The sequence below is a fragment of the Mediterraneibacter massiliensis genome (assembly GCF_001487105.1).
Lineage (GTDB): Bacteria > Bacillota > Clostridia > Lachnospirales > Lachnospiraceae > Mediterraneibacter > Mediterraneibacter massiliensis.
The window spans coordinates 539,383-770,068 of sequence record NZ_LN913001.1 but is presented as its reverse complement, the minus strand read 5'-3'; the positions used below and the strand labels follow the sequence as shown (position 1 = coordinate 770,068).

Below are 230,686 nucleotides of genomic sequence, written 5' to 3'. Positions count from 1 at the left end.
ATGGTTTCCGTATCACTGGTGGTATGAAAAATCGCTCCCGATAACTCCAGTCTGTCACGGAGTTCTAATGCATTACTTAAATTTCCATTGTGTGCCAACGCCATTTTCCCCTTCTGATGATTGACTTCAATAGGCTGACAGTTATTTCTCGTAGTACCTCCGGTCGTTCCATATCTAACATGCCCGACCGCCATAGTTCCTTCCGGCAGCCGGGATAAAATATCTTTAGAAAACACCTCGCTTACAAGCCCCATATCTTTGTAAGAAGAAAATACACCGTCGTCATTTACGACGATCCCACAACTCTCCTGCCCTCTGTGCTGCAGGGCATACAAACCATAATAAACCATTTCCGCAACGTTTTCTTTTTTGGTACTCACCATTCCAAATACGCCACATTCTTCATGAATAGCCATCTTTCTACTCCTTCTTTTCACACGCCTGCTTTAATGCAGCCGAAATAAAGCCTTTAAACAGTGGATGCGCCTGATTCGGACGACTCTTAAATTCTGGATGAAACTGTACTCCTACAAAAAAAGGATGTTCAGGCAGTTCCACGGTTTCCACCAGTCTATTGTCCGGAGAAGTTCCACTTAACACAAGTCCTGCTACTGTCAGCTTCTCACGATATTCATTGTTAAACTCATACCGATGGCGGTGACGTTCGCGTATCACGTCAGATCCATAACATTTTTCCATCTGTGTTCCCGGGCGGATGACACACGGATAGCTTCCCAGACGCAGAGTACCTCCTTTATCGATCTCATTGCTTTGCCCGGGCATAAAGTCGATCACCTTATCGGCACACTGTTCGTCAAATTCTCCGGAATGTGCATCGCTTAACCCGGCGACATCTCTCGCAAATTCTATGACAGCGATCTGCATCCCCAGACAAATGCCAAAATACGGCAGATTATTTTCACGGGCATATTTAGCAGACAGAAGCATTCCTTCAATACCGCGGTTTCCAAAGCCTCCCGGCACTATGATCCCATGCAGGCCATGGAATATCTCCTGCACGTTTTCTTCGGAAATTGTCTCCGAATCAATCCAGTGGATCCTGACAAAAACATTCAGTTCATAGCCTGCATGGCTCATAGCTTCCGCCACCGATAAATATGCGTCATGAAGTTTTACATACTTTCCTACAAGTCCGATATGTACCTCTTTGGAACGATTTCGTATACGTTCTGCCATCTGCTCCCATTCTTTTAGATCCGGTTTCGGAACATCCATATGCAGTTCTCTGCACACAACCGAAGAAAAACCTGATTTTTCCAGCATAAGCGGCGCTTCATAAAGATTTGATACTGTTCTGTTCTCAATCACACAATCCGGCTTCACATCGCAGAAAAGAGAGATTTTCTGAAAGATTGATTTCTCTAATGGCTTGTCGGAACGCAGTACGATAATATTAGGATTGATCCCCATTCCCCGCAGTTCCTTGACCGAATGCTGCGTAGGTTTGGATTTATGTTCTTCTGAACCGCTCAGATAAGGAACCAGTGTCACGTGGATAAACAGACTGTTTTCCCTGCCAACCTCCAGAGATATCTGACGTACCGCCTCCAGAAACGGCTGCGATTCAATATCTCCTATCGTACCGCCGATTTCTGTGATCACCACATCTGCATCTGTCTTTTTCCCTACGCGGTATACAAATTCTTTAATTTCATTTGTGATATGAGGAATGACCTGCACCGTAGAGCCAAGGTATTCTCCTCTGCGTTCTTTATTCAGTACGTTCCAATATACCTTTCCGGTCGTCAGATTAGAATATTTATTCAGATCTTCGTCAATAAACCGCTCATAGTGACCGAGATCCAGATCTGTTTCCGCGCCGTCTTCCGTCACATATACCTCTCCATGCTGGTACGGACTCATGGTGCCAGGATCTACATTAATATATGGATCCAGTTTCTGTGCCGCCACTTTCAGCCCTCTTGTTTTCAAAAGCCGCCCAAGAGAAGCTGCTGTAATCCCCTTCCCCAGACCGGATACAACGCCTCCGGTCACAAAAATATATTTTGTCATCACACTTCTCCTCCAAAATAAAAGCATTTTCTATATTTTTGAATGCAAAAAGAGGCAAAAGCCCCTTTAAGTGTATTCTCAACTTAAAGACGCCTTTGCCTTTACCCATGCTATTTTACCGCTTCCCTTTTATCTTGTCAATCTATTTATTGCAAAAAACACGTGGCAGCAAAAACAAGTAGTACTTTTATCCTTCTTTATTTTCTTGTACCGCACGGAAACCATGCCGCAGATCATCAATGATATCTTCTATATGTTCTGTTCCGATCGAAAGCCGTATCGTGTTTGGTTTAATCTCCTGCTCGGCCAGTTCCTCAGAAGAAAGCTGACTATGTGTTGTGGTCGCCGGATGAATCACAAGGCTCTTCACATCAGCTACATTTGCAAGCAGTGAAAATATACGCAGATTATCTATGAACCTGTAAGCTTCTTCCTTCCCGCCTTTAATATCAAATGTAAAAATAGAGGCTCCGCCATTCGGGAAATACTTCTGATAAAGAGCATGGTCAGGATGGGAGGAAAGAGCGGGATGATTTACTTTTTCAACTTGTGGATGACCATCTAAAAATTCTACCACCTTCTTCGTATTTTTCGCATGGCGCTCCAAGCGCAGCGATAATGTTTCGATTCCCTGCAGCAATAAAAACGCGGCAAACGGAGAAATGGCTGCTCCTGTATCTCGAAGCAGAATTGCGCGGATATAGGTAACAAAAGCTGCCGGTCCTGCGGCCTTCACAAAGGAGACACCGTGATAACTTGGATTTGCTTCAGCAATCGCACCATATTTCCCGGAAGCAGTCCAATCGAAATTTCCTCCGTCTACGATGATCCCACCAAGCGTAGTTCCGTGCCCTCCTAAGAATTTCGTGGCAGAATGTACCACAATATCTGCTCCGTGCTCAATGGGACGTATGAAATACGGTGTGCCAAAAGTATTATCTACGACAAGCGGCACCCCATGTCTATGCGCAAGTTCCGCCAATGCATCTATATTCGGAATATCACTGTTTGGATTGCCCAGTGTTTCTATGTAGATCGCCCTTGTGTCTTCCCGAATAGCAGCTTCTGCTTCATGCAGGTCATGTATATTGACAAAGGAAGCCGTTATTCCAAAACCAGGCAGTGTATGTGCCAACAGATTATAGCTGCCGCCGTAGATTGTTTTCTGTGCCACAATGTGCCCGCCGTTCTGTCCCAGAGCCTGTAAGGTATATGCGATAGCAGCTGCTCCCGACGAAAGAGCCAGAGCTGCAGCTCCTCCTTCTAAAGCAGCAACGCGCTTTTCCAGAACCTCCTGCGTAGAGTTCGTTAGCCGTCCGTAAATATTGCCAGGATCTGTAAGTTCAAAACGCGCCGCTGCATGGGTACAATCGTGGAAAACATAAGACGTGGTTGCATAAATAGGAACTGTGCGCGCATCTGTAGCAGGATCCGGAGTTTCCTGCCCTACATGGAGTTGAAGTGTTTCAAATCTATATTTTGACATAATTTCCATAGAGCCTCCTTATTTCCCATCTTTTTAGTAGGTATATATTTTTCTGTATTATATGTGCATTTTCCTACTATGTCAATAGGTATTTAAGAATCACTTCCAACTTCCATTTACTTTTCACTACAGCATTTATTTTCCGCTGTCTCCATAGTTAGAAAGTACTCTGGCAGATGGATCGTCTACATCGCAGCCTTCCCATTCCTTGTTCGGCATCCAAAAACCAGTCACCATCTCCGCCTGTCCCGGATAGTATTTTTCAAAAATTTCTCTATATAATAAGGATTCTTTCGTGAAGGGTCTAACATAAGAATAGCTTTCAGATCTGCTTTTAAATTCTGCATCTGTATACTTAGTTTCTGCATATTCCTTCAGGTAATCGACCATAGAGTGACCTACCGCGTCTGAAAACGCCGCTTTTTCTCTCCAAAGAATTTCATCCGGCAGGTATCCGCCCCGCTCAAACGCATGACGCAGCAAATATTTTCCTTTTCCATACGTATTGATCTTTAATTTAGGATCTACCGCCATCACATATTTCACAAAATCCAAATCTCCAAACGGGACTCTTGCTTCCAGCGAATTCACGGATATACAGCGATCCGCGCGCAAAACATCGTACATATGAAGTTCATGGATCCGTTTCTGCGATTCTTCCTGAAAAGCTTTCGCATCCGGCGCAAAGTCTGTATATTTATATCCGAATAATTCATCGGATATCTCGCCGGTCAAGAGTACCCGGATATCGGTCTGTTCATGGATGGCCTTACATACCAGGTACATTCCCACAGAAGCACGGATCGTTGTGATATCATAGGTCCCAAGCAGATAAACGACCGTTTCCAGTGAAGAGATCACTTCCTCAGGGGTCATATAAATCTCTGTATGGTCACTTTTGATATAATCCGCTGCCTGTTTCGCATATTTTAAATCAATAGCGTCTTCACTCATACCTATGGCAAATGTTTTGATCGGTTTCCGGTTCTTCTTCGCTGCAATGGCACATACCAAAGAAGAATCCAGTCCGCCGGAAAGCAAAAAGCCTACTTTTGCGTCGGCTACAAGGCGTTTTTCTACACCGGCAGACAGTTTATCATGGATCTTCCCGCAGACGGTTTCCAGATCATCATAACAGACCGTATCCACTTTAGAAATATCACAGTAACAGATGAACTGCCCGCCTTTATAATAATGTCCCGGAGGAAACGGCATGATCTTATCTGTCAGTCCTACCAGATTTTTCGCTTCACTGGCAAAAATAACGGCACCTTCTTTATCATATCCATAATATAATGGCCGGATTCCAATCGGATCTCGTGCTGCGATAAATTCTCCGGCTTCTCCATCGTAGATAATACATGCGAACTCCGCATCCAGCATAGCAAACATATCGACACCATATTCCTGATAGAGCGGCAAAAGAATCTCACAATCCGAATCGCTCTGAAATGTATATTTCTTTGACAGTTCTTCTTTTAGCTTTTTAAATCCGTAAATTTCTCCATTGCATACCACATAGCTTTTTCCGCACTGGAATGGCTGCATGCCCGTCGACGTCAGTCCCATGATCGACAGCCTGTGAAACCCCAGGATCCCCTCTCCCGTGTCAATCACTCTGCTGTCATCCGGACCTCTGGATATTGTTTTTCTAAATCCTTCCATAAAAATATCAATGGCAGCGCTGCGGCTGCAATATCCCATAATAGAACACATATATTTGTACCTCCGTAAATATATATAATTCAGCATTCTATAGGGCAAGTGCTGTGCTCGCGGTGCCACCTATTTTTCCCCTCATTTCCAAACCTTATGACGGTTCTGCCATTAACGCCTGGCGCAGCGTCGCACCTACTAAGGCAAGGTCCCGTTCAGATTGCAGCTCAAAAAGTGTTATTCATACAGGCTCTGCTGCATGGTTCTCACTATTCCACACTCTCTGTAAGTGATCACCTGTATTACTTCTCTTCTCTCAAACGCTTTTACTATATATAGTTTCTTTGTTTTATTCTACGTCCCGAAAGGGCAGCAACTCCTTCTTTCTTTGCGATGCACACTTATTTTACGCCGAACAACAGATCAGAATAAGTCGGAAACGGCCAGTATTTCTTTGCAGTGATTGTTTCTGCCTCGTCACAGGCAACCCGCAGTTCCCCCATTTTTCCCAACACGGTATCACGGATCATATAAGCTTCCTCACGGATCTCCTTTATTTCCTCTACCTTCATCACGGCTTCCTTCAGTTCTTCAGCTCTGACTGCTATCTGTTCTTCCAGCCTCGTCAGCTTCTTCAGCAGCACTGCTTCATAACTACAGGAAATAGACATGTCTACTTCTTTTTTTGCTGCCGCTGTTTTGGCAAGTTCCAATACATAGGCGCTTACTGCCGGATCGATCTCGGTATTTGCCATATCGATCATGGTATTTGCTTCTATCAGTACTATTTTACAATAATTATCCAGCATGATCTCACATCTGGATCTTAATTCTGCCTCTGAAAACACCTTATGAGATGTCAGCATACGTACATTCTTTTCATCTAAAAGATGCGGCATACAATCCGGTGTCGTGCGATAATTGAGAAGTCCTCTCTTCTCTGTAGCTTCCAGGATCCAAGTCTCGTCATATCCGTTCCCATTAAATATAATATGCTTATGATCTTTGATCGTCTTTCGTATCATTGCATGCAGCGTATCTTCAAAGTTTTCCGCTTTTTCCAGTCTGTCGGCGTAAACCTTCAGGCTTTCCGCCACTGCGCTGTTCAGCATGATATTCGCACAGGCAATACTGTTAGAAGATCCCAGCATACGGAACTCAAATTTATTTCCGGTAAAGGCAAATGGTGAAGTACGATTACGATCTGTGGTATCCCGGTTAAACTTCGGAAGTACATCCACGCCAAGCTTCATCTGTGTTTTTTCAGTCCCCGTGTATAGCGTACCTTCCTCGATCGCTTCCAATACCGCGTTTAACTCATCGCCAAGAAATATGGATACTACTGCCGGAGGTGCTTCATTCGCGCCAAGTCTATGATCATTTCCAGCCGTTGCCACAGAGAGGCGGAGCAGATCCTGATAATCGTCGACTGCTTTGATCACAGCGCACAAAAACAACAGGAATTGTGCATTTTCATACGGAGTTTCACCTGGAGACAACAGATTCGTCCCTTTGTCTGTGGTAAGCGACCAGTTGTTATGTTTGCCGCTTCCATTTACTCCTGCAAATGGCTTTTCATGAAGAAGACAGACAAGTCCATGTTTTACTGCGACTTTCTGCATGATCTCCATTGTCAGCTGATTATGATCTGTGGCGATATTCGTTGTTGTATAGATTGGCGCAAGTTCATGCTGTGCCGGAGCCACCTCATTATGTTCCGTCTTAGCCAAGATACCCAGTTTCCAAAGTTCTTCATTTAACTCTTCCATATATGCGGCTACTTTGGGCTTGATCACGCCAAAATAGTGATCATCCATTTCTTGTCCCTTTGGCGGTTTTGCTCCAAAAAGGGTGCGTCCTGTAAAGCGAAGATCTTTTCTCTGCTCATACATTTCTTTTGTGATGAGGAAATATTCCTGTTCCGGTCCTACTGAAGTACGTACACATTTTACCTCGTCATTTCCAAACAGATGAAGGATACGCATGGCCTGTTTATTCAGTGCTTCCATCGAACGCAGCAGCGGTGTCTTCTTATCTAACGCTTCTCCTCCGTAGGAACAGAACGCCGTGGGAATACATAAGGTCTTCTCTTTGATAAATGCATAAGAGGTTGGATCCCATGCAGTATACCCTCTTGCTTCAAAGGTCGCTCTAAGTCCGCCAGATGGGAAGGAAGACGCATCCGGTTCACCTTTGATCAGTTCCTTTCCGGAGAATTCCATGATCACTCCGCCATCCGGTGACGGCGAAATAAAACTGTCATGTTTTTCTGCCGTCACACCAGTAAGCGGCTGAAACCAGTGGGTATAATGTGTCGCTCCATGGGCGACCGCCCAGTCTTTCATGGCTGCCGCGACTGCATTTGCCACACTGATATCCAGCTTTGCGCCCTCATCGATCGTCTTTCTCAACGACTGATAGACTGCCGCTGACAACTTTGCCTTCATCACCCTGTCATCAAATACTTTACATCCGAAAAAATCTGGTACACTCTTCATACTTCCACTCCTCTCAATTTGAAAACAAAGAGGCAAGGGGTCTTATGCTCTTTTTACGCACTTAAAAGACACCCTTGCCTTTTCCATCAAATTCTATATATTTTCGTTTATAAAGTAAAAAACGCCTCTGAGAACTTTTTCTCAAAGACGCCCTTGCCTTTACGTGTTGGATGATACACCTGAAAAAATCGTTTGTCAATCCCTTTTTTTATTTTCTCGCCGTATTTTTTTTAAATTTTTTTTGAATCATGCCATAATTTTTCTTTTTTCTTGACAAAACCTGCCATCTGCTGTATAAATATTGGATATGAGCAAAGGCGTTCATTCTTAGAGCAGATTCTCTCTGTCCTGAAATGAATGTCTTTGCTTTTTCATTTATTCTGAAAGGAAGGTAAAAGAGTTATGAAGATTGAGGGTGAAGTAAGGATTCCTTCCGGATGTGCGATCTCGGCAGTGATTTCCAAAGACGGAAATAAGATGTCCGGTGAAATGATCACAAATTCTATGAAACCCATGCATGATCGTTCCAACGGTCTGGGAGGAGGTTTTGCCGGTTACGGCATTTATCCTGCATATAAAGAGTTTTATGCGTTACATATGTTTTTTGATACACGGGATACAAGAAAACAATGTGAAGCTTTCTTAAAAGAGCAGTTTGAAATCGTTCAGTCTGAGATCATACCGACCCGCAAGATCCCGACAATTACAGACGAGCCTATTATATGGAGATATTTTATTACTCCGCTGAAATCTGTCTTAATTTCTCTGCAGCTGGATGAAAAAGAATTTGTCGCCAGAACAGTTATGAAGATCAACGCCAAACTGCCCGGCGCCTATGTATTTTCCAGCGGCAAGAACATGGGGACTTTCAAGGCAGTAGGTTTCCCGGAAGACGTCGGTGTTTTTTATAAGCTGGAGGAATATGAAGGCTATTCCTGGACTGCTCACGGGCGTTACCCGACGAATACTCCCGGATGGTGGGGCGGCGCACACCCCTTTACACTGCTCGATTATTCTGTCGTACATAACGGAGAAATTTCTTCCTATGATGCCAACCGTCGATTTATCGAAATGTTTGGGTATAAATGTACCCTTCAGACCGACACGGAAGTCATTACTTATATCATGGACTATCTTCTTCGTGTCCAGGGCCTCACCCTTGGCGAGGCAGCAAGTGTTATTGCCGCTCCGTTCTGGAGTACGATTTCCGCAAAAACAGATTTGGAAGACCAAAGAAAGCATATCTATCTCAGAACACTCTTTCCAAGCCTGCTCGTGACCGGTCCTTTTTCTATTGTATTGGGATTTAACGGCGGATTGATGGCGCTGAACGACCGCCTGAAACTCCGTTCGACAGTAGTCGGCGAAAAAGACGATAAAGTATTCATCGCCAGCGAGGAAGCCGCTATTCGGACTATGGAACCAGACGCGGAAAATATCTGGTCTCCTTCCGGTGGAGAACCTGTCATTGTGAAAGTAAAGGAAGGTGCGTTTTAATGAGTATAGAATTTATCTATCCGGAATTTGAGATCATCAGAAATGAAAACAGATGTATTGCCTGTCGCATTTGTGAACGCCAATGTGCCAATGAAGTCCACAGCTACGATAAAGAATACAAGATTATGCAGTGTGATGAAAGCAAATGTGTAAACTGCCAGCGCTGCGTTTCCTTCTGTCCGACCAGGGCATTAAAAATAGTAAAAACCGACTGTACGCTTCGTGAAAATACCAACTGGCAGAACGATACCGTCAAAGAGATCTACAAACAGGCCAACAGCGGCGGTGTCCTTTTATCCTCTATGGGCAATCCGAAATCTTTTCCCGTATACTGGGATAAGATCCTGATCAATGCTTCCCAGGTCACTAACCCTCCCATCGATCCTCTGCGGGAACCTATGGAAACCAGGGTGTATCTTGGGAAAAAGCCACAAAAGGCAGGCCGTACAGAAGATGGAAAATTAGACTGTACGCTGCCGCCACAGCTAAAACTTTCTATGCCGGTCTTGTTCTCTGCCATGAGTTACGGATCTATCAGTTACAATGCACATAAAGCTCTGGCAGTGGCTGCAAACAAACTCAATATCTTATATAACACCGGGGAAGGCGGTCTGCATGAAGATTTTTACTGCTATGGCAAAAACACGATCGTTCAGGTAGCTTCCGGACGTTTCGGTGTCCACGAAAAATATCTGAAGACAGGTGCTGCGATTGAAATTAAAATGGGACAGGGCGCAAAACCGGGTATCGGCGGTCATCTCCCGGGAACAAAAATCGTAGGAGATGTATCCCGTACCCGTATGATCCCCACAGGTTCAGACGCAATCTCTCCCGCCCCTCACCATGATATCTACTCGATTGAAGATTTACGTCAGCTTGTCTTCTCTCTAAAAGAAGCTACGGAATATAAAAAACCTGTTATCGTAAAAGTTGCCGCAGTTCACAATATTGCCGCCATTGCAAGCGGAATCGCGCGAAGCGGCGCTGATATCATTGCCATCGACGGTTTCCGGGGTGGGACGGGGGCTGCTCCTACCAGGATCCGTGATAACGTAGGCATTCCAATCGAACTTGCCCTGGCAGCGGTTGACCAGCGTCTGCGTGATGAGGGCATACGCAATACTGTATCTCTTGTAGTCGGCGGAAGTATCCGAAGCGCCGCCGATGTGGTAAAAGCCGTTGCCCTTGGCGCGGATGCCTGCTATGTAGCCACCGGTGCCCTTTTAGCCCTGGGCTGTCATCTCTGCCGCTCCTGTCAGAGCGGTAAATGCAATTGGGGCATCGCGACCCAGCGTCCCGAACTCGTAGAAAGGCTGGACCCGGAAATCGGAAGTAAACGGCTGATCAATCTGTTGTCCGCGTGGAAACACGAGATCAAAGAACTGATGGGCGGCATGGGCATCAATTCCATCGAAGCTCTGCGTGGGAACAGGCTGATGTTGCGCGGCATTGGCTTGACATCGAAAGAGTTGGAGATACTTGGTATTTCTCATGCCGGAGAATAATGCGTATGTATTCGCGAAAATATGTAAACATTTAGGGAAAGGTGTGATATAATATGGAAATCATCCATGCGACAAGTTTAGATTCCAGAGCTATAAATAAGGCGCTGCGCACTTCAGACAGCGACTGTTTGATCGACGGATGCTGCGGTCAGAGATTTATCGCAGCTGGCATGTCGGATAAAAAACTTACCATTCACGGAATACCGGGAAATGCGCTGGGCGCATATTTAAATAATGCTCATATTACTGTAAATGCCAATGCGCAGGACGCTGTAGGTGACACAATGAACGAAGGCAAAATACTGATCCGCGGCAATATCGGCGATGCTGCCGGTTACGCCATGCGAGGCGGAAAGATCTATGTACAGGGCAACGCAGGATACCGCGCTGGAATCCATATGAAAGCTTACAAAGAAAAGGTTCCTGTTATGATCATCGGCGGGCATGCGGGAAGCTTTCTGGGAGAATATCAGGCAGGCGGCATAATCGTCGTTCTTGGACTCCATACGGACGGCAGGCAGATCGTGGGCAATTTTCCATGTACTGGCATGCATGGCGGCAAGATGTTCCTGCGCGGCAGCTGCGAAAACATCCTCTTTCCGAAACAAGTGACGGCAAGATGTGCATCCGCAAAGGATTTGGACGAGATCCAGGAGTATCTGTCCGAATACTGCGCAGATTTTGGCTATTCTTTGGACAAGCTTTTGTCTGCTCCTTTTACAGTCATCACACCGGACAGCAAAAATCCATATAAACAGATGTATGTTGCGAATTAATTTCACATCCCTCAAAATGATGTTAGAAAAGAAAGTAGGTAGATTTATGAAATATTCAAAAGAAGAGGTTATCCAATATGTACAGGAAGAGGATGTAAAATTCATCCGCCTTGCCTTTTGTGATGTATTTGGGAAGCAAAAAAACATATCCATCATGCCAGAGGAACTACCTCGCGCTTTTGAGTATGGCATTGCCATTGACGCATCCGCCATTGACGGTTTTGGTGATGAAAACCATTCTGATCTTTTTCTTCATCCGGATGCAGACTCACTGATGCCTTTGCCGTGGAGACCAGAACATGGACGTGTAGTGCGGATGTTCTGTACCATCACACATCCAAACGGAGAAGTATTCGCATGTGATACCCGTTCTATTTTAAAGAATGCAGTAAAAGAAGCCACGGATGCGGGATATCGTTTTTTCTTTGGCGCAGAACAGGAATTTTATCTGTTTAAATTGGATGACAACGGAAATCCGACCAAAGAGCCTTATGATGAAGCGTCCTACATGGATATTGCTCCTGAAGACCGTGGTGAAAATATCCGCCGCGAGGTATGCCTGATGTTGGAACAGATGGGGATACAGCCGGAAAGTTCACACCACGAAGAAGGACCGGGACAAAACGAGATTGATTTCCGCTATTCAGATCCGCTGACTGCTGCTGACAATGCCATGACTTTCCAAACCGTCGTAAAAACAATCGCCCGGGTCAACGGAATCTTTGCCGATTTCAGCCCAAAGCCACTGAAAAACAAACCGGGAAACGGATTCCACATCAATATATCCGTAAAATCCCCGGATGATACGGATCGTATGTATGATATGATAGCAGGTATTCTGGATAAAGTGTCAGATATGACTGTATTTTTAAATCCATCCGAAGATTCCTATGAACGTCTGGGCAACAATAAGGCTCCAAAATATATTTCCTGGTCCCGTGAAAACCGTTCCCAGCTTGTCAGAGTGCCTGCCGCCGCGGATAAGTACCAGCGCGCAGAACTTCGTTCGCCGGATCCATCCGCAAATACTTACCTGGCATTTGCACTATTGATCTATGCAGTTCTTGACGGAATCCAAAACCCCAAAAAGCTTCCGAGCCCTGCCGATATTAATCTGTACACGGCAGATGCAGATATACTAGCAGGTTTCAGACAGCTTCCGCAAGATTTTAAATCTGCCTGTGAGGTTGCCGCCGACAGCGATTTCATCAAGAAATATATACCGGACGCCATCTTAGATATCTATCGCAGACACTAGTTTATATGAATAAAAAAGGAGAAGGTGCAAAATGAGTTTAAAAGAACGTGTTTACAGTATACTCGTTGTATCCGCAGCAGATAATTTTAACTCGGCCTTTGCCGCCATTCTCCCCGAAACGAGATATTCTCTCATCCATACCGCCGCAAGTGTCAGCGCCGCCAAACGAGTGCTTGCAGAAAAGACTTTTGATTTTGTTCTCATCAACGCTCCTTTACCGGACGATGCCGGTACTCGTTTCGCGATCGATATCTGTACCGCCAAACAATCTATCGTACTTCTCATGGTAAAAAATGATATTCATGACAGTATTCATGACAAAGTTGCTGAATATGGAGTCTTCACACTGCCAAAGCCAATCTCAAAATCCACCTTGCTCCATGCCCTGAACTGGATGGAAAGTGCCAGAGGATACTTACGGCAATTTGAAAAAAAATCTTTATCCATTGAAGAAAAAATGGCTGAGATCCGCCTGGTCAACAAAGCGAAATGGTTTCTGATCAGTGAACTCTCCATGAGTGAGCCGGAGGCCCACCGTTACATAGAAAAACAGGCAATGGACCGCTGTATCACGAAACGGATGATTGCCGAAGAAATTATTAAAACTTATACTTAGTTTTCTGCATTTATCTTCTTTCTAACAGCGTTGTTCTGTCATGTGATCCATATGTGCTGCCAAAGCAGCCCCATTGCAACGGCTCTTACACTAAGAAGGCCGGCAGTAGCCAGCCTTCTGTAAATCACTAATTCAGCATTTCATCCATGCTTTTATAAGCATTTTCTATTCAGCAATCAATAATAAGAAATTTCATTGTAAACTAAATTCACACCATCCGGGCTGCTTACCGTACACTCCAAATATCTTGCTCCTCCTGTTCCCGTCATACTCGGACCTTCAAAAGTAATCGTATATAATTGATTTGTTGCCGATTGTCCATTCTCCAACACATCATCGTTTAATACTCTCTTTTCTAGAATCATATATGTACTATTCGCATCGCTAAAATACTCTGAAAGGGAAATGGCATTTTTAATTGTACTTTCCACCATGCCCTGATATTCATTCACATGTGCTCCAAAGTCTCCCCATGTTCCCTCATAGAAGATTAAATTATCGAACATTTCAAGAATTTCATTTGACTGTGTTCCTGAATCCGAATGAGTAATTTCTTCTGTATTACTCACTTCCGCATTTTCTTCATCAGTAATTTCCGCATTTTCTTCATCAGTAATTTCCGCATTTTCTTCATCATGTACAATCGGATTTTCTTTGCTCGGTAAATCAGGATTATTTACCCATGCTTCTTCATAATGCTCTTTCGTACAGGCACTCATCTTAAACAAAGCAGCTTCTTCCGAATTATTATAATACATTAACTCAAACACTGTTCCCTCTTTATACATATGGCCATAGCCGCCCGCTTCTTTCATTTTAAGATACAGCTCTTGAAATTCATCTGTATCTTCACCAAATGAATCACAAATTAATTTTCCGAATCTGTCTCCGACATTTCGATACTCCATTGGAAATTGTGCTGTAATTCCTACAATCTGGTCCGTATCTTTTAAAGCTAAAATCTGAACCCCTATATTGTCCGGAATAAAAGAATACTGATTCGTATACGTATATTTTAAGTAATTTTCTCCACTTGGAAGTTCCTCTGTATCCTCACTCTCCAACAAAGTGGTTCCAGGTATCATCTGGGGTGTCATAGTTTGAACCATCAATTCTTCCACCTCTGAATCATAGGCGGCTGCTTCTTGTAGTGAATCTAAAGTTTCCTCATATACTTCCATACGAAAAATTTCTTCATCGCCACTGCACCAAGATTCATTTGCCATTTCGTTAAATCTATCGCAATATTCTTGTACTGTCATCTTATATGCTTTTCCATCTTTTGTTAAGACCGACTCTCGCCCTTTCTCAACATTGCCTTTTTCCACTTCTTTATACCCCTTTTTGAAATCCGAAAAAAAACCGGTTGCAATACCAACTATAACCAATACAACCGCCACGATACTAACTCCCACTAAAATAACTTTTTTCTTGTTCTTCTTACTCCCTTTTACAACTCCAACTGTTTTTATACTGTTTTCACACTGCATCCCACATTTAGTACAAAATTTCGCATTATCACTTAATTCATTGCCGCACTTTACGCATATTTTTCCCATATTTACCCCTCTTTTCTTACTTCTATCTATTGTTGTATCTTCATTCCACAATTCCCACAAAATTTTGCATTCGCCAAAATTTGATTCCCACAGTTACTACAGAATTTTACTGACACATTAGTATTTGATTCTACCGTCTTCTTTTGTTTTACTTCCAACGCATACTGCATGATCAATCTTTTCCATGTTTCTTTTTCTTTCCCTTTTACGACAAATTTATATATTTCCCCACTATTACACTCAATTTTTATCATATTGGGGGTCGGTGTTAAAATATGAAAACCATTTTGTGCATATTTAATCTCACTCAATGGTATATAATATTCTTTTTGACCTATATTCAAAGCGTGCGCTATAAAAATCAGCCTTTGATTCGTCAGTGTCAAATGTCCTCCTTTGTTATATCCCAATACGCTTGCAGGCCCTTTTTGATACTGTATATTTGCAGCACCCTTGAAAATTTCTCTTTCTTCTTTCATTAAGTGATCCATAAATCCTTTCTCCTTCGTATACTTTCATTCTTATTACATTTTAGGTCAATTAGTCCCTAATAGTCAATAGGTCATCATGCCATAATTTAATTATATTTCAACACTCCACAAAAAGGAGGTGTAATGTCTATTGTCACGCTTAAAAGACTTACGCAAAGAACGTGGCTACACGCAAATCAAAATGCAGCATTTAACTGGTATAGACCAAAGTGATTACTCCAAGATAGAAAATGGCAAACGCTACTATACCTTTGAACAATGCCGGAAGATAGCCCTCGCCCTTGGCACAAGCATGGACTATCTCTCCGGACTGACGGATGAAAAGAAACCTTACCCCCGTTCCAATTCATCCAACTAGCAGAAAAACTGCCTATCATCATTATAATGACAGGCAGTTCTTTTGTACTATGCACGCTGCTTAGAAACGTAGTTTATTCAATTTTTCTTTCACTTCCATTACATGTTTATAGCGTTTATTCGGGTTTACCATAATACATTTTTCTATAATATTTCCGATTTTCCCGATTGCCATTTCATTCACAGGGTGTTTTCCGGTCAGCATGACGTTCATCAGGATTCCTAACCCATAGATATCCGTTCTTTCATCCGATTGTGCTTCTCCGTATTGCTCCGGTGCGGCATATCCGATCGTGCCTACTGTTCTCGTATCTTTTTGCGAATACATCTTATAGATTTTAGCAGCGTCAAAATCCATAATCTTCACTTCTCTGTTTTTCATAACCAGGATATTTTCCGGTTTGATATCCCTGTGGATAATCTGATTCAAATGCAGCGCATATAAGCCGTCGCACACCTGACTTATGATTTCTTTCACATACCTTTCTGATAATGTTTCCTGTTCCAATCGTTCCGCGATCGTGATCCCCGGTATAAATTCTTCCAGGATCATCGTTTCTCCTTCATTCCGACACACCTCATAAATTAAGGGAAGATGTTCTTGCTTCACCCCAAGCAGTCTTTCATAAGCAGGATAAAACCCTATTAGTTTCTTAACTACCACGTAATTTTCCAACTGCTTATGCTTATATAAAAGCACTTCTCCGCTCTCTTTTTTCTTTAATACTTTTACAAAAGTATAATATTTTTTCAAGTTCTCCAGCAGCCACTGATACATACCTTTCTCCCATTGCAAACCTGATTTTCTCATGCTATACTTTCTACGAGGTGATACAGGTGATAAAAAAACCAACTGATGAATTGATGGACGCATTAAACCAATGTTCGTCTGTCGAAGAATATATGAACAACGAACAAGATTATTTGATCGATTCTACTGTTTCCGACTATTTGAACCAACTATTAAAAGAAAAATCTTTGAAAAAATCTACAGTGATTAAAAATTCGGAACTCAATGAAATCTATGGATATCAGATTTTTTCAGGAAAGCGTATTCCTTCCCGTGACAAATTGATTTCCATTTCCTTTGGAATGAATCTTTCTATCGATGAGACACAAGCGCTTTTAAAATATGCGGGTTTTGCCCCTTTATATCCCAAACAAAAGCGTGACAGCCTGCTGATCTGGGGCAAGAATCATCAGTTTTCCATTTATCAGATCAACGAGTTACTTTATACCGAAAATGAAGACACTCTGTAATTATTGCACATAATAATATTCCAGCTGTTCCACCATGCCGTCATCCGAAAAAGTGATATTTAATCCCGGATTGAACTCTCTGTCAAAACGATAGCAGAGTTCTTTTTCATACTCCTGATCCGGTGTTCCTAATATTGCTTTTATACTGCTGACATCAGATGTTCCGTCAATCCCATAGATTCCATATTCCTCTTTATTTTCTCCCGCTGTATAATCAATCAAAATATCCTGTACAACCGCTTCTTGATTGACTGCAACCGTTATCATTCCAAATGTATAGATATCCATTCCATTTTCGTGGTACATTACATCCGTTTCTTTGCCCAATGTTGATTTCATATTAGCAAACTCATTTCCCAGCACATCTCTTAAATCCTGTTTCACTTCAGAATCGTAGGTAATATTATCATCTGTCCTAAAATGTTCATTCATGATATTTTGGATCTCTGCTTCCTCTAAGTAGTCCTTATTTACACGACTTGGCATTACAAGCTTCACCAGCGGAATCATGAGCAACATTCCAATGATCAAGACGCTTCCAAATACCCACAATAACATATGTTTTTTATGCGTGTCCTTTATCTGTATTTCCTGTTTCTCATAGTGAAACATACACCTCGGACAAAAATGTGCTTCATCCGGCAATTCCATACTACAATTTGGACATTCTTTCATCAGCCCACCTCTTTGCCCTTTATTTTATGATATAATTATATCTTGTTTTTATATGTTATCAATACCTTTTATAAAATTCGGCATACTCTCCTCCACACACAGCGCCCCATACCCCACCTGATTATTCGGATATTCCTCAAATCCCGGCAGTTGTCTCGCCCCTCTTCTCAGATAGGCCTTCACCTTCTCTCCATAAAGATATGGATCGTTCCCTTTTACAATCCCCCATTCCATCATAAGCGCCGCGCTTCCTGTCACAAAGGGTACGGCAAAGGATGTGCCGCTGAATTTCGCATATCCGTCTCCTGCAGGTGCCATAATATCTACTCCCGGAGCCACCAGATCCGGCTTCTGCATCTCTGCGGGATTTTCTGTTTCCGCTCCGCGTCCTGAAAAATCTGCATAGGTAAATGTTAAAGCATTATAAGCTCCTACAGTGATTACTCTAGATGCCGTAGAGGGGATCGTCAGTGTCATTTCTACAGACGGCTTTAGAAATGCCGTTCCAATGTTCAAAACATTTTCGCTCGGCAGCCACATCTGGTAAGTTCCATCCGTGATCTTCCGTGGTTCCAGCATGATCCTCCACACACCTGCTTCAATGTACTGCTCCCGTGGAATAAAATCCAGAAAAATCTCCTGGCGGACACTGAATGGCTTTGGCTCCCCATAGTATAAAAGCAACTCCGTCCCTCCCAGAACAAACCTCTGCGCTCCCAATGTTTCTTTGACCGGTCCTGTCTGTACGCCGGACGGACTGATTACAGAAATATCGATCTCATCCACATAGGATTTCCATATCTGCAGATTAAGAGCCGGCTCATTCATCTGTACTCCCAGCTGTATCTGCGAAGTTTCCTCTTCATTTACTCTGCCCCACGCATGCCCCGCACTGTTTCCTTCATTTCCACTGCCCACACAGATCACACTTTTCCATACGTCAGAAGCTGCATCTATAAATCTTTCCAACAGCGTTGTTCCGTCATGAGAGCCATACGTGTTGCCAAAGCTTATATTGACCGCCACCGGCATTTGATATTCCAACGCTTTTCGGATCACATAATCTACTGCCTGCATCATCTCTGTTGTTCTAGGGAAACCATCTTGCCTCGCATTTCCTAATTTTACAATAAGCAGATCGCTTTCATAGGCAACACCTCTGTACCGGTTTCCCTCACTTCTGTTCCCATTCCCTGCCGCCACGCCTGCTACAGCCGTTCCATGCCCTGATGTGTCCGTACTTGGAACAATGTCCTTCCTGGCGGCTATGTCCCCACTCTGCGCAAGCGCTCTATTGATCTCTTCTTCCGTATATTCTGTCCCCAGCGCATATCCTGCCGGCGGACTGCCCTGTATACTCTGATCCCACAGCGCCCTTATCCTCGTCGTTCCATCTTTCTTACAAAAATCCGGATTCGCATAATCGATCCCGCTGTCTATGACAGCGATCAATATCCCCTTCCCTGACAGAGAAAAAGGAGGACGCTGCACAGATTCTATGCAGGAGACCCTCCTTGCGTTCTCTGCCTCAAAGAATAATCTCTTAGGCTTTTCTATAAATTCAATTTCCGGGAAGCGTGCCAGATTTTCTATCTGTTTTTCTTCTATTGTCAAAACTGCATATCCGCTTAACAGTTCTGTGACGGATATTGCGATCTTACGTATTTCAGACAGAGAACCAGAATACTTTATGATCAGATCCCATTGTCTTTCTATCGGGTAATATCCGACTTCTAATTCCAGAGATTTCGTACGTTCTTCCTCTGTTGCCTCCAGCGCAAGGTTCAATAGATTTTCCGATTTCTGGCTCATGACCTGACTCCTTATTTCCCCTTTCTATACCTCTTATTCCGACATACAAGCTCATATTTTCTCCGCTAACCTTTATATGGGACAAATTCCTCCGGCAGGAAATATCCCTGTTCATGTCTGCAGACCGGACATACTTTCGGCGCCTGTTTTCCTTCATGGATATACCCACAATTCGTGCACATCCATGTACTGACTTCCTCCCTTTCATAATACGTATGATTTTCTAGCATCTGTGCCAGTTTCCCAAATCGTTCCTGATGAATGTGTTCAATCTGCGCGATCTGATAAAAGGCCGATGCAGCTTCTAAAAAACCTTCCTCTTTCGCTTCATCGCCGAACTTCTGGTAGACCTCCTCATATTCTTCTCGTTCATTGTGCTCTGCTGCCCGCAAAAGATCTGCAAGTATATCCTGCTGATCAACAGGATATGTTCCGTCGATCTGAATCGTCTGTCCAGACACTTCTTTCAAAAGATGATAAAAACGTTCTGCATGGGCACGCTCCTGCTCTGCCGTATACCGGAAAATGTCTGATACTGCATACATCCCTGCTTTTTCTGCTTTTTCAGCCCCGATCGTATATCGATTTCTCGCCTGACTTTCCCCTGCGAACGCTCTCATAAGATTCTCTTTTGTTCTGCTCTGTAAAAAATCACAAGCCATGATACATACCTCTTTTCTTTTTTATTAGTAGTATATATCATGGCTTGCATTTTATTCTTATTCTGGAATATTTTTACTTAATTAAAGCCGATCAGACGCCTGGCAACCGTGTAGGCAAGTGACGAAACCTTACGTCCCGATCTTCCCGGCAGGTTCATGGTCTGTCCCAAAATACCATACCTGATCTTAAGATATGTCTTATAATCTTTTTTCTTAAGGTAATTCCACAACTCTTTCTTTTTATCCAGGTTTTCCTGCTTTTTAGACCGAATGCACAAAATAGAGGAAACAGTCATCATAATGGCAAGATAATTGATCATATATTTTCTAAGCTTCTTGCTTGTGATCATTTTCAGTTCGTACATACCAATCATTGTTTTATTCACAAATATCTGCTGGTCTATCCTGCTTATCATCACTTTTTCATTTACAGACTGATCTTCCCGCCCAATAAAATACCGGTAAAAGTCCACATCCATATAGTACAGTGTCCGAACATGCGGAAGTGGGTAATATACATAGATATTATCTACATAAAAGGTATGTTTGGGAAGCCTGAGCTGACATAGTTTCAGCATCTCTGTGCGATATATGACGGAATGCATCAAAATGTATTGATCCAGATGGAATCTTCCGATATCGTCCCACTTAAATATCTGGTTCTGAGGCAAAACATTCTTATACCGGATTACCTTTTTATGTTCCATTCCTACTTTTTCATATACATAATTCGCAATCACCATGTCCACTTCTGTCTCGGCATCCACAAAACCTTTTATCGTTCCTAATATTTTCAGAAGAGCCTCTTTGTCCACCCAGTCGTCACTGTCTACCACTTTAAAATATTTTCCTGTGGCAAACTGAAGTCCACAATTCACCGCATCTCCATGTCCGCCATTTTCTTTCGTCACTGCCCTGACGATCGTCGGATATTCCTTTTCATATTTCTTCGCAATTTCCAGAGTACCGTCTTTGGAACCGTCATCAACAATAATAATCTCTACATCTTCTCCTCCTGCGAGAATAGACTGGATCGCTTTTTCCATATAGCTCTCTGAATTATAGCAGGGGATTGCAAATGATATATATTTCATTCTTTCTCGTCCTTTCCTTGATATACGAATTTATTATAGCATTGTTTTTCCCCGATTAAAAGAAAAATACTCTCTGCTCTTACGCAATAATCTTTTTTTCTTATTTTATTGTAAATTTATCCACTTTCCTATATAGTTATTACATACCCATGCGGGCATCCCGTAATGCACCTCCATTTGGGAATGCAAAAGCAGTACGGTCATGCCCTGACAATCGAAACAGGAGGAGACAAAATGAAAAAAAATGTAATCGTAGGACAGTCCGGCGGCCCCACTGCCGTTATCAACGCAAGCCTCTACGGAGTCGTTTATGAAGCACTTAACCGGGAAGATTCATTCGGTACTGTCTATGGTATGATAAATGGCATTGAAGGCTTTTTGCAGGATAAGATCATGGATATGAAACCACTGGATGCATCCGGTGAACTGGAATTAATAAAAACTACCCCCGGCTCTTATCTAGGTTCCTGCCGCTATAAGCTGCCGGAGGATTTAAATGACGCTGTATATCCTCTTCTGTTCCGGAAATTCTCCGACTATCAGATCGGCTATTTCTTCTATATCGGAGGGAATGATTCTATGGATACTGTCAGTAAGCTTTCCCGCTATGCAGAGCAGATACACAGTGATATCCGCTTTATCGGCATCCCAAAGACGATCGACAATGACCTTGTCCTGACCGATCATACTCCGGGCTTTGGAAGCGCAGCCAAGTATGTGGCGTCTACGGTCCGCGAGATCGTTACTGACGCCTCCGTATATGATAATAAAAAATCTGTTACCATCGTGGAGATCATGGGACGGCATGCCGGCTGGCTGACAGCGGCAAGTGCTCTGGCGCGCCGATACAAGGGAGACAATCCATTACTGATCTATCTTCCAGAAACCTCCTTCTCACAAGACGAATTCTTAAAACAGGCAGAACAGGCTCTTAAGACAACTCCCAACCTTGTTGTCTGCATATCAGAAGGGATCCACACGGCAGATGGTACATTCATCTGTGAATTTGCCAGCGACGTAAGTGTGGATACTTTTGGCCACAAGATGTTGACCGGTTCCGGAAAATATCTGGAAAACCTTGTCAAAGAAAAACTCGGTGTAAAAGTACGGTCAATCGAACTAAATGTATGCCAGAGATGTTCCTCTGCCATGCTCTCCGCCACAGATCTAAAAGAAGCAATCGCCTCCGGCGCCTATGGTGTGAAGTCCGCTTTGGACGGAGAAACCGGAAAGATGATCGCATTTAAACGTATCGCAGAAACTCCGTATACGATCACTTATATACCGGAAGATGTCAATGTGATCTGCAATCAGGAAAAAGCAGTCCCATCAGAATGGATCACCAAAGACGGATGTGACGTGACAGACGCTTTTATCCGTTATGCGACCCCGCTTGTGCAGGGAGAAGTCACGATCCCTAAAGAAAACGGAATCCCTAAATTTGCATATCGAAGATAAGGAAGCGCATTTTATCCTTCTGTTTTATCTATCATAAAGACAAGCCTCACTTTTGGTTTTCACCATTAGTGAGGCTGCCTTTTTGCCCGGACTTTCCCTTTACAGATCTCCATTTCAAAATCTTCCAGCTTGTCTAATATATAATCAGCCGCTCTATCGCTTTTCAGCACAGGCGGCGTCCATGAGCATGATGCGCTTTTATCCGCTCGTGAATTATTTGGATATGTAATGTTTGTAACTAAGGAAGAAGGTGAAGAGATGCCTGCGCCTACCCGGTTACACTTCCAGAATGGTTAAATGCAGCCACATTAGAATGAAATATAAATTTTTCTCACATTTTACACGAAGCATTATTACAAAAAATTCGTAAAAATTAAAACCCGCCCCTTTTCTGCTCCATTTTTTATTTTTTCCAAAAGAATAACCTCTGGACGCGCCGTTTCACAGCATATCTAGAGGTTTGTTCAATGCGGATAACAGGAGTCAGCACACCTGTTTTAACCTATTATATATCCCGTTTTTCGTTGCTTTTACGCTCGCAACTTTGCATACTATATCATGTTTTTGCACTCTGTACAATTTTTTAGTATCATTTCAGTATCAAAAACTTGAATATGAGTGTCTGTAGTGCCAGAATGAACATTCCAAAGGCAATTAAGTCTTTAAATATACCCCAGTTCCTTCTCTGCCCATCTCAACGCCTCTCTTTCTACATCACTTGTCCATGTTTGCCGGAAGCTCTGCATACTTGTATGATGTATTGGAGCTGCAGACAGATATTGCTCATAATATGCACGGAACTTCCTGGAACGTCTCGGCAATCTCAATGCCTTTAATGCCTTGTTATTTATGTCACTGACTCTATTGATAGAGATTCCTTGCTTTTCTCCGGTTTCCTTCAACGTCATTCCGTCCATGTAACGACAACGGATTGTCTGCGCCTGATCTGCCGGAAGAGAATCTACAGCAATCCACAACTCACGCTTCATATTTTCCCAGTCAAGCCTGCTGGTGCAGTCCTCTTCCAGATCCTCACCGGATGCAACTGTATCTTCCAGCGTCATTTCCTCATTGTCGGCGCCGATCGGGGCACTCAAGCTTTGTATCTGCCCTTTCCTTGCGTTTTCCTGCACTCTACGCAATTCTTTCTGATTCACTCCTAAAAAGGCGCACAATTCGCTTTCAGAAGGTTCAGCGCCATAATACTTATAATATTCACTACAGATATTCTTATATCGCCGGACAGCTTCTCTTGCACCTACTGGAATACGCACCACACTGCAGCAGTTGTCTATATACCGGCGTATACGTTGCTTTATCCAGAAAGCGGCATAATTGATAAACAGTATCTCTTTTTTCGGTTCATAATGTCGCACAGCTTCATGCAAAGCTATATAGCTTTCTTGCTTGAGATCGTCCATCTCCGCATAGTGGGAATACTTTACCGCTATTTTCCATATAACTCCCCGGTTCTGCTCCCAGAGTGTCAACATATTGCCGGCAACATTCTCATGCGCTTGAATCAGCGCAACAAGTTGTTCATTAGTCATATTATGCCCCTTTCAAAAGCACCCGGCAGGAAAGAGAAGGAATGCCGTGTGTTTTTTTTCGTAGTGCGGTGGGAACCTCCGTCTGCCAGCATGTGGGGGAGGTATGCCCTCTTCATTAATGCAAAACGGGGCAAGGACGGTTTTCCATCCTTCACCCCTTTGAGATATATCCCACTCAATCCTTAAGCAATTGCATGATAATAGATTCCATCTTTCTTGTTATCCAGTACGAACGCATCATAAACAACTCTACCTGTTACCACGTCACCACTTGAGAGCGGTGTATTCTGATGAACATTATAATCATTAAGCTTCACCGGAGCTGTACAAGCTGATGGATGTGCGATCATAAAACCGAAGTTCTCCGGCAGCCTGCTGGCCGGTACTCTTACAACTGCCATTCCGTCAAGGTATGCGACTACGCCTTTCAGCTTCATATCTGCGCCCACATCGGTATTATCAAACTCTGTAGCCTGTTTCAGCAGTGTATAAGTTGCTGGAGTAACTACCAGTACTCTTTCCGTGTCCGGTACTTCTGCGTCATCCATGTATTCACTTCCGGCAAGGATAGCAGTATAAACATCTGTTTTTGTTAATGCTTTCGTTACCTTTTTGCCCGCTCCTGTTGTCATCTTGTCATACACATACTTGTCAACTTCCGGAACTACTACCTCACGAAGCTGCCTAGCAAGTGCTGAACCCGCTTCTAGCTGCTGGTTTGTTTCGTCCATATCAAGCTTATCAATGTTAAAGATAAAACTTCTATCTTTGGACAGTGTAAGTATTTCCGTCTGTGATCCTAAATCTAACAGACTTCCATATCTAGAAACTTGTCCATCATCCTCTGACTTATTACGTGCATAGTCATTCATTTTTGCTGTGGAAATCTTCCACAATCTAATTGCGTGCGCTCCATCCCAGTTGTAGTCTGTATTTGTCAATAATGACATTTTACTCTCAGCTTTAAAAAGCTCGTCTGTTTTTGGAGCGTAAATTGTAGTTAATTCGTTAGCCATCTTATAATATTCTCCTATCTGATTCTACTATATTTTGGCTCATGCTTGGCGCCGACCGGAGGAAAGTCATAGGTTTCACTACCCTCATAAGGTGTATAACTTGGGTATTTGCTTTTCATCATACCGCTTCTTTCAAATGCCCCTACCAGTTTATCGACATTCTTCTCGAAGGTTCCCTCTTCTGACACGTGTATCATGTCGGCCAGCTCATCCGGGTAGCCTTTTGATCTCAGGTATTCAATCCGTGACAAGCGCTCTTCTCTCTGTTTCAAATCGTTTTCACGGTCATCTAGATCACTCATACGCTTTTGTAGTTCCTCGTCTGTCTGCTTGGCATGAACCTGTTCCTTCTTTCGCTCATGGAGTCTGTGACGGATAATCTCGTTCACTTCTTCCTGGGTAAATAACTTTTCTTTTGTTTCTGGAGCCTCTTCTTGTTGCAGATTTTTTTCTTGTGTTAAGTTATTTTCTTCATTCATTGCAGCTATATCCTTTCCCTGTTTTACGCCCAGTTGGCTACTTGCAAATAGAAAAAGGCGCAGGAACAACAGTTAGTCATTTTAGACTATTCGCTATCCCCACGCCCTTTAAGGCTTGCACCGTTGGCAGTTTTGGTGCGGCTTCTTGTGTTCTATTTGTTATATTTATTATACTACACAATCATTCCAGTATCAACTATAAAGCCGGATATATGCTCTTTTATATTTCCCCTTTGCTGGCTGTTTTTTACACTCAATTACACGCTTCTTATTAAGCATACTTATTATTTCATTTAATTCCCGTTCGTCTGTATATGATACCTTGATTTTTATACTCACGTTCTTCTTCCTCCTCATCAAGTAATAACAAATAGGCTGTATCTTCATCCACTCCGTAACTGTCCATGATCTCATACAAGCGAAACTCTCTTTCTTCTGTCATGGTCTACCTCCTTTCATCCTGCCGCCCGGTTCTGGTGTTGGCGTACCATCCGCAGGAGGGCAGTCTTTTTATTTCATTTCAATCAGCAATAGCCTGTGCCGATCCGTAAACTCAAAAAGCTTTCTTTTATACTCATTGCAAGGCTCATATTCATCCCGATAACTAAGCAACACAATCTTAACTTTGTTGTAGGTATCAACATCCATCCTTAACAGATCCTTAACTGAATCATTAACTATTCTATTAAATTCTTGTCTATCTATCATAATTCTCTTCCTCTCCCGGCAGATCCATGTTATTATATATTTTGTGTTTTTGGCATGGCTCCCGGCTGTGCTTGCCCTATAGAGAGTTGCTCCCTATGGGGCTATTTTTTTAGTTACCTGTATCTACGCTGCCGCCGATCCGCAGGAAATGAAAGTCTTTTCCCCGTGTGTACCGTTCCGGGATCATACCCACACAATCTGACAGGGCTTCAATATCACCGCCCATACTGATCAATGCGCCGTTTATGTCCTCCAACACGTCTGCTATCCGCTTTAGCTGTTCTATTTTCATCACCTCCAACGCAAAAGAATCATCATCACCTGCTACCTCACAAAATTCATCTATAATTTCTCTATATTTTTCTGTCATTTTCCTGTTTCCTTTCTTGTAGGGGGTATAACACCTATGCCACTATGCCACCATTGCCACACATGGCAACCTATATATTTTCAAGTTTTATTTGTTCGGCATTGTCGGCATTAGCGGCGTTAGTGACATTGTCGGCATTAGTGGCATGAAAAATATATTTTCTTTTACCTGCTGCCCCCTTGTTATAATCGTAGTCAATTCCATCAAAGAAAAGCAAAGGCTCAAACTTATTTATGAGAGCACCTATCTTTCTCACATCTTCATAGATCTCACTGCTTAAGTATTTACTTGCGCTCTTGATGTCACTTGCCGAACCTTCCCAGCGTCCGCCACCCTGTTTCACTAGCTTCTTGATAGTCTCAACAATCGGGCTTTGTTCATATTCCGAAACAAGCCTTTGATTTTCAACGTCTTCCTCTGTTCCGACATACTCCCATTGAAACGATTTCTTGTTGAATCTGATTTTCAACTTTTGACTCTCCATATCTCTCCCGGTAATATGTAAAGTTCCCTCTTCTGAATATCTGTCGTCTTTCGTAATCACCCAAGCACAATCTAATGCGCCCATTACACCGACTGAACCTGATAACTCATTGAAAACGTCAGAAGGGTCTCTCATTTTCCTTGTATGATGAATTAACATCAGTCCAATATTATGCTTGTCCGCAATCTGCTTAAGCACCTTAAAATCATCATAATCCCGATCGTAGCCGCTTTGGTTCTTTTTGGCAGGCTGTCTAATCATCTGAAAAACGTCCACAATAATCAGCTTTATGTCTGGATGTGCTTGAAGCTGATACTCTATCTGTTTTTCAAAGCCGTCACCAATCCGGCCGGGCTCGTCCGTCCCTGTGATAATATGTAAATTGTCAGGCTTTTCTCCAAACGGCCCGATAATTTGATTAAGTCTGCTCTTAGGTCTGCGCTTTGTACTCTCAAGGTCGAGGTATAAACACGCATGTTTATGACAGTCAAAGTCAAGAAATTTTCCGCCGTTACAGATTGCCACACACAACCCCAACGCCATATAGCTTTTATAATATTTGCTCGGTGCTCCAATCATGGACAGCCCGACCGGAAGAACTTTTTCAACAATCCATTCAATAGGGGGTATATCCATCTTGTCAAGTTCCGCTGCCGTTACGGATTGTATAGGCTTAAACGCTTTCACCGGGCGGCTTTTTCCACGATCACACACAACTTTACGTTTGTTCTCATTCTTTTCTTGCTCGTAGCTCATGGTAGGTTTAAGATAATCTCGTTTAAACCCTGTGAAAATAGTTTTCTCAAGCTCCCTAGTTGTTAATGGTGGCTTGCATTGTGTACTGTTGATTTCATTAATCGCGAGGCGGATAGCTTTTTCTGTAAGCCCACTGGATCGCATCTTCATAAACTTGCTAAATAAAAAGTCTGTCCTTTCGCCTTCGTGTATAATCTCTTCTTCTGGAACAACAGCATTATTTTGTTTTTCTTTTGCAGAAACATTCTTTGTCCCGTCAGATAAAAACTTTATAACTTGATCATTCGCATCAGCGACTTCCATGTCACAGAACCCAATTTCCCATTCGTATCTCCTACTATTTTCATGTACTGAAGGTGGAAGCACTGCGCAAGCTCCGTTCGCTCTGATATCTACTCCTTCATATAAGCCAATTACGCTTTTGCATGATTTATCAAATCTGTAAAAATAGTGGTAGCCACCTCTTCCCGTAATGACTCTACAAGTCTCTGGCAACTCTCCGTTTCTGTTTTCCCATTCCTGTAACACTGCTAAACCATGCTTGTTTTTCTCGTCATCCTCGTCCAGATCTATAACAAGTAGCCCTGAAGTATTGTATCCAGTAGCTAAACCTATATTGGCGTTAGGATGCTTATCCCACCATCCCGCCACCTTTTCCAAGTCGCTTGAAGCATCATTGATGCCATGTTCTGTCCAAGGTTCTTTCCCAGGATGATCCTGACCTGGAACTGATGGGTGCTTAACTGGGAATATTGGCAAGCCAAGTTTTGCATAGTATAACGCCCATTCCTTCATGTTGTAGCCTTCTGGCTCGTTTACTGTTACATCCTCTAAAATATTAATCACCTTCCTTCATACCATACATCCTATCGTAAAAATAAGCCTTGCTTACCTTACCAGCGAATGTAATAAAACCTTTTTGTTTCAGCTCATCGTTTAATTGTCTGATCACTTGATACCCCTTGCTCTCAGATACTCCACAGATCTCCGAAATATCTTTCGCTGTTAAAACATACTTTTCCATTGTTTCTCCTTCCTATACTCTGATACCCACACCGCCAAGTGTTCAAATGATTTCAGTAACATCAACGCCCAATATTTTCGCAAGTTTTCCGAGTGTTTCCGGTCTTGCGTTCTGCCCACTAAGAATTGCACACAAAGTACCATGCTTAAAGCCTTTTTCAATAATATCTTTTTGCCCCATACACGCTCTTGCTCTTGCGAGCTCGTACTTCTCTCTGTTGAGTTTCATTAATTATCACCTCACTTATAATAGTTTAATTTACTATTTGTTGATTGTAATCATATTATAATTTACTATTTGTTGATTGTCAATGATTAATTTTACATTTTGTTGATTTTTTCGAATATAAAATGTACAATTATAAATAAGATAAAAGAAAGGAGGCTAGACATGAGTGAATTAAGCAATAGACTAAAAGAGTTGAGAATTGACAAAGGACTTCAACAAAAAGAAATAGCTGATAAAATAGGCGTTTCGCCGGCTTCTTATTCTTTGTATGAACGTGGAGAACGAGAACCTAGCATTACCACCCTAAAAAACTTAGCGTATCTTTTTGGTGTTACGTTAGACAGCTTGTTAGAAAATGAAATAAATATAGTAGAACCATCCCTCGACGAAATAAGGAGAGAAGTGTCAGATCTGCGTTATTCTCTGAATGAAAAAGGCTTAAGAAAAGTAGCTGATTATATGTACGATCTGATAGAAATTAAAAAGTATAAAATAGGTAACTAGCCCATAACTTCCTATCTTCTGATACCCACACCGCCAAACATATCAGAGAAAGGAAGGTAAACATGGGAATTTACAAAGATGAATCAAGAGGTACATGGTACGTCAAAACGTACTACACGGACTGGACTGGCCAGAAAAAACAGAAATTAAAACGAGGCTTTAAACTGCAACGTGAGGCGAAAGAGTGGGAACGAAAGTTTCTAGATCAACAACAAGGAAAACCCGATATGTCTTTTGAAGCTATGGCCGAATTGTTTCTGGAAGATAAAAAAGCGCATGCGAAACTTAGTTCTTACAAAAGCGAGAAAGGTCGTCTTAAAGCGTGGGTTATCCCTTATTTTAAAGATAAGCCGCTAAGCGGTATCACCGCCGCCGATATAAGAAAGTGGCAAGCAGAACTAAAAACGGCCACAGGAGCAAATGGAGAGCCTCTGTCGCAGTCATATTTGCACAATATTGTGATGGAGTGCTCTGCTGTGTTTAATTTTGCGGTGAAATATTACGGACTTTCAAACAATCCCTGCCGGATCGCAGGGGATAACATCGGTAAGAAAGTAAAGAGTGTGCAGTTTTGGACGCACGAAGAATTTAATCGGTTTATTACTACGTTCGACAAGTCCGATCCGTTTTACACGGCCTTTCTTGTCTTGTACTACACCGGGATGAGAATCGGGGAACTCATGGCACTGACCTTTGCAGATGTGGATCTGGAAGGCGGAACAATCAGCATAAACAAGACGTACCACAGAATAGACGGAAAGACGGTTATAACATCGCCAAAGACGGAAAAAGGGATCCGTACAATCACGATCCCAGGCTTTTTATGTAAGTGTCTTGATCGACACATGAAACGCATCTATGGAGCTACGACAGACACTCGGCTTTTTAGTTCTTCCAAAAACCCCTACCTGCAGCACATGAAAAAACATGAAGCTCTGGCCGGGCTGCATCACGTCCGGCTGCATGATCTCCGTCACTCTCACGCTTCGCTGTTGATCGAGCTCGGCTTCTCTGCATTGCTGGTATCGGAGCGACTCGGACATGAGAATGTATCAACTACTCTTGATATATATTCTCACTTGTTCCCATCAAAACAGAGCGAAGTTGCTGATAAATTAGATAAGCTCTATTCATCAGATAATTATTGAGATAGTATCATTTTAGTATCAAAGGGTAAAAAAGAAACGGCAGGAAACACAATAATTAGCGTATTCTGCCGTTTTTCAATGCGGATAACAGGACTTGAACCTGCACGTCGTAGACACCAGATCCTAAATCTGGCGCGTCTGCCAATTCCGCCATATCCGCTTATTTGGTTTAAATTTAAAAATAGAACAAGCTCTCGCTTGTCCAGAGTGAGCGTGCGGGGATTCGAACCCCGGACAACTTGATTAAAAGTCAAGTGCTCTACCACCTGAGCTACACGCCCTCATTTTATAACTTTTTAAGTAAACTGGGCTAGCTGGATTCGAACCAGCGAATGCAGGAGTCAAAGTCCTGTGCCTTACCGCTTGGCGATAGCCCATTAAAGACTTGTGTCTGACACTGCATGCCAGCTTTTCTTATACAAGAAAAAGGGTGGGTAGTGGGACTCGAACCCACGATATCCAGAACCACAATCTGGCGCGCTAACCAACTGCACCATACCCACCATAACGAGCCTGGGGGGATTCGAACCCTCGACCTACGGCTTAGAAGGCCGTTGCTCTATCCAGCTGAGCTACAGACTCACATTATAGTATCCCCTGTTATATCAGACTCCTCACACCTTGATGTGAGAGAGCGGGTGATGGGAATCGAACCCACGTATCCAGCTTGGAAGGCTGGTGTTCTACCATTGAACTACACCCGCAGATCCATCGGGGTGACAGGATTCGAACCTGCGACCTCCTGGTCCCAAACCAGGCGCTCTAGCCAAGCTGAGCCACACCCCGATATTGTTCGCCGACACTGTCTTCCCGTGACGCAATAGTTATTATATTATAGACAAGGGCACATGTCAATAAAATTTTTCATTTTTTTTATACAATTTTCTAATTCCTTCTGGTTTTGCCTTTTTCCCTTGTATTTTGGCTATTCCAGATAATAATGTGTATATGTAAGATGACCGTTTTCATCCATTTCCATGATCATATAACTGCCTTTTCTTCCTTCTTGACGCGGATAGGACAAACTACCTGGGTTTAAAAGAGTAACTCCATCCCGGCACTCCAGAAATGGGCGATGCGTGTGTCCGAACATGACAATATCTGCATTCCGGGCTGCGCCTTCCTCGCGAATACACTCCGTATCCAACGAAACATAATAGTTATGTCCATGTGTAATGAACACTTTGTATCTTCCAATATAAAATTCCTCTTCTGGAGGAAGTTCAGAAAAAAAGTCATTGTTGCCTCTGACCATATGTGTTTCACAATCGATCACTGCATTAATGTATTCTTCCCCTCCTTCCACATCTCCAAGATGGATAAACATGTCCACCGCTCCTGCCTTTTCAAGTGCGCAGTCTAGATTTTTGTGTTTTCCATGTGTATCACTGACAATCAATATCCTCATCGTTCATCCTTCCCATACTTCTCTTCCAAAATCTTTCTCATCGCACGCAATGCTTTTCCCCTATGACTTAATTCATTTTTTAACTCAGGAGACATTTCACCGGTCGTGCATCCATATTCCGGCACATAAAATATGGGATCATAGCCAAAACCATTCTCTCCCAGTATTTCATGGGCAATACGCCCTTCAATGGTTCCTCGCACAGTTTCCGCCGTCCCATCAGGAAAAACAGCTGCCACAGCACAAACAAACCGTGCTGTACGTTCTTCTTCCGGCACTCCTTCGAGCCGATCCAAGAAAATCCTGTTTTTCACATCATAAGAAGTATCCTCTCCCGCAAAGCGCGCTGAATATATTCCAGGTGCCTTATCCAGATAATCTATCTCAAGCCCGGAATCATCTGCCAGGATGATATCTTTTTTCAGAAACCTGGAAACCGCCCTGGCCTTGATCTCTGCGTTTTCTTCAAAGGACATCCCATCTTCTATGATCTCGGTTTCCACCCCCGCCTCTTTCATAGAATACACAGGCATCCCCAGATCTGCCAGTATCATGCGTATCTCTTTCATCTTATTTTGATTTCCAGTAGCAAAAATTATTCTTCTCTCCATCTTCTTACCTTCTATCTCTTTTGTCTGGGAGGCTTCGGTCCCAAAAACTGATAATAATACGTCTTTATCATACCATTATATATCTTACGGTTTTTATCTGCTTTTCTCCCGAAATACCTCTCCACATCTTCATAACTTGTAATTACATATGCCGACCAACTGTCAAGCCCTGCAAACCCCTCTCCAAATTCCCGATATATCCCCGGAAGTGATCTTTTATCCTCGATCCGTTCGCCATACGGCGGATTGGTAATGATAAACCCATATTTTTTTGGATGGCTTAATTCTTTTACCGCTCTTTGCTGTAAATGTATGAGATGTGAGACTCCGGCATCCTCTGCGTTCTGCCTTGCCGCCTTTATCACTTCGCCATCGATATCATAGCCTTGTATATCTGTTTCCACCGTATCATTGATCTGAGCATTGGCTTCATCTACTGCTTCATACCAGGCTTTTCTGTTGAGCAGGTTATCCCATTTTTCCGCAGTAAAACTACGATTCATACCGGGAGCTATATTCGCTGCGATCATAGCCGCTTCAATCGGGAATGTACCGCTTCCGCAGAACGGGTCCACCAAGATCCGGTCTCCTTTCCACGGAGTCAAGAGTATCAACGCTGCTGCGAGAGTTTCTGCTATAGGAGCTTTAGACTGCAGCCTGCGGTATCCTCTTTTATGCAAAGAGACACCCGATGTATCGATTCCGACTGTCACAATATCTTTCATAAGAAAGACTCGGATCGGAAACGAGGATCCAGTTTCCTCAAACCATTCTTTATGGTATTTTCCTTTCAGGCGTTCTACGATTGCTTTCTTCATGATCGACTGTATATCCGAAGGGCTAAACAGCTTACTCTTTACAGATGCCGCCTTTGTGATCCAAAATTTCCCGTCCTTTGGTATGTATGCCTCCCAGGGAAGCTTTTTCGTTTCCTCAAAAAGTTCGTCATAGGCAGCTGCCTGAAAGCTTCCTACCTTCAGCAAAATACGTTCCGCTGTCCGAAGAAAAATATTCGCTCTGCATAGGGCGTTTATATCCCCTAAAAATGTAACCCTGCCGTCCTCTACCTGTATAATCTCATATCCCAGATCCTGAATCTCTTTTTTTAACACAGCTTCCAGTCCAAAATGGCAGGGAGCGATCCATTCCATATTCTCCATGAACTCCTCCGTTTTAAAATTTATCTCTATCCATCTTACTATAAAAAAGAGGCATAGTAAAGTTGAACTTTCCTATGCCTCCTGTTTGACAGATTATCTGTCACTACTTTTGCCAGCTGTATATACCGTTAGTAGTTGTCCTTCTCATCATACGCATCCATATTTTTGCTGTTCTTATTTTTGGAAGACGTACTATTGGAATTCTTTCCGCAGTTTGATGTCTTATTCTTACTTTGTTCATTTTCATAGGATGAATAAGAGCTGTTGTTCGCATTTTTGTTTACATTATTCGTATTGCTGTAATTCTTTGCCATTGTATTTCCCTCCTGTTTATTTGGTACACTCTTATTATTAGAAGACAAAAGATTTTTTATGCAGAAAATCTATAAATAAACGATAAATTTTGACGCAGATTTTTTACAGTTTTTTTCTTTTTTTGCTTGCTTTTTCCAATTTCATATATTATACTATCTCTTGTAGAAAGGTTACTTTCTACAACCCCTTATTAATTATTTATACTCCCCTCAAAAGACCGATGGCTCCCCCATCGGTCTTTTACTTTTCAGCGTCTGCGTCGAAACGCTCTTAGCAATATGGCAACAAGAATACACGGTACTATGACTGGCAGAAAAATACGTATGAGTCCTGTTACGATCAATACAATAACCACAATACACAGTAAAATGCAAAATACCAGAAACAATTTCTTCCACCACGTATCCAATCCCAATATATGCGTCGTATTCTTTTTCTCTTCTGATCCGGAAGTCTTCCGGCTATTTTCATATACCGTCTCTTTATCCGTTCCGTCGCTTGCGTCGATGATCGTACGTGCCAGGATCCACGGTTCTCCTAATACTGCCAAAATCTCTTCTTCACTTTTTCCTTTTCGTATTTCTTCGTCTATATACTGTTCATAATATTCTAGATTTTCCTGCACCTGCGCACTGCTTATATTTCCCGACAGCGCCTTCCTTAGCTTCACCAAAAATTCTGTCCGTGTCATCTATACCTCCTTAGCACCGTTCTGTCCGGTCTTACCGGAACTATTCTTACTGCAACAATAAAACCTTGCACTTAGAATAGCATACTCTTTTTGCTATTCCAAGTACAAGGTTCTTACTTTTTCTATCTTTTCTACGTTCTTTATGCTTCTGCCAATTCTTTTAGAAGTTCTGTCAGCCAGTTCCACATGTTGGCGATGGATTCTTTTGACACTTTTTCTTTCGTAGAATGTACATCATATAAATTAGGACCTACTGAAATAATATCCATTCCCGGTCTCTTTCCATCCCAGTATCCACACTCTAACCCGGCATGGATTGCAGCCAATTCGGCTTTCTTACCGGAAAGTTTTTCATAAAGCGCGATCGCCGTCTCACGAAGAGGTGATTCTGCACGATACTGCCATCCCGGATAATCGCTTTCAAATATACATTCATCACAGAATTGCTCTGCAATGATCTGAATCTTATCTCTTAAGAAATATTTCTGTGATTCTACAGAACTTCTCATAGACATAAGCAGCGTCATTCTACCATCTTCCGTAGTCAAAGATCCCATACTCATAGAAGTCTCTATCAGTCCTTCGATGGCAAACGAATATCCAAACACACCATACGGCAGCAGCATAAGGCTCTTTGTGATCTCGCTCTGATATTTTTCTGTATACACCTCGGCTTCTTTTACAGGATCGCCTTCTTCAATCTCTAAGGAAATAGAATCTGTATACTGCAGTTCTGTCCGAAATACTTCCTGTGTATCGCGGATCAGTGCCTCGACAGTCTCTTTTTCATCCTTTTTTACATAGAAACTGATCTTGCCTGTATTGGCGATCGCATTTGCCTTTCCCTGCACCTCTATGTCACTGACTCTGGCTTGGGTATTTCGCAGGGCATAGCACAGTCTGCCCAAAAGCACGATCGAATTTCCCAGACCTTTTCCTATATTGATCCCAGAGTGTCCTCCAGCCAATTCTTTTACATTTACAGTTACAGGAATACTTTCTTCTTTCCAGATTTCTTTTTCCAGATTCCAGATCATACGGCAGCGCAGACCTCCCGCGCAGCTTGTATAAAAAACACCTTCCTCTTCAGAATCCAGATTGATAAACCGTGTTCCTTTTAAAGAAGAAATATCCAATTTATCCGCACCGATCAGTCCCGTTTCTTCCTGTACAGTAAAGATCACTTCCAGATCTGGATGCTGTAATTGTGTGCTATCTAAAATCGCCAGACAATATGCTACTGCTATGCCGTTATCTGCTCCAAGCGAAGTTCCTTCTGCAAAATAGTATTCTCCGTCCTCTTTCACTTCAATCCCATCTGCATATCTATGGCTGCAGCCTTCTTCCTTTACATATACCATATCCAGATGTCCCTGCAGGATCACCGGCTCTGCACCTTTTACAGTGCCCGGCTTACGGATGATGATATTATTCACCTCATCCCTATAGACATCCAGATCACGTTCTTTTGCAAAAGCGACAATATAATCCGCAATTGCCGCCTCATCCCCCGAGGCTCTAGGTATCGAGCATACCTTTTTAAAATAAGAAATTACTTTCTCTACGTCCATATCTTTTCCCTTCCCGTATTTTTATGTTCACCCATTCTATGTCTTTTCCAGACTGTCCAGGCAAAAAGGACGTCTTTACATAAACATCTTAATCAGACTGGAGAAAAAGCCGTACAGCCCGTCTCCTGCGATCAAACCAGCGTCACGGCAGTTCATAAATTCATCTCCGATGATCTTACGGATGATGACAGCAATAACAACGCCGATTCCATAGATTGGATTGTTGATCAAAAGACCTGTTGCCAGCAGTACACCGAACATATACTTTCTTCCGATAAACTGAATAATTGCTCCAGGGATTGCCCAGATTGCCAGTTCTTTAACTAATGCCAGGTTCGTTCCGGCTTCTGCCGCAGTAGCAAATACATAACTTGTAGCCGGAATCAGCCCGTCTTTCATCGTCATATCCGCAAAAAACATAACAACGATAATCCCAATCACTGCACCAAGCATCTCGATATATACCTGCTGTTTTCTTCCGTATACTTCATGTTCTTTGTTCTCGCTCTTTCCACGAAGGATCCACCCTGTTTTCAAGTCATATCCCATATCTGCAAAACATGGTCCTACAGCGCTGATATAACCTGTCATAACCGCTACTGCGATCGGGTTGAAGCCCATCAAAACGCCAAGTGTCATAAAAATTGTTGTAACGGCAAATCCCGGGAACCATCCGGAATACATTGCCGCTTTTCCAATGATGATCATGGAAGCGATAGAAGAAAATGCCGTCCATGCGATCCACAAAACCATTGTAGCCGGTGACATTCCTGTGAAAATACCGCAAATAATCCCTGTGAGCACACCGCCTCCTACATGAGTCAGCAATGCTATGATCAATGTCTTCTTTGTGCTGGCTGCGGATACAGTAAGTCCTTCTTCCATTTCTATCCGCTCTGCCTGCGCACGTTTTTTCTTAGACGAGCTCTGATAGATAGAATATACAGACTGCACCAGTGCAACCAGTCCGGCGCCTACCATGATACCCTGTGGAATATTCGTCGCACCAATATCAAATCCTGTTAACGGCATTGCGTAGCCCCGGATCAGAAGCCCTATACCCAGTGCGAGCATAGAAACGATATTTGCAATAAATACGATACCAACCGCACCTACAGGGAGTTTAAAGATACTTCCCACGATTCCGACTACGATTCCCTGTACAACTCTTTTCGCTTTCTCTCCGCCTTCGTCTCCGGCTTCGATTACTTCTGCAGTCGCTACTCCCGGCGCCCAAGCTTCTTTTGCCGGGAACAGTGGAGAATCAAAAAGTGCTCCGACCGTATAAACAGAAACAACGGTTCCAAAAATCGTTCCGATCGCCATTGGAAGGATCGCCTTCGTCTCTCCCATCACGAACAGGATCGCAACAGCTACAAACGCACAGTTTGCCGCTGAAAAACCTGCTCCTGATACGATCGTCTGAATATAATTCTGGCGCTCTTTGCTCTTAAAGTTGCTGAATATCGTCATTGGTATTCTGGCGATCAACATTGCAAACACCGCACCGAGAATGGATGTATTTGCAGATACACCTACTTTTCCCATGATCTGCATACAGATGATACCTGATAAAACCGCCAGAAGAGAACCGAAAATAATTGTTACCGGCTCTGAAAATTTTATTTTTTCAAATGTCGTCTTTTCCGTATTTGTATTGTTATCCCTCATACATTCTCCTTTCTAACCATCCCATTTTCAAAAGAAGGGTACGCGTAAAAAATACGGGTACCCTCCTTCCTTCTTCCCTCTTTGGCAGGATCTTAATATCCTGCTACACCCATTTTCTTGCAGATTGCCGCAAGTTCAGGGTCTACATATTTTCCATTTTCTTCAATTGCTTTGCCATCCAGTATGATAGAAGGTTTAGATACTACACCGTCTGTATGAGATGCTGCTGTCCAGTAACTTCCTCTGATCATCTTGCCCTGGCTTCCGATTCCGAATTCCATACAGCCGAAGATTCTCTCGTCTTCTACGATTCGTCCTGTCGCTTTGGATACACCCGGGTTGAAACCTAAGGAATAATGTGCCAGACGGAACATATTCGGGTCATTGAAAGAATGCAGCCATGCGTCAAAGCGCTCTGCCTCTTTTCCGCCTTCTACCTTTGTCACACGTCCGTTTTCCAGAGTCAGCTTCACTGGTTCAGAAAGGATTCCCATATCTGTCGGTGGGAAGATTGCTGCGTCAAATACTAATGTTCCATTGATCGTCTCCTCGATCGGGCACCAGCTGATCTGTCCGCACATCATGAACGGATATCCTTTAAATGTAGCAAGCTGTCCGGAGTGACGAACTTTTCTTCCTTCATTTTTTGCTGTCAGATATGTACCGTTTTCATCTTTAATGATAATCTCATTGCCGGCTTCCATTTTTGCCTTCAATGCTTCACCTAATTCTACAACTCCTGCCACATCAACTTTTCCGATACAATTTACGATCATCGTTACATCCATACCGGTCAGGTTGATATAACGGCATCCAAAGTCGATTGCTTTTCTCCAGGATTCGCACAGCATAATAGATGCATAAGAAAGCTCGATCCACACATCTGCTACTGCCACTGCATTTCCAAGTGGAGCGACCGGTTCTGCATATGCAGCATCTGATGTCGGGCAATATACCAATACCGGATTGGCACCTACGATATAGGCTGCGTTCATGATCGCATCCAACACTCTCTTGTCCGTGGAAGTATCTCCTGTTACTACCACATTCTCGCCAGGCTCTACAAGCATTACTTCTTTTACGAGCTTGTAAGCTGCCTTGCTCACTTCATAAGACAAATAATCTGGTGACATTTCGATTCCAATTGGGTACTCCATAATGAAATCCTCCTTTTATATAAATTTATTTTTTTATTTTTCTGTTTCCACTATACTGCGGTTATTGATATTCCGCAATTCCCAGTTTTCTGCAGTACTCTGCACATATCGGATCCTTATAGACTCCGTTTTCTTCAATAACTTCACCGTCCAGTATGATCGTCGGCTTAGATACTACACCGTCCGTATGTGCGGCCGCATCCCAGAACGCACCGTTTAAGCTGGCTCCCTGACTTCCGATTCCAAATTCGATACAGCCAAAAATCCGTTCATCTTCCACAATCCTTCCCGTCGCCTTACGCACACCCGGATTAAAGCCAATAGAATAGTGTGCCAAACGGTACATATTCGGATCATTGAAAGAATCGATCCATTTCTTGAAGATCTGCGCCTGGGCTCCGCCGCTTATATCTGTTACTCTGCCTTCGTGGAAGGTTACTTTTACAGTATCTCGTAAAATCCCGATCTCAGCAGGCGGGAATAAGGCCGCATCAAATACGATCGTACCTTCGATCGTCTCCTCCACCGGGCACCAGCTCACCTGTCCGCCCAGCATGATCGGATAGCCTTTCTTCGTTGCCAGCTGTCCGGAATGTTTTACCTTTCTTCCCCGGTTATAGGCTTTTAAGTCTGTTCCGTTGGCATCCCGCACGATTACTTCATCTGCTTTCTGTACTCTCTGGGTCAGGTATTCACCGAATTCTACCACCAGCGGATAATCAATTTTCCCGACCGTATTGACAAGCATGATCGTATCCATCCCACACAGACATGTATATCTTGCTCCATTGGCGATTGCTTTCTGGAAGCAAGGAGAATGCATCACGCAGTAATATGCGAATTCAATCCACACGTCCGCAGCCGCTACTGCATTTGCCACCGGAAGCGCCGGCTCTTCAAACGCCTTGCCTGTCGTCGGATACTTGATCAGCACGGGGAATGCTCCAATCGTGTAAGCCGCCTTCATAGCTGCTTCTACCACACGCATATCTGTCGATGTATCTGCTGTTATCACAACATTTTCTCCAGGCTTTACAAGCATTACATCCCGCACAAGCTTCATCGCTGCGCTCTGTACTTCATAGGACAGATACTCTTCTGTCATCTCGATCCCTATTGGATATTCCATTCTTATCCTTCCTCTCTGCTTTTACTATTGATACATATTAAAACATGCCTTCTGTAAATTTATCCGGCGCTGCTTTCGCTTTGATCCGCATTGCAACATAATATACGACTCCTGTGACAAGCAGAGACTGAAGCGGCGGAATTCCGACACTTACTACATATGTTGTCACATACCCCACTACTGCACCGACTGCCATTGCCAGTGTAGCAATAAAGTTCCAGCCGGTTTTATCTTCCCATTTTTCTTTTCTTGCAAAGAAATCAACAAACATAACGCCTGCAATAGCCGGATACAACAAGGCAGCCAAATTCAGCAAGTCTGTAAAGTGATCCAAGATTCCCCACAAAGAAAGAATGATCGATATTACTGTAGCGCCAAGAGTTACCATCGCTCTTCCTTTTCCTGTCTTTACATTCAGGATATTGGAGAAGGAAAGTCCCATTGTATAGTTGTTTACGAGCTGGCTCGTCCAGGAAGCCAGCCACAGTACGATAAAGCCCCAGATTGGGAAGCCTAATCCCTGCATAACTGCTACGATATCTGCTGTTCCGTTTCCTGCTGCCATGATTCCCCCGATAAACACGAGCGGAATACCGATTGCAATGATTCCCAGCGGAATCAAAATATTATCTTTCCATTTTGGTTTCGCATATCTTGTATAATCTGCAGATATGACAAATTGTGAAACATTCATTCCCAGAAGTGTTGTAACCCCTGCTGCAAAAGTCAGTTCCCCGCTTCCCTGATAGCTCATAATGTGAGACCAGCCAACATTCTTTAAAGCGAGGTAGATGCCTACGATACAAAGCAACAGTCCACATGGCACTGCCAAATAATCCGTCCATTTCATAGAAGAATATCCAATGATCGCCGGAACTGCAAACAACGCACCTACGATGATCGTCACGATCGCCCACGGTACTTTTTCCACCGTGTAGTCGATTCCTAGGATTACACACAACGCATTTCCTGTCACAGATGTCTGGATCGCCCACCATCCCATACTGATAACACCGATCACAAGGGCAATGATGAATTTTGCCTGCTTATCTCCAAATCCCTGTCTTGCGATAACGGAAGAGGACAGACCTGTTTTTGCTCCCATATATCCGCTGATCGTATTTCCGCCCCATGTAAGGATCAGGAATGTAAACAATACAACCGGTATCATTCCCTTCAGCCCGAACGCACCGATCAGGGTCGCACCAATCATCAGCACGGATACACTAAACTCCAAGCCGCCGAATACAACTGCAGGAGTTACCCATTTTTCTCTTTGTTCCAGCGGTATCGGAGTCATTGGCTCGTCTGCCGCAACCGCCCCCTCACTTTTCATCGGTTTTTCATCAAACATATCTCATTTTCTCCTATCTGCTAATGTTTTGTATTGTCAGCTATCTGCCTGTAGATTTCCGGGCGTTTCATCCGGCGCCACGGAATCCCCGTTCTTGCTTCCTCCAGCTTTCCTTTTTCAAGGATAACTTCTCCATAAGCTTCCTCTGTTGTCTGCAGTCGTAAAAGCACTGTCCCGTCCGGTCCTGATACGGTTGAATTGCCACAGTACTTTTCGTCTCCGCACGCACGGTTTAATGCAACTGTATACACTTGATTTTCTGCGGCTCTTGTCCTTCCGCAGCCAGAAAACAGTTCTTCCCAGCCATATCCCCATGCACTCGGATATAGGATCACATCTGCGCCTTTATCAAGAGCCAGTGGGGTGGAAATCTCCGCAAACCCTAAATCTGCACAGATCAACATACCAATCTTCCAGCCTCTGAAGTCTACTGCAATCAATGCATCGCCTCTGTCAAAATAATCATTTTCTGTAGCCCACAGATGAATCTTTTTATATTCCCCTACCAGCTTCCCCGTTTCATCCCAAAGACAGACTGCATCGTAGCACTTTCCTTCATGGACAGACTGTACGCCTGCAAGGATCGGCTGCTCATACCGTGCCGCCAGACCTGATACATATGCCCTTTCATCCAACAGTTTTCCTTTTTCGAACTTGTATCCGCTGATACATAACTCCGGGAAACAAAGTAGATCAAGGTCTTTTCCCGAATATTTTTTCACCTCGTGTTCAAAATGCGCACAATTCCTTTCTACTTCTCCTTCTATTACAGCAAATTGCACAATCCCTAATTTCAGCATTTTTCCTCCTTTCCGCAATTTCCACAAATAAACTGCTGTAAAACCCTTTACATTTTCCTTGATTATACCAAAAGATTCATCTAAAATGAAATCATATTATTTTATACCCTGATAAGTACGATTTATAACGTCGGTATAGCAAGGAAAGGACGGTTCTTTTATGTTGGATTTAAAACTAGCAACATTTCTAACCCTCTGTGAGACAAGGAATTATACACAGACCGCCAGCCAATTAAATATCACACAGCCGGCGGTATCCCAGCACATCAAATATCTGGAAAAATATTATGACGCCAAACTTTTTTATTATGATGAAAAGCGACGTCTCCATCTTACGGAAAAAGGCAAACTTCTCCGCTCCTTTGCTCAGACTATTCGTTCGGATTCCGCTCTGATCCTGGAGAAAATGATGGCGCCTCCCAAAAAAGACAATGAACTGAAACTCGGCACCGTAACAACTGCCGGCGAGTCTCTCGTTCCGCATATGATCGCGCAATACTTAAAAAAATATCCGGATATGAAGGTCAGTCTGTATCTGGGCGAAGCCGACACACTCCTCACATGGCTCCAGGAAGGACGTATCCAATGCTGTCTAACAGATGCCTACTGCCCTTCCTCTACTTATGAGAGTGAAGAGTTATTTGAAGTGGAAACGATCTGTGTCTGTTCCCCGCAGCATCCTCTTGCCGGCCAAACGGTGGATTTTCAAGATTTGAACGCTTATCGTCTCATATTCCGTGAGAATGATACAAACTCTCACCGGAATCTGATGCATATCCTTCAGGCACACAATCAGGAATTGGGAAATTTTCAGTCTTATATAGAGATCGGAACGATCAATGCCGTCAAAAAACTAGTCATGGAAAATATGGGAATTTCTTTTATCTATCGTTTTGTCGTACAGGAAAATTTAGATAACGGAACCTTAAAACAAATTTATATCCGGAATTTTTCTTCCCGCAATACTTTTAGTTTTGCATGGATGAAGAACAGTTTTTTTACCGCCGGCAGTCTGAAATTTTTGGAAATATGCAAGACCGTCGTATGACAAAAGCTAAACTTTTTGCCTTTTTACGGACAACGGTCTCCTTCTTTCTTGTGGAGAAGGCAGACCGCTCTGCCTTCTCTGGCATCTAAAATAAGCCTAGCGTCCCGGTCTGAGATATCATAGATCTTTACGATCTCGGAAAGTTCTGTCTCATCAGGAAAAAGATCCAGCAGGATTTCCTTGCATGTTTTCAGTAATTCTGGACGGTATATCTTTGTCCTACTGTTTTCGTTGATTGCTCCATAGTATACGTCTGCCTCTACCAGATCCTGAAACATATGGCTCCCATACGACAGTTCCGGTCTGTATCCTGCTTTGCTGTAGGCTACTTCGCAGATTGCGGCAAACTGACTGATATCCGCATAGACGACGGGTACCCCCAGTTCCGGTGATGAGGTTCCTATCCTTCCCGGCACCAACAGCATTAGTTTTTTGTCTTCTTCCTCGTAATACTGGTTGATCCTGCCTATCAGCCGTCCTATATCCGGCTTCTTCACATACGGACATTCATAATATTTCTGTGGATCCACCCAAACAATCCGATCCAATCGCTCTTTCTTTGAGCGGCGCATGGAAGTGCGCCTCACATCAAATAAAAATTCTTCTTCCCATTCTTCCGGTATCTCTATCTGTTCAGACGCAGATGTCTGCAGCGGTCTGCACTGCAAAAGATTTACCCTCCACACTTCTTTTTGTGGACTGGACAAAGCAAATTCGACATCTACCGGACGCTCATATTCTTTTTCCAGCATTTTCAGCGTTTTTCGCATCATACGTATAAACTCAGTGTTATCTACGATTCCCTGACAATCTGAAAAATAAATTTTTCGATAACGTCCTCTCTGCGCCAGAAGATATTCCGCCTCTGTATCATGGCTTAGGATCATCTTCTTCTGCCATGAAGGAAGCAGTTCTATGATCTTATCTAAAGAAACCGTATTCTGCTTTCCCTGCTCCAGATCTAATACATCTACTTGCCTTTGGGAGAATTTATGACGTTCTGCGATCGTGGTACGCATGTTTGCCTGTGCTCTGTCGAGTCCTATCAGTCTTGGATAATCTCCCGGTGTACGCTCTACCGCTCTTGTGCCAAGCCCTGCTACGAGGCGCAGCATTCCGGCATCCGGATTTAAATGTTCCATCCATTTGTAGGGATTATAAGAGCACCCCATCCCTGCCGCTACAGGCATATACAGTTTTTCATACCTCTGCCCTTCTACCTTCTGTACTAAAAGGGCCATCTGTTCATCTGCCCCCAAAAGCTTTCTCTTTCTTCTGTATTCCAGCGCCGACGGATTCATCGTACTGGCATATACCTTCCGCACCGCCTCTTCCAGTTCATACAGCCGTTCTTCCTCCGTTCCCTGACTCATACAAAAAACCGATTCATATTTACCTGAAAACGCATTGCCATACCCATCTTCCAAAAAACTGCTGGAGCGTACAATGATCGGTGTTTTATCATAATATCTGATAATCTTGCGAAATCCTTCTTTGATTTTCTCTGAAAAGCCGCCGTTTCTAAGACGTTCTTTTAATATTTCACTGTCTTTGAAGCGTTCTTTTTCTCTTCTCTGCTTTTCCCGCAGTTCGATACAGTCATTATCTTTCACATAACCATAGAACACATCTGAACCGATAAAATACGAATCGTGGGGCTCTAGAAAGGGTATATACTCCGGCAGAATATTTTCGATCAGCTTCCTCGCCGTCAGAAGTCCACAGGCCTTTCCGCCGATCAATCCGTCTCCTATTCTGCGCTTTGCTATTTTTTGAAAATCTTTTTCCGTAAAATTCTTTAAGATCAGTCTCTCCATCCTCGCTTCTGTAGTCAGCATTTCATGGCATATTTCCCGCCTTTCTTCCTCTGTCAGTTTTTCATCTGTCCATAATTTTTCCCATGCAGTCATCTCTTTCTCCTCTTTTCTGCGCCATTTCATGACATACTCTTCATTCCTGTTCTCATTGCAGCTCGATCTCTGGTATCGCAAACTTGATAAATTCCGACATACTCCGTGTCAGGTATTTGTTTTTCCGGTAATACAAATACACTTCCCTCACCGTTTCCGGGTCATCTATTTTATAAAACACAACGCCTGCATCGGCCGGCAGACTCTTAACCACTGTATCACTGACAAAAGACGCACCCATACCGTATTCTGTCAGATGATACGTAGTAAGGAGCTGATTGAGTTTCAGAGAATATTTGGGCTGCATTCCCGCTCTGCGGCAGATTGCCTCAACCCGTTCCCGCGTATCATTGTGAGAACGAAGCACGACAAACGGAACATCTTTAAAATTCTGCAGGGGAACTCCCGGAAAGATGGGATCCAGATGCAGATCGTTTCGTATATCCTCTGCTGTCATCTGGTATTTTCTCACCTTTTTGTTGCTCTCAAACGCGGCAGGCACTGCTAAGATAAGATGTTCTTCCATAAAAATCTTCTTTTCATAGATTTTTTCATCCAATATGTAGTTATCGATCAGTATATCCAATTCTCCCGCGAATATTTTTTCTTCCAGAAGCGGCGTATCTCCCTCAAACAAACTGATTTTCACGTGAGGATAGGTATCTCCAAACTTCTTGATGATCGGGGGGATGATAAATGCAGAAAACAAATATGTCCCTCCCACCGACAAGTGCCCTGTCTTCAATTCAGAAAGATTCCCTACATAATAGGCAAATTCATCTTCCAGATCCATAATCTTTTCTGCTGTCTTGATATATTTCTTCCCACATTCTGTCAGCTGGACAGGAGTCATACTGCGATCGAACAGCGGCATCCCTATCTTCGTCTCAATTTTTTTGATCATAGCGCTCAATGCCGGCTGAGATATGTATAATTTTTCAGCTGCTTTTGAAAAACTTCTTTCTTTATACACCTCATATACGTAATTCATTCCGCCAAACATAAGGACTTCCTCCTCATTATAAGTATTTGGTTATATTTAACATATAAATATAAATATTTGCTTCTATTTTAGAGCTTTTTTATAATAAAAGCAAGAAAAAACGAAATAGATATTTTCGGAATATTTCAAAGGAGGATCTTATGAAAAAATTTACAGAGGCTTCTACTACAGAATTAAAAACTATGCTTCGTGAACTCAAGAAACAATATGATGCCTTCTGTGCCCAAAACCTGGAGTTAAACATGGCACGCGGAAAACCGGCGCCTTCACAGCTCGATCTGAGCGCTCCTCTGTTAGGAGCCATGGACACCTATACATTAGAGGACGGAACAGACGCGCGCAATTATGGTATTCTGGACGGCATTCCAGAATGCCGCCGGCTTTTAGGCGAGACACTGGGAATCGCTCCCGAACAGATCATTATAGGAGGAAATTCCAGCCTAAATGTCATGTTTGACACACTTTCTTTCCTCTGCATGTTTGGGACACAAGGAGAAAAGCCCTGGCTCTTCCACAAATTTGCCGGGCATCCGGTTAAATTTCTCTGTCCGGTACCCGGGTATGACAGACATTTTAAAATCTGTGAAGAACTGGGAATTGAGATGCTCCCTGTTCCGCTGCTTGAAGACGGACCTGATATGGATGTAGTCAAAGAACTTGTCGGCAGTGATCCTTACATTAAAGGAATCTGGTGCGTACCTCTACATTCCAATCCCCAGGGTATCTGCTACAGTGACCGTGTCGTAGAAGAACTGGCTTCTATGAAAACTGCCGCAGAAGATTTTCGTATCTTCTGGGATAACGCTTATGGGATCCATCATATTTATGAAGAAGTACCATTAAAAAATATCCTGGATGAATGTAGCCGCGTCGGCAATCCAAACCGTGCGTATTACTTCTTCTCTACTTCTAAGATCAGTTTCCCAGGAGCCGGCATCGCTTTGACCGCTTCCAGTCCGGATAATATAAAAGAACTCAAGAAGCATATGTCTGCACAAACAATCGGTCACGATAAATTAAACCAGCTGCGGCATGTACAATTTTTTAAAACTCCGGAAAACTTGAAGGCTCATATGAAACTTCTCGCCAAACAGCTTCGGCCTAAATTCGACGCTGTACTAGATAAACTGGAAACAAACCTAGCAGAAAGCGGACTTGCCACATGGAGTCATCCAAAAGGAGGCTATTTTGTCTCACTGGATACGATCCCGGGCTGCGCGAAACGTACCGTTGAGCTTGCCAAGACGGCCGGCGTGATCATGACGGGAGCCGGAGCCACCTATCCTTACGGAAAGGATCCCAAAGACAGCAATATCCGTATTGCTCCTACCTATCCCACTCTTGGCGAATTGGAACAGGCAATGGATATTTTCACTGTATGTGTACAAATTGCAGGAATCGAAAAATTATTAAATGATAAAGGAGAATAAATCATGGCAAATACATATAATCCTTATGATAACGTATTGAAAACAGTAAAAGACGCAGCAGATATCCTCGGCTATTCAGACAGTGATATAGAAGCCATCAAATATCCGGAGCGTGAACTCAAAGTTGCTATTCCCGTATGTATGGACGACGGAACTACACGTGTATTTGAAGGCTACCGCATCCAACATTCCACTTCCAGAGGTCCCGCAAAAGGCGGAATTCGTTTTCATCCGGCAGTCAATGAAAACGAGGTAAAAGCACTTGCCGCATGGATGACTTTCAAATGCGCAGTCGTGAACATTCCTTACGGCGGCGGCAAGGGCGGCGTTGTCTGTGATCCGACAAAATTATCCGAACGCGAGCTTCGCGCGATCACACGCCGTTTTACAGCTGCCATCGCTCCATTGATCGGACCAGAACAGGATATCCCAGCTCCGGACGTAGGAAGCAATGCCACTGTTATGGGATGGATGATGGATACGTACAGTATGCTCAAAGGACATTGTGTACACGGCGTCGTAACGGGCAAACCGATCGAACTGGGCGGCGCTCTCGGAAGAAATGAAGCGACCGGACGCGGTGTTATGTTCACAACCAAAAATATCCTGCATAAATTAAATGTCCCTGTTGAAGGCACATCTGTGGCTGTACAGGGTATGGGAAATGTCGGCAGCATCACAGCGAAACTGCTTGACAAAGAAGGAATGAAAGTCGTTGCTGTCAGTGATGTATCCGGCGGCATCTATAATAAAGACGGATTAAACATTCCGGCGATCATCGACTATCTGTCCAAAGACAGGAAAAATCTGCTTTCCGGATATGAAGAACCAGGCATGACAAGAATCAGCAATGAGGAACTTTTGGAACTGGATGTCAAAGTATTAGTTCCTGCAGCTTTAGAAAACCAGATCAACGCTTCGAATGCCGATCGTATCAGAGCGGAGATCATCGTTGAAGCAGCAAATGGACCGATCGCCTCTGATGCAGATGACACCCTGAACAAAAAAGGTATCACTGTAGTTCCTGATATCCTTGCCAACGCAGGCGGTGTCGTTGTTTCCTATTTTGAATGGGTACAAAACATCCAGTCTGTAAGCTGGACGGAAGCTGAAGTAAATGAAAAGCTCAAAAATATTATGGATCCGGCATTTGAAGCTGTCTGGGACATTGCACAGAACAAAAATACTACTTTACGTACCGGTGCTTATCTTATCGCAGTTAAGCGGGTCGTTGAAGCAAAAAAAGCAAGAGCTATCTGGCCATAAATCCCCTAATGAACGTGAGACTGCTTCGGCAGTCTCACGTTCATATTTTGTTCATTTATCTTTTAAAAAACATTCACTTTCTCATCATTGTTTTTTCATCTATATCGCCTATACTATAGATATCAATTAAAAAACAATTACAATTGACGTTATCAAGTATGAATCATACTATTTTGAATAAACTTTTTCATAATACATGCCAGGGGCTGATGACCAGCCGCCTGGCATCCTCCCTTTTATGGGGTTTCTTATCTCCTTTATTCCTTAGGATCTTTTCTGTGCCAACCTCTATGCATTCTCCCAACAATTATCAGCACGCTTCCCAGCAAAAGAATCCCCAAGCCCCACAGAACATGAAGGCTGTCATTCACATCTTTTTCCTTTCTTCGCCCACTGTCCTTCTCCTCTCTGAACAGATTTCTCACCGGCTCTGCCATACGTTCTGCCGCCGTCATCTGTTGTTGCACGGTAAAGGTCATCTCGCTCTTACTTCTGTTACCTGCCAAGTCTTCTGCCTCTGCCGTGATCTGATACTGTCCGGCAGCAGAAAACTCATATTGTATGATCTGACTGCCAGGACCGATCTTCTGCTGTTCATCATTGATCTCGATCTTTCGCAGCCATTCCCCTTCTTTGTCTACCCAGACAGAAAGAACCGCTTTTTCTTTATATATCTTCCCATTTTCCACACCTTTCCATCGAATATTCGGCGCTGTATGATCGATTATAAATACAGCATATGCATTTGATACATTGCCCGCCTTGTCTTCTGCTGTCACCTGCAAGATCTTCGCCCCCTCCTCTGTTATCCTCTCTCCCGCAAGATAGGGCATGCCATCCATATATATATGATAGGTATAGTCTGTAAAATCCTGTATCAATTCCTCTTTTCCATAATTCCATTCAAAATACGGAATATATATCCCATTGAGCTGACTGACATATCGTATGACCGGGCTCGTTTTGTCCAAAATGAAATGATATTCCTCTGTATGCATATGCCCTGCCTGATCTTCCGCTGTCACCACACATCGATACTCCCCTTCTTCTGTCAATGTATATCCGATCTCCCTTGCCTGTTCCGTCTCTTTATAAACCACCGGTGTTCCTCCGGCCTCTGTATATACTTCTCCTTCCGGACTTGTCCTGCTGATCTCTATATGAAAATCTTCTACTATATTTTCATCTTCTATATAGATTCTGACCGTCTGTGCCTGTGCCGTGATCATATCTTCATAGAGCCCTTCTGCCCTGATCAAAGGCGTTTGTCCGTCTATGTATATCTCTCTGCTTTGCACCGCTGTGTTTCCTGCATAATCCGCTGCTTCTATCACAATCTGAACCGGCTCCTTTGAAAACGACCTTTCTTCTGCTCGCAGAAGTATATGCTCCTGCTTAATATTGTCTTCCCGATTATACGACTTTTCCCATACGCCGTTTCCATTGACAAAACAGCAGACTTCTTTGAGCCCTGCACATTTTTCCATTTCGCTGACCATTTCCCATATATCCACAATAATATCCACTCCATCTGTATACCATCCACTTTCTGTCTCCGGCATGCTTATGGAAATCTCCGGTTCCTCGGCCTCGCACAAAATTTCTTCTGTACTACAGTCTATACTCTTGTTTCCTGCTTTATCTACCGCATATACATGCAGCTTTCCATAGAACGGCGGTGAGACGACTATGCTTCCCTTCTTTTCCTCTATACATCCAAACTCTGTCTCCTCCTGCATAAAAACAATCTTCTCGATTCCGGATACTTGATCTGCGCTGCTCGCTGCAATCTCCAACTCTGTATTTGTACAGAACATATACTCACTTACAGTCGGATAGGAGATTTCCGGTACCACAGGAGCTATTCTGTCTACTCTCACGCTCCGTTCTTCTTTGTAGATTTCTTCTTCGGCATCTGTCATCCACACCCGAATCGTATGTTCCCCTTCCTCCCAGAAGTCTTCCGGCACGGTGTATTCTATCACCTCTTCCCACTTTAATTCTCCGTCTATCTGTTTGCCCGACTCAGACTTGATCTCATATCGCGTGACCGTATTCTCATCCGTATGGATGATCTGCACCTTTGGCGCCGACCGGTACCATCCATTTGTCCCGTCCGGTGAAGAGCAAAGGATCTGTGGTTTTTCACAGTTTTCTTCTGTGTCCTCCATTTCTTCCTTCTCTTTTCCGTGCGTTTCTTCCTTAACAGGAGAAAGACCCATGCACAGCCAAACTGCTACTGCTGCGCAGATAACATAGATAACATATATACAAATGCGCTGTACTTTTTTATTCCTCATTGTGCTCTTTTCCTCCTTCTTTTTCATACTCCCTGATCAACGCCTCGATCTCTTCGGAATCTTCCAATTTCTTAAGCAATTCTTCACCTGTCAGTATCGCCTGCGCATACTGTCCCGCCCCTGCTTCCAACTTCATCTTCTTTATGCCTGCCATCTCCACACGCTCCGGCTGTTCTTCTATTTCACACAGCCTTGCATAAGCCCCTGCCGCTTCCAATAACATTTCTTCTCGCTCATACGCAGCGGCTAAACACCGCAATATCTCTGCTTCCAATTCCTTTCCTTTTACGATCACCTCTTGGTTTTCCGCAGAGGTATTTAACAAAAGTCCTTCCTTCAATGACGCCACAATCCGTTCACCCTCATCAGATGACAGGCTTTCTTCCCCTTCTTTTATTTTGTCTTCCTGCCCTTCCTCGCGCATACTGTCCGTCTGTGTTTCATCCTTCTTCTTTTCCGCTCTCTGCTGAGCCGTACCGCTTTCTTGCATATGTTCCGACACATCTTCCTGTATGTCTTTCTGCACAGCTTCCTCTTTTTTAGTTCCTTCGTCTTTTCCGGATATAAACAAAACACTTCCTATGCATAATGCCGCAAAACTCCCTATAAAAACAATGTATCTGTACCTTACGCCCTTTTTATTCCTTTTTTCCTTTACTTGAGGCAAAGCCTTTTGCAGCTGTGCAAAACTCTCATAATTTCTCACCGATTCTCCCAAACATCTTTGTATCACCCGCCTGAGCAAATGTTCTTCTCGTCTTCCCAACGCAGGATACACCTCTGCATAGGACAGAATAAACTGCATGATCTTCCCCATGCAGAACAGATCGATCTGAACTGCCGTATCTGTCTTCCGTTCAAATATCGGCCTTACAAAATGACTGCTCACTGTCCTTTTCTGCATATTTTTAAGCGCCTCTTCATTCTCTGGTGACTCCAGATCCAGAAGAAATACATTTCCATCCATCACTAATACACTGTATGGATTCAGATATCGGTAGCAGCGCCCTTTTTTACAGCACTGATACTGCTCCAACAAATGTCCCAGCTGTCTGAACCATCTGAAAAGACAATCTTTCTCCACTCTTGGATATTCTTTCAGATAGTCGATCAGCAAAAAACCCTGTACACAATCCAGACTCTGCCTGCACTGTGTGCCATACTCAATAAACCGAAATACCTCATATGTCTGCTCTTTGCTCAATACATTTTCCCGCCGCAACGTTTACAAACAATCTTTTTTTCATTTTCCTCTTTGAAATTTTATCAGACCCGATATTGAAAATACTTTACATGAAATAGAAATAATAGAAAGTACTTGTATCATACTTTAAGAAAAGTAAAAATGCAAGTACTTTTTTATGAATACTATAGTTTTAATTTTAACTCTATAATCCTTTTGACCGATTCATCCAGGCGCTCCTCTGAAATTTCTCCGCTGGCCACCGCACTTAAGATTCCCTCGTATGCGCCATAAAAATCTGCCGGCATTAAAATCATATCTACGCCTGCTTTTACCGCCTCTGCCGCTGCTGTATCCGAGGAATAATTTGCGGAGATTGCTCCCATATTCATGGCATCTGTGACAATGATCCCTTCATATCCCAGCTCCTTGCGCAGAATGTCTGTCACCATATTTCCAGAAAGCGTTGCCGGTGTGCCCTCTCCTGTTATTTCCGGCACCGTTATGTGCCCTATCATAACGAATTCACTTCCCGCTTCTATACCTGCCTGAAAAGGAAGGAATTCGCACTCTCTAAGTTCTTCCGGACTCCTCGCCGCATAAGCAAAACCCTCATGCGAATCTTCGGCAGTCCCGCCATGTCCCGGAAAATGTTTCAAAGCTGTGCAAATACCCGCGCTGTGAAAGCCCCGCACAGCCGCTGCTGTCATATCGGACACAAGCTGTACATCCGATCCAAAGGAACGATACCGGACAACTGTGTTCTCCGGATTCAGCCATATATCCGCATCCGGCGCAAAATCCAGGTTAAAGCCATATTCTGCCAGATAACCACCTATATAAGCCCCAGTCTCATATGCCTTCATCGGATCACCGGTACTTCCTACATCGCTCATGTTCCCCCTATTTTCCACAGGGAACGTCTCATTTCCCGCGATCCTTGCGACTGTCCCGCCTTCTTCGTCTACCGCGAGAAAAGGCTTTAATCCAACCGCATTGATACTCATTCCCTCTATCGTATGATTCAGCTCAGTGATCTGCTCGGGAGATACGATATTTCCCTGCATCATGATAAAACCGCCTACCGGATAAGATGCGAATGCATTTTGCAATACGTCTCCCGCCTGCGTTAAAACTTCTTCCTGGGTCAATGTCTCCGGCGTAATGATAAAAAGCTGCGCCGCTTTTTCTTCCACTGTCATCTCCAAAAGAATTCTTTCTGCTTCAGATACGCTTTTTTTCGGCTGTTGTATCTCCTCGTTCTCTTTTTTCTCCGGTCGTTTTTCCTGCGTATGCCCGCTGTCTTTTGTTGTCTTCGGGCGGGATCCTACAGAAGATGTTTCTGCGCTTTTCTCTATGATCTCTCGGATACTCATTCCAATCACCGCTATGCAGATCAGGCACAGCAATACTGCCGCAAAAATAAGAAACTTCCTCTTTTTATCCTGCTTCTTCTTTCCTTTATCAGTCTTCATACTCACAGATATATCCTATTTTCCCGGAAAAATCAGGTGCTACACCCAGAATATCGTTCGGCACGTCGTTAAAGACCCATTCCCCGCTGCCCTGATAGTAAAAAATATCCAGACAGTCTTCTTCCGTCGTTCCATCCTTAAAACTCGGCTCGTTATCCATCCACTCATTCGCGCACCAGTATGTGTCCGTATTGATCTGCTCCCCATACAGCTCATTTTTCTCATTCACCCAATAATATTCTTCGGAACCCGGATTCCGTCTTCCTCCGATCCGAAATTGGATATCCTGCATATTTAGCCTAAGTATCTCCGACAGGATCATATCATATTCTTCTTTACTGTTTATGCGGGCAAGATACCCTCCCGCATTTAAACAATACTGGTATGCCTCACTCCATGTACAATCCGAAATAAAGAGTTCATATCTGTGGACTCCGCCTTCTTCAGGATCATACACTTTCTTCTCTTCTGCCGGCTCCTTTTTATTCTTGTCCTCATCTGCTTCTTTTAAATCCTTTTTATCCTCATCCTCTGGATCTTCTTCCTCTTTCCCGGAATCTTTTGTTGTTTTCTTGTCTGCGTCCGGCGCTCCTTTATACTCTTCTATCCGGGCAGACAATTCTTCTTTCGAATCTTTCACATGGTATTCGTCTGTCACGATCCACACGCAGATACCAGCTAAAATCCCCAGTATAAGAACCAAAGAAACTATGACTGCCGGAAGTTTTGACTTCTTCTTTTTTGCCAGAGGCGCGCCGCACTTTTCACAAAAAACATCCCCTTCATTGACAGGGCTGTTACATTTCGGACATCGCATGTTTATTCCTCCCTATCCTATCGGTGTTCCACATCCCGTACAGAACTTCTGTCCCTCTTTTAATTCCTTTCCGCAATTCGGGCATACGGATTTCTGTACTTCCTCCTGCGCCTGCTCATATGGCTGCGCTTCTGTATATACTTCTGCCTGCGCCTCTTCCTCCGCTGCCGGCATTGCTTCTTCTTCCACTTTAGCGCCGCAGTTCACACAGAACACCTGTCCTTCTTCCAGAAGTGCACCACAAGAACTGCAAACTCTTCCAGATGGAGCTTGCTCAGGCGTTTCTGCAGTTTGCTCTGGAAGTTCTATTTTGGCTCCGCATACATTACAAAACTTCGAATCCTCCGGAATCTCCGCATTACAATTCGGGCAAAAAATCGTACCTTTGATCTTGCGCAGCTGTTCTTTTAATTCCTCTGCCTGTATATCTAACTCATGAATCTTTGCCGCCACTTCTGTACCAGCAGGTATGATATCCTGCTCCTGCTCCGCGCAAAATTCATAGTACGCCCTTCCAAGCTGCTCAAAAGCTTCCTTTTTCTGGCTTTCCAGCCCCCGCAGATTCGCTGATATCTTCACAGAATCTGTCGCTTCTTTTGTCTTTTGCAGTGCCCCCTGCCCAAGCATAGAGATTTTCTTATCCAAATCATTTAAAAATGCCATTTCATATATCCTCCTCTTTCCTGTAAATTCTCTGTTCTTCTTTTATCCTATCTTTCTTCCGCATCTTCCGCAGAAAATATTCCCCGATTCGAGTACAGCTCCACATCCGGGACATCTGCCGGTATCTGTCTGCGTATCCTCAACTTCCTCTATTTTCTTCTTTAACCTGGTGATCTTGTCAAAAAGAGAAAGGAGCTGCGGCAGCGGATCTTCAAAGCCGCCTTCATAATATTCTTTTCCCAATTCCAGATATGCTTCTTTTAATGCATTTTCCAGCTCTTCTCTTTTCCCTCTTTCTTCGCTGCTCATGTGCCTCGCCTCCTTACTTTAAGATTTATGATACCATTATTCTATATGCCGGTCAACCAGCCCTTGCGCACCTTTTTATATCTTTTCCATGCCTTTTATATCCGCCTGCCCGCGTCATGGGATCGTACCCTTTCTATATGACAAAAGCCTGCCAGATCCACTCCGGCAGGCTCATCCGTTTTTAGAAACTTGATGGACTTAAGTACCATTTTCCGTCTACCTTGATCACAGTCAAAGTTTCTTCCGAATCTTCCTCTTCCTCTCCGTCCACATAAACTGTGAGCGTTACGTCCAACTCTCTCGCAGCTTTAATATCCTCCCGGATATTATAGTAATCTTTCAATTCATCTTTTATGTCTTTGATGTCGTCTTTGTCCAGCTTTTCATTGTCTTCGATCTTATATTTGAATTCCAGATCTTCGTCTTCATATTCCTCGTCTGAGAACATATACTCAAATTCTTCTTCCATCATGTCTTCCAGATCTTTTCTGTCCACGCCCATCTCGTCTTCCAAAGCCTCGATGGTTTCATCGGAAAAAGCAGACAAGATCATCTCTCCGTCCTGTTCTTCCACACCTTTGATCAGATTTTTAATTGGTTTTTCGTATCCCTTTCCAAACACGGTCTTTCCCAACACCACGGCCAGGATGATCACCACGACCGCGATCACCGCGATCAGTCCGATGGCAAGATACGGCGGCTTCTTTCCTGCCTTTGCCTGCCCGGTTTCTCCGTTATTCCCTGCATTTGCATTTCCTGCAGATGCACCGCATTTTGGACAGAATTTTGTCCCCTCCGCTATCTGCGCGCCACAATTTTTACAAAACATACTCTTTTCCTCCTGTTTTCCTTTTTTGTATTTTAATATTCAAAGCTTCCCCAGTTTAGATACCATTTGCCGTCCACTTTGATCACTTCCATTGTAACATCCACTTCGTCTTCTTTGTCGCCGTCCTCGTAAATGGTAAACGCGACTTCCAGTTCCCGCGCCGCACTGACATCTTCCCGGATGTCCATGTACTCCTTTAATTCCTTTTCGATATCTTTGATGTCATCTTTATCCAGTTTCTCATTGTCTTCGATCTTATATTTTATTTTAATATCTTTTCCTTCCAGTTCTTCGCTCGTCAGCGCATAGATAGCATTCTTTTCCCAATATTTTTCCAGTTTTCTGCCTTCTAAACCAAAGTTGTCCTCCATCTTTTTGACCGTCTTTTTACTGTAAACGGATAAGATCTTTTCGCCATCTTCCTGCTCGATTCCTTTTACAAATGCTTTCAGCGGCTTTACATATCCTCTGCCAAACAAAAATTTCCCTGCCAGCAGCAGCACGATCACGCCTAACACGATCGCGCCGATCGCCAGATACGGCGGTTTCTTAGCAGCCTGCGCACGTGTATTGGAATCATCCTGCTGTCCGCTATTGCCTCCGCCTGCTGCCGGTGCTCCGCATTTTGAGCAGAATTTTACGCCCTCGTTTAACTGTGCTCCACAATTTTTACAAAACATATAAGTCCCTCCTACACTAAAGTAAATATATTTTCTTTATTTTTTATATATATTTTGGTTCCCCCGGGAACGTAGTACTTGCGTCCCTTTCCAAGCGGCTGTCCGCTTTCCAGAAATACCGTCTTCACCGCGAACGGCGCCACACAGTATTGTCCCTCTTCCGCTTCATAGCGGACAGATACGAGCGCCTGCGGACTCTCAAAAGTACTTAAGACCGCGCTTTCTTCTGCCCAGAGGAAGAAGATCTCCGGCACGCCTTTTAACGCATAGCGCTTTCCGCTGTGCAGACCGGCCTCCCCGCATATTTCCCCGGAAAATCTTTCTGTATCTTTTCCGCTTTCTTCCTGCTCCTGTATAAAAGCCGCACGTTCCTTTTCCTGCTCTTCCTCAAACAGCTCTTCTTTTAACATCTGCTCTGTCTGTCCGGGAAACTCCATTTTTTCTGTCTCATATTCCGGGAATGTATCCTCCATATAAGGCATCGCGATCGTTTCCTCTTCCGCTCCGAAGACTTCTTCCATCTCCGGCTCTGCATCCTCTTTTCCCCTGCTCCACAGTAAAATCCCGATCAGTGATAAAAGGAAAAGAAACACATAACATACGGCAAAGATCAAAAATGTCAGGATCTGCAGTTCAACCGCATTTTCCTTTCCCACGAGCAGCGCTGTCTTTTCCATCTCTTTTAAGGAACCACAAAGCAAAAACAAAATTCCTCCAAGCGCCGCGCCGTCTAAGATACTTGAGATCATCCCGACCACATAGGGAATGCGTCCCGGCAGTATCGCAATGAGAAAAGCGCCCAGCAGAATCGCCAATACAACGCCTGCTATCCCCCATATAGAACTTTCTGTATACGTCCGCACAGCCGAAAACAACAGTTCTTCTGCTTCTGTCCCCGTATAAAAGCCAAGTCCCGTTTTAAAGATCTCCAGAAAAGACAATCTAAGAGTCCCGATTTTCACAAATGGTACAAAGCCCAAACCCACGGTCCCTGCCGCTAAAACAGCTATGATATACTTTAATTTTTCTTTCATGCCTGCATCCACCTCCCTGTCCCTTACATATTATACTGGATTCTATCTGGTTTTTCCATCTTTTTCAGCACTTTCTTTTATTGTGTTTTTTTCTTTTTCTTCCAATGACGCAGCGCCAAAATACCGAGCAGAGCAAAAATAACTCCTGCCGCTCCAATGATCACATAGCGTATCCAGCTGTGATCTATCAGTTCTCCATTTTCATTTTCTCCTGCCCTGTATTGCAGGTCATATCTGCCGTCTCCGTCTTCATCCACTTTGAGTACAGTCTTAGAAGCATTTTCTGCCACTGTATCGATCTTTGTATCCTCGTTGATCTCTATATCTTCAAATTCCCGGAAATCGGCATATTCGCCATCCTCGTCCATGAAACCGATCGTATAATCCATGCTGCCGTCTCCGGTGCCTTCTATCTGTACGTCATATTTTGTGCCTTCTTTCAAACGGAGGATCTTCACCCTGTCATCTTCCTTAGCAGCCTCTTCTGCACCAGTGTCCCCGATCTGTGTTTGACCGAAGAAGCCACTTCTCTCTTCACCGGCGCTTTCTTCTTGAACGCTTTCTCCGGCATCTCCTTCTTCAAACGTCAATGTACCAAAAGCGGTCCTGGTATTGAAGTCTTCTTCCTTGGAACTCAGTGTCTCTCCGCCGGATCTCACAGTCACATCCACTGGGCAGGCAATCTTAATATATATATACTGCTGGCCATTGATCGCATCCGCGATATCCTCAAAGAAGAATACCAGATTCTCTGCGTCATCCACTTCATAGTGATGTCCCTCGCTTGCGATCTGAGACAACAGCGACTGCGCCGCCGCTTTATCTTCTGACTCCAGGCTGCTGAAAAATCCCAGTGTATAAATCTCAATATCCTCTCCTTTCAGAGAATCTGCATAGGATATGAGCTCTTCCCCTTGTTTTCCATCGTTTGGCATGCCGTCGCTCATCAATACGATGCTCTTCTTCTTTGCGCTGCTGTAGGAAAGCATCTCTTGTGCCGTGCTTAAGCCTGCCTCTATATCCGTGCCGCCGTTTGCCCGGATACTATATGCCGCCGCTTCCAGAAAGCTCTGGTCTTTTGAAAAATCCGAGCGCATAGCTGCATCATTATTGTATGTTACGATACCAATACTCGCATCTTCCTTAAGAACCGTATCTACAAATTTCAGCGCCGCCTCCCTTGTTTCTTCGATCGGCACTTCAGAGGAACTGCCTTCTGCTACAGACTCCGCCATACTTCCGGAGTTATCCAGTACAAGTACAATATCCCTTTCCTCTGACATATCCCCATTGCCCGGCGTCAATTCCCCGTAGTCCATCTCTTCCGCCTCAAAGGCATAGTCCAGTACACATTCTGCTGGCTGTTCACTTCCTTCATACGCTATCGTACCTGTGATCTCGATGGTCTGTCCTAAGAGCTGGCCGCTGGACGGATCGATCCTGGCTGTCACCGCCGCCTTCTCATACGCAAACCCGTCGTCTTGAAGCAGCTGTGTCAGCGTAGTCCCTGCGGCTGCCTCCAGGGATTCCCGGCTCAGCCAAAAAGTGATCTCGTCTCCGTCTATTGCGCCATCCAAAAGAGAAGATTCCTGCAGATTGAAGAAATCAAAAATCTCCGGCTGTATCTCCTGCTCCATCTTCTGCTCTGTCGGCTCCGAGTACACATAGGACGCTACCCCCTTGGCATACGTCATCTCCCAAGAGGTATATTCCTTTCCGCTGCTGTATCCTTCTCCTTTCAGCCGGACACTGCTTATATCCTCTCTGTCATAATCGGAGATCTCGGTCTCCATCTGTGCGTTGATCAGGACCGTATCCCGATCACTGCCGTCAGGAACCTGTATTTCCATATCCAGATATACATTTTCCGTCCATTTGCCTTGCACTGTCGTGACCTTGGCTGCTTTTATATACTTTTCATAGATCCCTTTATCTGTATTTTCTGCTTCTATTCCCAGCGCCTTTTCCACAGCCTCCCCCACATTCAGAAGTGGAAGCGCATCTTCTTTGGAAGCTTCTGTTGCTTTATTCGGAGCGACCTGGGTCTGGGCGGTGTCCAGAAGTATACCCTTGATCTGCGCGCCGCTTAAGCCGGGCTGCGCGCCCCAGACTGCCGCAGCAGCGCCTGCAGTGATAGGCGCCGCCATAGAAGTCCCGGACATTTCTCCATATTTGCCTTTGACCGTACTGTAAATATCATCCCCCGGCGCCGCCAGCGTAGTCCTGTCTCCATAATTGGAAAAATCACAGAGTGTATATTCCCCGTCCTTATTTGGCCGCTCTGCCGCCGCCACGATGATGATCCGGTCCAGTATCGCCTGCGGCTCTACCTTTCCCCCGAAAGTTTCACAGTTTTCTTCTGTTACATTACAGAAAAGACCGTTATTTTGAGAATCATATCCTATGTCTTCTGCATTTCCGTTTCCTGCGGACTGTACGATCACAAAATCATATCCCCTTATAAGTAAAGCGGACATATACGCGGATGCTCTTGCGCCATGAGCCCATCGCTGTTCATCGCTGAGTATATCGCTCCCCGTCTCTTCCTTCAATCCTCCCGGGCTCAGTCCCTGGGATAAATTCACGATCGTGCGGGCGCCGCCTTCTTCTACAGAAGCGACTATCCCAGACAGAAGAGAACTGGTTGTATCCCATCCACCTTCTTTTTGCTGCGCATCTGACGGCTGCAGGTCCCAGCCCAGCATCCTGGCATTGGGCGCCACCCCTGCGATTCCCTTCTCATTATCCATGGCAGCGCCAATCAGCCCACTGACATGCGTCCCGTGATCGCTTTCGGAAGGAACATTCAGTTCTTCGTTGAGCAGAGTGATCGATAGGTCCTCATGTCCGGCATCCACGCCACTGTCTACGACTCCTACACTGACAGGAGACAGTTCCTTTCTGTGGTCCCAGGCAGCCGGTGCGTCGATTGCCTCCGCCCACCAGTTATTTCCGGAAGGAGCATCCACATCCCATGTATTATCTGTCCACAGCGCATTATACCAATATTTTCCAAATGGATCGTTGGGCTCATAATTCGATGTCACAGGGGCTGCCAGATCTGTCGTCGCCTCCTGCACGCCTTCCATCTGGCGGACTTCTTCGCAAAGGGCTTCCAGCTCCGCATAAGAGGAGGCTTCCACCCGGATCATCATGAGATCGATCACTTCTTCTTCCCCTGCGGCTTCTCCGTTCAGCGCCTCTACTACCGCCTGTTTATCATCCTTAGAAGTATCCGGCTCAAAGAACACCATGACGATATTGTTCACATAGAAGATCCCCGTCTCCTCATCCTGCGAGATATCCTCCTGCGTGTAGTCATACGGCGCAGCGCTCCCTCCCTCTTCCGGGGAAGGATCCGGACTGCTCATTCTGTCCATGATAAAAACCGCGCCTGCGGCGAGCAGACATACTACAAATACAGTACCGGCGATCAACGCAGGGATCATACGTTTTCCCGCCTTCTTTCCTGCAATCGCCATAAACAAAAGGATCCAGAAAAACAGCCAGGTCAGCCACACACCCTGCAGCATTCTAAATTCTGATACGCAAAACAAATATGCCGCTCCATAGTTAAGAGCCGCCGTAACCAGCAGAAAAGACATGCCAAGGATCCCCAGCACTGCCGCCAGACAGGTAAGCAGTACATGCAGGATCCTGTTTTTTATAAAACTTCCGCCAAATAAAATCCCCACCGGAACAACCGCAAACACAACAAAGGTAAACCCCCAGCGGTTCAGCTCGCCGCCCAGGGGAACAAACGCCAGTCCAAGCAGCGCAAGGACCGATACGATCCGCAAACTCATCTTTCTCATTCCCTTTTCCTCTTCTTCCTCTCTTTTATATCCCGTTTACCTTCTTATACACTTAAACGATCTCTTCGACTTTCGCAAGCGCCGCGGCGACGACTTTATCCATATCATAATATTTATACTCGCCGAGACGCCCCCCAAAGACAACGTCCCGCTCTTTTACCGCCAGCTTTTTATACGCTTCATAGAGCCGCTCATTCTTCTCGTCATTCACCGGATAATACGGTTCCATTCCGACTTTCCACGCAGAAGAATACTCTCTGGAAATAACCGTTTTCTCCTGTTTTCCGAAAGCGAAATGTTTATGCTCTATGATCCGGGTATAGGGAATCTCCCTTTCTGTATAATTGACGACCGCATTCCCCTGATAGTTCTCACAGTCCAGCACCTCTGTCTCAAACCGCACAGAACGATATTCAAGAGCGCCCAGACAATACTCGAAATATTCGTCGATCATGCCTGTAAAGATCACCTTCTCCGCAATTTGGGGCTGCTCCTTTTTCAGAGCAAAGAAATCGGTTCCCGTCTTTACTTCTATACCGTCTAACATTCTTTCTACGACAGCGGTATATCCGTCCACCGGTATGCCTTGATAACGATCATTAAAATAGTTATTATCGTAAGTAAAGCGAAACGGAAGCCGCCGGATGATAAATGCCGGCAGTTCTTTACAGTCACGCCCCCATTGCTTCTCTGTGTACCCTTTGATCAGTTTCTCATAGATATCTCTGCCGCCGAGAGACAATGCCTGTTCTTCCAGATTCTTTGGATCGGTGATCCCGGATTCTTCGACCTGTCTTTGGATAATGTCCCTCGCTTCCTGTGGCGTACGGATCCCCCACATTTTGCTGAATGTATTCATATTAAATGGAAGATTATATAATTCATCTTTATAAACCGCGATCGGAGAATTGATATAGTTATTAAACTCTGTAAACTGATTCATATATTCCCAGATTTTTTTATCAGACGTGTGAAAGATATGCGCTCCGTACTTATGGACCTGGATCCCCTCTATCTCCTCACAATAGATATTGCCCGCGATGTGCTCTCTTTTGTCGATCACAAGACAACGCTTATTTCTCTTCGTCAATTCGTGCGCCATGACTGCGCCGTACAGTCCTGCGCCGACGATCAGATAGTCATACTTGCTCATCTTCTCTTTTCCTTTCCGATAGAACATTGTTTCATACTCATGAAACACCTGAAAACATTATATCATCTTTTTCGCTTGATAATTTTCGTCATTTTAACGATTTTTTTTATTTATGCGTTTACAAATTAGGCAAAATGCACTAAAATATAAATTAATAATCTATTGAGACGGAGGTATTCTACATGAAAGGAAACATAATCGTTGGCCAATCCGGTGGACCCACTGCCGCGATCAATTCCAGCCTTGCAGGCGTATACCGTACTGCAAAAGACAGGGGCGCTGAAAAAGTATACGGTATGCTTCACGGAATACAGGGACTGATGCAGGAACGATATATCGACTTGTCTGCATTTATTACCAATGAACTGGATGCCGAGCTTCTAAAGCGTACGCCGGCGGCATTTTTAGGTTCCTGCCGTTATAAACTGCCGGAGATCCATGAGGACAGGGATGTATATGAAAAGATTTTCAAAATTCTGGACAAATTAAATATCGAGGCATTCATCTATATCGGAGGCAATGATTCCATGGACACGATCAAAAAACTGTCCGACTATGCCATCGTAACCGGACATCCTACACGTTTTGTCGGCTGTCCTAAAACGATCGACAATGACCTTGCCCTGACCGATCATACGCCTGGCTATGGCAGTGCCGCGAAATATATCGGCACTTCTGTAAAGGAGATCATCCGTGACAGCTTCTGCCTGGAATATAAAAACGGACTTGTATCGATCGTGGAGATCATGGGACGAAACGCAGGCTGGCTGACAGGCGCCGCAGCGCTGGCAAAAGGCGAAGACTGCTCCGGTCCTGATCTTATCTATCTGCCCGAGCTTCCCTTTGACATAGAGACGTTCGGCAATAAGGTAAAAGAACTTCTGGAGCAGAAACCTTCTGTCGTTGTGGCAATCTCGGAAGGGATCCGCCTCGCTGACGGACGGTATGTATGCGAACTGGGACAGAGCATTGATTTTGTAGACGCATTTGGACATAAGCAGCTGTCCGGTACAGCGAATTATCTGGCAAGTTATATTGCCGGAGAGATCGGCTGCAAGACACGCGCCATCGAACTAAGTTCCCTGCAGCGTTCCGCTTCTCACTGCGCATCCCGTGTAGATATCCTGGAAGCATATCAGGTAGGCGGAGCCGCAGTAAAAGCCGCAGATGAAGGCGATTCCGGCAAGATGGTCGTTCTTAAGCGCCTGTCCGACGATCCTTACCAGAGCGGAACAGAGGTAAAAGACGTACACAAGATCGCTAATGATGAAAAATTAGTTCCAAGAGAATGGCTGAATGAAGAAGGGACCTATGTGACAGACGAATTTGTCAACTATGTACGGCCGCTGATACAAGGGGACGTGTCTCCTATCATGGTAGACGGAATCCCAAGACATCTATTCCGTCCTTATTAAACTTTTCATTTGTATACAAAAGTGCGCCGGGCAGCGAAAAAGGACGCCTTGCCCGGCACTTTTATTCACTTCCTGTGTACATATGCGGACTACAGATATCAGACTGTAAATATCTGGTAAATTTGGTAAATTGAGACTGCTACAGAAAAATGAATATTTTTGGTGAATATTTTTTCTTCTAGTACTTGACAACATCCACACAATATTATATACTAATATCTGCTGTGAACGAAAAACTTCACATGTGTGCGATTAGCTCAGCTGGATAGAGCGTCTGGCTACGGACCAGAAGGTCGGGAGTTCGAATCTTCTATCGCACGTAGGGAAAAAACTGTTCTGAAATTCAGAACAGTTTTTTTATTGCATAAAAAGTGGAACTGTCATGAATTTCTTTTCACACAGTTCCACTTAAAGTATGTTATCTTCTGCCGTTTATTTAGCAAACCTTTCTGCCTGCATAGCGATCAACTCTTGATCTTCAAAATAATTGATCTTCATCGCCTCTTTTACATCGTGCAGTGTCTGCGCGGCAGTCTCTTCCGCCTTTTCACTGCCCTTTTTCAAGATCTCATATACGTATGGTATATCTTTCTGATATTCTTTCCTGCGATTGCGGATCGGCTCTAATTCTGCCTGCAGTACTTTATTTAAGAAACGCTTCACCTTCATGTCTCCTAAGCCGCCACGTTTATAATGTGCCTTCAGTTCATCCAGATCTGCATAATCCGGCAAAAATTCCGGAAAATACTCTGGCCTGCAAAATGCGTCCAGATACGTAAAGACAGTATTGCCTTCCAATTTTCCCGGGTCCTCCACACGGATATGTTCTGGATCCGTAAACATACTGAACACCTTCTTCTGTATCTCTTCTGGCTCCTCTGACAAATAAATACAGTTTCCCAGTGATTTACTCATCTTTGCCTTGCCGTCTGTACCCGGCAGGCGCAGGCATGCCTGATTCTCCGGCAGGAGGATCTCCGGCTCCACCAGCGTATCCCCATACACGGAATTAAATTTTCGTACGATTTCTTTTGTCTGTTCCAGCATCGGCAGCTGATCCTCTCCTACGGGAACTGTCGTCGCCTTAAATGCCGTAATATCTGCCGCCTGGCTGATCGGATAGGTAAAAAACCCTACCGGGATACTTGCCTCGAAATTCCGCATCTGTATCTCCGCCTTCACCGTCGGATTCCTCTGAAGTCTTGATACAGTCACCAGATTCATATAATAAAAGGATAATTCACACAATTCCGGGATCTGAGACTGAATGAACATCGTACATTTCTCCGGTTCCAGACCACAGGCAAGATAATCCAACGCCACCTCTATAATATTCTGACGCACCTTCTCCGGATTATCCGCGTTATCCGTCAAAGCCTGTGCATCTGCTATCATTACATACATTTCATCAAGATCATTTCTATTCTGCAGCTCTACCCTGCGCTTCAAAGAACCCACATAGTGCCCCACGTGCAGCTTGCCCGTAGGCCTGTCGCCTGTCAGCATTATCTTTCCCATCTTTTCTCTTCCTCCTGCGCTTCTGAACTTTCTCCGCCTGTACAAGGCGAGACGCTTTTATTATTATAACACCATCCTTACCTTTTGGGAACGACTATTTCTCTCCAAAAGAAGCTGCCGCACTCTGTTTTTAGTAAATTTAGACATATTTAAGGCTTTGTTTTTATACATCCAGTCACAAATATTCAGTAAACTAGTTTTTCTTATTCTCTTAAGTTCTCCTGGGATACTGCCAGTAATTCCAGTTTTACTTTCGGCTCACCATCATACTCCTTGTCGTTTGCCACGTCATATGCCACCTACTTTTACATTTGCGATCTTGCCCGCTTTCTTTCAATACGTTCACAGAAGCATCCTGCGGTGCTAATACTAATGCGTCAATCCCTGAAGAGATTATACTCTCTCAGTGCCAGAATGCGCCGCCCCTTGAAGAACTGGATATACATATAGCACTCTGCAAATTGTGGAAAGAATTATATACACATCGAACCGACCTGGTCACTCTGGAAACATCGGGGATATCTCTGCGCATGGAATGATGACCTCTCCCATTGAATCTCTGAACCACTATCGGTTAAACCAGGCCAAAAGGCTTCTGGAAACAACAGAAGACTCTGTCACCAACATTGCCTTCAGCGTTGGTTTTGATAATTGCAGTTATTTTAACCGCTTATTTAAACGTACCTTTCATATGACTCCCGGCGAACTGCGCAAATTTTCTGTTCAATATACCGGGACGCACGCAAAAAAGATCCTGTAAAGACCGGGTACAGCTTTACAGAACCTTTTCATCTTTTTATGCGATTTTCCTGTGTACTTATACTGTCTGTTTACTCACATTCGGAGCTTTCCTGCGTTCTGCTGCGTAGACAAACTGATACAATGTATACGCCATCAGACAAGCTCCCATCACATCGATCACCGAATGCTGCTTTAAAAACATCGTAGCCAAGATAATGGATCCGGCCAGAACATATGCGCACGAACTGATCATTTTATGTCTCTTAAGCGTCTTGCTTTCATAAATAGCGATACACGCCGCCAGAGAGTTAAACACATGCAGACTTGGGAATACATTTGTAGGTGTATCCGCCATATAGAGCATCTTCACCATATCTGTAAATATATTATCCCGCGGGAACACGATCGGTCTAAGCGCCAGACCGTTTGGAAACAGCGTGGAGATGACAAGAAAAAGCGTCATCCCTATAAAACTTAACTTTGCCAGCTTATAGAATCCATTTACATCGGTAAAGAAAAAATATAGAAAAACCACAGCAATAAACACGAACCAGAGCAGATAAGGCACGATAAAAAATTCTATAAACGGGATCTTATCGTCCAGCGCCGAGTGGATCACATGATACTCCGATTGTACTGTAATATGCTTTTCCAAATACATAAACCACGGCATGTAGATCAGCACGTAAAGAAATACCCATGCATGTTTATATTTCTTTATAAAATTAAAAACTCTTTCTTTTACTGCCATATAAGCAACTTCCTTCTTTATTAAATTCCTTCAATGTTTTACCGATTATATCACGATTCTATTTTCTCAACAATACTCTTCATAAATCCTTAACAAATCTTTTGAATTTCTTTACTACTTCCCCCGTTTCTATCGGCCACGCTCAAAAATATACATTTGAAACCTTCTCTTTGCCTGTCTTATTTCCTTTTCGCCGTGAAGAGTCCACACAGCGATAGGCGCACGAAACAGATACTGATTCAGCCAAAGACTTATATTCGCCGTATCAGACATTTTGTAGGAAATAAAATCCGGACGGCAAAGTGCATTTGTCAATAAATTTTTCACCAGAAAGCGAAATACATAATGCGGATGCTTCCCCGTCCGTGTGAGATTTTCAGACAGCTGGCCTCGTAAAACGTCCGAATGATATTTTTTTATCCAGTGCAGCACAAAACAGTTAAACGACTGGATCATATATCTTCCCTTATATTCTTTCAGCTCTCTTTCCAGATATTCGCATATCTTTGTATCGGTTGTAGGTAGCTTCACTTCGATCAAAAGCGGAACACGCCCGTCCACAAAGGACAGTACATCTCTAAGCAAAGGAATTTTCTCTTTTGTATCCAAAAGGCTGTATGTCCGCATCTCTCGGTAGTCTGTTTCTTCTACCGTCCCGCTTTTTGCGCATACTCTATCGAATGTATCATCATGGAACACAACAATCTTATTATCTTTGGATAAATGGACATCCAACTCGATTCCATACCCTTCCCGCACCGCTGCTCGAAAGGCTGCCATAGAGTTCTCCGGTATTCCCGACTGTGCGCTGTGCAGTCCACGATGCGCCCACCGGACTCCCAAAAACGGATGCATCCTCTCTCTGCCGCCCAAATGCGGTGCTATAAGAAACAGATACAATAGCAAGCAAGACACAAGTATTCCGATTATCAACAACCACTTCATGCGCTCCTCCTAGCAGCCTGCGATCACCCTGATCTTGTCCGGCATCAGACATACTTTCATTTCATCTCTTAAAAATACAGGTTCCCCGTCTGTATGGATCGGCAATGGACTCTCCAAATGTACCTCCATACTCTTACACTGCCGTACGCTCACTCCTTTAAATCGCACATGACCGCCCCAGAACGCAGTCGGAAGCAGACAGAGGATCTTCCATTTGGAGATTCCCTCCACTATGATCACATCCAGTTTTCCATCCTGCGCCGAGGCCTGCGGACAAAAACGAAAGCCTCCGCCTTCGTATTTCTGATTCATACCAGCAATGAAATATGTTCTGTCACAGACCATCTCTTCTCCGGTATCCAGACAGATCCTGGCACGTACTGTCGGATCCTTTATCAGGCGCCTAAGCGCCACCACTGCATAACTTAATTTTCCCAGATGGAATACATTCAGTATTCTTTTCCACTTGGACAGACAGACCTCATGGCAGACCGCCGCATCAAACCCTATCCCTGCACTTACTGCAAATCTCCTCTGCTTCTCCTTTCGACTCATCACACCTACATCCATTTCCCGTATATGCCTGCTCTCCAATATCAGTTCCAGTGCTTCTTCCAGTTCTCTTGGAATCTGCATCCCTCTGGCAAAATCATTGCTCGAACCGATCGGTATATAACCAAGTATGGACTTTCGTATATTACAGATCCCATTTAATACTTCATTGACTGTGCCGTCGCCCCCAAGTACCGCAAGAATATGCTCTCTCCCATCCTCTGTGATCCTTCTGGCTATATCTGCCGCGTCTCCTGCACATCTGGTCAGATAGGCATGGTAAGCGATTCTTTTCTTTTTCAACACGGGTTCCAGTCTGTCCCAAATAAGTTTCCCTTTTCCCGATCTAGCGCATGGATTCACAATAAAATTATATTCCATACTTTTTCTCCCATCCCTATTCTTTTCCTTCCTGCAGCGTACTGTCCAGATATCTCTCCAAAGAACGGCTCATATTTCCCTCAAAATCGGTATGTCCGTTTCTAAGGCACCACTCGAACACATTGCCGATCACGATCATACGAATATCTGTTGTAAATTCCTCGATCTCTCCCCGAAGGGAAATAACGCCGGTCTGTACCGCCTTTTCTACATAATTCTGTACCGTTACGATCGGGTAAGGGCGCTCTGTCCGGATCGCCGGGTTCAGCGCCTGATTTTTTGTATCATAATATCCCGACATAAACTCCACGCCCAGCTTGCGGCAATACTGCACATAATTGAGATAAACTTCCACGATTGCCCGACTAGCCTCCCGTGCACTCTTTGGCGCGGCCAGATAATCCGGGTTTACTCTGGGCTGATCTTCTATATAATAAGACAGCAGATCATCCTTTGTTTTAAAATGATGGTAAAAACTTCCGTTAGACACACCGGCTTCTTCACATATATTTTTGATAGAAAGTTCCTCATACCCCTTCTTCTGCAAAATATTCTTTGCCGCCTGGAAAATCTTTTCTTTCGTTTCCTTTGATTTCTGCTGCTGCTTGGACAGCTCCGCCTGTTCTCCCATTGGATACACCCTTTCTTATACGCATTCACGAAAATTTTCTACTTTAATAACTGTTCTTATTTTTTAGTGTAGCACAAACATAGTATAGATTCAAGAAAACAGAGCGGGCTCTAATATCTTTGCAATACCTCTCTGCTATCCTTCCAGCGCACATCTGTATGTCTCAAACGCAGATGGAATCGGATATTTTGCGTCTATTTCTTTTCGTTTGGCGAAAATCATATCCGAACCAGTATTTTTTTCCAGTTCATCTACCAATATCTCATACCCTTTCATATGCCATTCTACATGGCTGAAAATGTGTTTTGCATCCTGCAGCTTTTTCACCCGGATTGGAGCCAATCCGACAGATTGACTGTAAGCGATTACTTCTTTTCTTCCCAAATGTCCTTCCACATTAGGAAATTCATACAAGCCCGCCAGGAGTCCTTTGTCCGGCCGTTTTCGGATTGCCACCGCGTCTGTGTCCCTGAACACAAAAACCGTACGTTTCTCTACCTTTCTTCCTTTTGCTTTCTGTCTGACAGGCAGGTGATCCTGTTTTCCCTGCTCAAAGGCAAGACACCATTCCTTCACCGGGCAAATAGCACATTTAGGTTCTTTTCCCGGAATACATATAAGGGCTCCTAGTTCGATCAAGCCTTGATTAAAATCCGAAACAGCATCTTCCGGGATAACTTCCTCCACCAACTGCTCTATCCTCTTTCTCACACCTGCCTTCATAATATCTTCCTCATTGGCAAGTATCCTAGAAACCACTCTTAGCACATTTCCGTCTACGGCGGGTTTGGGTATTCCATATGCAAAAGAACTGACAGCTCCCGCCGTATAACTGCCGATTCCTTTCAGAGCCGCGATTTCTTCAAAATCACGAGGGAACGCACCATCATGCTTCTCCATGATCTGCCGCGCCGCAATCTGCATATTCCGTACACGATTATAGTATCCAAGGCCCTCCCAAAGTTTCAGAAGTTTCTCCTCTTCTGCTTCTGCCAACGCCTTTACATTCGGCAGCGCTTTTAAAAACCTCTCATAATATGGCTTTACCGCCTCCACCCGTGTCTGCTGAAGCATAATTTCAGAGACCCATACCCGGTATGCGTCTGCCTGTTCCCTCCAGGGCAGTTTTCTTTTATTTTTCCGATACCAGCTTACAATAGGATCTACCGTTTCTTTCAGCCGAGGGCACTCTAATATGACCGGTACTTTCTTCCTGATCTCAATACAGTCTGTTCCCACCTTGCAATCATATGCCACAACATGGACGCCTTTTTGTACTGCTTCTTTTAATTCTTCCGCAAATGCGGGATGGGTGTCTGTATTCGGTGTGAAGTAACGTACACCCTGCATCTGAACGACAAAAAATATATATGTCTCGTAACCTTCTTTTTTTGCCTCGCACAATTCCCGTACATGCTTCACAGCCCTCTCGCTGGGAGCGTCCGGAAAACGGCATACACCGTTTTCTTCCAGTGTCACCCCTTTTACTTCTATAAATATCTTTCGTTTGCCTGTCTCCACATATAGATCAAACCTAGAGTTTTTGTAGGTCTTTTCCGGCTGTACCAATGTCACGTCTTCAAACATCCCGCCTGCTTCTATCCATTCTTTTACGACTTTATTCGGAATCTGCGAATCCATATTTATGAGGCGGCTTTCCTTTTGTACGGCGATCAGATCCCACTTTGTCCTGCGCTTTTCACTCTCATTTTCCTGCACATAGACTTTCGTGCCCACTTTTAGAAGTTCTGCGCACCTCCCTGTATTCTTTACATGTACCGTCTCCTGCTTTCCATGCAGTTCCACATAAGCTATAAACCGGTTCGGCCTTTCCAGAAATGTCCCTGTTTCTATTCTCTCATATTTCATTTTGTCTCTCACCCGCTCCTTTTTCCTCGTGCTGTTTGCATAATACGGCTTAGGAACCTGTCTTTTCTGCAAAAATAAAGAAAAGGAACTACGTACATATTCGTCATAGTTCCCTTTTCGTCAGCCTCTTTCCATTAAAACTATAGAATTTTGGATAAAAATTCTTTCAGCCTTGCATCTTTCGGATTTCCAAAGAACTCTTTTGGAGGCGCTTCTTCTACGATACGGCCTTCGTCCATAAAGATCACCCTGGAAGCCACTTCTCTTGCAAACCCCATTTCATGCGTGACAACTACCATTGTCATGCCATCCTGAGCAAGTTTTTTCATCAATTCCAAGACTTCTCCGACCATCTCCGGATCCAATGCGGAAGTAGGCTCGTCAAATAAAATAACATCTGGATTCATAGCAAGTGAACGGATGATCGCCACACGCTGCTTCTGTCCGCCTGACAAAGTAGAGGGATACGCATCTGCCTTATCATCCAGTCCAATTCTTTTCAAAAGTTCCAATGCCTGCTGTTTTGTCTCTTCTTTTATCTGCTCCTTTGTCGTATCGACTAAGATCAGTTCTTTTTTATTTTTCCCGCGGAAAAGATTGGTCATCCGGGTCATCCTGTTTTTTCTCTTTATCTTTTTTAGATCTTTGCATCTTAAATACGCCGGAGCCATCATGATATTCTGCAGCACTGTCTTATTATTAAAAAGATTAAAATGCTGAAATACCATGCCCATTTTACGGCGATGCAGGTTAATGTCCACTTTTATATCCGCTATGTCCACCCCATTAAAAATGATACTGCCTCCTGTGGGGTCTTCCATACAGTTTAAGCAACGCAGAAACGTACTTTTTCCAGAGCCTGATGGTCCGAGCACAGCTACAATATCCCCTTTATTGATCGTGATATTGATATCTTTGAGTACTTCTATATTTCCAAAACTTTTCTTAAGATTAATTACGTCTATCACTCTTTTGCAGGCTCCTTTCCAATAATTTCACGAGCAGAGAGATCAAAAGTACCAGCGCGATATAGATCAGTGCCATTACCAGATAGGGAACCATAAACTCATAGCTGTTGGTTCCGATATAGTTAAACGCCACGTAGAGGTCTGCTGCCCCTACAAAGCTTACGACAGAAGTCTCCTTGATCAACGCGATAAATTCATTGCCCAGTGTCGGAAGAATGTTCTTGACAGCTTGTGGGATAACGATTTTTGTCATACTGGCACCAAAACTCAATCCCACTGCACGTCCTGCTTCCATCTGACCGGGATCTACCGACTGGATTCCACTTCGCATGATCTCCGATATGTATGCCCCGCTGTTCAGCCCAAACACCAACATAGACACCTGTACCCCTGTCAGCTTCCAGCCGATGATCGGAAGTAATACATAGTAAAAGACCAAGAGTTGCACGACCACCGGTGTCCCTCGGAACAAAGCCACGTAAAATCCACATATACCGTTTAGGATCCTCGGCAGTACTTTATACTTCGGCAGCACACGCACGGTCGCAATGATCGTACCGATAAGAATACCGATGATCAGACCACATACCGCTATCATCAAGGTATTCTGCAGCCCTTCTATCACTTTTACATAGCCATTCTGCTCCAGAAAAATTTCTATAAATTTGTCTATTTTCTGACTAAAATTGCCCATTGTTTTCCCTTCTCAAAAGAAGGAAGGCGTTTTCCAATCTATTTCGCCTTCCTTTTTCCTTCATCCTGTTTTATGTATTAAAGCATTTCGTTGATAGATTCTGAAATAGCTGTTGCCGGAGCAGCGTCGATGATCACATACTGGATGTTGCCGTTCAACATATCCTGCACAGCTAAAGACCCACTCTTATATGTCTGACATTTTGCCGGAAGTCCCGGAAAACCAAGGTCTTCACTTCCTTCCACATAACTTTGTCCTGTTGTTCCCTGCTGTACTCCGATAACATCAGATTCTTTCAGTTCGCCCAGCTTTGCAGCTATTGCTTCCGCATCTTTCAAATCATCAAATTCTGTATTATCGCTCGGTACAATCAGACGCTGAGAAGCCTGATAATAAGAATCCGTAAAGGTTACATATTCCTTTCTGTCTTCGCTGATCGTCAATCCGGCCATAGCAATATCACATTTCTCTTGTCCTACAGAAAGACATACCGCATCAAAATCCATATTCTGGATAACCAATTCTTTTCCTAATTTATCAGCAAGTAAAGAAGCGATCTCCATATCGATCCCGTAGTAATCTTCGCCCTTTGTATACTCAAATGGCTCAAACGCAGCATTTGTCGCAACTACCAGCTGGTCTTTTGCTTCATCCAGCTTCGCGGATTTTACTGCTTCCGGCTCGCCGCCGCCAAAATATTTGTCACAGATTTCATCCAGAGTACCGTCTTCCTTGATCTCGGCAATGAAAGCATTTACTTCTTCCAAAAGCTCCGGCTGATTTTTATCTACTCCAAAGGCATATTCTTCATTTGTAAGATCAACATCGATCACCTTCGCAGATACAGCTCCGCCCTTTGCGTCATCAGAACTGTTCTCTTTTCCTTCCTCTTTGCTTCCACATCCGACAGCCATACCTGTTACTAAAGCTGCCGTCAGACACAGTGCCAAAAACTTCTTCATTATTATCTCCTCCAATTTTATCTTTCATTTTGCATAATAATACAATTCGTGCTTATAATTTTAACACGTTTCCTGTAAAAATCAACCCTTACATTACATTTAATTTATTTTTTATGCAAAAAATGCCACAAGCCCAAAATACAAAAATACAATGATACCCAGGACGATCCTATAATATCCGAATGCTTTAAAATCATGATTCTGTATGTATTTCATCAAAAATTTAATAGCGAATATAGAGACAAGGAAAGAAACGAGCATTCCCAGAAGCAAAAGAAATACTTCCATTCCGGTAAATCCCAGACCAAAATGACGTAATTTTACCAGGCTTGCCCCAAACATCGCAGGGATTGCGAGAAAAAAAGTAAATTCAGCGGCAACACTTCTAGCTGTCCCCAAAATCAGCGCTCCTACGATCGTCGCTCCGGACCGTGACGTCCCCGGGATCATTGCCAGCATCTGAAATACGCCGATAAGCAATACCGTAGGTATCGTAAGCTGGGATATTTTATTGATCTTCGGAGTCTTGCCCTTATGATAGTTTTCTACTACAATAAAGAGAACGCCGTATAAGATCAGCATGGCCGCGACCACATAAGAATTGTTAAACTTTTCTTCTATAAAATCATTGAATAAAATTCCTACGACTCCCGCTGGGATAGAGCCGATCACGACTTTTATCCAGAGCTGCATGGTCATCATCTTCTGTTTCTGCGTTTTCCGCGGTGAAAAAGGATTCAGCCGATGAAAATAAATAACCACTACTGCCAGGATCGCACCCAGCTGTATCACTACATTAAACATATCAATAAATGCCTGGCTTACATCCAGTTTGATAAATTCTTCTACCAGGATCAAATGTCCTGTACTGCTGATTGGAAGCCACTCTGTAATTCCCTCTACTATTCCCAGTATGATGACTTTTAATGCCTCTAACATGTTATTCCTCCTTTAAAGAACAAACTTTTCGATCGCTTTTGCCACACCTTCTTCTTCATTTGTTCCTGTAATATAATCTGCTGCTTTTTTCACCTGTTCTTCTGCGTTTCCCATGGCAACACCAAAGCCTACTTCTCTGAGCATCGCCTCATCATTGTCTCCATCACCGCATGCCATGATCTCTTCCCGTTCTATTCCAAGTAATTGCCCCAGTTCCACGAGTGCTTTGCCTTTATTCACACCCTGGCCATTTACCTCTATATTATATCCCAGAGAACCGACAAGTACAATTTCTTTGTCCTGCTCTAACTCTCTCAAAGCTCTTTCTCTTTCGTCCATATCCGCAAACAAAAACTGCATCTTGTCAACAGGTCCGTTGATCTTTTTCAAAAACTCCGTAATATCCGGCACTGTTGTCCTTGTAGAACGGACATATTGCCACATATTGGGATTCTTATGATACTGGCATATTTTTTCAAACTGTTCCTTTTCTATATACCCTTTGCCCTCAAAATATACCTCTTGTAATGTATCATATTTCCGTGCGATTTCCAATGTTTTTTTCGCCTTTTCAAATGGAAGCAGATGTTCTATCAGCGCCTTTTGTGTTTTCGTCTCGATCACTCTCGCTCCATTGGAGGTCAGTGCATAGGACATACCGGATAGATTTTTAAGTTCTTCAGGCACGCCTATCCATGGCCTTCCTGTAGCGATCAGTACTACCACACCTTGATCGATAGCTTTTTGAAGTATATCTCTTGTATATGGCAATATTTCTTTCTTATCATTAAACAACGTACCATCCAGGTCCAAACCAATCATTTTGATCTTATGTCTCATCTTTCTTTTTTCCTTTCCTGTGTTCTAGGAGTAAGGCAAGAAAAAATATCTTATTTCCCACCCATTTCTCTTTCAATTCCCTGTCCTATATTGGATATTTATTAAAAATCTATAACATATTCTATCAAAATTTGCCTAACAAAGCAATTTATAGTATAATAGCTTGCGTACAAGTTTAATTTATGAAAAACGAAACTCAGAAAGGAATTAAAAATATGGAATTGCATTCAAAGCACAGACGGCTGACTGGACTCTGTATCATATGCTGTCTCGTACTCACACTTTCCCTTTTTCCCGCTTACGCAGAAGATTCGGAAAGCCTGGAAAGCAAAACCTCCGAACTTGAAAGTCAACTAGCTGGTATCAACCAGGAAATGGTTTCTATCAGTGAAGAGATTTCTACCATAGAAATGCAGGTTGCGATCACCAGCGGTGAAATCCAAAGAACAGAAGAATCGTTAGAAATAGCAGAGGAAAACGAAGCAGAGCAATACGCCAACATGAAGACTCGTATTAAATATATGTATGAAAACGGGGATGCAACACTATTAGAATGGCTTTGCTCTGCAGAAAGTCTGTCAGATTTTTTAAACAAAGCAGATTTTATCCAGAACATCAGTGATTATGATCGAAATATGCTTCTGGAGCTTCAGGAAACGCAGCAACAGATTGCAAATGAAAAACAAACTCTGGAAAATCAGCAGACTTCTCTGACAGAACTGCAGAACAGTCTGGAAACACAGCAGGCAGAATTACAGGCCAAGGCAGAAGCCACTTCTACGGATCTAGCGCAGTTCCAGGTGAAGTTGGCGGAGGCGAAAGCCGCGGAAGCTGCAGCGGCGCAGGCAGAATCCCAAAAGCAGGAGTCCCAGGAGACGATCTCTCCCAACGGGAATTCAAATGGCTCCTATGACGACTCTATCATAAACGGCGGCGGCTCTAATGTCTCAGAAAATGAAGTCACTCTACTGGCTGCTCTGCTTCAATGTGAAGCATATCAAGACTATGATTCTCTTCTCGCCGTAGCAACCGTCGTGATGAACCGAGTCGCTGACCCCAGATTTCCAAATACGGTTACAGATGTGATCTATGCAGGCGGACAGTTTGAACCTGTGTGGACTGGGCGGCTGGAGGCAGTCCTCTCACAAGGACCCACTTCTCTGTCCATGCAGGTAGCTCAGGACGCAGTAAACGGCGCTCGTCTTGCTGCCGTAGCGGACTGCTATTATTTCCTGTATGCAGGTACCGGACATGCGGGAATCAATATAGGGAACAATGTATTTTTCCCAAGTTGGTAAATAAAAATGCGTAATAAAAGAGGACGATAGCACTTTCAACTATCGTCCTCTTGATTATTTGTCTTTCTGCCGATATATTTGAAAAAACTTCCGGCAATCTTGCTGACAGATCCCTCCTCGTATCATTGACAGCAAATATCCGCAAAACAGTCACTAATATACGACTTCTTTTAGTATTAGAACAATATCTTTTACCTACATAACTTTCTGCTCTTCTATCAATGTCAGAACAGTATCGATATCTGTCTCCAGTATCTCCGCTATCTCTTCGGCTGAATATCCCTTTTGAACTTTCTTTTTTATCAATTCCTGCAATGTTTGCTTACCACCCTGTGCCAGTCCCTCCTTTAATCCGGCGGCATGCCCTTCCTCACGCGCTGCATTTTGCTCCATGATTTTTTCTTCCCAAGCCTGCATATATCTCACTCCGATCTTTTCACTGGATTTGATCGCCCGGATGCGTTTCTGGATCTTATGGATCCGCTCACTGGCGCAGTTCCTGCTCACTTCCTCCGTGGTGTGCTCCATATATTTGAGGAGTTCCACCAGTTCTTCCGGCACACCTTCTGTATTCTTTCCGTGTGTGTTCAGAAAGATACGGACAGCGTCGTCTCCCAGAGAGAGTTCCGGCACTTCTTCACACTGCATGCGAAAGGTATAGCGGTACAATCCATATCCGAACAGGTCAAAGGGACAGATCAGGATGATATACACGGGATTCAATTTCTGGAAGCTAACTTCTCCCGGCGCTAAAAGATTGGAGTCGATCAGCGCCTGGTAGAAGCGGCTCCGTTTCGGAAGGTTTCCTGTATTGTTCTGTTGGACTTCTGTATTATAGACTGTGTCCTTCTCATCCATTGCCCATACATCCAGCCGCACATAGCGATTCAGAGGATGGGTGCGCAGTTCCTTCTCCGTCTGGGGAAGCAGTTTTAATACGACTTCTTTGCCTAAGATAATCTCCAGTATATCCCGCATAGTATCCGGGTCTTCCGCCGCCTGCGCGAATAAAAAACGATCCAGCAGGTTCAAATCCTGCAATGGTTTTTGTTTTTGTTCCATATGTACTTTTCTCCTTTCATTATAGGGAAAAGCCCACTGGTTTACAACACTTTTCCCTAAATTGCCTGTGACATACTGCTGAAAATTTCCGGCACAGGTATGTGATTTTACTTATTTGGGTAAATGTTTACGAATATCCAAGATAAAATTCCGGATATATCGACGCTCCAGTAACTGGATAAATAGAATGTTCTGCACAGAACAGATCCTCAGACTGTGTTTTAGAAAAACACAAGACTCTTTTTTCTAGATGCGCATCTAAAGAGATACTATTACCTTAACACACCAGAAGATAAACTACAACAAAATAATATAGAAACTTAACGAAGCAACAAGCAGTGCGAAAAGAACAGATCATGCCATGTGTCATGCTTGCATGTAAACAGGGTGTGATCTGTTTCTTTTCATTCGGCGACTGCCTATAGCGAAATGAAGCGAAAGCGAAATTGAGGAATCTGCCTTCTAATAGTGGAGTAAAACTTCTGATTGGAGGAGACAGCAAAGAACCACTGTGTCAGATAAACAAGGCATTGACAGGAGCGTTCCGAATACAGTTCACCTGGTTCTTGGCGTACCTTCCCTAAATAAATTTGACTTTTTCTATAAAAGACAATTCGTCAGTTAAATTTCTATTTTTTCGTCTAGTATATAGTTTGCAATTCCGTAAATGTTGTTATATGGTAGTCTGCCTTCTCGCACTGACAGGCTGCTCCTATCCCGACCGCTTCCATCCCACCTGCCTTTGCGGCGCAGATTCCAGCTTCTGCGTCTTCCACTACCACGCATTGCGCAGGAGACAAATCCAAAAATTGTGCTGCCTTTAAGAATACTTCCGGATCCGGTTTAGAATTTTTGATATTATTTCCATCAGATATCGCATCAAACCAATCTGTCAGTTCCGTTTGCCGGAGAATAAGTTTTGCATTCTTGCTGGAAGAACCAATCGCCAGAAGATACCCTTGTTTTTTTAAATAGTATAATGTTTCTATTACGCTGGGAGATACATCTTTTTTCCCCATAGTCTGCAAAAACTGTACATAATATTGATTTTTTTCTTCTGCCAGTTTTATTTTTTCCTCCAAACTCATGTAAGCCCTATCCACATACTCTTCTAAAACAATTTCCAGACTCTCCATCCTGCTTACCCCGCGCAGTCTGTCATTCTTCTTTTCATCAAAAGCAACGCCTAATTTATCTGCAATCTTTTTCCACGCCTGATAATGCAGGCGATCTGTGGACACAAGCACGCCATCTAAGTCAAAAATAATTCCTTTTATTTCCATATTTCCACCCTTACTTTTCCAACTCTTTCATCCAGGCCTCTGATAATTTCAGCCAATCCTGACAATGCTTTTGTATTCCAAATCCGGTTTCTTTTACCTGTGTCTCCTCATTGGCCAGGGATAAACCATGTGGTCCATGAGGGAAAATGTGTACTTCCATCGGAATTCCAGCTCTTTGCAGAGCTTCAGCAAAAAACAACGTATTTTCAACAGGTACTGTCTCGTCGTCATATGTATGCCATAAAAAGGTGGGAGGTGTGTCCGCACTCACCTGTTTTTCCAGACTCAAACTATCTGCTTTTTCTTTCGTATAGTGTGTTCCCAGCAGATTTTCAAAACTTTCAGCATGCCCTTCTGGTCCGTAGAGTATCACCGGATAACTTAAAATCATCCCATTTGGCCGCATTTGCTCTCTATCTATGCCTGCCGCATCTTCCAGCCATTCCTTATTCCAGAACACACCTAAACTTGCAGCCAGATGTCCGCCTGCCGAAAACCCTAGTACGATCATCTTATCTTTATCTATACCATACTCTTGTGCATGCTCTCTTAAATATGCCATGCTCCAAGCCAACTCGCAAAGAGCCTGCGGAAATTCTGCCGGTTTTACGCTGTATTTCAGCACACAGGCATGATATCCCATTGCTGTATACTGTATGGCAACCGCTTCTGCCTCCCGGTCTGAAGTCATCCTGTAGCCTCCGCCGGGACAGATCACGATCATTGGACGTTTTCTGCTCGCATCTATTTCTTCATAATTATCTAAAATATACGTATGCAGCTCTGCCTGTGAAGATTTTTTTGTTTTTATCGCAATCGTATTACATCTCATAGTCTCACCTTCTTATTTTTCTATTCGCAGCGGTTTTCCCGGAACCGCTTTCTTCTTTTCACCGTAGATTTCCAGCTGAACCGGCGCGCCTTTCAGAACTTCTATTGTGCATTTCTCTTTTTCTACGTTTACACGCAGTAAAGATTGCCTATAAGAGATTCTGAAAGTATACCCTTCCCATGTTTCTGGTACATAGGGATTTAGTATCAGTTCATTTTCTGTAATACTCACTCCCGCAAATCCATAGATGATCGCCATATAGCATCCGCCCATATTTGCAGCATGGATTCCGTCTTTTGTATTTTTATGTGTATCCAGCAGATCCATCTTTGCTGAATCCCCCAAATATCGGACGGCTTTTTCTCTCATCCCAAGAACGGACGCCACAATACTGAACACGCAAGTCGATAGAGAAGAATCATGGGTCGTTATCTTTTCGTAGTAAAGAAAAGAATTTTCTATCGTTTCTTTGCTCTGATACTCTGGAAATAAAAAGTGCGCCAACACAGTATCCGCCTGCTTGCATACCTGGTACCGATATAAATGCAGCGGATGGTAATGCAGCAAAAGAGGGAATTTTTCCTGCGGTGTTTTCTGCAGATTCCATATCGGTTTCCGCAAAAATGAATCATCCTGCGGATTTATTTTTAATTTTTCGTCATACGGCAGATACATCCTTTCTGCCGCCTGCTTCATTTCCTTAAGTTCTGTTTCAGTGAGCTTATGTATAGAACAAAAAGCATTCCAATCTTCTTCCTTTTCCAATCGCTTCGTCAGCTTCAAAAATTGTTCTATATTATGCTTTGCCGCAGCATTTGTGTAATAGTTATCATTGACCATACAAGTATATTCATCCGGTCCTGTCACACAATGGATATGAAATCTCCCTTCATAAAAGTTTCCTACATCCATCCACAGTCTGGCTGTCTGCAGCAGCATTTCCAATCCTTTTTCTTTGATAAACTGCCAGTCTCCCGTCGCCTTATAATATAAAACGACTGCATAAGCAATATCTCCGTTTATGTGGTACTGTGCAGTTCCCGACGGATAATATCCCGAACACTCTTTCCCGGCAATTGTCCTCCATGGATATAACGCCCCCTTTTTATGCCCCAGCAAAACCGCGTTCTCTTCTGCCTGCGGCAGCGTCTTATACCTATACTCTAAAAGTGCTCTTGCTATCCCCGGATTGGTCAATACAAAGTAGGGAATCATAAACATTTCTGTATCCCAAAAATAATGCCCCTCATACCCTTCTCCGCTCATACCTTTTGCCGCAATACTGGAACAACCATCTGTACCTGCTGACTGTAAGAGTTGATACATATTAAAACATACTGACAGATTTAACTCTTTATCGCCCCGGATTTCCAACTCTGAATTCTCCCAGAATGTTTTCAGATATTGCTTCTGCTTTTCATAGTAGTCGGCAATCCCACCCCGACATACTTCATCCATGCAGGCTCTTACTGCTTCCCTGCAGTCTGTACGCCGGATTGAATCCTGAAACACCGTATATTTCACGATGCGTATCGTGTCTCCCGGACACATCGGTATGCAAAACTTCACGCGCATTTCATGCGCTTCTTCTATATATTCTGGCAGGATTTCGTCCATTTTCTTTTCATTTACATAAACTTCATGTGCGACCCCGCTTACGATTGTCAGCTCACTGCTTATCGTTTCACTTACAAGATAACTCTTTGTACCTTCCATCCATCCATCTTTCTTTTTCAGATGCATATGGCTTTCGCCCGCCAATCTGGGATCATGCGGATTACAATAATTTTTCACAAGTCCTTTCTGCAAAGACTCTATACATACCTCTCCTGCAAAATCTTCTGAATGGATCTGATAATCAATGGTAAATAACGATTTTTCTGCAAATGATGTCATTCTGGTAATAGAAATATCCACGATTCTTTTATCCGGCATTTCCCACTTTACATTTCTTGTAGTCGTCCCGGCTTCCATATCCAAAACTCGTTCATACGCATTCACTTTCCCCGTAAACATAGAAAATCTTTGTCCTGAAAAGTTGGAGAGAATCGTCTGTGTATCCGCTACATTCAGCATGGTTTCTTTTTCTTCTATTAAATTGCACAGCTTCTCTGCCTGCTTCATCGGGGCTATATCATAGATCCCGTTTATATACATCCCACGCATCGTATCAAACTCTTCCGGACAACCTTCCTCCAGTGTTCCGCGGACACCGATATATCCATTGGCGTTATGGAAAAGTGTCTCCTGGAGACTTATTGTTTTTTCATCGATCCGGCTGTCTCTTACGCAATATCTTTTTTCCATCTGCTGCCGTTCCTTTCTTAAATTCCTGCTTCTTGATCCCACTGTCTATTTTGTAGCATCACCCTTTCACGGCGCCTGCTGCGACACCTTTGATAATATGCTTTTGACAGAGCAGATAAAAAATGATCACAGGTACTATGGTAAATGTAAGCGCTGCCATCGCCATATTCCACTCGATATTATATTGCCCGAAGAAAAGGGACATTGCCAGCGGTATCGTTTTATTATCATTGCTGGTCAGCGTCAAAGAAGGCAGAAGATAATCATTCCATATCCAGATAACATCCAGAATCATTACCGTCACTGTGATCGGTTTTAAGATTGGAAATACAATCTGCCAAAATACACGCCATGTACTGCATCCGTCTATAATCGCCGCTTCTTCTAAAGATACAGGTACCGACGCCTTGACAAATCCATGATATAAAAATACGCCCATACCTGCTCCAGCTCCAATATACATAAAAATCAGCCCGCCTATAGAATCTTTAAACGGAATACCGAAGATCTTCCCAAACAAATTCATCTCCTGCATCAAGGGCATCATGATCGTTTGAAAAGGAATCAGCATGGTAACGATCAAAAGATTAAAAAGCAGCTTGCTGAGCGTATTGTTTGAACGCACAAACATCCACGCTGTCATAGCACTTAAGACAACAATGATCGCTACAGAGACAACGGTAACAATGATGGAATTTTTGAAAGCCAGGATAAAATCCATCTTATCCAAAGCGCCTTTAAAATACTCCAGCGTAAATTCTTTCGGAAACGCAAGTATATTTTCATATAGCTCCGCTCTGCTTTTAAAGGCGTTTACGATGATCAAATACACTGGGAACAGATAGACACAGCAGCAGATCACGACTATACAGTTGACGATTATTTTCCCTATGGTTTTTCCTTTCATTACAGTGTTACCTCCTTATCCTTTGTAACTTTTACCTGTATCAGCGTAATAATCGCCACAATAACAAAAAATAGCACTGCCTTTGCCTGCCCATAGCCGAAATTACTCTTTGTAAATATCTCATTAAAGATATTCATAGACACCATCTCTGTAGAGTTATTAGGTCCTCCTCCGGTGAGAGATACATTGACATCATAGATTTTAAAACAATTGGAAAGTGTCAAAAAAAGACAGATCGTGACAGATGACATCAAAAGAGGCAGTTTTACATGCAGCAAAGTCTGCCAGAATCCTGCTCCGTCTGTCTGGGCTGCTTCGATGACATCATCCGATATAGACTCTAATCCCGCGATATAAACGATCATCATATAGCCTGCCATCTGCCATGTAGCTACAACGATCATTGCGTAAAACGCAAACTCTTTATCCACCAGCCAGTTAAAAAAGATATTTTCCATACCGGTCATCTCACTTAAAGAAGTCATAGCTTCTCCCAGTACATATTGCCAGATATACCCCAGGATCAATCCTCCGATCAGATAAGGAAGAAACAACATCGTCCGCGCTACATTTCTCACTTTTAATTTTGTTGTCACAAGCAATGCGAATGCTAGCGCCAATATATTGACGATAAGAACTGTCACAAGAGTAAACACCGTGGTCCTTACGATAGATGCAAGAAACTGTGTGTCTGAAAACAGCTTTGTATAATTACTCAGTCCCACAAATATCTTTTCGCTTTTAGCCAACCCATCCCAAGAAACAAAGGAATATCCGATTCCTGTTATGAACGGCACTATCATTATGATAAAAAACATGAGCATCAAAGGTGCCGTAAATAGAACATACCATCTCTTTTTTATCTTCATTTCTGTCTTCTCCTCTCATACAGACAGGATTTTTCCTTTGAAAACCCTATTTCTTTGAATGAAAAAGGGCGCCCGATAAAAAGCGCCCTCTTTGATTTTTTCTTATTCATTTGCCGCCGTTACAAATGACTCTGTCAGCATATCCAAAAATTCATCCGTACTCATATCACTGGTGAAATATTCCTCTGCGTTTTGTACAAGATATGTCGTAATGATCCCTGCCGGCCATTCTTCGTTGAATGTCCAAGGAAGGATATTTCCTTCAGCAATAGCATCTGATACAATCGTGGAGATGGGATCTAAGTTTTCTGAAGTCATGCCGTCCACGACCGGAATAAAGCCGAATTTGTCCATTAAATAGCTGATTCCGGTCTCGCTGGTATACAGCCAATTTAAGAAATCTTTTGCCAGCTGCTTTTCTTCATCAGAAGCATCTGTATTCACACACCATACGGAAGGAACACCTACAGATATGGACGTATTACCTGCGATCGGCAATGGCGCAAGTCCCATATCAAAAGATATGTCATAGCTGGAAAACAGGGAATAGCACCAGTTGCCTTGATGGATCGCCGCTGTTTTTCCTGTCGCGAAATTACCGCAGTTTGCGTCATATGTCACTTCCAGAGGGTTCTGTTCATTCTCTCTGATTGCCTCATAGATCTTTGCAAATTCCTGAAACTCTTCTACATCTTTCAAATTAATTTTTCCATCATACAGATCCTGACAGAACTGTACCGGATCTTCCTGCATAGCAAACGGCACATTCATGATCTGTCCGATCAGGAAAAATGCTTCCTGTGAAAGCCCCAATCCTGTAGTCCCCTCTTTCGCGCTGCTTTCTATGTAGGAGATCAATGCATCTGTACTGCCCATATCCTCTGCACTGACCAGATCTTTATTATATACAAGCCCAAAACCTTCCGCCGTCATAGGAACTCCTACTGTCGCCTCTCCTGATTTTGCGATCAGGTCTTCATTAATCTTATCCAGGAATTCTAAATCTCCGATGTCTTCCAGATAATCCGACATTTCTTCAATCTCCGTAGTAGAAGAAAGAGAAAAAACGGTTGGACCGGATTCACTGGACATATATGTTTTTAAATTCTGATAGTAATCATCTCCGGATATCTGCCACACTTCTACTTCCACTCCGGTTTCTTCCTCATACACCTCTGCCATATCTTTCAGCTGATCATAGATCTCGGTTTTTTGCTGAAAGATCGTAATCTTTTTTGCCCCTTTGCCGTCATCTGATTTTCCTTCGTCTTTTGATGTTCCTCCACACCCTGTCACTAACAAAGATGTTCCTAAAGATGCCGTCAATAAAATAGATAAAATTTTACTCTTTTTCATTTTTACCTCCTTGATTACATCGCCTGTTCTTTTGTGTATATATTACAATTATATCCTCTTCAAGTCAATAATCATTATGCATTTTCTACATTTATAACAATTACAAATCATGCAAATTGTACACTTCAGAGTATATTTTGAGTAAATTTTACTATTTTTAAGTAAATTTTTATATATTCCCTGCATTTATTTTTACATTTTAACTAAAAAAGGAAAACAGCTGAAACTGTTTTCCTTTTTATCTCTGTCACTAATAAAAATGTTCTTCTTTTTTCCGCTCGCCCACAGAGCCTCGCCAGTGTACTTTCGCCGCTATTTTAAATACATCACAATCCATATTTCCTGTGATCATCTGCAATAAAAACCGTGCCGCCAGATACCCTCTTTCATAATTTGGGATATCTACAGTTGTCAGATCCATAAAATCTGCCATATCATTTCCATCGAATCCTGTCACCGCAATATCCTCAGGCACGCGCAGTCCTTCTTGCTGAAACGCTTTGATCGCCCCGATTGCCATATTATCATTCGCGCAGACAAGTACTTCCGGTATATTTTCCGACAGCAGCATAAGCTTTGCCGAATAATATCCGCTTTTTTCCATGTAGTCCCCCATCAGATAGTCCTCACGTTGAAAACCAATGTGATTTTTTAAAAGGACATCCTGAAATGCCCGAAACCGTTCCTGATTATCTACCGTGTCGATCCCCGCCAGATATCCGAAATGTGTATAACCTCTGTCGACCAGTCCCTGCACTAATTCACTCATGGCGACATAATTATTGACAACAAGACTTTTTATATTCGGCTGCTCTATAATCCGATCCAATGTAACAATAGGATATCCTGTCTCTGCTTTTTGCATAAGCATGGCGTCACTGCACTTCATATCCAGCACGATCGTTCCGCTTGTCACGCTTGGTTCCATAAATCGCTGACAAGACTTACTTGTGCTTATGATCAGATCATATCCTCTCGAATATACATAATCACTGATTCCATGTATGATCTTCAAATAAAACTTTCTGTCATAGTCGCTGAAATTAAACAGTATCGTTTTATTCTGGTACTTTTCTAGTCTCTTTTTTCTCTGCTGGCTATATCCGTTTTCTTCACAAATTTTTAGTATACGTTTTCGTGTTTCCTCACCGACATTTTTTCGATTATTCAAAACATTTGAGACAGTTGCCGGAGACACCTTCGCCAATTCTGCTATTTCTTTGATCTTCATACTATTTCCTATTGATAATCAATAACATCTATCCACTTCATCAAAAATTCTTTCTCTAGTTCATTGTTTTTCGTAAGCTGTGCCGCCGCCACGATCGGAAGCCACTGTTGTACATACTGCCTCGGCGTATCGCTCTTCTGGCAGAACAGTTTCATATACAGATCCGCTGTCTCCTGGTCTTTCAGCGCAAACAATAAATACGTCATCGCCGCATCTGCACTGGCATTTCCCTGTGTCGCATGCGCCCAGTCCACTACGGTCATTTTCCCGTTTTTCCCTACGATCACATTACTCGGATTGAAATCTCCGTGACACACTTTATTATGCTTTGGCATACTCTCAAGGCGTGTCAGAAGTTCATAACGGTTCGTGGCATCCAGTTCCTTCAGGCTATTGATCTGACGCACCAACTTATCTTTCATTCCCTTTAACAAAGGCGACGTCTTCGTATGGATCTCCAACTGCAGGTCTACAAAATCACTCATGTACTTATCCAGATTTTTCTTGTCGGACTCCATCATCTCTTCCAAAGTTTTTCCGTCCTTATATTCAATCGCTATGGCCCACTTTTTATCCACCTGGAATACTTCCTTTACCTTCGGTATATCCAGTCCTGTTTCTTCTATCCTGGCAGTGATCAAGGCTTCATTGAATACATCCGCTTTCGGATGAGATTCTTTAAAAACCTTTACGATCATATCATCGCATTTGTATACTTCTTTATACGGGCGCTGTACAATAAGGTTTTTGTTTTCTAATTTCATATGGCACATCCTCCTTTATTGGATAGTTCACATCTTGTATCCACTTTCCTATCCATTGTTAAATTGTCCTTATTATACAACAACTCCCGGAGCAATGTAAGCCCCGGGAGTTAATTTTGTGCAATTTTTAACTAACTTTTTCTGTGCGAAAAGATTGTTAATTATTTGCCATAATAGCATTTCAAATAAATTTCCTTGATCTCCTTCATCAATGGATACCTTGGGTTAGCTCCTGTACACTGGTCATTAAATGCCTGTTCGCACATCTCGTCCAATGTCTCCAGGAAATATTTCTCGTCAATACCGTAATCTTTAATTGTCTTCTTGATACCGATCTTCTCTTTCAAATCTTCCAGTTTTGCAAGGAAGTTCTCAAATACTTCTTTGTCATCTTTTCCTGTGCAGCCTGCGAAACGTCCCAATTCTGCATATCTTGCAAGCGCATGCGGATACTGGTACTGTGAGAATGTTCCCATCTTTGTCGGTACTTCCGCCGCATTATATCTCATAACTTCTGTTAAGAGGACTGCGTTTGCCACACCATGCGGAAGATGATGGAACGCGCCAAGTTTATGCGCCATAGAGTGATTTACCCCCAGGAAGGCGTTAGCAAAAGCCATACCTGCCATACAGGACGCATTTGCCATTTCTTCACGTGCCTTTGGATCATTTGCTCCATTTTCATAAGCAGACGGAAGATTATCAAATACCATCTTCACTGCCTTCATGGCAAGACCATCTGTATAATCTGTTGCCATAATAGATACATACGCCTCGATCGCATGAGTCATAACATCGATACCAGAAGCGCTTGTCAGTCCCTTCGGCTGTGTCATCATGTTGTCTACATCCACAATCGCCATATTGGGGAGCAGCGCATAGTCTGCGATCGGCCATTTTACGCCGGTATCTGCATCTGTGATGATCGCAAACGGTGTTACTTCCGAACCCGTTCCTGAAGAGGTCGGGATTGCTACAAAATATGCTTTTTCGCCCATCTTAGGGAAGGTAAATACTCTCTTTCTGATATCCATGAAATCCATTGCCATGTCTTCAAAATTTGCTTCCGGATGCTCATACATGATCCACATGATCTTTGCAGCGTCCATTGCAGAACCTCCGCCCAGAGCGATGATCGTATCTGGTTCAAACTGTCTCATCTGATCTACGCCTTTTTGCGCACACTGCAGAGTTGGATCCGGAGCCACTTCAAAGAAGCATGTATGCTGGATTCCCATTTCGTCCAATTTTGCCTCGATCGGAGCTACATATCCGTTTTTATACAGGAAAGAATCTGTTACGATGAAAGCTTTTTTCTTATGCATAACTGTTCCAAGTTCATCTAAGGCAACCGGCATACAGCCTTTCTTAAAGTATACTTTTTCCGGTGTTCTAAACCACAGCATATTCTCTCTCCTCTCAGCAACCGTCTTTACGTTCAGCAGATGTTTTACTCCTACGTTTTCAGATACGGAGTTTCCTCCCCATGAACCACATCCAAGCGTCAGAGATGGAGTCAGTTTGAAGTTATACAGATCACCGATACCACCGTGGGAAGACGGTGTGTTGATCAGTACACGGCATGTCTTCATTGCCGCCGCATGTTTTGCGATTTTTTCTTTCTCTGCCGGATGTACATACAGAGAAGCTGTATGTCCGTATCCGCCGTCAGCTACTAACTGTGCCGCCTTTTCAAGAGCCTCGTCAAAGCTCTTTGCTCTATACATACCAAGTACAGGAGATAATTTTTCATGCGCGAATTCTTCTGAAATATCCACAGACTCTACTTCACCGATCAGGATCTTCGTATTCTCCGGAACATCCACGCCAGCCATTTTAGCGATCTCATACGCAGATTTTCCCGGGATCTTACTGTTCAAAGCACCGTTGATGATGATCGTCTTGCGGACTTTGTCAAGTTCAGCGCCTTTTTTCAGGAAATAACAGCCACGATATGCAAATTCTTTCTTAACTTCCTCATATACACTGTCCAACACAGTTACGGACTGCTCAGATGCACAGATCATACCGTTGTCAAATGTCTTAGAATGAATGATAGAGTTTACAGCCATTCTCACATCTGCTGTATCATCAATGATAACCGGTGTGTTTCCCGCGCCTACACCAAGAGCCGGTTTTCCGGAAGAATAGGCAGCTTTTACCATTCCCGGTCCGCCTGTGGCAAGAATAATGTCGGATTCTTTCATGACCATATTCGTCAATTCCAAGGACGGTGCGTCGATCCAGCCAATAATACCTTCCGGTGCTCCAGCTTTTACCGCTGCATCCAGAACTACTTTAGCAGCTGCGATCGTACAAGCCTTTGCTGATGGATGTGGACTGATGATGATCGCATTTCTCGTCTTTAAGCAGATCAATGTCTTAAAGATCGCTGTAGAAGTCGGGTTTGTCGTAGGAATGACAGCAGCTACCAGTCCGATCGGCTCAGCGACTTTTTTGATTCCATACGCCGCGTCTTCTTCGATGATGCCGCATGTCTTTGTATTTTTATATGCATTATAAATATACTCTGCCGCATAGTGATTTTTGATCACTTTATCTTCTATGATCCCTCTCTGTGTCTCTTCCACAGCCATCTTCGCAAGCGGTATTCTCTGCTTATTCGCAGCCATTGCCGCCTCGTAGAAAATCTTATCCACTTGTTCCTGTGAAAACGAAGCAAAAATTTTCTGCGCTTCGCGCATCGCTTTCATTTTGGCTTCCAGTGTCTCTACACTATCGACAATCTCCGGCACTACTGCTTTCTCTTTCTTCGCCATTTCCAAACTCCTCCTATAATTGAAAATAATAAACTTTTCCTAACCACAAGTCTCAGTATACATAGTTGTTAAATAATTGTCAATATGCTATTTGTAGATATTTTAACGTTATTTTTTTAACGATATTTGTGCATATTATACAAATAGGAAAAGGAGGTCTCCCTCCTTTTCCTACTGTCAGTAATTTATCAAATATTTTACTTAATACCCTTTTTTGCCCTATATTCTCCCGGCGTCATACCGGTATACTTTTTAAAAGAACTGCTGAAATATTGGGACGAATTATATCCTACCAGAAACGCTACTTCATATGTCTTGTGTTTCCTATCTTTTAAAATCTGCTTTGCCTGTTCCATGCGGATATGGTTCAGACAACTTATATAACTATACTCACTGTATTGCTTAAATAGCGTGCACAGATAGCTTGCACTAATGTGTACAAAATCTGCCACCTCATTTAAGGACAATTCCGGGTCATTATAATGTGCTTCCATATATGTGACCGCTCTTTGCAGCATCTTCTCTGGCTGACTCTTTTTCTTTTCTTCCAGATAACGCAGCAGATCCGCAAAATACTTTTCTGTGATCGTCTTGAGTCCATCTATATTTTTTTCCTGCAGCATGCGCGGATAAAAACTGGTAGATTCTTTTACAAATTTCTCTTGTAATTCTCCGTCCTGTGTCTCTCTGTACGACAAAAGCAGAAATTCCATCACCATCAGGGCGGCTGCACAAATACGCATATCCGGCTGTTTCTGCATTCTTTCAAAAAAACTTTTAATCGCGGTTTTTACTTTTTCCGCTTCCCCTTCCCGTATACCCGCACAGGCATTTTCTATATATTCCTGAAAGTTAATCTGCTCTTCTACTGTCAATTTTTCCACATCTTCTACATACAACACACTATATTGTTCAAAATAATACCGATACTTTAAAACTTTCTGCGCCTCTGCCACGGATCTGCTGATTTGTTGACTCCCTGTATAACATCTGCCTATAGCTGCCGTCAAAAATAGAGTCCTTTCCTCTGACAGCTGTTCCATACATTTTTTCAGGAAGACTTGTATTTTTATATCGCCATTTACCCCCGGATCTGTAAACAAGAAGATCATCTGATTCTGACAGCGGCAGATTTTTATCTTTGGCTCTGCTTTTACCATTTCTCTTATTTTTTCCACCGTCCTGTCTATTACCTCTCTTTTCTCTTTCGCTGCCTCTTCTGACTCTTCCCCCTCCGGCAGGGTTCCAATATCCAAAACTGCCGCCGAATATTGATTTTGGGGTGGAAACAAGCGTTCTATCTCCTTCCTATTCCTATCGGTGATCTTTCCCGCCGCAGCTTCGGCTATATATTTTTCCTCTATAACTTTGATATTTTTCTGTATCTCACCTTTTATCCTTTTTTCATCTTCTATTTTTCGGATCACCCGGCACACTGTCTCTAATACATGTTCGTTTGAAAACGGCTTTGTCACATAATCAGACACTTGCAGTTCGATCGCCCTTTTCGCATATTCAAACTCTCTGTATGCAGTTATCAGTATAATCTTTAATTCCGGAAATATCTTTTTTGCTTCCGCGCTGAACTCCATCCCATCCATAAACGGCATATTAATATCCACCAGCGCAATATCCGGATGATATTTTTTGACACATCTAAGGGCCGTCTCGCCGTCACACACCGATGAGACGATTTCTATATTATGTTCTCTCCAGGGAATACATTTCGAAAGTCCCTGACAGATGATCTCGTCATCATCTGCTATCAACAATTTATACATGCTTGCCCTCCCTACTGTACTTCTTGGCCGGAATACGCACTGTCACATCCGTGAATACGCCTTCTTCGCTGTCGATCGAAATGCCTCCCTCCGCAAAAAACATACGGATCCTCTGATCTACATTTACGATACCAATATGTTCTCGCTTCGCGCTGCCGTCACACCGTTTCAATTCTTCTTGGATTTCTTTTAGTTTCTCTTTCTTTATCCCCGCACCGTTATCCCATATGTGTATCTGTATTTTTCCATTTTCTTCCCTGGCAAAGATCCGTATAATCCCTTTCTCCCTCGACATTTTCACACCGTGATATATGGCATTTTCTACGAGCGGCTGCAGGGAAAATTTTACAATTGCATATTTTTCTAGTTCTTCCGGAATGTCGATCTCATAATCATATTTAGAACTATAGCGCAATTTCAATATCTTCATATAGCAAGATAGATGTTCTTTTTCTTCTGAAAGGCTGACAATATCTTCTACCCCGCTTAAGCTTAATTTATAGAACCTACCAATTGCATCTATCATTTCCACAGCGTTTTTGTCCTGCATTTCTACAAGAAATCTGGTCGCCTCCAGAGAATTATACAGAAAATGTGGCTTGATCTGTAATTGCAGAAGTTTTAAATAGTTCCTCTTGTTCTGCTGCTGTTCTTCGGCAATATTTTCCATCAGGCATTGTATCTTATCCATCATATTATTATAAGCTTTTGCCATTACCCCTACTTCATCCTGATAACGCACCGGGAAACGTTCCGGGAACTGCGGATTCTCTCCGTTTCTTATGATGATAGAAGTCATCTTATTTAATGGTCTCGTAATAGACGAAACAATAAAATACCCAATGATCACAATCATACACCCTGCTGCCAAAATCAGCAGCAATAACGAAGTCGATATGGTGAATACGCCCACCTGCATTTCTTCTCTGGGGCATATCATGTATAACTTCCAGTCATTCGCCCCCAGTTCTTCCTTTAATATCACGTACTTTCGCCCTTCACTGATACCGTCTTTATTCTTTAAGATCCGCTTTGCCTCGTCATTCTCTGTCCATTGATCCATTTCTTTCCCCACGTGGACAGTTCCCTGTCCTAAGTCAAGAAAAAGCCTTTCGCTTCCGCTTCCCAGTCGTTCCATATACTGCTTCACCTGTTCTGCAGACAAATTGACGATCAGAAGAGATCTGTCCATACCCGTTCCATTTACCGGCATCAATATACTGATGATCTCTTTTCTATAATTTGAACTATAGTAGGCGCCGTCTAGGATACCAGTCCACGTACAAGGTCCGTGCGGTTCAAAGTCATGCCATATCGTATCCAATATATCTTTACTGTCTATATTTTTCGCCGCATTCACTGAAAAGAAATGGGATTCGTCCTCGGTAAGCACCATCATGGAATCCACTAATTCATAATTATTCCCCCTGGAGATCATTTCATTAAAATATCCTCTGTATACAATATCACGATTCAAATACCGGGTTTCAGGATTCCTGACTTCTTTGCTGCCATCTGCCGACTTAAGACTCTCTTTGATAAAAATCATTTCTTCTACAATATCATACAGACTGCCGTCCATGTTCGCAGTGATCTGCAACAATGTCTCTGCCTTAGAAGCCGCTATCTGCTTCTTATAATTGTCAGACATTACTCTTCCAAATAACATAAGGCTGACCGCCTCCAGAACAACGATCAGAACGATCAGCAGAGAAACCAATTTTACCTGCAATGACTGGTTCATAAATTTTACCGTACATTTTTCCCGGAATTTTCCCACTCCTATTTCCCCTTTTCCTCATTTTCTTCCTTTTGAGTGTATATATATACTGTGGGTGTTGTCAAGATACCCGCCTGTTTTATGTTATACTGTGGACACCATGCATTTCCTTTTGTCCGCCAGGTCTTCGGTCCGAAATAGACCTCCTCGGGATCGCAATTGTGAAGTTGACCAAAGGTATTATAACGATTGCCATAACAGCAGATCTGCACTTTGTGTCTGCCTTCCACCACATCTTTAAATACAGCTCGGTACGGAGCTTCCACGACAATTTCATCTCTGCCATCCATAGAAACTTTCAAAAGCGGAGCTCTATAATGCGGTATCTCGATCTCTACGTCACCGCTCGGAATCGTTATCTCTGTTTCAAGATACATATTTCCTCCATAAAATGGGAAACCCTGCATACTGTAATCTCCGTATCGCAGATCTTTGTTTATAGAAATGATCCGTGTCTTTGCTCCTGCAAGAGCAACAGAAAACGCTCCCAGCAGATAACACCATTCCAGATTTTCTTTTTCCCCATACTCTACTTCCAGTTCCAGCTCATTATCTCCCCGCACTATATTTCCTGCCCTGTATATTCTCAGGCATCTGTCTACATACCAACCGTCAGGCTGCACGGAGACCTTTCTTCCATTTAAGAGCAATTTCTTTACAGTTCCTTCCGCTGCAAGTTTTACTTCACAATCTATATCAGATTCTATCTCAAAACGAAGTGTCACTGTATGCGTGCAGTTTTTCTTCTTCAACAGCCATGGCTGTGTCTGACTCTCTGTTCGCAGCGGATATCCCAGTCTTCTTCTAAGTCTGTCATCCACTTTCAGCAGTTCCTCTTCGTCCTCCCATGCTCCATCATCCAGACGATACCTTGCTTTATCTAAAATAAGCACATTATCTTCTTCCAAAAAGCTGGTTTTCGGCTCCGGCAATAGACTGCGGTAAATCTCCCTGCGGTCGCCGCAAACAAACTTGTACTCTCTTTTTTTCTTTGCACAGCTCTGACTCTCTCCTGTTTCCTTTTCCGTCAGTTCCAACAACAGGCTGTCTTGTTCAAAACGTTCCCAGACATAAGATGTCCAAACTTCGTTTTCTTCCCGCCTGTCTGCTGCATCTTTTCGTATAATTTTTTCACCTTTTCCCCAAAATCTTTCTCCCGACATTGCATCACATACCAGTATATCCCAATCGCCTTTTATTTGCACTGTCAGTCTTTCTTTTCTCGGAAGTCCATAATTTTCTTTCGGCTTCCCAGGTGCCAGGAATACATATCTTTTTCCTCTTTCCTCACACATCCGATAGAGCAGCTCTTCCTCCCGTCTTCCATCACTGTGGAAAGTCGCTATTTCTCTGTATGGTTCCAATGCCTCATATAAGACAGACTGTTCCCACTCGATATGCCTGCATCGGGAGGCAAGCTCTTTGGCTCTGCTATTTTTGGCTGCATCCACATATTCAGGTTCTCTCCCCACAAACAGGACGTCTCCTCCATGCGCGGTGAACTGTTCCAACCTGTCCAAAGTAGAACTGCGTATCGTATCCATTCCTGCTACGATCACCACATCATACCGCATAGCGCCTACACAGAATTGGCTCTCTGTTTCTGTATATTGACCAGGCAGAACAGACTCCGCAATATAATCAAAATCTAATTTTCCAAACAGCAGCCAGCGAATCAGTTCCTGAAACTTTATTTCCAGCTCTCTTCGCCTATTCTTTGTAAGTTTTTCGTTTCCGAACCACATCCAGCAGCTCTCTACCGGATGAATGACCCCGATACGCACCTTTGGTTTCCCCTGTTCTAATACAAGCCGTATCCTGGCAAAATAGTCCTCTATCCAATGATATTCTTTATGCCAGGGAACCTGGCCTCCGATCGAGGGAGGATAATCTCTTTTCGCTTCCCCGCCCATCGAATACCACGTCAGATGATGTACTCTGTTGACAACTCCTAATGCAGCCTGCCAGTCTCCTATTGCTTTATAACCACGGAAATCAAAATTCCAGTTTGTCACCCCATAAAGTTCACTTGTGATTCCAGACAACCCTTTTTGATTTGCCTCGCTTTGCGCCTGTTTTGCTGTGGTATACTCCGTCCTCCACGCCAGCATGTCTATACCCGGTACCTGAAAACTCTCATACGTCCTCATCACCTCGCCCACAGCCCTAGTTTGTTCTTCCAAAGACGGTTCGTTCATCACATGGCCTGTAAGCGCAATGTGATGACGGGCACACCATCTGCTGACTGTATCCATATACCCTGCGCAAAACCGGTATGCTATATGCTCATGGTACTTCCAGCGAAAACTGTAATCTTTTCCATCTTCCGGTTCCCAAAATAACTTTGGCAGATTTGCAAGAAAGGAAATCCCTTCCCGTTTCCGGAATGTTTCCTCAAAATCATCCGTATACGGAATTCCCGCCTCTGTAATACCTCTGTTTTCGGAAAGAGATTCTTTTAAGATAAACTGCGGTTCATCCGTAAAGATCATGGGTATACTCTTTGAAAATTCTTCTTCTAAAGAGTCTGCATATACTTCATGTGTAACACGCAGAAACTCCTCTGCTGCTTTTGGATTTAGCGTATCCAGATATGTCTGTTTATCAAACCAAGAAGAATCTCCCGAAATGACAAGATACGCATGCCAGATTTTCCCGCCGTCACTGCACTTTTCCGGCTCTGCAACTTGATCGCTTCCCTTCTTCAAAAAACGATACTCCTTTAGAATTCCATTTTCTTCTTTTACGATATACTCTGCCAGTTTCTGTATCTTTCCGCTTAATACCAGTCTCGTCGGAGGCGTCTTTCCTCTTATAAATGCTCCGTCAGGATACGCTTTATCCGAAAATAGGAGATATCTGCTGCGGTATATTTCTTTATCCGTCACCCTTCCCGCGCCGTATCCTGACGGCCATTTATCCTCATCATACAGCCATGTACTAAGATTCTGTTTCTTCCCGTATGTATTACAGAATTTGACCAATTCCATGAACTCTCTTCCCAGATACTCTGTGTCGAGCCCAATCCTGCTGTGAATACAAAAACCGCCCATCCCCATCTCTTTAAAGCAATCGATCTGTTCTTTTAAAATCTCTTTCTCAATCTTTGCGTTCCATGCCCAAAAAGGGGTACCCCTGTACCTTGAAGGGGGCTCTAAAAATTCTTTTTCTGTCATTTTCTTTCTCTTCCAAAACAGGGTCTGCCCTTCCTAGTGCAGACCCTTGTCTTATATTTCCTTTGCTGTTATTTGGTTGATTCCAGATATCCTTTCTGGGCAGCTGTCAAGTATTCTGCCCATTCCTGCAGTACTTCTTCAGCCGTCTTTTCTTTGAGCAGGACAGCCTGCAGTCCTGGCTCCTGTACCTTTGTCAAAAATTCATTCCATTCAGGTAGCCATAATGGTCTGGCAAGAAATTTTACATCCTTTGAACTCATCATTTCTTCATATACCGGCATATATGTATTGTCCTGATACCATTCGTCCTCATAGACTAGATCATTGACCGGAACTCGTCCGTCTTTTTCACAGAAATAGGATACTGCGTCGTGAGATACGAGGAATTCTAAGAATTTTACTCCGCCTTCTCTGTTTTTTGCGCCTTCAAACACAGTATAGCCCAAGAATGGAACATCTTTTGTCACCACAACACCTTCCTTATTTGCCGGAGCAAGCGCGTTGGTAAAATTCCCTTCACCCAAATTATTAATATTTTCTGCCAGTGCAGAAGAATTATTCGCGATTCCCATAGCCGTACCGGAGCCAAATTCTGCTACCATTTCTTTATAGCTGTTAGATACACTGTCTTTTGATGTCCAGCCATTCCAGTAGATAGAAGCGTATGCTTCCAATGCCTCTGTAAAGATCGGATCACTTAATACACAGTTGCCTTCTTCATCAAAAAGCTGATCCTGGTTTGCGTAAGTAAAAATAAAATCCAGCATATTATCCAGGGAACCTGCGCCGCCTCTCAAAGAGTAGAAGTATGTACCGTTGTCCGCGTCCGCATAAGTTTCACAATCCTGCATAAATTCATCGATCGTTTTCGGAATTTCTACTCCTTTTTCTTTCATCAGAGTCGTGTTATACCAGTATACCTGCGGCTGCGTATATTGCGGCAGACAATAGAGTTTTCCATCTGTCGAACAATTCCGTATGGCGTTGAGCGCATTTTCAGCAATATGGTCTTTTTCTTCAAAACTGTTAAAATCTTCTTCGACACAGGAGAGAGCGCCTTGATTGATCAACGTCGATACATCCTGGTCGCGGATACTTGCAACATCCGGCACTGTATTTGTCGCGATCGCCGTATTATATTTCTGCAAATAAGAATCTGACGGCAATCCCACATATTCCACTTTATACTCTGGGTTTTCTTCCTCAAACTGCGCGATCAGCTTTTCAAAAATAGCGTTCGAATTCGCGTTCCCGTCATGGTACCAAAACTCGATCGTCTCTTTGTCTTTTGATGCGCTTTCTTCTCCTTTTGCTCCGCAGCCTGCAAGCATGCCTGTCAGCAAAACGCCTGTCAACAATATACTGATGACTTTCTTTTTCTTCATGATTTCCTTTTCCTCCTTTATTTAACTGCCTTTATACGGCATTTTTTACTGTTATCCTTTTACAGCTCCTGAAGCAAGTCCCTGCACCAGATATTTCTGGATATAGCAGAAGATCAGAAGCACCGGTATCAAAGCTACAACCGTTCCTGCCGCCAGCCCTCCGTAATTTACCGTAAACTCACCTTTCATCATACTCAAGCCAACCGGCAGGGTAAATTTATCCGAATCACTGATAAAATTCAACGAATATACAAATTCGTTCCATGTATTAACAAACGCGAAGGCGCCGCTTGCAACGATTCCCGGCAGGATCGTAGGCACGACAATTTTAAATACAGATTTTAAAATCGTACATCCGTCAATCTGAGCCGCTTCCTCCAAGGTAGGGGAAACTCCCGAAAAGAAACCGCTGATCATGATCGTACAAAACGGAAGATTCACTGTTGTATTTACGATCACAAGTGACCACAGATTGTTGATCAGTCCCATATTATTAAAGATCGTGAATAAGGGTACCAGTATTACGACGCCTGGAAGCATCTGTGTCACTAAAAGCAGCAGAAAAACAAATTTTTTACCTCTGAATTTATATCGTGATATCGCGTATCCTCCCATGATCGCGATTGCTATAACAAAAATCGTCGTGACAATAGATACAAATAAGCTGTTTAAAAAGTATTTATCAAATCCCATACTGGAAAGCATGGACGCATAGTTGTCCATTGTAAACGGATCCGGAAGATATTTCACCGGGAGTTTCATAATGGAACCCTGTTCTTTAAGGGATGTATTCAAAAACCAGTAAAACGGAAACAACATGATAATTGTCACGACCGCGACAGGTATGTAGCAGGTAAATGTCTTAATGATCCTCTTTTTCGTTGTCCGTTTCATCAGTAATACTCCTCCTCTCCGTATTTCCCAATTTTCAAATATATAGCCGAGAAAACAACAAGTACAATCATTACGATGACAGCCATTGCAGAAGCATATCCAGCATCCAGGGAATCATTAAACGTCATCATGATATATACCGGAATCGTCAATGTAGAGAAATTTGGCCCTCCTTTTGTCATCCCATAAATAATATCCACAATATTCAAAGTCCAGATTGTCCTAAGCAGCGTCGTAAGCAGCAAAGTATCCTTTATCAACGGCAATGTGATCTTGAAAAACTTGTACATAGCCGACGCTCCATCCACATCTGCTGATTCATATACTTCTGTGGGTATCGTCTGCAGTGCTGACAATATACTGATTGCAAAAAACGGAACACCTCTCCAGGTATTTGCTATGATCATTGCCCACATAGCTGAAGTGCCGCTAGAAAACCAGGATATTTTTCCATCCACGATCCCCAGCTTCATCAACAAATCTCCGATGACTCCTACGCTTTCATTAAACATAAAGCTCCAAATCAGTGCCACCAAAATTCCGCCTACTGCCCAAGGTGTAAAAATCAATGCGCGGAACACGCCTCTTCCTTTGAATTTTTGATTCAGCAGAAGTGCTACGAGCAGACCGAAGAACAACTGCAAAATAACATTAACAACTGTCCAGAAAACAGAGTTTACAGCTGCCTTCCAAAAAGTCTCGTCCTCCATAAGCCTTATGAAATTAGCTCCTCCGTTAAATCCCATGTCCTGCATATTCGTCAATACATGATCCTGCATGCTCAGCCAGAAAGTATTAAATATAGGATACAGCATAAATACGGCAATCACGGCAAGAAGTGGCAAAAGCATAAAATATGGCATAGCTTTCTTCTTATAGTATTGCTTCTTTTTGAACATCTTCGCTTCCCCCTTTCTGACTAAAATTTTATCTTTTTTCTTTCTTTTTTTCGTTCACTATTTTCTCATTTTTGTTCAATATTTTACTGTATTATACATTTTTTATATTTTTTCTTTTATAATCCGATATGTTTTATATAAATTTTTCAAAAACTCATTCCTATACCAACTCTCTCTTGCAGACCTCTTCCGATCGTATCCTTCACCAAAGATCATATTTTGTATTGTCTACATATCCTCTTTCCCTCAATTCTGCCAGATATCGTTTTGCAGTATCGGCTTTCCAACTGCCTCTTTTGAGCATGACAAGGGGCAGATGAAGATCACAGAAGTTTGAATACGGTATATCAAATAATTGTCTTGCCGCTTCGCGCTCACATTTTTCTGCCATTTCTGCCGGAAGTACGATTTCATATGCAAAGTCCATATTTTCATCACACCAGAATCTGCCTCCTGAATACAGTTCTATATTTGCCTCATTGGCAAAAAGAATAAACTCCCTTCTGGTATCCGCAGTCATCATCACAGGATGCGGATACCAAACAGCCCTGATATACTCCTCCTCCACATAGAAGGAAGACTGTATCTCCAATATAGAAACCAAAGGATGTAAAAGTCGTGCGAACACATGCCATTCTTCACGGAAAATCGTTACAATAGAGGCGCTTGTATCCCACTTTTGCTTCTCTAAACATAGTTCTCTGGATTTTCTGTTTACAATTTGTTCTAATATGATCCTGCTGTCTTGTTTCATCCTGACACTCCTCCTATATACATACCATAACGTATTTCTTACACAGCCGCCGAAAGCCTTTTTTTGCGCTCTTTTAAAATCGCAATATAATTTGTCAGCAGTTTCTCTAAATCTATATTTTTTGGTGCATGCCTCCACACCATTCCTGTACCTGCCAAATCTTTGAGAGACTCTTTTTCTAACCTCTCATCCATAAAGAACATTTCCAGATGTTCACTTCTTATCCAGGCAGACATTGCCTGTAAAAATATAGGCGAATCTGTACGCAAAAGATCATACAAAAAATGCGGCAGATATTCCCAGTAAGGAGCTTCACCTCGTCTTCTGTTCCATGCCCTGTAGGGCAAGATCATCACATTGCAGCGCTGTTGTCCAAGATCAAATAATACAGATAATAATGCTGTCAGTTTCTCTGCCGGTAAATACTCTTCCATATTTGCCAGAAGGTCATTTAAAAACTCCGGATACTCTTTTAATCCTACTTTTTTAGGTTTCAATTCTTCATACTCATATTCCTTCCACTTTTCCCATGAAGCACAGGCAAAATGATTTAAAACATAACGCAGTGGAAGCCACAGAGAAAAAATCGTGTCGGCATTCAAATTTCCGTCTGTCAGTATGCAGTCTAAATCTGTTTTCTGCCGGTACAGATCGCCTGCTTTTGTTTTCTTTCTCCAATATCTGATTTTTTCTCTTATTGGTGAATACATCTGCATATTCTTTATCTTTTCTGATCTTTTTCCCTTTTCCATATCTGTATGTTCCATTTTTTCTCCTCCCGACATGTTTTTCGATGTTTAAATATTAATATATTATTATATATGTATTTTACATTATATTAACGTATAGAAACACACTTGTCAACAATTAGCTTAAATGTTTTTACATTTGTATTTTTTATTAATCTGTGCTATACTAAATTATCAAACATCAAGGAGGTATACATTTATGTACAGTTATATATTGGATGTCACGGCAGCTAATAAAAAAATCCCTCTTACTGAAGAATTCGAGCATGCCATCGCAGAGGCCTGCCAAAATGCCAATACTACCACGAATTCGCAGCGTTATGGCCGGGAATTCCGCTTTATTTCCAGAATAGACCCCTATACGATCCGACTTGGCCTCAAGGCAGAAAAAGCAGTTATCGCTACCAGAGCAATATCCAGTATTACCAGGGCTTTGATCCGTACCTACGATACAGATAAACTGGAGACATTAAAATATAATGGAAGTATTCTAAATGCTACGGTTGCAGAGCAACATGAAGACGCCGCAGAAATATACATCAATCTAGAACCTTATGAAATCTTACAGAGCGTGACAGAAATATTTTTTGGTCAGGGGAAAAAAAGAAATAAAGATAAAAAAGTCGCTGAGGAAGCGGCAGATAAAATAAAGCAGATTGTGATCGATTATAAAAGCAGGACATTGCTATGAGCGTAATAAAAGAGCCGCTGTAAAATAGATGTCATACATCATCTATTTTACAGCGGCTTCTTGTTTCTTTTATAGTCTCATTTTATGATCGGCTCTGCGTCCGGCGCAATGATACAACTATACAAGTTCGATCAGAACTTCCATAGCAGCGTCACCTTTACGCTGTCCTATCTTTACGATTCTTGTGTATCCACCATTGCGGTCAGCATACTTTGGCGCGATCTCTGTAAACAATTTGTCTACCAGATCTACATTTTTCGTATTTTTCTTTCTTCCAGCTCCTGCAGCAGGTACTTCCTTTACAGGATAAAGGACCTTCAGCATTTCTCTTCTTGCATGCAGTCTGCTTGGCTGATCTTTTTTAATCTTCTTCTCAACTTCGTCATATACAGTAACTCTCTTGCCATCAACGACTTCTTTTACTCTCTTGCCGTCTTTATCTTTACGTGCAACCTTTGCCATTACTGTAACTTCATCAAAATTGTCTTTTTCTTTTACTGCCATAGCGATCAGGCCTTCTGCAATCTTACGGATCTCTTTTGCCTTTGCTTCTGTAGTAATAATCTTTCCATGGTTCAGCAGTGCTGTCACCTGGTTTCTAAGTAAAGCTTTTCTCTGGGAAGAAGTTCTTCCGAGTTTTCTATACTTTGCCATTTTATTCATCCTCCATAAAAAACATTTGGTTATGCGTCTTCGGGCTTATTAATCAAATGCCCCTGTCATGCACGTCGGACTTACTGACAGGATATTTAAATAATAAATCTCTGATCCGGATTATTCTTCACCTTGATTTAATTCCAGATTCAGTTCTTTCAATTTTGCAAGTACTTCTTCCAAAGACTTACGTCCAAGGTTACGCACTTTCATCATATCTTCCGGCGTCTTATTTGTCAGTTCTTCCACTGTATTGATGCCGGCTCTCTTAAGACAATTGTAGGAACGTACGGAAAGTTCAAGCTCATCAATGCTCATTTCCAATACTTTCTCTTTCTCATCATCTTCTTTTTCAATCATAACTTCGGCAGACTGCGCAACTTCTGACAAGTCGATAAACAGCTTTAAATGCTCGCTTAAAACCTTTGCCGCAAGACTTACCGCCTCATCCGGATGCATGGTACCTTTTGTCCAAACATCTAAAGTCAGCTTATCATAATCCGTGATCTGACCCACACGCGTATTTTCAACCGTGAGGTTTACACGTTCTACAGGTGTATAGATCGAATCGATCGGAATGACCCCGATCGGCAAGTCCTCGCTTTTGTTTTTATCTGCGCTTACATATCCTCTGCCCTTTGTTATGCTAAGTTCCATATATAGTTTGCTGTCTTTGCCGCCGTTTAAAGTAGCAATGACCTGCTCCGGATTCATGATCTCAACATCCGAATCCGTCTGTACATCAGCGCCTGTGACAACGCCTTCACCTTCAAATTCTATATATGCGGTCTTAACTTCGTCTGATTCCGATGTGTTTTTGATCGCCAGAGATTTCAGATTCATGATAATCTCAGTTACATCTTCTTTCACACCTGGGATGGAACTAAATTCGTGCAGTACGCCGTCAATCTTTACAGAACTGATTGCTGCGCCCGGCAGAGAAGATAGCATAATCCTTCTCAGGGAATTTCCCAAAGTAATGCCATATCCTCTTTCCAGTGGCTCTACTACGAATTTTCCATACTTTTTATCTTCTGAAATTTCTGTAATTTCAATATTCGGTTTATTAAAATCAAACACTACACAGACCCTCCTTATGGGTTAAAATATGTTGAGGGGGTACGACTCCTTATATGATCTGCGCTTTTAAGCACAGACTATATTATTTAGAATACAACTCGACGATCAACATCTCATCAACAGGAACATCGATTGCCTCTCTTGTCGGAAGTTCTTTTACAGTGCCCTTCAGATTCTCAGAATCCACATCCAACCAGTCCGGAACCATATTTCCGCCTGTCACTTCCAGAATGTCTTTATATCTCTGGCATCCTTTGTGTTTTTCTTTGATTTCAACCGTATCTCCGGCTTTGAGCAGGTAAGAAGGAATATTTACCTGTTTGCCGTTTACAAGTACATGTTTATGGTCTACAATCTGTCTTGCTTCTTTTCTTGTTCTTGCAAATCCCATGCGGAACATTACATTGTCCAGTCTGGATTCCAGAAGAATCATCAGATTCTCACCTGTCATACCTTCCATCTGTTTTGCTTTCGCATAGTAATTCCTAAATGGTTTTTCCAGCACGCCATAGATGAATTTTGCTTTCTGCTTTTCACGCAGCTGCAAACCATATTCGCTCATTTTTCTATTTGTTCTTTTTAACTGTCTGTTAGATTTTTTACTAATTCCTAAATAGATTGGATCCATTCCTAAAGAACGGCATCTTTTAAGAACCGGAACTCTGTTTACTGCCATGTTTCTCCTCCTAAATTCTATACATGTCAGCGGATTACTACCGCATTTTTCGTTTACTTCCAGTGCTACTGATTAAATCAAGGTCTGCCGGACACAGATTACACTCTTCTGCGTTTCGGTGGACGACAACCATTGTGCGGTACCGGCGTTACATCTTTGATACTTGTCACATCAATTCCGCAAGCCTGCAATGCACGGATCGCTGCTTCTCTGCCTGAACCTGGACCCTTTACGAAAACATCTACTGTCTTAAGACCATGTACTAATGCCGCCTTTGCTGCTGTCTCAGCCGCCATTTGTGCTGCATATGGAGTAGATTTCCTTGAACCTCTAAATCCCAGACCGCCTGCACTTGCCCATGAAAGAGCATTTCCCTGTCCATCTGTCAGTGTTACGATTGTATTATTGAAAGATGACTGAATGTGTGCCTGTCCGCGTTCAACGTTTTTCTTGACACGTTTTTTTGTTACTTTTTTTGCAACTTTTTTCGCCATTTAAACTAACCTACTTTCTTCAATTTGTTATTTTTTCTTATTTGCTACTGTTCTCTTAGGACCTTTACATGTTCTTGCGTTTGTCTTTGTCTTCTGTCCACGCACCGGAAGTCCTTTTCTATGACGGATTCCACGATAGCAGCCGATTTCTTTCAGTCTCTTGATATTCAGCTGGATCTCTCTTCTCAAATCACCTTCTACAACCTGAGTCTCATCGATCACTGCGCTGATCTTTTTTACTTCTTCACTTGTCAAATCTCTGACACGAGTACTAGGATCTACTCCTGCCTCTGATAAAATACGGTTTGCACTTGTTCTTCCGATTCCATAAATATAAGTCAAACCAATTTCTACACGTTTGTCTCTTGGTAAGTCTACACCTGCGATACGAGCCATGTGTCTTTCCTCCATTTTCTTTTTCGCTGTTCTTTCGCCATACAAGTTCGACTTCGTGCTCCGCACTACTTCTCACTGTGGCGTGCGCCTCTTCTGCGCTTTTTCGCCATGCAAGTCCGACTTCGTGCTCCGCACTACTTCTCACTGTGGCGTGCGCCACATACAATCTTGCCCGAAACGCTCTTGGCAAATACATTTGCCTGTGCGTTTCTGTCAATCTTGTGCATGGCTTTACGTTGTTACATATTGTCCCTAATTGAGGCTGTGGATGTGGTGTTTATTGTACATCCTACCGGGGTATGTTCCCGATATCCCAGCCCAGGCATGTTTGTTGCATACCCTTTCCCGGCACGGAAATTTTTCCGCCAATGCAAATGCCGAGTATTATAAGCAATATACACCTGCACATTTTCTAAGACAAAAAAGTGCAGCAGACTACCCGCTCTGCCGGTACCTTACGCAGCCGCGGTGTATCCTTACTGTATATTAAACAGCTCTACACACCTCCTGGTGTATCGTGCTGTCAGCCGCCTAAATAATTACACAAATCACCTCGGATATTTTTCTATTCCCTTATCCCTGACGTTGTTTGTGTTTCGGATTCTCACAGATTACTCTGATACTTCCTTTTCTTTTAATAATTTTGCATTTTTCACAAATTGGTTTTACTGATGACCTAACCTTCATGTTAAATCCTCCTTTCCCTACTTTGCTCTGCCTATATTTCCTGCTGTTTCAGACACACCATCCCAAAAACAGCCACTTAACAGTATAACGCCTAACTGCCAATAAAGTCAATAACTAACTTTATTTTTCTCTGTAATTTTTCGATATTCTCAAAAAAATAACTATTTGTCTCTCCAGACGATCCTTCCTTTGCTAAGATCATATGGAGACATTTCCAGAGTTACTTTATCTCCCGGTAAGATTTTAATAAAATTCATCCGTAATTTTCCACTGATATGTGCCAGAACTATATGGCCATTTTCCAATTCCACTTTAAACATGGCGTTTGGCAGCTTTTCAACTACAACTCCTTCAATTTCAATTACGTCAGCCTTTGACATACTTAATCCTCCTGCATTTACAGCACTTTTACATGTAATCCTTTTTAAGGGAATATTTCAGTATCATATTTCTAACTGCTATCTCATCCGCTGTATCTTCAACTCGTTCCTTCAAAATAACCTGCAGATGTTTTTTATTCTTCTTTTTTAATCTTTCAGACGAATGCGACTGTCCGTCTGAAAGATATACATATTCATCATTGACACGAATAATGACATATATACGATTTTTGTCATGTCCCGCCTTTGACCGCACAAGCATTCCCGGTTCAAACAGCATACGCTATTCCCCTAAAATCTTTGTGACTGCATCGAATACAACATCTATATCTACTGTTCCATCGACATTTTTCAAAATTCCTGCCTGTGTATAATATTCGATCAACGGCTGTGTCTGCTCATGGTATACATGGAGACGCTTTTCTACGGTTTCCGGCTTATCGTCATCTCTGAGGATCAGACTGCCCTGGCATTTATCACAAACGCCCTCCTTTTTAGGAGCCGCATAAACAATGTGGTATGTTGCGCCACAATCTACACATGCACGGCGTCCAGACATACGCCTGATGATATTTTCATCCGGCACTTCTACATTGATGGCATAATCCATTTTCTGATCCATGTTGGCAAGTGCTCTATCCAATGCTTCCGCCTGTGGGATTGTTCTTGGGAAACCATCCAGGACATACCCTTTTTGGCAGTCCTCCTGATTTACTCTGTCCACGACAAGATCTACGACCAATTCATCCGGCACTAACAATCCCTGATCCATATAGGTCTTCGCCTTTTTCCCCAATTCCGTGCCATTTTTAATGTTTGCGCGGAAAATATCTCCTGTTGAGATATGAGGGATATCATACTTTGCCGCGATTTTTTTAGCCTGTGTACCTTTTCCGGCGCCTGGAGCTCCCAGCATAATAATTTTCATATCCGTATACCTCCGTTAATGCACAATAACGAGTGTGCCCCTGAATACGCTTTTACGCAGTTCTCCCGGGTCACCCTCGCTAAAGTAATCTAATTAGTATCCAAGGAAACTATTCTTCATGTTACTTCCCTTGTTATTCAAAAATCCTGTATAGTTGCGGACAAGCATTTGTGATTCAATCTGCTTCAATGTCTCTAATACGACTCCGACTATGATGATAAGGGATGTTCCTCCAAAAGAAACATTTGCCCCGAATACACCATTAAAGAAATACGGTATTACCTGGACAATGACAAGCCCGCATGCTCCAATGAAAATAATGTAATTCAATATTTTTTGTAAATATTCTACCGTCGGTCTTCCTGGACGTATTCCTGGAATAAAACCTCCGCTCTTTTTCATATTGTTTGCAATCTCTAACGGATTGAATGTAATAGAGGTATAGAAATATGCGAAAAAGATGGTCAATAAAATATATACGATCAGCCCGATCGAATAAATCGGATTCTCTGGATCACACCACGCATTGGAATTCATTCCTCTTAATATCTGACTTCCGATACCGGTTCCATTTCCTTTTCCAAGGAACTGCGCGATCACAATCGGTGTCTGCATCAATGACGATGCAAATATGACCGGAATAACTCCCGCTGTATTTACTTTCAGCGGAATGTGTGTGGATTGACCTCCATATGTTTTTCTTCCCTGTACTTTCTGGGAATACTGAACAGCAATTCTTCTCTCCCCACTCTGCAGAAGTACGACAAATACGACAACTACTAATAAAACTGCCAATATGATCAGCGCGGCAAGTCCTCCCTTTGCCAGTGTCTTTCCCTTTACGAACTGTGTATACAGTGTAATAAAATCCTCCGGCACACGAGATAAAATATTGATCAAAAGAACAATGGATATACCATTTCCAATGCCCTTTTCTGTTATACGTTCGCCAATCCACATCAGAAATGCACTACCAGCTGTTAACGTACATACAACGATCGCCGTATTCACAAAATTATACTCTACTAACAGTCCCTGTCTCCCAAAACCAACTGCCATTGCGGTAGATTCGATCAAAGCAAGTATGACTGTCACATAACGGGTGATCGTCGCAATCTTCTTTCTTCCGTCCGCGCCTTCTTTTTGCATTTCCTCCAGTTTCGGGATCGCAATGGTCAAAAGCTGCATGATGATGGAAGATGTGATATACGGTGTAATGCTCAAAGCAAATACGGACATCTTGGTAAATGATCCGCCGGTAAATGCGTCAAAGAAATTGAACGCATCACCGGTCTGGCTCGCAAATAAATTCTGAAGTACGGTTGGATCTACGCCTGGAGTAGGCAGTTCAGAGCCGAGTCTTACGACGACTAACATCATAAATGTATAGAAAATTCTTTTTCTGACATCTTCTATCTGAAATGCCCTTCGTACAGTCTGTAGCATTAGATCACCTCTGCTTTTCCACCAAGTGACTCAATCTTTTCAGCTGCTTTTGCACTAAATGCATTTGCCTGAACAGTAAGTTTCTTAGTTAACTCTCCATTTCCAAGAATTTTAACACCATCTTTTGGATTTTTTACGATTCCGCTTTCGATCAATGTCTCTACGGAAACTGTAGCGCCGTCTTCAAATACTTCCAGCGCGCTTAAATTGATGCCCACGATCGTCTTAGAGTTTCTGCATTTGAACCCTCTCTTTGGCAGTCTTCTATATAAAGGCATCTGTCCGCCTTCAAAGCCTGGTCTTGGAGCCCCTGAACGTGCTTTCTGACCTTTATGGCCTTTTCCGGCTGTTTTGCCATTTCCAGAAGCGTGGCCGCGGCCTCTTCTGAAATTATCACTCTGTTTGGAACCGTCTGCCGGTCTTAAGTTTGATAAGTCCATGACGTTACCTCCTTATCGTTTCTTAAATTTATGCTTCTTCAACTTTTACTAAATGTCTAACCTGCTGTACCATACCTCTGGTAGCCGCATTATCCGGCAATTCAACTGTCTTATTGAGTTTGTTCAGACCCAGCGCTTCAACAGTTTTTCTATGCTTAGGTATAGCACCGATTGTAGACTTTACTAATGTCACTTTCAAATTTGCCATTTTGTTTACCTCCTATGCGATAAAGCTTCCCTGTTTTTATAAAACAGGGGAAAGCTCATCCTAGCCTACGACCTCTTCTACTGATTTGCCACGAAGTCTTGCAACCTCTTCCGGTGTCTTCATCGCTTTCAGACCTTCGATCGTAGCAAGCACTACATTCTGTTTATTGTTTGAGCCCAAAGACTTTGTACGGATATTCTTAATACCTGCCAGCTCGATCACGGCACGTGCCGGACCTCCAGCGATCACACCAGTACCATCCGGAGCTGTCTTCAAAAGCACTGAAGCGCTTCCGAATTTTCCGATAACATCATGTGTAACACTTTCGTTTGCATCCATCGCAACAGAGATCATCTTCTTCATTGCGTCTTCTTTCCCTTTACGGATTGCTTCCGGGATCTCAGTAGCTTTTCCCAAACCTGCACCAACATGGCCATTTCCGTCGCCAACTACAACTAAAGCTGTGAACCGGAAGTTACGACCACCTTTAACGACTTTGGTAACACGTTTGATTGATACCACTTTTTCTGTTAATTCTAATTGATTAGCATCAATACGTTCCTGTTTCATCTGTGTTCTCCCTTCCCTAGAAATTCAGCCCAGCTTCTCTTGCTGCGTCTGCCAGTGCTTTGATTTTTCCCTGATATATAAAGCCGCCTCTGTCAAAGACAACCTCAGTAATACCTTTTTCTTTTGCCTTTTCAGCAATTACTTTTCCAAGATATGCCGCAGCGTCAACATTGTTGGTCTTTTCTAATTCTGCTTTCACGTCTTTCTGAAGAGTGGAAGCTGCAACCAGAGTGTTTCCAACTGTATCGTCAATAATCTGCGCATACATATGATTATTACTTCTAAACACAGCTAAACGTGGTCTTTCAGCTGTACCGCTGAAACGGTTACGTAATTTCATGTGTTTTTTTCTACGAACTTCGCTTCTTGATTTCTTACTAACCATTTTCACACTCTCCTTATTTATTTCTTACCAGTCTTACCAACTTTACGTCTAATAACTTCATCAGCATACTTGATACCCTTGCCTTTATATGGCTCCGGTCTTCTCTTGTCTCTGATCTCAGCAGCGTATTGGCCTACTTTTTCTTTATCGATACCTTTTACAGTAATTTTGTTCTGACCTTCCAGAACTGTCTCAAGACCTTCCGGATCTGTCATTTCAACTGGGTGAGAGTATCCTAAGTTTAATGTCAGTTTATTTCCTGATTTTGCAGCTCTGTAACCGACACCGTTCACTTCCAGAACTTTCTGGTAACCGTCTGTTACACCGACTACCATATTGTTGATCAGTGTTCTTGTCAGACCATGCAAAGACTTCATTTTCTTTAAGTCATTCGGTCTTGTTACAACGATTTCTTCACCTGTAACTTTTATTTCCATTTCAACCGGGAGTTCTTTTACAAGAGTTCCCTTAGGACCTTTTACAGTCACTACATTATTCTCTGCAATTTCCACAGTAACGCCTGCTGGAATTGCGATCGGCAGTCTTCCTATACGTGACATACCTGTTTCCTCCTTAACTTAAATTTTCGGAATAGATGCTGTGTCTATTCTGTTTTCAGTTGCTTATGGGAGCCATTCTCCCTAGACCAGTTCCGTACGCCTAAGCTCAAACTTCGCTTTACAGCTCGTTCTCGCCAATGCTTGGGAACGACCTCGCGCTAGGCTCGACAATACCTCGCCAAGCTGCACTGGATGAGTATGTTCTTCTCGCTAAACTCGACACCACCTCGTTAAGCTCCAAGAACGACCTCGCGCTAGGCTCGACAATACCTCGCCAAGCTGCTTTCGGTCTACCATACGAAGCAAAGTACCTCTCCGCCTACGCCGAGTTTTCTTGCTTCTTTATCTGTGATCACACCTTTATTTGTGGAAATGATCGCGATACCAAGTCCTCCAAGTACTTTCGGGATTTCTTCGCTGTTTACATAAAAACGAAGTCCTGGTTTTGAAATTCTTTTCAGACCGGAGATAACTTTTTCATTCTTATCTGCGCCATATTTCAATGTGATATGAATTGTCTTGAAGTTTCCATCTTCTACGATATCATATTTTGCAATGTATCCTTCATTGTAGAGAATCTCAGCAATCGCTGTCTTCATCTTTGATGCAGGAACATCAACGGTATCATGTTTAGCAGTATTTGCATTACGGATTCTTGTAAGCATATCTGCGATTGGATCACTCATGTTCATGTGAAAGTATCCTCCTTCTATTCTTTCAATGCCTGTGTCAGGCTTAATGTCCTAGCATAGGTACATGTTCCATGCGCCTAAGCTCGACCTGCGCCTTATGGCTTGCTCTCGCTAACGCTTGGGAGCAGCCTTCTCACTAATCTCCGTCAGCGCTTCTAACGAAGTTCTTCTCGCTAAACTCGACATCGTCTCGTTAAGCTCTAAGAACGGCCTCGCGCTAGACTCGAAAAGACCTCGCCAAGCTGCTTTCGGTCTACCAGCTGGCTTTTTTCACTCCTGGAATCTGTCCTTTATATGCCAATTCACGGAAGCAGATACGGCAAATTCCATATTTTCTTAAATATGCATGCGGACGTCCGCAGATCCTGCAGCGGCTGTATTCTCTTGTGGAAAATTTTGCTTTGCGCTGCTGTTTGATTTTCATTGATGTTTTAGCCATGAATTTCCCTCCTTTACTTTGTGAATGGCATATTGAACTGTGTCAATAATTCACGGGCTTCTTCGTCAGTCTTAGCGGTTGTAACAAAAATGACATCCATACCTCTGACTTTATCTACTTTATCGTACTCGATCTCAGGGAAAATCAGCTGCTCCTTGATACCAAGAGCGTAGTTGCCTCTTCCATCAAACGCGTTCGGATTAACGCCTCTGAAGTCACGTACACGAGGCAGTGCAAGATTGATCAGGCGGTCTACAAATTCATACATTCTCTCGCCTCTTAATGTAACTTTGCATCCGATCGGCATTCCTTCTCTGATCTTAAAGTTTGCCACAGAATTCTTTGCTCTTGTAACAACAGCTTTCTGACCAGCGATCTTTTCCATATCAGCGATTGCTGACTCTAACACTTTTGCGTTTTCTTTTGCTTCGCCAACGCCCATGTTGATCACAACCTTATCAAGCTTTGGCACTTCCATAATATTCTTATATCCAAATTTTTTAATCATTGCGTCAATGATCTCATTCTGATACTGTTCTTTCAGTCTGCTCAAGTCTAAGGACCTCCTTCCTTGTATTAATCGTCGATTACGTCGCCTGTTGCTTTTGCAACACGCACCTTTTTATCGCCATCCATTTTAAAGCCGATTCTTGTTGCTTTTCCATTGTGTACATACATCACGTTGGAAATATCGATCGGTCCTTCCTGATGAACGATACCGCCGTTTTGATTGGCAGCGCTTGGTTTTGTGTGCTTTGTCAGCATGTTGACGCCCTCAACCAGAACTTTTCCGTCCTCTTTATTTACAGCAATTACTTTGCCTTCTTTGTCTTTATCTTTACCAGCGATGATTTTTACTGTATCGCCTTTTCTAATCTTCATTGTTGACATCTTAGGCACCTCCTAAAGTACTTCCGGAGCCAGGGAAACGATCTTCATAAAGTGCTTCTCTCTTAACTCTCTGGCTACTGGTCCAAAAATACGTGTTCCACGTGGATTTAAATCATCTTTTATAATAACCGCAGCATTTTCATCGAACCGGATATAGGAACCGTCTTTACGACGTGCACCTTTTACAGTACGGACAACAACAGCTTTTACGACATCACCTTTTTTCACAACGCCGCCTGGTGTTGCATCTTTAACAGTCGCAACGATCACATCGCCGATATTAGCGTATCTTCTTGTAGAACCGCCCATAACACGGATACAGAGTAATTCTTTCGCACCTGTGTTGTCTGCTACTTTCAGTCTGCTTTCTTGTTGTATCATGCAGGTAAACCTCCTTCAAAAATATATGCGAAACTACTTATTTCGCTTTTTCCATGATTTCTACAAGTCTCCATCTCTTATCTTTAGAGAGAGGTCTTGTTTCCATAACTTTCACTGTATCTCCTACATTACACTCGTTATTTTCATCATGAGCTTTCAGCTTATAAGTTCTCTTTACGATCTTCTTATAAAGTGGATGCTTCACGTGGTCTTCGACTGCAACAACGATTGTTTTGTCCATTTTGTCACTAACAACCTTGCCTGTACGAGTTTTTCTTAAATTTCTTTCTTCCACAGTACAACCTCCTATTCAGCTTTGGAAGCTTCTGTAATCACCGTCTGGATCCTGGCGATATTCTTTCTTACTTCCTTGATTCTGCTTGTATTATCTAACTGGTTCGTTGCATTCTGGAACCGAAGGTTAAACAGTTCCTTTTTCGCAGCTACTAATTCCTCATTTAATTCTTCTACAGATTTTCCTCTTAATTCGTTTACAAATGTATTAATTTTCACTGTTATCACCGCCTTCTAATTCTGCGCGAGAAACGATTTTGCATTTGCAAGGTAATTTATGCATTGCAAGACGAAGTGCCTCTCTAGCTATTTCCTCTGATACTCCTGCAATCTCGAACATTACACGGCCCGGTTTTACAACCGCTGCCCAGTATTCTACTGTTCCTTTTCCACTACCCATACGAGTTTCTGCTGGTTTTGCTGTTATCGGTTTATCCGGGAAGATTTTGATCCAAACCTTACCGCCACGTTTGATGTAACGAGTCATAGCGACACGGGCTGCCTCGATCTGATTGGAACGGATCCAACAAGGCTCTGTTGCGATGATCCCGTACTCACCATAAGAAATCGTGTTACCTCTTAAAGCTTTTCCTTTCATGGTACCACGGAATTGTTTACGACGTTTTACTCTTTTTGGCATTAACATTATTTATCGCTCCCTTCCTTATCTGCTTTAGTCGGAAGAACTTCGCCTTTGTAAACCCAAACCTTTACACCGACTTTTCCGTAAGTTGTGTCAGCTTCTGCGAATCCATAATCAATGTCAGCTCTCAGTGTTTGAAGCGGAATTGTTCCCTCACTGTAGAACTCTGTACGAGCCATATCAGCTCCGCCAAGACGTCCGGAAACAGATGTCTTAACACCAAGCGCGCCTGCTTTCATTGTTCTTGACATGCAGGACTTCATTGCACGTCTGAAAGAAATACGGTTTTCAAGCTGCTGTGCAATATTTTCTGCTACCAACTGCGCGTCTTTATCCGGTCTTTTGATCTCTTTGATGTCAACGACCAGTTTTTTATCTGTATATTTTGCAAGTTCACCTTTTACTTTTTCGATCTCAGCGCCGCCTTTTCCGATCACTACGCCCGGTTTTGCTGTATAGATCACGATCTTAACACGGTCAGATGCTCTTTCGATCTCGATTCTGGAAACACCTGCGCTGTATAATCTCTTTTTAAGAAATGTTCTGATTTCATGGTCTTCCACAAGGTTGTCTGCAAAATCTTTTTCTGCATACCATCTGGAATCCCAGTCTTTTATAACGCCGACTCTTAAGCCATGAGGATTAACTTTCTGTCCCATTATTGCCCTCCTTATCTTTCATTCAGCACGATTGTGATGTGGCTCATTCTCTTTTCGATCCTGTATGCCCTGCCCTGTGCTCTCGGTCTGATTCTCTTCATTGTTGGTCCTTTATTTGCATAACATTCCTCAATATAAAGGTTTTCAACACTCATACCATTGTTATTCTCAGCATTTGCGATAGCTGATTTTAATAATTTCTCTATTACGCTTGAAGCATATCTTGGATTATAAGCTAAAATACCAAGCGCTGTCTGTACATCCTTACCTCTGATGGCATCCAAAACGTAGCAGGCTTTCTGAACAGATACTCTGGCGTAAGAAATCTTAGCTGATGGTCTTGTATCCTTCTGCTCGTTTCTCTCTCTCTTAATTTGACTTCTATGCCCTTTTGCCATGGATGAACCCTCCTTTCGAAATATATAAATAATTATCTAACTTTTGACTTTTTCTCGTCCTTGCCATGTCCTCTGTATGTTCTTGTTGCCACGAACTCTCCGAGTTTGTGCCCAACCATATCTTCTGTTACATATACTGGCACATGCTTTCTTCCGTCATGGACAGCAAATGTGTGTCCGACAAATGACGGGAAGATTGTAGAACGACGTGACCATGTCTTAATAACTGTTTTATCACCTGATGCATTCATAGCGTCTACTTTTTTCAGTAAGCTTTCGTCTGCGAATGGTCCTTTTTTAAGTGAACGAGCCATAGGTTCTAACCTCCTTGTGAATCTAATTATTTAATCGCTTTACCGTCTCTTCTTCTTACAATCAGTTTGTTAGAAGCTTTATTTTTCTTACGCGTCTTAAGACCGAGCGCCGGTTTGCCCCATGGAGTACATGGACCTGGACGTCCGATTCCGGTCTTACCTTCACCACCACCGTGCGGATGGTCGTTCGGGTTCATAACAGAACCACGTACTGTCGGTCTGATACCCATATGACGTTTACGTCCTGCTTTACCTATGTTGATCAGGCTGTGATCGCCGTTTCCTACAACACCGATGGATGCTCTGCAAATGATCGGAACCATTCTCATCTCGCCGGAAGGAAGTCTTAAAGTAGCATATTTTCCTTCTTTCGCCATCAGCTGTGCGCTGTTTCCCGCTGAACGAACCATCTGTCCGCCTTTTCCTGGGTACAGTTCAATGTTGTGGATCTGTGTACCAACTGGGATCTCAGAAAGCGGCAGGCAGTTTCCTACTCTTACTTCTGCTTCCGGTCCATTCATAACTGTCATACCATCCTTTAACCCTTCCGGAGCAAGGATATATGCTTTTTCACCGTCTGCATAGCAGATCAAAGCGATATTGGCTGTTCTGTTCGGATCGTATTCAATACCGATAACTTTTGCCGGAATGCCATCTTTCTTTCTCTTAAAATCAATAATTCTATATTTTTTCTTTGCGCCGCCTCCGCGGTGTCTTACTGTAATCTTTCCCTGATTATTACGGCCGGCTGTTCTGCTCTTGGAATCTAACAGAGATTTCTCAGGAGTTGTCTTTGTGATTTCAGTAAAATCAGAGCCAGTCATCTGTCTTCTGGAAGGTGTATATGGGTTATATGTTTTAATTCCCATTACTGTCTCTCCTTTCGTTCATCCTAATTATTAGTTTCACGGATTTGCACCGTTTAGATTGATGAATTTTCATCATATGATACCAAGTTCGGTCCACCAAGCTTGTTCTGCGTTTCCGGCTTGATGCCAGAAGTCCGTGCGCCTAAGCTCAGGCTTCGTTTGCACTCGCTTTCACTAATGCTTGGGAACGGGTCTCGACTAAAACTCAACCTGCGTCTTCGACTTGTTCTCGTTAAGTCTACAGACCCTCGAAAATTTCAATATCAGCGCTGTCCTCTGTGAGCTGGACAATCGCTTTCTTTGTCTTTGCTGTCTTTCCGTATGTCATACCACGTCTCTTTGTCTTTCCGTCCAGATTCATAGTATTTACACTTTTCACTTTTGTTCCTGAGAACATTTTTTCAACAGCTTCTTTTATCTGAGATTTAGTAGCTTCTGTATGAACAAGGAATGTATATTTCTTGTCAGCCATCAGCTCCATACTCTTTTCAGTAATGACCGGTTTAAGGATTACATCATAATACTGGATATTTGCCATTATGCGTACACCTCCTCAATTGTTGCAACTGCAGCTTTCGTTGTGATCACTGTGTTGTATTTCAGGATGTCATATACGTTGATCGTATTTGTGCGTGCTGTCTTTACAGCCGGAATATTCTTCGCGGAAATCTCTACATTTGTATTTCCGTCTTCCAGAACAACCAGTGCTTTATTTACATGCAGGTTGTTTAACACTTCCTGGAATTTCTTTGTCTTGATCTCATCAAATTTCAGTTCATCGATCACGATGAATTTATTTTCTTCTACTCTGGAAGAAAGTGCAGATTTCAGAGCCGCTCTCTTTTCCTTCTTATTCATCTTGAAAGAATACTCTCTCGGTGTAGGAGCAAATACCACTCCACCGCCTGTCCACTGCGGAGCTCTTGTAGAACCTTGTCTTGCATGTCCTGTTCCTTTTTGTCTCCACGGTTTTCTTCCGCCGCCGGAAACTTCAGAACGTGTTTTTGCTTTCTGTGTTCCCTGACGATTATTTGCAAGCTGATTTACGACCGCCATGTGTACAAGATGTTCATTCACCTCAACACCAAATACAGCATCGTTTAAATCGATCGTACCAACTTCTTTACCTTCGATATTATAAACAGATACGTTAGCCATCTGTGTGTTCCTCCTTTCTTATCTGTCAGACTATTTGCCGCTCTTTACTGTTTCTCTGATCGTTACCAGACATTTCTTCGGTCCCGGAACAGAACCCTTTACTAACAGCAGATTGTCTTCAGCGTCTACTCTGACAACCTCAAGATTCTGAACAGTGATTTTTTTGCATCCCATCTGTCCCGGCATCTTTTTGCCTTTGAACACCTTGCTCGGATCAGATGCAGCGCCGTTGGAACCGGCATGACGATGAAATTTAGAACCATGTGTCATAGGTCCTCTGCTCTGATTGTGACGTTTGATAGCACCCTGGAAACCTTTACCTTTAGAAATCGCGGTAGCGTCAATTTTATCGCCCGCCTCAAAGATGTCAGCTTTAATCTCCTGTGCCAATGTATACTCTTCAGCATTTTCAAATCTGAATTCTTTAACATATCTCTTTCCAGATACGCCTGCTTTGTCAAAATGACCTTTTTCAGCCTTTGTCACACCATTTCTGTGCGCGATTTCTTTTTTGCCGCTCTTGTCCTTTGTGACAATCTTTTCTTTTTTGTCAACAAAACCAACCTGAACCGCACTGTAACCGTCATTCTCTGCTGTCTTTACCTGTGTTACCACACAAGGACCAGCCTGAAGGACTGTTACCGGAATCAATCTTCCGTCTTCTTCATTGAAGATCTGCGTCATTCCAACTTTTGTCGCTAAAATAGCTTTCTTCATTATTATTACCTCCTGTGATTTACAGCGGAACGCTTGCGCGCTCATCCTAAATATAGGATCGTTACTGTTACTGTGTTCGTTTACCTTGCCATATCCGGCAAAGCTTCACCAAATGTTTTACTTGTTTTTCATTTTGATATCAATGTAAACACCAGCCGGCATTTCCAGTCTGGAAAGCGCATCCACCGTCTTCTGTGTCGGTGTCATGATATCGATCAGTCTCTTATGAGTTCTCTGCTCGAACTGCTCTCTGGAGTCTTTGTATTTGTGTACCGCTCTCAAAATTGTAACTACTTCCTTTTTCGTCGGAAGTGGTACCGGTCCACTAACCTGCGCCCCGTTCTTTTTTACAGTTTCGATGATTTTCTTTGCGGATGCATCAACAAGCTGATGATCATACGCTTTCAATGTGATTCTCATTACTTGACTTGCCATAAAAAAAGTCGCCTCCTTTTCGTACTTTTGACTTCAGTACGACAAGCGGTGACTGTACACTCTCCCGTGTGTGTCGCGAGAAACTCACACGTTGTTTCCTACTCTTACCTTACGGTAAACAGTGATCAGTTGTGATACGTACAGTGACTTGTCGCCAGTTTCCTAACTTGACATTCGCTCCACGGAAAACCTGCCATACAGTGCTTTCACACTATCAGCAGCAACCTCACGCTTCATAGCTATCATGCCACAGCTCTCTTAGTATATCTGATTCATACCCATTTTTCAAGTAGTTTTTTAGAAATATTGTATTTTTTTCAATATGGAGATTACAATTCGAACTTGAACTATTTTTTTTGATATGAAAAATTGAATAAAAGACTTGTTACCGCTGGGCTGTAGGCTTTTTGTCCTCTCCCTTTGTAACTATTTATATTATACCATTTTTTACCATTTTGTTCAATAGAAAAGCCTTGTTTTTTCGCTGTTTTCTCTGTATTTATGCACTTTATACAAAATAGTAATAATTCCTATTTTCGGCACATCTAAGCTGTTCTTGATAAAATTTTATCTATTTCTTCCTTATAACATTGCTCCGCCGTTTTCCATCCGAGGACTTTTCTATACATTGTATTTATCCATACCTCTACTTCTTCTATCTCACCCTTTGTATAGTCTTTAATCGGAGTAAATTTCTTCACAAATCTTCTTATGATTCTGTTTGTATTTTCATTTGTTCCTCTTTCCCAACTCGAGTAAGGATGTGCATAATAAACCTTTATCCCTTTCTTTTCTAACTTATACAGACTTGAAAACTCTGTGCCATTGTCCGTAGTTATACTTTTAAAAACTTTATCAGAGCATGACGTTTCTTTGATAATATCTCTTAATTTACGCATAACCGCCGCACTTGTTTTTCCGCTTATTTTCCTTATAATTTCCTTCCTTGTTTTTCTTTCTGTTAATACAAGCAATACTTTATCCTTGCTCCGTTTCCCGATCACAAGATCAATTTCCCAGTGCCCGAACTCTTTTCTATTATTAATATGATCCATCCGCTTTTCAATACTTGTCCCTCTTATACGCTTATGTGTACGGACTATCTTCTTTCTTTTTACTTTCCTGCCTACCTTCTCCGGCAAATCAATATTTTTAATATTTAATAACCCCCTATCCATATAAGAATACAGAGTACTTACAGACATAACTTCCCCTTCTTTAAATATATTTCTCTGAACCGCTTCTGCCAAAGCCGAAGCAAAAGAACGTTTTTCATTTAAAACTTTATTCTCTACATATCTAATAAACGCTGCACAGCTTTCCAATTTCACAGGCTTTCTGCACCGTTCTCGATTCTTCTTATATACAGCTTCCCCTGTATCTGGAAAATACTTTTCTTTTTCATAATAATTTACAATTACATTAATTGTACCACGCTTTAGCTCATTACGTATCGTATTACTTGCACGCCCCAATAACTTCGCTATCTTATATGCAGAATATCCCTCCTGTACCAGTAAGGCTATCTGCCTCCGTTCCTCAAAGCTCAAATGCTTTCCCTTCCTGCTCTCTTTTTTCTTATCCATTCTTCTTTCGCCTAACCTGTTTAAAACACCAAAAACTTAACAAAATTATAGCAAAAAACATTTTTCAATCAAGATTTACTTACTGCAAAGAATACGCTTGCAAGGTCAGCCCACCGCCCTGTTAGGAACCGCTGCCCCTTGCATTTCCTACGGAAACCGCTGTCTTTTCCATTATATCACCGAAAAAAATAACACCGTCCCATCTCCATTACTTTATATCCTAAACACAGCAATGCAATCTCTCCGCTCTTAAGAGACAAAACAGTCTAGCTTTTCAAGAAAGCACTCTGTATAAACTCCGCCGCCTTCTGGAATGTGCTTTCTAAAAAACGCCTTTATAAAATTTTTGCACCATTCTACTTTTATTTCTTTCATTTTTTATCCTCCGTTTCTTACTTTGTAATCATATTATAATATATAGCGGACATATATTCAATGAGCATATTCCACAAAATATAAAGGGCATATTTGTGCACAACATATATAGCGGACATATTTCATTATATGTTATTCTTTATTTAAGAAAGGTGGTGAAGATATGGCATACACAGAAGCGCAAAAGAAAGCTAGCATAAAATATATGAATGAAAAAACAGACGATATTCGTCTACGAGTAAAATCTGGATTAAAAAGTAAATACCAAGCCGAAGCTAAAAAAAGAGGTATAAGCATGACAAAATTTATTATAAATTGCGTTGAAAAAGAAATACAAAACTCTTGACTATATAGCGGACATATATTATAATAAAGATAGTTAAAGGGGCAAGACTTTAACAAAGAATAGGAGGAAAGGACATGATACAAGATATGGGTATGACAGATAAACAATTTAATGGTTTTGTAAGATTTGTTTTAGATGACATTAAAGAAGTTTTAGAAGAACTAGACGACAGCAAAGCAAAAGAAAAGCTTGAAAAAGTAGCTGAAAATCTACAACAAACATTAGAAGATTAAAAAAGAGCCGGAATATGCCGACTCTCAAACACACCAAAGAGCAGGCTTGCCACTGCTCTTTATATATTGATAATATCATATATCTTTTTATTTTGCAAATTATCTGACAGTTTTTTCTTTAGTTCAGCTGATCAAAGCACTTATGTCTGAATTGTTTCAACTATTAAAAAAAAATTGCTTCCGCAATCCTTAATTCCTCTCTGTATTCTTCCAACTTTTCAATTAGCTTATAACACTTTACATCTGCATAAACCTTTCTGATGTTTTCATCCTCTTTCTTCATTTCTATTAATTTATACGTTTCAGAAAGAAGTCTTTCATAATGCTGCGGCAGGCAGATTTCTTTTTCTATCCGATTTACTGTTATTCCTTCACACGCTTTTACAACTCTTTCCTGTTTTTCCAAATAATTCAGCAAACTAAATACAAGCCTTTTTGCAAAAGGCGTATTCCATTTCTTACAGAAACAACCTGTTTCCACTATCACGCACTCCCAATATGCGTCTGAATCTTCTACCTCTTTTAATTTTTCACAAAGAGTTTCATACTCTAGAATCATTTTTCTGTTACCGCCCATTTGTTTTTCATCCTCCATAGTTTAAACTTTATCATATACTTCATGCTTTTAAGCAAACACCAAAAAATTACACATGATAAAGTAAATGTAGACCTGCTTTTCCCTTCTAACGCATTACAGAAAGACCACTCTTCACTAACACTCTTTCTTCCATTTGTTTGCCATTATCTTACTTCTATTATCTTCCAGTTATCTGTTTTTTTGATCGCCAAATCATACTGCTGCGTCTGTGCTGCCTGTGTGGAGTTTAACAGATATGTCACTTTTACGCTTACCTTTGCTGTATTATCTTTATACTCCGTAACTGTCATATCATCTATACTCTTATATGTAATCCCTTCTTTATTGATAACCGCTACTGTCCCCGGCTCCGCATAATATTTCAATTCCGTTTCTGCCGAGACTGGATATACCTTAAAAAAATCTTCCAGAAAGCCTTTTATCTCTTCCTCTGTTTTATTATCCAAGTCTCTGACTGTTTCTTTTTTCTCCGGTCTATAATCAGAAAACCCTGTCTCCTGTGCAAGTGTAGGAAGTGTTACTACAATCATAGAACCATCTTTTTCTTTATATATATCCATCTGGCAGCTTTGCCCTGCTTCCTTTGTTCCGCTTTCCCCTGTGATTTTCTGCACTACGTCCATATACACTCTGTATTCACCATTTCCCATATCCTCTACTTTCCATACATCCATTCCGGTCACTTCCGACATATTCTTTGTATTGTTTAGCATAGACTGCGAATATTCGTAAATATCTTTCGACATATATTTACTTAAATTATCTGAACGCTCCTTTAAAGCAGTCGCTTCTTTTGTATCCCATGAAAAATAATATCCGGCAAAATTACGTGCGAACTTTTCTATTCCTGTTGTATCTGTCACTTTTTCCTGTATTACTTCTTTTTCATGTATCGTATGCTTGTCTATCCCTGTAAAATTCTTATAAATCGCAAAAACAAACGCTCCGATAAAGAGTAACCATAAAATAATGACACGCCCTCTGTGCAGACCATAGCTTTTTACTCTTACTTTTTTAATTTTTCTCTCTTTTTCTTCTTTTTTCCTCATGCCTTATCTTCCTTTCACTAACTTAACTCCATAACCACCGTCTTTTTCTGTAACAAATAATCCTCTTTCATCCTGCCGCTTATTCTTAAAAGAAAAATAATACCCTTCTTCTGTCTCTTCCTTAAAATATACTTCTCGCCTGTACTCTTCCTGTTCTTCTAAAAATGCTGTCATATCTGTAAGCAGCTTTTCTTCTTCCACCCCCTGCGGCAAGCTATCCATATTGAGAATAACCACACTTCCTAAATCCTCACCCTCCGGCGTTCCTTTATAATTCTTCTGTATCTCTTCTACCTCTTTTTTCTGCTCTGTTTGCGTCTGTTCTGTTGGACGCATTTCAAGTTCCTGCAACGGGACTGCTTCAACAAACTTAAATGTATATGTGCCAGACTGATAAACACACTCTACAGAATATTTTCCATTATCACAAATAAGATAAAATGTATAAGTAGCGTCCTGTATTTCCACATTGTCCTTCGTTATTATCTGTCCAGATACCTGTACAAAAGATACTTTTATTCCTTCATTTTCTAGCCATCCTTCAAAGGTATTTTTAAAGACTTCCGTCCCATCCTCATTTAAGAAAAAAAGCCCTTCCAGATTTTCATATGTAATCCTATCTTCTTTTTTCTCTTCTTTTACCGTTTCTTTTGTTTCTTCTTTCTTCTCATTCTGCTTTGCTTCCTGCCTTTCACCATTTCTGAAAAATGAGAAAACGCCCATTCCTACAAACAACACAACAAACAAAATAATTCCAATTATCTTTTTCTTACTCATATTTTCCCTTTCTGACATTTAACATTCTACTATCTTAAAACATCCCCATATATTCATATGCATACTGTAGCCTTACTTCCATGTTAGGAATTCCTGCACGCTCAAAACATTTTTCAAACGCTTCCGTTGCCATTGATACACTCTGTGTATTACGAAATGCTTCTAACCCTCCATAGTTTGTATCCATCAAATACTTTGTTGTAGCGTCTCCGCCTTCTAATTCCCACACAAGAAAATCTAACTGTACTTTTAAATCCGTCCAATCCTTTCCTTCTGACTTTGCACGTTCATATAAGGACAGCCACCTCCCAGATTGCGTATTATAATTTTCCCATTGACAGATTCCTGCCGCCGGACCTGCACCACCGCCCTGTATGCTTGTCGAATTTACTCCGCTTTCTGCTTTCATATTTGCAATTATTCCGCATGTTGCTTCTTTTGAATATCCAAGCGTGCGGAAATAATTATATACTTGTTCTTCTACAGTATCTCCTTCCAGATCAGGGCTTATCCGAGGATATGCCGGAAGCCCATAACCGAGTACAGCAGATTTATTCCTAACCTTTTGTGCTACGGCATTTCCTGTTGTGCTTCCTGTCCCATCTGTATTTCCTTCTACCGTAATAATATTATCCCCTTCCGCAAACTGCACAATTCCTACGTGCTCTGTTATACCGTCCCCGTCAAAATCAAAATACACAATATCTCCCGCCTGCGGAGTATAAGAAACTGATTCCCACTGCCCCCGACTTCTAAACCAGTCCATTCCGGCAGTACATAAGCCTGTATGTGGAATAATATCCGGGTATACACCTATTTCATTTGCGCACCAGTTCACAAATGCTCCACACCAGGGCGTGGCACTTCCATCTATGTAAGGCATACTGGGGTAAGAAAAATTCCAGTATTTTTCCCCACTCACAGTGCCATCCTCTCTTAAGGCAGTCTCTACTAATGCCTGTCCTGTACCACGATTAAAACCGCCACTGCCGTTTATTTCTTTCTGTGTTCCTGTACCAGATACCGCAGAAAGGATGAACAAAAACATAAAAAAAGGTATTAGACAAAATACCGCCGCTATCTTTATAACCTTCTTCATTTGCTATTTCCCCCTGTTTTACCGGATACAGATACATTTTCTTTTTCACGTCCATATGACACAGCTTCTTGCGTTTCTAAAATACTATTTTTTTCCTGTTTCATATTCTGCATACCTGCCCGATTTATATCAACTTTCAGATCATCTGACACGCTATCACGCTTTTGGACTATATTCTCTTTCTTTTTCATATCTCGATAGGAATCATAAGTTTTTTCTTTGCTGTTTTCTTTTTTATTTGCTTTAACTTTTTCCTTGACTTGTTGTATGTTTGATTTTACCCGATCTTCTGCACGCACGCTTCCTTCCGTTGCATATAAATCTGATCGCTTTCTTTCCTTCGCAGATTTCCTATACGCTTTCTCCATATCCTTTTTACTCTTCTTATCCGCCCAATCCGAAACTCCTTTGCCCGTACCTGTTGCTTCCGTTGCGCCTGCTGTCCCAACTCCTGCAACCACTCTTACTACACCTGCCTTTACTTTCCTAGCTGTATTTTTAGCATTACGAACAACATATCTTCCTTTTTCCTTTACTTGCTGCTTTTTCTCTGCCGCTTCCCGAATTGGTTTATCGCCACCAATCATAGAAAAGATACTGCCAAGTGATCTATAAACTCCATAAAAACAAAGGATCTGTAATATTCCTACAACAAGAATTGATTCTTCCATTGTATAAATAAACAGTATCTGCGATATACTAAATGCAATCGCAAGCACAAGACTAATTCCAATCTTCAAAATCAAAAACGTAAATGTACGTACAAGTGCATTAAATAAAATATGCTGTTTCCCAGGTATCATAGAAATAATAAAGAAGATCGGCAACATAAATGCAAAAAATATAAAAAGCACCTGCGCTACGATTAAAAGTAAGGCAAGTGCGATCACAAAAACAGATATAGCTACATTCATTACTGTCACAACAACAACTTCTGCAAATCGATTAATTACATTATTCGCCACAATAGATGTGTTTCCATATTCATCTAATTCTTTATCTAAAAGTTCTTGTCGATCTTTTTCATCCCTTCCTGTTTTACTTAATTCTTCTAAGGCCGAAACCCTCTCTTCTCCTAAATATTCCTCGTCTGTATCACCAAATTCTAAATATAACCAAGGATTTCTGATTGTAATACGAAATAACATTTCTGCTATTTTTTCGTCCGGTTCGGCGTTTGCCACTGCTGTATCATAACTTGTATTTCCCGTTATTCCGTTAGTCAAATCTACTATAGACAGTCCAGCGTCCAGTATCCCGCTGCTTACTTCTTTTGAAAGGTCATTCACTGCACTTATGTATGTCGGCGCACCTACTGCAAAGGAAACGGAAAGTATAAATACTAAAATATAATTTAGAATAAATTTATATGCTTCCGTATGCTGCCTACTCACAAAAATTAAATAAATCAAATAACCCGCCAAAAATAAAATAGTAATCGGCAAGAGCGTTGGCAAAAAACCAGAACGCAGAAACCCACTAGAATCAAAACCTAAAAGCATTTGAATTCCTTTTGAAAGAACTTCAATTATATCGCTTATTATATCCATATTATAAGCATAGCCTATTAAAAACGCTGCAAATCTACTTACTGTAATGCCGCATAACCAAAAAAACTGTAACATAGCAAACACTGAATAATGAACAGGTGTTAAAAGCTTATTCATTACAGAATCTTCTATATCCTCATTTTTTATAGCAAAATCTAAATGATAATGATCCAGCGGAAATCGTTTATAATATAGCTGTCTATCTTCTGGTGTCAATCCATAATCTGCTGGCATAAACCCTGCCGCATGTATTGTTAATGTACATATTCCTACCAGCATACAAGAAAGCAGAAGAGAACATAAAAAAAACTGCCATGTCTTCATTGTCTTAAGTCGTTTAACTATCCGCATAGACCTCCTCCTTTTCCCTAAATTCCGGTGTAGTACTTAAACCTTCCATAAACTCTCTAAATAATAAATCAATCTTTAAAAGACAGATTCGCCCACGAATATCTACAGCCAAACACTCTCCTTCTTCCAAGCCAGAAATAATTTTATACATATCTTCATTTTCCGAATCTAAACCCAAATATTCCAATGCTTTTTTTATTTCTTTTCTATCCTTAATACGAAAAACAAATTTCATACCAATGTTGTTACGTATATTTTCCGTTCCTAAATCATCAATTCCCTGTGACATCAGATACATCCCGCTATTCATACTCCGTCCCATACGTACCGCTTCATTTATTGTTGTTTCACCTAAACTAGAATCACAAATCGCCCATGCTTCATCCAATCCAAACACCTTAAATATAGATCGATCTGATATAAGGAATTCATATCCAAATTTAGAAATCAAAAGCATACACAAAGTCGAAAGCATTTCATCTGCTGTATACTCCTCTTTCCTCTTTCCTTTTACTGGAAGCGTAAGCCCTGCTATTTGTACTACATTAATTCCATTCTGAATATCAAAATGTTTCTCTGTATATCCATCTGAAAATATAAGTGACGCAAAGGAACAATCCCGAAAACTTTCGATATGCGCTGCCAGCTCTTCCGCTGTATCTGTTCCTTTTTCCCTTAAACATTCAATTACTTTTAACATACAAGGACTTCCTGTCTGTTTTACGTCATTTACTGCTTCATTTAACACAATACTATTTTTATCGGTTAAGGATGTGCCTGTCAGATACAAAAGAATATTTTTAGCCAAATCTGCTCCCTTATCTTTATCTTCCAGTAACAAAAAAGGATCTAATATACCGATATTTTCCGCTGTGTTTTCAATAGTCAATACATGAATAAAATCTGCTATCTCTGGAAAAGATTCTTTCCATGCGCCACGCTCTGACTTAGGATCCAAGATCAATATTTTGCCACCAAAGTAAGCAATATAATGTAACAATAAGTTAGAAGCCACCGATTTCCCACTACCTGTCTCTCCAGTAAAACTGCATGCTAAAGAACTTGTTACCTTGCTTTCTACTTTTTGCGCCGCAAGCCAGGGACGTAAATACACAGGCTTATTTATTAATTCATTCGTGCCTATATAAATTCCATACTCGTCACCCCATTTTGTTGTTGCCCCAAATCCTAAACCACCCAAAAAAACCAGGTTTACATGCTGTACATAATCTTTTACTGCCTGCACACCCCCCGGAATCATTTCTGCATGGCAATTTAGCTGTTCCATAAATGCACGGGATATTTTAATACTGTAACTATCATAAAAATCTCTCAGTTCACTGCTCTTCGCTTCCAGCTCATCCTTACTCTCAGCAGTAAAACGAATCAAATAACTAATCAGATACATATTTCCTTTTGTACGCTTTAATTCTGTTTCTAATTCTTTTGCCGTTGCGAACGCTTCTAAAACCTCTTCATCCGCTTCCATTCCTTTTTTTCCTGCATTTTCTACAAGGTCAATCATTTCCTTCTGCTTATTCCTTGTATCCTTTAACGCCTGCATATTACTTTTTACATGCACACGCAAAGACGTATCTACCGGAAAGGAAAGCCCAAACTGTTGATGGTAGAACAACTCACATCCGATCGCTGGAAGTTCATCTATAATACGGCTGATACAATATACAGCTTCATACTTTGTTCCTTCCTCCCTGTCTAATATAAGACTGCGACTTTTTTCTTTTATAAGTACCTCTGATACTTTCAGCAAATCATACTTTTTGATATTCCGTTTCCCTTCACTGTCCGTTTCCTCTGGAAGATAATAGGCATAATCTTCCAAAGGAACCCCCTCTTTTCCGTTTAGATGTTCTATGATATAACCAAATTCCCGACTGTCTATCCGGTAAAATATAAACTTTCTTAAAATACGGCTATACAAAAGACGTTCCGCCGCTTTATACTGCTGTACCATGCCTTCATCCAGTGTTACATATTCCCCCATCCATTCACTTTCTACATTTTTTCGGAAACTGTTTACCGCCGTCTTAAAATCTCGCAATAATTCTTTAACCCCTGTACCACTGTCAGTCAATCGCAGCTTAAAACCGATATAATAATAATTCTGTACCTGTGTTTTTCCATACTGCTCTGATAACTTTTCCGTTTGTGCGTCAATTAAAAAAGCGGCATGTTCTTCCATGCCGTGCCGTCTAATTTCTTTCTTTGATCTCTCTTGTATTGCGTGTAAACTATATTCACCTGCAATCTGTAAAAGCTGCATATCCTCTGCCCCACACTGACTAACTAATTCCCTCATAGATATGCCGATTTTATTCTTTTCCAAATCGGATATAAAGTTGTAATTATAATCTCTCATGCGGTAATACGCCCATACCTCTCCGTCTATTGTAAACAGCAGATTATCATCTATATATTTAATTCTAAAATTTTCCTGCACTGTATCACTTCCTCCCTACATTACCTACAAATATTCCAATTCCTCTAAAGAATTTCCCCGTCTTACTGCTGTAACTGCTCCACCGTATTTCATCTTTTTAAAAGTTCCTTTCCTGCTTAAAAACGTATCCTTCCCTTTAAATAAATAAATCAAGATTGCAAGAAGCAGATTATAAGGTTTACGCTCTTCAAAACTTTTTGTGTCCATTATATAAGCTACGCCAAAAGGAATAACAGCATAGCGAACAAGCGGATTATCAAACATAAACAAAGGAATATGTGCTCCAACTGTAAACATAAAGATTTCCATAATTGCTAAAAAGCCAGCAAATATAAAACTGATGCGGAAAGTGAAGTTTCCTTCCCCTATATACATACTTTTGTTCATGCTCCAAATACCCGTATAGGATTTCATTCTATCCATCTGCTTTTCCCTCCTTTACTCTTTTTTATAATGCCATTTTCCCTATAAATACTTCTCCCCTTTTATTTGAATACTCTACTTTTTCCACTTTCACATTTTTCTTTTAAACCCAGCTTTTTAAGATATTCTTCTACACCGTAATGCTGTACATGTATCTTTTTCTCTTTTGCTACCGGACTATATTTTTTTATCCTGCTAATTAAATTACTATCCATTCTTTTCTCCATATCTGACTTTATACATTAATCTTTTCATCTCCATTCTTCTCGTTTGTTCCAATTAAAAAGAGGACTGCTTTTACAATCCCCTAAAGCTATTACTGAATAATGGATACGCCTAAGCCTTCTAAGAACGCTACGAAGGTTTCTGTATTGAAGATTAACACCGCAGCAATTACCGCCAGCACTGCGGTTATAATCAGCTCTGAAAACTTCCGCTTTACAAACAAGTAAACCCCGAAAGCCGCAATTGCAACGTAAAAAATCGGCTCTATCCAGCTAATTCCAATCTGCCGAATATTTTCAGCCGGATTGCCTGCCGCATTTACAATCAAAGACGCACACAAAAACGTCAACATCATCAAATGTACTGCCGCCAGTTTAAAGTATCCCTTCTCCTTTACGCTCTTAAATGTTTTTGCCACCCATGCTTTTGCTCTTTTATTTTCCATTTTCTTCCTCACTTTCTCCGTACCAGATTTTACCGGAACGGTTGAATTTAATATTTAATTTTTCAGCTATTGCCTTGTCATATCCGAGTACCTTTAAAACCTGCTTCCGGGGTTCTGCACATTCCAAAATGTGGCTTATACACTTTGTATTTTCTTTTTTGTCTCGTATCATAAACGCTTTTACAGTAGGAGCCCACTGTTTAGAAAATGCATTTAATGACCGCAGTTCATTAAACGGTTCCGGGCGGACTGCCAAGCGGATAGGATTACGCCAGCCATACGTCGTTACAAAATATTCCCACATAGGCAAGGCATCCCGTTCTCTTTTTTTCTTTCCTTTCTCTGGCACTAAAAACGTTGCATACTTGTTTATAATTCCGAATATAACCGCCTCTATATACTCTTCCTCTCCATCTGTATACTTTTGAAGCAACTGTTCCACCGCTTTTTCCGCCCGTTTATCTGCAAGCCGTAATTCAAACCGCACCTTTACAGGCGTGTTTTCTATCGGGATTCCCTGTTTTACATACTGTTCATAATCTTTTTCGTAAATGCAAAAATATACTTTACTTTTTCGACGTCCCATATAAAGAGTACGCCCCATCAAATCTTTTTCCTGGCGGAGTTCTCCGCTTGATACAAGCGATTTACTCCTAAATTCTGTAATTACGTTATCTTCTTCTAAAGCCTTGTTTAAAATGTCTATATCCAGCATGCCGTAGAAATCATCAATCGCAAAATCTATCCGTTTGAAATGCGCGTCCATGCTGTAAGCTTTACTGAAAAAATTTATCCAAGTGCGACCGGACGCTTCCATGTACATTTCTAGCTGTCTGCACGCCTGTCCGCCCATTTCCAGTAAAAATCCTAATTCTTCCGAAGCGGAAGTACAAAGCCGGATATTTCCGAATGTATAAACGATTTCATAATTAAACTGCTGACTTTCATCTCTGCCCCACATTTCCCAGGGGACACCAATTAACTTTTCCGCAATGTACTCCATTGTCAGCAATTCCTTGTCAAAACGCAAACGTATGTAATCAATCAAAAGTTCCAGTGGATTTTCATCCGATAGGCAGTCCAGCCATTTTTCTAAATTGTCTTGTAAATCTGGTGCAATTTTACCTTCTAGTCTTAATTGACGGTAACGCCCTTCTGTAATTCCGGTCAGCAAGCACAATTTTTTTACCTGTATTTTCTTTTCTTTGCGCTCTTTTTCAAATACCTCCCACCATGTTTTGTCATCCATATTCCTTTCTCCTTCGGCTACCGCCCTACACAACGACCACGTTTCACTAACACTCGTTGCTCCGGTTGGTGAAATTTTTTATTTCCTAAACGCTCAAACCGTTAATTTCGTTTTTTTCTAACGGTTTTAAAAATGCTCTCAAGCCCTTAGAAAATCGAAGTTTGTAGGGTATGCTGTTAGAAATTGTACCCCCGTATTACATAACGGGGGTACCGTCCGGGGCTCCGCCGCCCCTACGGACGTTAATACTCTTCCTCTGTCTCCATTTCTATTTCCAGCTCTTGACGCACTTCCTCCGTCCTGCCTAAGTCCATAGTTCGGATATTTTTCAGAAAATCATAGCCCTTTGGCACAAGGGGAGTGTAAAATTCTGTAATCACACTCCCACCTGTATCTATGTAGCCGCGCCCCTTTATCCGCTTATTAAAAAACTGCTTCTTACACTCTGAACCAAACACCATTGCATAGCCCATCTCCGAATTTCTTCCCAATGCGACCCGCAAATTAAACTGGTCTCTCATACCGTCCGCAAAATATTTTGTATCTGGACGCTGACATGCAAGGATAAGGAAATATCCCATCTGCCGACCCAGCATGGCTATCTGCTGCATTTGGCTGATGACATCCGCACGCCGCCTGTCACGTTCCATGACTGCCATAAACGCTACGTATTCATCAAACACAAGAAAATGTGGCTCCAGTCCTAAATAAGCATAATTTACGCCTGTTTTATACTTTGGATGTAGTTTATATTCTTCTGATCGGCACATCATTTCCTCATAAAATACCTTTAAATGCTCCACAATATCATCCGGTTTGTAATACACGCCCGGCATGACATCCGCTAAATCCGCAAGGTCAGCCTTCTTCGGGTCAAATATGGTAAGGACTGCACCGCTTTTTAACAAGGCTTCTATCATGGTAAGCAGAAAATAGGTCTTTCCGCCACCAGTACCACCAATAATAAGGGCATGGGGGAGCGAATCAAACTCCCAATACACCCCTTTCATCAACAGCATTTTTCCATCCTTTACCGTCACATCCTCTATGGATATACGGTTTCGTATCACGTTAAAAAGGAACGTATATTCTTTGTAAAACTCATGCAGTTCTTCTTCTATCAGTTCGCAGTACAGAGCAGGCTCTAACTGTTTCTGTAAATTTAAAAGCTGTTCTTGATACCGCCCCATTGTAATTTCCACATTGATTGTGATTGTTTCCTTCCCCATATGATAAAACATAAGCGGAAAACTTTTTACACGCTTCTTTGATGTGCTTCCGGTTCCGAAAAAGTCCTTTTCCGTTACAGTCTCTACCTCACACCATTGGTTCTCCACAATCATCCGCGCAAGCCTTTGTCTGTGCTGTAGTTGCTTATACCCAATCGGGAAACATTTTTCGACAAAATATTCCCATACAAGGGATAAAGTCACCGGAAGCACCAATACGCACAGAATCGTCATTGTAGGACGAGCAAGTGCCGCATTTCCTACACGCTTAAATTCTGATAAGACAAGCGCATGAAAGTTTACTATCCGGCAAAGATAATAAAAATAAGCTGACACTCCTATTAATTCAAGAAATACCAGCTTATACAGATACCGCCGCCTACAAAGCGTAATGTCGCCATAGTGTATCTTATACCCTGTTAAATACAACTTTAAAAACTGAAACAAGATTTATCCTTTCTTTTGCTCACCGTAATACACAACCATTTCACCCTTATATACCCATACACGTACCTTTTCATCCTTATTCTTGTAAGAATCCTTCATAAAATATTTCCAGATAACCCCATCTTCATAAGGAATCCCTTTCGTTTCACTTGTACCCTTCCAGTCTGGATGGGCTTTCATCTGCTTTTTCAAGAACTTAACCGTAGCTTCAATCTCTTCTCTTATCTTCTCCATACGATCATCAGCCTGCAGCACAATCCGGTTAAAATTAGATAGCGACATCTTGCTCTCCGGCGCGTCAGCAAAGTAGAGGTTTTCTAAATTCTCTTCTTCAAACATTTCCCTTACATCATCTTCATTGTAAGGAAAAATAACATATAATGCTTTATTTTCCTCTCTTCCTCTTGTTCCTACCAGTCTTTCAATTTTTTCTGCCATACTTCTTTACCTCCTATGTTAGTTTCAATTGCAAACAATGTAAGAATGTAGTGATTCTTACTCCTTCATATCGTCTGCGATACTCTTTCCTTAAAAATATGTTCCATATGTCATACTCATAGGCACTCAACGGAAGCGCAACAGATTGTCTCCCTCCTTTCCTCAACTGTTGTATGTTCTCTTCAATCCTTTCAACTATCTTTTCTTCGTATTTTTCAAGCCCCCACATACAATAGTTAAATGCCATTACGCTAAGCCGGCCGCCTATGTCCGAAAATCTTAAAAGATTATCTTCCTCACAACCTTTTAGTTGAAATATTTCCCTTAGCTTCCCTGTGTCACAAGGGAAACAAATTGTTTCCCTCTGCCCTGTTTTTTTATGTATAACCTCCCTTTTTACTTCCATATGCTCGCCTTTAACCTTCTACTAATCTCCTTTCTTCATATCCAATTCAATTGACACATACCACCTTTTACACAGCAAAATCTTCCCGTTATTTCTAAATCCCGTCCATAAGCTTCATAATTAAAATACTTAGCGATTTCATCAACTACATCATTTAATAAACCTTTCTGCTCTACCAAATAACACGCTACATCTGACATATTATTGCAACCTCGATAGAAAATAATATCCTCTACATGTTCGGCGATTTCTTCTAAATCATCTACAAGACTTAAGATTGCTTCCAAATTATCCTGCACTTCCTCCGGCAATTCCTTGACAAGATGATATTTTTTATTTAATTCTTCAATCGATTCATGCTCACTCACTCTAAAAGGAAGATCATAACTAAGGATCGCGATTTCTTCATAATCCTTATTTAAGCCCAGCCGTTCTTTTACATTGTCCCAATCAAGAGGGAGTGAAAACCATTCTCCTGTTTCCTCTCCCTCTGTATACTTCCCAAGATTTACAATGAATACTTTCATTTCTTCCATATGCCTAATCTCCTATTCTTTTTCCTTCCAAGAATCACCTTCACATGCGAAATAATCACCTGTAGGAAGAAAATCTTCTAAAACAACAAGGTTTCCGATCACTCCTTCACATTCATACTCACCGATTTCTCTTGCATTTTTACAGTGTTTACAAGTTTCACAGCATTTTACTGTCATTCCACTTATCATTTCTTATCACACCCTTTTGTTTTCCTGTTGCTTCGGTTGGTTATTGTTTCCCTGCTGCGGTTTTGGCTGCTCTAGTGTTTTTGCGTCTCCTTCTACCAAAACAATATCCTCTGCATTAATACGAACCTGCGGTTCTCCGCCAAATGGAGCCCAAGGGATGACTTTTGGATTTACAAAACGCACCTTTGCACCGATCGGGAAATCTTTTACCGGAAGTTCTATAGGTACATTTACAATCTCAAATTCCCTTTGTTTTGAAGATTTAATCACATACTTCCTTACATTTACTTCCCCGGTATCTTCTCCTTCTGCGTCTACCTCTGTACGCTCCTTCATTCCTCTGAATGTACACACTCCGAAAGAGTTTTCTATATCTACAATTACTTTTCTATAATCAAAAAATGTCGGTCTAATCATATTTTTTATCTCTCCTTTTTCTTTATTTACGCTTCTACTATATCTTTTGCAAACACTGCAAATCCTACATTTCTTCCCGTTCCTACCGCTTCTAAGTAAGCGTCCAGCAGTTTATATTCTTTCTCGCCGTCTGTATCAGGATTATAACGAACAGGCGTACCTTTATCTTCATCCTTTATGTATACTTCTATCTGCACATCCGGCATTTTCTCACAATCCATTCTATACATGCGTGCTTCTTTTTCACGTCTGCCCCTCTGCTGTCCTTCCCTATAAACTGTTTTCGCTCCGTCTAACAGCGTCATTTTTCCAAACATTTCCTCTGACTTTATTACAATTCCATTTTTACATTCATTCATAATTTTTTCTTCCTTTCTCCTAGCTTTACCCGACTAGGACGGTCTATTTTTTTAGATACAAATCACTGCAATTCGGCTATCTGTCATTTCCAAAGTTGTATATACGCAGTACCCCTTTTCTCTGTCATACTGTGCCACTTCTGCTACTTGACTTTCATCACAACAAAAGTGCACCCTTAATCCTTCATCAAGAAGCATACATTCTTCTTTTGTATACCCTTCCGTATTTACTACCTCCTGTAATGCTTCCCTGCTTAATCCGAAATACTCCTGTGTGGTTTTCATATAAACATCCTCTCAAAACAAAACACCTCTTAGATAAGCACTCCCAAGAGTCTGCACTCTCTTTTTGCGTCACAAAGTTTTCTCCAGTTTTCATCTGTATTATCCGACATCTATTTGTCCCGCGCCGCTTTATAATTATCTAATGCTTCTTCTTTTTTTACAGCCAACAAACCCTTTTCAGCTATTTCTTCTAACAACAAAACCTTCTCTTCCAAATTTGTTGTTTGCTTTAAAATTTCTTTTGTTTTATCGGGAAGCATTAAAAGATTTTTTCTTCCGATTTTATTAATCGCATTTTTATATCTTTCTTCTAACTCACTGTAACCCTCACACAGCCTAAAGCGATACCCTTCTTTCGCACTCGAATCCGTCTGGCTATACTGTAGAATGTTATCTTCAAACCACTTTCCGCTTGTTATTACTTCGCCGGAATCCTCTTTAATAACTTCTACAATATCTTCATCTTCCGCGTCTATCAGACTTAAAATGTCTTTCATTTACTACCTCCTTTCCGCCAATTTAAAAGGCAGACATAGTTTTTACTCTGCCTGCCCGTAAAACTTAACTCTTTTCATTTTCATTCCTCTACCCTATTTTCTGGGCCATTGTTCTTATCTTTTCGCTTCTTTACAAACAAAAAGCCTGCCGCACCACCGGAAACGGCAAGTAAGCCCAATAGTGGAAGCAGCTTTGTTCTATCACCTGTCTTTATGGTTTGCCCTGGTATACGCTCATTGTACAAAACTACCTGCTGTAATTCTCCTGTATTCTCTACAATAAAATGCAGTTCCTCTGCTTTTTTATACCCTTGCGGTGCTTCCAACTCTGTAAGCACATACTCCCCAACCGGAAGCTTTGTATATGCTTGCGCCTTACCCTCTGATGTCCATTCCTCAACCTTTTCTTTTGAATCCTCCTTTACACGCTCCAATTTTAGCTTTGCTCCGCTAACTGCCTTTTTTGTCTTGCTATCTTCCTTCAAAATCTCTACTTTTGTATAATCATTTGCAAGTGTAAGCATATACTCTGCTTTTCCTTCTATTTTTCCAGATTTATCTACAGTGATTTCATGTACTGTATCATCCAGAACATATCCTTGCAATGTCTCAACCTCTTGTATGCAGTATATGCTGTCCGGCAACAGATAATCGATTCTGATTTCTCCGTTTTCGTCTGTCTCATAAATCATATCTTTTGCGAAATCAGCGTCTACATCCTCTGTCTGCTCTTCCATCTGTGTTTCCGTCTGTTCTTCTTTCTGTACTTCTGTTTGTCCTTCTGTCTGTGCTTCTGATTCTTCCGTTTTCTCTGACGCCGCTTCTTTATACCAGACTTTAAACTTTACACCTGGCAAAACCGTTTCCTCATTTCCTGCTTCCACCTTCTTAATAACAAGAGAAGTCGGCGTATTCTCCACCTCCAAAGTTTCTATTACAAGTGCTGTCTCCTGGTCTTTATATTTCAGTTCTACCTCATAAGGCTTATCCGAAACCACAAAGCCTGGTATCTGTTCAACTTCCTTTACTTCATATGTTCCAAGATACAGATTATCGAGCTCCGCCATCCCTTTTTCATCTGTGACAAGCGTTCCAACGACTTCTCCGGCCTTTGCATGAATAACCTTGTCCGGTGTTACTATATCTTCCTTTGCAGACACTTCAAACTTTACATTCGAAAGAGCGTCCCCTGTTTTTGCGTCTGTTTTCTCTAGACGTATCTTTCCTTTTACAACCGTATCCGCATACTGTACTACAAGCGGTTTGTTAAAGTCAGACGCTTCCTCTATCTGAAAAGCAATATCTTCTATCCCTAAAAGATACCCTTCCGGAGCCTGTACCTCATGCAGATAATATTCCCCATGCGGCAGACGTTCCGGTAAAACAAAGGAGCCTGTTTCGTCTGTTTCAAAAGTGTCTGTTGTTACTAATGATGGATAATGCGTAACCGTCATGGAAATCGGTTCCTTATTCTTATTCAAAATCTGGAACTTCGCCCCAGCGATCGGAATCACCTGTTTACTTTCCGCGTCTATCTTTTCTACCTTTAACGCCGAATAAATCTGTTTATCCTCTACAATATAAGTAAAGGTCTGCCCTTGTCCGATTACAGTTACTTCAAAGGGGTCAATCGGTTTATATCCCTCAATCGGTTTTGTTTCCTCTACTGTCCATACACCGCCAATCAAGCGTCCAATTGGATAATTTTCTTTATCCGCCGTAGAAGCAACTCCGTTTTTATCCGTTGTAATTACTACCTTTTCGCCTGTCTCCTTATGCGTCAGAGTAAACTCTACTCCCACAGCCGGAGTTTTCACTTCCTCGTCACTTTCCAAAAACTTTGTAAGCTGTATGTCTCCCATCTGCACCCACTTGACGCTTAATTCAACGTATTTGTCTGGGTCTACTACCCATTGACCATACCCTAAATCCTGCAAATCTGCACTTCCGGTAATTGCAAGCACAGCATTAAATTTCCCCATGCTTCCATTCATCTTCCCACTCTTCCATGTACCATTCATAGTAAGCGGTGCCTTTAAATAAAATGTATCGCCGCCTTTCACTGTCGCATTTCCAGTTAAAGTCTGCCCTGTCGTTTTATTTACTAAAGACATTCCTTCTCCAAGAGGAATTGTAATTGTATTCTTTTTACTTGAATTAAATGTAATATCTTCTGTTATCTGACAGGTCTTATCAGAAGATAATTTTGATTCTGTATAAGTTTTAGATAAACTCATATCATTACTTTCAATATTTTCTTGTGATTCACAATATCTGATAAAATCCCCTAACGGCCACATCCAATTATCGCCCAAGAATGGATCGCCGCCTAATGAATCGGGACCGCTATAGTAGTAAGACAACGCCAATGAAGTACATACAACGCCCTGCTCATAACTAGTAAATCCACTCCACTGCTCCTGTCCAGCCCAGCCATAATATAAAACTTTTCTGACATTTTCATCACCATAAGTTTTCTCATAAAAGTCTGTGCCTGTGTCCGGCGTTGGTTTAAGATGCTCCATACAGTAAGCAATATTTCCATTTACTGTAAAAGCTCCTACTGTTGTCCCACTATATGTAACCTGCCCGTTATATACAATGCCAACCGATTTATTTCCCAATACCGTTACAGCACTTTTATCTTTCTGCTTATAGTTTACCAAAAGAGTCCTTTCCTGTTTTGTCTCTATCTTTTCAAAAACAGGCTTCAATATGACATCCTGCTCCGGCATAAGAAAACTTAAATCTTCTAAGTCCACCGAACCTTCCGGCTCCATTTTGATTTCTGCAAGATGATACCCTTCCTCGGTCTCTGCCTCTAATGTTATCTTGTCTCCTGGGGAATACCCCGCTTGTTCCTCCTTCACCTTTAAAATGCCGCCGCTGTCAGACTGTTCAATGTTTACGGTGTACTTTGCTTCTTCCTTCGCACAAACCGACAAAGCCATTCCTGTAAACATTAATACGGACAAAACAGCCGCTGTTACTCTTTTTAACAACTGCCTCATATTTCCTCCTTAAAAAAAACAAAAAGCAGACATTTTTTCATGTCTGCCCTGCTAATCCTTTATATAGTTTCATTTACAAGAAGTCAACCAAATGGATTCCATGTACCAGTTTCATAAGAATTACCATTAAAGTCCTCTATCACGCCCTCATCCGTCTTTGTTCCTTCCCAACTCTGTCCAGGATAATAACCGCCGCCCCCTGTACTTCCAGTATAAGAGCCAGTATCATAACTGCCACTACCACCAGCATATAAACCTGTATCATAACCGCTACTGTCTCCAGCATAAGAATTATATCCTTCATATCCTCCTTCTGTATATCCTGTATTATTTTCTGCAACTGTTAAAGCTGTTACTGTAACCTTTACAGATTTTTCAATCTTTGTTTCTCCGTCATCTCCCAAGATTGTATAAGTCAGCGTATATTCCCCTGGCGTTGCCATATCTACCGCGGAAGCGTCTGCTGTGATTTCCTTTATCTTATCATTCTTTTCAATATTCGCCATCCAGTCCGGTGAAGAATTTTGTTCAACCGTCAAATCAGCAATTCCGATTACGTATTTTTCGTAGTCATCAACAACCTTTACTGTAAATGCCTTTTCTGTTTTATTCCCGTTACCATCCTCTATAATCACAGTATTTTCATAAGAGCCTGCCTCGCTATAATTTATCCCGACAGTCGATAATTCCTTCGCATATTCTCCAATCTGATTTTCTTTAAAAGATACTTTCTTAATGCCTGCTTTATCTCTCATTTCCGTAATAATGCTTTCCCCTAAAATATCTTTTCCGACAACTCCTTTGACTTCCTTAGCCAGTTTCACCTCTGGCTTAACAGTATCTTCTACCTTTACCGTAAACTTTAGTGTCTTTTTGTTATAAGTAATCTCTGCCGGATATTCACCGACCATATTTATATCTACATCAGACAAATTTACTTTTGCTTCTTTATAAATAATATCCCCTGTATCTTTTAAATACGTTTTAACAGATGTATCCAATTTGGTTTTATACTCAACAGTAAACACTTCCTGCTTAAGATCAAATCTCACATTCTGTGTCAGCACAATCCCAACTACAACCAACACAATAATACATACACATATCACTATTCCAATTATTCTCTTTTTGTATTTTTCTTTAAACTCTTTAACTTTTTTCTCTTTCATTTCCATTCCCTCTTTATCTAAAAACGCAGAAAACACCTCTGTTATTATTATAATTCACATACACTTTAATATCAATATTTTCCTTACTACTAACGCACTCCTAAACAACCACGTTTCACTAACGCTCGTTTCTCCGTTTGTTGAAATCGCTTTCCCTTCTATAACTATATTCATTCTCCCTTTTATTTTCTTCCTGCCGCATAAATCTCTTAACATGCCTGAACATTCTACACATACCCTCTTCATACGCCATACAGCTTTCAATACAAGGAAGAAATCTTTCCTCTTGTCCACCTTCTTTATACTTCCACACTTTCTTGCGGAAAGGACAATACTTCACTGTTTCATCCATGCCTCTATTTTTTCCCTTTGCCTCTCCTTTTTCTTCTAAGTTCTTAAGCAGTCTCTCTGCCTTTTTCGCAGGAACTTCCTCTCTGTCAAAATATCTGCGCACTGTCCTTTCCGAACACTCCATTTTTGCAGCCAATTCCTCAATCGTCATCTCTTTTCTTTCCTGTATCTCTCTTAACTCTTTACCTGTCATATCTTTTTCCTCTTTCCTAATTTCTCACATCACATATAACCTGTTATTTACAACACTTGCAGAAAATAATAATTCAAGCGTAGAAAACGCCTTAAATATCCTACCTACTTCCTTTAAAAGCAGGGTGATTGACACTTATCAATCACCCTGCTTTTCCTACCCTATTTTCATTTTTATCTTTTCTTATATCAAAAGGCTTTCATTTCTCTACCTTAATATACATAGTTATCCTGTCTTTCCGTCCTCCTAGCTGACTAATTGACAATCTCTTGTCAAAGAGGACAGCTTGCCCCACGTGCATTTGATACTGGTGACAATCACGCCTTCACCTTCTACTATGTAAAAGCTGTTCGGAACGCCAAAATCTACTTTAAACATTATTTTTCATATCAAAAAGTATATTGTTGTAATAGGTTATATAAAAGCACTCGATCTCACACTTGAACACATATTTGTCACTGTTTTGTTCTTCACATTCAATAAAATTTTTCTCATCTATTTTTTTCGCAAAAGATTTTCTACTTATAAATATTTTATTTTAACGCTCCGAACAACTTTTACATAGTACGCAGTCATATTCATTTGTCAAGGTTCAACATCTTTTTCTCTTTTCATATCCCGTTCTCACTTTCCTTGTTTTTGTACATTTTGCACAAATAAAAAATCAACCTGAACTCTTTAGTTCAAGTTGATTCTGGAATCTGCCATTTTTTTCAATACAATCTTGTTTTTAATCCCCTTCCTCATAACACTTTTCCTTTTCTTTCGTTTGCCATTGCGCCTTTCCTCGTGTTATAATAAAAATTGACAATTTCACCGAAAACGCGACAGAAAGGACAGGAAAAATATGGAACATGGCACACAGCTGATTGTAATGCTGACACAGCATGACTGTACCGTCAGAAATGCTTACGAAATTTTTGATCAATGCAAACACAGCAAGGTAAAATTTTGGGGATTTAAAGAAAAGCCGCTTCCACTAGACCAGATGAAAGCATTATATTCTTATATGAAAGAATATGGAAAGACGACCTTTTTAGAAGTCGTTGCATATACAGAAGAGGAAGGTCTGCACGGTGCCAAAATAGCGGCAGAGTGCGGCTGCGACGTTCTGCTTGGTACTCTCTTTTCTGATTCGATCAATCAATTTTGTCAAAAAAACCACTTAAAGTATATGCCTTTTGTCGGAACGGTCACAGGCAGACCATCTGTCTTAAACGGCGCGATCGATGAAATGATACAAGAAGCCTGTTCCCTTCTTAAACAAGGGGTATATGGCGTCGATCTGTTAGGATACAGATACACGCAAGACGCTTCTCTTCTTATTAAAAGATTCGTATCTGAAGTGCCCGCCCCCGTCTGTATCGCCGGCAGTATCAACAGCTACAGTAGGCTTAAAGAGATCAAAGAAAGCGCCCCTTGGGCCTTTACTATTGGAGGCGCTTTTTTCGAAAATACATTCGGCGACTCATTTGGCAGCCAGCTTGACAATGTTTGCCGATACATAGACCAGTAGAGGATCACTCCTCTTTTCGTATCTGTTCCTGAGGAATCAGGCTGTAGTCATACATGACTTCTGAATGATTCTTCAGGAGCAGTTCTCTTTTTGCAAGCCTTCCTGTATCCTTTTCATATATATTTCTGTAGATCCGGGAATTTCTGTAATATTTTTCTCCCTCTTTTGCGAAATGATGATCTTCCTCCATCAGTTCATACTGCCATGGATAGGCTTTTTCGCTCCTTAACTGCGCATGCAGTTCCTCTTCATCACACCACACCAACAGCTGCACATTCTGCCCAGTCGTATTTTTAAACCGGTAGTCTACATTATTATAGCAAACAGACGTCCCGGAACTAAAAGGCATCCGTTTCCCTTCATTCGGTGCCAAGGCATCCGAATGTTGGTGAAATTCTGTTACTTCCAGCGGACTGTGCAGTACAATCCAATAGATCGTATTTGCCAGATTACAGAGTCCGCCTCCCAGACCCGGCTTGATCTCATCACCGCTGATCACACGCCCTTCCTGATACCCTTTTCTCTTTGTCGTATTTCCCACCCTCTTCCAGAAAGAAAACACTTCTCCCGGACGGATGAGCAGCCCGTTGATCTTTTCACATGCCAGACGGATATTCACAGCCTTCCCTTCCTGCAGTCTGCTGTCGATCCCCTTCCCTCTTTTTATCAGATGGGAACTATGCTCCGATACGACCACCGGCAGTTTTTCTTGCTGTATCGTCTTCGCAAACGGCTCCCTTTCAAAAAAATCTTTGATATGACGTTTCAAAATCTCTTTTCTAAGAGCGATCGCATAGCAGAACGGATTAATCTCACAAAATAATTTCTTCCTTTGCATTGTCACTTTTCCCTCTCTTTTGTATATTTCCCAGTCTATTCTGACATTTCTTATTATAACTATAAAATTTCAGAAGCAGTTTTTCCACAGTTCTTCTGATCCCTATTTTTGTTTCCGTGTCATACCCTATAAAACGCACCAATATGCTGTCAAGGCCGCTTAGATTCGCTCCTAGTATATCTGTAAAAACCTGATCTCCTATAAATACCGTCTCTTCCTTTTTCATATCTAACATCTCTACCGCCTTTCGGTAATTTTCAGGCTTTGGTTTCTGTGCGTCGCATATGTAAAAAGAAGAAATATTCTTTAAAAATCTTTTCACGCGTTCTTCATCATTATTTGACAGTAAAAGTGTCTGAAATCCCAGATTATGCAGCCAAGAAAACAGTGCGTCTACTCTTTCTTCCGAATCGTTTCCATGAGGCACTAAGGTATTGTCTATATCAAATATAAGACCTCTATATCCTTTATTATACAATTTTTCATAATCAATGGTAAATACACTTTCTACGTATTCACACGGATAAAATAATTTAAACATCTCATCCCCCTATTATTTTCGCTGTCACTATATATTTATAAACCATGTCTGCAAATAGAGTATAACACGAGTTATTTTTATCCTTCAATCCTTTCTTAGCGTCATATCTGTTTTATACACTTAGCCGTACTTTTTCGCGCCATACTCCAAAGAGATAGAACAGCATAAAGCAAAAGGACACTCCGACCCGGAGCATCCTCTTACTTTACCGTATTTATATTTTTGCTACATATTCAAACGGAAGCGGTACAACCTTACCCGGCGTATCGATCTTCACAAGCTGTTCTAATGTTGCTTTTACGATATTCGTCTGCATTTCTACGTCATTCGGCGCACCTGCGTTAGCACCCATCGGCACTAACGGAGCTACGGCACGTGGCGTACCGGTCTGACGAACGACCGGTGGGAGAGCTGCAATAATGATCGTCGGTATTCCAGCCTCCTCGATTGCTCTCTGCACTAAAACTGCAGAGCGATGACAAGTACCTCATCCAGCAGTTAAAATAACCGCGTCCACATCTTCTTCTTTAAACATCTGCGCGATCGCAGGTCCTGTCTCATGTTTAAATCTTTCCTGATCTCCGCCGCCGCCCATAAAACCGGCATGTACAGGCGCACATGCCCGGATGACTCCTTCTGCCGCCAGTTCATGGATACGGTCTATCGGAAACATACAGTTGATATCTTTATTCACATCACTGTTGTCATATCCGCCATGAGAGACCATCAATTCACTGGAAGGAGTCGTATTGGTAATCTTTCTCCAAGTAGAATCTCCGGCAAGATTAAAACGTTCCTGTGTTTTCAAATGTACACCCGCAGCTGTAGCAAGCGCGATAGACATATCCTTTAACTCCTTTTTCACAGGCGTCCAAACTGCCGGCGGTGTGATCGGGACAAATATCTCAGATTGAATCCCTTTTACCGTTGTCAAACTCATCTTCTCCACCTCCTTTATGATATATATCCTTTTTTTCACACATCTTTTTACGATGTCTGATATATGTGTCAAGATTGGATACGTATTTCTGATTCACCTCGGAATCCAGCTGTTCTATAAAGCTCATATTCCATGCGACCTCCTGTCCTATCTTCAGAGGATACTCTGTTATAAGCATGCGCATAGGTATTTTCAGGAACCCAAGCCGCCCCTTTAGATCTATTCCGACACATCCATCGTGAAGTTCCACAATAATGCCTTCCATACGTATCATCTTATCACCGTACTGCAGTACTGTTTTATCAGTCATATTTCTCTCTTCTCTTCTTGCTCATCGGCAGAGACTGCTCGTTTTTCACAAGCTCCACCGGTTTTCCTGTTACATTGGAAATCAATTCTACATTCGCCGCCTTCACCTGCGGATTCCACTTTCTCTCCGGTTTTTTTACATCTTCGCCCGCCATTGCGTTTTTCAGCATGGCAAGTGCTCTTAAAGCATCTTCTGTACACAATGTATTACAAGCGAGGACTTCGTTTTCGATTCCCGATTCTGACTTATTATTATCTACCATATTGGTCATATACTTATTTCCTACGACTAAAGCTCCCTGCACTGCGCAGAAAGAAAGTCCCACTACCGGGATGCCCCGCATGCCGATCTGTTCATGATGACTGGCAAAATCAATATGATTATTCCCAAAACCTTCCGTCGTCACGAACGCTCCATCCACATCCATCATCTCTACCATCATGCCTACTCGTTTAGACACATAGAATTTTTCCGCATTGATCTGCGGACTCCCCACAAAAATAACGCCGCACAAATCTACTTCTTTGTCATGGAGCGCTTCCAACACAAGCGGCTCTCTCCAGTAATGTCTGGACATTTCCTTAGATGCCGGTCCGATACAGGTCAATGCATGGATACAGCCGTCCAGCACTTCCAACGGTGAGACACAGACGGGCACATTCCCCAGGTCTACATTTGGTTTCGCTCCCAGCACACCGACCGGTTCTACCGGAAGGATCAGATTATCATGCATAGCCCCCTGTCCCATGATTTCTTTTACGATCACGACTTTTTTCTTTCCCGGCCTTCTCACTTGCTTAAACTCTTCTGTATCTACTACCAGGCTTTCATCTTCTACTTTTTTCAATGCTTCCCGGATTTCCTGGGTGATCACATCTGTGGCTGCATGTGCCGCCAACGGTCCCGGTCTTTCCATATTCATACCAGCTTCTATAGTCACCTGTGTCTTAATGAAAATCTCACCCTTATCCGGCGCTCCTGGGCGGTTCCACATAATATTTTCATCCAGATACCCTTCAGAAGAACCAAATTCTCCGATCTGTACTCCGTTATCGTCTGTTCCCGTCACCATCATAATGACGCCGTCCAAGACTCTCGTCACACCTGTACCGATCTCTGCCTCTCCTTCTTTGCAGGCAATAGGCTGTACATCCATGATCGTTTCCGAATACGTATGGTATTCTTCCGGTGTGATGATCTGGATCTTCAAGTCATGCACTAATTCCTGGGAAGCGACACACTCTGCTTCGATTCCCTCGCGGATGTACAGCACCGTCCCTTCTATTTTCGTCTCAGGACCACGCTTCACTTCCGTAATTTTGTAGTGCTTTCTCGTGAGGTTTCGAACCGTTTTTTCTTCTGTTGCTTCTTCTGCCATTTCAGCTGCCTGGACAGGCTGTGTGGATTCCTTTGCGATTCCCATCTCTTTCGTGCCGGATGGCTGTACGCCGCCTGCCATAGCGACCGGAAGCTCTATATCTATATCTTTTCCTTCTCCAATATGGATCTTCAAAATACTGTTCTGTATTACCGTCTGCGGCTCTTGTATCCTATCCGCAGCCAAATCCTGTGCTTCTGCTTCTTGTTCTGCTTCCGATCTCATTGCTTCCTTTTCTTCTGTATCCGGCTGTTCCTGCACAGCAATCCCTTCTACCACCTCAGCAGTTAAAGGACACAGTGAATCACAGGTCTTCTTTAATTTAGCGCCCAATACCTGTTCGATCGTAAGTGCCCCTGTCAGATCCAAAAGTCCCGAATCCACCAAATCATCAAAAATTGCCGGATCTTCTAAGTTAGAAGCCTGGATCGTGATTCCTTCTTCTGCCCTGCAGCAAAGCACTGCCGGGTCTTTTGCGTGTTCTTTCGCGGTTTCCGCTGTAATAGACATATCCTCTCCTCCTGTTATGAAATTCTATTTTCCGTTCGGCAACTGTTCCACCTGTTTTGAAACTTTCAGCCGTCTGTATAATGGATGATGTATCGTCCTCATCACGTGGTCTGTTTGATGAAAGACTTTCAGCTTCATCTTTGGTGCAGACCCCATTACTGTGTTTGAACAATCCGAACAGTTTCCGATGATAATGTATTCTGCTCCATCCTTTTTAAACTGTAGACATTTTGCCGCCTGTCCGGGACAATTCCCTGGATTTTCACATTTAAGCGCCCCATTTTTCATCTCTATCGCCTGCTTACATCTCGCCACTGAGACAGGTGTGCCATGCATTTTCTCACAAATATCACGCATTCTCTCTTCGCTGCCTCCACAGGCGCATACAAGCAGTCCGACCGGTGCTCCATGCAGATCCGGAAGATCGATCGTCACGATAATGCCGCCTGTCGTCTTTGTGACCGGCTCTGTCAGGCTCACCGCTTTCCCGGTAAAGGGACCGCCCATGATAACTTCTCCATACGCTCCGTCTATCCCGCCTGCCTTCTCGATCAGATCTTTGACACTTATGCCGACCGGAACATCCATATAAATACGCGGTCCTTCCTCGCCTTTGAGCTTGCCTGTCACAGTTATATTCTTGCTGAAACAAGGCTTTTTCAATTTTACTGCTTCAAAGACTCTAAGGACTGTTTCTACATTGATAACTACGGCGTCCGCTGCTGAGGGAAGCTGTACCGGATCCAGAAGTTTCCCCAGGCATTCCCGCACGATCGCCCTTTCTTCTCCCATTGGATATATATCCGGAAGCAGATGTATGTACATAGCTTCTTCTTTCGCTACCGCGCTTCGCAGTCTTTCGACTGCCCGTTTATTTTTCGCCTTTATCGCAAATATGACTTTGGCTGCATGTGTCATCTCCATACACAGCCTTGCTCCTTCTATAGTCATATCTGTCTTTTCTTCAATCTGCCGGATATTGTGGCCTAGTCCGGGCTCACATTCCACAGCATTGACAAGGAGCGTGCCGCCATGCAGATCTATATCCAATTTTACTCCTGTAGGGAAACCGGCGCCTCCCATTCCAACAATCCCCGCCTCCTTTACCATCTCCAGCGGGCTCCCCGGCTCCAAGGAAAGAAACTCCTCTTTCTGCACTTCATCCGGACAAATAATGATACGGTCGTCTCTGACTTCCTGTACCACTCCGTATACACTGGAAAACAAATTAGCTCCCAGCCCCTGCGGCTTGGCAAGCAATGTCCCTTTCTGCACCTTCTCGCCCTCTTTTACCACCGGTCTGCACGGTGCGCCGACATGTTGTTTTAAAAGAAACTGAAGATTCTCCATTGTCCTTAAACTCCTTTATTTCCACTGTCCCTGCCGGACAGTTATTTTCTGGCGGAGGCATGTGGGAATCGAACCCACCCAGGACGCTTCAAACGCCCAACACTGGTTTTGAAGACCAGGAGGCACACCAGTTACCTTACTACCCCCATATTTCGTTTTTGTAAAATCATAGTAACAAATAATCATTGACTTTTCAAGGGGTTTCAGCCATAATAATAGTTAAATAATGAACTATATACTAGAATATAGTCTATAATATTGCCGTACAAAATACTAGAATATAGTCTAATTACAGGCATTTGCGAAATCGTACTTTTATTTTGCCTGTTTACAATTTTTTTATTTTAGGAGGAAATGTATCTATGAATTGTACACCTGCTATCAAATTAGATTCTTTCGAATCAGCCTTTCATGCGATCGACACACACACGGTCGGTGAATTCACCCGCATTATCACGTCCGGTTTTCCTGCGTTGCAAGGCGCCACGATGATAGAAAAGAAGCAATACCTGGCAGAACATTATGATAAATACCGCCAAGCGCTCATGTATGAACCACGCGGGCATCATGATATGTTCGGCGCTCTCATCACAGAACCGGTACATGAGGAAGCCGATTTCGGCGTTATCTTCATGGATACCGGCGAATATTTGAACATGTGCGGGCATGGAACGATCGGGACGACTACAGCATTGATCGAATCTGGACTTGCTCCGGTTAAAGAACCTTATACTGAGATCGTGTTAGATGCCCCTGCCGGTCTCATACACGCCAAAGCAGAAGTAAAAGACGGAAAAGTTTTAAACGTAACATTGACAAACGTCCCTGCTTTTCTCTATAAAGAGAACCTTACCACTGTTGTAGATGGAAAAACCATCCACTATGATATTGCATTTGGAGGAAGTTTTTTTGCTCTGACAGATGTCGAACAGCTTGGATGGACAGTAGATAAAGAATCCATCCCAAAGCTGACTGACCTTGGCATGAAGCTGCGCCACCAGATCAACCAGGAAGTGGAAATCCGACATCCCAACTTAGATATTACAACTCTGGATCTGGTAGAATTCTACTGCCATACGGATACGCCTGGATGCAACTACCGTAATGTCGTTATTTTCGGAGACTGCATGTCAGACCGCTCCCCCTGCGGCACCGGAACCAGCGCTAAGTTAGCTGCCTTGTATGCCAAAGGCGAGATCAAAATCGGGGAACCTTTTATATATGAAAGCTTCATCGGATCCCGCTTTAAAGGAGTCATCAAAGAAGAGACAACCGTAGGTCCCTACAAAGCTGTCATCCCCCAGATTACAGGGAGCGCATATATAACCGGCATATCCACCTATGTTATCGATCCGGACGATCCGCTCAAATACGGTTTTAAAGTCGCACGCGGCGAATAGCTTTCACTTAGCGTGGGGCACACAGCCTATACTTACAGTGACTGTGCTCCTTGAAATTCCCGGAAATGCTGTATATAATAGAGACAACACTCATCTACTTTAGAAAGGAATTTCATATACTATGCCCCGTAAAAAATCGACCACCAAAAACCGGATCGTAAAAGCTGCCTGGAATTTATTTTATAAATATGGCTATCACGATACGACCGTGGAGGACATCATCAAACTCTCCAAAACGTCTAAAGGAACTTTTTATCACTATTTTAAAGGGAAAGATGCCTTACTCTCCACGTTGTCCGATCTGTTCGATCAAAAATATGAAGAGATCAGCACTTCTATGGATCCCACGCTAAATGCGCGAGAAAAACTGCTTCTCTTAAACCACGAACTTTTTTATATGATCGAAACGAGTATTGATCTGAAACTCCTGGCGTCTTTGTATTCCTCACAGCTGATTACGAAGGACAGCCGTTCCCTGCTGGATGATAACCGCTATTATTTCCAGCTGGTCCGTGATGTCATTGCAGAAGGTATGCAGACAGGCGAATTCAAAAACACTTCTTCTGTAGAGGAATTAACAAAAATATATACCATGTATGAGCGCTCTCTTCTCTATGATTGGGCGCTGTGTGAAGGGAATTATTCTCTGTCTGCCTACAGCGACAGACTTCTCCCTCATGTATTAGATACATTTGAAAATGGAATTTGAGCGTTCAGCTTAAACAGAAAATAAAAGACTAGGAGAAATCACACTCATGTATGTTTCTCTTAGTCTTTTTTAGTTTACGATTTATTCGTTTTTCGTTTGACTGATACAACGATCAGCACCGCTAAAGCTGAAATAATAGTGCCTATTCCCCACAGCAAAATATTTGTTTTATCTCCTGTTTCTACACTTCCGTGATCATTAAGTTTATTACTATCTGGTTTACTAGGTTTATCTGATTCATCAAAGATTATTGGCGCATCTTTATCTTTAACAAATTCCCACGTTCCAATAAACTTAATATTCCCATTTTCATCTGTATGTTCAGTATTTGCCACCTTACTGTCAGCGTCATACCCCTCAAATTTCCATACTCCGTCTGAAACTGCAATTTCTGTTTCATCCGGTTGCATAGCATTGACTGTAGCACCTTCTGCATATTTATCAGAATCTATAGGCAATACGTCTGTAATGGCATCCGGGAGTTGTTTTCCGGCTGTTCCGCTCACAAATTCATACAGCACCTGATATACATCTTTTTTTGCCACTTGCCACATATCATAATCGCCTTTATCTTCTGTATTTGCATCTGCAAGTTTCTTAAAATATAAACCACAAGATACAGCATTTTTGTTTGCCAACTCAAAAGTATCTTCACTTACTTTCAAAGCATTGATATAATTTTGTCCAACAATCGGTTTTCCCTCTTTTGAAGTGTCTGTCTTATCAACAAGGGTTACTGCCGTTTTCCCTGTAGCCGTGCCCAGAATTTCTAGAGGTATCTTTTCGTCAGGGTAATTTTCTTGATCTACAAATGCTAATACATTTAATTTGTTTGAAGCTGCTATATAATTTCCACCAATCATGGTTGGTACGAATACATTCCATGTACTGTTTACAATTGCAGAATTACCATAGATTTTATCAACATAAGCACATTGGTTAAATGTATATATATCATCATTGCTTGTCACAACCGTTTTATCATAAGCATTATCATTTTTATAACCATATCCAAATGCAGCATAATCATTCATCACAATTTTAGAATTGTTTGTATTAGTTGTAGTTGTAACATAAAGAAACCCTTTTGCAATCCAAGTCCCATGATCCATTGTCAGAGCACCTTTGGAATATGCCTGTTTATTGGTTGTGAGGCTAGCGTTTGTATTAATGTTAACATCATAAACAGTACCAAATGCATTCTTCTTTTCATTTCCTAAAGTCACATCAGACTCATTAATAACATTCATCTCTGTGAAATAGCCTACAATCGGAATAGAAGTTTTAGCTTTGTCAAAGTTAAGAACAGATCTTTCTTTTGAATCTGTATTATTCACTCCCCAGACGCCGGCTTCATCATCGGTAAACTTTGGAGTTCCTGTAATATTAATTTCCATATTACCACCAACTGTACCACCATAACCATAAATACCAGACAACAGTCCACTATCCAAATTTACAGTTACATCTTTTCCGGCTTTCGTTCCACTCAAAAGTGGTAAAATACCACTTTTCTCATTATAAGAATTTCTCAAATCAACATTTTGGGCGTTGATTAAAATATCTCCGCCGACACTTGAACCTGACGTTCCTGTATTATCGGCTCCCACAATATCTTCCAAATGAGAACCCTTGGCATTGATCGTTACTTTTCCAGCAACTGTGGCAGATCCTGCACCCACAATTCCCGGAGGATCATTAGCCGGAGTTCCATCTTTATCCCACCCCCAAACATTTTCATAAGTATCAATCGTTACATTTCCACCAACTTGGAATAAGCTGCCTGTTAAATTTATTTTTTCACCGGCACCAACAATATCCCAGTTAGCAGCAATTCTGCAAATACGATCTGTACCTTCATATGCAGGATCCCCTGCAATAATATGTATATCTCCATCAACAATTGACTGTGTTGGATCTTCTCTCATTCCTTCAATACCAATTGCATACCCAGCTTTCACTTGTACAGTTACATTTCCCTTAACATGAGAGTTATACGCTCCAACTATATTTTGTGGTGCCGTACCTGTGACCGGACCATCAAGAATCAATGTTACATTTCCACCTACCTCAAGTGGTGTACCACTTGGCTTATCTCCGCCATAAGCAGTTGCTTTATTGGTTGCCACAAGATAATGACCTGCCTTGTTTCCGTAAGTAATATTACCTGCAAGTTCTACATAAATATCACCTTCCACGGAACCCTTATAACTACCACCAACAACTGTATTTTCTATATCAGTAGTGTTGATTTTTCCTGTACCATTGATTTTTACATAAACGCTTTGTACTGTCTTTGCTTTTCCTCCACCATAAAGTGTACCAGAAATCGTAAATTCGCAATTCTCTGTAAAGATAGTTCGATGTCCACTACAATACAATGTTTCGGCAGATGCCTTTACATTATCTAATGTAATATCACCTACTAATTCACTTCCAAGAGTAAGTGCGTATTTCTGTCCGTCTGTGCTTTTTACAGTAATGGTTTTATTAGCAGCACCAACAAATTTTACATTAGTTCCAATATCCGCAGTCAACACAATTGTTGCCTCTGTTTCTTGGCTATTTTCAATTTGCTCTAATGCAGTCGTCAATTCATCTCCACTAGAGACCTCATAAGTATTTCCATCTGCTTGCAGCAGATTGGAGGTTGTTTCTACAGCAGTAAGCTTTTCTTTTTCTTCTGCTGGAATTTCTTCGCCCGTTTTCTTTTCCACTAATTCAGTTATTTCAACCGGTATTGTTTCTTCCTGTTCAACACCGTCCGTAAAATAGTCTACCTTAAAATCATATTTTTCATTTACAGAAACGGTGTAGGTAATAACAGTCAAATCTTCTGTTTTCTCTGTACCGTCGGGCAATGTTACCTTCTCCAACTGAACAGTTTCTGTCTCCGTAAATTCTAAAGAAATCGTTGCTTCTGTTTTATCTTCATTGATTTCCTGCAAAACTTCATATTGAAGCGGAAAAGCCGTTGTTTCTTCAGCAAACACAGTCTGCGGCACCAAACCTGCTGCCACAATCAACGTAAAAAACCACGCAGCTGCTCTTCTGGTTAGCTTCATTCCTATTTCCTCCTATCTATCTTTTGAACCAAATGTATATAAAGAGATAAGTGAAATGGTAAAAAAAGCAGACATTTTTTACCAGTGATGGTAGAATGATAAAATGAGATACAGTAAGATATGGTAAGTATTTTTTTATCGAAAATGTATAAATCAAAATAAACTATGATGATTTCCGGATAAAAAAGTATTTGACGCTATGGTAGGAAATGTCTACTTTCTGTGTCAATAAATGTCTACTTTTAATTGCATGAAATACTACTGTTTTCCACGGTTTTTTCATATTTTTTTATCCAGTTAGAGAAAGTATTATGGTTTGTATGCAGCAGCAATGCGCCTTTACGTTTACTGATTTTATTTTCTTTCCATAATTGATAGATTTCTTCAAATTCTTTTGGCACAGGCAACGGCGGTCGTCCCAGTCGTATTCCTTTTTCTTTGGCAATGCGTATGCCCTCGGCTTGCCGCTGTTTCGTATTTTCTCGTTCTATCTGCGCTGCATAGGAAAGTATTTGTAACACTAAGTCAGCTATAAACTTTCCTGTAATCCCATTTACTTGATTTCTGGTATCTAAAAGCGGAAAATCTAACACGATAATATCTATATTTACCTTTTTTGTGAGACGACGCCATTGCTCCTGTATCTCATCATAGTCTCGTCCTAATCGGTCGATTGATTTAATATAAAGTTCATCGCCGGATTTTAACCGCTTTAATAACAACTGATATTGTTCGCGATGAAAATCTTTACCGGATTGTTTATCAATATACATATCTTTCTCTAAAATCCCGATATTTAGCATTGCTTCTACTTGTCTTGCAATATTTTGATCTTTACTCGAAACTCGAATGTAAGCATATTTATTCATTATACTTCCTCCTATACATTAAATTATAAGAGAAATTATAATTTTCTTATCGTTTAAATTTGAAATAAAAATCAAATTCCATATGAACTATCTAACGTTCTTTTTTTGAGAAACGGCGCATGAAAAAACTTTCATTTTTTCATGCGCCCTGATTTATTTATACAAAATTATCTGTTATGTTTTCTCCTTCTGCCATGAAGAACTATACCAGTCAATACAGCGCCTGACAGGAGCATAGCTGCGATCCAGATCATCTTATGGCTACTGTCTCCCGTTTGCAGACTGCCTGCCGTTCCTTTATCCAAATCTGGTTTTTTCGTCGGCTTTGTCGGATCTGTGGTTTCAGGCGGAGTCACAGTACCGGTTTTCGTATTCGTTATGATAAAACCTGTCTGTGCATCTCCGGTTATCTGCGTAGTATAACCAGAAACAGATGCCTCAGATACAGTATATGTATAAGCTTTGCCGTCCTTATCCTTGGTTGGCAGATCCTCAAAGGTATGGTTCCAATTATCTGCCGCCGTCAAGACTGCGGTATCGATAACTGTACCATTGCTCAACAGATCCACCTTGATGGACCCAGGACGGTCTTGTTCACTGTCTCCGGACCACACCTTAGTTACACCAACTGAAGCTGCAGCAGACGCCCCGATAATGATGCCTCCGTTAGCGCCTATGCCGCCGCCCTTATCCGCGGTATTTCCTGTGATAAACAGGGCTGCTTCCTTTTCTGCCATAGTCTTAACATCCTCGGAATGTGGAATCGCCTTTAATGCCAGGCAATCCTTATATCCGATCACGGTCACCGGATCGGTGTCGGCGCCATCCATTCCATAACGTGGAACTCCTTCCTGCGTAATAGGGTACACACCAGTACTAGGCAGGTAAACGGCTCCGTCTTTGTACCACTGGACGGCGCCGCCGCCTAATAGACGCTCAGCCAATGTAGCAGGATAATCATCCGTCGAATATGCAGAAAAGACAAAATCGTCTCCTGCGCCTTTCTGCATATCCATGTCTTGCGCCGTGTTGTCAAAAACAGCCGCACCTTCCGTCACATAGACCGTAACCTTGCCTGTAGCGCAGAACCACATGCCGCCGCCCTGACGAGCGGTATTGCCCGTGATCAAAGCGTTAGACAAATGCAGGGTACTATAATAGTCATAGTTTCCCTCGCTGTATATACCACCGCCCATATTCGAAGCCGTATTTCCAATGATCTTCCCGGCCTTTAGTTCCACCCCATTAGAATAGGAGTAGATACCGCCGCCAATGCTTCCTTTATTGTCGGAAATGGAACCTCCCTCCATCACAAAGGCCGTATTGTACTCATTCTGTCCCGTCTGCAGATTGCCGTCCACCACACAGACACCTGCCCCCTGAACGCCTTTGTTGCTGCCAATGCTGCCGCCAGTCATATGAAAGGCAGCATTATTCTCTACATGAACAGCGCCGGAGCCTTTCGTTCCGCCTGAAGAAGTACAAGAATTACCGCTAATAGAACCGCTGTCAGACAGGGTAAATTCCGTACGGTGAGCAGCATCACCGCCCCACAGCATCACAGCACTGCCTCGATGCCCGGTATTCCCGCTGATAACGCCGCCGCTCATAGTTCCACTGGCATATCCATACAATAAAACTCCTGAAGAACAGTTCAGCGCAGCAGCAGCCGAAGCACTGTTATCGGAAATCTCACCGCCTGTGATCTTTATCCTTGCCCCCTCACTGACCCGTACGATCCCGCTGTAAGATACAGAGTTGTTATGCAGAGCATTCCCGGCGATCTTACCGCCAGACAGGGTGAATACTGCCCCTTCTCCCCGGCTGTCGATCACTCCCAGACCGCTGGAGGCAGTTCCATTAGCACGATCATTCGTGATCTTAGAGCCAGTGACTGCGGCATTCCCAGTCAGTTCTAAGCTTCCCTGGTTCAGTACGATACTGCCGCTGTTATAGCGGCCAAAGAGTGTAACTGCCCCGTTGATAACCAAGGAGCCGCCTTCTTCTACCACAAGCAGATTTCTCAAATCGACGGCTGTCTTCGTCCCGGCGATCTGACACGCCTGCTCTGCGGTGATAGTGACAGTCCCTCCGGCAGGGACCGTAACAGCCGTATCCAGCTTAATGTTCTTTTGCAGTGTTACTGTACCGCCATTCTCCGACGCTGCCGCCGTATTTACTGCCTCTTGCAGAGTAGGCGCGCCTGCTTTATCAGAAATTGTATCCCCCACACTGTCCTCAATGGATTGCTGGGTGTAGGTGACGGTAACGCTGTCCGGAAGCGTTCCTATTATGCTTACGTTATCCTGGCTATTGTCAAATATGATCTCCTGCAGGGCAGTATTTTCTCCAAACGCATTGGCATTCACACTCTCTATGCCGCTGCCGATCTCAAATTTTTCTACTGCGGTATTGTTAAAGGCATATTCGCCAATAGTAGTCACGCTGTCTGGGATCTTTACCGTTCCATTTAAATTTTCTGCATACCAGAACGCATAGTTCCCGATAGACGTCAAGGTATCCGGAAATACAATATCAGAAATATTCGTATACAAAAAAGCCCATATCCCAATGGAAGTCAGGCTGTCGCTCAAAGTTACGGCGTCAATGCCTGTATAACTAAAGGCTTTGTTTGGGATCACATTCAGATTGGAAAGGTCTAATGCCCCGGTCAGATTCTCACAATTATAAAAAGCATTCGCCCCCATCTCGCTCACACTGTGCAGATCTACCGGACCGGGCAAAGCGGTACATTCATTAAAAGCATACTGCTCCACCTTCGTAACCTGACTTAGATCAGGGATGGTTGTCAAAGTCGTACACTTATTGAATGCCGAGGAACCGATAGATGTGATCGTCCCTTTGGCAGTAACACTCTTCAAACTGGTACAGCCACTGAAAATACTAGATGGGATCTCCGTCATAGAAGCCGGCAGCTCTATACTTGTTAAGGAAGTACAATTTGAAAACAGACTGCCCTCTTCGACAACAAGCCCTTCTGGCAAAGTAATCCCCGCCAGGGCAGTAGCGCCGCTAAAAACCGCAGGCTGCGTGATACGCTTGAGTGTGGAAGGCAGATTGATCGTAGTCAGAGACGAGCAGCGAGCCACCATAGAATTGGAAGAAATCTCCTCCACGCCTTCCGCAAAACTCAAAGTCTGCAAATTTGTCATGCCTTGAAAGCTGCCGTTAAAATTTTTAATGCTGCCCGGAATACTCAACTCTGTTAAGCCGGGAAATTTAGAAAAAGAAGACCAATTTACCGTAGTCAGAGTATCCGGCAAAATCAACTTCGTGATGTTCGCACATTTTGAACTCGCGGAAAACTGTATCTCTGTGACCGGATATTCTTCTCCCTCATATACAGCAACACTGGGCAAAGTAACTTCCACAGGCGTCTCTGGATTCTTCACCTGCCACAGATTTGCCCAACGATTCGTTCCATCACTATGAAAATCTATGGTGTAGGTGATCCCATCTATAATAAGTTCTTCATTCTCCTTTACTATAGTGGAACCTGCCAAAGAAGTCTGCTCATTCTCCCCGGCAGCAAGTACGCTCTGTGAGCATAAGGAAACGAGCAGTATAAGACTAAGCAGCAAACTCATATATCGTTTTCTTATCTTCATTTTACTTTCATCCTTTCTTTGATTTTTTACAACAAACAAGCGTATCTTCTCCCATATAAAATGGACGAAATACGCCTCTATTATCGTACAATTTTTTTCTGACAGGTAAAAATGACCAGAATAATTCTGTTATATCTGTCAACTCCTTTTGGAAAAAAAAATTATTAAAAACTATAAATATAATATCATAAATCACCTTTTTCCGGCAAGAAAATTTTGGCGAAATATGGTGGAATATGCAGCAAAAAAAGCCGTCAAAAAGCCTTACACGAGCATCTCGTGCAAGGCTTCTTCTTCAATCTTCTTTTCTTCCATGATCTGCATAATCTGCTCTTTTTCTTCTGTTTCCGCACACCAGGCAAGTCCGCATCCTGCGGAAAGCGATCGTGGAACCGGGATCAGCCGTCCTTTTATCCCCGTCGTTTTACATGCCTTTTCCATCGCCATAGCGTCCGCCGTCGTATGGAATGTCACGACCAGTTTCTTTTCTTTCTTTCGGAGCATTATTCGATCACCACCGCAAATCCGTCCGCTGTCTCTTCAGAAACGGCTTTTTTCCCATGGTCTTTTGCAAATTTTTCAACATTCATTTTCTGATGTGGCTCTGTCACTAAAATCCGGACTGGACCGCTATTTTCTTTTAATGCCTGTGCCGTAAGCATTAATGGCTCCGGACAGGAAAGGCCTCTTGCATCTACTTCTTTCATTTTTTCTATCCCCTTTGTTTATCTATTTACCTTCTTTGCGCTTATTAAGAAACGCGATCACAAAACACACAGCAATACAGATCAATACTGCGATCTTTCCATTGAGCGGTACTGCGCCTGCCACAACTTCTTTTGTTTCCGCATTTATGGCTGTTCCGCTCGCTGCAAGGCCAAAATTATGACACATAGCCGCCCCTACGAACATTCCCAAAACTGTCACCGCCGCGTCGGAAGATCCCTGTCCTGCCAGGATCAACTGGCGCAAAGGACATCCTCCTGCAAGTACTGCGGCAAATCCAACAGCATACATTCCGATTATATTCCACAGATGTTCAGAGTGCGCGATAATCCCCGGCGTATCAAACGCCAATACAAATTTCCCAGTTGCCACATTAAAGATAAGCATCACTGCGAATACACCGCCGATCACTGTCAACAGATCGAAATTTCTCATCAATATAACATCCCGGATACTTCCCGCAAAACACATCCTGGATTTCTGTGCGAAAGCTCCAAATAGCAGTCCCCCTGCCAAAGCCATAAGAATTGGCGCATGCATGCTTCCCGGTCCGCTGACGCTCGATTTTAGCAAAGATGTGCATACCGCCAGCAAAAGCACACCCACCATCAATGCCGGAAATACGCCTCCGCTCATCCGATTGGTAAGATGCGCACGTCCAAGACTAAATCCTTTTTTCAGAGCGATACACCCTGTCCCTACTCCAAGTATAAAACCGATCAGTGCAACCCAGGCGTTTAGATCTCCCGCCGACATACGGATGATCATCCGCAGCGGACAGCCCAGAAATACAAGGGAACCGATCATGATCACGATCCCAAGGACAAAACGTACCATAGGCGACGAGCCTGCTGTCGAACGGTACTCTTTCGTCAATACGGATATGATAAAAGCGCCAAGTACTAAACCGATGATCTCCGGTCTTGCATACTGCACCACCTCCGCAGAGTGCATGCCAAGCGCGCCGGCTGTATCCCGGATAAAACAAGCAATACAAAACGCCATATTTGCCGGATTGCCAAACCAAGCAAGACATGCGGCCACCGCGCCGCAAATGATCCCTGCCAACGCCAGCTTTTTCTTTGAATCTGATAAGTTCATCTTTCCTCTCTCCTAACTCTTCGCAAGTTCTTTTACTGCCAATGCGGCAGTTTCTATCTCTTCTTCTGTATTAAAATGTGAAAAACTGAATCTGACCGCTCCCTGTTTTTCAGTTCCCAACGCTTTATGCATCAGAGGCGCACAGTGTGCACCCGGCCGGGTAGCGATCCCGAAAGATACTTGCAGTTCATCACTGACTTCAGAAGAATCATAATCCCAGATATTAAGAGATACGATCGGACATCTCCATTTTACGGAAAAGTCCCCATATATCTGAATACCTGGTGTCTGGGAAATGGAGTCATAGAAATGTCTCATATGCTTTAATTCCGTCTCACGTATTGTATCGATGCCAGTCCGCTCCAGATAAGTAAGCGCCGCACTCAAGCCGGCAATCCCATGTCCGTTTAGGGTTCCCGCCTCCAACGCCGTCGGCATTTCATCCGGATGATGCATATTATATGTATCGATCCCGCTTCCTCCACTTAACAGCGGACGTACTTTCACGCCTTCTCTGACATACAGTCCTCCTGTCCCCTGCGGTCCTAAGAGTCCTTTATGCCCGGTAAAACACAGGATGTCTATGCCCATCTTCTGTACATCTATAGGATAAACACCTGCCGTCTGTGAAGCGTCTACGATCAAAAGAAGCCCATACTTTCTGGCGATCGCGCCCACTCTTTCAATGTCTATCATATTCCCTGTCAGATTCGATCCATGTGTACAGACGATTGCCCTCGTATTCTTACGAATACTCATTTCCATCTCTTCAAAAGAGATATTTCCCCTTTGATCGCAGCCTAAAATAGTCAGTTCCACCCCTTTTTCACGACATTCGTAAAGTGGACGTAAGACAGAATTATGCTCCAGCACTGTCGTGATCACGTGATCCCCCCGCTGAAGCGTTCCTTTTAAAGCGATATTCAAACTTTCTGTAGAATTTGCTGTAAATGCAATGCGTGACGCACTCTCGGCTCCAAAAAGTACTGCCAATTTTTCTCTCGTCTCATAAATAATCCTTGACGCGCTTAAGGCTCCGTCTGCAGCGCCTCTGCCGGCATTGCCTATTGTAAAAAGTGCCTGGCAGATGGCTTCTCCCACCTCTTTTGGTTTCTGCATTGTGGTTGCGGCATTATCCATGTAAATCATATCCATCTCCTATTTTCCCTGTCTTTAAGTATACATCTTCCTTGTCTTTTCTGTCTAATTGATAATTTCCATATAGCGGAGTCACTTATAGATTAAACCTATAAGTGACTCCGCTATGTTTCCTGTCATCCGCCGATTTTCTTTATCTCATGCAAAACCTCTGCTTTATGCTGCTCTGCGCCGCAATAAATATCCTGCACCGTATATAGCAGATCTCTTGCCGGTTTTGACAGCTTGAATTGCTTATTATATACCAGATGGATACTGCGCTTTCCCTCCTGCCCTTCCAGGGGAATGCTTAATACCTCCTGTGTATCCACCTTGTCTTTTACCGCCAGTTTAGACAAAATAGAGATCCCTGCGCCGCCGCTCACCAGACGTTTGATCGTCTCTGTGTTCCCAATACTTGCTTTTATATGCAGATCCTGCTTTTCCAATCCCATTTTCTTAAGTTTCTTTTCTGCCTCTGTCCTTGTTCCAGAGCCTTCCTCACGAAGGAGCAGGTTCTCCTGTTTTATCCATTCCAATCCTTGTTCTTGTCTGGCATATACCCGATATTTTTCTTTGTTTGGTACGATCAGGACGAGCTCATCCTCATAAAAAGGCAGATACACACATTCTCTTTTTTCTGTCATCGTTCCTGTAAATCCTATATCCACCCGATTTTCCGCTACTTGTTCTATCACTCTTATGCTGTCTGTCTCCATCACTTTTAACTGAATATGAGGATAAAACCGTCCAAAACAAGCAAGCACCTCCGGCAGAAGATACTGTGCCGGAACAGTAGACGCCGCGATCTTGATCAGACTGCTGCTTTCTTTTCTGCTTTTATCAAACTCCGCCTCTATCTGCTTTTCAAGTTCTACCATCTGCTGTGCGTAAGAAAATAGCTTTTCCCCATCTTCTGATAATTCTACCTCTTTTGTATTCCTCACGAACAGACGGACATTTAATTCCTTTTCCAGAGAAGCTATATGGGCGCTCACTGTAGGCTGCGTAAGAAACAAATCTTTTGCCGCCTTTGAAAAATTTCTTTCCCGCGCCACCTTTACGAAAGCTTCCAGCTGCTTTAAATTCATAAATTTGATACCCTTTCACTCTCCGCGCCTTCCTTGCGCGTGATCTTTATCTTATCCATATATTCTAAGATCGGCTTCGCACTTCTGCGGCTTGTGGAAAACATATCTCTCACCTGCGCGATCGTGATCTTGCCGTCTGTCTTTAATTTTTCTGTAATCTGCTCTTTTGCCGCGTCTATATACGCTTTTGTTGTATAGATATCTTCCGACACCTTTACGATCTCTCCTTTTGCCATAAGCAAAAGCAGGATCTCATCCACCGTCTGTCTGGGAGTCTTTCCAAAAGAAATATCGGAAAGTCTGACAAAGTCATACTTTGCCGGCTTTATCGCCGCATACAGTTTCCTGCGTACTTCCTGATATGCCCCTTCTTTCGGCACCTGATAGTGGAACGGAAGCAAAAATTCCTGGCGGGACATAAGGACCCGCTCCCTTTCCAGTATTTCTACATAGGCGTCAAATACACTTTTTTTCACTGTTTTAAGAAAGCGTCCCTTCACTTCTGCCCGCGGTGCTCCCAGCCTATATGGATATTGTTCCATATACGCATCCACATCCTGTTTGATCTTTTTCCTGCATCCCGATTCCTGTGCAGAGGTCCACCAATATGGTTCCTCTTGTATCTTCATACAAAAAAGTTTGTTCTCTTCTTCCATTCTCCCGACAATGGTCTGCACCTTCTCTTTTGTCAGACCCGTCATTTCCATAAGACAGCTTTCCGCCGTCGGCACCTGACAAATCTTCTCGATCTGCATAGACAGTAAATCTTCTGTTTTTCCTTTTTCCCGATCTTGCAGTTCTTCGATCACCGCCGGCTGAAAACGTTTCTTCTTCCTGCTGCAGGCGTCCAGCACCATGCCGCCGCCGATCGTCTCAAGAGGAGAATAAAATCTGACGATAAACCGATCTTTTTCTTTTAAGGCGATTTCTTCCTCCATTCTAAACTGTACATAGGCGCTTTCTCCTGGTTTTAATTCCTGCACATCCAGAAGGGATACACGACAGAGCGTCTGGCTCGTCCCGCTCAAAAAATGCAGGCGCGTCTGATTTTTGATCGTTCTTTTAGAATTTTTTAAAAGCGTTAATTTCCCATCCACTATACGGCTATTCTGCATTGTCCCTTCTGCTGCCAGCACACATCCCCTTTTTATTTCTTCTTTTGTACATCCTGCCAGATTCAATGCCGCTCTCTGTCCTGCAAAGCACCTCTCTACATTCTGTTCGTGTACCTGGATATTGCGCACCCTGCAGGGAAGCCCGGACGGATAGATTGTCAGTACATCTCCCTTTTCTATCCTTCCTCCCAACAATGTTCCCGTCACGATCGTCCCAAAACCGGTAAGAGAAAAGACTCTGTCAATAGGAAGACGTACCGGCATGTCCTGTTTTTCTTCCTTCACACTTGTACGGATCCTCTTTTCTATTTCTTCTTTGAGATGTCCGATCCCTTCTCCCGTTGCCGCCGATACACGGACAAGCGGCGCGTTTTCTATAAAGGAACCTTTTATTTCACTGCGTATTTCTTCCTCTATCATACAAAGCCACTGTTCCTCTGCCAGATCACACTTATTCAGAACAAGAATACAATTCTGCACACCCAGCAAATGCAGGATATCCATATGTTCCCTTGTCTGCGGCATGATCCCCTCGTCTGCGGCTATCACCAGAAGCACCAGATCCATTCCCGCCACGCCTGCCGTCATATTGTGGATAAACTTCTCGTGTCCCGGCACATCGATGATGCCGGCACGGCTTCCATCTTTTAGTTCAAAATACGTAAACCCTAAGTCTATGGTAATGCCCCGCCGCTTTTCTTCTTCCAGCCGGTCTGTATCCCGCCCTGTCAGCGCCTTGATCAACGCCGTCTTCCCGTGGTCGATGTGCCCTGCGGTGCCTATGATCACATTTCTCATAGAATTTCTCCTCTTACTATATTGCCAAAGCACTTTTTCTTATCTGCCTCTTACCGTTATGCAGACTTCTTCCAGCGTCCGAAGGCCCTTTATCTGTTTTACAAAAGCTTTGGCAAACTGCATTTCAAACGTGCGCATATCCAGACAAACCCTGTCATCCGCCACACGCGCCACTACAGGCAGAGGAAATCTGCGCAGACGTTCCTCCAGCCTGGCCGCCGTAATGTTGGTCGGTTTGATCGCCACAGCAAAACTTGGGAGGCCTTCCATAGGGAATGCGCCACCGCCGATCTGCGACTGACACGGACACACAGAAAACTCTGCTCCGCCGCATACTTCCTCCAGCATTTTTTTTAGTTCTTCCGCGTCTTTTTTTATTTCTTCTGTTTTCTTTGTCAGCATACGGAGGACCGGAATATTTCTGATCGCTCTGTCCTGCGAAAGATATTCCCGCAAAACAGCCTCCAGAGCGCCTGCCGTAAACTTGTCGATCCTAAGCGCACGGGTCAGAGGATGCTTTTTCATCGCGTCAATATAGATCTTCTTTCCTACGATGATCCCTGCCTGCGGTCCTCCTAAGAGCTTATCTCCACTAAATGCTACGATATCGGCGCCGTTTTGAAGCGTTTCCTGTACCGTAGGCTCATGAGAAAGTCCATACCGGCTTAAATCGATCAGACTCCCGCTGCCCAGATCCTCAATCAGCGGGATACGGTATTTTTCTTTTAGATCCTGCAGCTCTTTCGTCTCGACAGACTCGGTAAATCCTACAATGCGGTAATTGCTCGTATGCACTTTCAAAAATGCTTTCGTTTCCTCACACACGGCATTTTCGTAATCACTCAGCCTCGTTTTATTTGTCGTTCCCACCTCTCGCAGGATAGCGCCGCTTTGTTCCATCACATCAGGAATCCTAAATTTACCCCCGATCTCTACCAGTTCGCCACGGGATACGATCACTTCCCCGCCCTTAGCCATAGCGCTCAATATCAGAAGCATAGCCGCCGCATTGTTATTCACTGCCATTGCGGCCTCGGCACCGGTAATCTTTACAAGCAGTTTCTCAAAATGCGCATAGCGCTCTCCCCGGCATTTTCCGTGAAGATCATATTCCAGATTCGAATATCCTCCGGCCAGATAGGATACATGATCGAGCGCGCTCTTACTGACAGGGGCGCGTCCCAGATTTGTATGCAGGATCGTCCCTGTCCCATTTAATACTCTCGTCATAGACGGGCGGTTCCAGTCCGCCAGCGTAAGTTCTATATTTTCTTCTAATTTCCCCAGTGCTTCTTCCGCCGCTTTTTCACTTTCACATTCACATAAAAATGCACGCAGTTTTTCTAATTCCAAACGCACCGCTTCCCGTACGATATCGTATCCATATTGTGCTTCCAGCTTTCTGGTCGTTTCCTTGTCCAGAAACTGATCTACTTTTGGTATACTGCGAAGCCATTCCTTTCTGCCCATCTAGTTTCGTTCTCCTTCTTAAGATAAATATATGCCTCTTTTTTTTCTTCTACCGTTCCTATCGCAGCGAATTTTGTGCCTGTATCCGCCTCTTTCAGCGCACAAAGTATCTCTTTAACATATTTTCCCGGGACACTTGCCAGAAGCCCGCCTGATGTCTGCGGATCATACAGTACATCTGTATACTGTTCCTCTATTTCTCCAGCATCTACATAGCCTTGACTGTGTTCTCTGTTTCTATATGCTCCTGCAGGTACAAGTCCCATTTTCGCATAGGCGATCGCTTCTTCCATATACGGAATCGCCTCCACATTGACGCTTATGGATACGCCGCTTGCCGTCGCCATCTCCGCCATGTGTCCCAGCAGCCCAAAGCCGGTAATATCTGTACATGCGTGAACGGGGTATTTTTCCAATACTTCTTTTGCCTTTTTATTCAGCGACGCCATCACCCGGACAGCCTCTTCTGCCGCCTGAGCAGACGCCATATCAGCCTTGACCGCTGTGTTGATGATCCCGCTTCCGATCTGTTTTGTCAGAATAAGCACATCCCCCGGCTGACAGCCATAATTCTTCCACATTTTTTTCGGATCGACAAAACCAGACACACATAATCCATACTTGGGTTCGTCATCCTGCACAGAATGGCCGCCGGAAAGTACAGCGCCTGCTTCCTTTACTTTCACTGCCCCGCCACGCAAGATTTCTCCTAAGATCTCCGGCGAAAGACAATTCGGAAAACCTACGATATTCAGAGCAGTCTTTGGCACTCCGCCCATAGCATAGACATCGCTTAATGCATTCGCCGCCGCGATCAGCCCGAATGTATACGGATCGTCTACCACCGGGGTAAAAAAATCAACCGTCTGTATCATCGCAAGATCCTCTGTGATCTTATACACTGCGGCATCATCGGATGTCTCCATTCCTACTAACAGGTTTTCATCCTGAAATTTGGGTAGCTCCCCCAGAACCTGGGAGAGGGTCGTCGGACCTATTTTCGCCGCTCATCCGGCTGTTTTTGTCATCTGTGTCAAACGGATCTGTTCTTCCTTGCTCACAGTACCCTCACCTCTTTTCTTTCTGTCTGCTTTTCTTTCCTTGTGCTCTCATATACGTATCACGGTTTTACGATCTTCCCCGCCTTAGTCATAGTCTCGACGATCGTATACATATTGGTCACATTGCCGACTTTTAATTTTTCCTTTAAACCGTAATAATCCAGGCATGTCCCGCAGGTCAGTATCTCTACGCCTTGTTCTTCCATAAACTGCAGGTCTTTAAGCGTTTCGCTTCCCTCACAGGTAAGCTGTGCTCCTCCATTATAAAATACCATTTTCTCCGGGAGTTCATCCAACTGTGTCAAGGCAAATACGAAACCTTTCATCAAGACCTTTCCCAATTCCTCGTTTCCTTCTCCCATTCTGTCTGAGGAAATGACGACTACTGTACTGCCCGTATTTCCTGTTCTGTCCGCAGCTGCAGCGCTTTTCTCTGCCGCATTCTCTCTTGACTCCTTCTTTGCGTCGTTTTCTCCTGTACAGTCGATCAAAATCTGATATCTTCCTTCTTCTATCTTTTGGGAAACCGCTTTTTTTCCCGCCTGTTCTGCAAACTTTGTGACGTTTTTCACCGCTGTCTCATTGTCTACCAATATCTCTACCATATCCGGCGCTTCCAGCTGTTCCAGCGCCTTTTTTGTCTTGACCACCGGAAGCGGGCAGGCATCTCCTATTGCATTCACTGTTAACATGCTTTCACTCTCCTGTCATTTTACTTATAGATATATTCTATCACTGTGATATCAGAAGGTAAACCTTCTTTTTATAGATTCTGTTCGGGTATTTTAAAGCACCAAGGGAGCATAATTGATTTCTCCTTACGCAGCCAACGCATTTGCATTCACCTGTTCTATTACTCTTCTTATTCCCATCCACACAGACAGATCTGTAAACACCTCTACGATGCTGCCTTGATCTGTGAACGGTGTTTCCTGAAGAACAGACAAATCCTTCATCATGCCGTTGTGTACAATAAACTCCACAATTTGGTTCACAAAATATATCTGTCTACTGTCCAAATTAGTCTCATCTAGAAACTCCGCAAAAGCCTCCTTTGCAGCTGTCATGTCCAATCCTACAATTTCTCGTACAAATTCTCCCAGAGGTTTTTCACCATATTCAGCTTCATAATCCTGTTTTGTTCCAACTTCACTCCACAAAATATCTTCCAGAATCTTAATGTCCGCAGAAGTCAACGGTTTATTGCTCTTCAATTTTGCAATCACCTCATTATCCTGATGCTGACGAACATAATATTCTGCTTTAGCCTTATAGTTCTTCAAATCATCATTTTCTAATTCTGATTCGTTCCATTCCATAGAGAGAAGCTCATCATCAAAGTTTGTATCATAGATGACTTTCGCCCCTTTAGGAATATACTTCATCAAATCACGAAGATTTTCTCTGATGTGCTCAAATTCGTTTATTCCGGCATTATCAAGGTAGTCCGTATGAAGGATCTGATTGATCAGATCTGCCTGAGCCATAATTTCCGGAATATTAGCAACACCGGACAACGCAGATACCTTTGCAATTAAATCATGCCTTCCACGAGAATACTTCTTCCCAATCAAATACGCCAACTCGATCCCATACATCAATGCATCAAAACGTAAAGCCGCTGCTTCATCATTGTCAGGTTCAATAAGTGGTGATACTTCTTCTCTTACAATCAATGTATCCTCAAATGTTAAGGCTGTATAATTCTTTTCATTCGCATAAGTATCCACGTATTTCAAATGCTGCCGAACAGCAAAATTCTCCCGATTCAGTTCTTTCACTTTTGAAGCCATGTGCTCAACCAACGCATTACGATAGGCTATCAATCGCTCCGTCTGATATGCGATATCCTGTAATTTATAAGCGATTTCAAATTCAAGTTGGAAAATTGCGCCCTGCAGCGCAATCATATTTGCCGTTGGATGTCCTTTATTCATGCGGAAGAACTCAAAGTTGCCGCAAAAATCAAAAATGTAAAACTTCTCCTTGTCTTCACCATCCAATAATCCCGGACACAAACGAGTTCCTCTTCCAATCATCTGCCAGAATTTAGCTTTACTCATTACTTTTTTGAAAAATACAAGGTTCACCACTTCCGGTACATCGATACCTGTATCAAGCATATCAACAGAAATAGCAATCTGCGGCATCTTCTTGGGATCAGCAAACTCATCGATGGCACTCTGTGCATAATTCAGATAATTATCAATGACCTTTGCATATCCAGCCAGATGCGGATACTCTTTTCCAAACACTTCATAAATTTTTTCCGCATGATCATGGTTTTTTGCAAATATGATACTTTTACCAATCTTATTGCCATAATCTACCTTAATACCATTGGTCATAAAAATATGCAGTACTTCTTTAATTGTATCCTCATTAAACACCCAATCATTTAATGCGGAAGACGTGATACTTTCTGGTAACTCACCGTTTTCATCTATGAATTTACTTTCATATTCTTCTTTTTCTTCCTCAGATAATTCATCGTACACAATTCCCTGATCAATGAATTTCAGAGTCGTTTCCACAGATACAAAATCTACCAGGTATCCGTCCTTAACAGCCTGGGCAAGTTCGTATCCATATGTTGGAACACCATTTTCCAGTTCAAAAATCTCATATGTATTTTTATCAATTTCATCCTTCGGCGTTGCTGTCAAACCTACCAATGGAGCATCAAAATAACTGAAAATGTCCTTATACTTGTTGTAAATGGACCTATGTGCCTCATCACAAATAACCAGATCAAAATGTCCGCAAGTAAACAGCTTTCCACTTTCGTCATGCACTGAATCGATACAATTCATCATGGTCTGATATGTCGAAAATACTCCATGAGCCATATAATTGTCTTTCTCTTCGCAGAGATTGGTTACTGATAAATCCGGCAATAGATTTACAAAGTTTCGTTTTGCCTGTGTCACAAGAGAATTTCGATCAGCTAAGAAAAGAATATTCTTAATCCATCCCTGTTCCAGTAATACCTTGCACAGAGCAATGACTGTCCTTGTTTTCCCGGATCCTGTCGCCATAACCAAAAGTGCTTTTCGACGATTTTTGGTGCCAAAACTATCACATACAGCCTTAATCGCACCTTCCTGGTAATATCTCCCCGCAATAGTCTTATCTACTGTAATATATTTCAAACTTGACCTCATAGTTTGAAGATTAAACAGTTTCTCAAGATCACGCTTAGAATATATGACCGATACCTTTCGTTCCGGATATTGATTATCAATAATTCTGGTTTCAAATCCATTCGTCAGAAATACTACCGGTCTTCTTTTCTGTCTTTGTTCAATGATATCCGCATACAACTTTGCTTGCTGGCGGCCTTTAGAAACATCTACACAGGTACGTTTTGCTTCAATAACAGCCAGTATTCGTCCGTCATCTCCCATTAAAACATAATCTGCAAAGCCAACTTCAGACTTATTTGGCATTCCCGGAATCTCATATTCGTTGATCCAGTCTTTTCCCTCTGTCCAGCCAGCCTCCTGAAGCATGGAATCGATATAGAGTTTTCTTGTTTTATATTCTGACAAATCAAGCGGCTTTGGCACATAGGAATCCTGCTGTTCCTCTCTTCTTGTTGAAAGTTCCTCTTTCAAAGCCATATTTTCTTTGATTAACGATTGTAAATCCAGATCCTTTTTCTCAAGCTCACTGATTTTCTTCAATAAGCTTTCTTTCGTATCTTCAGCGTCTTTCTTTGACTGTTTTGCCTTATTGATTCTATCCTCGATCAATTGCTTGTCAAAAATATGCTCTACGTAGCTCAAGGAATAACAACATGAAACAAAATCGAGGAAAATGGATAAGTTTTCCAGGCAAAGTATGGCTTCTGCCCTGCCTAACCTCTTATTGTTGTGTGCAGCATTGTTCCCGCATCTACGAATATAATCCATTCGTTTCCAAATATCGTACCCGACAACTTCTCTAAAATCTTCCGCATTCATCAAACTCCGCAGATTGTCCTGATATGGCATATCCAACTGTTTTTCAACGGAATACATCCATTTCACAGCAAATTCCATCGCCCTGCGGCAGTTAATAACACAAGCCTCAGGGTCTATCAAAACAATCTTTTCTGCTGAAATAGCGACATCCGCAAATGCCGAGAATTTCTCTTCATTTTTTAAATAATCAAAGTTGGTTATCATAAGAACCTCCTTCTGGTAACGAATACACGACTATAGTTATGAGAGGATATTTTATCCTCCTTTGAGAATTTTGATTTGTTGACTTGGTTAACAAAGTATGCAAACTGCTTTTGCAATGTTTTGGGTGGAATCATAATGTCAAGGTTTTTTAGCATTGCAATAGAAAGATAAGCTACGGTTGAACCTGCTTGAAGATTGGCTATCTGTTTTTGAACTCCTGTCGTTGAAAACAGGTAAGAAAGATACAAACTTGTTATGCTTTCGTTTATATCAGACAGCCAACTAATCATTCCATCTTGGAAGTAGAAAGTATCGCTTGGTTTTATAATATAACACCTTCCCAGTGTACCTCTCGCTGTTACAAGGATATCTCCAACCGAAGGGACTAACCCCTTGGTCTGCAATTCGTCATACTTGCCATTTGGAATAAAGAGTTGAGGTGTGTTGTTTTTACCATCAATCTTTTCGTTCAAGTCAGAAATCCGAAGAAACGGAATGCCCGTTTCGGTTAGTTCGCTTTGATATATTCTTTTGCTTGATCCCACATTACACAATGACGAAAGTTTTGCAATTGACCACCTCTTTGTGTTATGTTCTGAATCCCCAAAGAGTTCGACAAATCGGGCTCTGATAAGATCGTCAAGTTTTTGAAGTTCCTGCTGTCTACAAGATATTACATTGTATGTCTTATCAAGAATTTCCGTAATTACATCTTGTTTTTCTTTTGAATACAGTAGAATCTCATAATTCTTCAACCATTCTGTACTCATATTCTTTTGTGCAACACCTTTTGATGATTGAATACATTGTTGCTCAAAAAGATTATCATTCAAAATATGAAACAAATAGCCCTTTGTTAGCCTACTCGTTTTCAAACGTAAGCAGGCAACACGCTGATTCAAAGCAGCTGGCAAAAACTCCTTTTCAAGAATTGCAACTCTACCAACATTGCCTGTCAAAGATATTAACAGATCCCCTTCTTCAAGCATGTATTTATCTAATCCCACTGAATCCAATGGATAAAATGCTGGTGTGTTATCTTCAATATATCCCTTCTGTACATTAGCAATTCTGATAACTCGAATACCTGAATCGACATAGTTTTCGCTTTTAAATGCAAAACCATTTAGGATTTCACAGGCATCTCCTAATCTAATCTTTTCCATCTACATCATCCCTCACCGGGCTACTTGCAGAGCCCCACAAATCCGAATTTGATTTTTAGGCGATATATTTTTGATGGGATGTTTTTACATTGGTTTGATTTACAATCGCATATTGCATGGTTGTATCAATCTGAGAGTGACCTAAAATCTTTTGCACCTGTTCAATTGGCATACCTTTATCAATTGCCCTTGTCGCCATCGTTCTCCGAAATTTATGAGGATGTATTTTCCCCATATTTAACTTTCTTCCCAGAGTACGAATGCGAATTTCAACTCCACTAATCTTTAAACGATCGTGTGGAGCATCTAATGTAACAAAAAGAGCTGGATTATTATCATTTCGCTCCCTTAAATAATTTAACAAGTGAAGTTTTGCCTTAGCATCAAAATACACCTTACGCTCTTTATCACCTTTTCCAAACACAACACATTCTCGTGCTTCAAAATCAACATCAGAAATATTCAAATTTACCAATTCACCAACACGTATACCTGTAGAGTAAAGCAAATCAATCATTGCCAGATCACGAGAACAATGACAATAATCTCTGAGAAGTTCAATTGCCTCATCTGATATAATTTCTTTTACCGGTTGCTTTGTTTTTATTTTGTGAATACGTCTCATTGGGCTTTTTAGAATATAATCTTCTTCCTCGAGCCACGAAAAGAAACTAGAAATGTTTCGTCTAACATTATCCACAGTCACTTTGCTACAGTCATTGATTTTTTGATAATCAACAAGATATTTTCTAATTTCCTCTGTTGATATTTTTCTCACAGGATTTTCTATCTTTTGAAACATTCTATCTACTGTCACACTGTAATATTGAATTGTTCGTTCTGAACATCCTTCAATACGTTTTGCATCTAAAAACAGCTGCAAATACTTCTCATTTGGTATTTCCTCCTTCTGAATTGTGTTTTCCGAAAATGTTTGAAGTAATACCTCCTGCAACTTCTTCATTTGTGAAATATTTAAATAATCTGCCATCTCATTGATAATTGTTACAATTTTTTCTTCCATGTTGGTATCTCTCCTATCGATACCAACATCCTACACCCATTTTTTTAAATCACTTTATTTTCTATATAACACTCTAGTAAATATGATGGATTTTCATAATACATACTACTATTATAATCATCTATTTTATCGCTAAGAAAAGATTTATAGACTTTCAGCAACGCATCTATTACGCCAATTTTTTCATACTCTGCTACAGATTTTATTAATCTTTTATATACTTTTCCAATATCCCAATATGATGGAATCGAATACTTGCATGCTTTTACATTATCAAATGTTCCTGTAACTATTTCTGCCTCTTTAATGAAATCATCACTCACTCGCTCTATATTATCACTATGATAAACATCTGCTAAATCATAAATCTTTGAAACATTTTGTTTATCTAATGCACGAACTACATCTTTTCTTCTATTTTTCGTCTTTCTAGCAATATATTCAATTAAGGAACATGTAAAGAAAAGATTATTATCTTTTGCCGATTCTCTTCCCCTATTTACCATTATAAGACCTCCTCAAATCCTCTGTATTCAAGACATTCTAATGCATTCTCTGTACAAAAATTTATTTGATGAGTCGGATATTTAAATTTTGCTAAAATCCAAAACTGCTCCCTTGTAATACTTCCATCTATATAATCAGACACATAGTTATAAATTTGGTCATCTGCCATTGCTCCAATTACAATATCATACGTATGGTTCTTGCCACTTCTACAATCTATAATAAAATCCAACCATTCATCTGTCATATCTCGAAATTCTTTTATGTGTAAATTGGTTTTAAAACGTACATCATAAATAGATACAATACCTGTATCATAACGCTTTGCCCATCTCTGCGCCTGTTCTTTTATGATGGTACAATAAAACCCATGACCGAAATCCTTTGTATTTCTTCCGATTCTAATTTCTGGGCTTTTAACTGGAGTATACCCCCCATGATAAACTGTCATTATCGCCAATCACATAACCTCCCTTCATTATCCAAAATATTTTTGCATCAAACTATCAAAAAGCAACTGTGTTTTATCTAATGCAGCTTGAATTGCAACTTTTGATTTGTTGACCTGTTCTACAAATTCAATATAATTATCAATCATTTCTGAAGGAGGATATATTATAGGAAACTCCTCAATATGTTCCTTATTGAGCTGACGCTTATCAATTCCACCAACACAAACACTTCTAATTAAATCACGATACTCTGGTGACACTAAAACTCTAAGAACAAACTTATTATTTACCCCTTCCTTAAGTCTGATGAAATAAACATGTCCATTCACATTTGCCATATCATCTTCACCTTCATACAAAGCAGCTCTTCCAAGTGAACTGTTCTCTGTATTTATACGCCCTGTCTTTGTCATAAGGATATCGCCATGCTTAAGACTACTTCTCTTCATACTTTCATGAGTTTTTTCATCTATATAAGCAATATCATCCATCTCTAAACGATCTTTCCATACATTCTGGCTTCTAAAAAACGTAATTCCTTTTTCTACATAATTCTCAGAACCACCCTTAGGAGTATTGCCACTATTTATCTGAATGGCAAGTTCTTTTAACCTTTTCACAGGCCAGTGCATAGGATTAGCAACTGGATCACCAAACAGTTCGACAAATCGGGCTCGGATGAGGTTATCCAGTTTCTGCAATTCCTTTTGTCTGAGTTTTATTACATCAGATATTATATCAAGTTGTTCACAAACTTCTTTCTGATAATCATAATTCACCTCTTTAATTTCATATCGAGCAACATAATCATCTGTTTTTAAATTATGAAGTCCTGTAGTTTTATTTTCAAATGGTCGAGTTCCGCCACGTCTATAGTTTGCATATAAAGAATAAAACACATATTTCGGATTCCATACTTTTTTTTCTTTTATCCTCAATAAGCCTGTAAAATTATTAAAAAGATAAACATTTTCAGGACCATCAAAATATATAACACGACCTACCGGTTGTTTATCGCTCCCACCCGATTTTTCAATAATAATATCTCCTTTACGAAGAAATTTTTCCTCTATATTCTTCTTAGTTATTATTCGGGTAACCACATTATTATAATCAACTACGCCTTCATTTGTGAAATTGGTAGTTCTTAATACCGGTATTCCTTCTCCAGTTTCATCGTCAGTACCCCATTCACCAGACAAAGCCTTCCCAGTTATTTCTATCAGTTTTGCCATTTCTTTATCCCCACAAATCCGAATTTATAATCCTAACAATTGTTCCAAAGCATCCATTTCCTCGCCAATCTTCACTTCCAATTCACGAAGATCTGCCATGATTTCCTGGCTTGATGGATATTCAATCGGTACATATTCTACTTCCTTGTATTTGTTTATACTAAGGTCATAGCCATTATCTGCAATTTCCTTCTTTGTGACAAAGAAACTCTGTTCTGTTCGCTTTCTATCCACTTCTTTATCTAGGTTTTTAAAGCGCTCAATAATATCAGGAATATCATTTTCCTTTATTTCATTACGCTTGTCATCCAAACTAAAACCATCCGCTTTCATGTCATAAAACCATACATTATCCGTTCCACCATGACCTGTTTTTGTAAAAATCAGAATCGCTGTTGAGACTCCTGCATATGGTTTAAATACTCCAGAAGGCATAGAAATAACTGCTTCTAACCTATTTTCTTCAACAATCGCCTTACGAATATCTTTATGTGCTTTTGATGATCCAAACAGTACTCCATCAGGAACAATACAAGCACATCGTCCACCCACTTTAAGCATACGAACAAATAAGGCAAGGAACAATAACTCTGTCTTTTTTGTTTTACACACCTTTAACAGATCAGCACTTACTATGTCGTAATCTAAGCTTCCCTTAAATGGTGGATTTGCAAGAATCAAGCTATACTTGTCCTTATCTATGTTCTGATCTGACAAACTATCTCTGTACTCAATATATGGATTATTCACCCCATGAGTCATCATATTCATAGCACCGATTCGCAGCATTGTTCTGTCCATATCAAAGCCATGAAACATATGATTCATATAGTGATTTTTATTCTGTTTATTGAAGAATACTTCTTCTTTCTTTGTCTCTTTTAAGTACTCACTTGCAGATACAAGGAAACCGGAAGTGCCGCAGGCTGGATCGCAAATAATCTCATCAGCCTTTGGATCCATCATTTCCACCATCATGCGGATAATGTGTCTAGGTGTACGGAACTGTCCATTCACTCCTGCTGTTGCAAGCTTTGAGAGAAGATACTCATACACATCTCCTCTTGTATCAGCAGATTTCAGCTGCGCCATCTGCTCATAAATCGAATCCATTGCTGTGACAATCTTATCCAGCATTAGAGGTGTAGGGATCTTAAAAATTGCATCTCCCATGTATTTTGAATAAGAACTATCCTTATCTCCATGAAGATTTTTGATAAAAGGAAATACCCACTCCTGCATAGTGCTGTACATTTTAGCTGCCGGAAAATCATGGAATACACTCCATTTCAACTGATTTCCGGCAATGGTGCGTTCTCCTACCTGTATCTCATCAGCAAAGATACTTTTATATGGAAGACCTAACATTGCAGCTTCCTTTGCATGGAGATTGTCTGCATCATCTAAATCTCGAATAAACATCAGATATGTCATCTGCTCTATTACGTCCAATGGATTCGTCAATCCACCAGTCCAGAAGATTTCCCATAATCCGTCAATTTTATTTTTTAATTCACCTGTAATCATACTAATCATTCTCCCTATTCCATACATACGAAGTGTATCTTCCGCCGCCAATTTTGATTATCGCATTATTTTTAAGCAGCTCATTCAATGCTCGCTGCGCAGTTGTTTGTCTGATTTCCGGACACTGTTCTATAATTTCTGCTTTTGTAATCTTTCCTAACGTCCCCTTAATCATCTCTCTGATACGGTCAGGTTTTGACATTGCTTTATTTGTCAGAAGAACTGCTCGATCTGTAAAATCTCTGTATGCAGCAACAATAATTTCTTTTTTACGATCCAATTATAACACGCTTTCTCCTATATATCAGCCGTTTGTCCTGCTGTTTTTTAATTCACTCCGTTTTTCTGTTCAATCTCACTTCCTATCAATCTTTTTATCAAAGACTGCAAATCTACTGTTCCAGAAAAAACACCGTTTCCGGTGTTCCTCTTGCTTATTTCATTTTGACTACTTCTCGCTTAAATTCCTGATGTTGCAAATCAATTTCCGCATAGACCATCTCACTATCAAATAATTCTGTCTGCCCTGTTTGAATGCAAATTGTATTGCCTATCTGATTGCACCATTTTCCTTTTTCGGTATCTGGACTTTCATGTATATGTCCATGCAAAGAACATAATGGCTGCATTTCCTTTAAGAAATTGTAAATATCGACAGAGCCTATATCCAAGTCCTAATAAAGCAACTGTCCCAACCGTAATCTTGCCGGTGGCATGTGTATGATATACACGGTTTTCTGTGTATTGTCTGGTTTTGGTAACTGCTTAAGCACATCACACATATAAGGTAATTCTGTTTTTGAATATTCCAGCCAGTTATAAATCCTGTCATAATCATATTCATTAGAAGTTCCTGCAGCAGCAGTGAACTGTCTTTGTGGAATGTAATCCTTTTCTGTAATCACTCTGTCTTTGCAACCGAAAGGGTGGTCTAGTATAAAGTTCATACCAATAAATTCAAATCCGTTAATATCCACTTTTCTTCCTGCCATATTGTAAACATTTGGAAATTCACTACAAACTGTATCAAACAATTCATCAACAGCCCGTAAATCATCATTTCCAAGCATAGCAAAATATTTGATGTCCTGTCCCTGCAACTCTTTGAAGTATTCTCTTAAAAATCCTTTGATAAAGATTGGTTATTCCAAGTGTCTGTTACACTGCTTTGGCAGCATATCTCCACCATTAACAATCACACTGATTCCTTTTTCACTGGCAATCTCCAATGTCTTTTTGTACTTCTCTTTATCTCCATGTAAATCGGTAACATACAATATCTGCATCACGTTCAACTCCTATATCAACATATTTTCATATTAAAATCTGTACTCTAAGTATAACACATAAGAAATTCGTTTCGTGATATGTTTTCTAAGCAGACAGACGGCTTTGGAAGGCTCCTCTAGTATCTCAACTATTCCCATTCTTATGGGCAGAACCGCGCCATGCGGACGTATCATTATCCTGCTGTGTAAGTCGTGGCAGAACAATTTTCCAGAGGCTGTTCCCAGATCAATATAGGGTTCACTCACTTTGGATAAAAAGGTCATGGCGTATAAAATCTGATGGATGATTTCTTAAATGAAGACGATTTATTTGCCGATGAGGCTGGTGTAGAAGGCTTTTATATCTTCTAAGCAGTGTCATCTTCTTCTCACGCCTGCCTTTGTGCAGGCCTTTTTCATTCAAAAATTCGATAAAGATTGAACTTTCCTATAAAATTAAAAAAGCGATAACCTTTTTTGATTACCGCTTATATACCCCTTATTCAGTTGTTATGGTTGTATGAAGCCTAAGTTCTTCATCAACATTTCTTCTTCCATACAGCACACGGATAACTGTTACTCGCTGTATATCTATTTCAGGAATATACACCACAAGGTAATTATCCACAGGAACGATACGAAGCCCTTGACTGCGCCATGGTTCTTTCTCATATCGTCGAAAGCGTTCCGGCATTTCTTCAAGGGAAAGTATCATCTTTTCCAGTTGATTCAGTTGTCCGTCCGCATTCTCCGGCGCTTGCAGTTCAAAGGCAATATACTCATATATATTCCTTAAATCACTGTCCGCCTGTTTTGACAGTTTCACATCAAATATCATAGATTATAATCTTTCCGAATATCTGCAAAAGCCTGTCTTGCATCTTTCACTCGTCCGGCTTTCATATCCGCATATCCTTTCTCAAGTTCTGCGTTAAATTCTTCTTCCGTAAGTGTGGATACATCCATCGGTTTTTCTCTTGGTATCTTAACATCAAACGGTAAACCACGTTGCATGATAATCTGTTTATAAAACATATTGATTGCATTTGAGGCAGGGATTCCAAGTGCGGATAAAATGCGTTCTGCCTGTTCTTTTACTTCAGGCTCAATTCTTGCATAAAGATTTGCTGATTTTGCCATATCTCATTGTTCCTTTCATAGAGATGTGTTTTCTTCTTACCTCTATTATATTGCAATGTACAGACAAAAGCAATACGTTTATGTGCCAACAACCTTATTGACTAAATTAAGTTTTATTTTGACAGTAACTTTTGCTATATAGCTGTCTTATTTTTATTGAAAAAGCATACCGTTTATGAGATTATATATTCAGATTTTTCAAGATTTTGACAAACAGAAAGGATTCATAAGATGTGGATTGCAGATAAATGGAAAGAATATGAAGTACTTGACTGCTCTAAAGGGGAAAAACTAGAACGCTGGGGAGACTATCTCTTAGTACGCCCGGATCCCCAGGTCATCTGGGATACACCCAGGACAAACGCAGGATGGAAAAAGAAGAACGGACATTATCACCGCAGCAAGAAAGGCGGCGGAGAATGGGAGTTTTTTGACTTGCCTAAGCAATGGCAGATTCATTACAAAACTTTGACTTTTAATTTAAAGCCTTTTAACTTTAAACATACCGGTCTGTTCCCAGAGCAGGCAACCAACTGGGACTGGTTTTCCGAAAAAATACGAAATGCCGGGCGTCCGGTAAAAGTCCTGAATTTGTTTGCCTATACAGGCGGCGCCACGCTTGCCGCTGCCGCTGCCGGGGCGCAGGTCACCCATGTGGACGCTTCCAAAGGGATGGTCGGCTGGGCGAAGGAAAACGCCGTATCATCGGGATTAAAAGACGCTCCCATCCGCTGGCTGGTAGATGATTGTGTAAAATTTGTAGAGCGGGAGATCCGGCGCGGGAATACCTATGACGCTATTATCATGGATCCTCCCTCCTACGGCAGAGGCCCCAAAGGGGAGATCTGGAAGATCGAAGATATGATCCACCACTTTATCAGGCTCTGTACAAAGATCTTATCCAAAGACGCTCTGTTCTTTCTCGTAAACTCTTATACGACCGGACTGGCGCCTGCCGTCCTGACCTACCTGATCGCGACAGAATTAGCCCCATGGCAGGGACATGTCGTCTCCGAAGAAATCGGACTGCCTGTTGCCGACAGTGGGCTTATTCTTCCCTGCGGCGCTTCCGGAAGATGGGAAAAAGAGCAAAAATAATCTGATATCCGGGTATATCACTGTACCCGGATACGGTCTAAAATTTCACCAATGGGAGCAGAAATCTGTAGTTCTGCTCTTACACTTTTTGCTGTCTCAGACTTATTGATCACAACCAGATGCCTGCCACGGAAATAATCGATAAACCCTGCTGCCGGATAGACAACCAGAGAAGTTCCTCCGATCAGCAGCATATCTGCCTGTGCAATCGCCTGGACAGCTTTTTCTATCGTACATCCATCCAGTGCTTCTTCATAGAGTACGACGTCTGGTTTGACAATACCGCCGCAGCTGCACCGCGGTATGCCGTCTGCTTCTTTTACATAGGAAGCGTCATAAGACTTTCCACATTTCATACAGTGATTCCGATGAATGCTTCCGTGCAGTTCATAGACCGTTTTGCTTCCTGCTGCCTGGTGGAGGCCATCTATATTCTGTGTAATGACCGCTTTTAGCTTTCCCACTGCTTCCAATTCCGCAAGCTTCTTATGTGCAGGATTAGGCTTTGCATCCAGCATCATCATTTTTTCCTTATAAAAGTCATAAAAACTTTCCGGATACCGCATAAAGAAGGAATGACTTACGACTTCCTCAGGAGAATACTGACATGCCTGATGATAGATTCCGTCTGCGCTTCTGAAATCCGGTATGCCGCTCTCTGTAGATACACCGGCTCCTCCAAAGAATACAATATGACCACTTGCGTCGATCATCTCCTGCAGCTGCTCTATTTCCCTTTCATACATCTATGCCGTCTCCTTTCTTTCTCATCCTACAGATTTAGTCCGCTTTTACATGTCCTTTTTGTATATGTTTTTCCACGATCTCTTCCATCTGTCCCCACACAGACGCTGATGTCTCAGGAAGCCGCTGGTTTCTTTTATATATCTGCGACTTGCGCACACCGTGCTCCGTCCAGCTTTTACCGTCTGACGCATCGTTTAAAAGGAGAGGCTGGAAGTTATCCAGAAGGTGCGCATATTTCGCTTCCGGCGTCTCATATGCCTCAAATTCCTCCCACAGGGAACGAAACCACTCTCCTTGGTCTTTGGGAAGTATACCAAAAATCCTGTCCGCACACTTTTCTTCCCGTTCTCTCTTAGACTGCGCGCCCTTTTCATCATACGCATACGTATCTCCCGCATCAATCTCTACCAGATCATGGATCAGAATCATTGCCAGCACTTTTGTAAGATCTGTTTCCTCCTCCATATGCTCTTTCAAAAGCAGAGCTGCCAATGCAAGATGCCAGGAATGTTCTGCATCGTTTTCCTTTCTCTTTCCGTCTGCAAGATAGGTCTGGCGAAAAATATTTTTTACCTTATCTGCTTCTACGATAAATGCCATCTGCTGTTTCAGTCTTTCTTCCATATGCCGTTCTCCCTTTATTTTTTTATTGTCTATTTTTTGTGTATCACTGTATGTATTCTCCATGCAGAACCGCAAGCATCTGCCGCAAGGCTTCTATGTCTATCTGGCCCGGCGCCGAGGACGTATGCATACTCCCAAAGGTAACAGAAGAACCAAATATTTCTCCGCACACACGGCTGATCATTCCGCTTTTTCCCATAGACATCGTGATCACCGGACAGGACATACTCTGTACCGCTTTCAGTGTAGCCGACAAAAGTTCCAGCACATCTTCCGCTTTCTGCGGCATAACGGCGATCTTCGCAATATCCGCGCCAGCCCTTTCCATATTTTTCAGACGGCGCAATATCTCTTCCTGCTGCGGTGTTTTCTCAAAATCATGGTTGGAAAAGACGGTTTTCACCTGGTATTCCCGGGCAAGGGAAGATACAGAGCCTACTGTTTCCTCTCCCAGAAAAAACTCCACATCCACCAGATCTGCATAACCATTTTTTATGATCTGCCCATTTAATGCCGCATATGCCTCCTTCGTTATGTCTCTTTCGCCGCCCTCTTTCTTTGTCCGAAACGTAAACAGCAACGGTTTGTCCTGCAAGATCTGCCTTACTTTTTCTGCTGTCTTTATCATCTTATTCTGACACAGAACCTCTTCGTACCAGTCTGCCCTCCACTCCACGATGTCAGCAGAAGAATTTTTCACTTCCCCGGCAAAAGCAAGGATTTCCGTTTCTGTTCTGCCCACAATAGGAACGCATACTTTCGGCACTCCGCTGCCGATCTCGATCTGTTTTACCCTGACTGGTGCCATACTATTTCGTCCTCCTGTATTCTATCTCCTTCTTACCAATGGCAAAGAGGCTGTCCTGTGAAAACCTGCAGCAGTTTCCAAGGACAGCCCTTCTTTTTTTCTATAGTTCTACACGACCTGTCGTATCTCCGTTGATCACATAATACGCAGCAGATTCTTCTGGTTTCAGATAGATCTTGACATCTTTCATATCGCCGACTTTCTGTCTCAGTGTCTTCGTCCAGATCTCTTTTACTTTCTGAAAAATCTCTTTCTCCGTATATTCTTTACCTGCAAATTGAAGGAACATCTCTATATTGGGTTCCACCTTCTTCAAAGCCTTTCTGGGCGCTGCCTTCTTGGCAGACACTGGCTTTTTCGCCGCTGCTTTTTTTACTACAGCCTTTTCCTCTGTCTTTTCCGCCGGCGCTGCCTCTTTTAAAACTGCTGCTCTCGTCTCGATCGCCTTTGTCGTATCCTTCTTTGTCTCAATTGCCTTCACCGGTGTTTTTTCTTTTGAAGATGCTTTTCTTACTGCCATACTTGTTCCCTCCTGTAAAACGTCCAAGTATTTTCTGCTTGTCAATCTCAAGTCTAAGTGTTACAACTCTTATTGTAACGCATTTTACCAGAAACGTCAAAAATTCCTCTCAGAACTGCTGTTTTTTTATTTTATTTCTCTTCCTTGTATCCGGGAGTTTGACACATCATTTTTATAACTTTCCTTAGAAACCCTTTATTTAAGCCATTTAAGGCTTATTTTTTTGTCAAATTTTATGATTTTATACGTGCTATTTTGTACTATTTGTGGTATAATAAAGAAAAAGGGTTGGAGGAATTATCAGATGTACGTTTCTATTACCGGAAATAAAGGAAATCAAGATGTTTATATCAAACAATCTTATCGAAAAGATAACGGAAAAACCTCTTCTCGTATTTATAAAAAACTGGGAAAATATAATGCTCTTTTAGAACACTTTTCAGGCAATGAACAAGATTTAATGGACTGGGCAAAAAAGGAAGCCGAAAAAGAAACTCTTGCTTATAATCAACAAAAAGAAAAAGTCTCTCTATCCTTATCGCCACTTGCTCGCATTCCTCTCGATGAAGAACGCGTATTTAATATCGGATATTTATTTTTACAGAAGATATGCAGCGAACTAAGAATGCATAACATTTGCAGAAACATACGTAATCACCATAAGTTTGCCTATGATTTCCACGCAATCCTCACAGATTTGATTTATGCAAGAATACTGGCTCCTTCCAGTAAACTCAGCAGTTATAAGTACTGTCATTCTTTATTAGAACCTCCAAAGTATTCCCTCCAGGATCTTTATCGTGCTTTATCCGTTCTTGCTGAGGAGTCTGACTTTATTCAGGAGGAATTGTACAAGAATTCTAACTTTGTCCATCCACGTAATTCTAAGATTTTATATTATGATTGCACGAACTATTATTTCGAAATTGAAGCGGAAGATGGCATGAAAAAATACGGAAAAAGTAAAGAGCATCGTCCAAATCCAATCGTAACCATGGGGCTTTTTATGGATGCAGATGGTATTCCTTTGGCATTTGATATATTTCCTGGAAATCAAAACGAGCAGCTTACACTAAAACCAATCGAACAGAAAGTAATCAAAGATTTTAATTGCAGTGAATTTATCTTTTGTTCAGATGCTGGTTTAGCCGGAAAAAAGAATCGTTTTCTGAACAGTTTTGGTAACCGTTCTTATGTAATCACTTATTCTTTGAAAAAAATGAAAAAAGAAGAACGTGATTTCGCACTCCTGCCAACTCAATTTAAGGTTCCGGGTTCCAACAAACTAATCGACCTGCGGACGCTTGATGAATCAGATCCAGAGGTATACAACACTATTTATTATAAAGAATATCCCCTTGTAACAGGCGATATGGATGAAACAGTCATTATTACCTATTCTCCTAAATATAAAGCTTATCAAAGTAAGATTCGTAATGCTCAGATCGATCGAGCAAAAAAAAGGATACTGTCTTCTGATAAAAACAGAAAAGGAAAGGGGCCAAATGATCCGACTCGTTTCATCCAAAAAACAGCGATTACAGACGATGGCGAAATAGCTCAAAAAAATATTTATCAATTAGATGAATCTAAGATCCTAGAAGAATCTATGTATGATGGTTTTTATGCAGTTATTACAAATCTCGAGGGAGATGTCAGGGAAATCATTCATATCAACAAACAACGATGGGAAATAGAAGAAAACTTCAGAATCATGAAGTCAGAGTTCGAGGCAAGGCCTGTGTTTGTCAGACGTGAGGATCGTATCAAAGCACATTTCCTGACTTGTTTCATCAGCTTATTGGTTTATCGATTATTAGAAAAGAAACTTGGCGAACAGTTTACCTGTAATCAGATTTTAGAGACATTAAGAAATATGAATGTTACACTTTTATCCAAAGACAGTGGTTACATTCCATCTTATAAACGGACAAAGTTAACAGACAATCTACATAACTCTTTTGGATTCCGTACGGATTACGAATTCATGCGTAAATCTACAATGAGGACAATTATAAAAGAAACAAAAGCGAAAAAATAGTNTCTGGGCGCTGCCTTCTTGGCAGACACTGGCTTTTTCGCCGCTGCTTTTTTTACTACAGCCTTTTCCTCTGTCTTTTCCGCCGGCGCTGCCTCTTTTAAAACTGCTGCTCTCGTCTCGATCGCCTTTGTCGTATCCTTCTTTGTCTCAATTGCCTTCACCGGTGTTTTTTCTTTTGAAGATGCTTTTCTTACTGCCATACTTGTTCCCTCCTGTAAAACGTCCAAGTATTTTCTGCTTGTCAATCTCAAGTCTAAGTGTTACAACTCTTATTGTAACGCATTTTACCAGAAACGTCAAAAATTCCTCTCAGAACTGCTGTTTTTTTATTTTATTTCTCTTCCTTGTATCCGGGAGTTTGACACATCATTTTTATAACTTTCCTTAGAAACCCTTTATTTAAGCCATTTAAGGCTTATTTTTTTGTCAAATTTTATGATTTTATACGTGCTATTTTGTACTATTTGTGGTATAATAAAGAAAAAGGGTTGGAGGAATTATCAGATGTACGTTTCTATTACCGGAAATAAAGGAAATCAAGATGTTTATATCAAACAATCTTATCGAAAAGATAACGGAAAAACCTCTTCTCGTATTTATAAAAAACTGGGAAAATATAATGCTCTTTTAGAACACTTTTCAGGCAATGAACAAGATTTAATGGACTGGGCAAAAAAGGAAGCCGAAAAAGAAACTCTTGCTTATAATCAACAAAAAGAAAAAGTCTCTCTATCCTTATCGCCACTTGCTCGCATTCCTCTCGATGAAGAACGCGTATTTAATATCGGATATTTATTTTTACAGAAGATATGCAGCGAACTAAGAATGCATAACATTTGCAGAAACATACGTAATCACCATAAGTTTGCCTATGATTTCCACGCAATCCTCACAGATTTGATTTATGCAAGAATACTGGCTCCTTCCAGTAAACTCAGCAGTTATAAGTACTGTCATTCTTTATTAGAACCTCCAAAGTATTCCCTCCAGGATCTTTATCGTGCTTTATCCGTTCTTGCTGAGGAGTCTGACTTTATTCAGGAGGAATTGTACAAGAATTCTAACTTTGTCCATCCACGTAATTCTAAGATTTTATATTATGATTGCACGAACTATTATTTCGAAATTGAAGCGGAAGATGGCATGAAAAAATACGGAAAAAGTAAAGAGCATCGTCCAAATCCAATCGTAACCATGGGGCTTTTTATGGATGCAGATGGTATTCCTTTGGCATTTGATATATTTCCTGGAAATCAAAACGAGCAGCTTACACTAAAACCAATCGAACAGAAAGTAATCAAAGATTTTAATTGCAGTGAATTTATCTTTTGTTCAGATGCTGGTTTAGCCGGAAAAAAGAATCGTTTTCTGAACAGTTTTGGTAACCGTTCTTATGTAATCACTTATTCTTTGAAAAAAATGAAAAAAGAAGAACGTGATTTCGCACTCCTGCCAACTCAATTTAAGGTTCCGGGTTCCAACAAACTAATCGACCTGCGGACGCTTGATGAATCAGATCCAGAGGTATACAACACTATTTATTATAAAGAATATCCCCTTGTAACAGGCGATATGGATGAAACAGTCATTATTACCTATTCTCCTAAATATAAAGCTTATCAAAGTAAGATTCGTAATGCTCAGATCGATCGAGCAAAAAAAAGGATACTGTCTTCTGATAAAAACAGAAAAGGAAAGGGGCCAAATGATCCGACTCGTTTCATCCAAAAAACAGCGATTACAGACGATGGCGAAATAGCTCAAAAAAATATTTATCAATTAGATGAATCTAAGATCCTAGAAGAATCTATGTATGATGGTTTTTATGCAGTTATTACAAATCTCGAGGGAGATGTCAGGGAAATCATTCATATCAACAAACAACGATGGGAAATAGAAGAAAACTTCAGAATCATGAAGTCAGAGTTCGAGGCAAGGCCTGTGTTTGTCAGACGTGAGGATCGTATCAAAGCACATTTCCTGACTTGTTTCATCAGCTTATTGGTTTATCGATTATTAGAAAAGAAACTTGGCGAACAGTTTACCTGTAATCAGATTTTAGAGACATTAAGAAATATGAATGTTACACTTTTATCCAAAGACAGTGGTTACATTCCATCTTATAAACGGACAAAGTTAACAGACAATCTACATAACTCTTTTGGATTCCGTACGGATTACGAATTCATGCGTAAATCTACAATGAGGACAATTATAAAAGAAACAAAAGCGAAAAAATAGTATAAACAGAAAAATAGCACATATCGATGCAAACAAGGAAACGGCTACACCCACATGTTTACTGGGTTTGTAGCCGCTTTTTCATTTTTTAACTGTCAAAGATGGGATTGTAACGCATTTTACCAGAAACGTCAAAAATTCCTCTCAGAACTGCTGTTTTTTTATTTTATTTCTCTTCCTTGTATCCTCTGAAAAACTCCGCCAATCCTTCCAGCGTCTTCAAAAGGATCGGGATCTCCTCCTCATCCAGCTTCTCGATCACGGCGTTTGTCATCTCATGGTGGAATCGTTCATGATGTCTGTATGCCTTCTTTCCTTTCTCTGTCAGTCTGACATACACTACCCGGCGATCCTCCTCGCTTCGGATACGGAGCAGGTATTTCTTATTCACAAGGCTGTTCACAGCCGTCGTAAGGGAGCCTGCCGTGATGCCCAGTTTCTTTGCGACTACGGACATGGTACTTTCCTCTCCCAGACCGACAGCCTCAATGATATGCATATCGTTATTCGTAATATCCTTATATTCCTCTGTGATGATGGCCTCTTCCTCCAGTTCCCATATCTCATTAAATAAGTGGACCAAAATATCATTTATAGTCTCATATACATTCACGCGGGATCCCTCCTTTCTCCATCTATACTGCCGCAAACAAAGATTCTATCGTCTCTTTCACCGACTCTATACGCTGCGCTTTCCAAGCTTTGGCGCCACAGAACAGCAGCCCGTTTTCTACATTTCCCTTTACCGCTTCGAGCAGCCCATCCGTAATGCAGTAAGGTATATCCCTCGGACTGCATTTTGCAAGACAGCGGTGACAAGGACTGTGGGGAATCTTTTCTCCCCTTTCTACCCGTTTCATAAATGTATTCAAAATAGCCCTGCCCGGCATGCCAACCGGGCTTTTTACAAGAACGATGTCTTCCTGTGCCGCCCGGATATAGGCTTCTTTATACCGAATATGAGCATCACATTCCTCTGTCGTCACGAACCGAGTAGCTATCTGCACGCCGTCTATGCCATCTGCGAGTGCTTCTTTGACATCCGCGCTGTCATAGATTCCCCCTGCCGTCACGACCGGGATATACCTGCCATACTTCTCTGCATAACAGCGCACTGTCCGTAGGATTTTCTGTATTTCTGCTTTGTATGCCTCTCCCATATAGGCTTTGACTTCCTCTTTTTTGAAGCCTAAATGTCCGCCCGCTAAAGGTCCCTCTATCACGACCAGATCTGCAGTCCTATTATATTTTCTGTCCCAATATTTTAAAATAATCTGGGCAGACCGGTCGGTAGAAACGATCGGCGCGATCTTGGTGCCGCTTTCCTGTGTCAAAGCCGGAAGTTCTGTGGGAAGCCCCGCACCGGATATGATAAGATCCGCACCGGCCTGTACAGCCGCTTTTACATGCTGGGCATAGTCTTTAAGCGCGGTCATGATATTAAAGCCTATGATTCCATCTGGAGAAATCTTCCGTGCTTTTTCCATCTCTTTTTGGATCGCCCTTCTATTTGCCTGGCTTGTATTTGTGTCAAAATCCGGCTCTTTGTATCCAATCTGCGCACTGGATAGGATCCCGATCCCGCCTTCTTTCGCCACAGTGCCGGCAAGGCTGCTTAAACTGATCCCTACGCCCATACCACCCTGGATAAGAGGAACTTTCGTTACTTTCTCTCCAATTTTTAAATTCTTCATGTCCTTCTCTTTCTGCGTATCTTTTTCCGCCTGTTTTTACATACTGCGAAAACGGTCATACCGCTTTTGTGTAAGCTTCTGCACATCCATCTGTGTATAGGTTTCCAGAAAGCCTCTGATTTCTTCGTTCAGTTCGCAGAGTGTCTCCTGCATCGTTTCTGCTGTGAAATCTTCCGGCTCGAAAATGATCTTTTCGATCATCCCCAATTCTTTTAGATCCTGCGCAGTCAGTTTCATGACCTCTGCCGCCTCATTCGCGCGGGAACTGTCCTTCCAGAGGATACTTGCAAAACCTTCCGGTGAAAGTATGGAGTAGACCGCATTTTCCAACATCCACACTTCATCTGCCACAGCAAGAGCAAGGGCGCCGCCGCTTCCTCCCTCTCCGATCACGATCGATAATACTGGGATCTTAAGCGCAGACAGCTCAAACAGATTTCTGGCGATCGCCTCTCCCTGTCCTCTCTCCTCTGCTTCCAGGCCGCAGAATGCGCCCGGTGTATCCACAAGGCAGATGACAGGACGGCAAAATTTCTCCGCCTGCTTCATCAGCCTGCATGCTTTCCTGTATCCGTCAGGAGAAGGCATAGCGAAATTGCGCCGTACATTCTCCTTTGTCGTTTTCCCTTTTGCCTGCGCGATCACAGTCACAGGTACGCCATGGAAATAAGCGATCCCCCCTATGACGGCGGCGTCATCTTTATATAAACGGTCTCCATGCAGTTCCATAAAATCTGTAAACAGACTGTGGATGTAGTCTTCTGCTGTCGGACGTCCCTTTTTCCGTGAAATCTGTACTCTGTCCCAAGCGGTCTTTCCATATGCAAGGTTTCTATGTCCTTTCCTTTCCTGAAGCTGTGTGCCGCTTGCTGTTTTTTGCGCGCTCACCTTGCCCTTCCCCGTCCTGCTGTGGATATGCAGTATATGTGCAAGTGTCTGCCTAAGATCTTGTCTCTCCACGATTGCATCTATAAAGCCATGCTCCAGGAGAAACTCCGCACGCTGGAAACCTTTGGGCAGCTTTTCCCCAATAGTCTGCTCGATCACGCGAGGACCTGCAAAGCCGATCAATGCTCCCGGCTCCGCCAGTATGATGTCGCCCAACATGGCAAAACTTGCCGTCACGCCCCCGGTTGTCGGATCTGTCAAAACAGAAATATAGAGTCCTCCGGCTTCGCTGTGTTTTTTCAGCGCCGCCGCGGTCTTTGCCATCTGCATCAAAGAGACGATCCCTTCCTGCATTCTGGCGCCGCCGGAGCAAGAAAATAAGATAACAGGGAGTTTCTCCTGCGTGGCACGCTCTACGGCACGTGTGATCTTCTCCCCCACGGTCTCTCCCATGCTCGCCATCAAAAACCGTCCGTCACAAACCCCGATCACAACGCTCTGCCCGTCTATCTGCGCTTTTCCCGTAACGATAGCTTCCTTGAGCCCGGTAGACACCTGGAGACTTTCTATTTTCTCTTTGTATCCTTTAAAAGACAGCGGATCTTGAAATTCCATTTCCTGATCCCATTCTTCAAAACTTCCTGTATCTGCGATCATCTCTATCCGTCTGTAGGCGTGGATACGGAAATACCCATGACATTTCGGGCAGATATATAGTCCCTGTTTTACATCCTCCGCCAGGATCGCCGCCCCGCATTTATTGCATTTACGCAAAAGCCCCTTGGGCACTTCCGGGCGTTCTTTGAGAGCGATATACTTCTTTCTGCTCGTCTTTTTAAACATATTGTGCAATTTCATCAAACATTTCCTCCAAAGAGATTACTTTCCTGCTTCCACCTTCTCGATAAAGCCGATATCAATGTCTCCGTTTACGAAATCCGGATGATGTAAGATTTCATACTGATAGTCTACATTGGTATCGATCCCTTCGATAATGACCTCTCCCAGCGCGCTTCGCATTTTCATGACCGCTTCTTTTCTATTTTTTGCATGTACGATCAACTTTGCCAGCATAGAGTCATAGTAGGGCGGCACCGTATAGCCGCTGTAGATAGCCGCATCGATCCGCACTCCCTCCCCTCCTGGGAGATACATATCCGTGATCGTTCCGGGAGACGGACGAAAGTTTTTCTCTGGATCCTCGGCATTGATCCGACATTCTATGGCATGGCCCGTGATCTTTACATCTTCCTGTGTATAGCGTAATTTACTGCCGTCAGCTATGCGTATCTGCTCTTTGATGAGATCGATCCCGGTCACCCATTCCGTTACCGGATGCTCTACCTGGATGCGTGTGTTCATTTCCATGAAATAAAAATCTGCATTCTTTTCCAGAAGAAATTCGATTGTTCCCGCATTCACATAGTTTGCCGCTTTTGCCGCTTTCACAGCGGCCTCTCCCATCTTTTCCCTAAGTGCCTCCGTCAGCACCGGGCAAGGAGACTCCTCGATCATCTTCTGATGATTTCTCTGGATAGAGCAGTCCCGTTCTCCCAGATGGATGACATTCCCATACTGATCAGCCAAAATCTGGAACTCAATATGCCGGGGATGCTCTATGAAATGTTCAATATACATAGTACCACAACCAAAGGCTTTTGTCGCCTCCTGCTGTGCCGTATGAAAACTATTTGTAAATTCCGCTGCATTCTGCGCCACACGCATGCCTTTGCCGCCGCCTCCAAGAGCCGCCTTGATGATCACCGGATAGCCGATCTTTTCAGCGATCTTCTCTCCTGTCTCCGGATCCATAACAGCGGCTTTACTGCCTGGTATGACCGGAACCCCTGCCTGTTCCATGGTGTTTCTTGCCACAGATTTATCGCCTAAGCTGGCGATGACTTTGGAATCCGGCCCGATAAAGATCAAACCACATTTCTCACACAGTTCTGCGAACTTGCTGTTTTCAGATAAAAAGCCAAAACCTGGATGGATTGCGTCCGCATCGGTCACAAGGGCAGCGCTGATGATACGTTCCATGCTCAAATAACTCTCTGTAGAGGGCGCAGGTCCAATGCAGACTGCCTCGTCTGCCAGCTGTGTATGGAGCGCTTCTTTATCTGCCTCGGAATAGACCGCAACTGTCTCGATTCCCATTTCCCTGCAGGCTCTGATAATACGCACTGCGATCTCTCCTCGATTTGCAATCAATACTTTCTGTATCATGTTTACTCTCCTACCATAAAAGTCAATTCTGCGCTGACGACCACTTTCCCCTCTACTGTGGCAGTCGCCTCTCCCACGCCGACAGGTCCTTTCTGCCTGATGATCTTTGTCTCTAACTTCAGTTTATCCCCCGGAAATACCATTCCTTTAAAGCGGCATTTCTGCACGCCTCCAAAGAAAGCGATCTTCCCTTTATTCTCCGGCATACTTAAAATGGCTACTGCGCCGGTCTGAGCCAGCGCCTCCAAAATCAACACGCCCGGCATGACTGCCTTCTGTGGAAAATGTCCCTGAAAAAATTCTTCCCGATACGTCACACATTTGTATCCCACCGCATACTGCCCCGGTTCATAATCCTCGATCACATCTACAAGAAGAAAAGGATGTCTGTGTGGGATGATCTCCTTGATCTGTTCTATGTTCAACTGCTTCATCTGCTGCACCTCCACGCTCTATCGAATCACAAATAACGGCTGCCCATATTCCACGGCTTCCCCGTTGGACACGAGGATCTGCACAACCTCTCCGGAAAAGTCGCTCTCGATCTCATTCATCAGTTTCATAGCTTCCACGATCGCAAGAACCTGCCCTTTTTTTACCTTATCTCCTACTTTCACATAGGGAGACGCATCCTCGGCAGGCGCCACATAGAAAGTACCTACCAGCGGGGACTTCACCACACTTTCTTCTGTTCCAGCACCGGACTTTTGACTGTCCGTGACTTCGCCCACTGTGCTGCCGTCTAGTATATCTGCCTGTGCGGGCAGATCTGCTGCTGAAGATGCCGAAGACCACCCCTGCCGGAGCTCTACTGCCTTTCCCTGCTTTCTTAAGCAGACCTTCTCATCGTCTTTCTCATATTTTAGCTCTGTCAACTTTGATCTTGATACTGCTTCTACCAACTGCAATAATTCTTCAAACTTCATATCTTGCCTCTATCCTTCATATTTTTTCAATAATAAAGCTGCATTATGTCCGCCGAATCCAAGAGAATTTGTCAGCACATATCTGACTTCCTTTTCAATCGGCGCTCCAATCGCATAATTTAGGTCACATTCCTCATCTGTCTGTGTGGTGCCCATTGTCTGATGGATAAATCCATCCTCTATGCTCTTGACGCAGACCACAAACTCCACACCGCCTGCCGCCCCCAGCAGATGGCCGATCATGGATTTTGTAGAGTTGACAGCCACTTCTTGCGCCGCCTCTCCAAGCGCATACTTGATCGCTCTTGTCTCAAACAAGTCATTGTGGTGTGTACTGGTTCCATGGGCATTGATATAGTCGATCTGTTCCGGTCTTACACCAGCTTCCTGCATAGCAAGCTTCATTGCCATGCCCGCTCCTTCTCCCGTTTCTTCCGGAGAAGTGATGTGGTAGGCGTCTGCTGTCGCGCCGTATCCGATCAGTTCTGCATAGATCTTTGCTCCCCTCTTTTTCGCATGTTCCAGTTCTTCCAGAATGACAACGCCTGCTCCTTCTCCCATAACAAAACCATCTCTGTCTTTGTCAAATGGGATGGAGGCACGCATAGGATCTTTGGAAGATGAAAGCGCTGTCAGCCCGGTAAAACCGGCTACCCCAGAAGGACAGATGCTGCTCTCCGTCCCTCCCGCGGCCATCACATCCGCGTCCCCATACTGGATTGCCCGCAATGCGTCGCCGATACAATGTGTTCCCGACGCACAGGCTGTCACTACGTTCGTACATTTTCCTTTAAAACCAAGCTGAATGGATATATTGCCTGCTGCCATATTGGAGATCATTAAAGGCACCATCAGAGGATTCACCCTGCTCGGTCCTTTTTCCACGATCTTTGTATAATTCGTCTCTATCGCCTGCAGACTTCCGATACCGGATCCCACGATCACCCCTGCACGGTACGCGTTTTCCCGATCCATATCCAGACCGGCATCGGCAAAGGCTTCTTTGGCTGCGGCAACGGCATACTGGGAGAATAACTCCATGCGTTTAGCCGCCTTGAAATCCATATAGTCTTTTGCCTGAAAGCCTTTGACTTCCGCCGCAATCTGTACTTTATAGCCGGAAACATCGAATTTAGTGATCGGCCCGATACCGACTTTGCCTTTGCGGATCCCCTTCCAGAATTCTTCTACTGTATTTCCGATTGGGGTCACCGCCCCAAGTCCGGTTACTACCACTCTTCTTTTCATATCCCTCTCCTTTTACATTGCCATTCCGCCATCTACATGCAATACCTGCCCTGTGATATAACGTGCCGCATCTGACGCAAGAAATGCCACGGCTTGTGCCACATCCTCCGGCTCTCCGAATTTTCCAAGCGGGATCTGCGTACACGCCGCTTCTTTTACTTTGTCGGAGAGTACCGCTGTCATTTCTGTACAAATGAAGCCCGGCGCCACCGCATTGACCGTGATCCCCCGGGAAGCCAGTTCCCTGGCCGCCGCTTTCGTCAGACCGATCACACCCGCCTTAGAAGCGGCATAATTCGCCTGGCCCGCATTCCCTAAAATACCGGATACGGATGCCATATTGATGATACGCCCACTTCTTTGCTTCAGCATGTACCGCGCCGCAAAACGGATACAGTGAAAGGTCCCTTTCAGATTCGTATCCAGCACGGCGTCATAGTCTTCCTCGGACATCTTCATCAAAAGTCCGTCACGGGTAATCCCCGCATTATTCACAAGAATATCGATCCGTCCGTATTCTTTTACAACAGTTCCCAGGAATCGCTCACAGGAGGAAAAATCCGACACATCACACTGGTATGTGGCTGCTTTTCCGCCTGCCGCCTCTATCTCCCGCTTTACTTCCTCTGCCTTTTCTCTAGCTCCCTGATAGTTGAGCACAACAAAGGCTCCCTCTCCTGCCAATTTCTTGGCTATCGCTTTGCCGATTCCCCGGGAAGCTCCCGTCACAACTGCGATCTTATCTTTTAACATATTTCCTGCACCACCTTTTCCACATCGTCCCAACAACCTACATTCAGCATTTTCACATCATGGCTGATCTTCTTCATAAAACCAGCAAGAGTTCTTCCCGGTCCGATCTCTATAAAGGTATCCACACCGTTTTCCAGCATGCGTTCCATACTTTGCTGCCAACGTACAGGGGATGCCACCTGTCTGGAAAGCAGACTTTTTATCTCAAAACTGTCTGTGATATATTCTGCCGTCACATTTGTCACATAGGGAATCTTAAGCGGTCTACATTCTATCCCTTCCAGCACTCTTCCTAGTTCTTCTCCTGCTTTGTTAAGCATAGGCGAATGAAAAGGCCCGCTTACATGCAGTGTCAGCACTCTTTTCGCTCCGGCTTCTTTTAACGCCTGCGCAGCCTGTTCTATCTTCTCTTTCCATCCGGTAATAACGATCTGTCCCGGACAGTTATAATTGGCTACAGTCACACCGTCTATGTAACCGACGATTGCTTCCACCTCTGACTCGTTCATCCCGAGCACTGCTGCCATAGCGCCTTTTCCTTGTGGAACAGCTGTTTCCATCAAGATCCCTCTTTTTCTCACTGTCACGATAGCGTCCTCTGTGCTCATCCCTCCCGCAGACGCGACGGCACAGTACTCGCCGAGACTTAACCCGGCTGTCACATCCGGTTTTACCCCTCTTTCTTCCAACACCTTCTCCATTGCCATACAGATCGTCACAAGGGCTGCCTGTGTATATTCTGTCTGATGGAGCTTTTCATTTTCTTCAAAGCATAACGCCTTCATGTCTATATCCAATACTGCGGAAGCTCTGTCGATGACCTCTCTTGCCGTTTTGCTCTGTTCGTAAAAATCTTTTCCCATGCCTGCTTTCTGCGCTCCCTGGCCGGGAAATATAAATGCCGTCTTACTCATAGAACCCTTTTCCTCCGATCAGCGTGTCTGTCTCCTTTACAAGCTTTTGCAGCAGTTCCTGACAGGATACTTCTTCCTTGATCATTCCGGCAATCTGTCCTGCCATCACGCTTCCTGCCGTCACGTCGCCTTCTACGACCGCTTTTTTGAGTCCTCCCAGCGTAAGGAGCTCTAACTCTTCAAAAGAAGCGCCCTCTTTTTCCTTCTCCAGATACACTTTCGTCATTTGATTTCTAAGTGCACGCACCGGATGTCCTGTTGTCCTGCCAGTTACTCTGGAATCAATATCTCTCGCCTTGAGAATGCATTTTTTATAATTTTCATGGACAAAGGCTTCTTTTGTCACCACAAAACGGGTTCCCATCTGCACCCCTTTCGCGCCCAGCATGAATGCCGCTGCAATACCTCTGCCGTCTGCGATCCCTCCCGCCGCAATGACCGGGATATGCACGGCATCTGCAACCTGGGGTACGAGCACCATCGTCGTATTCTCTCCGATATGCCCGCCTGCTTCCGTTCCTTCCGCCACAACAGCATCTGCGCCGCAGCGTTCCATGCGTTTAGCCATAGCTACAGAAGCCACAACAGGAATAACTTTTACGCCTGCCTCTTTCCACATCTTCATATATTTTTCCGGAGAACCTGCTCCCGTAGTAACGACCGGGACGCCTTCTTCCACGATCACCTGCGCCACTTCATCCGCATACGGGCTGATCAGCATAATATTTACGCCAAAGGGCTTATTTGTCTGTTTCTTTACCTTACGTATCTGTTCCCGTACCCAGGAAGCCGGCGCGCTTGCCGCGCCGATCAGTCCAAGCCCCCCTGCCTGGGATACAGCGGCTGCCAGATGATATTCGGCAACCCACGCCATTCCGCCCTGTATAATCGGGTATTCAATTCCTAATAGTTTGGTTACTTCTGTCTTCATAGGGACACCCTTTCTTCTCTCTGCCTTTATTTCTGATTTTCCAGATACTTTACCACATCTCCTACCGTAGCTATTTTCTCCAAATCTTCGGAAGGGATCTCTACCTCAAATTCTTCTTCAAAGGCCATGACCATTTCAAATAAGTCCAGAGAGTCTGCTCCCAGATCCTCTTTGAAAGAGGTTGCCTCTGTAATTGTTTCTGCCTCTGCTCCTAAAGATTCTGCTACGATTTTTTTAATTTTCTCTACCATGTTTTTCATTTCCTTTCTTATTCTCTTATTTCTTTTGCAAAATTCCTGTTTTCTCATTTGTTTTGCAATATGTATCTGCCGTCTGCATATCGGCGCTGTGCCCATATACTGCCGCAGTATAACTATGTAATCCGGCGCTGCCGGGAATTACCTTTACCATTCCAGAAGAGCCGCTCCCCAGGAAAGCCCTGCCCCAAACCCGGCAAGCACAATTTTCTGTCCTTTTTTCAGCTTCCCTGCCCGGTTCAGTTCATCTAAAAGAATAGGGATGCTTGCCGAGGAGGTATTGCCGTATTCTTCCAGATTCATTGGAAATTTCGCTATGTCTGCCCTTAGTCGCTTTGCCACTGCTTCTACAATACGTCTGTTAGCCTGATGGAGGATAAAATATGTAATATCATCTGTTGTCAGCTCTGCTTTTTCCAACAGCTCCTTCACGGCTTTTGGTACTTTTTTTACTGCAAATTTAAAAACCGCCTGTCCGTCCATCTGAATATACGCCTGCGGATCCCGCATTTTTCTGGGAGCGCCCTTTCTATGTCTGCTTAAGCATGTCAACGCTTCTCCTTTCTTCCCGTCGGAGTGACTCACACTCGGAAAGATCTTTCCCCTTTCTGCTTTCAGTACCGCAGCGCCGGCTCCATCGCCAAACAAAATACAGGTACTTCTGTCTTTCCAGTCCACCAGGTTCGACAGGCTCTCCGCGCCGACCACCAGCACCGTCTTTGCCAGGCCTGCCGCTATATATGCCTGTGCTGTCGTATAGCCAAAAAGAAAGCCTGCGCAGGCTGCATTCAGATCAAAAGCTGCCGCATTGACTGCTTTGATATACTTTTGTACTTCACATGCGGTGCAGGGCAGGATCACTTCTGAAGAGATCGTAGATACTAGGATCAAATCGATCTCTTCCGGCAGTATCCCACTTTTCTCCAATGCTTTTTGTGCTGCTTCTGCTGCCATGGAAACCGTCGTCTCTTCCCGGATGATCCGCCGTCTCGCCACCCCGGTCCTTTCTCGGATCCATGCGTCATTGGTATCTACGATCTTCGCCAGATCGTGGTTGCTTACTATACGCTTGGGCAGGCTGGAACCTGTTCCGTATATTTTTCCGATCATGTCTCTTTCTCCCTATCTTTCTTCTCTGTTAATACTTTGATTCTAAAATACTTTGACTTTCAAAGTATATCACAAAAAAAAGAAAAGTCAAGAAAAACTCCAATACAGTTTTTTGGCAAGACAAAAGCGTTCCTTTGTTGTGGAACGCCCTTATCTACTGATTTTATTCTCCCATGACTTGTACCTGTACCTGTCTTTTACGCCCTCTTGTCTGGTCAAAATCGATAAAATAAATATGTCCGAAATCTCCTAAGTCCAATTTCCCGTCTATTACGATGATCGTCTCACTTCTTCCCATGAACATGGAGCGTAAATGTCCGTCTGTGTTCAATGTCTCTGGTTTATCTTCCCCATGCTCCTTGGAAAATTGTGTAAGCTTTGGGCCTGGATGCATATATTGCCCTTCTTTTCTGCAAGTCGGAATAATCTCTTCAAAGACATCGCACAAATCTTGCTGCAGATATTCTAAGCCGGTGTATGTTGTGTCAAAGGAACATTCCTGTGTTACGACAGAACAAGTCGTGTGATGTGAATACACGACACAAATGCCGTTTTTTACTTGTGCACGGTCTGCTATTTCTTTTACCTGTTCCGTAATCTGATGAAAACCAGGACGAGATCTCTTTGCATCAAGTTCCAGTGTTTCTCTATGTATTTTCATCTTATCCCTCCATAATTCTTTCTTTACCTTTGCTTTTCATAGTATCTTCTGCCCGACGGACAGACTCTATCATTTTCATTGCCAATATATTAGGCTCTTTTGCAGTACAGATTCCAGAAGCTACCCCTACTCCTTCTGCTCCTGCTAAAATCAATTGATAAATTTGTTCCGGACTAGAAATACTGGCAGCCTGTTCTACTAGAATTGAACTATTTATATTTTTTACTGCCTGCATAGATTTCTCGACATATCCCATTCCGCTGTTCTTCCCAGTCCCGATTAATTCCGTCTGTTCCGGATTGATGATATCTGGACAGAGCTGTGCTACTGCTTTTACTTCTTCAATAGTATCTGCACAAACAAAAGACAACAGCTCCAGCTGTCTCGCCCGTTCAATTCCCTGACGGATCTTACTAAGAGTCATTGGACGCTCACAATGATTTAATACGACTCCCTTAGCCCCTGCTGCCGCTAAGGCTTCTGGCAAAACATCTGCCATACCGCGTCCTGGTTTTAATAGATCCATGTACGGTGCTAATACGATCAGTCTTTTCGTATGCTCTGCTACTCGCCGTATTTCTGTATATGGAGTAATAAACAACACGTCAACATCATATTCTTGCGCTGCTTTATCTGCAGCACAGGCAAGAGAAAGCACATCATCTCCGTATAAATAATTTTTAATCCCTATTTCAAAAAATGGAGCCTTGATTCTCTCTTTCATTTTTCTCCCCTATGCCTTTCCTTGCTGTCTTAAACGCTTCAAATATACATATCCATCCATAGCTACTACCAGCATAAGAATACTTCCGATAGTTACATTCTGCCATTGCGGATTGATTTCAAATAAATTGAACCCATTTGACAGCAACGAGATAAACAGTGTCCCAAAAAGTGCTCCAACCATATCGCCTTTTCCACCTAACAGAGAACTGCCTCCTATGATACAAGCTATCATTATATTCATCTGAATATCTTTTCCCAAATACCTGCTTGCCGTTTCATATCTGGCTACAGACATAATTCCTGCAATGGAAGCCAAGCATCCACTTAAAATGTATGTCCACATCAAATGCCCTTTTACATGAATCCCCATCAACTTAGCATTAAATTCACTGCAGCCGATATAATAATTCTTTTTTCCTGTATAAGTTTTCTTTAAAATAAATCCAAAAAGTGCTAAAAGTATAATGCAGATCCATACCATAGGATAAAGTCCTAAAATTTTCCCATTTCCAAACTTTACAAACGCTTCCGGAAAACCTCGCAGCGTTGTTGCCACACTGCCTGTCATGATCATTTCCGACATTCCTCTAAATACATACATTGTTCCTATTGTAGCAATCAAAGGTTCAATATTTCCATACGCTACTAAAAGACCATTTATACTTCCAATCACAAGTCCAACACCAAGCCCAGCTAAAACACTGATTGTAATCCCCATCCCCCTGCTTAAGCAATATGCGCAGGCAATTCCTGATAGACACATAGAGGATCCAACTGAAAGATCAAATTTCCCCATGATCATCAACATCATCATACCAATCGCCAAAATCGCATTTGGCGCAATAGATGTTTGAAGGCTGTCTAAGTTACTGATTGTAAAGAAATAGGGACTGGAAACTGCCAATATCAATACTACAATTGTCGTAATAACAATTCCGAAAAAACTATCCTGTCTTCGAAAGTTAGCATACCATTTTTTCATTTGTCATTTCCCCCTATCCTTTTTTTCGATTTATCTGTACGTCAAGCAGCACTGCCAGAACTAAAATAGCTCCTGTAGCTACCTGCTGCATATACGGATCAATTTTGAATATCACCATACCATTAGACAGCATTTCCAGGAAAAAAAGCCCCAAACCAGCTTTTAGAATCCCTCCTCTTCCACCGGCCATGCTGCATCCTCCAATCACACAAGCTGTGATCATGGTAAATTCCATTCCTGCACCTGTATTAATATCTGAATGGGTAATTCTAGATGTTGCAACAATACCGCCTAACGCTGCTGTCATCGCAGAAATAGAAAAGCAAATTCTCTTGATTTTTTCTACTTTGCATCCATAAAGTCTGGCAGTTTGAGCATTATATCCGATATAGTACAATTGTTTTAATGTTGTCGTCTTTTTCAACAATATTTCAAGAATAATAATCAACACAATCATGAAAAGAATCGTCCAATAAATACCGCCTATTTCATATTTTGAAAATTTCCTGTATACAGATGCATAAATAGAAGCAGGCATTTTATTAAACAAAACAGAATTCAGACCTTGCACAATTGTCATTGCAGCTAATGTCACCATCATAGAATTCAAACGAAGTTTTGTCGTTAATACTCCTACCAGCCATCCGATCAGACCACAAACTACAACAGCACAGATAACCGACACATAAAAATTCACATTAAAAAAACGCATCAAAGCTCCTACGATTGTTCCGGAAAAGCCATAAACCGCTCCTACACTTAAATCCAATTCTCCCATGATCAAAAGAAGTGTAAAACCTATGATTGCAAAGAATTGAATAGAAACTCCATAAATCAAAGAATACAAGTTGTTATATGAAAAGAATGTGTCTGTTCCTATAGTAAGCAGTAAAAATAAAAATACGTTCAGAAGAATAATGGAACTTTCTCCCCATTGTATCCTTTTTACTGGTCTTTGTTTTTCCATATATCCTCCTATCCAAGCGCCGCCAATTTCATAACGCTTTCTTCATCAATCTCACCTGCTTGTAAAATTCCAGATACTTTACTATTACTCATAACTAAAATCCTGTCAGATAATGTAATCAATTCAGGCAAATCGGAACTAAAACAAATAATCGTCACGCCTTCTTTCGATAATTCTTCCAAAAATTTCAGAATTTCCATTTTGGCATTGATATCTATTCCTCTCGTAGGTTCATTTACAATAATCAATTCCGGATCTGTGCCCAGGCAAATGGAAAGCATAACCTTTTGTTGATTTCCACCCGACAAACTTCCAGGTTTATTTTTCACACTTCCTAGTACTATATGAAATGATTGTACAAATTTTTCTGTATACTCTGAAATCTTCTTTGTGTCTAGTATATGGTTCGGACAAAGCTTGTCCAAAACAGGCGCTGCTATATTATCTGCAATGGACATATCAAAAAATAGTCCTGCATCTTTTCTGTTGTTATTCAGATAAATCATGCCCTGCTGTATCAAATTAGTAGGAGAAAGATCTTTCACTTTTTTTCCATGGAAATATATTTCTCCTGCTTTCTTCGTATGTAATCCAAACAGCATCTGTGACAGTTCTCCATTTCCGGATCCTTCCAATCCGAATACCCCGAAAATCTCCCCTTTTCTTACAGAAAAAGAAACGTCTTTAACCATTTTATCGGCAGTAAAATTTTTTACTTCGTAAATCACCTCTGCCGTATCCGGCAATTCCGAAACTTTTTTTCTATATATATCTGCACTGAAATCTCTCCCAACCATTTTACTAATCAGAAGATTTTCTGTAAGATTTCCATCATTGTCAACTGTGTCTACATAGGTACCATCTCTCATAATAGAAATTCGGTCACTAATCTGCATAATTTCTGAAATCCTGTGGGAAATATAGATAATTGTGACTCCTTCATCTCTTAGTTTTCTTAATATCTTCATTAATACGTCTGTTTCCTGAGTATTCAGCCCAGAAGTCGGTTCGTCCAACAAAACGATCTTTGCATTTTCCGACAACGCCCTGAGTATCTCTACCATCTGTTGGCTTGACAGACGTAATGTATTCATTTTCACCATTGGATCAATAGAAAGTCCAAATCTGCTCATTAATTCTTTGGTTCTGCGGATTGCTTCTTTTTTTTGGATAACTCTTACCTTTTTTCCCTGGAAAGTAGAATAAGGAAAAATGTTCTCATACACTGTCATATTGTCAAAAATCGTCAATTCTTGATGTACAACAGAAATTCCCAAGCGTCTTGATTCATTTGCATCAAGAGATTCCATTGCTTTTCCATCTATTACAATTTTTCCTTCATCCGGCTGGTATTCCCCTGACAGCATTTTAATAATTGTAGATTTACCTGCTCCGTTTTCTCCAAGCAATGTATGGATCTCTCCTTGTTTTACTGAGAAAGTCACATCCTTTAAGGCCTGAACCGCTCCAAATCTTTTTGAAATATGCTGTAACTTTAATATTTGTTTTTCCAAAATATCTCCTCCTTTTTAAATGGAGCGGTTCCCTTCGGCTCCGCTCCATACAGGTCGTCTTATTCATAAAGATCCGAATTCAGTTCTGTCATATTTTCTACCAAGAAGTTATCTACATTATCCTTAGTTACAAATACAACTCCCGTATACATATTAGAGGGAAGTGTATTTACATCAGATCCCGCATTATCCGCCGATATAGGAATATTTTGTGCATTATACTTTGTAATCTGTTCCAAAACAGCTAATGCTTCATACGGCATAGATGCTGTCTTATTTACCAATGTACAGTTAATATATCCTGCTTTTACATTTTCGAGTGTAGCCACTTCTCTGTCATGCACAACAACTGTGATACTTCCTGGTTCTAAGTTCAGTTCCTCCATTGCTCCTGCCACACCTGCTCCGGAACTGGAATCCAGTCCGACGATCGCCGTCATATCTTTATAATTATTAAAAGCCGTCTTTGCTGTTTCAAGGGCCGTACTTGTATCTACATTATCATCTAATTCCGCCAGTATTTCCCATGATGAATTTTCTTCCAGATAGCTCTTAAAACCAGCAAGTTTTTGCTGTGTATTCGCCGCCGTATAATTTCCCATAACGACAACTTTTCCTTTTTCTCCTGCCTCCTCAATCAATTTCGCTGCCGTCTGTCTTCCGGCATCTTCATTATCCAAACCGATATATGTATCTACCTCTGCGCCCTCCATTGTAGATTCAATTGCCACTACCGGAATTCCTGCCTCTTTTGCTTTTTTAATCCCCGGCAATATAGACGCATCAAAAATAGGAACTATGATTCCATCTGGTTTTTTTGTAATTGCCTGTTCTAACGCTTCTGCCTGTGCTGTAAAATCAAAATCATCCGGTCCTACTTTTGTCACCTTACATCCAAACTGTTCTGCAGCGAATTCAAAACCTTGATGAACATCATACCAATAAGGATGATTGTGATTGATACCTACATAATAGTAACTCTTCTGCTCAGAAGTATCTGCCTTTGTTTCAGACCCCTGCGATTGTTCACTCTGTCCGGCATTTCCTCCACATCCAATCAAAAGACCGGCTGCCATACAAACTGTCGTTAAAATTGCCACTACCTTCTTTTTCATCTGCTTTCCTCCTTAAACAACTCTTTCATTTGCATTTACTCTCCTACGATCTGTACATTCACCGTACGCTGCCGCGCTCTTACTTGATCAAAATCGGCAAAATAGATCCGTCCAAATTCTCCGAGCACCAATTTACCGTCTACCAAAGGAATCGTTTCTGAACGTCCCATGATGATCGAACGTAAATGTGCATCTGTATTCAGGCTCCAGAATGCCTCCTCAGCACGTTCACGCTGCGCGATTTCGATGTGCTTCGGTCCCGGATGCATATACTGGCCCTGAGAAGTACAAGTAGGAACAATTTTATTTAGCACATTCACTAAATCTTGTAAAATAAACTGCGTCCCATAATAATCCACATCATCCGATTGTTCCTGTATCATGACACTGCATGTCGTGTGCTGTGAAAATACAAGAACCATCCCATTTTTTATTCCCGATTCTTGTATCTGCTCTGCCACCTCTTCTGTCACATCATGAAATGTAGGTCTTTTGTCTGACTGAATTTGGAATGTCAAATTTTTTACCATGCTTCTCCTCCTTTCTCTTCTTTTTGTCTGTCAATCTTTTATAAGGTTGTCTACAGACAACAAACGCTTTGCATTTTCACTGAACAGCTTTCTCTTAAAGGTTTCTCCCATTTCCAGCTCCTCGATGTTGTCTAAAATGCTGCGCATCTGTTCGTAAATAAAAAGTGTATACCGACGCTCCGCTTCGATTCCTTCTTCGTGTGTATTCCAAGAAAACTCTTCCCTGACCAGATTGATATACTTATCAAAGGTCCATCTTCTCTTCCCATGCCAGAGCATGATCGGCGCATCTGTTCCATATAAGATCCGCTCCTCCGGCAGTTCTTCAAAAGCAAGCTTATACACCTGTGGATTTAAAACGGCTGCCGTATCCCAATAAAATCCTTCCTTATCTTTCTCCATCTCCTTTAACGCCGCTTCCAGATAACAAGGCGTAAAAGAACGGCCAAAATGTGCGATGACGATCTGGATATCCGGATATTTTTGTCGCATTTCCAATAATTCTTTTATATTGTCAGGGTCTGCGATCCGTCCTTTACGAGGCAGATGCAGCACCACAGTCTTTTTATGTCGGTTTAAGATCTCCAGCTGCCAATGCGGCATGAAAGTAAAAATACTGATATCTGCTCCTTTTACAGTAGAAACCAGATCCGGATATGGTTTAAATCCGTTAAAAAACGGAAGTTCTTCTTCTATGTAACTTTCTTTATGCCAGGGAGCCACCGCCATAAAGGGATGCATATTTCCCTTTTCTTTTTCTGCTTTTAAATATCTGTTTCCCGCCTCCAGATCTGCCTCTTGAATGGGCCACGGAAAGCCTGCCATACAGTAGACGGTATCAGGAAACAACTGGTGACCGTATTGTTTCGCTGTCTCGCAAGGCAAGATCAAGCCACTCTCAAATGCCCAATCGGAATGAATTCTTTCCTCAGTCATATCCGGTATATGTTCCGGAAGATTTATATGGATGTGAAAGTCAAAAATTTCTTCCGGTATTCTCTCCTTCAGATAAAAATCATAAAACTCTTTATCCTGTCGTGTATACTCAAGCTTCGGACATCTTGGTTTCATCGTTCTCCTCCTTATCATAGAAATGTTTCAATTCCTGAAAGCCCTGCTGATAACGGATATAATTTTTTCTATAGATTTCCTTCTTTTCTACATGAGGTAAGATTTTTCTACATTTTGTCTGAAATTTTTCTGCCGCCTGTGTAAAATCTACAAATATCCCTGCGCCTACTGCGGCAATAATGCCGGCTCCTCTGGCCGCCGCATCTGCATTTTCATATATGATCACTGGCACCTGAGTGATATCCGCGATCATCTGTGTCCAGACCTTACTCTTGGCTGCACCTCCTGCCAATCGGATTGTTTTCACTTCTATGCCTGCTTGTTCATAGGCTTTTATAATGGCATACATCTCATATACTACGCCTTCCATAACTGCTCTGGCCATATGGTATCTGCCATGATAAAGTGTCAGACCCAAGAATGCGCCCCTACTGTTTTTAGACCAATGCGGACAGGTAGTTCCCGCAAAATGAGGATAAAATAAGACGCCGTCTGCTCCCGGTCCTATTTTTTCTATTTCCTCGTTTAATCTTTTATAATTCTCTGCATGCTCATGATCTGACGCCACCTTATTTTTAAACCAGTCTAAGCTTACACCGCCGGTTTCCAGCGAGGCCATCGCGCCATATCTGTCTGGTACGATATGCCTGCACGGCGAAATATAACTTTTCACGTCAAAACGCAATGTGTCTGTGATCGCCATCAACACCCATGCTGTTCCCGTCGACAGCATAAGATCTCCTTTCTCCACAGCGCCTAATCCCAGCGCCGCACAATACTGATCATATCCTCCATTGATCACCAGCGTTTCTTCTGAAAGTCCCATTATTTCTGCTGCTTCTTTTTTCAATGTTCCCAGCACGGTCCCGGCAGGAAGAATTTCCGGCAGCCGTTCATCCGTAAGTCCCAATTCTTCATATACTGTCTGATCCCATGTCCAGGTATGTATATTCTCAAGATTTGTGATTCCCTCATTGGTATAATCTGTCACTGCTTTTCCTGTAAAACGCAAATTTAAATATGACAAAGGAGATAAAAATTTATCCGTTTTACTGAATTTTTTCGGTTCATGCGCTTCCATCCATTTGATCTGCGCCAGATTGTATCCGTCATTTAAACGCCATCCTGTATGCAGATAATAGTAGTCTTGTTCCTTCTTTTCACATAGGGCTCTTGCTTCTTTGTATGCACGGCGGTCCAGCCAGCTGACCGCTGTTCTGACAGGTCTCCCCATATCATCCACCGCCACTGTCGTTCCTCCCTGCGCGGAAATACTGATCGCCCGTATCTTTTCTTTTGGAACTGTCTGAGCACACTCCCGTACTGTATAGATGACTGCGTCATACCAATCTTTCGGATCCTGTTCCGCATATCCGGCCTTTGTACTTAGGAGCTCATATCCTTTATAAGCGCTCGATATTATATTTCCCGACTCATCAAAAAGCAGCGACTTTGTTCCTGTCGTTCCCACATCAATACCGACTAAATATTTCATTTCATCTCCTCCTTTTCTCTATCATAATCAGCATTTTTGATTTTGTCAATCATTTTTTGATTTTTTCTTTCATTTTTAATCCCATATTTTCATTTTTTCTTTCATTTTATTGACATTTACATTCTTTATGCTATAATACAGTCAAATACAAACAATATTCACCATTTTTATATACGGAGGTTCTTAGTCCATGGGAAAAAAAGAAAAAAGGCTGGAGGAGATGCTTCAGGAGCTCCGGTCTAAAAAGACCCTTAAAATAAGCGATATTGAAACTTTATTTCATGTCTCCGAATCTACTGCCCGCAGAATGTGCACAGAGCTTGAGCATGAGGGGAAGGGAATCCGTACGTTAGGAGGTATCCAATATCTGCCCGAACAATATACAGAAAGCTTACTTACATATTCTTTTGATTCCCTGGCGCAGCAATATATTGAAGAAAAACAGGCGATCGCCGCATATGCATCTTCTCTGATCGTTCCCGGAGATACTTTATTTCTCTCCGGAGGGACTACGGTATATCAACTAGCTTGTAAGCTCTCTGCATTACTGGCTGAAACTCCCTATCCTCAATTAGAGATCATGACCAATTCCATTGCAAATGCGGAAATCCTTTCTTCTGCATCCAATGTAATTCTGACCGGAGGAGAATATCGACCTGCCAGGCGTGATACAGCTGGGATCGTAGGGGAAAAAGCCATTGCAAACGCACGCTTCAGCAAAGCATTTATTGGTCTGGACGCCATTGATATCAGGGACGGACTTATGGCATGGGATATTGATACAGCCCGTATCGACCATCTTGCCATTAAACATTCAAACCATGTATATCTTCTGGTAGACTCCAGTAAATTTTCTCAAAAAACATTTGTCAATTATGAGGAATTAGTTTCTGATTATACTATCATTACAGATAAAAATATTCCATCGGAAATATATACCAATGCCAAGCATATCGGTCAGTCTATCGTTATTGTATAAACTGCCTTGCTTTTTATAACTCTGCTTCTATTTTCTGGTATTCTGTCGTGAAAAATTAAGAACATATTGTATCCTGATCTGTGTTATACTTTTTATGTATGGAACTCTTATTGACTGGAGTATTTTTAGGAGGATGAAAATATGTTAGAAATTGGAACACAGGCACCGGAGTTTACGCTCAGCGACCAAAATGGAGAGGAACGTTCTCTCTCAGACTTCAGAGGGAAAAAAGTGATTCTCTATTTTTACCCAAAAGACAACACGCCCGGCTGCACAAAGCAAGCCTGCGCCTTTGGCGAACTTTATCCGCAGTTTATGGAAAAAGATGCTGTCATCATCGGCATCAGCAAGGACTCTTCAGCTTCTCACAAAAAATTTGCAGAAAAATATACTCTGCCATTCATACTTCTTGCGGATCCTGAATTAAAGGCAATCCAAGCATATGATGTGTGGCATGAAAAGAAGATGTACGGCAAGACTATGATGGGAGTTGTCAGGAGCACTTATTTAATTGATGAAAATGGGATGATCCAAAAAGCATTCTTCAAAGTAAAACCCACAGAAAATCCGAAACAAATGCTTGAAGAATTATAAAACAGATGCATGATGTCTGCGAAATCGTAAACATCATGCATCTGTTTCTTTCTTCTCCATATTGCTTCTTCAATGACCGGCATACTGCTCTGATTCATTACACTTGCCTATACTGCCGTTATAAAGAGCAAAAATTATACGAATATAGACAGCATCTGCCTATAAACTCCTTGCTATAAAAACTTTCAAAAAATTAGTAGTATCTTTGTTGTAGTTTATCTTTTATTGTGTTAAGGTAGAACTATCTTTTTAGATGCGCATCTATAAAAAAGAGCTTTGTGTTTTTTTAAACACAGTCTGATGATCTGCTCTGTCAGATCGTTCTATTTTATCCAGTTGCTGGATAATCAGCATATCCGGATCTTTATCCGGAATATTCACAGACATTTACCCAAGGAAACAAGATCACATACCTGTGCCGGAAAAATTTTTTCAGTGTCATGCCACACGCAGATACAGGAAAATGTATGTCGCTGAAGTAAAAATTTACGTCACAGGCAATTGAGGGAAAAGTGTTGTAAAGCTTCAGACTTTTCCCTATAATGAAAGGAGAAAAGTACATATGGAACAAAAGCAAAAACCATTGCAGGATTTGAACCTGCTGGATCGTTTTTTATTCGCGCAGGCGGCGGACGACCCGGATACCATGCGGGATATACTGGAGATCATCTTAGGGAAAGAAGTCGTATTAAAACTGCTTCCCCATACGGAGAAGGAACAGCGCACCCACCCTCTAAATCGCTATGTACGGCTGGATGTATGGGCAATGGATGAGCAGGACACGGTCTATAACACAGAAGTCCAACAGAACAATACGGGAAACCTTCCGAAACGGAGCCGCTTCTACCAGGCATTGATCGACTCCAATCTATTAACTCCGGGCGAGGTCGGTTTTCAGAAGTTAAATCCCGTATATATCATCCTGATCTGTCCCTTTGACCTGTTCGGATACGGATTGTACCGCTATACCTTTCGCATGCAGTGTGAAGAAGTGCCGGAACTCTCTCTGGGAGATGACGCTGTCCGTATCTTCCTGAACACACACGGAAAGAATACAGACGGTGTGCCGGAAGAACTGGTGGAACTCCTCAAATATATGGAACACACCACAGAGGAAGTGAGCAAAAACTGCGCCAGCGAGCGGATCCATAAGATCCAGAAACGCATCCGGGCGATCAAATCCAGTGAAAAGATCGGAGTGAGGTATATGCAGGCTTGGGAAGAAAAGATCATGGAACAGAATGAAGCGCGCGAGGAAGGGCGTGCCGCCGGACTGAAAGAAGGCCACGCTTCTGGATTAAAGGAAGGAATTTCTCGGGGGCACGCTTCCGGATTAAAGGAGGGGCTGGCACAGGGAGAACTAAAAAAATTGCAGGAACAGATAGAAAAGAAGATTCGAAAGGGATATTCCGCTGAGGATATCGCAGAAATGCTGGAAACAGATATAGAAACTGTCCAGAAATTCATGAGAAAATAAAAATATAAATTTAACGGAGCAACAAGCAGTGCGAAAAGGAACAGATCATACCATGTGTCATGCTTGCATGTAAACAGGGTGTGATCTGTTCCTTTTCACACTGCTTGTTGCCCTATTAACTTTCCATTTTTTCTAATTCTCTTCTCGCAAACAGGACTGCCAGGACAAATGCCGCCGCGTCTGCAATGGGCCCTGCGTACATGACTCCGTCGATTCCCAAAAAAATGGGGAATAGCAAAATCAAAGGCAGTAAAAAAACAACCTGCCTTGTCAGCGACATCACAATTCCAAGTTTCGCTTTGCCGATGGATGTAAAGAATCCAGAGGACATAGGCTGGATCCCATTGACAAATGTCAATAGCATAAAGATTTTCAAATACCGTTCCGCAAATTGAAAATACAGATCACTGCCCGTTCCAAACAGATACACGATCTGATGAGGAAAGAGCTGAAAGCATAAGAAAAAAATAGCTGCTACCGTAGTACATAAAGTCACAGAATAACAATATGTCTTTTTCACCCTGTCATATTCCTTTGCACCATAGTTAAATCCCCATATCGGCTGACATCCTTGGGAGATTCCTATGCAGATTGCCATAAATACCTGATTAACCTTGCTGATAATGCCTACACACGCAAGTGGAATATCACTGCCATATACAGACTGTTCTCCATAATAACGCAGCGTATTATTCATCGTGATCTGCACAACCGCCATTGCGATCTGATTAATGCAGGAGGCAAGCCCCAAAGATGCGATCACCTTTAAATATACGGCATGTGGTCTTAGCATTTCCCTAGTCAGATGCATTTTTCGCAATTTCATAAAATATATGATCACGAGAAGCCCTGAAACCATTTGCCCAAGCACAGTCGCCCAGGCTGCCCCTTGTATGCCCCATCCAAATCCAAAGATAAAAAGCGGATCCAATATTGTGTTGATGACCGCGCCTGTCAGCATACACGTCATAGAATACGTCGGACTTCTGTCTGCTCTTATCAGGTGATTTCCTCCGGTTGTAAGAATGAAAAAAGGGATTCCCAATGCCGTTATCCCCACATACTCTACAGCATAGGGCATTACATCCGTAGTTCCGCCAAACAAATGCAAAAGCGGCCGTAAAAACAATATTGTCACAACGGCAATGCCTATACCCGACAGAGCCAGCATGCCCAGTCCTGTTCCTGCTATCCGGCTTGCTTTTTCTTCTCTTCCCGCGCCCATCTCCAGATTATAATTCGACGCACTTCCAATACCAAGAAGCAGGGCTGTTGCCGTAGAAATGATCGTCACAGGAAACGCAATATTTGTAGCAGCATTTCCAAGCATCCCGACTCCCTGCCCGATAAAAATCTGATCCACAATATTGTATAACGCGCTTACCAGCATACTGATGACTGCCGGAATCGCAAATTTAGCGATCAAACCGCCTATAGGCGCCGTTCCAAGCGGATTTTGTGTCTGCGCCATTTCATTTTGTTTCCCCAACATTTTCTCCTTCCTTCTTGTTCTTAGTGCATATATCCTTTATCTATATCTGTCCATACAGTTCTTTTGGGATATATGCATTCACGGCAATTCCTTCTGCTTTATATTCTTCTGATAAAAGTTCTCCATGTTTTCTGATAAGCTGGATCTTCCAAGCTTCCGTGAAAGGATAGAGTCTTTCAATATATATTTGTCCCCTGCGGATAATCTCTGTCAGAGCTTCTTTTAATTCTTCCATCCCCTGCCCGCTCTTAGCTGAACATAAAATGGAATAATCCGCCGCCAGATCTCTGACTCCTTTTTGTGCCTCTGCTTTATCCTGTTTATTAAATAATGTGATCACTGGTTTTCCCTGTATTCCCAGTGTCTGCAGCGTATCATACACGACATGCATTTGTGTGTCCATCTGTGGATTTGAAGCATCCACTACATGGATGATGATATCCGCATATTTCGCTTCCTCCAATGTGCTTTTAAATGCCTCTATCAAATGGTGCGGCAGTTTACGGATAAAGCCGACCGTATCTGTCAATAAGATTTTCTGTGTATGATGCAGACATAAAGTCCTAGTCGTTGTATCCAATGTAGAAAAAAGCATGGCGTCTTCCAAGATTCCTGCATTCGTCAAAGCATTTTCTATGCTGCTCTTTCCCGCAGAAGTATACCCCACCAGAGCCGCCACTTTCAGACTGGATTCTTTTCTCTCCCTCCGGATCAGTTCTCTATGCTTTTCTACTTCTTTCAATTCTCGTTTCAACCTGCTGATCCTCTCACGGATCAACCTTCTGTCCGTCTCTAATTTCTTTTCTCCAGGTCCTCTTGTTCCGATCCCGCCTCCCAAACGTGACAAGGATTGCCCCAGCCCGGACAGACGTGAAGCGCGGTAACGAAGCTGCGCTAATTCCACCTGTATCTTCCCCTCGCCGGATACAGCCCGCGCCGCAAAAATATCCAGGATCAAAAGCGTCCGGTCGATCACTTTACAATGCAGTTCTTCTTCCAGATTTTTTAACTGCACACTCGTCAGCTCATCATCACAGACGATCCCTGTCGCCTCTGTCTCCCACAAAAGTTCTTTTAACTCCAGTAATTTTCCCTTGCCGATATAAGTAGCCGGATGGACTCCTTCTCTTGCCTGTATGAGTCTTCCCGCCACCTCGGCTTTCGCCGTATATGCAAGTTCTCCCAGTTCATCCAGAGATTCTTCTGTATTCTCTCCGTCATTCATCTGTACGCCGACAAGAATAACTCTCTCTGTGATTTCTTTCAAGTCAAATACTTCCATACGCTTTGTCTCTCCTTATATTTTATCTCCGGTGAACATACCTTGTCGGGCGAATCCTGCCTGCAAGGCATGTATTACGGGGGGGCCGAATGGGCATGACATTATTTCAGGCGAATGATAAAAACCGGCAGCGGCGGCTCGTTCTTCCGGTTATAATAAGAATTTACAATAACCAGCCATTTTTTATCGTCTAATTCCTTTAGAAAGGAAAGGATGGCTTCCTTTTCTTCACTTCCTGTATCTTTTCCGCTGTAGATACACAGGCTCATGACTCCGCCTTGTTTCAGGATCTTTAACCCCTGTTTTATCCCTTCTATACTTGTATGGGGCTGTGTCGCTATTTTATGATTCCCGCCGGGCAGATAGCCGAAATTAAACACGATCGCCGCAGCTTGTTCTTTTACAAAACTTGACATATTCTCATGTCCTGCCTCAAAAAGCTGCGCGCGTTCTGCATAACCCGCTTTTTTCAGACGTGCTTCTGTGTTTTGAAGCGCAGTCTTTTGAATATCAAATGCGAAGACTTTTCCTGTGTCCCCTACACATCTGCACAAAAATTCTGTATCTCCCCCATTGCCCGCAGTAGCATCCACGCAGCAGTCCCCTTCTTTAATATATTCTTGCAGAAAATGATGACAATATTCTGTGATCTGATAACTCCGTTCCATCTCTCATTCCTCCCTTGCCCCTCGGAAAAGGGTTCCATGCAGTCGCCCCCACCCGTAAAACGGGTGGCTCGGGACGCGGGCTCTAAGCCCGCCCTACTTGGCCGCGCCTCAAGGCGCTGGCTTTCTCTTTTTACGCCATGGGAAGTCTACCCTTTGTAGCCTTCCCACGGCTCCGTTCAAGCCACATTGCTATTGACTCGTCGCTGCCCCTAAAGGGGTGTTTGTACTACTCAGCCTTGACCCTTAAAAGGGTCTTCATATTCTTTCACACTGAGTTTGTCTTGCATAATATCCGCTTTTTCCTGTTCTTGTATATACTTCTTTATCGCGGCTTCATTTAATCCGACTGTGCTCACATAGTATCCTTCCGACCAGAAATGACGATTCCCAAACTTATACTTTAAATTTGCGTGTCTGTCAAACATCATCAGCGCACTTTTTCCTTTCAAGTATCCCATAAATGATGATACACTGATTTTCGGCGGTATACTTACCAGCATATGCACATGGTCTGACATCAGATGCCCTTCCAATATCTCCACTCCTTTGTAACTGCACAATTGTTTCAATATATCCCGCAAATCATTTTTGTATTGATTATAAACAATTTTTCTTCTATACTTGGGGGTGAAGACGATGTGATACTTACACATCCACTTCGTATGTGCGAGCGAATTCGTTTGCTTTGCCATTGAAATCACCTTTCCTTTCTTTAATAGTGGCCTGAACACCTCTATTATAAAGGAAAGGTGATTTTTTGTATAACTAACGTCGCGCACCCGCATAGCAGGTGGATTATATTTCGCACGTTTCCGTTTCTCTGTTGAGAAACTCCAACGTACTCAACTGGGTCTATCCGACCCCTATAAAAAGAAGTCCGCAAGCGGACTCCCTACCTCTATCTTGTCTTCAAAAACGCGGCTTCTCTTATCACTTTCTCATCATCCGGATACAGTTCTAAGTATTCTGTTATTTTTTCCTTAGCTGTCTCCCAGTCCGCAGATTTTTCCGCGCACACGATAACATTATACCGCATCTCCTTAAGAAGCCCTCCATCTATTGTTTCCTCTGCCGCCCTGGCGTCAGAAAGCGCGATGCCTGTCTCAAAATATTGATACGCACCCGCATAATCTTCTGTCTGCATGGCACTGATCCCCATCAGATTATACATCTGCGGACTTTCTTTTATGCCCTGAGCAAGTGCATTTTCCCAGGCCTCCAGAGCTCCTTTATACTCTTTTTGTTCATACAGCGCCATGCCCAGTCCTCTGTAGGCTTCTGCGGCATTTTCTTCCTTTTTCACTGCTTCTGTAAAGCACGCCGCCGCTTTATCGTAATTTCCTTCTTCCATCTGCTTGGTACCGTCCTTCAGTGCATTTGTGCATCCGGTCAATAGACATACAGCACACAGAATCGGCAGAATCTTCTTTATTTTCATAGTCTGTACCCCTTACTCTGGATATTTGATCACCCAGAATGAATTCAATATATTCAGCAGCATAACTCCCATATCCGCCAAGATCGCGTTTTGCATAGTGACCAGCCCGAAAAAAGCAAGCAACAGCAAAAACAGCTTCATTCCCAGGGCAAAGATCATATTTTCTTTTACGGAATGCAGCGTCCCTTGCGAGATGCGGATCGCATTGATAATCTTAGAAGGTTCGTCTTCCATTAGGATAACGTCTGCTGCTTCCAACGCCGCATCGGCTCCTAAGCCGCCCATTGCGATTCCGATATCTGCTCTGGCAAGCACAGGAGCATCGTTGATCCCATCTCCTACAAAGGCCAGCTTTTCTGATTCCATCTGACTTTCTATAAATTCTTCCAGCTGTTCTACCTTATCTTCCGGAAGCAAGTCTGCATACACATAATCGATATGCAGTTCTCTTGCCACTGCCTGCGCTGTCTCTTCATTGTCCCCTGTCAGCATGACTGCCTCTATATTATGTCGGTGAAGCCACCGCATCAGCCTTTTTACATCCGGCCGTATCACATCGTCTATGATGATACATCCGGCATACTCTCCTTCTTCCGCCACGTATACAGCTGTACCTCTCTTTTGATTTGGAGGCGCGAAAAAGATTCCCTCTTTCATCAGAAATTTATAATTCCCTACAATAACCTCTTTCCCATCCACCTTTGCCTTAATACCAAATCCGGAAAATTCCCGTACTTCCTCCACCCTTTCCAGGTCGATCTCCTCTTTGCGGCTTTCACGCAGCGACACTGCAATAGGATGTGTGGAATAAGCTTCTGCTGCGGAAGCAATGTCCAACAGAGCTTCCTTCTCCATATTCTTCGGCTCTATCTCATAAACATGAAATACCCCTTCTGTCAATGTGCCTGTTTTGTCAAATACAAATGTCTCCGTCTGAGACAAAGCCTCTACATGATCACAGCCCTTGATCAAAATTCCTTGTCTGGATGCGGCGCCGATCCCTCCCAAGAATGCAAGCGGCACTGAGATCAATAGCCCGCTCGGACATGCCGCCACCAAAAAGATCAATCCTCTGTATATCCATGTGTTCGATTCCTGTCCCGTTAACATCATCGGCGGCAAGATCATCACAAGAATACCCATAAGAAGTGCTGCCGGTGTATAGTATTTTGTAAATCTCACCACCAGATTTTCTGTATCCGCCTTTTTATTATTGGCATTTTCTACCAGATCTACGATCCTGGAGGCAGTAGAGTCTTTATACAGCTTTTTTACTTTCGCTTCGAGTCCTCCGCTTAAATTTATACTTCCGCTGTAGATCCGATCCCCCGGTTTTACTTCCACAGGCTCATATTCCCCTGTGAGCGCTTTTTTATCGATCGTACTGTTTCCAAATGTGACTACTGCGTCTACAGGTATTTTATCTCCCGGCTTAATGATGATCACATCGCCGATATTTAATTGTTCCGGAGAAACCGCCTCTTCTCCACTGTCTGTTTTCAAATTTGCAGAATCCGGTCGTATATCCATGAATTTTGCGATTGATTTCTTCGTTTGTCCAAATGCGATCTTCTCTATCAGCACGCCAATCTCAAAAAACAGCATAGCACCTGCTGCCTCCGCGTTCTTGCCAATACAGAACGCGCCGATCGTCGCAAAGATCATCAATACATTTTCATTAAAAAACTGAAATTTTCTAAAGCCTTTTATCATCTCCCAATATGTCTCAAAGGAGATAATGCCGTACGGTATCAAATATAAGAGCCACTGTATGATCCTTTCCTGACTCTGATATTGTTTGGTAAAGAATACTGCCACATAAAGAACAGTACCTATACCGAGTTCCCACCATTTTCTTTTTACATCCTTCCCCATTTCGCGTTACCTTTTTTCTGCACTTTCATTCCCTTATATGTTCCATCCCTTGATCCATGATCGTCTTGATATGCCCGTCCGCCAACGAATAGAACACCGTCTTTCCTTCTCTTCTGTTCGCAACCAACTTCATCTGCTTAAGGATGCGAAGTTGATGCGAGATTGCAGACTGTGTCATATCCAGCGTCTGCGCAAGATCACAGACGCACATCTCTGTCTGAAACAGTGTACATAAAATACGGATCCTGGTCGTGTCTCCGAATACTTTAAAAAAATCAGCCAAATCCCTCAGTTCTTCTTCACGCGGCATATGTTCCTGCACATTTTTCACAATATCTGCATGTACATGTATATGATCACAATGCTCCACTTCTATTCTGTCCATAGCTCATTCTCCCTTCCTATGAGCATCCATCCAGATTTTATTATACGTGAATCCCATAACCCGGTCAAGTTCCCGGAATATGACAAAACACAGGAAATCCGCGCTTTTTTGAGGATTTCCTGTGCTTTTTACGTTTTTTGTCCTATTTTACATTTTTCAGCCCTGCTAAAACTGAATATAGGCGTATCATTTTACACCTACTGTTTACTTCTGTACAAACTGCAGTGTTTTCTGTTTTTCTTTATTGCCCAGAACATGCTCCGCGACGTCTTCCACCGAAATATGTTCCTCTTGCTCTGACCTGGCATTCATTGCGTACTCTAAGATGGCATCGTTCAAAGACAGCATCTTATCATCCAACTCGGAAACCATCTGTGCACATTCTTTCAGTTCCCGGCTTATATATTCCGGCGCGTTTCCTTCAAACTTATAATAAATTTTATGCTCCAGACTCGCCCAAAAGTCCATCGCGATCGTCCGGATCTGTATCTCTACTTTCGTATCTACAACGCTGTCCGACAAAAAAATAGGTACCGACACCAGCATATGATAACTCTTATATCCGCTCTCTTTCGGATTCTTTATGTAATCCTTGATAGACAAAACCTTTAAATCACTTTGATTTCCTATCATTTCGGCCAAACGGTAAATATCTGAGGTAAAAGAACAAATGAGACGCACCCCGGCGATGTCATTGATATACTTCACCATATTTTCAATGGAAGTTTCATATCCGTTTCTTTTTAGTTTTTTTACAATACTCTCCGGCGTTTTGATACGAGTTTTTATATGTTCGATAGGATTATATCTATGTACATGCTGAAATTCTTCGTTCAATATCTCTAATTTTGTGCCCACTTCTTTTAATGCGGCATTATATAGAAAAATAACCGTTTTCCAGCTATCGACGTCTTCATAATTTTTCAACGCATCCTGAATCTGCTGCTCACTTTTCACCTTGTCTTTCCCCTCCTTTCATACTTTTGTATTATACCATATTTTGTACTTTCTGTCATAGAGTTCACTCTTTTTTTATAAATACGGACTCCCCATACAATGCCTTTTGTACAGACAGCCCGTTCTTCATGGTAAACTAGAATCTTCCTTTAATCTGTGAGTTTCATATCTCCATACCGGATCCACTTTTTCTTACGCATAAATTCTGAGAGGAGCAAGGTTACAACAGCAGGTAGGATAAATTGGATCAAGAGGATTTTCGTAAATACGATCATAGCAGGCTCACTGGCAGTCATGACCTGCCATGTCATGATAGGCCCCACCAGACCGGCCGTGCCCATACCAGAGCCTGTAGCATTATTGGTCATATGTAAAAGCATGGTACCCACAGGTCCCAATATGGCGCTGGATAAGATCACAGGCAGCCAGATGACCGGCCTTTTTACGATATTCGGAACCTGCAGCATGGAAGTTCCAATCCCTTGTGCCAATAGGCCTCCCAGTTTATTTTCCCGGTAACTTGCCACGGCAAATCCGATCATATTGCAGCAGCAGCCTATCGTAGCCGCTCCGGCTGCCAGACCCGATAAATTCAAGATTACTCCCAATGCGGCTGAACTGATGGGAAGTGTCAAGATCATCCCCATCAGGACAGATACCACCATTCCCATCAGCAGGGGCTGCTGTTCTGTTCCCCAGTTGATCAAAGAACCAAGCCACATCATAAATTTCGATATAGGCGGTCCTAAAAACAGCCCTACGGCCGTCCCCGTTCCGATACATACCAGAGGAGTAAGGAGAATATCCAGCTTTGTCCTGCCGGAGATTAAAATCCCGATCTCTATCGCCACATATGCCGCGATAAAAGCCCCCAGTGGCTCTCCCGGTCCCGCCAGCACCACGCTTCCGTCCTTTACTATACTGCCTGCAAGCAGCTTATCAGCAAAAGCGCCCGTCATACCGACAACAGCAGCCGAGATGATCACCAGCTGCGGCGCCTCTAATTTCCTTGCCACACCGATTCCGATTCCCGCTCCTGTGACTGCCGCCGCCGTCTTTCCTGTAAGGAAGATGAGTTCTCCCACATTTCCGCCTAAAAAAGTTCCTATCTGCTGAATGATCGTTCCAATAATCAAAGTAGCAAATAACCCGTGCGCCATTCCGCTCAGTCCATCAATAAAGATCCTGTCTAACAGCTTTTTCATCTTTTTGCACTCCCATTTATGAATATTCCTGCTTATTTTAGCATAAAGGAGAAAAAAAGTATATGACAAAAACCGGTGCAGGATCTTTCCCCACACCGGTCTTATCTGTCTGTCTTTCTCTACTCTTGTGTTATACGCAGCCGTTCTACCACTGTATTTTTACATGCGTTCCGATAGCATATTTCCGGAACAGCCACGGAGATTGCCAGTAAAAGCGGGATACAGAGCAGAATAGGCAGAAGAGTAAAATGCCAGCTGAACATCCACATCTGCCCTGCCACTGTCTCCACGAGGAAATATCCGATCGCGCTTCCTGCGCTGGCGCTGACCAGTATCGTCAGGATCCCGTACATAATCCCTTCGTCCCGCAGCATACTCCTCTGCTGTTTCCCGGTCATCCCGATCGCTTCTAGCATAGCCAGTTCCTGCCTGCGCGCAAGAATAGAAGTCACGGTCACATTGACAAAATTCAGAATTCCGATCAAGGCAAGGATCACGCTCAGTAGTCCGCCCGCGATCACAAATACTTTCCGCATTTCATCAAATTCTTTCTCATATTCGGCTTTGTCGCCGTATGCCATGTTCGGGTCCACATTTTCACAATAGTCTGCCAGCCACTTCCCGACTGCCTCTCTTTGTCCGTCTTCCACATCAAAGATCGTCCGCATAGGCTGCCTGACTCCGGTCTGCTCTTTCATCTCCGTATCCGGCAGTATAAAGCTTTCCGGAATCAATGGAAACATCTGTGTTCCCATCGCCATCGGCATCTGCCCTACATACAGCACCTCATATTCCTTTGCCTTTCCTTCTTCAAACTCCAGCGTCACTGTATCCCCCGGTTCTAAGAACGGGCTATGGAAGGTAACTTTTCCATCGTTTGTACTGTCCATGGCGTTCACGATCACATATTTGCCGGTACGAAATTTCTCCCAATCCATTTTTTGACCGTCTGCCAATATAATCTTATCTGCCGCTTCTTTATTGACGCCATATATATCTGTATCTGTCGTACGGTCTGTTCTGAGATTATCAAAGGATTCCTGCAGATGATAATCTCCAAACCAGTCTGCGTAGGCAGGATCTTCCATGATCGTTTCCAGCCGTTCCCACTCTGCGTCCGAATAGACATGATCGTTTCCACAGACATAGACATGTCCGATATTTTCCACGCCCTCTTGTTCCTGTAACTCTGACAGAAATTCCTCTGTCACGCCTTCATACTCTACATACGAAAGAGAAAGATTCTTCATACTGACGTCTGTCGCCATAAAATCGGATACCAGATAAGAAGACAAAAATTTGTCCATATCAAAACCTGTCACAATCGTGTAGGCACTGTTCAGCAAGATCAGACTCAGCGAGAGAGAAAAAACGACCAATACCAGTTCCTTCGTATTTCTCCGCAGATTAGACATCGCCATACGAAAAGGCGTGGCTCTCTTTGTCTTCTTGTTCTTATTCTTCTTTTTCCTGCTTTGTTCTGTAAACCGAACGGCTTCTATAGGTGATACCTTTGCCGCCATCCGGCAGGGCTTGATACAGCTGATATAAACCGTCAGGATGGTAAACAGCGCCGAGCCTATGAAGATGAGAGGATTGGCAGAATACCGCAGGAGCACACCATCCAGCATATTGACCACAAAGGGAGTAAAAAATCTTCCGGTCAGCCAGCCCAGCAGGAGTCCTGCCGGAATCCCAAGCAGACAAAGCTGCCATGCCTGTTTTCTGACAATCTTTTTCAGCTGTTTTCCGGTCGTCCCGATTGTCTTGAGCAGACCGTAAAATCGGATATCGCGGAAAATATTCAGATAGAAAATATTATAAATGATCAGATATCCGGAAAGCATGATCAGCCCCAGCAGGACAACAAGCATAAGGATAGAACTGACATCCACGGAAGAAAACCCATACGCCCAGTTCACGCCTGTATTTACTTTATTCGGATCGAAGCCTAAGCGCTGCGTCAGTTCTACTGTCTTTTTCTCAATATCAAAGGCATTCGAGAAATTGAAATTTACATTCATATATCCGCTGTAATCTGTCTGGTCTGTTTCATAGAAAGGTGTTGTCTCTATAGGCGCCACCTTTTCCGCCCATTCCTTGGATACCAGGATCTCCTGCGCGCGGGAGACAGAATCTCCTTCCCAATATCCGCACAATGTAAATGTTTTTGTCTGCACAACTCCGTGGATCTGTATATCCAACGTCAGTTTCTCCCCGATTTCGTGTCTGACTCCGAGCGCGTCCAGCACGATCGTACTCATAGCGGCTTCCTCTTCTTTTTTTGGCATGTTTCCTACAGTCGGATAGGAAAAACTGTGTTTTGCATCTAAAGGTTCAAAGTAACGCACCTCGCCCTGGATCTTGTTCAATTCTGTGTTCGTCGTAACCCCTACCATGATATTATAGGAGAGATCTCTTACCGCTTTATCCTGTTTTACTTTCTCGTATTCTTCCCATGTCATATTTTTATATCCGGTATGTGTACTGCCGCCCACCTGGCGCAGCGTAGATTCCGTATTACTTTTTAGCAGACTGCCTCCTACAGAAAAAACAGTCGTAAATAAGATCGTAGTCAAAAGGATCGCGGCAAGGCTGATGATATTTTTCTTTTTTCTAGATTGTACGATCCTCTGTGAAAGTTTTTTTAATACTTTTTGATTTTTCACTCTACGCATAGGAGCCACCTCGTATTCTGCCGTCCTCGATCCGTATGATCCGGTCTGCCATCTGCGCGATCTCTTCATTGTGGGTGATCATGACAATGGTCTGCGCAAACTGGTCGCTTGTCACTTTTAACAGACTTAATACGTCCTGGCTTGTATTGGAATCCAGATTCCCGGTAGGTTCGTCGGCAAGCAAAATGGCCGGTTTCGCTGCCAGCGCCCTGGCGATCGCCACTCTCTGCTGCTGTCCGCCGGACAGTTGGCTTGGCAGGCTTCTCAGCTTATCTGTAAGCCCCAGCACCTGCACAATCTCTCGAACAAATTTTTTATCTACCCGGTTGCCGTCCAGTTCAATAGGAAGGGTGATATTTTCTTCCACATTTAACACCGGCACCAGATTATAACTCTGGAATACAAAACCGATCTTTCTTCGCCGAAAGATACACAGTGCGTCGTCTTTTAGTTGAAAGATATCTTTTCCGTCCACAAATACTTTCCCGGAAGTAGGTCTGTCCAATCCGCCCAGCATATGCAAAAGTGTCGATTTCCCGGAACCGGAAGTACCTACCACAGCCACAAATTCTCCCTGTCTGATCGAGAGTGTCACGCCGTCGAGCGCATGTACTTGGTTCTCTCCGGTCCCATAATATTTTTTTAAATCCTGTGTCCTTAGAATCGTCTCCATTCTTTTAGGCCTCCTTATATTTCACTATAAAAAGACTATATCACACGACTCTTTCTATCCCCTTTCCCAAATCTTTCATTTTCGAAAGATTTTGTTTTTGTCACTGTACTGAACGCCTTTTTAGGTATACAGAAAATTCGCAGCCTCCTTCCTTTGGAGAAGCGACCTTGATATATCCTCCCTCTTTTCGCAAGATTTCCCTCGCCAGATAGAGTCCAAGTCCCACGCCTTCCTGTTCGCAGAAACGAGGACTCCGATAAAATCTCTTGAATAAAAGCGGCGCTTCATCTTCTTTCACACCTGGGCCTTCATCCTGTATCCGAATCCTCACAAAAAGCTCATAGACTTCCACCCGGATCGTGATCCGTGTATTTTTTCCGGTATATTTCAGCGCATTGTCCAGAATATTATATACCGCTTCCTCTGTCCATTTCTGATCAAAGCAGGCTTCCTGTGCCTGTTCCCATCCACTCTTTTGGATCTGGATATTTTTTTCTCGCCGCTTCTTCTCGCCTCTTTCCAACACACCTTCTAAAAGCGGCATAAGCGGCTGCACCCTGGGAAGTAACTGGATCGTGTCCGTCTCAAGCCGGGACATCTTTACAAGAGACTGGATAAGAAATTCCAGCCGTCTGGTCTCCTTTAACAAATGTTCTGCCATCTCTTTTTCCTCGCCGTTCAGCCGTTCCTGTAAGATTTCTCCGTACAGCAGAAGATTGGCGATCGGCGTCTTTACCTGATGGGAAATATCAGAAACCAGTTCCTGTATAGACTGTTTTTCTTTTTCTATCGTCTCCCTGCCAAGGGCAGAAGCGCTTAGGAAATGCATCCATTTCGCTTCTAGTTTTGACAGTTCACTTTCGTCATAATCTGATTCTGTAAAAGTTCCGTCCAGCGCTCCGTCCAGCATCTGATTCAAAACATCAAATGTCTTTCTTCCTACATATCTGCCCATTTTTCTGTTTCCTCTCTATTTCCAGACATACCCGATCCCATACACATTGAGAATATGGCGTGGTTTAGACGGGTCTTCCTCTACTTTGGCTCTCAGTCTGCTGACAGCCACGGAAAGGGCATTTTCTTCTACATATTCAGCGCCATCCTGCCAGATCTTCTCCAGCATACGTTCCCGCGGCACTGTATTCCCCCTGTTTTCCAGCAAGATCCCCAGAAGTTTCTGCTCTGTCCGACTCAAGATGATCTCCTGCCCGTCCTTTTTGAACTCCCACCCTCTGGTATCCAGATATAAATGCTCATCTTCATATCGGCTTCTTTCATATACCGCCTGTTCCCGCCTCGTATGATTTCTGATAAGATTGGCGATCCTGGCACGCAGGATCGCCAAACTGAATGGTTTTGTCACATAATCATTCGCTCCCAGTTCAAACCCCATCACTTCCTGCATTTCCAGATCATTGGCAGTCAGGATCAGTACCGGGCCATCGGTCTGCTGCCTATATTCTTTCAAAAAATCATATCCGCTTCCATCCGGAAGATTCAAGTCCAGTATCACCAGATCATACTCCTTCTTTTTCTTCCGCACAGTCTCCCTCGCCTGCGCAAGCGTCGTACAGCCTGTAAAATGATATTCTTTGCTTCCAAGACCAATGGCAATCCCTTCGCGCAGCCCTTTATCATCTTCTATAAGTAATATCTCTGTCATATTTTTCCTCTGCTTTTTCTATCTATTTACATAATACTTTTAACACGGCAGTTCTATAGTAACATACTTTTTCCTGCTCAGCGGAATATTTTTATTTTACAGGAAGTATTTTCCTACTACCAGAAAAAATATCCCCTTGACCTCCGAAAAGATTTTATCATCTTGTCTTCCTTGAGCCTGTTCATAAAGTATGATAGAATGTCTTCATATATGATTGAAAACACCAGACAGAAAGGAAGATAGTATGTTTCGTCTATGGGGAAAAGAGTGGAAAGACAACCGAATGGTTAAAGATACTGTAATCTGTGATGAGACAGATGACACCCGCACACACAAGATTTTTCATGCACTGGATGCCATCTGTTATGAGTTTGATCTAAGCAAGCCGATCTGGCTGGATAGTACGATCGCTGAATTCAAACGGCATGACAAAGCTCGTTTCTATCAAGATAATTTCGTAGACTCTATTGACTTTGATTACCTGGAGATCCAGATCATAGAAGAATAAGTTTTGCCGCCACATATAGGCACTCTCTGCCTATTTTATATCACTCATTTCGGATTGCCGCCAGAGGACTTAGGCGCATAGCCCGGAGAGCCGGGAAATATCCCGCCGTCATGCCGACTAGGACAGCAAACGCAAGAGAGGCAAGTACAAGCCACATCGGAATATAGGAGATATTTCCGTCCAGTCCGACGGCGCTTCCATTTCCTGTCAAAAAATTAATGACAAAGGACATCAGAAAACTTAAGATATTTCCGATCACTCCACCTACAAAACCGATAAACGACGCTTCTAAGAGGAACATCTGCCGAATATTTTTCAAGCTGCAGCCGATCACTTTCATCACGCCTATCTCTTTCGTCCTTTCATAGATAGACATCATCATCGTATTGGCAATTCCGATTGCTGCCACAAGCAAGGATACCGCGCCAATCCCTCCCAGCACCGCCTGCACCATGGCAAATTGCTTCTTCATGCTTTCCATATACTCTGCGTTGGTAGATACATTATAGCCCATTTCCCGGATCTGGGCAGACAACGCATCCACCTGATCCATATCATCTGCCTGTACGGCCGCAGAAGAATAGACAAACTTACTGTATGGCTTTCCGGATTTAGTGCTGGGCTGTCCAGGGATCACGCTCCCCCGAAATTCTTTTTTCAGCATATCTTTTAATGTATCCAGATCACAATAGACATAATAATAATTCGCATTATACGCATTGACATCACCGTCTATGACTCCGCTCGCCTTTACCACATACTTCTTCGCTGTTTTTTTTGCCGTTCCCGTTCCACCTGTTCCATCCTGTGAAGCCTGACCTCCATCTTCTCCTAATCCCATGCTCGCACTTTCTTTAGACTGAAAATATGTGCTCTCATCCAGGATCAAAAACAACTGATCCTGCATAAAATCAATATCCGGCAGTTCTCCGGTTTCCCAATACCCTTTTCCTGTAGATTCTTCATAAAAAGACTGGATCACACCATTTCCCACGATCAGATCTAAATTGGGACTGTCAGGATCGGGAAGTTTTCCACCCGGAGCCAAATTTAACTTCAGCTGCTTTAGGCCTCCCGGCGTCATTCCTCTTAAGTCCAGATACCCCATATATTTTCCTTTCAGCGCTATCGCATTCAGACTCAGGATTGGCTCTGCACTCTTGACATGATCCAGTTCTCTCAGTTGTGCGATCACTTCATCCGTAATATACTTATCAGACTCTTCTTCACCCTCCATAGAAGAATAGCTGTACATGCCCGTATCTGACTGCTTGCCTGTGACAGTCAGACTGGTCATTCCCCCTGACTGCTCGATCTCCCGGTACATAGATTCCTGCATGCCAAGTCCCAGAGAAATCATGACCACAATAGAAGCCGTACCGATCACAACCCCTAGAACTGTCAGAAAAGTCCGCAGCTTCCGGCGTTTAAGGCTCGATATGCTCATCCTCAATAAATCGGTCCACCTCATCCAGCAGTTCCTCCTCTTCTATTGCTATCTTCTTTTTCTTTCTCATCTTGAGCACCACGATCACAACGATTACAATAAGCAGAAGTAATGCCGCGATCACTACCGGCAGGACCGGGAAGCCTTTTTCCTCTTCCATTGGCATCATTTCTGCCATATCCGCAGGTTCTGCCTGCTCCATCACAGTCAGAACGAATTCTTTCTCTATAGTAGAGGCTTTTCCTGCCTCATCTTCATAGCTGACGACCATTTTGCATGTTCCGTCTCCCTCCGTCTGGGAAGTGCCTGTAATGATCCCATCGATCGTACCAGTTGCTCCAGATTCCAGATTTCCGATAAAAATCTCCTCACCTTCGATCCCGTCGCCCTGGAATTTTGCCTTCACATTATAAAGTTTGATCCGTCCGGTATTATACAGACTGCAAGTGATATTTGCTTCTTCTCCCACCGCGATGCTCTCCGGAGCGATCTTGATCTCACTGAATTCAAATCTTGCTGCCTGCTTGACCGGAATCGCAAGACTGGAATTTCCCTCATACTGCGCCTGGTTTCCATCTTCATATTTCATAGACATGACAATGCTGTAAGGTTTCTGCACCAAATCCGCCCTTGCATTCAGGTCGATCGTGATGTCTCTTGTCTCCCCCGCTGGGATGTTCTCCAGATATACTGAGCTAGACCCGGAAGACGGCAGAAATGCCGGTGCTTCCGCTGCTGCTTCTGTACCGGAAGAAGGCGCCTGAAAATCAAACAGCATATTAGATACCCCTGTCCATGTCGCTGTATTCTTTACATGTACCACCAGTTTAAAATCACTGCCCGCCTTTACTTCACCCGGATCCGTACTAAAACCGGTCACGATCACACGGGGAATCGACGCGCTTCCTGCGCTTCCCGTGTCTCCTCCGGATGCAACCGGATCCCCGTTAACGATTCCGCCGTCCATCCCGTAAATCTGGCTGTCACTGCCGCTTGTTCCATCCGTACCAGAACTGCCTGCGTCTCCCGCGCCCGGTTTTTCTCCTCCACCCTGTGGAGCAGGTGGTTTTTCCCCTTCTTTTGCCACCGCCTTGACATAGATATATTTCTTGTCATCTTCATATTCATTCGTTCCGTCATCATATGTGATCACAAAATTCAGCCGATACGATTTACTTTCCACATCAGAACGTACCTTAAAATCCCAGGAAACCGTCTCTTCCTGTCCGCTTGCTATGGCGTTTTGTATTTTCTTTTCGTAGTTCATGCTTTCGATCTCAAAAGGCCAGTCCGCGGCATTTTCCAGGGCAGGGGTTATCGTTACGTTCTCGGCTTGTGCTGTGCCCTGATTTAATATATGCAGTTCTAACTTCACTGACTGTCCTGCCTGATAGGTCGGCGTGCTCTGCCCGTTTCCTATGGAAAGCTTGATCTGCGGGATCGCCTTACTCTCCGCTTTGACTCCTGACGGCATAAGTACGCCTGCCAACAATACGGCTGCACAAAGCATACTGACTGTCCTTTTAATAATTTTCATGGTTTTTCCCTCCTAAGTTTTCTATCTTTACGATCTTCCCATCTATGATGTGGAATACTCTGTCTGCATACTGGGCCAGATGATTGTCATGGGTGACCATCACAAGTGTACGTTTCTGTTCCTCCACAATTTTCCGCATGAGACGCATGACATCTTCCGATGTATGAGAGTCTAAATTTCCTGTCGGCTCGTCAGCAAACACGATCTTCGGGTCTGTCACAAGCGCGCGCGCTACTCCTACTCTTTGCTGCTGCCCGCCTGACATCTGGTTGGGCATATGTTTCTTATGTTTCGTAAGTTTCATCAGATCCAGCATCTTATCTGCCTTTTTTAGACGGCTGTCTCTGGCTTCTCCTCTAAAATTCAGCGGCAAGGCCACATTTTCTAATGCGTTCATCGTACCGATCAGATGAAACGACTGAAAAATGAAGCCTACGTTTTCCCTCCTGAATTTTACCAGCGCATCCTCTTTCAGACCCTCTATATGCTGTCCGTCTATGATGATCTCCCCTTTTGTCGGTTTTTCCAGTCCTGCCAGCATATTTAAAAGTGTAGACTTGCCGGAACCTGATGTTCCGACAATAGCGCAAAACTCCCCTTCATATATTGCAAAATCCACACCGTCCAGCGCCCGTACAGCAGAGTCACCGACACGGTAGAGCTTATACAGGTTCTTTACTTCTATGATCTTCCTCACACCACCCCTCCTTTTCTTTTTCTATTCCCTTTTCAGGCTTCTATTACCTTTCTAGTTTAAAAAATAATTTGTAATATTTGTATGTGAAATTATTTAATAATTTCTTAATTTTTTACAACGTATTTTCGCTGTTTGTGGGCATTTTTGTTGTAAATGTGTTGCCGCTT

Annotated in this window: 230 protein-coding genes and 9 tRNA genes (1 of these 239 cut by a window edge); 30 read left to right on the top strand and 209 right to left on the bottom strand. The window is 42.5% G+C overall.

What is annotated here, in order from left to right; all coding sequences use genetic code 11:
• The 5 genes from purF to BN3282_RS07855 all read right to left on the bottom strand — a co-directional run.
• Window positions 1-416: the start of an amidophosphoribosyltransferase gene (gene purF / locus BN3282_RS07875; protein WP_059068097.1), read on the bottom strand. It extends 1,000 nt beyond the left edge of the window; only the first 416 of its 1,416 coding nucleotides appear in the window; the start codon lies at window positions 414-416; its stop codon lies off the left edge, out of view.
• Window positions 417-420: 4 nt separating this feature from the next.
• Entirely contained in the window at window positions 421-2,034 is a 1,614-nt protein-coding gene (locus BN3282_RS07870) for a CTP synthase (RefSeq protein WP_059068095.1), read from the bottom strand.
• 187 nt (window positions 2,035-2,221) lie between these two features.
• On the bottom strand, window positions 2,222-3,520 hold the full coding sequence (locus tag BN3282_RS07865; protein WP_205408557.1) for an O-acetylhomoserine aminocarboxypropyltransferase/cysteine synthase family protein: 1,299 nt from the start codon (window positions 3,518-3,520) through the stop codon (window positions 2,222-2,224).
• A 135-nt stretch (window positions 3,521-3,655) separates the two neighbouring features.
• The gene (asnB, locus tag BN3282_RS07860; RefSeq protein WP_059068094.1) at window positions 3,656-5,236 is read right to left on the bottom strand and encodes an asparagine synthase B; all 1,581 of its coding nucleotides are present in this window, start codon (window positions 5,234-5,236) and stop codon (window positions 3,656-3,658) included.
• 341 nt (window positions 5,237-5,577) lie between these two features.
• The gene (locus BN3282_RS07855) at window positions 5,578-7,674 is read right to left on the bottom strand and encodes a glutamine synthetase III family protein (protein WP_059068091.1); all 2,097 of its coding nucleotides are present in this window, start codon (window positions 7,672-7,674) and stop codon (window positions 5,578-5,580) included.
• Window positions 7,675-8,076: 402 nt separating this feature from the next.
• Here BN3282_RS07855 and BN3282_RS07850 point away from each other — a divergent pair, with 402 nt between their 5' ends.
• From BN3282_RS07850 to BN3282_RS07830, 5 genes are read left to right on the top strand one after another with little or no spacing between them, the layout of a single operon-like run.
• Window positions 8,077-9,171, top strand: a complete 1,095-nt coding sequence (locus tag BN3282_RS07850; protein WP_059068089.1) for a class II glutamine amidotransferase — start codon at window positions 8,077-8,079, stop codon at window positions 9,169-9,171.
• A complete protein-coding gene (locus tag BN3282_RS07845; protein ID WP_059068087.1) occupies window positions 9,171-10,676 on the top strand; it encodes a glutamate synthase-related protein in 1,506 nt (501 codons plus the stop codon). Before BN3282_RS07850 ends, BN3282_RS07845 begins: the two co-directional genes overlap by 1 nt.
• Before the next feature lie 53 nt (window positions 10,677-10,729).
• Window positions 10,730-11,452, top strand: a complete 723-nt coding sequence (locus BN3282_RS07840) for a GltB/FmdC/FwdC-like GXGXG domain-containing protein (RefSeq protein WP_059068085.1) — start codon at window positions 10,730-10,732, stop codon at window positions 11,450-11,452.
• A gap of 46 nt (window positions 11,453-11,498) precedes the next feature.
• The gene (locus tag BN3282_RS07835; protein ID WP_059068084.1) at window positions 11,499-12,710 is read left to right on the top strand and encodes a glutamine synthetase family protein; all 1,212 of its coding nucleotides are present in this window, start codon (window positions 11,499-11,501) and stop codon (window positions 12,708-12,710) included.
• Between the two features lie 31 nt (window positions 12,711-12,741).
• The gene (locus tag BN3282_RS07830) at window positions 12,742-13,326 is read left to right on the top strand and encodes an ANTAR domain-containing response regulator (protein ID WP_059068082.1); all 585 of its coding nucleotides are present in this window, start codon (window positions 12,742-12,744) and stop codon (window positions 13,324-13,326) included.
• A gap of 176 nt (window positions 13,327-13,502) precedes the next feature.
• On the opposite strand, the gene BN3282_RS07825 is transcribed toward BN3282_RS07830, so the two are convergent.
• Complete coding sequence (locus tag BN3282_RS07825) at window positions 13,503-14,885, bottom strand: zinc ribbon domain-containing protein (RefSeq protein WP_059068080.1); 1,383 nt, start codon at window positions 14,883-14,885, stop codon at window positions 13,503-13,505.
• Window positions 14,886-14,911: 26 nt separating this feature from the next.
• Window positions 14,912-15,376 carry a zinc-ribbon domain-containing protein gene (locus BN3282_RS07820; RefSeq protein ID WP_059068079.1) on the bottom strand — a complete coding sequence of 155 codons (465 nt, stop codon included), beginning with the start codon at window positions 15,374-15,376 and terminating at the stop codon, window positions 14,912-14,914.
• Window positions 15,377-15,506: 130 nt separating this feature from the next.
• Here BN3282_RS07820 and BN3282_RS07815 point away from each other — a divergent pair, with 130 nt between their 5' ends.
• Window positions 15,507-15,734, top strand: a complete 228-nt coding sequence (locus BN3282_RS07815) for a helix-turn-helix domain-containing protein (RefSeq protein WP_059068077.1) — start codon at window positions 15,507-15,509, stop codon at window positions 15,732-15,734.
• A gap of 60 nt (window positions 15,735-15,794) precedes the next feature.
• On the opposite strand, the gene BN3282_RS07810 is transcribed toward BN3282_RS07815, so the two are convergent.
• On the bottom strand, window positions 15,795-16,511 hold the full coding sequence (locus tag BN3282_RS07810) for a serine/threonine-protein kinase (RefSeq protein ID WP_162858229.1): 717 nt from the start codon (window positions 16,509-16,511) through the stop codon (window positions 15,795-15,797).
• A gap of 59 nt (window positions 16,512-16,570) precedes the next feature.
• Between BN3282_RS07810 and BN3282_RS07805 the strand changes: the two genes are divergently transcribed.
• Window positions 16,571-16,993: a hypothetical protein gene (locus BN3282_RS07805; protein WP_059068073.1), complete on the top strand. Its 423-nt coding sequence runs from the start codon at window positions 16,571-16,573 to the stop codon at window positions 16,991-16,993.
• Here the strand turns inward: BN3282_RS07805 and BN3282_RS07800 are convergent, their stop codons facing one another.
• From BN3282_RS07800 to BN3282_RS07785, 4 genes are all read right to left on the bottom strand, one after another.
• Entirely contained in the window at window positions 16,994-17,668 is a 675-nt protein-coding gene (locus BN3282_RS07800) for a zinc ribbon domain-containing protein (protein ID WP_059068070.1), read from the bottom strand. It abuts the gene before it with no gap.
• A gap of 48 nt (window positions 17,669-17,716) precedes the next feature.
• On the bottom strand, window positions 17,717-19,480 hold the full coding sequence (locus tag BN3282_RS07795) for a S8 family peptidase (protein ID WP_059068069.1): 1,764 nt from the start codon (window positions 19,478-19,480) through the stop codon (window positions 17,717-17,719).
• Window positions 19,481-19,545: 65 nt separating this feature from the next.
• Window positions 19,546-20,142 carry a rubrerythrin gene (gene rbr, locus BN3282_RS07790; protein WP_059068067.1) on the bottom strand — a complete coding sequence of 199 codons (597 nt, stop codon included), beginning with the start codon at window positions 20,140-20,142 and terminating at the stop codon, window positions 19,546-19,548.
• A gap of 77 nt (window positions 20,143-20,219) precedes the next feature.
• Window positions 20,220-21,236: a glycosyltransferase family 2 protein gene (locus BN3282_RS07785; protein ID WP_059068065.1), complete on the bottom strand. Its 1,017-nt coding sequence runs from the start codon at window positions 21,234-21,236 to the stop codon at window positions 20,220-20,222.
• A gap of 234 nt (window positions 21,237-21,470) precedes the next feature.
• Here BN3282_RS07785 and BN3282_RS07780 point away from each other — a divergent pair, with 234 nt between their 5' ends.
• Complete coding sequence (locus BN3282_RS07780; RefSeq protein WP_059068063.1) at window positions 21,471-22,694, top strand: 6-phosphofructokinase; 1,224 nt, start codon at window positions 21,471-21,473, stop codon at window positions 22,692-22,694.
• Window positions 22,695-23,356: 662 nt separating this feature from the next.
• Here the strand turns inward: BN3282_RS07780 and BN3282_RS07775 are convergent.
• The 9 genes from BN3282_RS07775 to BN3282_RS07740 all read right to left on the bottom strand — a co-directional run bounded on the left by BN3282_RS07775 (window position 23,357) and on the right by BN3282_RS07740 (window position 29,309).
• Complete coding sequence (locus tag BN3282_RS07775; RefSeq protein ID WP_059068062.1) at window positions 23,357-24,244, bottom strand: sigma-70 family RNA polymerase sigma factor; 888 nt, start codon at window positions 24,242-24,244, stop codon at window positions 23,357-23,359.
• A gap of 182 nt (window positions 24,245-24,426) precedes the next feature.
• Window positions 24,427-25,260 carry a phage major capsid protein gene (locus tag BN3282_RS07770; RefSeq protein WP_059068060.1) on the bottom strand — a complete coding sequence of 278 codons (834 nt, stop codon included), beginning with the start codon at window positions 25,258-25,260 and terminating at the stop codon, window positions 24,427-24,429.
• 14 nt (window positions 25,261-25,274) lie between these two features.
• Entirely contained in the window at window positions 25,275-25,739 is a 465-nt protein-coding gene (locus BN3282_RS07765; RefSeq protein ID WP_059068057.1) for a hypothetical protein, read from the bottom strand.
• A 289-nt stretch (window positions 25,740-26,028) separates the two neighbouring features.
• On the bottom strand, window positions 26,029-26,181 hold the full coding sequence (locus BN3282_RS15040) for a hypothetical protein (RefSeq protein WP_162858228.1): 153 nt from the start codon (window positions 26,179-26,181) through the stop codon (window positions 26,029-26,031).
• A gap of 68 nt (window positions 26,182-26,249) precedes the next feature.
• Entirely contained in the window at window positions 26,250-26,447 is a 198-nt protein-coding gene (locus tag BN3282_RS07760; RefSeq protein WP_059068055.1) for a hypothetical protein, read from the bottom strand.
• A 109-nt stretch (window positions 26,448-26,556) separates the two neighbouring features.
• On the bottom strand, window positions 26,557-26,817 hold the full coding sequence (locus BN3282_RS07755; RefSeq protein ID WP_059068053.1) for a hypothetical protein: 261 nt from the start codon (window positions 26,815-26,817) through the stop codon (window positions 26,557-26,559).
• A gap of 70 nt (window positions 26,818-26,887) precedes the next feature.
• A complete protein-coding gene (locus BN3282_RS07750) occupies window positions 26,888-28,903 on the bottom strand; it encodes a bifunctional DNA primase/polymerase (RefSeq protein ID WP_205408534.1) in 2,016 nt (671 codons plus the stop codon).
• Complete coding sequence (locus BN3282_RS07745) at window positions 28,896-29,081, bottom strand: hypothetical protein (protein WP_059068050.1); 186 nt, start codon at window positions 29,079-29,081, stop codon at window positions 28,896-28,898. Before BN3282_RS07745 ends, BN3282_RS07750 begins: the two co-directional genes overlap by 8 nt.
• 42 nt (window positions 29,082-29,123) lie before the next feature.
• Window positions 29,124-29,309: a helix-turn-helix domain-containing protein gene (locus tag BN3282_RS07740; protein ID WP_059068048.1), complete on the bottom strand. Its 186-nt coding sequence runs from the start codon at window positions 29,307-29,309 to the stop codon at window positions 29,124-29,126.
• A gap of 162 nt (window positions 29,310-29,471) precedes the next feature.
• Between BN3282_RS07740 and BN3282_RS07735 the strand changes: the two genes are divergently transcribed.
• Together BN3282_RS07735 and BN3282_RS07730 are read left to right on the top strand one after the other, a co-directional pair.
• Window positions 29,472-29,813, top strand: coding sequence for a helix-turn-helix domain-containing protein (locus tag BN3282_RS07735; protein WP_059068047.1), 342 nt, complete (start codon window positions 29,472-29,474; stop codon window positions 29,811-29,813).
• Between the two features lie 62 nt (window positions 29,814-29,875).
• On the top strand, window positions 29,876-30,961 hold the full coding sequence (locus tag BN3282_RS07730; protein ID WP_059068045.1) for a site-specific integrase: 1,086 nt from the start codon (window positions 29,876-29,878) through the stop codon (window positions 30,959-30,961).
• Between the two features lie 79 nt (window positions 30,962-31,040).
• Here BN3282_RS07730 and BN3282_RS07725 read toward each other — a convergent pair.
• From BN3282_RS07725 to BN3282_RS07640, 18 genes are all read right to left on the bottom strand, one after another.
• Window positions 31,041-31,121: transfer RNA gene (locus BN3282_RS07725), tRNA-Leu, on the bottom strand.
• A 48-nt stretch (window positions 31,122-31,169) separates the two neighbouring features.
• Window positions 31,170-31,242, bottom strand: a tRNA-Lys gene (locus BN3282_RS07720).
• 24 nt (window positions 31,243-31,266) lie between these two features.
• Window positions 31,267-31,338 (bottom strand) — tRNA-Gln (locus BN3282_RS07715).
• 52 nt (window positions 31,339-31,390) lie between these two features.
• Window positions 31,391-31,464, bottom strand: a tRNA-His gene (locus BN3282_RS07710).
• Between the two features lie 5 nt (window positions 31,465-31,469).
• Window positions 31,470-31,543: transfer RNA gene (locus BN3282_RS07705), tRNA-Arg, on the bottom strand.
• Window positions 31,544-31,594: 51 nt separating this feature from the next.
• Window positions 31,595-31,665 (bottom strand) — tRNA-Gly (locus BN3282_RS07700).
• 7 nt (window positions 31,666-31,672) lie between these two features.
• Window positions 31,673-31,747, bottom strand: a tRNA-Pro gene (locus tag BN3282_RS07695).
• Between the two features lie 139 nt (window positions 31,748-31,886).
• On the bottom strand, window positions 31,887-32,369 hold the full coding sequence (locus BN3282_RS07690; protein ID WP_059068043.1) for a metallophosphoesterase family protein: 483 nt from the start codon (window positions 32,367-32,369) through the stop codon (window positions 31,887-31,889).
• Window positions 32,366-32,980, bottom strand: coding sequence for an RdgB/HAM1 family non-canonical purine NTP pyrophosphatase (gene rdgB / locus BN3282_RS07685; RefSeq protein WP_059068041.1), 615 nt, complete (start codon window positions 32,978-32,980; stop codon window positions 32,366-32,368). The genes BN3282_RS07690 and rdgB overlap by 4 nt, the downstream gene beginning before the upstream one ends.
• 11 nt (window positions 32,981-32,991) lie before the next feature.
• Window positions 32,992-34,140, bottom strand: coding sequence for a THUMP domain-containing class I SAM-dependent RNA methyltransferase (locus BN3282_RS07680; protein WP_059068039.1), 1,149 nt, complete (start codon window positions 34,138-34,140; stop codon window positions 32,992-32,994).
• Window positions 34,141-34,268: 128 nt separating this feature from the next.
• Window positions 34,269-34,454 carry a hypothetical protein gene (locus tag BN3282_RS07675; protein WP_059068038.1) on the bottom strand — a complete coding sequence of 62 codons (186 nt, stop codon included), beginning with the start codon at window positions 34,452-34,454 and terminating at the stop codon, window positions 34,269-34,271.
• Window positions 34,455-34,702: 248 nt separating this feature from the next.
• Window positions 34,703-35,146 carry a DUF1700 domain-containing protein gene (locus tag BN3282_RS07670; RefSeq protein WP_059068036.1) on the bottom strand — a complete coding sequence of 148 codons (444 nt, stop codon included), beginning with the start codon at window positions 35,144-35,146 and terminating at the stop codon, window positions 34,703-34,705.
• 140 nt (window positions 35,147-35,286) lie between these two features.
• The gene (gene pepD, locus BN3282_RS07665; RefSeq protein ID WP_059068034.1) at window positions 35,287-36,717 is read right to left on the bottom strand and encodes a beta-Ala-His dipeptidase; all 1,431 of its coding nucleotides are present in this window, start codon (window positions 36,715-36,717) and stop codon (window positions 35,287-35,289) included.
• 75 nt (window positions 36,718-36,792) lie between these two features.
• Window positions 36,793-38,388 carry an OPT/YSL family transporter gene (locus BN3282_RS07660; protein WP_059068032.1) on the bottom strand — a complete coding sequence of 532 codons (1,596 nt, stop codon included), beginning with the start codon at window positions 38,386-38,388 and terminating at the stop codon, window positions 36,793-36,795.
• Between the two features lie 92 nt (window positions 38,389-38,480).
• Window positions 38,481-39,545, bottom strand: coding sequence for a 2,5-dihydroxypyridine 5,6-dioxygenase NicX family protein (locus BN3282_RS07655; protein WP_059068031.1), 1,065 nt, complete (start codon window positions 39,543-39,545; stop codon window positions 38,481-38,483).
• A 61-nt stretch (window positions 39,546-39,606) separates the two neighbouring features.
• The gene (locus tag BN3282_RS07650; protein ID WP_059068029.1) at window positions 39,607-40,674 is read right to left on the bottom strand and encodes an aminopeptidase; all 1,068 of its coding nucleotides are present in this window, start codon (window positions 40,672-40,674) and stop codon (window positions 39,607-39,609) included.
• Between the two features lie 37 nt (window positions 40,675-40,711).
• Window positions 40,712-42,028 carry a cytosine permease gene (locus BN3282_RS07645; RefSeq protein WP_059068027.1) on the bottom strand — a complete coding sequence of 439 codons (1,317 nt, stop codon included), beginning with the start codon at window positions 42,026-42,028 and terminating at the stop codon, window positions 40,712-40,714.
• A gap of 20 nt (window positions 42,029-42,048) precedes the next feature.
• Window positions 42,049-42,828: a carbon-nitrogen hydrolase family protein gene (locus BN3282_RS07640; protein WP_242866617.1), complete on the bottom strand. Its 780-nt coding sequence runs from the start codon at window positions 42,826-42,828 to the stop codon at window positions 42,049-42,051.
• Between the two features lie 160 nt (window positions 42,829-42,988).
• Between BN3282_RS07640 and BN3282_RS07635 the strand changes: the two genes are divergently transcribed.
• A complete protein-coding gene (locus tag BN3282_RS07635; protein ID WP_059068025.1) occupies window positions 42,989-43,876 on the top strand; it encodes a LysR family transcriptional regulator in 888 nt (295 codons plus the stop codon).
• Window positions 43,877-43,899: 23 nt separating this feature from the next.
• Here the strand turns inward: BN3282_RS07635 and BN3282_RS07630 are convergent, their stop codons facing one another.
• Together BN3282_RS07630 and BN3282_RS07625 are read right to left on the bottom strand one after the other, a co-directional pair.
• Window positions 43,900-45,786: a PEP/pyruvate-binding domain-containing protein gene (locus BN3282_RS07630; protein ID WP_059070328.1), complete on the bottom strand. Its 1,887-nt coding sequence runs from the start codon at window positions 45,784-45,786 to the stop codon at window positions 43,900-43,902.
• 52 nt (window positions 45,787-45,838) lie between these two features.
• Window positions 45,839-46,789: a LysR family transcriptional regulator gene (locus tag BN3282_RS07625; RefSeq protein ID WP_059068023.1), complete on the bottom strand. Its 951-nt coding sequence runs from the start codon at window positions 46,787-46,789 to the stop codon at window positions 45,839-45,841.
• A 140-nt stretch (window positions 46,790-46,929) separates the two neighbouring features.
• Here BN3282_RS07625 and BN3282_RS07620 point away from each other — a divergent pair, with 140 nt between their 5' ends.
• Both BN3282_RS07620 and BN3282_RS07615 read left to right on the top strand, forming a co-directional pair.
• Window positions 46,930-48,219 carry an aspartate aminotransferase type Ic gene (locus BN3282_RS07620; RefSeq protein ID WP_059068022.1) on the top strand — a complete coding sequence of 430 codons (1,290 nt, stop codon included), beginning with the start codon at window positions 46,930-46,932 and terminating at the stop codon, window positions 48,217-48,219.
• A 3-nt stretch (window positions 48,220-48,222) separates the two neighbouring features.
• Entirely contained in the window at window positions 48,223-49,485 is a 1,263-nt protein-coding gene (locus BN3282_RS07615) for a Glu/Leu/Phe/Val family dehydrogenase (RefSeq protein ID WP_059068020.1), read from the top strand.
• A 257-nt stretch (window positions 49,486-49,742) separates the two neighbouring features.
• On the opposite strand, the gene BN3282_RS07610 is transcribed toward BN3282_RS07615, so the two are convergent.
• The 11 genes from BN3282_RS07610 to glf form a co-directional block, all read right to left on the bottom strand.
• Window positions 49,743-51,785 (bottom strand): Ig-like domain-containing protein, encoded by a 2,043-nt coding sequence (locus tag BN3282_RS07610; RefSeq protein ID WP_059068017.1) that lies wholly within the window; start codon window positions 51,783-51,785, stop codon window positions 49,743-49,745.
• Window positions 51,775-53,007, bottom strand: a complete 1,233-nt coding sequence (locus BN3282_RS07605; protein ID WP_059068015.1) for a hypothetical protein — start codon at window positions 53,005-53,007, stop codon at window positions 51,775-51,777. The genes BN3282_RS07610 and BN3282_RS07605 overlap by 11 nt, the downstream gene beginning before the upstream one ends.
• Window positions 53,008-53,153: 146 nt before the next feature.
• The gene (locus BN3282_RS07600; protein WP_059068014.1) at window positions 53,154-54,443 is read right to left on the bottom strand and encodes a glycoside hydrolase family 3 protein; all 1,290 of its coding nucleotides are present in this window, start codon (window positions 54,441-54,443) and stop codon (window positions 53,154-53,156) included.
• Window positions 54,433-55,260 carry a zinc-ribbon domain-containing protein gene (locus BN3282_RS07595; protein ID WP_059068012.1) on the bottom strand — a complete coding sequence of 276 codons (828 nt, stop codon included), beginning with the start codon at window positions 55,258-55,260 and terminating at the stop codon, window positions 54,433-54,435. Before BN3282_RS07595 ends, BN3282_RS07600 begins: the two co-directional genes overlap by 11 nt.
• Before the next feature lie 12 nt (window positions 55,261-55,272).
• Window positions 55,273-55,923: a zinc ribbon domain-containing protein gene (locus tag BN3282_RS07590; RefSeq protein ID WP_059068010.1), complete on the bottom strand. Its 651-nt coding sequence runs from the start codon at window positions 55,921-55,923 to the stop codon at window positions 55,273-55,275.
• Window positions 55,924-55,965: 42 nt separating this feature from the next.
• Window positions 55,966-56,232 carry a zinc ribbon domain-containing protein gene (locus BN3282_RS07585; protein ID WP_059068008.1) on the bottom strand — a complete coding sequence of 89 codons (267 nt, stop codon included), beginning with the start codon at window positions 56,230-56,232 and terminating at the stop codon, window positions 55,966-55,968.
• 181 nt (window positions 56,233-56,413) lie between these two features.
• The gene (locus BN3282_RS07580) at window positions 56,414-57,061 is read right to left on the bottom strand and encodes a zinc ribbon domain-containing protein (RefSeq protein WP_059068007.1); all 648 of its coding nucleotides are present in this window, start codon (window positions 57,059-57,061) and stop codon (window positions 56,414-56,416) included.
• A 32-nt stretch (window positions 57,062-57,093) separates the two neighbouring features.
• A complete protein-coding gene (locus BN3282_RS07575; RefSeq protein WP_059068006.1) occupies window positions 57,094-57,741 on the bottom strand; it encodes a zinc-ribbon domain-containing protein in 648 nt (215 codons plus the stop codon).
• A gap of 11 nt (window positions 57,742-57,752) precedes the next feature.
• Window positions 57,753-58,775 carry a hypothetical protein gene (locus BN3282_RS07570; protein ID WP_059068004.1) on the bottom strand — a complete coding sequence of 341 codons (1,023 nt, stop codon included), beginning with the start codon at window positions 58,773-58,775 and terminating at the stop codon, window positions 57,753-57,755.
• Window positions 58,776-58,852: 77 nt separating this feature from the next.
• The gene (locus tag BN3282_RS15420) at window positions 58,853-62,590 is read right to left on the bottom strand and encodes a S8 family serine peptidase (protein WP_059068002.1); all 3,738 of its coding nucleotides are present in this window, start codon (window positions 62,588-62,590) and stop codon (window positions 58,853-58,855) included.
• 52 nt (window positions 62,591-62,642) lie between these two features.
• Window positions 62,643-63,743, bottom strand: coding sequence for a UDP-galactopyranose mutase (gene glf, locus BN3282_RS07560; RefSeq protein WP_059070326.1), 1,101 nt, complete (start codon window positions 63,741-63,743; stop codon window positions 62,643-62,645).
• A 182-nt stretch (window positions 63,744-63,925) separates the two neighbouring features.
• On the opposite strand from glf, the gene BN3282_RS07555 reads away from it, so the two are divergent.
• Both BN3282_RS07555 and BN3282_RS07550 read left to right on the top strand, forming a co-directional pair.
• Window positions 63,926-65,158 carry a 6-phosphofructokinase gene (locus BN3282_RS07555; RefSeq protein WP_059067994.1) on the top strand — a complete coding sequence of 411 codons (1,233 nt, stop codon included), beginning with the start codon at window positions 63,926-63,928 and terminating at the stop codon, window positions 65,156-65,158.
• A gap of 246 nt (window positions 65,159-65,404) precedes the next feature.
• A tRNA-Arg gene (locus BN3282_RS07550) sits at window positions 65,405-65,478 on the top strand.
• Window positions 65,479-65,590: 112 nt separating this feature from the next.
• Here the strand turns inward: BN3282_RS07550 and trpS are convergent.
• Window positions 65,591-66,676: a tryptophan--tRNA ligase gene (gene trpS / locus BN3282_RS07545; RefSeq protein ID WP_059067992.1), complete on the bottom strand. Its 1,086-nt coding sequence runs from the start codon at window positions 66,674-66,676 to the stop codon at window positions 65,591-65,593.
• Window positions 66,677-67,139: 463 nt separating this feature from the next.
• Here trpS and BN3282_RS14665 point away from each other — a divergent pair, with 463 nt between their 5' ends.
• Window positions 67,140-67,436 (top strand): helix-turn-helix transcriptional regulator, encoded by a 297-nt coding sequence (locus BN3282_RS14665; RefSeq protein ID WP_147337194.1) that lies wholly within the window; start codon window positions 67,140-67,142, stop codon window positions 67,434-67,436.
• Window positions 67,437-67,493: 57 nt separating this feature from the next.
• Here the strand turns inward: BN3282_RS14665 and BN3282_RS07540 are convergent, their stop codons facing one another.
• From BN3282_RS07540 to BN3282_RS07495, 10 genes are all read right to left on the bottom strand, one after another.
• A complete protein-coding gene (locus tag BN3282_RS07540; RefSeq protein WP_059067990.1) occupies window positions 67,494-68,168 on the bottom strand; it encodes a phosphatase PAP2 family protein in 675 nt (224 codons plus the stop codon).
• 129 nt (window positions 68,169-68,297) lie between these two features.
• Complete coding sequence (locus BN3282_RS07535; protein WP_059067983.1) at window positions 68,298-69,113, bottom strand: glycerophosphodiester phosphodiesterase family protein; 816 nt, start codon at window positions 69,111-69,113, stop codon at window positions 68,298-68,300.
• Between the two features lie 9 nt (window positions 69,114-69,122).
• The gene (locus BN3282_RS07530) at window positions 69,123-70,046 is read right to left on the bottom strand and encodes a diacylglycerol/lipid kinase family protein (RefSeq protein ID WP_059067980.1); all 924 of its coding nucleotides are present in this window, start codon (window positions 70,044-70,046) and stop codon (window positions 69,123-69,125) included.
• Between the two features lie 16 nt (window positions 70,047-70,062).
• Window positions 70,063-70,677: a TetR/AcrR family transcriptional regulator gene (locus BN3282_RS07525; protein WP_059067978.1), complete on the bottom strand. Its 615-nt coding sequence runs from the start codon at window positions 70,675-70,677 to the stop codon at window positions 70,063-70,065.
• A 135-nt stretch (window positions 70,678-70,812) separates the two neighbouring features.
• Window positions 70,813-72,546, bottom strand: coding sequence for an A/G-specific adenine glycosylase (gene mutY / locus BN3282_RS07520; RefSeq protein ID WP_059067976.1), 1,734 nt, complete (start codon window positions 72,544-72,546; stop codon window positions 70,813-70,815).
• Window positions 72,547-72,686: 140 nt separating this feature from the next.
• Window positions 72,687-73,514 carry an amino acid ABC transporter ATP-binding protein gene (locus BN3282_RS07515; RefSeq protein WP_059067974.1) on the bottom strand — a complete coding sequence of 276 codons (828 nt, stop codon included), beginning with the start codon at window positions 73,512-73,514 and terminating at the stop codon, window positions 72,687-72,689.
• Window positions 73,498-74,208 (bottom strand): amino acid ABC transporter permease, encoded by a 711-nt coding sequence (locus BN3282_RS07510; RefSeq protein WP_059067972.1) that lies wholly within the window; start codon window positions 74,206-74,208, stop codon window positions 73,498-73,500. The genes BN3282_RS07515 and BN3282_RS07510 overlap by 17 nt, the downstream gene beginning before the upstream one ends.
• 77 nt (window positions 74,209-74,285) lie before the next feature.
• A complete protein-coding gene (locus BN3282_RS07505; RefSeq protein WP_059067970.1) occupies window positions 74,286-75,170 on the bottom strand; it encodes a transporter substrate-binding domain-containing protein in 885 nt (294 codons plus the stop codon).
• A 111-nt stretch (window positions 75,171-75,281) separates the two neighbouring features.
• Window positions 75,282-76,109, bottom strand: a complete 828-nt coding sequence (locus BN3282_RS07500) for an undecaprenyl-diphosphate phosphatase (protein ID WP_059067969.1) — start codon at window positions 76,107-76,109, stop codon at window positions 75,282-75,284.
• 12 nt (window positions 76,110-76,121) lie between these two features.
• On the bottom strand, window positions 76,122-76,949 hold the full coding sequence (locus BN3282_RS07495) for a Cof-type HAD-IIB family hydrolase (RefSeq protein WP_059067968.1): 828 nt from the start codon (window positions 76,947-76,949) through the stop codon (window positions 76,122-76,124).
• 182 nt (window positions 76,950-77,131) lie between these two features.
• On the opposite strand from BN3282_RS07495, the gene BN3282_RS07490 reads away from it, so the two are divergent.
• Window positions 77,132-78,247 (top strand): cell wall hydrolase, encoded by a 1,116-nt coding sequence (locus BN3282_RS07490; RefSeq protein ID WP_330382170.1) that lies wholly within the window; start codon window positions 77,132-77,134, stop codon window positions 78,245-78,247.
• A gap of 195 nt (window positions 78,248-78,442) precedes the next feature.
• Here the strand turns inward: BN3282_RS07490 and BN3282_RS07485 are convergent, their stop codons facing one another.
• The 18 genes from BN3282_RS07485 to BN3282_RS07400 form a co-directional block, all read right to left on the bottom strand.
• Window positions 78,443-79,309: an Rpn family recombination-promoting nuclease/putative transposase gene (locus tag BN3282_RS07485; protein WP_059067965.1), complete on the bottom strand. Its 867-nt coding sequence runs from the start codon at window positions 79,307-79,309 to the stop codon at window positions 78,443-78,445.
• Window positions 79,310-79,950: 641 nt separating this feature from the next.
• Window positions 79,951-80,592 (bottom strand): beta-phosphoglucomutase, encoded by a 642-nt coding sequence (pgmB, locus tag BN3282_RS07480; protein ID WP_059067963.1) that lies wholly within the window; start codon window positions 80,590-80,592, stop codon window positions 79,951-79,953.
• Between the two features lie 10 nt (window positions 80,593-80,602).
• Window positions 80,603-81,424, bottom strand: a complete 822-nt coding sequence (locus BN3282_RS07475) for an alpha/beta hydrolase (RefSeq protein WP_059067962.1) — start codon at window positions 81,422-81,424, stop codon at window positions 80,603-80,605.
• Window positions 81,425-81,436: 12 nt separating this feature from the next.
• Window positions 81,437-83,731, bottom strand: a complete 2,295-nt coding sequence (locus tag BN3282_RS07470; protein WP_059067961.1) for a glycoside hydrolase family 65 protein — start codon at window positions 83,729-83,731, stop codon at window positions 81,437-81,439.
• Between the two features lie 58 nt (window positions 83,732-83,789).
• Entirely contained in the window at window positions 83,790-84,638 is an 849-nt protein-coding gene (locus tag BN3282_RS07465) for a carbohydrate ABC transporter permease (RefSeq protein WP_059067960.1), read from the bottom strand.
• On the bottom strand, window positions 84,638-85,507 hold the full coding sequence (locus BN3282_RS07460; RefSeq protein ID WP_205408533.1) for a carbohydrate ABC transporter permease: 870 nt from the start codon (window positions 85,505-85,507) through the stop codon (window positions 84,638-84,640). Before BN3282_RS07460 ends, BN3282_RS07465 begins: the two co-directional genes overlap by 1 nt.
• Before the next feature lie 102 nt (window positions 85,508-85,609).
• On the bottom strand, window positions 85,610-86,863 hold the full coding sequence (locus BN3282_RS07455; RefSeq protein ID WP_059067958.1) for an ABC transporter substrate-binding protein: 1,254 nt from the start codon (window positions 86,861-86,863) through the stop codon (window positions 85,610-85,612).
• A gap of 250 nt (window positions 86,864-87,113) precedes the next feature.
• Window positions 87,114-88,094, bottom strand: coding sequence for a LacI family DNA-binding transcriptional regulator (locus tag BN3282_RS07450; protein ID WP_059067956.1), 981 nt, complete (start codon window positions 88,092-88,094; stop codon window positions 87,114-87,116).
• Window positions 88,095-88,102: 8 nt separating this feature from the next.
• Window positions 88,103-88,858 carry an aminoglycoside phosphotransferase family protein gene (locus BN3282_RS07445; RefSeq protein WP_059067955.1) on the bottom strand — a complete coding sequence of 252 codons (756 nt, stop codon included), beginning with the start codon at window positions 88,856-88,858 and terminating at the stop codon, window positions 88,103-88,105.
• A gap of 161 nt (window positions 88,859-89,019) precedes the next feature.
• The gene (gene adhE, locus BN3282_RS07440; RefSeq protein WP_059067954.1) at window positions 89,020-91,638 is read right to left on the bottom strand and encodes a bifunctional acetaldehyde-CoA/alcohol dehydrogenase; all 2,619 of its coding nucleotides are present in this window, start codon (window positions 91,636-91,638) and stop codon (window positions 89,020-89,022) included.
• A gap of 197 nt (window positions 91,639-91,835) precedes the next feature.
• The gene (locus tag BN3282_RS07435; RefSeq protein ID WP_059067952.1) at window positions 91,836-93,419 is read right to left on the bottom strand and encodes a response regulator; all 1,584 of its coding nucleotides are present in this window, start codon (window positions 93,417-93,419) and stop codon (window positions 91,836-91,838) included.
• A complete protein-coding gene (locus BN3282_RS07430) occupies window positions 93,412-95,199 on the bottom strand; it encodes a sensor histidine kinase (protein WP_059067950.1) in 1,788 nt (595 codons plus the stop codon). The genes BN3282_RS07435 and BN3282_RS07430 overlap by 8 nt, the downstream gene beginning before the upstream one ends.
• A 2-nt stretch (window positions 95,200-95,201) precedes the next feature.
• A complete protein-coding gene (locus BN3282_RS07425) occupies window positions 95,202-98,375 on the bottom strand; it encodes a hypothetical protein (protein ID WP_059067949.1) in 3,174 nt (1,057 codons plus the stop codon).
• A 68-nt stretch (window positions 98,376-98,443) separates the two neighbouring features.
• Entirely contained in the window at window positions 98,444-99,760 is a 1,317-nt protein-coding gene (locus tag BN3282_RS07420; protein ID WP_059067948.1) for an ABC transporter substrate-binding protein, read from the bottom strand.
• 51 nt (window positions 99,761-99,811) lie between these two features.
• On the bottom strand, window positions 99,812-100,654 hold the full coding sequence (locus BN3282_RS07415) for a carbohydrate ABC transporter permease (protein WP_059067947.1): 843 nt from the start codon (window positions 100,652-100,654) through the stop codon (window positions 99,812-99,814).
• The gene (locus tag BN3282_RS07410) at window positions 100,654-101,553 is read right to left on the bottom strand and encodes a carbohydrate ABC transporter permease (RefSeq protein ID WP_059067946.1); all 900 of its coding nucleotides are present in this window, start codon (window positions 101,551-101,553) and stop codon (window positions 100,654-100,656) included. Before BN3282_RS07410 ends, BN3282_RS07415 begins: the two co-directional genes overlap by 1 nt.
• 202 nt (window positions 101,554-101,755) lie before the next feature.
• Window positions 101,756-102,307, bottom strand: coding sequence for a hypothetical protein (locus tag BN3282_RS07405; protein ID WP_059067944.1), 552 nt, complete (start codon window positions 102,305-102,307; stop codon window positions 101,756-101,758).
• Between the two features lie 38 nt (window positions 102,308-102,345).
• On the bottom strand, window positions 102,346-103,074 hold the full coding sequence (locus BN3282_RS07400; RefSeq protein WP_059067941.1) for a hypothetical protein: 729 nt from the start codon (window positions 103,072-103,074) through the stop codon (window positions 102,346-102,348).
• 181 nt (window positions 103,075-103,255) lie between these two features.
• Between BN3282_RS07400 and BN3282_RS07395 the strand changes: the two genes are divergently transcribed.
• Window positions 103,256-103,747 carry a hypothetical protein gene (locus tag BN3282_RS07395; RefSeq protein WP_059067938.1) on the top strand — a complete coding sequence of 164 codons (492 nt, stop codon included), beginning with the start codon at window positions 103,256-103,258 and terminating at the stop codon, window positions 103,745-103,747.
• Between the two features lie 117 nt (window positions 103,748-103,864).
• Here BN3282_RS07395 and BN3282_RS07390 read toward each other — a convergent pair whose 3' ends face one another.
• From BN3282_RS07390 to BN3282_RS15415, 33 genes are all read right to left on the bottom strand, one after another.
• Window positions 103,865-104,401 (bottom strand): bL17 family ribosomal protein, encoded by a 537-nt coding sequence (locus tag BN3282_RS07390; protein ID WP_059067936.1) that lies wholly within the window; start codon window positions 104,399-104,401, stop codon window positions 103,865-103,867.
• Between the two features lie 120 nt (window positions 104,402-104,521).
• Entirely contained in the window at window positions 104,522-105,481 is a 960-nt protein-coding gene (locus BN3282_RS07385) for a DNA-directed RNA polymerase subunit alpha (RefSeq protein ID WP_059067934.1), read from the bottom strand.
• An 82-nt stretch (window positions 105,482-105,563) separates the two neighbouring features.
• Window positions 105,564-106,157 carry a 30S ribosomal protein S4 gene (gene rpsD / locus BN3282_RS07380; protein ID WP_059067932.1) on the bottom strand — a complete coding sequence of 198 codons (594 nt, stop codon included), beginning with the start codon at window positions 106,155-106,157 and terminating at the stop codon, window positions 105,564-105,566.
• A 98-nt stretch (window positions 106,158-106,255) separates the two neighbouring features.
• On the bottom strand, window positions 106,256-106,651 hold the full coding sequence (rpsK, locus tag BN3282_RS07375; protein WP_059067930.1) for a 30S ribosomal protein S11: 396 nt from the start codon (window positions 106,649-106,651) through the stop codon (window positions 106,256-106,258).
• Between the two features lie 27 nt (window positions 106,652-106,678).
• Entirely contained in the window at window positions 106,679-107,047 is a 369-nt protein-coding gene (gene rpsM / locus BN3282_RS07370) for a 30S ribosomal protein S13 (RefSeq protein WP_059067928.1), read from the bottom strand.
• A gap of 573 nt (window positions 107,048-107,620) precedes the next feature.
• Window positions 107,621-107,734 (bottom strand): 50S ribosomal protein L36, encoded by a 114-nt coding sequence (gene rpmJ, locus BN3282_RS07365; protein ID WP_003497809.1) that lies wholly within the window; start codon window positions 107,732-107,734, stop codon window positions 107,621-107,623.
• Window positions 107,735-107,895: 161 nt separating this feature from the next.
• A complete protein-coding gene (gene infA, locus BN3282_RS07360) occupies window positions 107,896-108,114 on the bottom strand; it encodes a translation initiation factor IF-1 (RefSeq protein WP_004074886.1) in 219 nt (72 codons plus the stop codon).
• A gap of 28 nt (window positions 108,115-108,142) precedes the next feature.
• Window positions 108,143-108,394 (bottom strand): KOW domain-containing RNA-binding protein, encoded by a 252-nt coding sequence (locus BN3282_RS07355; RefSeq protein WP_059067926.1) that lies wholly within the window; start codon window positions 108,392-108,394, stop codon window positions 108,143-108,145.
• 3 nt (window positions 108,395-108,397) lie between these two features.
• Window positions 108,398-109,042: an adenylate kinase gene (locus BN3282_RS07350; RefSeq protein ID WP_059067925.1), complete on the bottom strand. Its 645-nt coding sequence runs from the start codon at window positions 109,040-109,042 to the stop codon at window positions 108,398-108,400.
• Window positions 109,043-109,135: 93 nt separating this feature from the next.
• The gene (gene secY / locus BN3282_RS07345) at window positions 109,136-110,488 is read right to left on the bottom strand and encodes a preprotein translocase subunit SecY (RefSeq protein ID WP_059067923.1); all 1,353 of its coding nucleotides are present in this window, start codon (window positions 110,486-110,488) and stop codon (window positions 109,136-109,138) included.
• A complete protein-coding gene (gene rplO / locus BN3282_RS07340) occupies window positions 110,488-110,928 on the bottom strand; it encodes a 50S ribosomal protein L15 (RefSeq protein ID WP_059067921.1) in 441 nt (146 codons plus the stop codon). Before rplO ends, secY begins: the two co-directional genes overlap by 1 nt.
• Window positions 110,929-110,956: 28 nt before the next feature.
• Window positions 110,957-111,136, bottom strand: a complete 180-nt coding sequence (rpmD, locus tag BN3282_RS07335) for a 50S ribosomal protein L30 (RefSeq protein ID WP_059067919.1) — start codon at window positions 111,134-111,136, stop codon at window positions 110,957-110,959.
• 60 nt (window positions 111,137-111,196) lie between these two features.
• Entirely contained in the window at window positions 111,197-111,706 is a 510-nt protein-coding gene (rpsE, locus tag BN3282_RS07330; protein ID WP_059067918.1) for a 30S ribosomal protein S5, read from the bottom strand.
• 16 nt (window positions 111,707-111,722) lie between these two features.
• Complete coding sequence (rplR, locus tag BN3282_RS07325) at window positions 111,723-112,091, bottom strand: 50S ribosomal protein L18 (protein WP_059067916.1); 369 nt, start codon at window positions 112,089-112,091, stop codon at window positions 111,723-111,725.
• A gap of 17 nt (window positions 112,092-112,108) precedes the next feature.
• A complete protein-coding gene (rplF, locus tag BN3282_RS07320) occupies window positions 112,109-112,651 on the bottom strand; it encodes a 50S ribosomal protein L6 (protein WP_059067914.1) in 543 nt (180 codons plus the stop codon).
• A 290-nt stretch (window positions 112,652-112,941) separates the two neighbouring features.
• Entirely contained in the window at window positions 112,942-113,343 is a 402-nt protein-coding gene (gene rpsH / locus BN3282_RS07315) for a 30S ribosomal protein S8 (RefSeq protein WP_059067912.1), read from the bottom strand.
• A 253-nt stretch (window positions 113,344-113,596) separates the two neighbouring features.
• Window positions 113,597-113,782 carry a type Z 30S ribosomal protein S14 gene (locus BN3282_RS07310; RefSeq protein WP_059067910.1) on the bottom strand — a complete coding sequence of 62 codons (186 nt, stop codon included), beginning with the start codon at window positions 113,780-113,782 and terminating at the stop codon, window positions 113,597-113,599.
• 13 nt (window positions 113,783-113,795) lie between these two features.
• A complete protein-coding gene (gene rplE / locus BN3282_RS07305; protein ID WP_059067909.1) occupies window positions 113,796-114,335 on the bottom strand; it encodes a 50S ribosomal protein L5 in 540 nt (179 codons plus the stop codon).
• 23 nt (window positions 114,336-114,358) lie between these two features.
• A complete protein-coding gene (gene rplX / locus BN3282_RS07300) occupies window positions 114,359-114,673 on the bottom strand; it encodes a 50S ribosomal protein L24 (RefSeq protein WP_059067907.1) in 315 nt (104 codons plus the stop codon).
• Window positions 114,674-114,685: 12 nt separating this feature from the next.
• The gene (gene rplN, locus BN3282_RS07295) at window positions 114,686-115,054 is read right to left on the bottom strand and encodes a 50S ribosomal protein L14 (RefSeq protein ID WP_059067905.1); all 369 of its coding nucleotides are present in this window, start codon (window positions 115,052-115,054) and stop codon (window positions 114,686-114,688) included.
• 37 nt (window positions 115,055-115,091) lie between these two features.
• Window positions 115,092-115,349, bottom strand: a complete 258-nt coding sequence (rpsQ, locus tag BN3282_RS07290) for a 30S ribosomal protein S17 (RefSeq protein ID WP_059067903.1) — start codon at window positions 115,347-115,349, stop codon at window positions 115,092-115,094.
• 11 nt (window positions 115,350-115,360) lie between these two features.
• Complete coding sequence (gene rpmC / locus BN3282_RS07285; RefSeq protein WP_059067901.1) at window positions 115,361-115,567, bottom strand: 50S ribosomal protein L29; 207 nt, start codon at window positions 115,565-115,567, stop codon at window positions 115,361-115,363.
• Window positions 115,557-115,994 (bottom strand): 50S ribosomal protein L16, encoded by a 438-nt coding sequence (gene rplP, locus BN3282_RS07280; RefSeq protein WP_059067899.1) that lies wholly within the window; start codon window positions 115,992-115,994, stop codon window positions 115,557-115,559. Before rplP ends, rpmC begins: the two co-directional genes overlap by 11 nt.
• Window positions 115,994-116,650: a 30S ribosomal protein S3 gene (gene rpsC, locus BN3282_RS07275; protein WP_059067897.1), complete on the bottom strand. Its 657-nt coding sequence runs from the start codon at window positions 116,648-116,650 to the stop codon at window positions 115,994-115,996. The genes rplP and rpsC overlap by 1 nt, the downstream gene beginning before the upstream one ends.
• Before the next feature lie 11 nt (window positions 116,651-116,661).
• The gene (gene rplV / locus BN3282_RS07270) at window positions 116,662-117,048 is read right to left on the bottom strand and encodes a 50S ribosomal protein L22 (protein WP_059067895.1); all 387 of its coding nucleotides are present in this window, start codon (window positions 117,046-117,048) and stop codon (window positions 116,662-116,664) included.
• Window positions 117,049-117,080: 32 nt separating this feature from the next.
• Window positions 117,081-117,362: a 30S ribosomal protein S19 gene (gene rpsS, locus BN3282_RS07265; RefSeq protein WP_059067893.1), complete on the bottom strand. Its 282-nt coding sequence runs from the start codon at window positions 117,360-117,362 to the stop codon at window positions 117,081-117,083.
• A gap of 26 nt (window positions 117,363-117,388) precedes the next feature.
• Complete coding sequence (gene rplB / locus BN3282_RS07260; protein WP_059067891.1) at window positions 117,389-118,231, bottom strand: 50S ribosomal protein L2; 843 nt, start codon at window positions 118,229-118,231, stop codon at window positions 117,389-117,391.
• 238 nt (window positions 118,232-118,469) lie between these two features.
• Window positions 118,470-118,769, bottom strand: a complete 300-nt coding sequence (gene rplW, locus BN3282_RS07255) for a 50S ribosomal protein L23 (protein ID WP_059067889.1) — start codon at window positions 118,767-118,769, stop codon at window positions 118,470-118,472.
• The gene (rplD, locus tag BN3282_RS07250) at window positions 118,769-119,389 is read right to left on the bottom strand and encodes a 50S ribosomal protein L4 (RefSeq protein ID WP_059067887.1); all 621 of its coding nucleotides are present in this window, start codon (window positions 119,387-119,389) and stop codon (window positions 118,769-118,771) included. Before rplD ends, rplW begins: the two co-directional genes overlap by 1 nt.
• Window positions 119,390-119,419: 30 nt before the next feature.
• Complete coding sequence (gene rplC, locus BN3282_RS07245; RefSeq protein WP_059067885.1) at window positions 119,420-120,106, bottom strand: 50S ribosomal protein L3; 687 nt, start codon at window positions 120,104-120,106, stop codon at window positions 119,420-119,422.
• Between the two features lie 117 nt (window positions 120,107-120,223).
• Window positions 120,224-120,541, bottom strand: coding sequence for a 30S ribosomal protein S10 (gene rpsJ, locus BN3282_RS07240; RefSeq protein ID WP_059067884.1), 318 nt, complete (start codon window positions 120,539-120,541; stop codon window positions 120,224-120,226).
• Between the two features lie 545 nt (window positions 120,542-121,086).
• The gene (locus tag BN3282_RS07235; protein ID WP_059067882.1) at window positions 121,087-122,127 is read right to left on the bottom strand and encodes an IS30 family transposase; all 1,041 of its coding nucleotides are present in this window, start codon (window positions 122,125-122,127) and stop codon (window positions 121,087-121,089) included.
• Window positions 122,128-122,376: 249 nt separating this feature from the next.
• On the bottom strand, window positions 122,377-122,502 hold the full coding sequence (locus BN3282_RS15415; RefSeq protein WP_267304060.1) for a hypothetical protein: 126 nt from the start codon (window positions 122,500-122,502) through the stop codon (window positions 122,377-122,379).
• Window positions 122,503-122,665: 163 nt separating this feature from the next.
• Here BN3282_RS15415 and BN3282_RS07230 point away from each other — a divergent pair, with 163 nt between their 5' ends.
• Window positions 122,666-122,848 (top strand): hypothetical protein, encoded by a 183-nt coding sequence (locus BN3282_RS07230; protein ID WP_059067880.1) that lies wholly within the window; start codon window positions 122,666-122,668, stop codon window positions 122,846-122,848.
• A 74-nt stretch (window positions 122,849-122,922) separates the two neighbouring features.
• Window positions 122,923-123,081: a hypothetical protein gene (locus BN3282_RS15030; protein ID WP_162858211.1), complete on the top strand. Its 159-nt coding sequence runs from the start codon at window positions 122,923-122,925 to the stop codon at window positions 123,079-123,081.
• 163 nt (window positions 123,082-123,244) lie between these two features.
• On the opposite strand, the gene BN3282_RS07225 is transcribed toward BN3282_RS15030, so the two are convergent.
• The 22 genes from BN3282_RS07225 to BN3282_RS07130 all read right to left on the bottom strand — a co-directional run bounded on the left by BN3282_RS07225 (window position 123,245) and on the right by BN3282_RS07130 (window position 142,835).
• The gene (locus BN3282_RS07225) at window positions 123,245-123,676 is read right to left on the bottom strand and encodes a hypothetical protein (protein ID WP_205408532.1); all 432 of its coding nucleotides are present in this window, start codon (window positions 123,674-123,676) and stop codon (window positions 123,245-123,247) included.
• Window positions 123,677-123,822: 146 nt separating this feature from the next.
• Window positions 123,823-124,728 (bottom strand): conjugal transfer protein, encoded by a 906-nt coding sequence (locus BN3282_RS07220; RefSeq protein ID WP_059067876.1) that lies wholly within the window; start codon window positions 124,726-124,728, stop codon window positions 123,823-123,825.
• Window positions 124,729-124,731: 3 nt separating this feature from the next.
• Window positions 124,732-125,505, bottom strand: coding sequence for a hypothetical protein (locus tag BN3282_RS07215; protein ID WP_059067874.1), 774 nt, complete (start codon window positions 125,503-125,505; stop codon window positions 124,732-124,734).
• A gap of 34 nt (window positions 125,506-125,539) precedes the next feature.
• A complete protein-coding gene (locus tag BN3282_RS07210; protein ID WP_059067872.1) occupies window positions 125,540-126,604 on the bottom strand; it encodes a phage tail tip lysozyme in 1,065 nt (354 codons plus the stop codon).
• Complete coding sequence (locus BN3282_RS07205) at window positions 126,601-128,505, bottom strand: CD3337/EF1877 family mobilome membrane protein (RefSeq protein ID WP_059067870.1); 1,905 nt, start codon at window positions 128,503-128,505, stop codon at window positions 126,601-126,603. The genes BN3282_RS07210 and BN3282_RS07205 overlap by 4 nt, the downstream gene beginning before the upstream one ends.
• Entirely contained in the window at window positions 128,492-130,966 is a 2,475-nt protein-coding gene (locus BN3282_RS07200; RefSeq protein WP_059067868.1) for an ATP-binding protein, read from the bottom strand. The genes BN3282_RS07205 and BN3282_RS07200 overlap by 14 nt, the downstream gene beginning before the upstream one ends.
• Before the next feature lie 24 nt (window positions 130,967-130,990).
• Entirely contained in the window at window positions 130,991-131,389 is a 399-nt protein-coding gene (locus BN3282_RS07195; protein ID WP_059067867.1) for a TcpE family conjugal transfer membrane protein, read from the bottom strand.
• A 62-nt stretch (window positions 131,390-131,451) separates the two neighbouring features.
• Window positions 131,452-131,616: a hypothetical protein gene (locus BN3282_RS15025; RefSeq protein ID WP_205408531.1), complete on the bottom strand. Its 165-nt coding sequence runs from the start codon at window positions 131,614-131,616 to the stop codon at window positions 131,452-131,454.
• 89 nt (window positions 131,617-131,705) lie between these two features.
• Complete coding sequence (locus tag BN3282_RS07190; RefSeq protein ID WP_059067864.1) at window positions 131,706-132,059, bottom strand: hypothetical protein; 354 nt, start codon at window positions 132,057-132,059, stop codon at window positions 131,706-131,708.
• Window positions 132,049-133,308, bottom strand: coding sequence for a replication initiation factor domain-containing protein (locus BN3282_RS07185; RefSeq protein ID WP_059067862.1), 1,260 nt, complete (start codon window positions 133,306-133,308; stop codon window positions 132,049-132,051). Before BN3282_RS07185 ends, BN3282_RS07190 begins: the two co-directional genes overlap by 11 nt.
• A 242-nt stretch (window positions 133,309-133,550) precedes the next feature.
• The gene (locus tag BN3282_RS07180; protein ID WP_205408530.1) at window positions 133,551-134,966 is read right to left on the bottom strand and encodes a helicase HerA domain-containing protein; all 1,416 of its coding nucleotides are present in this window, start codon (window positions 134,964-134,966) and stop codon (window positions 133,551-133,553) included.
• A 21-nt stretch (window positions 134,967-134,987) separates the two neighbouring features.
• Window positions 134,988-135,422, bottom strand: a complete 435-nt coding sequence (locus BN3282_RS07175) for a hypothetical protein (RefSeq protein WP_059067859.1) — start codon at window positions 135,420-135,422, stop codon at window positions 134,988-134,990.
• A gap of 13 nt (window positions 135,423-135,435) precedes the next feature.
• A complete protein-coding gene (locus BN3282_RS07170; protein ID WP_059067857.1) occupies window positions 135,436-135,828 on the bottom strand; it encodes a hypothetical protein in 393 nt (130 codons plus the stop codon).
• 35 nt (window positions 135,829-135,863) lie between these two features.
• Window positions 135,864-136,364: an antirestriction protein ArdA gene (locus tag BN3282_RS07165; protein ID WP_059067855.1), complete on the bottom strand. Its 501-nt coding sequence runs from the start codon at window positions 136,362-136,364 to the stop codon at window positions 135,864-135,866.
• 12 nt (window positions 136,365-136,376) lie between these two features.
• Window positions 136,377-136,553 (bottom strand): hypothetical protein, encoded by a 177-nt coding sequence (locus BN3282_RS15020; RefSeq protein ID WP_162858226.1) that lies wholly within the window; start codon window positions 136,551-136,553, stop codon window positions 136,377-136,379.
• A 6-nt stretch (window positions 136,554-136,559) separates the two neighbouring features.
• Complete coding sequence (locus BN3282_RS07160) at window positions 136,560-136,970, bottom strand: DUF961 family protein (protein ID WP_059067853.1); 411 nt, start codon at window positions 136,968-136,970, stop codon at window positions 136,560-136,562.
• A gap of 26 nt (window positions 136,971-136,996) precedes the next feature.
• On the bottom strand, window positions 136,997-137,329 hold the full coding sequence (locus BN3282_RS07155) for a DUF961 family protein (protein WP_059067851.1): 333 nt from the start codon (window positions 137,327-137,329) through the stop codon (window positions 136,997-136,999).
• A 51-nt stretch (window positions 137,330-137,380) separates the two neighbouring features.
• A complete protein-coding gene (locus BN3282_RS07150; protein ID WP_059067849.1) occupies window positions 137,381-137,614 on the bottom strand; it encodes a hypothetical protein in 234 nt (77 codons plus the stop codon).
• A gap of 110 nt (window positions 137,615-137,724) precedes the next feature.
• Window positions 137,725-138,111, bottom strand: coding sequence for a hypothetical protein (locus BN3282_RS07145; RefSeq protein ID WP_059067848.1), 387 nt, complete (start codon window positions 138,109-138,111; stop codon window positions 137,725-137,727).
• 80 nt (window positions 138,112-138,191) lie between these two features.
• A complete protein-coding gene (locus BN3282_RS07140; protein WP_059067846.1) occupies window positions 138,192-141,122 on the bottom strand; it encodes a SpaA isopeptide-forming pilin-related protein in 2,931 nt (976 codons plus the stop codon).
• Window positions 141,123-141,205: 83 nt separating this feature from the next.
• Window positions 141,206-142,291, bottom strand: a complete 1,086-nt coding sequence (locus BN3282_RS07135; RefSeq protein WP_059067844.1) for a hypothetical protein — start codon at window positions 142,289-142,291, stop codon at window positions 141,206-141,208.
• A gap of 118 nt (window positions 142,292-142,409) precedes the next feature.
• The gene (locus tag BN3282_RS07130) at window positions 142,410-142,835 is read right to left on the bottom strand and encodes an HTH domain-containing protein (protein WP_059067843.1); all 426 of its coding nucleotides are present in this window, start codon (window positions 142,833-142,835) and stop codon (window positions 142,410-142,412) included.
• Window positions 142,836-143,682: 847 nt separating this feature from the next.
• On the opposite strand from BN3282_RS07130, the gene BN3282_RS07125 reads away from it, so the two are divergent.
• Window positions 143,683-144,351 carry a hypothetical protein gene (locus BN3282_RS07125; protein WP_059067841.1) on the top strand — a complete coding sequence of 223 codons (669 nt, stop codon included), beginning with the start codon at window positions 143,683-143,685 and terminating at the stop codon, window positions 144,349-144,351.
• Between the two features lie 4 nt (window positions 144,352-144,355).
• On the opposite strand, the gene BN3282_RS07120 is transcribed toward BN3282_RS07125, so the two are convergent.
• The 7 genes from BN3282_RS07120 to BN3282_RS07085 form a co-directional block, all read right to left on the bottom strand.
• A complete protein-coding gene (locus BN3282_RS07120; protein WP_059067839.1) occupies window positions 144,356-145,189 on the bottom strand; it encodes a VanW family protein in 834 nt (277 codons plus the stop codon).
• Window positions 145,164-145,730 carry a YqeG family HAD IIIA-type phosphatase gene (locus BN3282_RS07115; protein WP_059067837.1) on the bottom strand — a complete coding sequence of 189 codons (567 nt, stop codon included), beginning with the start codon at window positions 145,728-145,730 and terminating at the stop codon, window positions 145,164-145,166. Before BN3282_RS07115 ends, BN3282_RS07120 begins: the two co-directional genes overlap by 26 nt.
• Before the next feature lie 214 nt (window positions 145,731-145,944).
• Window positions 145,945-146,670, bottom strand: a complete 726-nt coding sequence (prdB, locus tag BN3282_RS14660; protein ID WP_082667501.1) for a D-proline reductase (dithiol) protein PrdB — start codon at window positions 146,668-146,670, stop codon at window positions 145,945-145,947.
• On the bottom strand, window positions 146,636-146,980 hold the full coding sequence (locus BN3282_RS07100) for a CBO2463/CBO2479 domain-containing protein (RefSeq protein ID WP_267304062.1): 345 nt from the start codon (window positions 146,978-146,980) through the stop codon (window positions 146,636-146,638). Before BN3282_RS07100 ends, prdB begins: the two co-directional genes overlap by 35 nt.
• Complete coding sequence (gene prdA, locus BN3282_RS07095; RefSeq protein ID WP_059067832.1) at window positions 146,973-148,868, bottom strand: D-proline reductase (dithiol) proprotein PrdA; 1,896 nt, start codon at window positions 148,866-148,868, stop codon at window positions 146,973-146,975. The genes BN3282_RS07100 and prdA overlap by 8 nt, the downstream gene beginning before the upstream one ends.
• Window positions 148,869-148,892: 24 nt before the next feature.
• On the bottom strand, window positions 148,893-150,218 hold the full coding sequence (gene prdC / locus BN3282_RS07090) for a proline reductase-associated electron transfer protein PrdC (protein WP_059067830.1): 1,326 nt from the start codon (window positions 150,216-150,218) through the stop codon (window positions 148,893-148,895).
• A 49-nt stretch (window positions 150,219-150,267) separates the two neighbouring features.
• Window positions 150,268-150,365 (bottom strand) — tRNA-Sec (locus BN3282_RS07085).
• Window positions 150,366-150,580: 215 nt separating this feature from the next.
• On the opposite strand from BN3282_RS07085, the gene BN3282_RS07080 reads away from it, so the two are divergent.
• Both BN3282_RS07080 and BN3282_RS07075 read left to right on the top strand, forming a co-directional pair.
• Window positions 150,581-151,618, top strand: coding sequence for a proline racemase family protein (locus BN3282_RS07080; protein WP_059067828.1), 1,038 nt, complete (start codon window positions 150,581-150,583; stop codon window positions 151,616-151,618).
• A gap of 121 nt (window positions 151,619-151,739) precedes the next feature.
• Window positions 151,740-152,327 (top strand): TetR/AcrR family transcriptional regulator, encoded by a 588-nt coding sequence (locus tag BN3282_RS07075; RefSeq protein WP_059067826.1) that lies wholly within the window; start codon window positions 151,740-151,742, stop codon window positions 152,325-152,327.
• A 74-nt stretch (window positions 152,328-152,401) separates the two neighbouring features.
• Here the strand turns inward: BN3282_RS07075 and BN3282_RS07070 are convergent, their stop codons facing one another.
• The 24 genes from BN3282_RS07070 to BN3282_RS06960 all read right to left on the bottom strand — a co-directional run bounded on the left by BN3282_RS07070 (window position 152,402) and on the right by BN3282_RS06960 (window position 180,877).
• The gene (locus BN3282_RS07070; protein ID WP_059067824.1) at window positions 152,402-155,392 is read right to left on the bottom strand and encodes an SHIRT domain-containing protein; all 2,991 of its coding nucleotides are present in this window, start codon (window positions 155,390-155,392) and stop codon (window positions 152,402-152,404) included.
• A gap of 242 nt (window positions 155,393-155,634) precedes the next feature.
• Window positions 155,635-156,261 carry a recombinase family protein gene (locus BN3282_RS07065; RefSeq protein ID WP_059067821.1) on the bottom strand — a complete coding sequence of 209 codons (627 nt, stop codon included), beginning with the start codon at window positions 156,259-156,261 and terminating at the stop codon, window positions 155,635-155,637.
• Between the two features lie 167 nt (window positions 156,262-156,428).
• Window positions 156,429-159,890, bottom strand: a complete 3,462-nt coding sequence (locus BN3282_RS07060) for a leucine-rich repeat protein (RefSeq protein WP_082667568.1) — start codon at window positions 159,888-159,890, stop codon at window positions 156,429-156,431.
• 264 nt (window positions 159,891-160,154) lie between these two features.
• Entirely contained in the window at window positions 160,155-160,394 is a 240-nt protein-coding gene (locus BN3282_RS07055) for a putative Se/S carrier protein (protein ID WP_059067818.1), read from the bottom strand.
• Window positions 160,394-160,597 carry a sulfurtransferase TusA family protein gene (locus tag BN3282_RS07050; RefSeq protein ID WP_059067816.1) on the bottom strand — a complete coding sequence of 68 codons (204 nt, stop codon included), beginning with the start codon at window positions 160,595-160,597 and terminating at the stop codon, window positions 160,394-160,396. The genes BN3282_RS07055 and BN3282_RS07050 overlap by 1 nt, the downstream gene beginning before the upstream one ends.
• Before the next feature lie 22 nt (window positions 160,598-160,619).
• Window positions 160,620-161,717, bottom strand: a complete 1,098-nt coding sequence (gene yedE / locus BN3282_RS07045; protein WP_059067814.1) for a YedE family putative selenium transporter — start codon at window positions 161,715-161,717, stop codon at window positions 160,620-160,622.
• Window positions 161,718-161,729: 12 nt separating this feature from the next.
• Window positions 161,730-162,866: an aminotransferase class V-fold PLP-dependent enzyme gene (locus BN3282_RS07040; protein WP_059067812.1), complete on the bottom strand. Its 1,137-nt coding sequence runs from the start codon at window positions 162,864-162,866 to the stop codon at window positions 161,730-161,732.
• A 125-nt stretch (window positions 162,867-162,991) separates the two neighbouring features.
• A complete protein-coding gene (locus tag BN3282_RS07035; protein ID WP_059067810.1) occupies window positions 162,992-163,945 on the bottom strand; it encodes a selenium metabolism-associated LysR family transcriptional regulator in 954 nt (317 codons plus the stop codon).
• Window positions 163,942-165,858 (bottom strand): selenocysteine-specific translation elongation factor, encoded by a 1,917-nt coding sequence (gene selB / locus BN3282_RS07030; protein ID WP_059067808.1) that lies wholly within the window; start codon window positions 165,856-165,858, stop codon window positions 163,942-163,944. The genes BN3282_RS07035 and selB overlap by 4 nt, the downstream gene beginning before the upstream one ends.
• Window positions 165,859-165,897: 39 nt before the next feature.
• Window positions 165,898-167,328: an L-seryl-tRNA(Sec) selenium transferase gene (selA, locus tag BN3282_RS07025; RefSeq protein ID WP_059067806.1), complete on the bottom strand. Its 1,431-nt coding sequence runs from the start codon at window positions 167,326-167,328 to the stop codon at window positions 165,898-165,900.
• A complete protein-coding gene (gene selD, locus BN3282_RS07020; RefSeq protein ID WP_082667567.1) occupies window positions 167,289-168,356 on the bottom strand; it encodes a selenide, water dikinase SelD in 1,068 nt (355 codons plus the stop codon). The genes selA and selD overlap by 40 nt, the downstream gene beginning before the upstream one ends.
• Before the next feature lie 92 nt (window positions 168,357-168,448).
• Entirely contained in the window at window positions 168,449-169,081 is a 633-nt protein-coding gene (yedF, locus tag BN3282_RS07015) for a sulfurtransferase-like selenium metabolism protein YedF (protein WP_059067802.1), read from the bottom strand.
• A gap of 126 nt (window positions 169,082-169,207) precedes the next feature.
• The gene (locus tag BN3282_RS07010) at window positions 169,208-172,558 is read right to left on the bottom strand and encodes a DEAD/DEAH box helicase family protein (RefSeq protein ID WP_059067800.1); all 3,351 of its coding nucleotides are present in this window, start codon (window positions 172,556-172,558) and stop codon (window positions 169,208-169,210) included.
• Complete coding sequence (locus tag BN3282_RS15015; RefSeq protein WP_162858225.1) at window positions 172,555-173,724, bottom strand: restriction endonuclease subunit S; 1,170 nt, start codon at window positions 173,722-173,724, stop codon at window positions 172,555-172,557. The genes BN3282_RS07010 and BN3282_RS15015 overlap by 4 nt, the downstream gene beginning before the upstream one ends.
• 55 nt (window positions 173,725-173,779) lie before the next feature.
• Complete coding sequence (gene xerA / locus BN3282_RS07000; RefSeq protein ID WP_059067798.1) at window positions 173,780-174,748, bottom strand: site-specific tyrosine recombinase/integron integrase; 969 nt, start codon at window positions 174,746-174,748, stop codon at window positions 173,780-173,782.
• Window positions 174,749-174,792: 44 nt separating this feature from the next.
• Complete coding sequence (locus BN3282_RS06995; protein WP_059067796.1) at window positions 174,793-175,254, bottom strand: hypothetical protein; 462 nt, start codon at window positions 175,252-175,254, stop codon at window positions 174,793-174,795.
• Window positions 175,254-175,715: a DUF3990 domain-containing protein gene (locus BN3282_RS06990; RefSeq protein WP_059067793.1), complete on the bottom strand. Its 462-nt coding sequence runs from the start codon at window positions 175,713-175,715 to the stop codon at window positions 175,254-175,256. Before BN3282_RS06990 ends, BN3282_RS06995 begins: the two co-directional genes overlap by 1 nt.
• Before the next feature lie 18 nt (window positions 175,716-175,733).
• Window positions 175,734-176,942: a restriction endonuclease subunit S gene (locus BN3282_RS14655; protein WP_082667500.1), complete on the bottom strand. Its 1,209-nt coding sequence runs from the start codon at window positions 176,940-176,942 to the stop codon at window positions 175,734-175,736.
• A gap of 24 nt (window positions 176,943-176,966) precedes the next feature.
• Window positions 176,967-178,469: a class I SAM-dependent DNA methyltransferase gene (locus BN3282_RS06980; protein ID WP_059067792.1), complete on the bottom strand. Its 1,503-nt coding sequence runs from the start codon at window positions 178,467-178,469 to the stop codon at window positions 176,967-176,969.
• Window position 178,470: 1 nt separating this feature from the next.
• Window positions 178,471-178,749 carry a hypothetical protein gene (locus tag BN3282_RS06975; RefSeq protein WP_059067790.1) on the bottom strand — a complete coding sequence of 93 codons (279 nt, stop codon included), beginning with the start codon at window positions 178,747-178,749 and terminating at the stop codon, window positions 178,471-178,473.
• Between the two features lie 394 nt (window positions 178,750-179,143).
• Window positions 179,144-179,539: a hypothetical protein gene (locus BN3282_RS15325; protein ID WP_242866614.1), complete on the bottom strand. Its 396-nt coding sequence runs from the start codon at window positions 179,537-179,539 to the stop codon at window positions 179,144-179,146.
• Between the two features lie 72 nt (window positions 179,540-179,611).
• On the bottom strand, window positions 179,612-179,755 hold the full coding sequence (locus BN3282_RS15320) for a hypothetical protein (RefSeq protein WP_242866613.1): 144 nt from the start codon (window positions 179,753-179,755) through the stop codon (window positions 179,612-179,614).
• A gap of 481 nt (window positions 179,756-180,236) precedes the next feature.
• The gene (locus BN3282_RS06965; RefSeq protein ID WP_059067788.1) at window positions 180,237-180,575 is read right to left on the bottom strand and encodes a type II toxin-antitoxin system RelE/ParE family toxin; all 339 of its coding nucleotides are present in this window, start codon (window positions 180,573-180,575) and stop codon (window positions 180,237-180,239) included.
• Window positions 180,572-180,877 (bottom strand): type II toxin-antitoxin system RelB/DinJ family antitoxin, encoded by a 306-nt coding sequence (locus tag BN3282_RS06960; RefSeq protein ID WP_059067786.1) that lies wholly within the window; start codon window positions 180,875-180,877, stop codon window positions 180,572-180,574. Before BN3282_RS06960 ends, BN3282_RS06965 begins: the two co-directional genes overlap by 4 nt.
• 231 nt (window positions 180,878-181,108) lie before the next feature.
• Here BN3282_RS06960 and BN3282_RS06955 point away from each other — a divergent pair, with 231 nt between their 5' ends.
• Window positions 181,109-181,975 carry a class I SAM-dependent methyltransferase gene (locus BN3282_RS06955; protein WP_059067784.1) on the top strand — a complete coding sequence of 289 codons (867 nt, stop codon included), beginning with the start codon at window positions 181,109-181,111 and terminating at the stop codon, window positions 181,973-181,975.
• Window positions 181,976-181,992: 17 nt separating this feature from the next.
• Here BN3282_RS06955 and BN3282_RS06950 read toward each other — a convergent pair whose 3' ends face one another.
• From BN3282_RS06950 to BN3282_RS06935, 4 genes are all read right to left on the bottom strand, one after another.
• Window positions 181,993-182,721, bottom strand: a complete 729-nt coding sequence (locus BN3282_RS06950; RefSeq protein WP_059067782.1) for an NAD-dependent protein deacylase — start codon at window positions 182,719-182,721, stop codon at window positions 181,993-181,995.
• 34 nt (window positions 182,722-182,755) lie between these two features.
• Window positions 182,756-183,346, bottom strand: coding sequence for an HD domain-containing protein (locus BN3282_RS06945; protein WP_082667566.1), 591 nt, complete (start codon window positions 183,344-183,346; stop codon window positions 182,756-182,758).
• Between the two features lie 43 nt (window positions 183,347-183,389).
• Window positions 183,390-184,154 (bottom strand): type I 3-dehydroquinate dehydratase, encoded by a 765-nt coding sequence (aroD, locus tag BN3282_RS06940; RefSeq protein ID WP_059067778.1) that lies wholly within the window; start codon window positions 184,152-184,154, stop codon window positions 183,390-183,392.
• A 100-nt stretch (window positions 184,155-184,254) separates the two neighbouring features.
• Entirely contained in the window at window positions 184,255-184,674 is a 420-nt protein-coding gene (locus BN3282_RS06935) for a DUF6465 family protein (protein ID WP_059067777.1), read from the bottom strand.
• 304 nt (window positions 184,675-184,978) lie between these two features.
• On the opposite strand from BN3282_RS06935, the gene BN3282_RS06930 reads away from it, so the two are divergent.
• Together BN3282_RS06930 and BN3282_RS06920 are read left to right on the top strand one after the other, a co-directional pair.
• Complete coding sequence (locus tag BN3282_RS06930; RefSeq protein ID WP_059067773.1) at window positions 184,979-186,715, top strand: IS1634 family transposase; 1,737 nt, start codon at window positions 184,979-184,981, stop codon at window positions 186,713-186,715.
• A 504-nt stretch (window positions 186,716-187,219) separates the two neighbouring features.
• Window positions 187,220-188,956: an IS1634 family transposase gene (locus tag BN3282_RS06920; protein ID WP_059067773.1), complete on the top strand. Its 1,737-nt coding sequence runs from the start codon at window positions 187,220-187,222 to the stop codon at window positions 188,954-188,956.
• Window positions 188,957-189,122: 166 nt separating this feature from the next.
• On the opposite strand, the gene BN3282_RS06915 is transcribed toward BN3282_RS06920, so the two are convergent.
• From BN3282_RS06915 to BN3282_RS06815, 22 genes are all read right to left on the bottom strand, one after another.
• A complete protein-coding gene (locus tag BN3282_RS06915) occupies window positions 189,123-189,569 on the bottom strand; it encodes a MarR family winged helix-turn-helix transcriptional regulator (RefSeq protein WP_059067771.1) in 447 nt (148 codons plus the stop codon).
• A 22-nt stretch (window positions 189,570-189,591) separates the two neighbouring features.
• Window positions 189,592-190,650, bottom strand: a complete 1,059-nt coding sequence (locus BN3282_RS06910; protein WP_059067769.1) for an NAD(P)H-dependent flavin oxidoreductase — start codon at window positions 190,648-190,650, stop codon at window positions 189,592-189,594.
• Between the two features lie 36 nt (window positions 190,651-190,686).
• A complete protein-coding gene (locus tag BN3282_RS06905) occupies window positions 190,687-192,396 on the bottom strand; it encodes an acetyl-CoA carboxylase carboxyl transferase subunit (protein WP_059067767.1) in 1,710 nt (569 codons plus the stop codon).
• 21 nt (window positions 192,397-192,417) lie between these two features.
• Entirely contained in the window at window positions 192,418-193,764 is a 1,347-nt protein-coding gene (locus tag BN3282_RS06900) for an acetyl-CoA carboxylase biotin carboxylase subunit (protein ID WP_059067765.1), read from the bottom strand.
• Between the two features lie 2 nt (window positions 193,765-193,766).
• Window positions 193,767-194,198 (bottom strand): 3-hydroxyacyl-ACP dehydratase FabZ, encoded by a 432-nt coding sequence (gene fabZ, locus BN3282_RS06895; RefSeq protein WP_059067764.1) that lies wholly within the window; start codon window positions 194,196-194,198, stop codon window positions 193,767-193,769.
• Window positions 194,199-194,216: 18 nt separating this feature from the next.
• Window positions 194,217-194,690 carry an acetyl-CoA carboxylase biotin carboxyl carrier protein gene (gene accB, locus BN3282_RS06890; protein WP_059067762.1) on the bottom strand — a complete coding sequence of 158 codons (474 nt, stop codon included), beginning with the start codon at window positions 194,688-194,690 and terminating at the stop codon, window positions 194,217-194,219.
• A gap of 9 nt (window positions 194,691-194,699) precedes the next feature.
• Window positions 194,700-195,938, bottom strand: coding sequence for a beta-ketoacyl-ACP synthase II (gene fabF, locus BN3282_RS06885; RefSeq protein ID WP_059067760.1), 1,239 nt, complete (start codon window positions 195,936-195,938; stop codon window positions 194,700-194,702).
• A 12-nt stretch (window positions 195,939-195,950) separates the two neighbouring features.
• Complete coding sequence (gene fabG / locus BN3282_RS06880; RefSeq protein ID WP_059067758.1) at window positions 195,951-196,691, bottom strand: 3-oxoacyl-[acyl-carrier-protein] reductase; 741 nt, start codon at window positions 196,689-196,691, stop codon at window positions 195,951-195,953.
• A complete protein-coding gene (fabD, locus tag BN3282_RS06875) occupies window positions 196,685-197,605 on the bottom strand; it encodes an ACP S-malonyltransferase (RefSeq protein WP_059067756.1) in 921 nt (306 codons plus the stop codon). The genes fabG and fabD overlap by 7 nt, the downstream gene beginning before the upstream one ends.
• Window positions 197,598-198,536, bottom strand: coding sequence for an enoyl-[acyl-carrier-protein] reductase FabK (fabK, locus tag BN3282_RS06870; protein ID WP_059067754.1), 939 nt, complete (start codon window positions 198,534-198,536; stop codon window positions 197,598-197,600). Before fabK ends, fabD begins: the two co-directional genes overlap by 8 nt.
• A gap of 26 nt (window positions 198,537-198,562) precedes the next feature.
• Window positions 198,563-198,787: an acyl carrier protein gene (locus BN3282_RS06865; protein ID WP_059067752.1), complete on the bottom strand. Its 225-nt coding sequence runs from the start codon at window positions 198,785-198,787 to the stop codon at window positions 198,563-198,565.
• A gap of 25 nt (window positions 198,788-198,812) precedes the next feature.
• Window positions 198,813-198,947 (bottom strand): hypothetical protein, encoded by a 135-nt coding sequence (locus tag BN3282_RS15410; protein ID WP_267303965.1) that lies wholly within the window; start codon window positions 198,945-198,947, stop codon window positions 198,813-198,815.
• Window positions 198,941-199,903, bottom strand: a complete 963-nt coding sequence (locus tag BN3282_RS06860; RefSeq protein WP_059067750.1) for a beta-ketoacyl-ACP synthase III — start codon at window positions 199,901-199,903, stop codon at window positions 198,941-198,943. The genes BN3282_RS15410 and BN3282_RS06860 overlap by 7 nt, the downstream gene beginning before the upstream one ends.
• A 163-nt stretch (window positions 199,904-200,066) precedes the next feature.
• Entirely contained in the window at window positions 200,067-200,564 is a 498-nt protein-coding gene (locus BN3282_RS06855; protein WP_059067749.1) for a secondary thiamine-phosphate synthase enzyme YjbQ, read from the bottom strand.
• A 1-nt stretch (window position 200,565) separates the two neighbouring features.
• Window positions 200,566-201,288: a triose-phosphate isomerase gene (locus BN3282_RS06850; protein WP_059067747.1), complete on the bottom strand. Its 723-nt coding sequence runs from the start codon at window positions 201,286-201,288 to the stop codon at window positions 200,566-200,568.
• Between the two features lie 9 nt (window positions 201,289-201,297).
• Window positions 201,298-202,272 carry an ABC transporter permease gene (locus BN3282_RS06845; RefSeq protein ID WP_059067746.1) on the bottom strand — a complete coding sequence of 325 codons (975 nt, stop codon included), beginning with the start codon at window positions 202,270-202,272 and terminating at the stop codon, window positions 201,298-201,300.
• Window positions 202,273-202,285: 13 nt separating this feature from the next.
• The gene (locus BN3282_RS06840) at window positions 202,286-203,239 is read right to left on the bottom strand and encodes an ABC transporter permease (RefSeq protein ID WP_059067744.1); all 954 of its coding nucleotides are present in this window, start codon (window positions 203,237-203,239) and stop codon (window positions 202,286-202,288) included.
• Window positions 203,240-203,247: 8 nt separating this feature from the next.
• Window positions 203,248-204,753 carry a sugar ABC transporter ATP-binding protein gene (locus BN3282_RS06835; protein WP_059067742.1) on the bottom strand — a complete coding sequence of 502 codons (1,506 nt, stop codon included), beginning with the start codon at window positions 204,751-204,753 and terminating at the stop codon, window positions 203,248-203,250.
• Window positions 204,754-204,812: 59 nt separating this feature from the next.
• Window positions 204,813-205,868 (bottom strand): sugar ABC transporter substrate-binding protein, encoded by a 1,056-nt coding sequence (locus BN3282_RS06830; protein ID WP_059067741.1) that lies wholly within the window; start codon window positions 205,866-205,868, stop codon window positions 204,813-204,815.
• 35 nt (window positions 205,869-205,903) lie between these two features.
• Window positions 205,904-206,398, bottom strand: coding sequence for a secondary thiamine-phosphate synthase enzyme YjbQ (locus tag BN3282_RS06825; RefSeq protein WP_059067739.1), 495 nt, complete (start codon window positions 206,396-206,398; stop codon window positions 205,904-205,906).
• 30 nt (window positions 206,399-206,428) lie between these two features.
• Entirely contained in the window at window positions 206,429-207,469 is a 1,041-nt protein-coding gene (locus tag BN3282_RS06820; protein ID WP_059067738.1) for an amidohydrolase family protein, read from the bottom strand.
• Complete coding sequence (locus tag BN3282_RS06815) at window positions 207,444-208,964, bottom strand: FGGY-family carbohydrate kinase (RefSeq protein WP_059067736.1); 1,521 nt, start codon at window positions 208,962-208,964, stop codon at window positions 207,444-207,446. Before BN3282_RS06815 ends, BN3282_RS06820 begins: the two co-directional genes overlap by 26 nt.
• Before the next feature lie 190 nt (window positions 208,965-209,154).
• On the opposite strand from BN3282_RS06815, the gene BN3282_RS06810 reads away from it, so the two are divergent.
• The 3 genes from BN3282_RS06810 to BN3282_RS06800 all read left to right on the top strand — a co-directional run bounded on the left by BN3282_RS06810 (window position 209,155) and on the right by BN3282_RS06800 (window position 212,014).
• Window positions 209,155-209,943 carry a DeoR/GlpR family DNA-binding transcription regulator gene (locus BN3282_RS06810; protein WP_059067734.1) on the top strand — a complete coding sequence of 263 codons (789 nt, stop codon included), beginning with the start codon at window positions 209,155-209,157 and terminating at the stop codon, window positions 209,941-209,943.
• A gap of 141 nt (window positions 209,944-210,084) precedes the next feature.
• A complete protein-coding gene (gene bcp / locus BN3282_RS06805; RefSeq protein ID WP_059067732.1) occupies window positions 210,085-210,537 on the top strand; it encodes a thioredoxin-dependent thiol peroxidase in 453 nt (150 codons plus the stop codon).
• Between the two features lie 562 nt (window positions 210,538-211,099).
• Window positions 211,100-212,014, top strand: a complete 915-nt coding sequence (locus BN3282_RS06800) for an Rpn family recombination-promoting nuclease/putative transposase (RefSeq protein WP_059067731.1) — start codon at window positions 211,100-211,102, stop codon at window positions 212,012-212,014.
• A 115-nt stretch (window positions 212,015-212,129) separates the two neighbouring features.
• Here BN3282_RS06800 and BN3282_RS06795 read toward each other — a convergent pair whose 3' ends face one another.
• The 13 genes from BN3282_RS06795 to BN3282_RS06735 form a co-directional block, all read right to left on the bottom strand.
• Entirely contained in the window at window positions 212,130-213,506 is a 1,377-nt protein-coding gene (locus BN3282_RS06795; RefSeq protein ID WP_059067729.1) for an MATE family efflux transporter, read from the bottom strand.
• A gap of 40 nt (window positions 213,507-213,546) precedes the next feature.
• Window positions 213,547-214,788 (bottom strand): GTPase HflX, encoded by a 1,242-nt coding sequence (gene hflX / locus BN3282_RS06790; protein WP_059067727.1) that lies wholly within the window; start codon window positions 214,786-214,788, stop codon window positions 213,547-213,549.
• 101 nt (window positions 214,789-214,889) lie between these two features.
• A complete protein-coding gene (locus tag BN3282_RS06785; RefSeq protein ID WP_059067725.1) occupies window positions 214,890-215,456 on the bottom strand; it encodes a tRNA 5-(aminomethyl)-2-thiouridylate-methyltransferase MnmM in 567 nt (188 codons plus the stop codon).
• 230 nt (window positions 215,457-215,686) lie between these two features.
• A complete protein-coding gene (gene tnpA / locus BN3282_RS06780) occupies window positions 215,687-216,148 on the bottom strand; it encodes an IS200/IS605 family transposase (RefSeq protein WP_059066847.1) in 462 nt (153 codons plus the stop codon).
• Between the two features lie 206 nt (window positions 216,149-216,354).
• Window positions 216,355-216,894 carry a tetratricopeptide repeat protein gene (locus BN3282_RS06775; protein WP_059067723.1) on the bottom strand — a complete coding sequence of 180 codons (540 nt, stop codon included), beginning with the start codon at window positions 216,892-216,894 and terminating at the stop codon, window positions 216,355-216,357.
• Between the two features lie 12 nt (window positions 216,895-216,906).
• Window positions 216,907-218,769: a heavy metal translocating P-type ATPase gene (locus BN3282_RS06770; protein ID WP_059067721.1), complete on the bottom strand. Its 1,863-nt coding sequence runs from the start codon at window positions 218,767-218,769 to the stop codon at window positions 216,907-216,909.
• A gap of 25 nt (window positions 218,770-218,794) precedes the next feature.
• A complete protein-coding gene (locus tag BN3282_RS06765) occupies window positions 218,795-219,154 on the bottom strand; it encodes an ArsR/SmtB family transcription factor (protein WP_059067720.1) in 360 nt (119 codons plus the stop codon).
• Between the two features lie 204 nt (window positions 219,155-219,358).
• On the bottom strand, window positions 219,359-220,111 hold the full coding sequence (locus tag BN3282_RS06760) for a GTP pyrophosphokinase (RefSeq protein WP_059067717.1): 753 nt from the start codon (window positions 220,109-220,111) through the stop codon (window positions 219,359-219,361).
• Between the two features lie 149 nt (window positions 220,112-220,260).
• Window positions 220,261-221,316, bottom strand: coding sequence for a PTS sugar transporter subunit IIC (locus BN3282_RS06755; protein ID WP_059067715.1), 1,056 nt, complete (start codon window positions 221,314-221,316; stop codon window positions 220,261-220,263).
• Window positions 221,317-221,435: 119 nt separating this feature from the next.
• Entirely contained in the window at window positions 221,436-223,994 is a 2,559-nt protein-coding gene (locus BN3282_RS06750) for an ABC transporter permease (RefSeq protein WP_059067713.1), read from the bottom strand.
• The gene (locus BN3282_RS06745) at window positions 223,987-224,667 is read right to left on the bottom strand and encodes an ABC transporter ATP-binding protein (protein ID WP_059067711.1); all 681 of its coding nucleotides are present in this window, start codon (window positions 224,665-224,667) and stop codon (window positions 223,987-223,989) included. Before BN3282_RS06745 ends, BN3282_RS06750 begins: the two co-directional genes overlap by 8 nt.
• A gap of 100 nt (window positions 224,668-224,767) precedes the next feature.
• Window positions 224,768-225,622, bottom strand: a complete 855-nt coding sequence (locus tag BN3282_RS06740; RefSeq protein WP_059067709.1) for a sensor histidine kinase — start codon at window positions 225,620-225,622, stop codon at window positions 224,768-224,770.
• A gap of 15 nt (window positions 225,623-225,637) precedes the next feature.
• Window positions 225,638-226,330 carry a response regulator transcription factor gene (locus BN3282_RS06735; protein ID WP_059067707.1) on the bottom strand — a complete coding sequence of 231 codons (693 nt, stop codon included), beginning with the start codon at window positions 226,328-226,330 and terminating at the stop codon, window positions 225,638-225,640.
• A gap of 244 nt (window positions 226,331-226,574) precedes the next feature.
• Here BN3282_RS06735 and BN3282_RS06730 point away from each other — a divergent pair, with 244 nt between their 5' ends.
• Window positions 226,575-226,838, top strand: a complete 264-nt coding sequence (locus BN3282_RS06730; RefSeq protein WP_059067705.1) for a hypothetical protein — start codon at window positions 226,575-226,577, stop codon at window positions 226,836-226,838.
• A gap of 40 nt (window positions 226,839-226,878) precedes the next feature.
• On the opposite strand, the gene BN3282_RS06725 is transcribed toward BN3282_RS06730, so the two are convergent.
• From BN3282_RS06725 to BN3282_RS06715, 3 genes are read right to left on the bottom strand one after another with little or no spacing between them, the layout of a single operon-like run.
• Window positions 226,879-228,309, bottom strand: coding sequence for an ABC transporter permease (locus tag BN3282_RS06725; RefSeq protein WP_059067703.1), 1,431 nt, complete (start codon window positions 228,307-228,309; stop codon window positions 226,879-226,881).
• The gene (locus BN3282_RS06720) at window positions 228,266-229,822 is read right to left on the bottom strand and encodes a COG1361 S-layer family protein (protein ID WP_059067702.1); all 1,557 of its coding nucleotides are present in this window, start codon (window positions 229,820-229,822) and stop codon (window positions 228,266-228,268) included. The genes BN3282_RS06725 and BN3282_RS06720 overlap by 44 nt, the downstream gene beginning before the upstream one ends.
• Window positions 229,809-230,519 (bottom strand): ABC transporter ATP-binding protein, encoded by a 711-nt coding sequence (locus BN3282_RS06715; protein ID WP_059067700.1) that lies wholly within the window; start codon window positions 230,517-230,519, stop codon window positions 229,809-229,811. The genes BN3282_RS06720 and BN3282_RS06715 overlap by 14 nt, the downstream gene beginning before the upstream one ends.
• Between the last annotated feature and the right edge of the window lie 167 nt (window positions 230,520-230,686).

Coding starts and splice junctions, on each gene's coding strand:
- BN3282_RS07175 (WP_059067859.1), bottom strand. CDS start 135,422: ATGGCAGAAAAAATTGAAAGACTGGTAGGAACAAGAGGAAGAGAGGAA.
- BN3282_RS07525 (WP_059067978.1), bottom strand. CDS start 70,677: ATGGGAGAACAGGCGGAGCTGTCCAAGCAGCAGCAGAAATCAAAGGAA.
- BN3282_RS06755 (WP_059067715.1), bottom strand. CDS start 221,316: ATGAAAAAGCTGTTAGACAGGATCTTTATTGATGGACTGAGCGGAATG.
- BN3282_RS07190 (WP_059067864.1), bottom strand. CDS start 132,059: ATGGAAAATAAAAGAGCAAAAGCATGGGTGGCAAAAACATTTAAGAGC.
- BN3282_RS07150 (WP_059067849.1), bottom strand. CDS start 137,614: ATGAAAACCACACAGGAGTATTTCGGATTAAGCAGGGAAGCATTACAG.
- tnpA (WP_059066847.1), bottom strand. CDS start 216,148: ATGGCAAAGCAAACGAATTCGCTCGCACATACGAAGTGGATGTGTAAG.
- BN3282_RS07115 (WP_059067837.1), bottom strand. CDS start 145,730: ATGTTTAAATTATTTTATCCGTGTGAATACGTAGAAAGTGTATTTACC.
- BN3282_RS07610 (WP_059068017.1), bottom strand. CDS start 51,785: ATGAGGAATAAAAAAGTACAGCGCATTTGTATATATGTTATCTATGTT.
- BN3282_RS07840 (WP_059068085.1), top strand. CDS start 10,730: ATGGAAATCATCCATGCGACAAGTTTAGATTCCAGAGCTATAAATAAG.
- rpsC (WP_059067897.1), bottom strand. CDS start 116,650: ATGGGACAGAAAGTTAATCCTCATGGCTTAAGAGTCGGCGTTATAAAA.
- BN3282_RS07205 (WP_059067870.1), bottom strand. CDS start 128,505: ATGCGGATAGTTAAACGACTTAAGACAATGAAGACATGGCAGTTTTTT.
- BN3282_RS07825 (WP_059068080.1), bottom strand. CDS start 14,885: ATGGGAAAAATATGCGTAAAGTGCGGCAATGAATTAAGTGATAATGCG.
- rplR (WP_059067916.1), bottom strand. CDS start 112,091: ATGGTTAGTAAGAAATCAAGAAGCGAAGTTCGTAGAAAAAAACACATG.
- BN3282_RS06770 (WP_059067721.1), bottom strand. CDS start 218,769: ATGGGGAAGGATGTAAAAAGAAAATGGTGGGAACTCGGTATAGGTACT.
- BN3282_RS07800 (WP_059068070.1), bottom strand. CDS start 17,668: ATGAAAGAATGTCCAAATTGTAGTATGGAATTGCCGGATGAAGCACAT.
- BN3282_RS15025 (WP_205408531.1), bottom strand. CDS start 131,616: ATGGAGAAAAGAATGGATAGTAATTTAATTAGCAGGATAAAAAAATAT.
- BN3282_RS07145 (WP_059067848.1), bottom strand. CDS start 138,111: ATGAAAGACATTTTAAGTCTGATAGACGCGGAAGATGAAGATATTGTA.
- BN3282_RS07230 (WP_059067880.1), top strand. CDS start 122,666: ATGGCATACACAGAAGCGCAAAAGAAAGCTAGCATAAAATATATGAAT.
- rpsM (WP_059067928.1), bottom strand. CDS start 107,047: ATGGCTCGTATCGCAGGTGTAGACTTACCAAGAGACAAACGTGTAGAA.
- bcp (WP_059067732.1), top strand. CDS start 210,085: ATGTTAGAAATTGGAACACAGGCACCGGAGTTTACGCTCAGCGACCAA.
- BN3282_RS07830 (WP_059068082.1), top strand. CDS start 12,742: ATGAGTTTAAAAGAACGTGTTTACAGTATACTCGTTGTATCCGCAGCA.
- BN3282_RS07050 (WP_059067816.1), bottom strand. CDS start 160,597: ATGAAAGAAGTAGATGCAAGAGGCCTTTCCTGTCCGGAGCCATTAATG.
- rpmJ (WP_003497809.1), bottom strand. CDS start 107,734: ATGAAGGTTAGGTCATCAGTAAAACCAATTTGTGAAAAATGCAAAATT.
- BN3282_RS07615 (WP_059068020.1), top strand. CDS start 48,223: ATGGCAAATACATATAATCCTTATGATAACGTATTGAAAACAGTAAAA.
- BN3282_RS07400 (WP_059067941.1), bottom strand. CDS start 103,074: ATGGAACATACAGATATGGAAAAGGGAAAAAGATCAGAAAAGATAAAG.
- BN3282_RS06965 (WP_059067788.1), bottom strand. CDS start 180,575: ATGATATTTGATGTGAAACTGTCAAAACAGGCGGACAGTGATTTAAGG.
- BN3282_RS07535 (WP_059067983.1), bottom strand. CDS start 69,113: ATGAAGTGGTTGTTGATAATCGGAATACTTGTGTCTTGCTTGCTATTG.
- BN3282_RS06850 (WP_059067747.1), bottom strand. CDS start 201,288: ATGAAAGAGAGAATCAAGGCTCCATTTTTTGAAATAGGGATTAAAAAT.
- BN3282_RS07135 (WP_059067844.1), bottom strand. CDS start 142,291: ATGAAAGAGAAAAAAGTTAAAGAGTTTAAAGAAAAATACAAAAAGAGA.
- BN3282_RS06930 (WP_059067773.1), top strand. CDS start 184,979: ATGTACGTTTCTATTACCGGAAATAAAGGAAATCAAGATGTTTATATC.
- BN3282_RS07645 (WP_059068027.1), bottom strand. CDS start 42,028: ATGTTTGATGAAAAACCGATGAAAAGTGAGGGGGCGGTTGCGGCAGAC.
- rpmD (WP_059067919.1), bottom strand. CDS start 111,136: ATGGCAAATTTGAAAGTGACATTAGTAAAGTCTACAATCGGTGCTATA.
- rpsS (WP_059067893.1), bottom strand. CDS start 117,362: ATGGCTCGTTCACTTAAAAAAGGACCATTCGCAGACGAAAGCTTACTG.
- BN3282_RS07770 (WP_059068060.1), bottom strand. CDS start 25,260: ATGGCTAACGAATTAACTACAATTTACGCTCCAAAAACAGACGAGCTT.
- BN3282_RS06810 (WP_059067734.1), top strand. CDS start 209,155: ATGGGAAAAAAAGAAAAAAGGCTGGAGGAGATGCTTCAGGAGCTCCGG.
- BN3282_RS07760 (WP_059068055.1), bottom strand. CDS start 26,447: ATGATAGATAGACAAGAATTTAATAGAATAGTTAATGATTCAGTTAAG.
- BN3282_RS07435 (WP_059067952.1), bottom strand. CDS start 93,419: ATGTATAAATTGTTGATAGCAGATGATGACGAGATCATCTGTCAGGGA.
- fabF (WP_059067760.1), bottom strand. CDS start 195,938: ATGAAAAGAAGAGTGGTAGTAACCGGACTTGGGGCGGTGACCCCAATC.
- BN3282_RS07040 (WP_059067812.1), bottom strand. CDS start 162,866: ATGATTTACATGGATAATGCCGCAACCACAATGCAGAAACCAAAAGAG.
- BN3282_RS06950 (WP_059067782.1), bottom strand. CDS start 182,721: ATGTATGAAAGGGAAATAGAGCAGCTGCAGGAGATGATCGACGCAAGT.
- BN3282_RS07650 (WP_059068029.1), bottom strand. CDS start 40,674: ATGGAATATCCAATAGGGATCGAGATGACAGAAGAGTATCTGTCCTAT.
- fabK (WP_059067754.1), bottom strand. CDS start 198,536: ATGAAGACAGAAGTAACCAAACTATTAGGAATTGAATACCCGATTATA.
- BN3282_RS06980 (WP_059067792.1), bottom strand. CDS start 178,469: ATGATTACAGGTGAATTAAAAAATAAAATTGACGGATTATGGGAAATC.
- rplB (WP_059067891.1), bottom strand. CDS start 118,231: ATGGGAATTAAAACATATAACCCATATACACCTTCCAGAAGACAGATG.
- BN3282_RS06900 (WP_059067765.1), bottom strand. CDS start 193,764: ATGATACAGAAAGTATTGATTGCAAATCGAGGAGAGATCGCAGTGCGT.
- BN3282_RS07410 (WP_059067946.1), bottom strand. CDS start 101,553: ATGTTCAAAAAGAAGCAATACTATAAGAAGAAAGCTATGCCATATTTT.
- BN3282_RS06905 (WP_059067767.1), bottom strand. CDS start 192,396: ATGAAATTGCACAATATGTTTAAAAAGACGAGCAGAAAGAAGTATATC.
- BN3282_RS07595 (WP_059068012.1), bottom strand. CDS start 55,260: ATGCGATGTCCGAAATGTAACAGCCCTGTCAATGAAGGGGATGTTTTT.
- BN3282_RS06995 (WP_059067796.1), bottom strand. CDS start 175,254: ATGGTAAATAGGGGAAGAGAATCGGCAAAAGATAATAATCTTTTCTTT.
- BN3282_RS06785 (WP_059067725.1), bottom strand. CDS start 215,456: ATGGAACGGAGTTATCAGATCACAGAATATTGTCATCATTTTCTGCAA.
- BN3282_RS07745 (WP_059068050.1), bottom strand. CDS start 29,081: ATGGAAAAGTATGTTTTAACAGCGAAAGATATTTCGGAGATCTGTGGA.
- BN3282_RS07415 (WP_059067947.1), bottom strand. CDS start 100,654: ATGAAACGGACAACGAAAAAGAGGATCATTAAGACATTTACCTGCTAC.
- BN3282_RS15415 (WP_267304060.1), bottom strand. CDS start 122,502: ATGAAAGAAATAAAAGTAGAATGGTGCAAAAATTTTATAAAGGCGTTT.
- rplO (WP_059067921.1), bottom strand. CDS start 110,928: ATGGACTTATCAAACTTAAGACCGGCAGACGGTTCCAAACAGAGTGAT.
- BN3282_RS07425 (WP_059067949.1), bottom strand. CDS start 98,375: ATGACAGAAAAAGAATTTTTAGAGCCCCCTTCAAGGTACAGGGGTACC.
- BN3282_RS06945 (WP_082667566.1), bottom strand. CDS start 183,346: ATGGAAGAAAGACTGAAACAGCAGATGGCATTTATCGTAGAAGCAGAT.
- BN3282_RS06750 (WP_059067713.1), bottom strand. CDS start 223,994: ATGCGTAGAGTGAAAAATCAAAAAGTATTAAAAAAACTTTCACAGAGG.
- BN3282_RS15320 (WP_242866613.1), bottom strand. CDS start 179,755: ATGCAGATATTGTATGTTACCGATTTACATGGAGATAAAGAGAAGTAC.
- BN3282_RS07395 (WP_059067938.1), top strand. CDS start 103,256: ATGTACAGTTATATATTGGATGTCACGGCAGCTAATAAAAAAATCCCT.
- BN3282_RS07600 (WP_059068014.1), bottom strand. CDS start 54,443: ATGAAGACTGATAAAGGAAAGAAGAAGCAGGATAAAAAGAGGAAGTTT.
- BN3282_RS06830 (WP_059067741.1), bottom strand. CDS start 205,868: ATGAAAAAGAAGGTAGTGGCAATTTTAACGACAGTTTGTATGGCAGCC.
- rplC (WP_059067885.1), bottom strand. CDS start 120,106: ATGAAGAAAGCTATTTTAGCGACAAAAGTTGGAATGACGCAGATCTTC.
- BN3282_RS07660 (WP_059068032.1), bottom strand. CDS start 38,388: ATGAGGGATAACAATACAAATACGGAAAAGACGACATTTGAAAAAATA.
- BN3282_RS07670 (WP_059068036.1), bottom strand. CDS start 35,146: ATGACACGGACAGAATTTTTGGTGAAGCTAAGGAAGGCGCTGTCGGGA.
- BN3282_RS07510 (WP_059067972.1), bottom strand. CDS start 74,208: ATGGGCAATTTTAGTCAGAAAATAGACAAATTTATAGAAATTTTTCTG.
- BN3282_RS07835 (WP_059068084.1), top strand. CDS start 11,499: ATGAAATATTCAAAAGAAGAGGTTATCCAATATGTACAGGAAGAGGAT.
- BN3282_RS07865 (WP_205408557.1), bottom strand. CDS start 3,520: ATGTCAAAATATAGATTTGAAACACTTCAACTCCATGTAGGGCAGGAA.
- BN3282_RS07735 (WP_059068047.1), top strand. CDS start 29,472: ATGAGTGAATTAAGCAATAGACTAAAAGAGTTGAGAATTGACAAAGGA.
- BN3282_RS07655 (WP_059068031.1), bottom strand. CDS start 39,545: ATGGAGTACCCAATTGGAATCGAAATGTCACCAGATTATTTGTCTTAT.
- rplP (WP_059067899.1), bottom strand. CDS start 115,994: ATGTTAATGCCAAAAAGAGTAAAACGTCGTAAACAATTCCGTGGTACC.
- mutY (WP_059067976.1), bottom strand. CDS start 72,546: ATGAAATATGAGAGAATAGAAACAGGGACATTTCTGGAAAGGCCGAAC.
- BN3282_RS07170 (WP_059067857.1), bottom strand. CDS start 135,828: ATGGAAGTAAAAAGGGAGGTTATACATAAAAAAACAGGGCAGAGGGAA.
- BN3282_RS15420 (WP_059068002.1), bottom strand. CDS start 62,590: ATGAGAAAGATGAGTTTGCGGATCGTATCGGTCCTTGCGCTGCTTGGA.
- BN3282_RS07210 (WP_059067872.1), bottom strand. CDS start 126,604: ATGAAGAAGGTTATAAAGATAGCGGCGGTATTTTGTCTAATACCTTTT.
- BN3282_RS07850 (WP_059068089.1), top strand. CDS start 8,077: ATGAAGATTGAGGGTGAAGTAAGGATTCCTTCCGGATGTGCGATCTCG.
- BN3282_RS06860 (WP_059067750.1), bottom strand. CDS start 199,903: ATGATCGGAAAAATATACGGAACAGGTTCCAGCCTGCCCAAGCGTATA.
- BN3282_RS07215 (WP_059067874.1), bottom strand. CDS start 125,505: ATGAGTAAGAAAAAGATAATTGGAATTATTTTGTTTGTTGTGTTGTTT.
- BN3282_RS07195 (WP_059067867.1), bottom strand. CDS start 131,389: ATGGATAGAATGAAATCCTATACGGGTATTTGGAGCATGAACAAAAGT.
- BN3282_RS07575 (WP_059068006.1), bottom strand. CDS start 57,741: ATGTTTTGTAAAAATTGTGGAGCACAGTTAAACGAGGGCGTAAAATTC.
- BN3282_RS07490 (WP_330382170.1), top strand. CDS start 77,132: ATGAAAAACGAAACTCAGAAAGGAATTAAAAATATGGAATTGCATTCA.
- BN3282_RS07785 (WP_059068065.1), bottom strand. CDS start 21,236: ATGAAATATATATCATTTGCAATCCCCTGCTATAATTCAGAGAGCTAT.
- BN3282_RS15020 (WP_162858226.1), bottom strand. CDS start 136,553: ATGATAAGTGGAATGACAGTAAAATGCTGTGAAACTTGTAAACACTGT.
- rplV (WP_059067895.1), bottom strand. CDS start 117,048: ATGGCAAAAGGGCATAGAAGTCAAATTAAGAGAGAGAGAAACGAGCAG.
- rplX (WP_059067907.1), bottom strand. CDS start 114,673: ATGTCAACAATGAAGATTAGAAAAGGCGATACAGTAAAAATCATCGCT.
- rdgB (WP_059068041.1), bottom strand. CDS start 32,980: ATGGAGAGAAGAATAATTTTTGCTACTGGAAATCAAAATAAGATGAAA.
- BN3282_RS07125 (WP_059067841.1), top strand. CDS start 143,683: ATGGAACATGGCACACAGCTGATTGTAATGCTGACACAGCATGACTGT.
- BN3282_RS06955 (WP_059067784.1), top strand. CDS start 181,109: ATGTGGATTGCAGATAAATGGAAAGAATATGAAGTACTTGACTGCTCT.
- BN3282_RS07235 (WP_059067882.1), bottom strand. CDS start 122,127: ATGGATAAGAAAAAAGAGAGCAGGAAGGGAAAGCATTTGAGCTTTGAG.
- aroD (WP_059067778.1), bottom strand. CDS start 184,154: ATGGCACCAGTCAGGGTAAAACAGATCGAGATCGGCAGCGGAGTGCCG.
- BN3282_RS07755 (WP_059068053.1), bottom strand. CDS start 26,817: ATGACAGAAAAATATAGAGAAATTATAGATGAATTTTGTGAGGTAGCA.
- BN3282_RS15015 (WP_162858225.1), bottom strand. CDS start 173,724: ATGGAAAAGATTAGATTAGGAGATGCCTGTGAAATCCTAAATGGTTTT.
- BN3282_RS15410 (WP_267303965.1), bottom strand. CDS start 198,947: ATGGTAAAGGTAATTCCCGGCAGCGCCGGATTACATAGTTATACTGCG.
- BN3282_RS07075 (WP_059067826.1), top strand. CDS start 151,740: ATGCCCCGTAAAAAATCGACCACCAAAAACCGGATCGTAAAAGCTGCC.
- BN3282_RS07450 (WP_059067956.1), bottom strand. CDS start 88,094: ATGAAGATCAAAGAAATAGCAGAATTGGCGAAGGTGTCTCCGGCAACT.
- BN3282_RS07405 (WP_059067944.1), bottom strand. CDS start 102,307: ATGAAACAAGACAGCAGGATCATATTAGAACAAATTGTAAACAGAAAA.
- yedF (WP_059067802.1), bottom strand. CDS start 169,081: ATGTTAACAGTGAATGCAATAGGAGATGCCTGCCCGCTTCCGGTGGTC.
- rplW (WP_059067889.1), bottom strand. CDS start 118,769: ATGGCAAATATCCAGTATTATGATGTAATCCTTAAACCGGTCATTACT.
- BN3282_RS07185 (WP_059067862.1), bottom strand. CDS start 133,308: ATGGATGACAAAACATGGTGGGAGGTATTTGAAAAAGAGCGCAAAGAA.
- BN3282_RS07120 (WP_059067839.1), bottom strand. CDS start 145,189: ATGCAAAGGAAGAAATTATTTTGTGAGATTAATCCGTTCTGCTATGCG.
- BN3282_RS07080 (WP_059067828.1), top strand. CDS start 150,581: ATGAATTGTACACCTGCTATCAAATTAGATTCTTTCGAATCAGCCTTT.
- BN3282_RS07445 (WP_059067955.1), bottom strand. CDS start 88,858: ATGAAATTAGAAAACAAAAACCTTATTGTACAGCGCCCGTATAAAGAA.
- BN3282_RS15030 (WP_162858211.1), top strand. CDS start 122,923: ATGATACAAGATATGGGTATGACAGATAAACAATTTAATGGTTTTGTA.
- BN3282_RS07390 (WP_059067936.1), bottom strand. CDS start 104,401: ATGGCAAAGTATAGAAAACTCGGAAGAACTTCTTCCCAGAGAAAAGCT.
- BN3282_RS07780 (WP_059068063.1), top strand. CDS start 21,471: ATGAAAAAAAATGTAATCGTAGGACAGTCCGGCGGCCCCACTGCCGTT.
- BN3282_RS07350 (WP_059067925.1), bottom strand. CDS start 109,042: ATGAAAATTATTATGCTGGGAGCTCCAGGCGCCGGAAAAGGTACACAG.
- prdC (WP_059067830.1), bottom strand. CDS start 150,218: ATGGAGAATCTTCAGTTTCTTTTAAAACAACATGTCGGCGCACCGTGC.
- yedE (WP_059067814.1), bottom strand. CDS start 161,717: ATGAACTTATCAGATTCAAAGAAAAAGCTGGCGTTGGCAGGGATCATT.
- adhE (WP_059067954.1), bottom strand. CDS start 91,638: ATGGCGAAGAAAGAGAAAGCAGTAGTGCCGGAGATTGTCGATAGTGTA.
- BN3282_RS07460 (WP_205408533.1), bottom strand. CDS start 85,507: ATGAAGATAAAAAAGAGATGGTATGTTCTATTTACGGCACCTTTGATG.
- BN3282_RS07130 (WP_059067843.1), bottom strand. CDS start 142,835: ATGACAGGTAAAGAGTTAAGAGAGATACAGGAAAGAAAAGAGATGACG.
- BN3282_RS15040 (WP_162858228.1), bottom strand. CDS start 26,181: ATGACAGAAGAAAGAGAGTTTCGCTTGTATGAGATCATGGACAGTTAC.
- BN3282_RS06815 (WP_059067736.1), bottom strand. CDS start 208,964: ATGAAATATTTAGTCGGTATTGATGTGGGAACGACAGGAACAAAGTCG.
- BN3282_RS07530 (WP_059067980.1), bottom strand. CDS start 70,046: ATGGAATATAATTTTATTGTGAATCCATGCGCTAGATCGGGAAAAGGG.
- BN3282_RS07570 (WP_059068004.1), bottom strand. CDS start 58,775: ATGAAAGAAAAATTAAAGTATATCATAGCTGTTTTAGCGGCAGGGACC.
- BN3282_RS06800 (WP_059067731.1), top strand. CDS start 211,100: ATGGAACAAAAGCAAAAACCATTGCAGGATTTGAACCTGCTGGATCGT.
- BN3282_RS07225 (WP_205408532.1), bottom strand. CDS start 123,676: ATGGAGGATGAAAAACAAATGGGCGGTAACAGAAAAATGATTCTAGAG.
- BN3282_RS07065 (WP_059067821.1), bottom strand. CDS start 156,261: ATGAATAAATATGCTTACATTCGAGTTTCGAGTAAAGATCAAAATATT.
- BN3282_RS06865 (WP_059067752.1), bottom strand. CDS start 198,787: ATGGTAGAGAAAATTAAAAAAATCGTAGCAGAATCTTTAGGAGCAGAG.
- BN3282_RS06935 (WP_059067777.1), bottom strand. CDS start 184,674: ATGGCAGTAAGAAAAGCATCTTCAAAAGAAAAAACACCGGTGAAGGCA.
- BN3282_RS06845 (WP_059067746.1), bottom strand. CDS start 202,272: ATGAAAAAATGGTATGCTAACTTTCGAAGACAGGATAGTTTTTTCGGA.
- BN3282_RS06765 (WP_059067720.1), bottom strand. CDS start 219,154: ATGGACAGAATAGAAGTGGAGCATTGTGATCATATACATGTACATGCA.
- secY (WP_059067923.1), bottom strand. CDS start 110,488: ATGCTACAGACTGTACGAAGGGCATTTCAGATAGAAGATGTCAGAAAA.
- BN3282_RS07795 (WP_059068069.1), bottom strand. CDS start 19,480: ATGAGCCAGAAATCGGAAAATCTATTGAACCTTGCGCTGGAGGCAACA.
- rbr (WP_059068067.1), bottom strand. CDS start 20,142: ATGGCTTGTGATTTTTTACAGAGCAGAACAAAAGAGAATCTTATGAGA.
- BN3282_RS06775 (WP_059067723.1), bottom strand. CDS start 216,894: ATGAAAATAAAGAAGATTCTGCCGATTCTGTGTGCTGTATGTCTATTG.
- selB (WP_059067808.1), bottom strand. CDS start 165,858: ATGAGAAATGTGATCATAGGCACCGCAGGGCACATCGACCACGGGAAG.
- BN3282_RS06920 (WP_059067773.1), top strand. CDS start 187,220: ATGTACGTTTCTATTACCGGAAATAAAGGAAATCAAGATGTTTATATC.
- rpsE (WP_059067918.1), bottom strand. CDS start 111,706: ATGAAACAGGAACGTATTGATGCTAATCAATTAGAATTAACAGAAAAA.
- hflX (WP_059067727.1), bottom strand. CDS start 214,788: ATGGAAGTATTTGACTTGAAAGAAATCACAGAGAGAGTTATTCTTGTC.
- BN3282_RS07590 (WP_059068010.1), bottom strand. CDS start 55,923: ATGGCATTTTTAAATGATTTGGATAAGAAAATCTCTATGCTTGGGCAG.
- BN3282_RS07620 (WP_059068022.1), top strand. CDS start 46,930: ATGAAAAAATTTACAGAGGCTTCTACTACAGAATTAAAAACTATGCTT.
- fabG (WP_059067758.1), bottom strand. CDS start 196,691: ATGTTAAAAGATAAGATCGCAGTTGTGACGGGAGCTTCCCGGGGAATC.
- BN3282_RS07635 (WP_059068025.1), top strand. CDS start 42,989: ATGTTGGATTTAAAACTAGCAACATTTCTAACCCTCTGTGAGACAAGG.
- prdA (WP_059067832.1), bottom strand. CDS start 148,868: ATGTCTATTACAGCGGAAACCGCGAAAGAACACGCAAAAGACCCGGCA.
- BN3282_RS07585 (WP_059068008.1), bottom strand. CDS start 56,232: ATGAGCAGCGAAGAAAGAGGGAAAAGAGAAGAGCTGGAAAATGCATTA.
- BN3282_RS07640 (WP_242866617.1), bottom strand. CDS start 42,828: ATGCTGAAATTAGGGATTGTGCAATTTGCTGTAATAGAAGGAGAAGTA.
- BN3282_RS06745 (WP_059067711.1), bottom strand. CDS start 224,667: ATGGAGACGATTCTAAGGACACAGGATTTAAAAAAATATTATGGGACC.
- BN3282_RS06820 (WP_059067738.1), bottom strand. CDS start 207,469: ATGAAACCAAGATGTCCGAAGCTTGAGTATACACGACAGGATAAAGAG.
- BN3282_RS07845 (WP_059068087.1), top strand. CDS start 9,171: ATGAGTATAGAATTTATCTATCCGGAATTTGAGATCATCAGAAATGAA.
- BN3282_RS07420 (WP_059067948.1), bottom strand. CDS start 99,760: ATGAAGAAAAAGAAAGTCATCAGTATATTGTTGACAGGCGTTTTGCTG.
- BN3282_RS07680 (WP_059068039.1), bottom strand. CDS start 34,140: ATGGAGAATATGGAATGGATCGCTCCCTGCCATTTTGGACTGGAAGCT.
- BN3282_RS07580 (WP_059068007.1), bottom strand. CDS start 57,061: ATGTTTTGTAAAAATTGTGGCGCGCAGATAGCGGAGGGGACAAAATTC.
- rpsH (WP_059067912.1), bottom strand. CDS start 113,343: ATGAACATGAGTGATCCAATCGCAGATATGCTTACAAGAATCCGTAAT.
- BN3282_RS06840 (WP_059067744.1), bottom strand. CDS start 203,239: ATGGAAAAACAAAGACCAGTAAAAAGGATACAATGGGGAGAAAGTTCC.
- rpsK (WP_059067930.1), bottom strand. CDS start 106,651: ATGGCGAAAAAAGTTGCAAAAAAAGTAACAAAAAAACGTGTCAAGAAA.
- rplN (WP_059067905.1), bottom strand. CDS start 115,054: ATGATACAACAAGAAAGCAGACTGAAAGTAGCAGACAACACAGGTGCG.
- BN3282_RS07165 (WP_059067855.1), bottom strand. CDS start 136,364: ATGGAAGAAATGAAAGTATTCATTGTAAATCTTGGGAAGTATACAGAG.
- BN3282_RS07070 (WP_059067824.1), bottom strand. CDS start 155,392: ATGAAGCTAACCAGAAGAGCAGCTGCGTGGTTTTTTACGTTGATTGTG.
- BN3282_RS07690 (WP_059068043.1), bottom strand. CDS start 32,369: ATGAGGATATTGATTGTCAGTGATACACATGGAAAACACAAAAATCTA.
- asnB (WP_059068094.1), bottom strand. CDS start 5,236: ATGTGTTCTATTATGGGATATTGCAGCCGCAGCGCTGCCATTGATATT.
- BN3282_RS07730 (WP_059068045.1), top strand. CDS start 29,876: ATGGGAATTTACAAAGATGAATCAAGAGGTACATGGTACGTCAAAACG.
- BN3282_RS06735 (WP_059067707.1), bottom strand. CDS start 226,330: ATGACAGAGATATTACTTATAGAAGATGATAAAGGGCTGCGCGAAGGG.
- infA (WP_004074886.1), bottom strand. CDS start 108,114: ATGTCAAAGGCTGACGTAATTGAAATTGAAGGAGTTGTAGTTGAAAAG.
- BN3282_RS07355 (WP_059067926.1), bottom strand. CDS start 108,394: ATGCTGTTTGAACCGGGAATGCTTGTGCGGTCAAAGGCGGGACATGAC.
- fabD (WP_059067756.1), bottom strand. CDS start 197,605: ATGAGTAAGACGGCATTTATATTTCCCGGCCAGGGAGCGCAGAAAGCA.
- BN3282_RS06730 (WP_059067705.1), top strand. CDS start 226,575: ATGTTTCGTCTATGGGGAAAAGAGTGGAAAGACAACCGAATGGTTAAA.
- pgmB (WP_059067963.1), bottom strand. CDS start 80,592: ATGGAAATAAAAGGAATTATTTTTGACTTAGATGGCGTGCTTGTGTCC.
- BN3282_RS07485 (WP_059067965.1), bottom strand. CDS start 79,309: ATGGAACAAAAACAAAAACCATTGCAGGATTTGAACCTGCTGGATCGT.
- BN3282_RS07455 (WP_059067958.1), bottom strand. CDS start 86,863: ATGAAAAAGAGTAAAATTTTATCTATTTTATTGACGGCATCTTTAGGA.
- BN3282_RS07310 (WP_059067910.1), bottom strand. CDS start 113,782: ATGGCTAAAACATCAATGAAAATCAAACAGCAGCGCAAAGCAAAATTT.
- BN3282_RS07630 (WP_059070328.1), bottom strand. CDS start 45,786: ATGACTGCATGGGAAAAATTATGGACAGATGAAAAACTGACAGAGGAA.
- BN3282_RS07555 (WP_059067994.1), top strand. CDS start 63,926: ATGAAAGGAAACATAATCGTTGGCCAATCCGGTGGACCCACTGCCGCG.
- selA (WP_059067806.1), bottom strand. CDS start 167,328: ATGGGCAGAAAGGAATGGCTTCGCAGTATACCAAAAGTAGATCAGTTT.
- BN3282_RS06725 (WP_059067703.1), bottom strand. CDS start 228,309: ATGAGGTGGACCGATTTATTGAGGATGAGCATATCGAGCCTTAAACGC.
- fabZ (WP_059067764.1), bottom strand. CDS start 194,198: ATGAAGCAGTTGAACATAGAACAGATCAAGGAGATCATCCCACACAGA.
- BN3282_RS07855 (WP_059068091.1), bottom strand. CDS start 7,674: ATGAAGAGTGTACCAGATTTTTTCGGATGTAAAGTATTTGATGACAGG.
- BN3282_RS07055 (WP_059067818.1), bottom strand. CDS start 160,394: ATGCTCCGAAAGAAAGAAAAGAAACTGGTCGTGACATTCCATACGACG.
- BN3282_RS07035 (WP_059067810.1), bottom strand. CDS start 163,945: ATGAATTTAAAGCAGCTGGAAGCTTTCGTAAAGGTGGCGCGGGAAAGA.
- BN3282_RS07475 (WP_059067962.1), bottom strand. CDS start 81,424: ATGAGATGTAATACGATTGCGATAAAAACAAAAAAATCTTCACAGGCA.
- BN3282_RS07810 (WP_162858229.1), bottom strand. CDS start 16,511: ATGTATCAGTGGCTGCTGGAGAACTTGAAAAAATATTATACTTTTGTA.
- BN3282_RS06825 (WP_059067739.1), bottom strand. CDS start 206,398: ATGGTAAAAAATTTGACATTCCAAATTCAGTCAGACAAAAGACCTACA.
- BN3282_RS07100 (WP_267304062.1), bottom strand. CDS start 146,980: ATGACTGATAAAACAGTACTGCAGTACGGTGATAAGATGATACGTATG.
- BN3282_RS07500 (WP_059067969.1), bottom strand. CDS start 76,109: ATGTTAGAGGCATTAAAAGTCATCATACTGGGAATAGTAGAGGGAATT.
- BN3282_RS07010 (WP_059067800.1), bottom strand. CDS start 172,558: ATGATAACCAACTTTGATTATTTAAAAAATGAAGAGAAATTCTCGGCA.
- BN3282_RS14655 (WP_082667500.1), bottom strand. CDS start 176,942: ATGGCAAAACTGATAGAAATAACTGGGAAGGCTTTGTCTGGTGAATGG.
- BN3282_RS06720 (WP_059067702.1), bottom strand. CDS start 229,822: ATGAAAATTATTAAAAGGACAGTCAGTATGCTTTGTGCAGCCGTATTG.
- BN3282_RS07775 (WP_059068062.1), bottom strand. CDS start 24,244: ATGACTAATGAACAACTTGTTGCGCTGATTCAAGCGCATGAGAATGTT.
- xerA (WP_059067798.1), bottom strand. CDS start 174,748: ATGGAAGAAAAAATTGTAACAATTATCAATGAGATGGCAGATTATTTA.
- BN3282_RS07820 (WP_059068079.1), bottom strand. CDS start 15,376: ATGGATCACTTAATGAAAGAAGAAAGAGAAATTTTCAAGGGTGCTGCA.
- BN3282_RS06740 (WP_059067709.1), bottom strand. CDS start 225,622: ATGGGCAGATATGTAGGAAGAAAGACATTTGATGTTTTGAATCAGATG.
- BN3282_RS07625 (WP_059068023.1), bottom strand. CDS start 46,789: ATGTTTGGCGGAATGAATTACGTATATGAGGTGTATAAAGAAAGAAGT.
- pepD (WP_059068034.1), bottom strand. CDS start 36,717: ATGGACGTAGAGAAAGTAATTTCTTATTTTAAAAAGGTATGCTCGATA.
- BN3282_RS07495 (WP_059067968.1), bottom strand. CDS start 76,949: ATGAGACATAAGATCAAAATGATTGGTTTGGACCTGGATGGTACGTTG.
- BN3282_RS06910 (WP_059067769.1), bottom strand. CDS start 190,650: ATGAAGAATTTAAAAATTGGAGAGAAAGTAACGAAAGTTCCTCTTATC.
- BN3282_RS07470 (WP_059067961.1), bottom strand. CDS start 83,731: ATGGAAAAAAGATATTGCGTAAGAGACAGCCGGATCGATGAAAAAACA.
- BN3282_RS07675 (WP_059068038.1), bottom strand. CDS start 34,454: ATGGCAAAGAATTACAGCAATACGAATAATGTAAACAAAAATGCGAAC.
- BN3282_RS07155 (WP_059067851.1), bottom strand. CDS start 137,329: ATGAATGAATGTAAAAATGGAATTGTAATAAAGTCAGAGGAAATGTTT.
- rplF (WP_059067914.1), bottom strand. CDS start 112,651: ATGTCACGTATAGGAAGACTGCCGATCGCAATTCCAGCAGGCGTTACT.
- BN3282_RS07220 (WP_059067876.1), bottom strand. CDS start 124,728: ATGAGGAAAAAAGAAGAAAAAGAGAGAAAAATTAAAAAAGTAAGAGTA.
- BN3282_RS07540 (WP_059067990.1), bottom strand. CDS start 68,168: ATGGCAGTAAAAGAAAGAGTTTTTAATTTTATAAAGAAATATAAACAT.
- BN3282_RS06795 (WP_059067729.1), bottom strand. CDS start 213,506: ATGTTGGGGAAACAAAATGAAATGGCGCAGACACAAAATCCGCTTGGA.
- BN3282_RS07740 (WP_059068048.1), bottom strand. CDS start 29,309: ATGAAACTCAACAGAGAGAAGTACGAGCTCGCAAGAGCAAGAGCGTGT.
- BN3282_RS07140 (WP_059067846.1), bottom strand. CDS start 141,122: ATGAGGCAGTTGTTAAAAAGAGTAACAGCGGCTGTTTTGTCCGTATTA.
- trpS (WP_059067992.1), bottom strand. CDS start 66,676: ATGGGAAAGATAATGCTGACAGGCGACAGGCCTACGGGCAAGCTGCAC.
- BN3282_RS07870 (WP_059068095.1), bottom strand. CDS start 2,034: ATGACAAAATATATTTTTGTGACCGGAGGCGTTGTATCCGGTCTGGGG.
- BN3282_RS15325 (WP_242866614.1), bottom strand. CDS start 179,539: ATGCTTGGAAATGATGATTTACGGGCTGTTGATGAATTGTTTGATACA.
- BN3282_RS07465 (WP_059067960.1), bottom strand. CDS start 84,638: ATGAAAGGAAAAACCATAGGGAAAATAATCGTCAACTGTATAGTCGTG.
- rplD (WP_059067887.1), bottom strand. CDS start 119,389: ATGGCTAACGTATCTGTTTATAATATCGAAGGTAAAGAAGTTGGTACG.
- BN3282_RS07160 (WP_059067853.1), bottom strand. CDS start 136,970: ATGATTAGACCGACATTTTTTGATTATAGAAAAGTAATTGTAGATATA.
- BN3282_RS06855 (WP_059067749.1), bottom strand. CDS start 200,564: ATGAAAATACATAGAGAAACACTGGAACTTGATGCAAAGAGATCTCGT.
- BN3282_RS07765 (WP_059068057.1), bottom strand. CDS start 25,739: ATGAATGAAGAAAATAACTTAACACAAGAAAAAAATCTGCAACAAGAA.
- BN3282_RS07505 (WP_059067970.1), bottom strand. CDS start 75,170: ATGAAGAAGTTTTTGGCACTGTGTCTGACGGCAGCTTTAGTAACAGGT.
- rpsD (WP_059067932.1), bottom strand. CDS start 106,157: ATGGCAGTAAACAGAGTTCCGGTTCTTAAAAGATGCCGTTCTTTAGGA.
- accB (WP_059067762.1), bottom strand. CDS start 194,690: ATGAAGTTTGAAGAATTATTGCAGTTGGTAGAAGCAGTATCAAGATCA.
- BN3282_RS07060 (WP_082667568.1), bottom strand. CDS start 159,890: ATGAAGATAAGAAAACGATATATGAGTTTGCTGCTTAGTCTTATACTG.
- rpsJ (WP_059067884.1), bottom strand. CDS start 120,541: ATGGCAAGTCAAGTAATGAGAATCACATTGAAAGCGTATGATCATCAG.
- BN3282_RS06960 (WP_059067786.1), bottom strand. CDS start 180,877: ATGGCAAAATCAGCAAATCTTTATGCAAGAATTGAGCCTGAAGTAAAA.
- glf (WP_059070326.1), bottom strand. CDS start 63,743: ATGAGCAAGTATGACTATCTGATCGTCGGCGCAGGACTGTACGGCGCA.